We start from the raw sequence: 230,686 nt of genomic DNA on the forward strand, positions 1-230,686 counted from the left end.
ACTTAACAAACCACCTGCATGCGCTTTACGCCCAGTAATTCCGATTAACGCTCGCACCCTCCGTATTACCGCGGCTGCTGGCACGGAGTTAGCCGGTGCTTCTTCTGTCGCTAACGTCAAACAACGCCGCTATTAACGACGCCGCCTTCCTCACGACTGAAAGTACTTTACAACCCGAAGGCCTTCTTCATACACGCGGCATGGCTGCATCAGGCTTGCGCCCATTGTGCAATATTCCCCACTGCTGCCTCCCGTAGGAGTCTGGACCGTGTCTCAGTTCCAGTGTGGCTGATCATCCTCTCAGACCAGCTAGGGATCGTCGCCTTGGTGAGCCCTTACCTCACCAACTAGCTAATCCCACCTAGGCATATCCTGACGCGAGAGGCCCGAAGGTCCCCCTCTTTGGCCCGTAGGCATCATGCGGTATTAGCCATCGTTTCCAATGGTTATCCCCCACATCAGGGCAATTTCCTAGGCATTACTCACCCGTCCGCCGCTCGACGCCGTTATCGTTCCCCGAAGGTTCAGATAACTCGTTTCCGCTCGACTTGCATGTGTTAGGCCTGCCGCCAGCGTTCAATCTGAGCCATGATCAAACTCTTCAATTTAAGATTTTGTTCGGCTCAATGAATACTGAACATTACATAAAGTAATGTTTGAATTGACTGTGCTGAATCCGAAGATTCAATGGTCACTTCGTTTCATTGAAACCTAATTTGAAACCGAAGTTTCTAATTGGATTATCATCAACGAGTGCCCACACAGATTGATAGGTCTATATTTTTAAAGAGCACACTTTGAACTTCTCTTCAAAGTGGACGGCCATTTTAGCTAGATAACTTATCGTGTCAAACACTTTTTTAAGTTATTTATCTGCGAGTTAATTCTTAACTCACTGACCTTGTTGTCTAGGCTTCGCTTAACTTGCTTTCCCTTGACAACGGAGGCGCATTATAGGGCGTTCATTAAGGAACACAAGTGCATTTTTAAAAAAAACTCACCTTTTTAGTTCATTCGTATAGAAAACAGGCAAAAGGTTCTAAAAAATTATAGAAAAGGGGCCAAATGGCCCCTTGAATGTGATTTTTATCTCATTTCTTATTGTATCTGTGCAATTACTGATGGGCACGAATTTGGTCATTAGTAACGATTAGCTGCACTTTCTTGTCTGGAACAATTTCACCAGAAAGAATCGATTTGGCTAATGGGTTCTCGACATTCTGTTGAATTGCTCGTTTTAAAGGACGCGCACCATATACAGGGTCGAAACCAACTTGAGCGATCAAATCGAGTGCTTTGTCAGAAACCTCTAGTTGATATCCTTTTTCTTCTAGTCGTTTCGCCAAACGTTCTAATTGAATAGAAGCGATGGACTTGATGTGTTCTTGACCAAGTGGATGGAACACCACTATTTCGTCAACACGGTTCAAGAACTCAGGACGGAAGTGTTTGCTAACCACATCCATTACTTCACTCTTGATACCTTGATAATCTAATGTTGCGAAATTCTCTTGGATACGAGATGAACCCAAGTTCGATGTCATGATCACAACCGTATTACGGAAGTCAACAGTACGACCTTGACCATCCGTTAAACGCCCGTCATCGAGAACTTGCAGCAGAATGTTAAATACATCCGGATGCGCTTTCTCTACTTCATCTAACAAAATTACCGAATACGGCTTGCGACGAACCGCTTCCGTTAAGTAACCCCCCTCTTCATATCCGACATAGCCTGGAGGCGCACCCACCAATCTTGCCACTGAGTGTTTCTCCATGAACTCAGACATGTCGATACGGACCATCGCATCTTCGCTGTCGAACATAAAGCTCGCAAGTGTCTTACAAAGCTCTGTTTTACCTACACCTGTTGGACCTAAGAATAAGAAGGAGCCAATTGGTCGGTTTGGATCAGAAAGCCCAGCTCGACTACGACGAATGGCATTCGATACAACAGAGACCGCTTCGCTTTGCCCTACCACACGATTATGCAGTACGTCTTCCATACGAAGTAGTTTCTCTTTTTCCGCTTCTAGCATCTTGGATACTGGGATGCCAGTTTGCTTAGAAAGTACTTCTGCAATCTCGTTGTCGGTTACTTTATTACGCAATAGTGTCATTTCCTGCATTTCCGCTTGGGTTGCAAGATCTAACTGCTTCTCAAGTTCAGGAATACGACCATATTGAAGTTCCGACATGCGGTTTAAATCACCAGCTCGGCGAGCAAACTCCATATCCATACGAGCTTGTTCAAGCTCAGACTTAATATGTTGAGTGCCAGAAAGTGCGGCTTTTTCTGTATTCCAAACCTCTTCTAGTTCAGCGTACTCACGTTCTTTTTCATTGAGTTCTTCATTAAGCGCTTTCAAACGCTTTTCACTCGCTTCGTCGTGCTCGTTACTAAGCGCCTGTTGCTCAATCTTAAGTTGGATGATTTTACGTTCAAGCTTATCTAATGACTCTGGCTTAGAGTCAATTTGTAAACGAATGCTTGAAGCCGCTTCGTCGATTAAGTCGATCGCTTTATCTGGCAGTTGACGGTCAGAAACATAACGATGTGACAAACTCGCCGCTGCAACAATCGCTGGGTCAGTAATTTCAACGTGATGATGAAGCTCATAACGCTCCTTCAAGCCACGTAAAATCGCCACGGTATCCTCAACGGTCGGCTCATCCACCAGCACTTTTTGGAAACGACGTTCTAACGCCGCATCTTTTTCGATGTACTGACGATATTCATCCAGTGTTGTTGCGCCAACACAGTGCAGTTCACCACGGGCTAATGCAGGTTTGAGCATGTTCCCCGCATCCATTGAGCCTTCACCTTTACCCGCACCAACCATAGTATGGAGCTCGTCGATAAACAGAATGACATTACCTTCTTCTTTAGCGAGTTCATTCAATACCGACTTCAAGCGCTCTTCAAATTCACCACGGTACTTAGCACCAGCAACCAGTGCGCCCATATCTAATGACAGCACACGGCGACCACGCAAACCTTCTGGCACTTCATTATTGACAATGCGCTGAGCTAAGCCTTCAACAATTGCGGTCTTACCTACGCCAGGTTCACCGATGATCACAGGGTTGTTTTTAGTACGGCGCTGCAATACTTGGATGGTACGGCGAATTTCATCATCACGGCCGATAACCGGATCCAGTTTGCCCTGTTCTGCTCGCTCGGTAAGGTCAATGGTGAACTTTTCCAATGCTTGGCGAAGCTCTTCTGCATTCGGATCATTAACCTTTTGACCACCCCTGATCTTTTCGATTGCTTGGCTAACTTTTTGCTCTGTTAAACCGATCTCTTTGAGTAATTGCCCCAATGGTCCGCGATCTTCTAAAGCAGCAAGCAGGAAGATTTCAGACGAGATATAGGAGTCTTGACGCTTTTGCGCCACTTTGTCACACAGGTTAAACAACGTGCCCATCGAACTAGAGAGCTGTACATCTCCACCGATGCCACTGACTTTTGGTAATCTATCTAGCATTTCACTCAATTTAGAGCGTAAATGCGTTACGTCCACATCCAGCATAGTAAGCAATGGACGAATTGGACTGCCATTTTGGTCAAGCAAAGCCACCATTAGGTGAACTGGCTCGATATATTGATGATCGCGCCCTAACGCTAGTGATTGAGCATCAGAGATAGCGATTTGAAACTTACTTGTGAATCGATCAAGACGCATATCTACCTTCCTAACCTCAACTAAAGGAAATTCTTTTGACAGTTAGAAAGATGGATACTCAGAGGAGGAATTTCAAGGGAGTGAATGAATAAAGATAGCTTTGCAAAAATAGCACTATGCATCTTGGCACTTTAGTGCTTATAACTAATCTTCAATCCAAATAAAGGTGGCTTGTCGACCAGTTTTACCATCACGGCGATACGAATAAAAAGAGGCTTTATCTTGGTAAGTACAAAGTCCAGAGTCAAACACTTGTGTCACTCCAGCTCGATTTAGACGTTGCGTTGCCAGCTTTGACATATCAGCCAACCATTTACCTTTAGCCTCTCGTGGCATAAAAGCTTGATGTGCCAGAGAGTCGACATCAACAAAAGCTTGCAGAACATCTTCACCCACTTCAAAGGCTTGAGATCCAATGGCAGGCCCAAGCCACGCTATCACTTCACCTGAAAACAACGCTAATGCATTTTCGACAATACCATTTGCTAAGCCGCGCCACCCTGCATGAACGGCAGCGACCTGCGTGCCTTGTGTATTAGTCAATAATACAGGTAGACAATCGGCGGTCATCGCTGAACAAACAACATGGCTTGAAGAAGTAAATACACCGTCCGCATCAAGCACTTGTGTTGTTGGTTCATTTGCTTGAGCCACAACGGTTGAATGCGTTTGGTTTAACCAGATTGGCGCATGGGGCATGTTCGCCTGCTGCGCCAACCAAGCTCGGTTCTTCTCTACTAAAGACAAATCATCCCCAACGTGAGTACCTAAATTTAGCCCTTGATAAGGGCCTGTCGAAAAACCGCCTATGCGTGTTGAGGCAAAAGCTTTGACATTTTTAGGCGCACGCCAATTCGGAATGATTGTCTTCATCTTAGAACTCTTCCGGTAAACCGTGCTCTTCCGTATCTTGACGAAGCGCTTCAGTCATCGCCACCATGTCATCAGGCACAGGGGCATGGAACTCAAGTACTTCTCCCGTAATTGGATGTTCAAAGCGTAGCATTACGGCGTGCAATGCTTGGCGATCGAAGCCACGGATCATTGCCGTTAGCTCTTCAGAAGCACCTGTCGGGATGCGAGCACGTCCACCATATGCAATATCACCGAGCAGCGGATGCTGAAGGTAAGACATGTGCACACGGATCTGGTGCGTACGACCCGTTTCAAGACGCAGACGGATACGTGTGTGTTCGCGGAAACGCTCAGCGACACGGTAGTGCGTTACCGCTGGTTTACCCATTGGTGCTACCGCCATAAGCGTGCGCTTGGTAGAATGACGACCAATAGGTTGGTCCACTTTACCACCCGCTGTCATACGACCAATAGCGATTGCTTCGTACTCACGAGTAATATTACGTTTTTGCAGTGCGCGAACCAGGCGAGTTTGTGCTGGTACAGTTTTCGCCACCACCATCAGCCCCGTTGTGTCTTTATCCAGACGGTGCACAATGCCCGCACGAGGCACTTCTGCGATATCAGGGTAATGATGCAACAACGCATTAAGCACTGTACCATCTGGCGTACCGGCACCTGGGTGAACCACAAAGTCACGAGGTTTGTTGATAACGATAATATCGTCATCTTCATAGACGATATCTAGCGGGATATCTTGCGCTTCCCAGCGTTCTTCATCTTCTAACTCGGCTTGCAATGTAATTTCCTCGCCACCCATTACTTTGGTGCGAGGTTTGGTGACAACTTCACCATTAACTTGAACTTTCCCATCAAGCAGCCACTCTTTCAGGCGCGAGCGAGAGAAGTCCGCGAATAATTCGGCGATAGCTTGGTCTAAACGTTGACCTAACTGGCTATCTTTTACGGTATTTGTTAATACAATCTGCTGAGCCATATCGAACTTTTTTAAAAACTGTGAGACTAATGCTCACGACTGTGAAAAAATAGACTATTACGTCATTGTATCTGTTACTGGAAAGAAAGTAACGGCAGCTTAAGAAATATTTAGATTCAAGGAACAGACTCCTGATATGAAACGTCAGACTTTAACAGGCCTTTTAGCGGTATCCCTTCTGTTTGGATGTGCAAGCAAAGAAGAAATCGTTCCTGATGTGCCGCCTTCGGAACTGTATGCAGACGCACAGATTTCTCTTCAAAGTGGTAATTGGCTTTCTGCAATTGAGAAACTGGAAGCATTAGACTCACGTTACCCATTCGGTGCCTACTCAGAACAGGTGCAGCTTGACCTAATCTATGCGTACTACAAAAACGACGACCTTGCTTTGGGCTTGGCAACCATTTCTCGCTTTATGCGTTTAAACCCAACCCATGAAAAAATGGACTGGGTACTGTACATGCGCGGTCTAAGCCATATGGCGCAAGATCGTAACTTTATGCATGATCTGTTCAGCGTAGATCGAAGTGATCGCGATCCTGAGCCAGTAAAAAAAGCGTTTGATGACTTCAAAAAACTGCTTCAACGCTACCCGAACAGTCCATACGCAGAAGATTCACAAAAACGCATGGTTGCGCTGAAAAACCGCCTAGCGAACTATGACTTAGCGACGGCTGACTTCTACCTCCGTCGTGAAGCCTGGGTAGCTGCAATTAATCGCACTCAAGAGCTACAAAAAGCATTCCCAGACACAGAAGCGGCACGTAAGTCACTGACTATCCAGCTAGAGGCCTACAAGCAACTCGGTTTGGAAGACGCCGTAGCAAGAACTGAAAAGCTTATCGAGCTCAACCCTGTGAAGTAACTGAGCCGCTTCAAACTAAACCGCCACCGTTTTTACCGTGGCGGTTTTTTTATTACCCGCAATAGCGTGCTCTGCCCTTGCTTGATGATCTACGGGGCTCTACATATGCTTAAAGTTCCCCTCCCCTTTATAAAAGGATGTGAACGTGACGATACCTAAGCTATGCGCAGTTATGCTGCTCTTATTGTCTGCTTCCGTTTGCGCACTGCAAATATCACCACTCAAGCAACCTCCTTACACTGGGGATCTCGATGTTATTAAAGAGAAGAATGTTTTACGTGTCCTCGTTTCTGCTGATCTAGGCTTCTATTACATTGAGGGCGGTACACCAAAAGGAATAGGTGCAGAACTCCTGGCGCATTTCGAAAAAGACCTTCGTAAGCTCAAACCGAAACTTAACGTACAAATTATTCCTCTAGCCCGTGACCAACTTCTGCCAGCCTTAGAAAATGGCTCCGGTGATCTAGTCGTCGCCAATCTGACCATTACCAACACACGTAAACAGAAAGTCGATTTTAGTTCACCCATTCTTACTGGTATTGACGAGTGGATAGTCACGAACAAAAGCACACCAGCCATGACTAACATTGAGCAACTGAGCGGCAAAGAGGTTTGGGTACGTGCCAGTTCTAGCTACTTTGAGAGTATTCAAGCACTAAATAAGAAGCTAAATAAAAAAGGCTTGCCACCCGTTGTCGTACATTTTATTGAAGAAACACTGCAAGACTACGAACTGGTTGGGATGCTCAATAACGGCTACGTCAAAGCCATTGTTCTCGATAGTCATAAAGCCAAACTTTGGCTGAAAGTGATGGATGATATTCGAGCTCACCCAGAAATCCCTATTCGTGAAAATGGTAAAATCGCTTGGGCAATGCGGGAAAACAGCCCAAGTTTGAAAGCCGTCGTGAACAAGTTTATTCAGAAATCTCGTTCTGGGACACTGCTCGGTAACGTCATTTACGGAAAATACATCGATAACACAGGTTGGCTAAACAAAGCCCTTAACCCCAACAAAATTGCTCAACTAGAAAAGCTTGCTACGTTGTTTTCACGCTATGGTGAGAAGTACGATATCGACTATCTACTGATCGCAGCCGTCGCTTATAAAGAGTCCGGCTTTAATAACGACCTCGTTGGAAGTCGAGGTGCAGTCGGCATAATGCAAGTTCTACCCAGCACGGCTCGAGACCCTAATATCAATATCAAAAACGTTCGGCAGCTAGAAAACAATATTCATGCTGGCGTGAAGTATTTAGCATTTTTGCGTAAACAGTACTTCAGTGATCCTGCTATTACGGCGGAAAATAAACTCTACTTTACCTTAGCGGCTTACAATGCTGGCCCCGGGAATGTAGAACGAATTCGTAAACGTGCAGCCCAGAAAGGCTACGATCCTAATGTTTGGTTCAATAACGTGGAAGTCGTTATGCGGAAAAGTTTAAGCTCAACGGTTGGATACGTTACCAGCATTAATCGCTATTACGTTATATACAAACAGCTAGAAAGTTTGGACCAAGTCAAAAGTCTAGAGCGGGTATCACTGGCTCCAAAGGATCCCTTCTTCATGATACCGCTACGAAAAGTCAGTCAAACGCCAGACACAAAAAAGCCGCTTGTACAATAAGCGGCTTTGTAAATAAATTCGTCTGAGAGACTCAGTGACTGTCATCACACTTTACGTATAGTTAAATTTTAACCACCTCTAATATTAGGCCGTAAAACTTCCCTAAAAACGAAGACGTTTTCAGCTGAGTACTCTATCCAATCTACGGATTTACTAACCGATAACAAGCAATTTCACGATAAATCTCAGCAGATCTTGAGTGAGATCACATTCATTTTTCATCATAAAAACCCCGAACAAAATAATGATCTGAATCACATTTTTTTATGCTTAAAGCGGTAATCTGAACTCAACCCATGAGGGATGCAACAGAGGAAAAACACTTATGACAATGAATATCACTGGCAAAAACATCGAAATCACCTCTGCAATCCGAGCTCATATTGAGAGCAAGTTTAAAAAACTGGAGAAATGGCAAGTAGACCTAATTGGTTGCCAAGCAACTTTCAGTGAGGAACCAAACAAACAGAAGAAATTCGAAGCGGTTATTAAAGTTCCTAAAGGCCAGCTCATTGCCTCAGCAACTCACGAAGATCTTTACGCAGCTATCAACGAAGTGGAGCAAAAACTAGAACGACAATTGAACAAGCTGACCCACAAACCTGAAGCTCGACGTGCAAATAAGCCTGAGCTAGTGGAAGAAGAAGAGTAAACTGACCAGATTGAGGAAATAGCGCCGAAAGGCGCTATTTTTTTGCTTGACGCTCTCCCCTGCCTTGCTTATTGTGTTTAAACACTCATAAATTAAGCACTATTTATGCATTTAACCTCACTGTTTATTTTTGACTTCTTTTTCCTCCCATAGTCGGAGGGGCGAACTCGTTTGTGAAAGAAAAGTCAAAAACAAACAGAAAGCCTCCCAAATCGGGAGGCTTTTTTATAAGGAAAGAATTGATGACTGACCAACCTATTTCCCTCGAAGAAATTCGTTTGCGCTTGAATGAGCTAGATGACCAACTTCTCAGCTTATTGTCTGAGCGCCGTAAACTCAGCATTGAAGTAGCCAAAAGCAAAGTACAAACCTCAAAACCCGTTCGTGATGCCGTTCGAGAACAACAACTATTAGTTAAGCTGATTTCTAATGGCCGAGATAAATACGAACTCGACGCGCAGTACATCACTAAACTTTTCCATACCATCATTGAAGACTCTGTGCTTCTTCAGCAAAGTTACCTGCAAAACCTCGTTAACCCGCAACAAAGTCGTAAGCCACTTGCTCGCGTCGCTTTCTTAGGAGCCAAAGGCTCTTACTCGCACTTGGCAAGCCGCGAATACTTCAGCCGTAAAAATACAGAACTTATCGAGCTCAACTGCGAACACTTCAAAGAAGTGACTCAAATAGTAGAATCGGGCCATGCTGATTATGGCGTTCTGCCAATCGAAAACACCAGTTCAGGCTCTATTAATGAAGTGTACGACCTACTACAACACACGACGCTTTACATCGTTGGAGAGCTAACTCAACCAATCGAGCACTGCTTGGTTGCGAAAAAAGACATTCGTCTGGAAAACATTAAAACGCTGTATTCACATCCTCAGCCACACCAACAGTGCAGTGAGTTTTTAAGCCGTATGAAAGGTGTAAAACTGGAGTCTTGCGCCAGCACGGCAGATGCAATGCAGAAAGTTCAAGAGATGGATCGTGATGATGTTGCTGCAATTGGTAATGCATCAAGCGGTAAGCTATACGGCTTGCAAGCAATTCAAGGCAACATTGCAAACCAAACTGAGAACCATACTCGTTTTATCGTGGTTGCTCGCAAACCAGTTGAGGTTTCAACTCAGATTCCAGCAAAAACTACCTTGATCATGTCGACCTCCCAAGAGGCTGGCTCATTGGTTGAAACACTATTAGTGCTGCAACGTTACGGCATCAATATGACCAAGCTAGAATCACGTCCAATTATGGGGAACCCATGGGAAGAGATGTTCTACGTAGACTTGGAATCTCATCTTGCTTCGACAGAAATGCAACAGGCACTAGAAGAGCTAACTAAAATCACTAAACACTTGAAAGTATTAGGGTGTTACCCTAGTGAGAACGTAAAGCCTACCCAAGTAAAATTGAGTTAATAGACACCAGTGAGTAAAAAGATCATGGCAACCCAAAAAGTCGTAATCGCATCGCTAAACCCAGCTAAAATTAATGCCGTTCAAAGTGCATTTAACAGTGCATTTCCGCACCAAGAGTTCAACTTCGTTGGCGTCAGTGTACCGAGTGAGGTCGCAGATCAACCTATGAATGATGAAGAAACTCATCGCGGTGCACTAAACCGCGTTAAAAACGCAAAAGTAGAGATGCCAAACGCGGATTACTATGTCGGACTTGAAGCGGGAATTGAAACAAACGTGACGTTTGCGTGGATGGTGATTGAGTCGAATACTCACCGTGGTGAATCTCGCTCTGCGAGCTTAATGCTGCCGCCTAAAGTATTGGAAAAACTCGAGCATGCGAATGAGCTGGGAGATGTCATGGATGAGGTGTTTGGTACCGAGAACATCAAACAGAAAGGTGGTGCCATCAGCCTGCTCACCCAAAACCAGCTGACTCGAAGTTCGGTTTACCATCAAGCCTTGATTCTGGCTCTGATTCCATTCATAAACCCTGAGCACTTCCCTTCAAATTTATAACGCTCACCCTATTTGCTAGGTACTAAAAAGGGCGGATATTTCCGCCCTTTTTAACACGTTATCTTAACCACTTGTGATACCAATACCTAAAGGCGAATTGGAATCACTGGCTACTTAGATACCGCAACTTGCTCTAACAAAACCTTGAGTTTGTCTTTCTCTTCATCAGATTTAGACTTTAACTCGTTAGAGCCACGAGTAATAGTGGCAATACCCACGCCAAGCATCTGGCTGATCTGACGTTGAGATAACTCGCCTTTAAGAAGCTCGTTAATAATATTAACGCGTGATATTAATGATTCTCTCTCATCACGTGACATCAGCATGGTTAACAGCATGTCATCTTGCTCACTGTCCATGCTAGTTCGAATTAGCTCAATAATCTGTTGCCAGTCTTTGTACTCGGGTTCGTGCGACATCAAGTTACCTCACTCAATACTTGGTATTGATCTCATGTTGATTCAAGAACGCGCCATCGATACCCAAAAGATCACGGTAATATGTTTCAAACATCAGGATGTTTTGTACATAACCGCGTGTCTCTCTAAATGGAATTGCCTCAATAAAGGCATAAGCATCCACTTTTCCTTGGGTACGCTCTCGCCACGTTTTTACTCTGTTAGGACCTGCATTATAAGCAGCAAGAGCAAAAATACGATTATTATCGTAATCCTCTAATAAACCTTGCAAATAATGGCTACCAATTTCGATATTTTTGCCCACATTGTAGAGATCCTGCGTACCTTGATAACTCAACTTATATTTACGTGCTGTATACTTTGCTGTAGCGGGCATGATCTGCATAAGACCACGAGCACCAACTGGAGAACGGGCTTCGACATCCAACGCACTTTCCTGTCGAGCTAGGGACATCATCGTCACGGGATCTATGTTGTGTTTTTTTGCATAAAAGTTAAACCACCAGCGATGCGCAATCGGGAACCTCAGTTCGATATTATCCCACATCTGCGCTTGAATACTCGCGGTCACCGTTAGGTTATGCCAACGCTTAGAAGACGCATAAGCCGCCAGCATCGCCTTTTCATCTTTCCCTACGCGGCGCAATAAATGTGCCCATTCACTTTTCGCTGCTGCAATTTTATCCGTCGCGATCAACTCTTCAATACGAACTAACGAGTCTTGATAGGGTTGAACCACTCGCTTATCAAACTTAACCGTATGCGTAGGGTATTTGATTGATTGTCCAATCGCATTGGCGGCTGCCACACTATAGAAGTTTCGCTGCCCGACCAAAGTCGCTAAACGCTGTTTCCCTGCGATGTCATCACCTAACGCAATTTCACTTCGTCCAAGCCAGTATTGCCAGCGAAGCGACGCTTGCTCTTCTTTATCGAGAACGGCAATCCACTCTTGTACGCCCTTCCAATCCGCGTTCTGAATCGCTAAGCGAATGCGAGTTTCAATGAGCGGTAAGTACTGGCTGGTTTTCGTTTTATCATCGCGCCACTTAGCTAGTGACTCAGACTCAGTACGGGTCAATCGAAATGCGATATAGTCAGCCAGGGCTTGCGCCTTTTCTGGAGAAAACTTCTGCCCTTTAATGACGGCATCATACGCACTCTGCGCTTGACTGGTATTCATGCGAGCTAGCTTTTCCAGCGCATATTCGCTTTGCGCTCGATTAAAATCATTAGCCGGTTTTTTCTTCGCGAACTCCGCAACGCTTGAAGGATTATCAAACAACGCCTTCATTTCTTTCGCTTGTTGCCTTGCCTGCGAGGATTTAGGCAGTTTAAGTAAGTAACTCATCAAACTGCCATTACGAGCATCAAACGCCAGTAGCATACGCTGGAGGATCAATTCATCAGTACGTTCACCTGCCTTGTCCCATGCTGCGAATAATGGATCGCACTCATCGGCAATATTTCTGCCACGCAACCACATATGCTCAGCCCCTTTAAACGCGGCGACTTTCTTACCTTGCTCTAACTGAGCCACGTAGAAAATACATTGGTAACGCTCGCCACTTGGAATGACTTTTTGAAATTCAGTAATGGTTTTCCAATCTTTTTGCTTATAAAGATGGTTGAGGTATGGAGCGCGAACACGACGAGAAAAAGGAAACGACTCGTACTCCGAAATAAATTCGTTCACCTGCTGTGGCGACTTTTCCGGTAACTGTCTAATAAATGTTCGGTAGTCCACATAAGGCGTCAGTGGATAGTCAGAAATTTTAGGACGGATCGAAAGGTATCCGTCGATGTCATTTTTATCTAATAAATCTTGAGCTTGCTCATAAACTTCACGCTGCTTTTCCAAGCTCAGCGCGGCATTAGCACTCAAACTCATCGCACACAGCGCGGCTGCGCAGCATACGTTTTTAGCCAATTCAGATACGTTGAATCTCATTTGTGTCATTTTCCCCAGACATATACTGCCCCAAAGCCTCGTTTTGTTAGCGTTCATGTGATGTTAAGGCAATTTTCACACATGCATCTATTTACACAGAATGCAGATGTCCATGTAAAGCAACTTAGTGTATTAAAAATTGTACTCGTGAAACTTTTAAGACGATGGAGACAAGGAGTTCCTAACTTGTGCAGAAAGCACTTCGTCATTTATAACGAATAACAAAAGTGTATACCCTAACCGTGTAAGTTTCCGGTCAGCTCAAAATAAGAAATCCATTCGAAAGGGAAATTCTTGCAATGCGGTAACAAAAACAAAGCACTTGGTATAAAATGATGGGTTTGAATGACAGTTAATTTAGGAACGATCGGCAATGGCTGAATACGTATATACCATGTCGCGGGTGAGCAAGATTGTGCCACCTAAGCGTCAAATTCTTAAAGACATCTCTCTGAGCTTCTTCCCTGGTGCGAAAATCGGTGTTTTAGGTCTGAACGGTGCAGGTAAATCCACACTGCTACGTATCATGGCAGGTATCGACACGGATATCGACGGTGAAGCGCGTCCACAACCTGGTCTAAACGTAGGCTACCTACCCCAGGAGCCAGTATTAGACGAATCAAAAACCGTTCGTGAAGTTGTTGAAGAAGCGGTTGCTGACGTTGCTGACGCATTGAAACGTTTGGATGCGGTCTATGCCGCTTACGCAGAACCAGATGCAGACTTCGACGCACTTGCAAAAGAGCAAGGCGAACTTGAAGCTCTGATCCAAGCGAAAGATGGTCACAACCTAGAAAACGCACTTGAGCGAGCTGCAAACGCACTTCGTTTACCTGAATGGGACCAAAAAATTGCGCACCTATCAGGTGGTGAACGCCGCCGTGTCGCTATTTGTCGCCTGCTACTTTCTAAGCCAGACATGCTGCTGCTTGATGAGCCTACCAACCACCTAGATGCAGAATCTGTCGCTTGGCTAGAGCGCTTCTTAGTGGATTACACAGGTACTGTAGTCGCTATCACCCACGACCGTTACTTCCTAGATAACGCCGCGGGTTGGATCTTAGAGCTTGACCGTGGTGAAGGTATCCCATGGGAAGGTAACTACACCTCATGGTTGGAGCAAAAAGACGCTCGTCTACAACAAGAAGCATCTCAAGAAAGTGCTCGTCAAAAAACCATCGAGAAAGAACTTGAATGGGTACGTAAAAACCCTAAAGGTCGTCAAGCGAAATCAAAAGCACGTATGGCACGCTTTGAAGAACTGCAAAGCTCTGATCACCAAAAACGTAACGAAACCAATGAACTGTTTATCCCGCCAGGTGAGCGCCTAGGTGATAAAGTTATTGAAGTGAAGAACCTAACGAAGTCATTTGACGGCCGTGTTCTCATTGATGACCTATCATTCAGCATCCCTAAAGGTGCGATTGTTGGTATCATCGGTGCGAACGGCGCAGGTAAATCGACCCTATTCAAGATGTTAAGTGGTACTGAACAACCAGATTCAGGCACAATTGAAATGGGTGATACAGTAAAACTAGCATCGGTCGATCAGTTCCGTGACAGCATGGACGATTCTAAAACCGTATTCCAAGAGATTTCTGAAGGCGCTGATATCATTAAGATCAACAACTTCGAAATCCCAGCTCGCGCATACTGTTCACGCTTTAACTTTAAAGGCAGCGACCAACAAAAAATCATTGGTGAGCTATCAGGTGGTGAGCGTAACCGTGTCCACCTTGCGAAACTGCTTAAAGCGGGCGGTAACGTGTTACTACTCGACGAACCGACCAACGACCTTGACGTAGAAACACTGCGTGCTCTAGAAGAAGCACTACTAGAGTTCCCTGGTTGTGCAATGGTTATCTCGCACGACCGTTGGTTCCTTGACCGTATCGCGACCCACATCATTGACTACCGTGACGAAGGCCAAGTTAACTTCTACGAAGGTAACTACACCGAGTACATGGACTGGTTGAAGAAAACGTTGGGCCCTGAAGCCGCAGAACCACACCGCATCAAATACAAGCGTATTGCGAAGTAATCGCAACCCGCAAAGTTTGATTGTAATTTGTACAAAGGCCGCTATCATAGCGGCCTTTGTTTTCTTTGTTATAAAAAAGAGCTCATTAGCCCGTCTCGTTCGTTAAGAACATGACATTGCACTTACGTCACTCTGTAGCGACCTCGACACTTTTCAAACAGCAATCGAACATTTTTTGTTCGCATTGATATACTATTCAATTCTGTTTGAAGACATGACGAGAAAATGCACATGGCAGAGAGACGACGCTTTTCACGCATTCTCCATCAAGCGCCAGCGAAGGTAGAACAACGTGACTTGGCAATTGAAGCTAGGATTCAAGATCTTTCCTTACATGGTTTACTCATGAAAGTGGAAGAGACTGAGGCTTTGGATCCAGCCCTTCCAACCCATGTTACTTTTTCATTTGATCAATCCGAACAAGTGATTACGTTAAAAGCGCAAATTGTGGATGTTTCTAAGTGTGAGATTAGGTTAAAGATCATCAAGATAGACATCGAGAGCATTAGCCAACTAAAACGATTTATAGAATTGAATGTAGGCAATAACGACCTTCTGAACCGAGAGTTAGAACATCTCTCTGATTTAGGAGAAAAATAAATGAACGCCTATTTAAGTAACAATAACTATGTCTAAAAAAATCATCATGCAGATCCCGACGAAAGACGGCGATCAGCAGCTCTATTTGGGCCGCAGTTCGGTCCTAGCAGTATTTGCTTCGGTATTGGCATTACCCGCCGTCGTTGGTGGCGCGTGGTATCTCAATCAACAGCAGATACACAATAAAGACGAACTAACACAAACCATCGCCAAACTAGAAAGTGAAAAGGCCGAAATCACCGCGCTTTATGAAGAGCAGCTTGATACCAACCACTCGCTTTCTCAGTCATTGACCGATAAGAACAATCAAATTCAGCTATTAGGAAAACGGGTATTCGACGTCGAATCGGTTCTAGGTCTCGCTGACGAAGAGCTGATGATCGATGAAAACAACATGGCGTTAGAAGAGCGAATTGATGCAGCAGCTATCGATTCCGCAGTTCGAGCAACCATGTTTCGTTTGATTCCAAATGATAGCCCAGTGACATACCAACGTATTTCTTCTTCCTACGGCAGTCGCATTAATCCTATTTCAGGTAAACGACACGTTCATACTGGTATCGATCTTACCTGTAAACGAGGAGAAGAAATCCTCGCACCTGCAGACGGAGTGGTGGAAACCGTTCGCCCGAGTAATCGTGGCTATGGCAACTATGTCACTATTCGTCACTCATTTGGCTTTATGAGCTCCTTTGCTCACTTACAACGCTTTAAAGTGAAAAGCGGCCAATTTGTCAGTAAAGGCGATGTGATTGCTCAATGTGGTAGTTCAGGTAATTCCACTGGCCCGCACCTGCATTACGAGGTGCGCTTTCTCGGGCGAGCACTCAACCCTCAATACTTGATGGAGTGGACACCTGAAAACTTCAATTATGTATTTGAAAAAGAGAAAAAAGTGAAATGGGGCCCTTTAGTTCAATTGATTGATAATGTCGTGCGTCTGCAAGTCAATTTAACCAACTCCCCCTATCGCGACACCAGTATCAATACAGTATCAAGTGAAGATACCAGCAATACCGCGACTAACTGATTTATCTCTCGACACAAAAAAGAGCAGCGTAAGCTGCTCTTTTCGTTTCGGGCTCCACACGGATAGATAACCCGCGATTAACCGCGATGAATATTATCATTCGCCTGTTTGAGTAAGTTTTGGCTCTCATTCATAAATTGTTGTGAATAATCACCAAACCACTCACTCACCTGCTCAAAGCTTTCGACAAATTTGGCTTTATCTTTGCTATCCAAAATCGCAAGTGCTTCGCCGAAGCGTTGGTGGAATCGCTTAATCATGTCGATGTTTTCTTGCGATGAGAGAATAATGTCACCGTAGAGGTTTGGATCCTGACCAAACAGACGCCCTACCATCGCCAACTCCAAGCGGTAGATTGGTGAGCTCAACTTTAACAGTTGCTCAATGTTCGGGTTCTCTTTGCTTAGATGCATGCCGTAAGCAAATGAGGTGAAGTGACGCAGCGCTTGGATTAACGTCATGCCATGATCGTGCTCTTGCGCATCAATCTGACACAAGCTCGCGCCCCAAATACCAAACTGTTGCAGCAACCATTGGTATTGATCATTTCCACGCCCATCACAGTACACAATCACCTGCTTGGCAAGGCTCGGCACATCTGGACCAAACATTGGGTGTAAACCAACTACCGGTCCTTGGTGCACATTCAACATTGCTTGCAGTGGCTTAGATTTGATAGAAGTCAGGTCACACAGAATGCAGTCTTGTGGCAGATTACCTAGCTTTTCAATCACACCTTCTGTTAGGTGAATTGGCACAGTAACCACCACCAGGCCCGCATCTTTTAGGATGTCATCCGCACGATCCCAGTCTTTGCTACCAAGCACTTTGACTTGATAACCAGATAGCTTGAACATACGTCCAAACAGGCCGCCTAACTGGCCATTACCACCAATAATGACCACTGAGCGTAATTCAGGGTTCAAACACTTAAAACCGGAGTCTTTTTCACTGGCATAAGACTCACGCATGGTACGACGCAGAATATCTTCAATAAGCTGTGGAGGAATTCCCATTTTCTCAGCTTCTGCTCGGCGAGAAGCCAGCATCGCCGCTTCACGATCAGGGGCATAAATAGGCAAACCATGTTCGCTTTTTACTTCCCCAACTTTCTCTACGAGCGCTAAACGCTGAGCCAATAGCTCCAACATTTGCTTGTCGACTGCATCAATCTGATCGCGTAATGCGTTAAGTTCAACTGCCATTGATGTTCCTTAAATCCTGTATTAATTAGCCTTTAGACGATTTTCTAAGAAAGGCACGAGCTCTTCATGTGCATGACGTAATAGTGCCTCAGTTGAATCCCAATTGATACATGCGTCAGTGATAGATACACCGTATTTCATCTCTTCAAGAGCTAAGTCAGAAGATTGATTTCCTTCATTGATATGGCTTTCAATCATAAGACCGATAATAGATTTATTGCCTTCACGGATTTGATGAATCACATCCTCCGCGACTAATGGCTGGCGACGGTAATCTTTACGTGAGTTGGCGTGACTGCAATCCACCATTAGTGATGCATCAAGACCAGACTTAGCCATTTCTTGCTCACACTCAGTAACTGATACTGAGTCGTAGTTAGTTTGCTTGCCACCACGTAAGATCACATGCCCATTAGCATTACCCTGAGTGGTCAATAGCGCTACTTGTCCCTCACGGTTGATCCCCATAAAACGGTGGCTAGAAGACGCAGCTTGCATCGCATTGATTGCAGTTGCCAAACTACCATCCGTGCCATTTTTAAAACCGATTGGCATAGACAGGCCACTTGCCATTTCACGGTGAGTTTGTGACTCCGTAGTACGTGCGCCGATCGCAGCCCAACTAAAAGTATCCGCCAAGTATTGTGGGCTAATTGGGTCCAGAGCTTCAGTCGCGAGCGGGATTTCCATCTCTGCCAATTCCACTAGCAGTTCGCGTCCAACATGCAGACCATGTTCAATATCGAAGCTGCCATCGAGGTGCGGATCGTTAATCAGCCCTTTCCAGCCGACCGTGGTGCGTGGTTTTTCAAAGTAAACACGCATAACAATATACAGTTGGTCACTTAGTTGTTCAGAGAGCGCTTTAAGACGTTTTGCGTAATCCTTCGCCGCTTCCACGTCGTGGATAGAACATGGACCACATACAACCAGCAGGCGATGATCCTTTTTATGAATAATATTAGCGATAGTTTGGCGAGACTCTTGAATAAAGCGGCGCGCTTTTTCACTCAAAGGAAGCTTGGTTTTTAGCTCCTCTGGGGTAATAAGAACCTGCTCTTCGCTAATATTAATATTGCTCAACTCACTTTTCTGCATAACTCTAACCTGTATATTTATTTTTACACCCAACCAAATCCTTGGTGAGACAACTAAGCTTTAACGACAAGATAACAGGCTAAAAAAGAAAAACAAGCGTACACAATAAAAAACATTTGGTGTAAATTATTATTTACAGGCAAATAAAAAGCCAAAGTATAATTAACTTTGGCTTATAATCGGTGTTTTGAATCGTTTACAAGAGGTTTAGCTGGTCAAGCGTTTCATCGCTTCACTCGCCGCTTTCCACTCTTGAGATAACTTGAGATCGCTTAGAGAAAACGACTGTTTTTTCAGTAACGCATCCGCCAGTGGCACAGTTGATACTGGCAAGTTATCCAACACCTCAATATGTGCTTCGCGCTTATTACACATCAATAGCATATCGCAACCGGCTTTCAAGGCTTGAACCCCACGCTCGGCAGGGCTACCCATGATTGCAGCGCCTTCCATCGTCAGATCATCGGAGAAAACCAAGCCTTTAAAACCGAGTTGCTGTCGCAAAACTTGTTTCAACCAGTATTCTGAACCACTCGCAGGCTGAGAGTCGTAGTTCGGAAAAATCACGTGAGCAGGCATCATGGCATCTAAAATACCGGCATCAATTTGCGCTTTAAAGATAGCCATGTCTTGTTCAAAAATGTCGCTGCGCTCGTCGTATGGCGTTTCTAAGTGTGAGTCAGCAATCACACCACCATGACCCGGGAAGTGTTTGCCTGTTGTTGCCATTCCTACGCTCTTCATACCCTGCATGTAAGCGGTGCTAAAGCGAAGAATGGTATCGGCATCTTCGCCAAATGCTCGGTTACCGATCGCTTTACATTGATGACCTTTGTCGAGCACGGGTGCAAAGCTTAAATCGATGTCGTGTGCTATCAACTCCGTTGCCATTAGCCAACCGCCCATACGTGCTAGCTCTTCGCCATTTTGATGTTTGGCGTATTCTTCGGCTGCAGGGATCAACGAGAAACCTTCACGGAAGCGTTGTACTCGCCCCCCTTCTTGATCCACACCGATCAAAATCGGGCGCTTGGCAGCCTTGCGGATTGATTGAGTAAGTGCTTGAAGCTGTTCACTATCATGATAGTTGCGAGCAAATAGAATTAAGCCACCAACCGTAGGATGTTCCAGAATTTCTTTGTCTTCAGCGGTCAGTTCATAACCCGCGACGTCAACCCATAACGGTCCCATGTTTTCTCCTCAAAATCGGCTGAATATCTCGTATTCGATGAGGTTATTCGCTTCAGATTTGCTTTACAATAAGTGAATGAAGAATTGACGAGATCGGCTATGAAATTTAACGAACTGTACATTGGTGTGATGTCTGGAACGAGTATGGACGGCGTTGATACCGCTCTGGTTGAAATAAGTGATGAGCACGTTCGTCTGGTTGCGCACGACGATTACCCAATGCCCACAGCACTGAAAGAAATGCTGTTATCTGTTTGTACCGGTCAAGCCACAAATTTAAAAGCCATAGGTGAATTGGATCACCAACTTGGCCACCTATTCGCTGACGCCGTTTTACAACTGCTCAATAAGTCTGGCTACGTCGCGGAACAAATTCGTGCGATTGGTAATCACGGTCAAACGGTATTCCACCAACCTACTGGAGAGTTACCCTTTACCACTCAGTTGGGTGATGCCAACATCATCGCAGTGAAAACAGGGATTGATACGGTTGCAGATTTTCGACGTAAAGATATGGCGCTAGGTGGTCAAGGTGCCCCACTCGTCCCTGCTTTCCATAAAAGCATTTTTGCGATGCAGGACTCCACAACTGTGGTGCTTAACATTGGAGGCATTGCCAACATCTCTGTACTGCATCCCGAGCAACCAGTCATTGGCTATGACACTGGCCCGGGTAACATGTTGATGGACGCGTGGTGTGCGCTGCACACTGGGCAAAGCTTCGACAAAGATGCACAATTTGCACTGAAAGGAACGGTAAACGCTACTTTGTTGACTCAATTACTTAAAGAAGCTTACCTCGCCATGCCAGCACCTAAAAGTACCGGGCGAGAACTGTTCAATATTGACTGGCTGCATCAGCAACTGGCTCATTACAATTTACCAACCGAAGACGTACAGCGTACACTCTGCGAATATTCTGCGATTACCATTGCCAACGAAGTCGACAAGTTTTCTCATGGCAGCACGCCTCAACTATTGGTCTGTGGCGGTGGAGCAAGAAACCCACTTTTAATGCAGCGATTGACTAAGTTATTGCCACAATGGCACGTTGCGACAACGGCAGAAAAAGGCGTTGATGGTGACTACATGGAAGCCATGGCATTTGCTTGGCTTGCGCAGCGCTATATTCATAGCCTCCCTAGCAATTTACCGGAAGTCACAGGGGCAAGTCGTCTCGCTTCACTTGGCGTACTCTACTCAAAAAATTAATCACGAAGGCTTAAATTACTATGACAAATGACGCGCTTATTGCGGCTCTTTCTCACCTTGTCTCTGAAGGTCGAAATCCTGAAACAATGGATATCGATCTTCTTCCTTCATTCGATATTGTGCAGCGTTTAAACCAACAAGATAAACTCGTCCCAATTGCGGTCGAGAAAGTGCTACCAGAGATCGCTCAAGCCGTTGATAAGATCACGGAAGCATTTAAGGTCGGAGGTCGGTTGTTTTACATCGGTGCAGGCACCAGTGGTCGGCTCGGAGTCTTGGACGCTTCAGAATGCCCGCCGACTTTTGGCACGGATCCAGAGATGGTCGTTGGTATTATTGCGGGTGGAAAAGAGGCAATGTTCCGCGCGAAAGAAGGGGCAGAGGACGACCCTGAACTAGGCGAGCAAGATCTTAAAGAGAATGCGCTAACACAACGCGATGTCGTCGTTGGTATTGCGGCAAGTGGACGAACACCGTACGTGATTGGTGGCTTAGAGTATGCGAACGAACTTGGTGCCACCACTGTAGCACTATCTTGTAACCCTGACTCTCCGATTGCAGATATTGCCGATATTGCGATCAGCCCCGTTGTTGGACCTGAAGCGTTAACGGGATCCACTCGCTTAAAATCAGGGACGGCGCAAAAGCTCGTACTGAACATGCTCACTACCGCAAGCATGATCCGCCTAGGCAAAAGTTATCAGAACTTAATGGTAGATGTGAAAGCGACGAATGCAAAGCTAGTTGCAAGAGCGGCTCGTATTGTTATGCAAGCAACAGATTGTACTAACCAAGAGGCTAAAACTGCGCTCAAAGAAACGGACTACGACGCCAAGTTAGCGATTTTGATGATTTTAACCGGGCTGGATAAAGAAAGCGCGACTGAGCAATTGAAAGCCAAACAAGGATATTTAAGAAAAGTCGTGATCGATCAAGCGAATCAACCTTAATCAATAAAGCGCCTCACTTATTTAAAAGTCAGGCGCCTTTTATGGCTTAATTTAGTAGTTCAATCGTTCAATGTGAGTAATACCGACTTTACCTTCAAGGTCGCTGAACATATGAACCATTGCTGGGTATGGTTGTGCTCCAGGGTAGACAACTTCTGCATTACAGAAAAACGCATAGTTTTGTCCGGCTACGACTTGAGTAGCCACAACCAAAGGGGAGTATTTGACGCCGACAAACCCCTCGATACCTTTAGCAAATACTTCTTTATCCTCTGCTTTGAGTTCATTAAATGGACTCCAGCCACCAGCCATTTGCGTTGACATAATGTGATTCCTTTTTTCTGTGCTCACTATCAAGCAATATGAACATAGTTTAATAATGGTAATTTTGCCACAATTATGTTTTGCGGACGGTATCACAACGGCTTTATTGACTATTAATTTGAGTACTCATTCCAGCCACGCTGCCATTCCATACGGAATTTTTGTGCTTGCTCAGTACCCTCACAAACCCCTTCATAATACTGACCAGATAACCCCATTTGATACGCAAAAGCAGGGTTACAGTATTCACGTAGACCCTCTAAATAACCTTGGTCGTAGTCACTTTGCTTAACGCTACCCAACTCACGCAGCTCGCTCATCGTGCGTGATGTATGTCCGGCTACACCATCTTGATATCCGATCTGATGCCAATCTCCTGACTTGGCAAGATCTTCCGTCGTTGCAGCGCATCCTGTAAGTAAAGCCAGCGCCAAACCTAACGTTGCCTTTTTCATGGTTCTTCCTTAAGCAATTGTTTTCAAAAATAAGCTTACCACTAATTATTGGCGTTTGCCGCTTAGCTTGCAGATTAAACCACTGACGCCTCGAATCAGCCGCTCACTACTGCAATCAACCATTCGCCATTTTTAAAAACCGCTCAAGCAGTATATCGACCACTCAGTGCTCTATTCGACCACTCATCTACTAACCGAATGCATTTAACACAAGTGACGCATAACATGCATCCTGAGATTAAAAAATTACCCTACCCAACTAAGACCAAGGACAATTGCTATGATGTGGTTTCTAACCTGTGTCGCAGCCCTAATCGGCGGATACTTCATCTACGGCGCTTTCGTCGAGAAGATTTTCGGCATCAATGAAAAACGCCAAACGCCTGCTCACACCAAATCGGACGGTGTTGACTTCGTTCCAATGTCAACAAAAAAAGTTTATCTAGTTCAGCTACTTAACATCGCTGGTGTTGGTCCAATTTTCGGCCCAATCATGGGTGCACTATACGGTCCAGCGGCAATGCTTTGGATTGTTGTCGGTTGTATTTTTGCTGGCGCAGTACACGATTACTTCTCAGGCATGCTTTCAGTGCGTAACGGCGGCGCATCTGTACCTACTATCACAGGTCGCTACCTAGGTAATGGCGCAAAACACTTTATGAATATTTTTGCCATTGTCCTACTGCTTCTTGTTGGCGTAGTGTTCGTTTCTGCTCCTGCAGGCATGATTGCTAACCTCATCAATGATCAAACAAGCTTGAGCGTAAGCATGACTACTATGGTTATCGCTATCTTCGCTTACTACATCATTGCGACGATTGTTCCTGTCGATAAAATCATTGGTCGTTTCTACCCACTGTTTGGCGCCCTACTCATCTTTATGTCTGTTGGCCTAATGACAGCCGTTGCTTTCTCTAGCGAACACACAGTAATGGGTGACTTCCAAGTTTCGGACATGTTCTCTAACCTCAACCCAAATGACATGCCGTTATGGCCTGCATTGTTCATCACTATTGCATGTGGCGCTATCTCTGGCTTCCACGCTACTCAGTCTCCACTGATGGCGCGTTGTATGGAAAACGAGAAAAACGGTCGTTTCGTTTTCTACGGAGCAATGATTGGTGAAGGTGTTATCGCGCTAATCTGGTGTGCTATCGCTCTGTCTTTCTTCGGCTCTCTAGACGCACTATCAGAAGCTGTGAAAAACGGTGGTCCTGGTAACGTGGTATACAGCGCATCATTTGGTCTGCTTGGTGTGTTCGGTGGTATCCTTGCGTTCCTAGGTGTGGTTATCCTACCAATTACGTCTGGCGATACAGCATTCCGTTCAAGCCGTCTGATCCTTGCTGAATACTTCAACATGGAACAAAAGACGCTACGTAACCGCCTACTGATGGCACTTCCACTGTTCGTTATCGGCGGTATCTTAACTCAAGTAGACTTCGGCATTATCTGGCGCTACTTCGGTTTTGCTAACCAAACAACAGCAGTAATGATGCTTTGGACTGCGTCCGCTTACCTACTACGTCACAACAAGCTGCACTGGATTACCACTATCCCTGCTATCTTCATGACCACGGTATGTGTCACGTTCATCTTAAACAACAGCTCGCTAGGTTTTGGCCTGCCAATGCAACTATCAACTATCGTCGGTATTGTGTTTGCCTTAGCAGTGACTGGTTACGTTATCAAAACCTCTAAGGGTAAAGGTGAAACTGAACTGGCTGACGAAGAGAAACCACAAGCCGTATCAGAAACAGCGTAATACTCGTCACATCCGAGTGACTAAGATAAGAGCCTGCCAATTGCAGGCTCTTTTTGTTTTATACCCAAGTTACTTTAAGATTCAGAACTCGGAGCGCAGCGCCATGTATTTAGGTGTCTTTATTTATCTGAGCCAAGTATCTTGAGGTGACTTAGGTATACAATAACAACATTGATTCTAGGTTAGGTTCACTATGGAACTGGTCGTTTCCCTTTTACAACAGATGTGTGTGTACTTAGTTTTGGCTTACATGCTAAGTAAAACGCCAATCATCTTACCTTTGCTGAGTATTTCTTCGCGCTTAAGCCACCGCCTAATTTGTTACGTACTCTTCTCTGGCTTTTGTATTCTCGGCACCTATTTCGGTCTGCATATCAACGACGCTATTGCCAATACTCGCGCGATCGGCGCGGTCATGGGCGGGCTGTTTGGTGGCCCAGTGGTAGGTTTCGCCGTCGGATTTACTGGTGGCATCCATCGATACTCTCTTGGTGGCTTTACTGACCTCGCCTGCGCAATTTCAACCACCGCCGAGGGTGTAATTGGTGGCTTGCTCCACGTTTACCTTATCAAGCGAAATAAAGGCGCATTGCTGTTTAATCCAAGCGTCGTATTCAGCGTCACGTTTGTTGCTGAAGTGGTGCAAATGATTTTGCTGCTCGCCGTCGCTAAACCCTTTGCTCAAGCCTATGAGCTGGTGTCTGCCATTGCAGCACCGATGATCATCGCGAACTCATTTGGTGCGGCATTGTTCATGAGTATCCTGCAAGACAGAAAAGCGATCTTTGAAAAGTTTTCTGCGACGTTTTCGCGTCGAGCACTCACCATTGCTGATCGCTCAGTGGGAATTCTAAGCAACGGCTTCAACACCGAAAACGCTGAGAAAATCGCGCGTATTATTTATGAAGAAACCAAAGTGGGCGCTGTCGCGATTACCGACCAAGAAAAAATCTTAGCGTTTGTGGGCATTGGCGATGATCACCATAAACCGAACACGCCGATTTCATCGCAAAGCACATTGGATTCCATGGAGAAAAACGACATCATTTATCTTGATGGCGCAGAACGTCCATACCAATGTTCCATCGCAAAAGACTGCAAACTTGGCTCCGCGCTGATCATCCCACTACGTGCGGGAAAAGAGGTCATTGGTACCATAAAGCTGTATGAACCGAAGCGTAAATTGTTCTCCACGGCCAACATGTCAATGGCGGAAGGGATAGCCCAGCTTCTCTCTAGCCAAATCCTGTATGGCGATTACCAACAACAACAAGCCTTACTCGCTCAAGCAGAAATCAAACTGCTTCACGCTCAGGTGAATCCACACTTTTTGTTTAATGCACTCAATACTATTAGTGCGATTACTCGTCGTGATCCTGACAAAGCGCGCGAGCTAATCCAAAATTTATCGCACTTCTTCCGTAGCAATTTAAAGCAGAACATTAATACCGTGACGCTAAAAGAAGAGCTAGCACATGTGAACTCTTACTTGAGCATCGAGAAAGCCCGCTTTACGGACCGCTTAGAGGTTGAAATCGATATTCAGCCTGAATTGCTGGACATCAAATTGCCAAGCTTTACACTCCAGCCTTTGGTTGAGAATGCCATTAAGCACGGCATTTCAAACATGCTTGAAGGTGGTAAAGTTCATATATACAGCGAAGCACACCCACAAGGTCATTTGATTACTGTCGAAGACAATGCAGGCAGTTTTGAACCGCCAAAAGAAAACCACTCCGGGCTAGGTTTAGAAATTGTCGACAAACGTCTCACTAATCAATTTGGGCGTGATGCATCGCTAAAAATTACGTGCGAGCCACATCAATTTACTAAAATGAGCTTTATCATTCCCCCAAAATCATAAAAGCACGCTGAAGCAATAAAGGTAATGTTGGATGTTAACCGCACTCGTCATTGATGATGAACAGTTTGCTCGTGAAGAGCTGACAGAGTTATTGGATGAAACAGGCCAAGTTGAAGTGGTGGGCAATGCCTCAAACGCGATCCTTGGTCTAAAAAAAATCAATGAGCTCAAACCTGATGTGGTGTTTCTCGATATCCAAATGCCTCAAGTCACTGGGATTGAACTACTTGGAATGCTTGATCCAGAAACCATGCCTTATGTGGTTTTTGTCACTGCTTACGACCAGTATGCAATTCAAGCATTTGAAGACAACGCCTTTGATTACTTGCTCAAACCTGTCGACCCATGCCGTTTAACCAAAACGGTCAAACGGCTAAATAAAGTCATTAGTCAATCCGCCCTAACTCAACAGCTGTCTGCTATTACGCCCGATACTTTAGATCAGATTCCGTGCATCGGGCACAACCGTATCGTTATCATGGCCACCGACACGGTAGAATGTGCATACAGTGACATCAGTGGCGTGCATGTACGCTCCACCAGCCAAGCCGCGAGCACTCAACTAACATTAAAAACGCTAGAAGAGAAAACCCCACTGGTACGCTGTCATCGCCAATACTTAGTCAGTATTAAGGCCATCAGCGAAATCAAATTACTCGAAAACGGATTAGCAGAAATCATCACCAAAACTGGCTTTGAGATACCAGTAAGCCGCCGCTACCTTAAAGTGCTCAAAGAGATGCTGGGCATTAGCCACTAACACAAAAAGTTCACACATCACCGCTGAGTTTCCGCTAGCGTATAAATAAGACGCTCCGAAAAGACGAGGCGATGATGTATAAAGTTTTGTTCATATGTAAGCACAATGCTGGACGAAGTGTGCTCGCTGAGTCGATCGCAACCCATATCCTGCCAGCAGAGTTTAGTGTCGCCAGCGGTGGCTCTCATCCCACAGGCAAAGTTCACCCGGTGGTGCAAAAATATTTAGATGACCACCAACTTCCCATTCCACATATCCACACCCACTCATGGGAAGAGCGAACTCAGTTTCTTCCTGACATCGTGATTATTCTCTGTGACTCTTTACATCAAGAGGCAGCTCCTCAATGGCTTGCGGGGGGCGTTCGAGTAAACTGGCAAGTCGATGCCTTTCCGACTGAAGGTTCTGATGAAGAGGTGTACGCACATTGCGAAAGGGTTGCTCAGTCGCTTGAGCGAAGAATCACGAAGATGTCCGATATGATTATCGATGGTTTAGGAAAAGACCAAATTCGTGATTACCTAAATGAACTGAGAGAGATGTAAAAAAGGCGACCCACTGGTCGCCTTTTGAATATTCGATCAATGGAGATTAATCCACTTGCTTGATTTGCAGTTCTTTGGGTACTTCAAAGAACATATTCTCTTCACGGCCAAGTACTTCATCGACCGCTTCGGCACCGACGAGTTCTTTGATTCGCTCTAGAATCTGATTAACGAGCTCTTCCGGAGCAGATGCCCCCGCAGTCACGCCGACCTTTGTTTTGCCTTCGAACCATTCAGGTTTGATATCTTCCGGACAGTCGGTTAAGTAGCCTGGTGTCCCTAGCTTTTCAGCTAGCTCTTTAAGGCGTGTAGAGTTTGATGAGTTTTTAGAACCCACAACAACCATCACATCTACGTCACCCGCTAATTCACGTACGGCATCTTGGCGATTTTGTGTCGCGTAACAGATATCGTCTTTACGAGGTCCTTGGATATCTGGGAAGACGCGGCGTAGTTCTTCGATAACATCGGCAGTTTCATCTACAGAAAGTGTCGTTTGGCTTACGTAATGAAGATCAGATGGATCTTTCACGATCGACTTCAGTTTCTCAACGTCGGCCGGGGTTTCAACCAAGTACATACCACCGGTTTCACTCGCGTACTGCCCCATTGTGCCTTCGACTTCAGGGTGACCTGCGTGACCAATCAGAACCACTTCCATATTGCGGCGGCTTGCTCGCGCTACTTCCATATGCACTTTGGTTACCAACGGGCAAGTCGCGTCAAATACCGTCAAATCTCGCTGCTTGGCTTCCTGACGAACCGCCTGCGATACACCATGAGCAGAAAAAATCACAATGTTGTTGTCTGGCACTTCATGCAGCTCTTCAACGAAGACAGCGCCACGTTGTTTTAGCCCTTCAACCACAAAACGGTTATGCACCACCTCATGACGAACATAAATCGGTGGCTGATACATCTCTAGCGCACGCTCTACGATGCTAATCGCACGGTCTACACCAGCACAAAAGCCGCGTGGGTTAGCTAATAGGATTTTCATTTCATTGCTCATGGAAATTATCTTTATTGGGTTCGCTATTCTACTGACAAAATTTCAACTTCGAAAGTCACGTCTTGTCCCGCTAGAGGATGGTTGAAGTCCACAGTGACTGAATCGCCAGCAATCTCTGTAATAATGCCCGGGATTTCCATGCCATCAGGACCACTGAACGCCATGATTGTACCCACTTCTACTTCTGCATCACCTACAAACTTAGTGCGATCCATATGGTGTACATGGTCTGGGTTTGGCATGCCAAACGCGTCTTCTGCTTTTAGCTCAATCGCTTTTTGTGCGCCTGTTTCGAGGCCTATCAAGCACTGCTCAAAGTTTTCACTCAAGCTGCCATCACCCATAACAAATTTCGCTGGTTTACCCATGTTATGAGTACTATCCGCAACCGATCCGTCTTTCATTTTAATCGTAAAGTGAAGGGTTACTACAGATTCATTGGTTATTGTTGTCACGTTACTGCTTCCTTGTTCTTGGGTTATTACGCTGTCAGCTTGGTCTTTTTATACATTGATATGCTGATTGGCGCTCCAACATAATAAAAAGCGTCGCTCGAATCAACGGGCGACGCTTAGGGTTATTCAACTTTTCGCAATATACACTGCCACTACTTAGGCTTTCGCCTCGTCTTTCTTTCGAAAGCCGTCAAGAATAATCATCGCGGCACCAATACAGATCGCCATGTCTGCAAGGTTGAACGCTGGCCAGTGATAATTACCCCAGAAAAAGTCCAAATAATCCACGACAAACCCATGTATTACTCGGTCGAATACGTTGCCTACTGCGCCACCAATAATCATGGCATAAGCAATATTATTCCATTTCTCTTTCGCTGGTAGTTTGCTCATCCAGTAAGTCAAAAGACCTGTAACGATAAAAGCAATACCTGTAAATAACCAACGTTGCCAGCCCGCTTGATCACTCAAAAAGCTAAAAGCAGCGCCATAGTTATGCACGTACAAAAGATTAAAGAATGGCAAAATTTCTATGCGGTTTGCCCAGCCATATCCCATGTTGTTCATTACAACATACTTAATGCCAATATCAGCTAAAAAGATAACCACCGCTAACCATAACCAGCGAATACCAGATTGCTTTAAAGACAGTGCTTTTTCACTCATTACTTTACCTACAAACAGCCCCAGTAAATACTGGGGCTGTTAATTTTAAAAAAAGTTCAGTCGTTCTAGGCAATTACGCGAATTTACGTACTTCACCTTCGCCTTCTACGTTAGACACACAACGACCACAGATTTTCTCGTGACCTTCAATTGTGCCTACGTCTGGCGTGTGGTGCCAACAACGATCACACTTCTCGCCTTCAGCTGCTGCTACTTCAACAAACAAGCCTTCGATATCCGTGGCTTGTGCTGCATCAGTCTTCTCACCTAGAGGCTTAACTTTCGCCGCAGAGGTTAGTAGAACAAAGCGCAGTTCATCTTCAAGTTTGTTGATCTTCGCCGCTAAAGCGTCATCAGCAAATAGAGTCACTTCAGCTTGTAGTGCACCACCGATGGTTTTCTCTTTACGCGCATCTTCTAGAAGTTTGTTTACTGCACCACGAACCGCTTGGATCTCAGCCCAGAATTCATTGTTCAGCTCTTCACCTTCAGCAAGGCCGAATAGACCGTCGAACCACTCACCAGTGAATACGAACTTGTCGCGCTCGCCTGGCATTTCGTTCCAGATTTCATCTGCAGTAAACGACATGATTGGCGCCATCCAACGAACTAGCGCTTCTACGATGTAGTAAAGTGCAGTCTGACAGCTACGTTGAGCGTTGCCGCCACGTTTTGCTGTGTACTGACGGTCTTTAATTACGTCTAGGTAGAAAGAGCCCATTTCGATCGAACAGAATTGCATTAGACGCTGAGTCACACCATGTGTGTTGTACTCTTCGTATGCTTTAACAATCTCTTCTTGTGCTGCTAGCGCACGACCAACTGCCCAGCGATCTAGCGCAACCATCTCTTCAACAGGAACGATGTCTGTTTCAGGGTTGAAGCCGCTTAGGTTGGCAAGGAAGAAACGCGCTGTGTTACGGATACGACGGTAAGCATCTGCGCTACGTTTTAGGATTTCATCAGAAACCGCAACTTCACCAGTGTAGTCTGTTGAAGCAACCCATAGACGAAGAATGTCAGCACCTAGCTTGTTAGTTACGTCTTTTGGCGCAACCACGTTACCGATAGATTTAGACATCTTACGACCCTGACCATCAACCACGAAACCGTGTGTCAGTACTTGTTTGTAAGGCGCCTCGTCTTTCATCGCGATAGATGAAATTAGAGAAGACTGGAACCAACCACGGTGTTGGTCAGAACCTTCTAGGTATAGGTCTGCACTGTTGCCGTTGTACTCTTCACGAGCATCAACAACGGAGAAGTGAGTGACACCTGAATCGAACCATACGTCTAGCGTATCGAGTACTTTTTCGTATTGGTCAGCGTCAGCACCGAGTAGTTCAGCGGCATCGACATCCCACCATGCTTGGATGCCTTTCTCTTCAACCAGCTTAGCGACTTTCTCGATCAGCTCTAGCGTGTTTGGATGAAGTTCTGCTGTTTCTTTATGAACAAACAGAGCAATTGGCACACCCCAAGTACGTTGACGAGAGATACACCACTCAGGGCGACCTTCGATCATACCTTCGATGCGGCTTTGACCCCACTCAGGCATCCACTCTACGTTCTTGATTGACTCTAATGCTTTAGCACGTAGGCCAGCTTGGTCCATAGAAACGAACCATTGAGGTGTAGCACGGAAGATGATTGGAGTCTTATGACGCCAACAGTGTGGGTAGCTGTGCTCGTAAGCGTGGTGGTGTAGTAGTGCACCTTTTTCTTTCAGTACTTCTACTACTGCATCGTTCGCTTTAAATACGTGCTGACCAGCAAATAGCTCTGTATCTGGTAGGTAAACACCGTTTGAACCAACTGGGTTTGCTACTTCTAGGTTGTACTTGTTACCAACCGCGAAGTCTTCTTGACCGTGACCAGGTGCAGTGTGAACAACACCAGTACCTGAATCAGTCGTAACGTGATCACCTAGGATCGCCGGTACAGTGAAATCGTAGAATGGGTGTTGGAATTGAGAAAGCTCTAGATCCGCACCTTTAGCAAAGCCAAGATTGTGGAAGTGCTCGATACCCGCACGGTCCATTACGTCTTTCGCTAACTCAGCAGCAACGATGATACGTTCAGGTTGCTCACCTTCAACTTGGATAAGTACATACTCAAGGTCATCACGTAGACACACAGCACGGTTCGCAGGAAGCGTCCAAGGTGTTGTCGTCCAGATGACAATAGAGATATCGCCTTTACCTTCATGGCCTTCAGTCAGCTCAAACTTAGACAACAGTGCCGCTTCGTCAGCCGCTTTAAAACGAACGTCGATAGATGGCGATACTTTATCTTTGTATTCTACTTCCGCTTCAGCAAGAGCAGAACCACAGTCTGTACACCAGTGAACAGGTTTGAAACCTTTTAGCAGGTGACCATTGCTTGCGATCTTACCAAGAGCACGAATAATGTTCGCTTCAGTTGCGAAATCCATAGTGCGGTATGGCTTGTCCCACTCACCCATGATACCAAGGCGTTTGAAGCTCTCTTTCTGACCTTCAACCTGACCTGCTGCGTATTCACGACATTTCTCGCGGAATTCTGCTGCCGTCACTTTTTGGCCTGGCTTGCCTACTTTTTTCTCTACCATTAATTCAATAGGTAGACCGTGGCAGTCCCAGCCAGGAATGTAAGGTGCGTCAAAACCTGAAAGTGTTTTGGATTTAATAATAATGTCTTTAAGAATCTTGTTTAGTGCGTGACCAATATGAATGTCACCATTTGCGTAAGGAGGGCCATCGTGCAATACGAATGACTTTTTGCCTTTCTTAGCTTTACGGATTTCACCGTAAAGATCTTCTTTGTACCAACGCTTAAGCATTTCTGGCTCACGATTGGCCAGATTGCCGCGCATTGGAAACCCTGTTTCAGGTAAGTTCAGGGTATCTTTATACTCACTCATCGATTCTTAATTCCGTTATATTGGGCGAAAATTAGACATTATGTTGAACGGTGGAATAAACCGCTCAACGCTTAAGCTGACGCAGCCACACCCTTGCTGCTTCAGCATCCAATTCGATTTGTTGTTTAAGTGCTTCAAACGACTCAAACTTTTGCTCATCTCGAAGTTTATGCAAAAGTTCCACTTCTAGTTGCTTGCCATATAAATTGGCATGAAAGTCGAATAAGTGTACTTCTAACTGCTGGCGAACGCCATTGACAGTCGGTCTTTGACCAATATTAGCGACACCGCCAATTGGCTTATTTCCTAAGCCAAGCGCTTGAACAACATAGACTCCGGAAACCGGAGAAACACAGCGTTTCAAAGGAATATTCGCAGTAGGAAAACCTATCGTTCTTCCCAGCTTTCTTCCGTGAGAAACACGACCGCTGATGCTGTAGTTTCTTCCCAGCATCTGTTGCGCGGAATGCAAATCGTCACGCGCCAGCGCTTGACGGATAGCCGTACTGCTGACACGTAATTGTTGTAAACAAAAGCTCTGGGTACTCACGACATCAAAACCGTACTTTTCCCCCGCTTCCTGCAGCATTGCAAAGTTACCTGTACGGCCTTTGCCAAAGCAGAAATCATCACCAACGACAAGAAACTTAACACCCAAACGCTCGACCAACAAGTCACGGATAAATTCTTCCGCGGTTAAACTTGCAAAATGACGATTGAAATTGACGCAGAGCAAGCGATCAATATCGAGCTTACTCAATTGCACGAACTTATCGCGTAATCGCGTCAACCGTGCAGGTGCCTTATCTTTGGCAAACAGCTCCATCGGCTGAGGTTCAAAGGTCATCACAACAGAAGGCAATGATAGCCTGTCCGCTTGCTCAGACACTTGCTGCAATACTTGTTGATGGCCTTTATGGACACCATCGAAATTGCCAATAGTCAGCACGCAACCATGATGTCGCGGGGTGATATTGTGAATGCCTCTAATCAGTTCCATTGGATACTGCTTTCTGCCTCTGTTTTTACTTTACACTGTGTGAAACTGACGGATTATATACTAATCACCCTTAGTCTGTCCCAGCTTTTAGGTCTTTTAAGCGTGCACCAGTTAAAAATAGAACCACTAGGTAAACCACAGCTCCTAGACCGATCAACATTCCTAGTACACCGCTGCGGTGAGCAAAGCTCCAACCTAGCCACACTGACATGTCTTCCAATTGCCATAAGATCGCAGCCACCATCGCCGCACCTGCAATAACCAAACGTATAATAAAGAAGACGGTTCGTTTGGTGATTTGGTATACCCCTGCGATATGTAGACCACGATACAGCAATGCCATATTCACAAACGCCGAAAGTGCCGTCGCGATAGCCAAACCAACGTAACCATAAAAGTACGCAAAAATTGCGTTAAATACCATGTTGGTCACCATCGCAATGATGCCGTACTTTACTGGCGTTTTAGTATCTTGACGCGAGTAATAACCTGGCGCGAGCACCTTAATCAGCATGAAGTTCAACAAACCTGAAGCGTAGGCAAAAAGCGACAATGATGCTTGATGTACGTCTTGAGGAGAAAATTCACCTCGCATAAACAGAACCATCAGCATAGGTTTTGCCAGTACCATCAGACCAAGCATTGCAGGAAGGCCAAGCAAGATCACCATGCGCACCCCCCAATCCATGGTTTGCGCGAAGCCTTCACTTTGTGCGTCAACGTGTTTACGTGAAAGCGCGGGTAAAATCACAGTCGCAATCGCAATACCAAACAGACCTAAAGGAAATTCCAATAAGCGGTCTGAGTAATATAGCCAGCTAATCGAACCGGTTTGCAAAAAACTGGCGATGAACGTATCAAACAACAGGTTAATCTGACTGACCGATACACCAAATAAAGCGGGGATCATCAAAGTGCGGATTTTCACTACACCCGGATCGCGCCAGCCCCATTTTGGCTTAACCATGACGCCTGCTTTAATAAGGAAGGGAATTTGGAATAAGAACTGGACCAAACCACCTAAGAAAACACCAATGGAAAGCCCTATTTCTGGCATTTCCATTTGCGGCGAGATAAACCACGCCGCCAAAATAATCATCACATTGAGGAAAACAGGGGTAAAGGAGGAGACAGCAAATTTACCTAATGTATTGAGGATAGCGCCCGATAGAGCGACAAAGGTAATGAACCATAAATAGGGAAAGGTGATTTTGAGCATCACGCTAGCAAGCTCAAACTTTGCTGCAGCCGGGCCACCATGCATCCAGTCAAGGAACCAACCAAAACCAAACACAGCAGTGACCACGCCGGAGCCTAGGACACCTAAAATGGTAACAATCGAGACTATCACCCCTAACGTACCCGCCGCGCGAGCAATGAGCTCCCGAGTTTTATCCATGTCGCCTTGAGCATGGCTTTCCGTTAAAACAGGTACAAACGCTTGGGAAAAAGCACCTTCAGCAAACAAACGTCGTAAAAAATTAGGAATTTTATTGGCGAAGAAAAAGACGTCTGCGCTTGCTCCTGCCCCCATTAAATTTGCCACTACAACATCACGAACTAGGCCAAGAACGCGGGAAATAAATGTCATAGCACTGACGATCATGCCAGACTTGAGTAGTCGTTTACTCACTGTAACCTCGGAATATCACCATAAGACAGCTAACCCTATACTGTTTCTCTGACAGGTGCTGTAAATAGACGTCAAAAATCTATCCGCGGGTTGTAAGGAATAAGTGTGCCTTTCGCGGATAATTATTAGCATTGGTATAAAAATGCTGTTAGAATCCCCGCCATCTTAACCGCGATAACCTCTCTTACCAAAATTTGTTTTGGCTTAGATCGGTTTTTGCACAAATCATTTGACATTTAAGCGCAAATGAGGGATATTCCTCGCCCTTAAATTGTCACAGAACTAAGTTTTTGGGAGTTAGACCCTTGGCAAATAGTAAATCTGCTAAGAAGCGCGCTATCCAAGCTGAGAAACGTCGTCAGCACAATGCTAGCCGTCGCTCAATGATGCGTACTTACATGAAGAAAACTGTTGCTGCTATCGAAGCAGGCGACAAAGAAGCTGCAACTGCTGCATTCGCTGTAGTTACACCTATCCTAGACCGCATGGCAACTAAAGGCCTTATTCACAAGAATAAAGCAGCTCGCCATAAGTCTCGTTTCGCTGCACAAATCAAAGCTCTTTAATAGAGTCCTGATTTTACAGTGAAGAAAAAACCGACCTTATGTCGGTTTTTTTATATCTACAAAATTTTCTTAATAAAAAAGCTGGCAATGCCAGCTTTTCTTTTTTCTGCACGCCTATTCAAAGGCATCAGCTTATTTACCTTATAAAGCTCAAACTGGAAAGCACCAATAAAACACTTGAGAACAAAGCAAATTGGTCGATGCGCAGCAACTCTACCATCAAAAGTTTAACGCCACTCTCAAATATTCCAACGAGTTAGACTCACAGCCTAAAATGAACGATATATTAGGTATATGTAATTAACGCTAAGCGCTTTCAGCACAATAAAGACTATGCAGTGTTTTTATTAACGCTTTCACTTCATCACTCTTTAATGTGTAGTACACGGTTTGTGCTTCTTTCCTTGTCGTGACTAGCTCATCACGGCGAAGCCAAGCAAGATGCTGAGATAATGCCGACTGGCTTAGCTCTAACTTTGCACACAGCTCTCCCACGGACAGCTCTTGGTTATGCAGCATACAAAGGATTTGTAGGCGTCTCTCGTTTGCCATCGCTTTGAGCAACACGACGGCTTTTGCGGAGTTCTGCTCCATTTCTTGTAGATTCATGTGTTGGACCTCTAGCTACAACTTACTTATTCCAACCCTGGCCAGCTTGTTGTGTTGCACTGATTTATATATCTAAGAAAATCAAGATACACTTCCAGAGTCTTCATTATTAGAACCTCTAATTTAGTTGTTAGTGATACACCAATATTATCCACCAAAGTGGAGAATTGATGCGCCATCAATAATTAATAGTTTTGCTCACTAAAACAAGTATCTTGAGTTACTTAGGTATTATTTAGAATTATATTTTTATTGATAGTAATCTATTTATTTGCGCAACGATACGGGTTTACTCAAACATTTGACTGAAATCAGCATCACAAACATTTTTTACCGCTGGGTGTTGGATCATTCGTTCCGCAAAAATCACGTAGTACTCTTCTTTTAACCCATCGACATGACCAATTAGCTGTAGATTTCGGTCGTCCTCAATCTCCGACATGTATACGGTCGGCGCTAAGAAAATCACATCATCGTGATACCGTGCGAAAGCCTTCATCAACGCGACATCATCAAACTCTCCCAACACATTAGGCTGAAGACCTTGACGATCAAACCACTGAATAACCTTACGCCCCATTGCTGTTCGGCTTGCAGGAATCAAAAGCTTTTTCTGTTCCAGAATCTCAGGGAAACGCACATTTTCAATTTCAGAAGAGGCGAAAAAGCTCATGCTGCTCTCACCTAGCTTTTTGCTATAAAGGCCAGGGCTTTGAGTTGAGTCAACGGGACAATCCGAGAGGATCATATCCAGCTTGTGCTGAGACAGTCGTTCAAGTAGCAATTCGTGGGTTGACTCATAACAGCGTAAATGAATACTGTTATCTTCCGGGACAGTCGTCATTAGTACTTTACTGACCAAGCGCTTAGATAACGCATCGGCTACGCCAACTTCAAACAGAATGTTCGAGTGCTGACTGTAATTGACGATATCTAACATCTCATAACTCAAACCAAACATTCGGTCGGCGTACTTAAAAACAAGTTGCCCTAACTCAGTTGGCTCAACTGTACGACCATTTCGTTTGGTTAACTTTCCTTTCATGCGTTCTTCAAGCGCTTTAATCTGCCCTGTCACTGTTTGCGGTGTCAGGAAAAGCGCATCGGCCGCTTTAGTTACAGAGCCCTGTTTGCACACCATCCAGAAATAATATAGATGGTTGTAGTTTAGATGTGACATGATCAAGTCCCGAAAAGAAAGTGATGCTTTTTATACCAAATGTGACAGAGACAAACAATAAACTCGACAAAACCATACAATACATTACAAAAACATAAGTTTTACCGAATATATAAAATTAACACTGTCATAAAATTTGAACTGAGGCGCATTTTCTTTCTAAAGAAAACGCAAAAACCACACAAAACAAAAGTCAAATTTATTTATTAAATTCAAAGAGTTAAAAACCATCAATTTTCCCTACTCACACCACTATCAAAAAGAACAATAAAAATTACTCACAGCAAGAAATCTGTAATATTACTGAAATATTTGTTCTCTAACATCGCCCGCAGTTTCAACTACAGACCGAAAAATGAACTGAAAGGTCAACGGAGAAAATTATGATGAACCAAGCTACTTCAACAGTGGCGCCAATTTCGAGCACTGCTCGTTGGTTACGCTGGGCTAACTTGGCATTCATGTTGTATCTGCTTCTTCTAGCAGTATCTATGGTTGGTAGTGGCTTCAAATGGGCAACTGGCGATCAAGCTAAGGTGCTATTTGAGTTTGCCGCTCACCCTGTTGCAGGTCTAATGATCGGCTTGGTGGCAACAGCCTTAATTCAGTCCTCAAGTACTGTAACGTCTATTATTGTAGGTTTAGTTGCAGGTGGCTTACCAGTAGAAACCGCGATTCCGATGGTGATGGGTGCCAATATTGGTACCACAGTGACTAATACGCTTGTTTCTCTTGGTCACGTACGTTGTAAAGAAGAGTTCAAACGTGCATTTGCAAGCGCAACTATTCACGACTTCTTCAACTTACTTGCTGTTGCTATTTTCCTTCCGTTGGAAATGATGTTCGGCATTTTAGAGAAAGTTTCTCATTGGCTTGTTTCTCCACTACTTGCTACTGGCGATATGAGCATTAAAGGCTTCAACTTCATTAAGCCAATAACAAAACCAGTTGTGGGTGCAATTAAAGAGCCACTTTCAACATTCGGTGATACTGTTGGTGGCATCATGCTTATCGTTTTGGGTATTGCGACAATCTTCGTTGCAATTACGGTAATGGGTAAGCTAATGAAGAGCTTAATGGTTGGCCGCGCACGTGAAATTTTGAAAAATGCGATTGGTCGTGGCCCTATTCACGGTATTGTATCGGGTTCAATCGTGACTGTGTTGGTACAATCTTCATCAACAACAACTAGCTTGATGGTTCCACTTGTGGGTACAGGCGTTCTTAAAGTTCGTGATATTTACCCATTCACGCTAGGTGCAAACATTGGTACTTGTATTACGGCGCTACTAGCAGCAACAGCCGTATCGGGTGAGTTTGCGGTATTCGCGCTTCAAATCGCTCTGGTACACCTAGTATTTAATATCATGGCAACGCTGTTTATCTTTGGTATTCCGTTCCTACGTGAAATTCCAGTGAAAGGCGCTGAGATGATTTCTGAAATGGCTATCAAGAACAAAGCTGTTGTCGGTGGCTACCTAATGTCTGTATTCGTTATTTTACCAGGCGCGATCTTAGCCCTAACGACATAACAATAACTTACATACCATCGCTTATTGTTTAGGCTCCACATTGTGGGGCCTTTTTTGCGTTAATGACGCTGTTCAAATTCGTTGTCTGGTGATAATTTGAGCCATACCAGCATACTTATGCTGGGCTACCTCATTTGGAGTCGACAACATGACGCAGCTTAATGGCACTATTTCTGATCAGCTACTCGCAATAGACGAAAACCTAACTCAACTGGTTGCTGATATTGATATCCTCAGTAGCGTGAATCCTCTCAATTATGCTCAGGAAAGAGAGCGCTTTATTAAGAACAAATACTCTCAAGAGCCTAACTTCCAATACTCAACTACCAATATAGATACTCACAGCGCAAAGCGACGTCTGTATGAACTGCCTTTAGAAAATATTCAAGACACCCAATTACAAAAGCTGTACGCGGATGTGATTCAGTCTTACGCAGATAAATTGGATCAAGTGAATACTATCGGTACACAAGAGTTTCTTTATAACTCCTTGCGCTATTACGGAGAGCCGAGCGCCAAAGATATTGCCAACGCCCATTTCATTTTACACCTTCCCACGGAAGAAGAGAGCAAACCTCAGCATGATAGCCGTGTGATAGCACACTTCATGCAAAACTTTGCTCAACGTAATGGATATGAATGTGAAATACAGGTGTTGGATGGGATGTTAGCAAACGCACTCGTTTCGGGGTCTCGAGTCAAAATTAACCACGCAGCATACATCACGACCGATGAGTTAGAGGCTCTCGCACATCATGAAATGGGTGTACACCTTCTTACTACGCTTAATGGTCGTCAACAACCGCTAAAGGTCCTGAGCTTAGGGTGCCCAGCCAATACCAACACCCAAGAAGGGCTGGCTATATTGTGTGAATATCTGTCAGGACATTTCAGTATCAAACGCCTAAGAACCTTAGCCTTACGAGTCCTGGCGGTAGAGTCGATGATCAAGGATCGCGATTTCCGCCATACGTTCATGCTATTAAAAGAACAGTATAAAACGTCTGACCTTCAAGCATTTACAACGACTGCTCGTGTGTATCGAGGAGGCGGTTTGACGAAGGATTACTTGTACCTCAGAGGGTTCCGAGAGGTGCTCAATGCCTACGATAAACTGGGCAATGACTTTTCATTGTTGCTATGTGGGAAAACAGAACTGAAGTATTTTGAGCTTATCCGCTCATTAGTGAGCAAACAAATATTCACCCAACCCAAGTTTATTAGCCCGGCACTGTCTGCACCGATGCAGACCAACCCTATTCACCGCTATATTGTCAGTGCACTCAAGTAATATCTTCAAAGTACGAAAAAGCAAAAAAGCTCCATTCGGAGCTTTTTTCATATCTTGAAGAACAATACTGGTTACACTGAGAATGGGTAACGAATAGGGTCGTGATGCTCGTATCCTTCAACCCAAAAATCATCCAGTGTGACCCATGTTTCCAGATCTTCTAGAGACTTAATCTCTGGATTGATGTGGAACGTCGGCGCTTTTAATGGTTCACGTTTCAACTGAACATCACGCATCAGTTCAAGCTGATCTTCATAAATGTGCGCATTCACAATCTTATGAAATGCCTGACCAGGTTTCTTGCCCGTGATTTGCGCCATGATCACCAAGAACACGTAAACTTGAACCATATTGAAGTTTAAGCCAAGCGGTACATCACACGAACGCTGAGTACTGTTCAGGTATAGCGTATCATCCAGCAATGAAAAATGGTGGCTATACATGCAAGGACGCAAGCACCCCATGTGGAATTCACCCGGGTTGTAGAAGTTCAAGATTTCACCGCGATCATCAACACCACGCGTTAAGTCATCCACTATCTTGCGTAATTGGTCAACATGCCCGCCATCAGGCTTCGCCCATGCGCGCCCTTGGACACCGTAGACACGGCCCATGTCGTCTTCACCTTTACGGTATGGATTATTTAACCAAGCATCATTTAGGTTGGCATTGGCATCCCAGGTTTTCGTGCCCAGCTTACGAAAATCTTCCGCATTATCGTAACCACGAATGTACCCTAGTAGCTCTGCAACGGCCGCTTTCCAAAAACTTTTACGTGTGGTTACCAACGGAAATTGATTGTTCGCAACATCGTAGGTTAAATCCGCGTTGATTACGGTCAGGCAGCGCTTGCCTGTACGCTCATTTTCAACCCAAACACCTTGGTCAACGATGCGTTGACACAAATCTAAATACTGTTTCACACCAATACCTTACTTCGTCTTTTGTGGTAACTCGTCTTTGTAATGACCACGTTTGTATGCCCAAACCATCATTAGGACACCGATAACCACCATTGGCAGGGATAAAATCTGTCCCATGGAAATAAAGCCACCGAATAACCCCAAATGAGCGTCTGGTTCGCGCACGTACTCAACTAGGAAGCGGAATGTACCATATCCAGCTAAAAATAGCCCTGAAACAGAACCTAAAGGACGAGGTTTCTTGATGAACCAATTCAAGATGAAGAAAAGTACGATACCTTCAAGCGCCATTTCATAAAGCTGCGATGGATGACGTGGCAGTGGACCGCCATTTGGGAAAACGATCGCCCAAGGTACATCTGTTACTCGGCCCCACAATTCGCTGTTCATGAAGTTACCTAAACGCCCCATACCCAAACCAAATGGCACAAGCGGCGCGATAAAGTCGGCAACACCGAAGAAAGTTCGCCCGTTTTTGTGTGCATACCAGAACATCGCGGTAATAACACCCAGTAAGCCCCCGTGGAAAGACATACCACCGGTCCACACTTTAAACAGATACAAAGGGTCAGCCAAGAAGAGCTCAAAATTGTAGAAAAGCACGTAGCCTACACGACCACCAATCACCACGCCAAGGAAGCCTGCGAACAACAAATCAGAAACCTGTTCTCGTGTCCAACCACTTCCCGGCTTATCCGCACGTCGGTTCGCCAACCATAGGGCGAACATAAAGCCCACAAGGTACATCAAACCGTACCAACGAACCGAAACAGGACCAATAGAGATTAAAACCGGATCAATATTGGGAAATTCAATATATCCCTGAGACATAAATCATTCTCTTCTTATCACAACAAAATAAATATACCCAAGTAACCTCTAGATGCTTGGTTCAGCGAGAATGACTTGGGTACAAACTTAGAGCAGCATGGTCGCTGCTACAAACATTAAGAACACCGCGAATATCTTTTTTAATACCGCAGTTGGAAGGTTAGTTGCCAGCTTTGCGCCCACTTTTGTTGTGAGCATCGAGGCCATGGCAATTGCTAATAAAGCGGGAAGATAAACATAGCCAATACTGTATGAAGGCAAGCCTTCTACTTTATAGCCATGTAAGATAAAACCGATCATACCAGAAATAGCAATCACGCAACCACAAACGGAAGATGAACCTACCGCTTTACGCATTTCTATCCCGTGTTTATTTAAAAATGGGACCGATAGTGAACCGCCACCAATACCAGCAAGGCTTGATACGACGCCAATCCCCGTGCCATACGCAACGGTCACCGGGCTGCTCGGCATAGGTTTACTGCTCGTAACTTTAATGGAACGGAACATCTGTACTGACAGGCAAAGAACAATGACACCAAATACTTTCGGCAAGTAGTGCGTAGGGATCCACTCAGCAATATTGGCACCGACAAAACCACCTATAACCACACCTGGCATCAACCATTTTACGACGAACATATCGACATTGCCGAGCTTAAGGTGATTCATCGCCGATGAGCCTGACGTGACAATAATACTCGCTAACGAAGTGGCTAGGGCCATGTGCATACTCATTTCTGGAGAGATTCCAGCAAGAGGAAGCAAATACAACAAGGCAGGAACAACAATCAAACCACCACCGATACCGAGTAACCCCGCCATCACACCCACAAAAGCGCCTAGCGCCAACAATAACAAAAATAAAGAGACGGTCACGATTTCCTACTTTTTACCTGCACGGATAAAGCCCGCAAAACCCTGTTGGATGAAGAAGTCATGCATCATTTGATGAATGTCCTCCCCGTAGGACTTTGTCATTGCTTGCTCCGCTAATTTTTCTAATTCTTCTTGTTGGCTATGACGAATCAAATATTTCACCTTAGCCACGTTGGAGGTGTTCATACTCAAACTGGTATACCCTAACCCAAGTAAGAGAAGAGCGCCAAATGGGTCGCCAGCTAACTCACCACAAATACACACTGGCACCTGATACTTATCGCACACCTCATGGATTTGCTTAAGCGCTAACAGTACCGCAGGATGCATAGATTCATAGACATCCGCGACGCGCGAATTGTTCCTATCAACTGCTAATAAATACTGGGTTAAATCGTTTGTCCCGACAGAAACAAAATCAACACGGTGAGCAATCGTTGGCAATAAATACACCATTGATGGCACTTCGATCATGACCCCAACTTGTGGGAACTGAATTCTATCATCAAGCAACACGGCTTCGCTGTGAGCTTGATTAATCAAGCTAATGGCATCGTCTAGCTCTTTTACCCCTGACACCATTGGCAATAAGATACTTAAGTTTCCGCTTTCTGCGCTCGCTCTTAACATTGCACGCAGCTGGATCAAGAAAATATCTGGGTGATCCAATGTAAAACGAATGCCACGCCAGCCTAGAAACGGATTATCTTCTTCGATGGGCAAATACGGCAAAGGTTTGTCACCACCAATATCCAAAGTGCGCATCACCACTCGTTGATTCGGATAACTGTTGAGTATCGCTTGGTATTGATGATACTGCTCATCTTCTGACGGAAAGTGATGCTGAAGTAAAAATGCAATCTCAGTTCGGTACAACCCAACTCCATCAACACCTGTATTGATGGCAATATTACTGTCTGCACTGAGCCCCGCATTGAGCATAATTTCGATGTGGTGATTGTCTTGCGTAACCGCTGGGAGTGCTAGGTCCTTGTTTACCATTGCAAACAATTCTGACTCTTCACTCACTAAGCTGCGATACTCTCGCAATAATTGACGGTTTGGCTCTAGGAAGATCTCGCCCGTATAACCATCCACTATCCCGAGTTTGCCATTGACCACATCCGGGTTAATGTTGGCGCCCATGACAGCGGGAACTCCAAGTGCGCGAGACAAAATAGCCGCATGAGAGTTCGCGCCACCTTCTAGTGACACGACGGCTAACAAAAACTCTTTAGGTACAGACGCGAGCAAGGTGGCTGTGAGTTCATTCGCCACCAAAATAATGGGACGATCAATTGCAGAATTTTCTTGCTCACTGTTATGTAGAAAATAGAGCAGCCTTTGCCCTAACTCTCGGATGTCTTGCGCTCTCTCGCGCATGTAGACATCCGACATTCTGGCAAATCGATTCGAGTATGATTCTACCACTTGGCGTAACGCCCAGTCTGCCCTATCTCCTTTTTCAATCTGCTTCTTCAAATCACCGCGAAGCATCGGGTCATTGAGTAAGTGCGTAAACAGATCGAAGATCGCCAGCGCATCTTTGTTGATTTCACCGTCCAGCTTTTTCCGCATACGGCGAAAATCATTTAACGCTCGCTCTATGGCCACCAGCAATGTCTCGTGCTCACGTTCCTTATCTAACGTGGACGATGGGAAAACATCCGATAAACTCGGTTGGGTATTGTCGAACCAAAACTCTCCAATCGCGACACCAGTAGATGCAGGCAAACCTTTTAATACCGTGGGTTTAGATGCCAACTGCCAATGCCCAAGATTCTGCGCATGCGCAATAAGCACTGCTAGCTGAGCGGACAACGTGACAAGAAACGACTCTTCCATTTCACTGAACAAGCGCGGTGTTTTTTGCTGGATCACCAACACACCTAAAACTTGTTTTCGATGAATGATTGGAGTGGCTAAAAAGGAGTGGTAAATCTGTTCGCCGAGTTGAGGGAAGAATTTAAACTCGGGATGTTTTGAGGCTTCGGCAAGGTTGAGTGGCTCTGCGCTTCGTTTAACCAACCCAACCAAGCCTTCATTGAAGTTGATATGAATACTATCACCTTCAAAAATAAGGCCTTGAGTTGCCATTAACTCAAGGCGCTGCATTTCTTCATTAGCAAGATAGATAGTACAGCACTCAGTGCGAAGGGCAGCACAAGTCTCTTTCACCAATATATCGAGTGCCAGATGCACATCATCGACCCTGGAGACTTTCTCAACTATTTCCCTTAGCTGACTGAGCATGATTATCCTCTACGTTGCTTTTTTCTTTTCCCTTTCGCTTTTCTCTCTCGAAAAGGCATGGCTAAGGATGCAAACTCTTTCATCGCTCGTCGATAAACATCTCGCTTGAAAGAAACAACTTGCCTAACTGGATACCAGTAACTCACCCAGCGCCAACCATCAAATTCAGGGGATTTTCCGCGTTGCATATTAATACGAGATTCATCGCATTCTAATCTCAGCAGAAACCATTTCTGTTTTTGGCCGATACAAACAGGCTTGGAGTCCCAACGCACCAATCGCTTTGGTAGCTTATATCTTAACCAATGACGACTTGTTGCAATGATCTTAACGTCTTTTTTCGTTAAACCGACTTCTTCGTATAACTCCCTGAACATGGCTTGTTCAGGGGTTTCACCTTCGTCAATCCCACCTTGTGGAAATTGCCATGAGTGTTGCCCGTATCGTTTAGCCCAGAAGACCTGACCATGGTTATTACATATCACAATACCAACATTAAGTCGGTAACCATCGCCATCTATCACTGGCTAACCTCTATGAATAAATTTTTTATTACCGTGATTTTTCCACATATCCCCATTACTAGCAAACTTACTGATGTGATATGAGCAAGATTTATTACCTTTTCACCATATTTGGATATCTTTTAATCAAATCATACCTTATCAACACAAGAGTGAGACATTGCCCACATTTATTCACCTTTTCTGTGAATAACTTTGTGAAGAATTCAATTCAAATGAGTAATTCTGTTAAACCCCATCACAAGCGAAACAAATAAAGAAACAGAAAATCAAACATAACACACTGATAAAAAAGTCTTTATTTTAAAAAATAGCGATAAATCGATCTTCAGTTTCTTGATGATCTTTTCACCAAACTCAGATCGGTCAAAGATCCACCAACCGGCTATTTATCCACACTTACCGGGTATTCGTTTAGAGTATTACGATAAAATCAACCCCAAAAATGCATTTTAACCCCTGTTTATTCATACAGACCCCGCAAAGATCTCGTCAACACCTTCCTCACCTGTGGATAAGTTATGAATTGATCGTTCTTACAACGCCTCGGTGAAATCTTAAACAGTAGATTTGGCCGGAGTTTGATAAACTATATTTTTTGTAATACCACCTTGTGACTATGAAACCAGAACCACAAACAGAAGCAGAGCTATTGGAACGCGCTCATGATATGGCAGGACTTAGCTTTGCAGAGCTGGCCGCCGAGGCGAATATGATTGTTCCTGAAAACTTAAAACGTGATAAAGGTTGGGTGGGTCAATTACTCGAATGGCATTTGGGCGCTCCGGCTGGCAGTAAACCTCAACAAGATTTCGCTAAGCTAGGGATCGAGCTGAAAAGTATTCCGATCAGTCACTCTGGCAAACCGTTGGAAACAACCTTTGTTTCTGTGGCCCCCCTCACTGGTGTTCATGGTCTTACATGGGAAACAAGTCATGTACGCAACAAGCTATCTCGTGTGCTTTGGGTACCAGTGGAAGGGGAACGAGAAATTCCACTTGCAGAAAGACGTGTTGGTAGCCCACTGATTTGGTCACCAGACGACGACGAAGAGCGTATTTTACGAAACGACTGGGAAGAGCTAATGGAGATGATCGTCTTGGGGAAGTTTGATCAAATTTCCGCCAGACACGGAGAAGCGCTGCATCTTCGCCCTAAAGCCGCGAATGCAAAAGCGCTCACCGAAGCATACAGCTCAAATGGCAAGCCGATAAAAACTCTGCCCCGAGGTTTTTACCTCAGAACGCAGTTTACTGAACAGATCTTACTCAAGCACTACATCAACACGCAATCTGAGTAATGTTGTTTCCGCCATTTAGTGCGTCACGAGCGATAACTCGATATCACAGTACGAGGCTGCCTCTTCAGTGCCACATTCGTCATACGCATTGTGCAGCCTTAAGTACGCTTTATCTACCCCTAACCTCAGCAGCTCTTCTTTCACCAAATCTAGCGAACCGAAATGTATCGGATCTTCACCGTCTTTAATTGGCTCAAGTTGATGCTTGTACTCCACTGCTAGCAAATAGTCAGAGACATCAGAACACCCAATCACAAATACTTTGGGAGTTTTATAAGTATCTTTATGGGGACCGTGTAACCACATGTCCAATTGATGCTTCTGCATAACGTACCTCCTTCACACGATCATTTAAGTGTAGTTAGGCTATGTATAGCTTTCGAGTTTGGTCTTCCTTTATACGTAAATCATTTGCGATAGCGGTTAAAAATCCCCTATATTGGAATCACTTATTTAGTCGGTAACTCTTCAAGGACGTGATATGCAATACACAAAACTACCGCACTCATCACTTGAGATCAGTAAAATCTGCCTCGGAACCATGACGTTTGGCGAGCAAAATACAGAAAAGGACGCCTTTGAACAGCTCGACTTTGCCCTTGATCATGGGGTGAATTTCATTGATACCGCAGAGATGTACCCTGTACCTCCCAAAGCGGAAACGCAAGGACTCACCGAGCAATACATCGGGAATTGGTTAGCAAAGAGCGGCAAACGTGAAAAAGTTGTGCTGGCAACAAAAGTGGCTGGCCCTCGCGGCGTCCCTCACATCCGAGACAACATGAGCCTTAATCGTCGCCACATCCATACAGCAATTGATGACAGCCTTAACCGCCTACAAACGGATTATGTCGATTTATACCAGTTACATTGGCCTCAACGTCAAACTAACTGCTTTGGTCAACTCAACTACCCATACCCTGACAAACAAGAAGAAGTCACGTTAATTGAAACGTTGGAAGCGCTTACAGAATTAGTGAATGCAGGTAAAGTGCGCTATATCGGCGTATCAAACGAGACGCCGTGGGGTGTGATGTCGCTACTGCGTTTGGCAGAGAAACACGATTTGCCAAGAATTGTCTCCATTCAAAACCCATATAACTTATTGAACCGCAGCTTTGAAGTGGGCTTGTCTGAAATCAGCCACTATGAAGGTGTCCAGCTACTGGCCTACTCTCCACTGGCATTTGGCTGCCTAAGCGGCAAATACTTGAATGGTGAGAGACCAGAGGGTGCTCGATGCACGAAGTGGGAGCGTTTTGCGCGCTACTTTACTCCTCAGGGGATAAAAGCGACCGAAGCTTACGTCAATTTAGCCCAAGAGCATGGTTTGGATCCTGCACAAATGGCACTCGCATTTGTCAATCAGCGCCCATTTGTAGCATCTAATATTATCGGCGCGACCAACCTCGACCAATTAAAAGCCAACATCGACAGTATCGATCTAAAACTAAGCGATGAGCTCCTTACTGAGATTCAAGCAATTGGTACAACCTACTCGAACCCTTGCCCTTAACAGTAAAGCTCCCCTCAAACGAAAACAGCTGACCTTCAAGGTCAGCTGTTTATCAAATGAAGTATGACTTCATATCGCACGTTAAGCGTGTTGAATGACTCGATAGCAACTCAGTCAGTCCAACACGCTAACGATTACGTCATTATTCGCGACGTTAAAACTCGACGAAGGTGACGAACTCGACGTTCAACTTTTACTGCATCCGGAACATTGGCGCGTGTGGAACGACCATCGCTATCTAAACCAATATCCCTCAATAGATGAACATTCGTCCATGGAACATCATGAGCAGTGCGGCGTATGGTTCGCTGCCATTGCTTTTCTTCGCGTTTAAGGTCTGCTTTCAATAGCAAAGTTGCCAGTTGTAAGTAAATAGAGTGACGCATAATATTTTCTCCGATTATCGATGTATTCGACTGGGAAAAATAGTGCGTAAAATGAACAGAGGTGTTCTGTTGATACTAAGCCGCTACTTTTCCGCAGCCTAGTAATAAATAAGATAGGTTACGGATTAATTTTTATCTTGTGAGCCAGTGGTATTGGTATCATCCGACTTAAGAGTCATCGGAGCGATAGGCATACGATCAGCGCAAGCAGTGGTGTTAACAACGTAATGTTTCATCTTGCGCCTCCTAGCTAAAAATTAATCCGTTTATGAAAGGTATAACTCATTGAGTTACGGTTAAATTGTAAGCTTTGATGAATATATATCAAACATTTTTTGTCTTTTTGATTAAAAACAAATCAATACACCGCAATTCAGTTTCATATACTTTTCTATATAACATATTCACCTAGGGAATATATGAAATTACGGATTTTATAAATCAAACTGAATACAAAACAAAAAGAGCGGCTTTGTAGCCGCTCCTTCACTGATATTCATTCACCAATTTAACTTCAGAAAGAACAAATTTACATGGCTTGATCAGAAATCAAATTATGTTTGTTCAGTAGTCGATACATCGTCGCGCGTGAAACACCAAGCTCCTTCGCCGCATTCGAAACTTGACCAGAATGAGATTCCAAAACAACCAGTAACGCGTCACGCTCACTCTTCTCACGAATCGATTTCAAACTACGCTTTGAGTCATTACGCTGAGGCAAATCTAGGTGATGCTCTTCAATCATTACGCTGTCAGACATCAGAACCGCTCGTTTCACTTGGTTCATCAACTCACGTACGTTACCTGGCCAGAAATAACGTGTCAGTGCCTTGAGTGCATCCTCAGAAAAGCTTTTTGCTTGCGAGTTATACTCTTTAGAAAACTCTTGTAAGTAGTAGCGCGCTAACAAAGAAATATCGCTCGCGCGCTCTTTTAAGCTCGGGACATTAATGCGTAATACGTTAATGTAGTGATAAAGCTCTTCATTAAAATCTCCGTCAATCAAGGCTTTTTCTACATCTGACGAGTTAGCCGCAAGGATGCGCACATTGACCGCTTTTACACCATCTTTGGTATCAATGCTGCCTTCTTGCAAGAATCTCAGCAGATTCATTTGCTGCTCTTTTGAGATAGTAAGAATGTCATTAAACAGCACCGTACCGCCATCCGCTTGTTCGAGCATACATGCTTCCATATCTTCATCGGCGTTAATGCCAAACACTTCCGCTTGGAAACGTTGCTCATTGAGTGCGCGACAGTTAATTGCCATAAACGGTTTATGAGAACGTGAAGAGACTTTGTGGATAGCGCGAGCAACCGCTTCTTTACCTGTACCACTTTCCCCAGAAATCAGAATACTGACGTCCGTCGGACCGATTCGCTTTACTTGATCGCGTAAACGCTTCATCGGGATAGATTCACCTATCAGCCCCATATCTAAGCTGCTACCAAAACTAGGCCAAACTTTTTTCTCCAACTTGAGCATACCAAGCTGGTGACCAATCGTGCTTAAAAGCTGGGCATCCGGGATTGGCGCAGTGAAAAAGTCGATACAAAAGTTAACAATGAACTGGCATATGGTGTCAGTGCCAAGCTGAGATTCACGAATAAACGCTAACCAACGCACGTGTTTGTGAGAACTGACTAAGTTCGCCAAACCGTTCAAGCTGAATTCGTCATGGCTGAGATCGACAATACCGATACATGGACCAATATCCTCTAACAACGTATTAGCTTTGCGTAAGTCACCCACTTGGTGACACTTCCAGCCCACTTGCTCAAGTACTGATAACCAAGGCTCATAAGTACCGCCAACTACCACAAGCGATCCCGGGATGGAATCCATCTTAAACTGCCCAGCCATTCTCTAACCCTTTTTCATTGTTAATAGAAATTTTGCGCCACAAACCTATCTTTGCGAGCGGGTAACATTATCGAGACTCCGAGCCCCCGCGTCTGTCTCAGTATTAAGACTATGCAATAGATTGAGATTTGGCGAATGTTTATTTGCATATCCTATTAAAAAGCAAATGCAACAACTTGAACTTATTTAACTAAAAGGCATAAAAAAACCACCCGAAGGTGGTTTTTTTGATCATCCTGCCAAATTACGCTTGTGGGCGCATTGCTGGGAATAGGATCACGTCACGGATAGTGTGCGTGTTAGTCAGTAGCATAACCAGACGGTCGATACCGATACCTTGGCCTGCCGTTGGTGGTAGGCCGTGCTCTAGTGCAGTGATGTAATCTGCATCGTAGAACATGGCTTCGTCGTCACCAGACTCTTTAGCTTCAACCTGTGCTTTAAAGCGCGCGTCTTGATCTTCTGCATCGTTAAGCTCTGAGAAGCCATTCGCTACTTCACGACCGCCGATGAAAAATTCAAAGCGGTCTGTAAAGAACGGGTTGTCATCGCTACGGCGAGCCAGTGGAGAGATGTCCGCTGGGTAGCCAGTGATGAACGTTGGCTGCATTAGCTTAGGTTCTGCTGTTTCACCGAAGATTTCTTCTAGAAGCTGACCACACGTCCAGAAGTCTTCTACTTCAACATGTACTGATTTCGCGATAGAAACCATCAGTTCACGGTTTTGTAGATCTTCTTCGGTTAGCGCTTGGATTTGCGCGTGATCTGGGTTGTACTGCTTGATTGCTTCAAACATGCTCATACGAGTGTAAGTGCCACCAAATTCAACCGTTTCATCACCGTAAGGCATTGATGTTGAACCTAGAACTTCTTGCGCTACCGAGCTTAGTAGTTCTTCAGTAAAGTCCATCAGATCTTTGTAATCCGCGTACGCCATGTAGAATTCCATCATAGTGAATTCAGGGTTATGACGTGGAGAAAGACCTTCGTTACGGAAGTTACGGTTAATTTCGAATACGCGATCGAAGCCACCAACCACTAGACGCTTCAGGTATAGCTCAGGTGCAATACGTAGGTACATTGGCATGTCTAGCGCGTTGTGATGCGTGATGAATGGGCGTGCACTTGCACCACCAGGGATCACGTGCATCATCGGCGTTTCTACTTCCATGAACTGTTTTGAGATCATGAAGTTACGAATTGCAGACATTACTTTAGAACGTACAATAAATGCTTTACGTGAATCTTCGTTCACAATCAGATCAACGTAACGCTGACGGTAACGCATTTCTTGGTCAGTAAGACCGTGGAACTTCTCAGGAAGTGGACGAAGTGCTTTAGTTAGCAACTCGTATTCTTCCATGTTCACGTATAGGTCACCCTTACCAGATTTGTGCAGCGCACCTTTAACACCGATGATGTCACCGATATCAAGACCTTGGTATTTCTCTTTTAGCTCTTTTTGTACGTCTTTAGCAGCGTAAGCTTGGATACGGCCAGATGTTTCTTGAATTACTAGGAATGGACCACGCTTAGCCATAATACGGCCAGCAATTGCAACCACGTGGTTAAGCTCTTCTAGCTCTTCCTTCGTCTTTTCACCGAACTCTTTTTGAAGGTCGCCCGCTAGTGCGTCACGACGGAAGTCGTTTGGGTGGCCGTTTGCTTTGCAGCTCTTTCGGATTTCATCCAGTTTAGCGCGGCGTTCAGCAATCAGCTTATTTTCTTCTAGTACAGTTTCGTTTTGAACAGCATCAGTCATTTTCGATGTATCCTGTTTTTGTCGGTGAAAAGCTTTATAGGCCTGATTTCAGGCTAGCTTCAATAAATTTGTCCAGATCGCCATCAAGAACCGCTTGAGTATTACGGTTTTCAATGCCCGTACGGAGGTCCTTAATACGTGAGTCATCCAATACGTAAGAACGGATCTGGCTACCCCAGCCAATGTCAGACTTAGCGTCTTCATTAGCTTGTTTTTCCGCGTTTTGCTTTTGCAATTCAAGCTCAAATAGCTTCGCTCGAAGCTGTTTCATTGCCTGATCTTTGTTCTTATGTTGAGAACGGTCATTCTGACACTGAACCACGGTGTTCGTTGGTACGTGCGTAATACGTACCGCAGATTCTGTGGTGTTGACGTGCTGACCACCTGCGCCTGACGCACGGTAAACGTCGATGCGTAGGTCAGAAGGATTAATGTCGATATCGATGTTTTCATCAATCTCTGGATAGATGAACGCAGACGCAAATGACGTATGGCGACGGCCGCCTGAATCGAACGGAGATTTACGAACAAGACGATGAACGCCCGTTTCAGTGCGCAACCAACCGTAGGCATACTCACCAGAGATGCGAACTGTTGCCGACTTAAGACCCGCGACTTCACCTTCAGAGACTTCAATCACTTCAGCTTTGAAGCCCTTCGCCTCTGCCCAGCGTAGGTACATACGCAGCAGCATGTTGGTCCAGTCTTGTGCTTCCGTACCACCAGAGCCAGCTTGCAAATCGATGTAGCAATCTGAACTATCATGGTCGCCCGAGAACATACGACGGAATTCAAGCTTTTCTAGCTTCTCTTCCAACTCAGCAAGTTCTGGTTCGATTTCGTCAAATGTTTCTTGATCTTCTTCTTCTACAGCCAACTCAAGAAGACCTTCTACGTCTTCTACACCTTGCTCTAGTTGATCAATAGTTTCAACAACCGCTTCTAGCGATGCACGCTCTTTACCCAGTGCTTGTGCACGTTCAGGTTCGTTCCATACATCAGGTTGTTCAAGCTCTGCGTTGACTTCTTCTAGACGCTCTTTCTTCGCGTCATAGTCAAAGATACCCCCTCAGGACATTTGTGCGCTGAGACACGTCCTGCAGACGGTTTTTAATTGGATTGATTTCAAACATGTTTACTCAACATTTTAGAATAGAATTTAACCGAGAAATTCTACTGAAAAATGTGACCGAGATACAGGAAAATTTCGGATGAGAAATCAGATTGCGGTTAGAGAGAGCACGGTCATAAAATTTTACACCCTCTTAGGGGCAACCGTACTCTATAAGAAAGGTTAATCTAAATATTACTTAGCTTCGATATGATCGATCATCAATTGCAGTGATTGATTACCACGAAATTCATTCACATCCAATTTGTAAGCTAAACGTACCGTTTTAACTGATGCATCCGGCCAGCGACGCAAATCGACATTAAATGCAATGCCGTCGATCATCACATTGGTAGGGTGACCTTTGTAAAGCGGTTCTAACATCAATTTAAGATGCTTCTCACCCACCAGCTTTTGATGCAACACTTTAAACTCACCATCAAAGATTGGTTCAGGGAAGGCTTGTCCAAAAGGGCCACCAGACCGCAGCTGTTCAGCGACATGCATAGAGAATTCTTCAGGCTTAAGTTCACCATCAGACATGATCACGCCTTTTAGCGCCGCTTCATCGAGTTCCTTTTTTACCACTTCATCAAATAAACGGCTGAAACGTTCGAAATCCTGCTCTTTAATTGTTAAGCCTGCCGCCATCGCGTGACCACCAAATTTGATGATCAAACCTGGGTTTTGCGTGTCGATGAAATCCAACGCATCACGCATGTGTAACCCCGGAATAGAACGACACGAGCCCTTAATTGTCCCTTCTCCGCCATCAGCAAATGCGATGACTGGACGGTGAAACTTCTCTTTGATGCGCGAGGCCAAAATACCAATCACACCTTGGTGCCAATCACGTTGGAACAAGGCTAATCCGTAAGGAAGCTCACTGCCTTCACCAAACTGAAGACGCTCGCAGAAAGCCATCGCTTCTTGCTTCATGCCTTCTTCAATCTCTTTACGAGTTTGGTTCAAACCATCCAGTTCACTTGCCATACGACGAGCGGCGTGAATGTTGTTACACATCAACAGTTCAACACCAAATGACATGTCATCAAGGCGACCAGCAGCATTGATACGAGGACCTAAAGCAAAACCAAAATCGGACGCCACCAAACGACGCGCATCACGCTTCGCGACCTCAATCAATGCTTGAATGCCAGGGCGCGCTTTGCCTGCACGAATACGTTGCAAGCCTTGGTGTACAAGAATGCGGTTGTTTTCATCCAATGGAACGACGTCGGCGACGGTACCCAGTGCAACAAGGTCAATCAGTTCCATCAACTTAGGCTCTTGCATGCCCTGCTCAGCAAACCAATTGTGTTTTCGCATATGAACGCATAGTGCCATCATGAGATAAAATGCGACCCCGACACCAGCGAGCGCTTTAGACGGAAAATGACAGCTCTCAAGGTTTGGGTTCACCATTGCATCCACATCAGGCAACACTTGTCCCGGTAAGTGGTGATCGGTAACGAGCACGGTAATGCCGTTTTCTTTTGCGTAACGCACGCCTTCGATTGATGACACACCGTTATCTACCGTCATGATCATCTCAGCGCCAAGCTCTAATGCCTGGTCAACGACTTCTGGGCTTAACCCATAACCGTCTTCAAAACGATTCGGTACTAGGTAGTCCACATTGTGACTACCAAGCATACGCAGCGCGAGCACCGACAATGCAGAGCTCGTCGCACCATCAGCGTCAAAATCACCGACAACGATGATGCGTTTTTGTTCTTTTATTGCCTGAAACAAAAGCTCGACAGCTTGCTCAATCCCCCCGAGTTTTTGGTAAGAATGCAAACCACGAGCTGACGTTTCTAGTTGCGCAGGATCCGTAATCCCACGGTTGATGTAGATACGTTTGAGAATCGGAGGAATGGAATCAGGAAGAAGGGAAAGATCAGGTTCAGGACGTCGTTGAATTTCTATCATGCTTGAAAAGAGCCGGCGACTTTGCCGGCTCTGCTCCTAAAGGATTATTGTTGCTTTAAACGTTTCAATAGCTCTGCAGGCGGTAGGTAACCGCCAACCATTTCGCCATTCGGTAAGAAGATCGCTGGCGTACCAGAAATTCCCAATTGGCGACCTAGATTGTAATGTGATTGGATGGTTTCTTTACACTGTTTTAAGTCTTTCGCAGGGTTATCAAACGTACGATTCACTTTCGCGTTGTGCATTGCCGACTTTGGATCTTCAGCACACCAAATCGTCGCCATTTGCTCTGCCACTGGGCCAGTAGCACCTTGGCGAGGGTAAGCCATGTAACGCACTGTAATGCCTAGATCGTTATAGCCTTGCATTTGGCTGTGCAGACGCACACAGTAACCACAAGTGATATCAGTAAATACCGTCACTGCATATTTTTCATCGTCGGCTTTGTATTCAATCATGCTATCGGAGAACTGCGCGATTTTCTCCGCATTAAGCGGCGCTTGGCGCTCTGCAATGACATCTTTGTAACTACCATCGTCATTGATGGCATAAAGCGTACCGGCGATAAAATGGCTACCATCATTTGAAGCAAACAAGATCCCGCCATTAGTTTGGATTTCCAATAAACCAGCAACTTCTGATGGCTGAATATCAACGATAGATAAACCAAGCTTTGAGAACTTAGTTTTTAATGCCGCTTCATCAAAACTGCTTTGCGCAGCTGGTGCCACTTGCTGTGCAGGAGTGTCCGTTTTAGCCTGACTTTCTTCTGCACCACACGCGGTAACAAAAAATGGTAAAGTCAGCAGAGTTAGTCGGCGTAATACGCTCATGAAATTCACCTTAATATAAAATCGTTTTTCCAAGAAGACATGGATGAATCTAACCATTGTTATGCTCTTGGGTGGTGTTGACTGTGGATCTGCTTCAATCGTTCAGTCGCCACGTGAGTATAAATTTGCGTGGTCGATAAGTCACTATGTCCTAATAGCATCTGTACGACCCTGAGATCTGCGCCATAGTTCAATAAATGCGTGGCAAATGCATGACGCAGTACGTGCGGCGACAACTGTTCAGTGTCAATCCCTGCTATCAAAGCATAGTACTTAATACGGTGCCAAAACGTCTGACGAGTCATTTGCCTTGCGCGTTTGCTAGGAAAAACAATATCAGATGATGTATCACCAAGTAACGCAGGACGCCCTTGTTGAATAAACGTCTCGATCCAATCTACCGCGTTCTCCCCCATTGGCACTAAGCGCTCTTTACCGCCTTTACCTGTGACACGCACAACACCTTGACGCAAACTAATGTTTTCCATAGTTAAACTGACCAATTCCGTCACACGCAAACCAGTCGCATACAGCAGTTCCAGCATCGCTTTATCCCGCAATTCCACAGGATCATTCGGGTCTGGCGCTTCGAGCAAGGCGTCCACTTGCTCTTCACTAATATCTTTGGGCAAGCGTTGTGGCAGTTTAGGACTGACCAAGAGCGCACTCGGATCATCAGCACGTACTTTCTCACGATGCAGATATTGGAATAAACGGCGAATTGCCGACAACATACGCGCACGGGACGTCTGTTTGTAATCCAAGTCTACAAGGTAGCTTTGGTATTCTTGCAAGCCAGACAAACTAATGAAATCAAGACGGTAGCGATGTTTCTCCATCCACGTGAGCAGCTTCATCAAATCATTTCGATAGGAGGCCAGCGTGTTCTCTGATAGCCCACGCTCCATCCACATCGCATCTAAGAATTGTTCAACAAGCGAAAAATCTTGTTGATTGACAGGCTGTTGTGCCGTCATGAACGCTTCCTTATCTGTTTATATTTACAGTATTTAGATTAAGGCACCTGCCGATCCAATACCATAAAAAAATCATCCCGCTTAGGATATTCGCTGCAATCTTCCTCAATTTATGGTTAGAATCTTCCACAACAGCAACACAAATAACGATGAATATAATGAAAATCGGACTCTTTTACGGCTCAACGACCTGCTACACCGAAATGGCAGCAGAGAAAATTCGTACCATTATTGGTGAAGACCTTGTCGACATTCACAATGTGAAAGAGACACCGTTATCACTAATGGCGGACTACGACTTATTACTCCTTGGCATCTCAACTTGGGACTTTGGTGAAATTCAAGAAGATTGGAACGCGATTTGGCAAGACATCGCAACAACACCATTAAAAGGTAAAGTTGTCGCGCTGTTTGGTCTGGGTGACCAAGAAGGCTACGGTGAGTGGTATTTGGACGCGATGGGCTTACTTCACGATGAATTACAAGCGACCGGCGCAACCTTTATCGGTTACTGGCCAAATGAAGGCTACGAATTTGAAGCATCGAAAGCACTGATTGAAGATGGCAGCAAGTTTGTTGGACTAGCGTTAGATGAAGACTCGCAGTACGAACTGAGTGATGAGCGCATCGAAAAATGGTGTGAACAAGTTCTTGTGGAGTTCCACGACACACTTTAATAGTGTGAACGCTTCAAAGATAAAAAATAAAAAGCCCGATGAAGTAATTCATCGGGCTTTTTAATATCTTGATAGTGCGAAGTTATTACGCTGTTTCTTGTGCTAGCTCTGGACGAGGTTTCGCGATGAAGAACATGCACACGATAGCCGCAAATGTTGGAAGCACCCAACCCATGCCCACTTCGAATAGTGGCAACATGTTAAACGCAGAAACATCAACACCCGATACTTTTGCCGCGTCAACCAACGCAAACAACAGAGATACAAGCAGTACCGCGCGGTAAGCAAAACGTGGATTTGGCAGTTTGCTGCGTACAAATGTTAGTGCAACCAACGCAATCGCCACTGGGTACAGCGCAAACAATACTGGCACTGACAGAGAAATCAGTTGTGCAAGGCCGACATTCGCAACCAACGCACAAACAGAACCGTTAATCAGTACCCATTGCTTGTATGACAGTGGCGTTTTCGAGCTGAAGAAGTCTGAACACGCAGAAATCAAGCCAATAGCCGTTGTCAAACACGCTAGTAATACAATGACAGACAGAACGATTTGACCGTATGGACCAAACAGCGCTTGAACGTATTGGCTAAGTACCAGACCACCGTTATCTGCACCAGCAGCAACAGTTGCACTCGTCGCGCCCAAGTAGAATAGTGAAATGTAAACAAACGCAAGACCGGCAGCGGCAATACAACCTGCATAGATCAGATACTTAGTCGTTGCAGAACGCTCAGTAATGCCTTTGCCGCGCAGTGCATCAACCATCAGCATGCCAAACATCAATGACGCGAACGTATCCATTGTGTTGTAGCCTTCTAGGAAGCCTTTGGTCAGTGGTTGCGTTAAGTACTCACCGTGCGCGCCCAGCATGTCACCTTGAGGATCAATAAATACCGCGACAGCAAGAATGATCAAACCCACGAACAATGCCGGCGTCAGTACTTTACCAATAAGATCAATCAAACGGCCTTGGAACCATGAGAACATCATCGCCGCAATAAAGAAGATCACTGAAAATGCTGTGAGATGCGTTTGTGACGCTTCAAGGAAGAAAGGTTTCACCGCCATCTCGTAAGCCACTAGGCCAGTACGAGGCGCTGCAAACGCAGGACCGATGATGATGAAGATCAACGCAGCCATAATAACCGCTGCTTTTTTCGGAAGGTCTTGCGTTAAGTGATCCCAAGAACCACCAGCAACAGCAATAGCAACGATAGTAATAAGAGGTAGACCTACCGCTGTTAGCAAGAAACCAAACATCGCTGGCATTAAGTTTTCACCGGCTAGCTGACCCGCTAGAGGTGGAAAGATGATATTGCCCGCACCTAAAAAGAACGCAAATAGCATAAAGCCTACTGCGATAATATCTGTTAGTTTTAACGTCTGCTTCACAGATAACCCTTGTCTTTTAATTAATGAATGTTGTGTATGCTTAGACCACTTTTTGTATACCTAAAGTCAATAAGTACACGTGGTTCAATCTATAAAATTTTCGCCGCATAATGACGAAAGACTCATCATTTGGCAACCTTTAAGAAAAAAACACCATATTAATTTAGTTTTCAAACTTAAAAGCAGTGGATATAACCAGATCTAAATAACAGACCAGTTCTTTATCTCGAACAATTAACAATACAATTTAATAACCAACAAAACAACAATCTATACAATTAAGAAACAATAGAGAAATTCACTTAATTATTGAGCAAACATAAAACAATCATGAAGAGCAAAAAACTGAAAACTAAAGGCTTCAATTTTAAGCAATTTTGTATTGAGGGCGGCGAGAGTGGTATGCCCGTCAGCACTGATGGGGTCATGCTTGGTGCTTGGATTCAAAGCCCGAACAACACTCAAATTCTCGATATTGGCACTGGCACCGGGTTGCTTGCCCTGATGTGTGCCCAACGCTTTACAGAAGCTCAAATAACCGCGGTCGATATTGAATTAACAGCTATTGAAGCTGCGCAAAAAAATGTAGTTCAGTCGCCTTGGTCAGATCGTGTGAGTGTGCATCATTCCGACATACTAGACTTTACGCCGACGCATCCATTCCAACGCATCATTTGTAATCCGCCCTACTTCAACAGCGGCGAGCAATCGAAACACAGTCAACGTGCAGCCGCGAGGCACACTGATACGCTACGCCACAACGCATTGCTACAACGTTGCTATCAGTTGCTTGATGAACAAGGGAAAGCTAATTTTGTGTTACCAATCACCGAAAGCGAACGGTTTATTGAACTAGCATTACACCAAGGTTGGCATCTATCGCGAGTCTGTCGTGTACAGCCATCAGAAAAGAAATCGGTACATCGACTGTTATTTGAACTGGCGAAGCAGCCTTGCGATACTCAAGAATCCCATTTAATAATTCATTCGCATGACGGTTACAGTGACGATTTCGTCCAATTAACCCGCGAGTTTTATCTTAAGATGTGAAATAACATGTGATCCTTATCACCAATCACTTTATAATGTGCGACCTTTTTGTATTCTATGCTGTTGTGGCGAACCATTAACCAAGCTTTGCTTGTGGAGAACTCATTGTGATCAGAACCTTTGCTGAACTTGATCTAGACCAAAACCTACTTGAAGCCATTGAAGAGATGGGTTATGAACGCCCAACAAAAATTCAGGCAGAAGCGATTCCACAAGCGTTGGATGGTCGTGACATTCTAGCGTCAGCGCCAACAGGTACTGGTAAAACGGCAGCCTTCGTTCTGCCAGCATTGCAATACTTGCAAGACTTCCCTCGTCGCAAGCCTGGACCTGCGCGTATTTTGATCCTAACGCCGACGCGCGAATTGGCGATGCAAATTGCCGATCAAGCACGAGCTTTGGCAAAAAACACTAAACTGAACATTTTCACCATCACAGGTGGTGTTCAATACCAAGAGCACGCCGATATCCTTGCGACAACACAAGACATTGTGGTTGCAACGCCTGGCCGTTTAAAAGAATACATTGATGCAGAGCGTTTTGATTGCCGTGCGATTGAATGGTTAATTCTGGATGAAGCAGACCGTATGCTAGACATGGGTTTTGCTCCTACTGTCGATCGTCTATCTAACGAGTGCCGCTGGCGTAAACAAACCCTTCTGTTCTCAGCAACTTTAGAGGGTAAAGGCGTAGAGGGCTTTACCGCTGATCTGTTGAATGACCCAGCAGAGATCGATGCAAAATCGCCACTGCGTGAGCGTAAGAAGATTGCTCAGTGGTACCACCGTGCTGATGATGCAGAACACAAGCTTGAATTACTAAAACACATTATTACTCAGCAAGCAGAACGCACCATTGTCTTCTTGAAGACACGTGAGCGTTTGGCAGAGCTACGAGCGCAGCTTGAGAGCGCACAGATTCCATGTTCTTGGATTCAAGGTGAAATGCCTCAAGATCGTCGTAACAATGCGATTTCTCGCTTCCGCGATGGTACTGTAAACGTGCTGCTCGCGACAGACGTAGCGGCGCGTGGTATCGACCTTCCGGATGTGTCACACGTTATTAACTACGACATGCCACGTACGGCTGATGTCTACCTTCACCGTATTGGCCGTACGGCTCGTGCGGGTAAGAAAGGTAATGCTATCTCAATCGTAGAAGCACACGACCAACCAATGATGGATCGCGTTGCACGTTACGTGAAAGAAGACATCAAAGAGCGTTTCGTGAAAGAGATGCGTCCGAAACACAAAAAACCTGTGTTTAAGAAGAAAAAGAAAAAAGAAGACAAGAAGAAACCAGCGAAAAAGAAAACCGCTAAGAAGAAATAATTTTGTTAGGGCGAAATAGCCCAAGCTAAAACATAACAAAGGGTTGGCACTGCCAACCCTTTTTCGTTTGTACTGATAGAGGTTAACGTAGACTAAGTCTCAATCAGTTTTAGTTTTGCTCTTCGCGTTTAAATACTAACTCTGTTGGTGTCGATTCATCTTCAACAAAGTAGTAACCCGCCGTATCAAACTTAGTCAGATCTGCCACGCTCTCAATACGGTTTTCGATGATGTAACGCGCCATCATGCCGCGCGCTTTCTTCGCGTAGAAGCTGATGACCTTGTATTGGCCATTCTTACAATCTTTGAATACTGGCGTGATCACTTGCGCATCTAAGTTCTTTGGCTTCACCGCTTTAAAGTATTCATTTGATGCAAGGTTGATAAGCACATTATCACCTTGAGCAGAAATCGCTTCGTTAAGCTTATCCGTAATCACATTGCCCCAAAACTGGTACAAGTTTGTGCCCTTGTCGTTTGCAAGCTTGGTACCCATTTCAAGACGGTATGGCTGCATCAAATCGAGTGGTTTTAGTAAACCATAGAGGCCAGACAACATGCGCAAATGATCTTGGGCATACTCGAAGTCCGCCTCAGATAAGGTTTCGGCGTCTAGTCCTGTGTAAACATCACCTTTAAACGCTAGGATCGCTTGTCGTGAGTTTTCCGTGGTAAACGCTTCACTCCACTCTTGAAATCGCCCGACATTCAAATCGGCAATCTTGTCGCTCACTTTCATTAAAGAGGCAACATCAGCAGGAGTCAGTTTGCGGCAAACATCGATAAGCTCTTTTGAGTATTCGACCAACTCAGGTTGAGTAAATTTTTCTGTCGCTAACGGAGACTCGTAATCAAGAGTCTTCGCTGGAGAAACTACGATAAGCATGACTTTCCCTTCTCTAATTTTGTTTTTTAATAGGGTACAAAAAAAGCCATGCATTGTCTGCATGGCTTTTTACATCGTACTAATAGCTTTCAACTATGAGTGATAGCTCACTTAGTCTTTTTTATCGTTGTACCAAATGCCTTCTTCAAGCTGAGATTTCAGCTCAGGGAAGTCATTCGCATCAAACGTTGGTACTTTACCTTCACCAAGTTGGCGGTTGTAATCTTTTGCTAGCTTAATCACGATGCCAGATAGCAAGATGATTGCCACCAAGTTGACTATCGCCATCAGCCCCATCGAAACATCAGCAAGTGACCATACGACTGGGAGCGAAGCAAGTGCACCAAACATCACCATACCAAGAACAACAACGCGGAAAATGCTTAGGCCCGCCTTATGGTTGTGCTCTAGGAAGATTAGGTTCGTTTCAGCGTACGAGTAGTTCGCGATGATTGATGTAAATGCAAAGAAGAAGATTGCCACGGCAACAAAGATGCCACCCCAATCACCGACTTGCGAGCTCAATGCACGCTGAGTTAGCTCGATACCCGTCACTTCTGTTGCTTGACCGACATACTCACCTGACATCAGGATGATAGCCACTGTCGCTGAACAGATAACGATCGTATCCATAAATACACCTAGCATCTGAACATAACCTTGAGATGCAGGGTGTGGTGGGTAAGGCGTTGCTGAAGCCGCCGCGTTTGGCGCAGAACCCATACCCGCTTCGTTCGAGAATAGACCGCGTTTAATACCGTTAATCATTGCCTGTGCAATCGCGTAGCCAAGACCACCAGCCGCCGCTTCTTGCAGACCAAATGCGCTCTTAAAGATAAGCATTAATACATCAGGTAGCTTCTCTAGATTAGAGAACATGATGAACAGTGCTAGAGCCAAGTAAAGCAGCGCCATGATCGGAACGATCATCTCTGCGACTTTTGCGATACGCTTGATACCACCGAAAATTACAATCGCAGACAGTACTACAACCGCGATACCAACGTACAGGTCACTCCAACCAAATGCGGTGCTCATTGCATTTGCAATTGAGTTAGCTTGTACGGCGTTGAATACCAAACCAAAAGCGATGATTAGGAAAACTGAGAACAATACGCCCATCCAACGCATGCCCAGGCCTTTTTCCATGTAGTAGGCAGGACCACCACGGTAGTTGCCATCATCATCTTTGGTTTTGTATAGCTGCGCCAGAGTACTCTCTGCAAACGACGTTGCCATACCAAGCATTGCGATCAGCCACATCCAGAAGATCGCGCCAGGACCACCTGCAGTCAATGCAACTGCAACGCCCGCCATGTTACCTGTACCAACACGTGCAGCAAGACTAGTACAAAGCGCTTGGAAAGAAGAAATACCAGCTTTGTCTGCTTTACGACTGTTCTTAAGAACAGAGAACATGTGGCCGAAATGGCGGAACTGAATGAACCCTAATCGAACGGTGAAGTAAATACCAACACCAACAAGAAGATAAACCAGAATCGAACCCCAAAGGAGATCGTTCATCAAATTGATTAAGTCTGTCATGTGTACCTCAAAGTGAGTTGCGCCGGTCTATGCGTCCAAGCCATCCACCAAATTGCCTGCTAAGTGTCAAAGTGTGCTTAGCTTTTTAAGTAATGTTTATGGGCAATCTAGAATCGTAAACGTCGCTTCATGCATCCATTTTACGTACCAGCGTATTTTTTGACGGGCGGATAATGCAACCTAGGAGCGCAAAAATCAATATGCAACTATGATAATAACATTGTTATTTTTCACTATAAAGTCACCAAAAAATAACATAAATGGAAGACTTAACACCCATAAGCCGCAACATTTCAATTACCAAACGCCAACATAAATAATTATCGCCCACCAAACAGAACGGAGACCCATATAATTAAGACCAAGCTAGTATTCACAAGGTGTTACATAAATTTGCTCTAGTGCCTTACCATCTAATTGAACACTATTTCATCAAACTGGTTTTATGCAACTTTGACCTTTGCACTGTCCCCCCACTCGCCAAATCGAATTAACATTGAAAATCTCTCTATTTAATCGTTTTCTTGAGATCGTTTGTGCATTTTTTAGCCATCACATTGCAATGAAAAGTGTGATTTTGAGAATATTTTTGCACGAAAATGTCATGCTACCGACACAAATGCGAAATATATCATGGTTATTCTCACGGCTATTGTGGTACTTAAAAAACTCCACAAGGACTGGTTACAACAGTTTAGCTTAAGAAAGGTAAAGGTGGCTTATGGAAGGCTTTCAACTAGATGACATTTTTAATCTGGATACTACCTCAACAACCAAATCTCGTGCCAAACCAGTAAAGCGAAAGTGGCGTGAAATAGAAGAGATGAACGACAGGCGCAATTTGCTTAAAGAGCTACGCGAACTTGATGCCTGTACCGACTACAACTTGGAAGACATTAAACTCTAATTCAAACAAAAGGCACCTTAAGGGTGCCTTTTGTTTTTGTTTACAGTAACCGTAAACGACTTGAGTTTAGGCGCCAGGATTTAAGTATGAGTACCGTTATTACTCAATAAGAATTTTCCTATCTTTTGGTCGAGAAGCGCAAACGATAAATTTACGTCCAATTCTCAATAAATAAGAAATGCAGCTAACAAACCCGAGTGATACTTTCGCTCGCTCAGGTTTTATCGCACACACTTAAACATACTCAGCATCACTTTGACGCACACGTTCAGCTAACTGTTTATAACGATCAGCGATGGTGTCACCAAAAACTGGGTCATCTTCACTGACGCTCCATAAGCTTTCAACATGCTGCCAATCTTCGGTAGTGAATAACTCCTCAATGAGAGGCAGGATTTTTCGCTCCTCTAACTCCAAGTGGCGTCTTTGTGATTCAATGAAGTCCTCTAGGTGGGCCATAAACATGTCTTGAGGCACAACAGCATCCTGCAGGATCATCTCTATCAAGGAAGCAAACTCTTTGGTTTTACTTGCTAGCTCTTGGTGTTCTTTCTCTAAGTTTTCCATGGTCTGTTGCTTACCATAGTGCTCAAGAAAGTGGTGATAGAGAATATCTTCTTTCGGATGGTGAACTTTTTCTGAATGATTAGAGAGGTAATCAACAATCTCGCTTACTAATGCGTAGTTGATCGCACGTTCTTCTTTTATCTCATTAAGTTTATGGCGCAGTATCGCCAACAGACGAACCATATAGCCGTGTTCACGTCGAATTCTTTCGATCATCATAGCGTCTCTCCTTAACACCTACTTTTAATAAGTGTACATGAGAAATTTGCCATCAGCCTCGAGCGTGCTCAAAAAAACAGCGATAATGGTAGCATTATCGCTGTCTCTTCTTTTATACAGTTAATGGCAAATGCCAGTTGATTGGTGCTTTTCCTTGCGAGGCAAGTAACTGGTTTGCTTGAGAGAAATGCTTACAACCAAAAAAACCTCGGTGTGCTGAGAGTGGTGATGGATGTGGTGCGGCTAACACATGATGTTTATTACGATCAATAAAGCGCCCTTTCTTCTGAGCGTGAGAGCCCCACAATAAAAACACCACGCCTTCCTGATGCTGGTTTATCGCTTCAATCACTCGGTCAGTGAACGTTTCCCACCCCGTTTTTGAATGTGAATGCGCTTTACCTTGCTCAACCGTCAATACTGTATTGAGCAACAATACACCTTGCTCTGCCCAGCTTTGTAAGAATCCATGCTGAGGGATCTGGAATCCTTCAATATCTTGAGCCAGCTCTTTATACATATTAACGAGTGACGGTGGCGTTTTGATTCCAGGAAGAACAGAAAAGCACAAACCATGCGCCTGATTTGGACCATGGTATGGGTCTTGTCCCAGAATCACTACTTTAACATCGTTAAACTCGGTAAAACGAAACGCATTAAAGACATCTTTCGCTGGCGGGAAAATCGCTTTGCCTGCAGCGCGTTCTGCTTCTACAAAATTCAAAGTGTCTACAAAGTAGCTCTGTTTTTTCTCTTCGCCGATCACATCGTGCCAAGTGGGTGACTGATTCATGGAAAGTTCCTGTCCTAAATTTTGCTTCTATTCTAACGAGCGAAACCCAAACAAACAAAAACTTACCACGAACTTGAGAATAGTAATAAAAGACTAATGCTTCTGTGGCGTTCGAAAATGCCCCTGTCCGGTAATGTGACGATTAGGCATCGGCAAACGAAGCACGCGGCGGCTATATGCGTAAGAAGCAAAAGAGAGTGGTCGAGACATAGTGGCATCCTTCTTTCTTAATTCCAATTGACTTAAGTGGCTAAGAAAGAAAGGTGCCAACTCTGCGATCACATCATTGGTTATCTATCGCCGCTAAATGGAATTGACGCAACGTGTTGATCTCTTGCTGCCAAATATCCGGATCAATTGTTTCTAAAATCAGAGGGATACTATCAAATCGAGGGTCTTTAGCGATGTACTCAAAACAATCCCACCCGATCTCTCCTTTGCCTAAAGAGTGGTGGCGATCCACTTTGCTGGCAAACTCAACTTTTGAATCATTTAGATGCATTGCTCTTAAATAGTGCATCCCAACAATACGGTCGAATTCCGCAAAGGTATGCTCACAATCCTCTTTAGTACGCAGATCGTAACCGGCAGTAAACGTGTGGCAAGTATCGAGACATACACCAACACGTTCTTTGTCTTCCACTTGATCGATGATTTCAGCAAGATGCTCAAACTTCCAACCTAGGTTTGTACCCTGACCAGCCGTATTCTCGATTACCGCGATCACATTCGGCACCGCTTTGTGCGCAAGATTGATCGACTCAGCGATCGTCGCTAAGCACTCCTGTTCAGAGACTTTCTTTAAGTGGCTCCCAGGGTGAAAGTTCAGCAACGTTAAACCCAATTGATTACAACGCTCCATCTCATCGATGAATGCAGCGCGTGACTTATCCAACTTATCCGCTTCTGGTGCACCTAAGTTAATTAGATAAGAGTCATGGGGAAGAATATGTTCTGCGCCGAAACCCAGCATTTTACAGTTCGCTTTAAACGCACTGATGGTTTTTGCTTCTAAAGGCTTCGCCACCCACTGGCGTTGGTTTTTTGTAAATAGTGCGAACGCATTCGCGCCAATTTCGCGAGCTCTCAACGGCGCTTGGTCGACCCCACCAGCAGCAGAGACATGTGCACCAATGAGTTTATTCCCAAGCTTGTTTTTCATGTTTGTCATTTAATCACTTTAGACTTTCAGTATTGCTACCTAAATACAGATAGTTGCGTTAATGAGTTTAAACTTTAAGCTCAATTTGTAGTAAATTTACAACAAAATGAGTTATTAAATATTTTTTATATTATCAAATAAATTGTAATTAGTTTGTTTTCAAAGGTTTTATTGATTTAACTCAACAAAATCACCTTAATAAAAATAATGTTTTTGGTTGTTTTTTGACTTAAATCAATATTAAAATAGTGGATATTAGCTATATAATACTCAGCTCAACGAAAATTCGAAAATTAACACCAATAATCACCACGTAAGTGGTCTAGGAGATAGTGATGATCCAAGGTATCCAAATTACAAAAGCGGCAAACGACGACCTACTAAACTCTATCTGGCTATTAGATAGCGAAAAAAATGAAGCTCGTTGTGTTGCTGCAACTGCTGGCTACGAAGCAGACCAAGTTATCGCAATCAGCGATCTAGGTGAATACGAAAGCCGTGAAGTAGCAATCGAAACAGCTCCTCGCATCGAAGGCGGTCAACACCTAAACGTGAACGTGCTTAAACGCGAAACACTAGAAGATGCAGTTGCACACCCAGAGAAATACCCACAGCTAACAATCCGTGTTTCTGGTTACGCAGTACGTTTCAACTCGCTAACTCCAGAGCAACAACGTGATGTCATCGCTCGTACTTTTACTGAGACGCTATAATCTCAATAAAATCGACTTACTCACATTTAAAAAGCTTGGTCTCAATGGCCAAGCTTTTTTTGTTTTTCCATGCATCTAACCGTTCTGTTCCTTTACGGAGCATTTCTCTGTGACGGATCCTTCTTAAACACTTCAGCCAGTGAGGTTGGGTCAAGCCTTTCTCTTTGTTGTGAAGCGCCTTCTGCCCACCAAATGAGTTGATGTATTGTGCGATTCATATAGCTGTCCCACTGCGTCTGCTGCAATTCATCCGCAACGACACCCTGTTCGTCAAACACTTCTTGCGCTTTCGGAATGTGAATCATCGCCGAGACAGGTAAACATCCAAGTTCAGATAAGAAGGTACGCATCGACACTTCAGCTCGAACACCACCCCATTGTCCAGCAGAATAGGTCACGATAGCACTTGGCTTATAAGAAAACAGCGAACTACCAAAATGGTTAAGCATATTAGCCAAGGCAGGACTCATCGAATGGTTATATTCCGGACTGACCATCACGTACCCATCGGCACTTTTAATTTTGTCTGCCAGTTCTCTCAAGTGGGCTGGCACTTTAGCTCGATGGTAAGCAAACTCAGGCTTAAACACGTCGTCAAAGTCGTAGTTCAATGGGTCAATGATTTCGACGGTATGTTGCGAATACTGATTCTTAAACAACGTTTCACAAGCTCTACTCACTCGCATGCCCAAGCGGGCTGGTCGTGGCGGTGTGCTGTCCCTTACTGAGCCTAGAAAAATCAAAAAATGCATGCTTCTATTTCCATCTTTAAGTTCATTTCTCAATCATAAAGAGAGTCGAGACTTACCGACAATAAAAAAGGCGAATGATTGCTCATTCACCTTTCGTCGTTCATCATTTTAATAATTACTGTACGCGGCGCAGTACTTGTTTCAATGCATCAAAGTCTGCGTCTAGCTCTTCCGATAGCAGTTCCATTGCCGCGTGCTTCGCTAGCGGTGCAGGAAGCTCGATGTCAGATTGCAAAATGTCATCCACCACTTCTTTGAACTTCGCTGGGTGCGCAGTACATAGGAACAGACCGGTTTCACCATCTTGCAGTTGCTCTTCAAGAACGCGGTAAGCAATCGCACCGTGCGGTTCACATAGGTAGCCCAATGAGTACAGGTCTTTCACAGATTGTGCGCTTTGCTCATCTGAAACCGCGCCTTTACCTAGTGTCTCTAGGCCCCACTCTTTCACTCGGCAAAGCTCTTCAATACGAGGCCAGTTGTTTGGTTGGCTCACGTCCATCGCGTTCGATGTCGTTGCAACCGTTGGTTTTGGCTCCCACTTACCTGTTTCTAGGTAGCGCGGAACCGTGTCATTAGCGTTAGTTGCAGCGATAAAACGTTTGATCGGCAGACCCAGCGCTTTTGCCAGTAGACCAGCAGTTAGGTTACCAAAGTTACCACTTGGTACAGACACGACTAGGTTTTCACGCTCTTGTTTGCTCATTTGCGCAGCTGCTTCAAAGTAGTAACATATTTGCGCCATCAAACGGCTGATGTTGATTGAGTTTGCAGAATTCAGACCGATCTCTTCACGCAGTGCGGAATCATCGAAAGCTTGCTTAACCAGAGCCTGGCACGAATCGAAGTCGCCATCGATCGCGACAGTGTGAATGTTCTTGCCTAGCGTACAGAATAGCTTCTCTTGCAGTGGGCTAATCTTGCCTTTCGGGTAAAGAATCACAACGTTGATGTCTTCCATACCATAGAAAGCGTGCGCAACGGCTGCGCCAGTATCGCCAGAAGTCGCAGTCAGAATGGTGATCTTGCCACCGTCCGATACCGCCGCAAGAGATTGCGCCATAAAGCGACCGCCAAAATCTTTAAATGCCAGCGTTGGACCATGGAAAAGCTCTAACGCGTAAACACCATCTTTGACTTGATTGATTGGCGCCGGGAATTGGAACGCTGCGTCCACAAGCGCGTTGACTTGCTCTTCCGCCAGCTCATCACCGATAAACGCTGATAAAATCTTAGTGCTACGAGAAACAAAGTCTTCTGCCAGTAGCGCATCAACGTTTTCAAACTTTGGTAATTCCGATGGGAAAAATAGACCTTGGTTACGGCCTAACCCTTGGCGAACGGCTTGGCCAAAGGAAACTTGTTCATCATTTTCTTTTATATTGTAAAGCTTCATAGCTCACTTCCTGTTACTTTCGAACCCTGCTTATCTAGACGACAAACGTGGACGAATCCTTCTTCGTTTTGTACGTAGTTCTGTTCTAACCAGCGAGCAACTCGCTCAGCGACATCTTTCTCTTTGCAAATACTGAACAGTGTTGGACCACTGCCAGAAATACCGGTTGCTAACGCACCTGCTGATGCAGCGTATTGACGTGCATTCGCAAAGCCCGGAAGCAGTTTCTCACGATACGGTTCTGCGATCACGTCTTTGATCATTTTTGCAGCTAGCTCTGGCTGACCAGAATGACACGCATGAATAAAGCCCGCAAGGTGACGACCATGAGCGATGATATCTTGTCGGCGGTATTGAGATGGTAGGATCTCACGCGCTTCTGCTGTTGATACTTTGATTCCCGGATACGCCATGACCCAGTACCAATCATCAAAACAAGGCACTTCTTGACTGATGATACCAAGCTCTTCAAGCATCAACTGAACACCACCAAGGTAACACGGCGCCACGTTATCATAGTGAATACCACCAGAGATCTTGCCTTCCATTTCCCCCATCAGTGCTAGCAGCTCAGTCTCATTCAGCGGTTGACCATGGAATCGGTTTAAGGCATCCAGCGCCGCCACGATAGAACATGCACTTGAGCCTAAACCTGAGCCTATTGGCATGTTCTTTTCTAGCGTCATTTCAAGTGGTTTTAGCTCAACACCTTTTTTATCTAGCTCGCGAGAAAACACCAGCCAACAATCGTAAACGATGTTTTCTTTTGGCTCTGTAGGCAACTTAGAGACAAAATTACCCGCAGTTTTCAGACTGAACGGCTCAGTCCCTGCCTTAACTTGCACTCTGTCACCTAGCAAGGTCCCATCAACTGGGGACACCGCCGCCCCCAATACATCAAAACCAACACTTACATTACCAATTGATGCTGGGGCATAAACCACTACATCCATATCACTTGAACTCATTCTTGTTATACCCCTAGTTTCCAACCTAAAGTACGCATCACGTCAGAGAATACACCCGCAGCCGTTACCTCAGTACCTGCGCCATAGCCACGCAACACAAGTGGGATTGGCTGGTAGTAACGGCTGTAAAATGCCAGTGCGTTTTCACCGTCTTTGATTTTATACATCGGATCGTTTTCATCCACCGCAGCGATGCTTACTGTGCACTTGCCCTCGTTAATTTCACCAACGTAACGCAGTACTTTGCCTTCTTCTGCTGCTTTAGCCGATAACTCTTTGAAGTAAGCGTCCGCTTCTGGGAGACGCGCCATAAACTCATCAACACTGCCTGAATCATCAAAGCCTGGCGGTAACGCTTGGTCAACAACAACGTCTTCAAGCTCTAGTGACATGCCCGCTTCACGAGCCAGGATCAACAGCTTACGCGCGACATCCATACCAGACAGGTCATCACGAGGATCTGGTTCAGTAAAGCCATTTTCTTTTGCGATATTCGTCGCTTCACTTAAGCTCATTCCTTCATCTAACTTACCGAAAATATAAGAAAGAGAACCCGAAAGAATACCGCTGAAGCGCTCCAGTTCATCGCCTGCAGAAATTAGGTTTTGCAAGTTTTCAATAACCGGTAGGCCTGCACCTACGGTTGTTTCATACATCAATTTACGACGGGAGCTACGAGCCACATCGCGAAGCTGATGGTAGTACGCCATGCTTGCTGTGTTTGCTTTTTTGTTTGGTGTTACAACATGAAAACCTGCCGCTAGAAAGTCGGCGTATTGTTTAGCAATGTCTTCACTGGACGTACAATCAACCAATACTGGGTTGATAATATGATTGCGTTGTACCAAAGAAATCAGACGCGCTAGGCTGAACTCTTCTGTGGCTGCTGACATACGATCACGCCAGTGCTCAAGCGGTAAGCCTTCGCTATCAAGCAAAAGACCTTTGCTGTTTGCTAAGCCACAAACTCGAATCACAATGCCTTTCTCAGCCAGTTTGACTTGTTGGCGCTCGATCTGATCCACAAGCTCGCCACCCACACCACCAACACCAACAACGAACACATCGAGGAAGTGTTTCGAGTTGAATAGGTTTTCGTGACACGCTTTGATCGCTTCAGAAATTTTGTCTTCTGGAATAACGGCAGAAATCGCACGTTCTGATGAGCCTTGTGCTATCGCCACGATATTCACGTTCACTTCAGCAAGAGAAGAGAAGAAGCGAGAAGCCACACCACGCGATGTGCGCATACCGTCACCAACAAGCGTAATGATTGAAACATTATCAATAAACTCGACCGGTTCTAGTAAGCCATCTTTCAGTTCTAGCTCGAACGCATCTGCCAGTACTTGCTGCGCTTTCGCTTTATCTTCAGCCTCAATACAGAAGCTGATGCTGTATTCAGAAGAAGACTGAGTGATCAGAACAATAGATACACCAGCAGACGACATCGCACCGAATACACGACTCGCCATGCCTACCATGCCTTTCATACCAGGGCCTGATACGTTAACCATGGTTAGGTCGTTAAGTGTTGTAATACCTTTGATCGCAAGATTATCTTCACCAGTATCTTGGCCGATAAGAGTACCTGCACCTTGAGGGTTAAAGCTATTTTTGATCAGACATGGAATGTGGAATTGAGCAATAGGGGCGATGGTTTTCGGGTGCAGAACGGAAGCACCAAAATAAGAAAGCTCCATCGCTTCTTGGTAGCTTAGTGATTTAAGTAGGCGAGCATCTTCGACTAAACGTGGGTCACAGTTGTATACACCATCAACGTCGGTCCAGATTTCACAACAGTCTGCACGTAAGCAAGCTGCAAGAACCGCTGCCGAGTAGTCAGAGCCATTACGACCAAGCGTGACAAGCTCTCCTTTTTCGTTGCCAGCTGTAAAGCCCGGCATAATGTTCACATGACCCTGAGGAAGGGGTTTTTGACGGAAGTTTTGCGTTGAAATATCCACATCAACCATAGCTTCAAGATGATCACCTTGGGCATACAGATACTCGACAGGATCGATCAAGCTCGCTTGTTGTCCCTTCGCCTCCAAGACAGCTTTCATCAACTGAATGGAAACACGCTCACCTTTACTGATAATGCGTGCATTTACGTTGTTTGGGCACATACCTAATAGATTGATGCCGTGAACAAATTGACGTAATTGAGATAGCGAGGTTTTCACTTGGTTATCGAAAGCTGAACCATCAATATTGGGTAGCACTGCTTGGATTTGAGTGAAGAGCGTTTTAAACGATTCATCCAACTCTTTGATTTGCAGCTCTGCTTCACCATTGCGCAACGCGCCTTCAATGACCGCAACCAATTTATTTGTTGTTTTACCTGGGGCTGAAAGAACAACCGCCACTTCTTCTTGTTGAGCGTTATTGGCAATGATGTCTGCCGCTCTTAAAAAGCGATCTGCATCAGCTAGTGATGAACCGCCAAACTTCAATACTCGCATCCCTTCCTCCGGTATATCTTCTCAAACTTGTCTAAATTCTGGATAAAAAAGCATAAAAAAAGGCCTGTATCTTGTTGGATACAGGCCTTTTTTGTGAATTTCTTTCGCTCAGCAGCCTGCCCCAACATGTGTCGTGTCGGTAATAATAATGGTCGTGGTCATTACTACTAGGCTGTTAGATGGCATAAATAAATATTCAACGTTAATTGTGTTTGCTTAACTCTACGTTTACCGAGTTTCCGATTCATAGTCAACAAAAAATTGTTTGTTTTTCAGCCTTACAGCGATTTCTGCTAAGCAATCTTATTGATATTTAAAGCTAATTGGATGTTATTGCTCGTTAGGAAATCTGTCGCTTATTTTTGTAGGGGCTCATCCCATCGTCATCAGTCTCACTTTTTACTCCATAACTAGTCTGATCTTCGTCATAAAGCGTAAGATCAAATTATGAAAGGGAGTTGTTGACACTTAACAACAACTTAACTGTGACCTATGTTCACAGGATCGAATTATTTAGAAAATAGGTGAGCTAGCTTTCATATTCTATGCTTTAATAGTGAGAAGCTTTGGGCACATACTAATAAAAAAGTTGACACAAGGAGTGGTGAGCATGAAAAGAGGGCTTTTTCTGTTGCTGTTTTTTGTGCCTGGCGTTTGTCTAGCAAACGAGCTTCCGCCTCTTCCAGGCAAAACATCCCCTTCTCCTCATAAACTATTTATTTCCAGCGACAGCTATCAATCTGACAGTTTCGATGTTTGGAATATCGACACGGGTTATGCGTACGAACTCTTTGACTCAGTAGACGTTTACGTCGGTGCACGAGTCAACAACTCTCCAACCCAAAACCAGAGCGGTTTTTTGAGTGGGATCAGCTATCACTTCAATGATCGTGTCACACTAAAAAGTACGGTTCGCTCTTACAAGAATGAGACTGCGGAAGGTGTTCGCCAAGAAGACAGCAGCCTCGCAGCTGAAGTTTCAAGTCGCGTAAAAATCACCGATAAACTAGATCTTCACGCGACTCTTGATTACCAAGATTGGCAACAAGGTATTGAGGTAGGTTTAGGCTTTCGTTTTTAGAAATCTAATTTTTGCTTTGAAATCAACACACCATTCCAATCAGCGTACACATAATGCTTCGGCTGCACGATTTGGTTTTGCATCGTTAAGGTCACATTGACCTCTCCCATACCTCGCTTCTCTGTCTTAAACGGATTGGTACCAAGTGCTTGCACGCCAATGTCCATCTGAGATATTTGTGCTACGTCGCGTATTGCACCATAGACAATAATGCCTTCCCACCCATTTTCTATTCCGAGTATTGCTAATTGATCGCCAAGCAATGCTTTCTGACACGAACCATGTCCGTCAACAATCAATACTTTCCCCGTTCCATCTTCGCCCAGTACTTCACGTACTTTTGAGTTGTCGTGATAGCAACGCACTGTGACAATTTCTCCGTAAAAAGCGGTGCGTTGACCAAAGTTCTGCAGTGGCAAAGTAAGCAGGGTAACTTGGTCTTCAAATTGGTCACAAATATCGGGTGTAATGTCTCTCATATTTCCTCCGTGAATTTTCTCACCCAAGCAGTGCTTCGGTGAGTAGTATCCTTTCCTATACGAGCCGAGGCTTAAGGGAGCCTAACTTATGCAACACTTTCGGCTGTGAGCACGCAATAAGGTAAAGTTGATCATCAATGACGTAGTAAATCGCGTTTTGTTGAAAGTCATTCGCCAATGCGACCGCCGCCTCTGGTGATAACTCGACGGCAAAGCTTTCCTCATACCATGTAAAAGAGCTGTCACCTACTGTGATAGGCGCGTAATTAACGTGCTGTAGCAGTGTTTCTAATGCTTGATTGCTTATGCAGTTCTCTTCTTTGGACCGCAAATTACTGTATGGGTTCCAAGCGGTTATCACAGCGTAGTTTGAAACGCACCACTCGGCCTCGAATCTGAAAAAAGATTCTGAATAAGCATTCCATAACGATGCGTCTATGTTCGTATTACTTTTTTCTATCATAAGTCTTAAACGATTAATAACAGTTACATTTCATCAATTGATATAAATCAACAAACTGAATGGAATTAACATTTGAGCATTGTTAGCATGCTGTTAACAATATAAAATCCGCTCCATATCTTAGGGTGTTTACGTTTCAGGCCCCACAGAAAGCAGGAAATGAAAGGTAAACAAGCCCTTTAGAATAAACGTCGCCATTGGATACTGGTGAGTTGGCAAAATTCCATGGAGGGCGGATAACTGAAAGAAGTGTTTTTTTGATCAACTTGATTTATTATCAAAATCACATTACCTGTATGTTATATTTTTGCCTAGAATTTATTCTATTAGCACAATTTTGTCACAAATTTAGGTACCGCCAATGCAAACCCCGCAGATTCTTATCGTTGAAGATGAGCAAGTAACTCGTAACACTCTTAAGAGTATTTTTGAAGCAGAGGGATACGCTGTTTTTGAAGCCAGTGACGGTGAAGAGATGCACCAAGTGTTGTCTGACAACTCAGTCAACTTGGTTATTATGGACATTAATCTTCCAGGCAAGAATGGCCTTCTGTTAGCGCGTGAACTACGCGAACAAGCGAACATTGCTTTAATGTTCCTGACAGGCCGTGACAATGAAGTGGACAAGATCCTAGGTCTTGAGATTGGTGCAGATGACTACATCACTAAACCATTCAACCCACGTGAACTGACTATTCGTGCTCGCAACCTACTTAGCCGCTCAATGAGCTCTAACGCGGTGCAAGAAGAGAAACGCTCAGTAGAAAAGTATGAATTCAATGGTTGGGTACTGGACATCAACAGCCGCTCTCTAGTAAGCCCTGCTGGTGATAGCTACAAGCTCCCTCGCTCTGAGTTCCGAGCTCTACTGCACTTCTGTGAGAACCCAGGTAAAATTCAAACTCGTGCCGATCTTCTTAAGAAGATGACTGGCCGTGAACTTAAGCCGCATGACCGTACTGTAGACGTAACGATTCGTCGTATTCGTAAACACTTTGAGTCTGTTTCAGGTACTCCTGAAATCATCGCGACTATCCACGGCGAAGGTTACCGCTTCTGTGGCGATCTAGAAGACTAATTGAATCGCTAATACGCAAAGGGCTTGCTCATTGAGCAAGCCCTTTTATTTTGGGTTTAGCAATTAGCGGACAATCACTGAATCTAATAAACCTTGTTAATCTTCACGTATTTTTCCACTAACCAGCGCTGTTTACCTGCGTCGTCTAAAAGTACCGCGACATCAACCGATTTTTCTGTGTCCGCGTCTACCTGAGACGTGAAGGCTACTTCCCATTGGCTCTCACTATGAGTTCGAGTTTCTAAAGAGTCTTCATCCACCCACCACTCTTTTTCCCCTTGCTTGATAATAAGCGCTTCGGCAGTCAGGTTGGCTGGGAGTAACTGGTCTCCTTCAAGGTAAAGTGATCCTTGAATGCTTTGCTCTTGCACTTCCCCAACGGTCGGCATCAGGTTCACCCATAAGTTACTTTTAAGCTCGACATTCACCTGGTTAATCGTAATCTGACTGTTTTGTTGCCAGTTCACACTTGGAACGGAACTGCAGCCAGCCATCAATGCTATAACCAACGCCAACGGTGCGATTTTTTTCATGTTATTTCCTTTGTTCCAACCAACTTTTGAGGACTTGAATATCGTTTTGGTATTCATTTTTGATCTCTTCAACCCAGTCTGAAATGTTTTCCCACCATGCTGGCATATCGGGAGATTGCGCTTTCTGCGCCACACTTTGGATACGTTTGAGGCCAATCGAACCTGCTGCACCTTTAATTTTATGCGCTTCAGAAACAATCCCATCTTGATCTTTTGCCGTCATGTTTGAGTCTAAGACATCAATATAGTCTGGCATCATGTCTTCAAACATTTTTATGCTGTCGTAGACCGGCTTGGCACCAACAATGTCGACGTAAGACTCTAACATATCCATATCGAGCAAGTGTGTCTCAATCACAGGAGAAGGAGTCGGCTCTTCCACTGTTTCTGGAACGCTCTCAGGTTGCTCTTGCTGCTCTACCTGATGCGCGAAGAATTTATCAATTACAGACTGAATGGCGTTCACAGCAAGCGGTTTACTGATGGCATCATCCATGCCGTTATCTAAGTATTCACGACGATCTTTCATCACATTAGCTGTTAGGGCGACCAATGGAGGCAGATTGTTATAATGCTCGCGATAATAATTTGCGACATCAAACCCCGTCATATCAGGCAGCTGAATATCCAACAACGCCAAGTCATATTTTTCTGGCACAAAGTTCACGAGCGCTTCTTGTCCCGTCATCGCCACGGTAACGGAGTGCCCTAAGCTCTCAAGCAACGATTTGGCAACAGTGACGTTAAGCTCAATGTCTTCGACCATAAAGATGTTGAGATGCATATTGTCGCGTTTTGCATCAATGACAGGTTCTTCGAGTTCCACAATAGGAACGTGAATCGATACGGTAAAAGTACTACCAAAACCCTCTTCACTAGCGACAGTAATGTCACCATCCATCATATTGATCAGCTGTTTTGACACCGCCAAGCCTATACCAGTCCCGACAGCATGTAGGTTGTCTTTACCTGATTTCACTTGGTAATACATGGCGAAGATTTTATCAAGCTCATCTTCCGGTATACCAATACCTGTGTCTTCCACTTCCATAATAATGGTGGCAAAATCGTCTTCGACATCCGCACTCACCGTCATCACAACGCCACCTTCTTTGGTAAACTTCATTGCGTTGCTGACCAAGTTCCAAATTACCTGACGTAAACGGGTCGCATCCACTTCAATTGCTTTTGGTAAATCACTCAAACGTTCTAAGTCAAAGCGCAGCCCTTTTTGCTCCGCCATCAAAGCTGAGATGCTTTCAATCTCGGCGACGAAGTCTTCGAAGTTAAGTGGCGCAGGTAATAGTTCTAGCTTGCGGCGATCAAACTTATCCATATCGATAATATCGTTGAAGATGTTACCTAGCGTAATCGCACTCACATTGATTGTCTGCATGTGTTTGCGCTGCTCTTCTGTCAACGGACTATCGAGAAGCATGCGACTTAAACCCACAATGCCATTTAGTGGCGTTCGCAGTTCATGACTGATGGTTGAGATGAAAGTAGTCTTATCACGGCTTGCTTTCTCTAACGACTCTTCATGACGTTTACGTTCAGTGATATCACGGCCAAAACCTACCAATCCAAGGTGACGACCATCTTTGCTGTAAAACGGCACTTTACGCAGTTCAAAGTAGTGCTTGCGTCCATCAGGATACTCTAGCCACTGCTCGTAAGTGATGGCTTGATTATCGGCGAAGACCTTTTGGTCAGTATCAACGATGTGCTCAGCGATTTCTTTGCTATACACATCCCAAGGGCTTAATCCGACTAACTGGTGCTCTTTCTTGCCTGTTAGCTCTTCCATTGCCCGGTTACAACCGGAGAACACACCATCGGCATTGCGGTAGTAAATTAAGTCTGGCGAGGCATCAATAAATGAACGCAGTAGTGCAGTGCGTTCCGCAAGCTCTAACTGAGTACGCTCTCGTTGGAACACCTCGTTTTCGAGATCTTGCATCGCCTCTTCACGAGCTTCTTCTGCTTTAATGCGCTCTTCAATTTCTTGGTTGAGCTTTTCGATGTTTTGTTGCAGTTGATAATTCAGTTCTTGGTCTCGCGAGCGCATGTCTTTCAGTTTGGACACCAACTTGGTTAAACGCTGACGAGACTCTTCTAGCTGATCAACAACAACAGAAAGAAAATAAACCGCCCAAGGTGTAATCAAGAGACCAAAAAACACCGAACGGACAATGTCGATATCGTCGACTCGCCCCTTGAGAGCTAAAGTAATCCCCACCTGCACCACAACGGCTAATGCCACCAGCGCAAGGGCCAGCAAAATCGAGAAACGAACAATCCCCAGTTTGACTAGCAAGTCGACATAATACTGGGCGAGATTTTTCATGGGTTTCATTAACTACTCCATGGTGCTGGCTAGATGTTGCCCTTCAATGATAAAAAACGAGCAGACATATTCGGCCTAACGCAATTTAGGTCTGTGTGATTAGTGAAAAATACGTAGTGCGAACTGCGCTTGCTAAACAGATAAAAAGATAAGTTAACCAACGAACGCACAGGCTTCGGTAAGTTTAACGTGTTTAATACGGCGATTTAAACAATCAGCTATCAACTTAGAGCAAGCGGTCACAAAGCGTTAGCAAGAACTTGGGTGAATACAGGTGCGATTACGTCCATCCGCTTTGGCTTGGTATAGCGCACTGTCAGCCATGGCAATACCCATTTCCGGTTCATCACCATGTTGAGGAATATAAGAGACAAGACCGATACTGACCGTGAGACGTTCCGATGCTTCTGAGCTGTCGTGCTCCATATCGAGTTGTCGAATTTGTTCATGAATACGCTGCGCTACATTGCTCGCGCCTTCCGTTGTGGTATTCGGCAGGATAAATCCAAACTCCTCACCACCATAACGCGCAACACAATCCGAGGAGCGATTGATGACTTTTGTGAATACGGTAGCAACACTGACCAATGCTTCATCACCTTGCTGATGGCCGTAACAGTCGTTGTAATCTTTGAAAAAGTCGATGTCACACAACATGATAGTGAGCGGCAGCTTTTCGCGGGCATGGTGGTACCATAGTACCTGCAGTTGTTCATCGAAGCGGCGTCGGTTCGATACCTGAGTTAAGCTATCCATAAAGCTCAACTTTTCTAACTCTAAATTGGCTCTCTCCAACTTTTGTTCGGCAAGGTAACGTTCAGAAATATCACGCGCCATGATCAGCACACCATTCGTTCCTGAAGCTTTATCTTTAAAGGGCGATTTCACCACATCAAACCACGTACTTTTTCCATCACTGCTAACGACTTTATCTATGTATCGGACAGGTTCTGACTGACGCAATGCATCTAAATCACTAGCAGCTAAGCGAGCGTACATCTCTTCAGGAATGACATCTTTAAGGCGCTTACCGATCAAATCAGACACGTCTGAAATACCTAATGCATTAACGAACGGTTTATTACACGCTTGATAGACCATATTCTCATTGAAGATACCGATAGAGTCAGGGCTAGCGTCAAGAATAGTTTGTAAGATAGTATCCCTTTGCGCCAACGCAACTTCTGTATCTTTACGCCGCTCCATTTCATCTCTCAGGTTTTGCTGCATTTTGTGCCACTCGGTCACATCATGACTAATGGATAATGTACCGATCAGCTCACCACTCGGTGACACAAGGGAGTTTTGATTCACTTCCAATAGGCAACTGCGACCTTGTGGATCCGTCGTCCACTTGCGCTCACTCTTTCTGGTAGCCTCACCCATGGAAGCCTTTGATGCGCAGGCTTCTTCCCTTCGCCCTTCCCAAAATTGCTCAAATGCTCGGTTCGTCGTTAATAAATTCCCTTGGCGATCTTGGGTACAGATTAACTCAGAGAGTGAGTCTAGTGCCGAACGGGCAATCGTTAATTGCGCAAGCTCTTGTTGCTGCTCTTGATGAGTGGATTGATATGGCTGCGCGTAGATGATCCAAACACGGTGATTGCGCAGCAAACTCTTTCTTCCTGACAACTCCACCTTGATAGATTCGCTTTCAGATAAGCGCCAATCAAATATCTGCTGGCTAAAATGACGACTAGAGACACTGTCGAGAAACGACTCAAGCTCACGAATATCGAATAAAGCGGGATACAAATATCCAGTGCCTAGAGAGCGAATACCTAATAACTGCATCGCAGCTTGGTTAGATAACAAGATCTGAGCATGGCCAGTATCCAGCACTATGACTGGATAGGGTGAATCCGTTACGAGTTGCTTAAGTGATGTTTGAAAGTGCAAATAGATCAGTGCTAACGCGCACACGCTAGCAATTAATAACAAGACGACATAGCCATAACCGCCTTGACCATCCCAAAGCCAATTGAGTAACTGATCCATCGTTTAAACCTTTAAAGAAAACTGGTTAAAATATATCAGTTATTTATTGAGCGATCTGCTATTAATTCCGGTTTAGTATAGATAAAAGCGTTTCCCGTTAGGCTTCCTTGAGCACCATGTTCACTGAGGGCTCGACCAATTTCAGTCATCGCCAGCCAGCGATTTTCACACCACAGTGGCGATAATAAGGTAGGTCTACGAGCTGCTGATGAAACGCGATGGTAAATCACGTCCGGTGGCGTCATACGAATCATCTCACTGGCAATTGCGACATATTCTTCTAGCTCTGGCGCCTCTAATCGTCCTGCACGCCACGCTTTCGCCATGGTGCTGCCTTCCACAATATGCAAGCCATGTAACTTAATGCCATCCGTGCCCACGGCTAACACTTTTTGCAGCGTCTCAATATTATCGTCGCGGCTTTCTTTCGGTAATCCAACAATTAAATGAGTACAGACTTTAATACCTAGCGCACGCGCACGCTTGGTGATCTCGGCATAACATTCGAAATCATGACCGCGATTGATGCGCTTAAGGGTGTCGTTATTAGCGGTTTGAAGCCCTAACTCTAGCCAAATTTCATAACCTTGCTGTACATAGTCAGACAGCAAATCTAATACGGCATCAGGCACGCAATCTGGACGAGTCCCGACACACAATCCCACAATATCAGCCGCTTTTAGTGCTTCTTCATACATATTTTTCAGCACTTGCACTTCCGCATAAGTACTGGTGTAAGCCTGAAAATAAGCGAGATACTTCTTCGCTCGATGAATTTCGCCCGCACGATCTTTCAACTGATCGTGAATACTCTTTATCTGTACTTCTTCATCCGCAAACGAAGCCACATTACAAAAAGTACATCCTCCCCGACCAATCGTGCCATCTCGGTTAGGGCAACTAAATCCACCGTGCAACGTTAGTTTATGGACTTTTTCACCGTATCGACGCTGAAGATCTTGGCCGATTGTATTGACCAACTCATGTAACTGCATAAATTCTCACCAACAATGAACCGTAATCAATCTCACTACGATCTGTGTAAATAAATTACATCCCTGCAAGAAAAAACACACAATACTAGTCAATTCAAACAAACATCATACGGCTCAAAATCAATAAACCTGCATAAATACAGATAAAAAACGTTCATGTTGCGTAAATGTTAAACTAAAAATGCATAATTAAACGAAAAAATTGGGTCACAACGTCGACTTTTTCATTGCATTCTGAAGTGACAAAATTGTAGGATACTTACACAACCCCGTTATTTTTGTGACTTTTATTACAAAGTACACTGCGGGATTTGTCGGTGTTATCCCACTCCTACCTATATAAATCACTAAATAGTGGCAATAAATAAAGGGATACCACCAAGGATTGTTTTTCTCGCAAAACTTTTCCTGCGAGATACGGAAAGGAATCAAGATCGGTCAACCTAGATCGGTGGCGATAATAAATATAAAGGACAAGACGTAATCAATGGTCTAGGTGGCATTTGCCTGCCTGGTGCTTTTGCGTCGACATTGAACTGGAAGGATGTATCTATGGTAGATAGAGAGCAAAATCCACAGGGTCTATATACTCCTGAATTGGAGCATGACGCGTGTGGTATCGGTTTTGTTGCTCACCTTAAAAACCGTAAATCTCATGAAGTAGTGACTCAAGCATTGGATATGCTAGCTCGCATGGAGCACCGTGGTGGTCAAGGTTGTGACCCATGCAGCGGTGATGGTGCGGGTATCTTGCTACAAAAACCTCATGAATTCCTATTAGAAGAGGCCGTTAAGCTCGGCATTAAACTGCCTTCATTTGAAAAGTATGGTGTGGGTGTCGTACTTTTCCCGAAAGACGAATACAAACGCGAGCAATGCCGTGACATTCTAGAACGCAATGCTCAGCGTCTAGACCTTGAAGTTATTGGCTACCGCGTTTTGCCAACCGATAACTCGATGATCGGTGCCGACCCGCTAAGCACAGAACCTCAGTTTGAGCATGTGTTTATCTCTGGTGGTCCAGGTATGACACCTGAAGAGCTAGAGCGCAAACTGTACGTACTTCGTAACTACACTGTACGTGTTTGCCTAGAAAGCGTTTCGAACATTGGTGATGACTTCTACATTAACTCAATGTCTTACAAGACATTGGTGTACAAAGGTCAGTTAACGACCGAGCAAGTCCCTCAGTACTTCCTTGATCTGCAAAACCCGACCATGGTGACTGCACTGGCACTGGTACACTCTCGCTTCTCTACCAACACCTTCCCGAAATGGCGTCTTGCACAACCTTTCCGTTACATTGCCCACAACGGTGAAATCAATACAGTTCGAGGTAACTTGAACTGGATGAAAGCCCGTGAGGCGATCATTGAATCCGATCTATTTACCCAAGCTGAAATCGACATGCTGCTTCCTATTTGCCAGGAAGGCAGTTCGGATTCATCTAACTTTGATATGGCACTTGAGCTCCTAGTTCTTTCTGGTCGTAGCCTGCCGCACGCATTGATGATGATGATCCCGGAAGCATGGCAAGAAAACAAAAACATGGATCCTAAGCGTCGCGCGTTCTATCAGTACCACGCGAACATCATGGAACCATGGGATGGTCCGGCTTCGGTATGTTTTACTGATGGTGTTCAAGTTGGTGCGACACTCGACCGCAACGGTCTGCGCCCTTCTCGCTACACAGTGACCAAAGATAACTTCCTAGTAATGGCATCAGAATCTGGTGTTGTGGATATTGAGCCAGAGAACGTTGAGTTCCGCGGTCGTCTACAACCGGGTCGCATCTTCGTTGCAGACCTAGAGCAAGGTCGCATCATCTCTGATGAAGAAGTGAAAGACACCATCGCAACAGCGCAGCCTTACGAAAAGTGGGTAGAAGAAAACCTACTGAGCTTGAAGAAGCTGCCAGATGCGAGCAACCAGTTCAGCCAACCTAAGCCAGAACATCTTCTACACCGCCAACAAGCGTTTGGCGTAAGTACTGAAGAAGTGAACGAAATCATCGTTCCAATGGCGAATGACGCAAAAGAACCATTGTCAGCAATGGGTGCCGACTGGCCTCTTGCAGTTCTATCTCATCAGTCTCAACATCTTTCAAACTACTTCAAGCAGCTGTTCGCACAGGTAACTAACCCACCGATTGACCCGATCCGTGAGCGTATGGTGATGTCGCTGAACACTTACTTGGGTAAAGACCAAAACCTTCTGACTGAAACACCACTTCACTGTCAGAAAGTCGAATTGGAATCGCCTGTTCTGGCGAACTCTGAGCTTGAGAAACTGCGTGCGATCGATAACGAGCATCTTCAGGCGAAAACGCTAGATATCGTATTCCAAGCCAGTGAAGACCAAGGCAAGCTTGAGCGCGCACTAAAACGTATCTGCCAATACGCAGAAGACGCGGTTATTGATGGTTACTCAATCATCCTGCTAACTGACCGCGCAGTGAACTCAAACCACGCCGCTATCCCAGCCATGCTGGCAGTTGGTGCAGTGCATCACCACTTGATCCGCAAAGGTCTACGTGCGAAGTGTGACATTGTGGTTGAAACCGGTGACGCGCGTGAAACGCACCACTTTGCAACGCTAATTGGTTACGGTGCCAACGCCGTTAACCCATACCTAGTGATTGAAACCATCATTGAGCTTCAGCGTACGAAGAAGCTGGACCCAGAAGCGAACCCTCGTGATCTGTTCAACAACTACCGTAAAGCGATCAATGGCGGTCTTCTGAAGATCTTCTCGAAGATGGGTATCTCAACCCTGCAGTCGTACCACGGTGCGCAAATCTTCGAAGCCTTAGGTATTCATAAGTCAGTGGTAGACAAGTACTTCACAGGTACAGTTTCTCGTATCCAAGGTCTCACCCTTGACGATATTGCTAAAGAAGTGCTCGTTCGTCACCGCATCGGTTACCCACAACGCGAAATCCCAATTCAAATGCTGGATGTGGGTGGTGTTTACCAATGGAAACAGCGTGGTGAGAAGCACCTATTCAACCCAGAAACCATCTCGCTACTGCAAGAGTCTACGCGCAACAAGAACTACGATCAGTTCAAGCAGTACGCGACAGCAGTCGATAAACAAGGTGACAACGCGGTAACGCTACGTAGCCAGCTAGAATTCATTAAGAACCCAGCTGGTTCTATCTCTATCGACGAAGTCGAGCCAATTGAAAGCATCGTGAAACGCTTCGCGACAGGTGCAATGTCATTTGGTTCTATTTCTTACGAAGCACACTCCACATTGGCTGTTGCGATGAACCGCCTTGGCGCAAAATCGAACTCTGGTGAAGGTGGTGAAGACCCAATGCGTTTCGAGCGCAAAGAGAACGGCGATTGGGAACGCTCTGCAATCAAGCAGGTAGCTTCGGGTCGTTTCGGCGTAACCTCTTACTACCTAACCAACGCTGATGAGCTACAAATCAAGATGGCTCAAGGTGCGAAACCAGGTGAAGGTGGTCAGCTACCAGGCGATAAAGTAGATGACTGGATCGGTGCTACACGTCACTCAACTCCGGGCGTCGGTCTTATCTCGCCACCACCACACCACGATATCTACTCAATCGAAGATTTGGCTCAGCTTATCTACGATTTGAAGAACGCGAACCGCGCGGGTCGTGTAAACGTGAAGCTGGTATCGGAAGCTGGCGTAGGTACGATCGCTTCCGGTGTAGCGAAAGCGAAAGCAGACGTTGTACTAATCGCAGGTTTCGACGGTGGTACTGGTGCATCCCCAATGTCTTCAATCCGTCATACTGGTCTTCCTTGGGAACTTGGTTTGGCAGAAACACACCAAACGCTACTAAAGAACGGTCTACGTAACCGTATCGTGGTTCAAGCGGATGGTCAGATGAAAACACCTCGCGACCTTGCAGTGGCAACACTACTTGGTGCAGAAGAATGGGGCGTGGCAACCGCAGCATTGGTGGTTGAAGGTTGTATCATGATGCGTAAGTGCCATAAGAACACCTGTCCTGTTGGTATCGCGACTCAGAACAAGACGCTTCGCGAGCGCTTTGATGGCCGCGTAGAAGACGTCGTAACCTTCTTCCAATACATGGCACAAGGTCTACGTGAAATCATGGCTGAACTTGGCTTCCGCACTATCGATGAGATGGTCGGCCAAGGTCAGAAGCTGAAGATTCGCCAAGACGTTTCTCACTGGAAATACAAGAACCTAGATCTGTCTCCTGTTCTACACGTTGAACAACCACGTGAGTCAGACGGTATCCATAACCAAACGCAACAGAACCACAATCTGGAATCGGTACTAGACCGTAAGCTGATTCAAGCGGCGATTCCTGCTCTCGAGAAAGGCGAGGCGGTGAATGCCGAATTCCCTATCGTCAACACTGACCGTTCTGCGGGCACCATGCTGTCGAACGAAATCTCGAAAGTGTACAAAGATGCCGGCCTACCTCGACCAATGAACGTGAAGTTCAAAGGTTCAGCGGGTCAGTCATTCGGCGCATTCCTAGCTAAGGGCGTGAAGTTCGAAGTAGAAGGCGACGCGAACGACTACTGGGGTAAAGGCTTATCTGGCGGTACGTTAGTACTTTACCCAGATGCGAAATCAAGCATTGTCGCAGAAGATAACATCGTGGTTGGTAACGTGTGTTTCTACGGTGCCACTTCGGGTGAGTCTTTCATTCGCGGTATGGCTGGCGAACGTTTCTGTGTTCGTAACTCAGGCGCGAAAGTAGTAGTAGAAGGCGTCGGTGACCACGGTTGTGAATACATGACGGGCGGTGCAGCAATTATCCTTGGTTCAACAGGTCGTAACTTTGCCGCAGGTATGAGTGGCGGCGTGGCTTACGTATGGGATAAATCAGGCGACTTTGAGTCGAAACTGAACCCAGAGTTAGTAGACCTAGATCCAATCGAGCAAGAAGACAGAGATCTATTACTCGACATGCTAACTAAGCATGTTCAATTCACAGGAAGTGAAGTCGCTCAGTCTTTCCTAGACAACTTTGAAGCAAGCCTAGCCTCTATGGTTAAGGTAATGCCGCGTGACTATAAAGCGGTGCTTCAAAAGCGTAAAGCTGAAGCACAGTCTCAAGGAAACGAAACTCAAGTGGAGGCCGTATAATGGGTAAGCCTACTGGATTTTTAGAGCATGGTCGTGAACTACCACAGAAGATCGACCCAGCTGAACGCATCAAGAACAACAAAGAGTTCGTTCTGAACGAGGAGTTTGGTGACAAGATCAATACTCAAGCGTCTCGTTGTATGGATTGTGGTGTGCCGTTTTGTCATAACGGCTGCCCTATCGGTAACATCATCCCAGAGTTTAACGATGCGGTTTATCGTGATAGCTGGGAAGAAGCATGGAACATTCTAAGCTCAACCAATAACTTCCCAGAGTTCACTGGTCGTGTTTGCCCTGCTCCATGTGAAAGTGCTTGTGTACTTGGCATCAACCAAGACCCAATCACTATCTGTAATATCGAGAAAACCATCGTAGAAACGGCGTATCGTGAAGGGTACGCCAAGCCAAAAACGCCACGTTCTCGCACTGGTAAAACGGTGGCGATCATTGGATCTGGACCTGCTGGTCTTGCGGCTGCTGAGCAGCTAAACAGCGCAGGCCATACCGTGACAGTATTCGAGCGAGACGAGAAGGTTGGTGGTCTGCTGCGTTTCGGTATTCCAGATTTTAAACTGAGCATGGAAGTCATTGATCGTAAGATCAATCTAATGGCAGAAGCTGGCGTTGAGTTTAAAGTAAACCAACACGTCGGTGTTGATGTAAATGCTCAGCAACTGCGTCAAGAGTTCGATGTGGTTCTACTGACGGGTGGCTCAACGGTTCCACGTGATTTGCCAGTTCCGGGTCGTGAGCTCAAAGGCGTTCACTTCGCAATGGAATTCCTAGGTCAAAACAACCGACGTGCAAATAACATGGACCTGAAAACAGAAGAAATTCACGCTGCGGGTAAACATGTTGTGGTTATCGGTGGTGGTGATACTGGTTCAGACTGTGTGGGAACATCAAACCGTCACGGTGCAGCAAGTGTAACTCAAGTGGAAATCATGCCGATTCCACCAGAAAAGCGTCCTGCTAATATGCCTTGGCCTCAATATCCAATGATCCTGCGTACTTCGACATCTCATGAAGAAGGCGTTGATCGTCACTGGAACATCCTAACCAAAGAGTTCATCGGTAACGACAAAGGTGAAGTGACTGGTCTTCGTTTGGCTGATATCGTTTGGGAAGAGGCGAAACCTGGCGAGCGTCCAGGCTTCAAAGAAGTAGAAGGCAGCGAGCGAGTGATCCCATGTGATATGGCGTTCCTAGCAATGGGCTTCTTACACCCAGAACCTACAGGCGTGCTTGCTCAACTGGATATCGCGCTAGATGATCGCGGTAACGTAGCAACTCAAGGTTTTGCTACTAACCAAGAAGGCGTATTTGCTGCTGGTGATATGCGAACAGGCCAATCTTTGGTGGTTCGTTGTATCAACGAGGGTCGCGAATGTGCTCGTGCTATCGATGACTACCTAATGGATGGCACAAACCTAGAAGCAAAAGCAGATTCACTGATGCTTTCTGCTTAACGGAAGTATTCACGCTTCCCTCTTTCAATGCCATAAATAGCCATCAGCGATATCGATGGCTATTAGCAAAGAAAGAAAACAATTCCTTCCAATCTTTCTATTTTGACCAGCATTTTATGCTGGTCTTTTTTATTTCCCACAGAATCAAATGTTACTTTTTTGTAACAATCAATTTTCTATCTATTTGAAATCATTAAACTATTTTAGCTTATTAAATGGTAAATCGCATATTCACGTGATTATCCACTAATAACTTGACCTTTTTTACAATAAGCTATAGCTTGTGAAGTTGATGAAAATAAAACACTCAAAAAATGTTAAATATTTCACAGCTTTTATTGAATAAATATACATAAAACCATAAAGATGACGCATATTCAGTCATCACTATCAACGTAAGCAGTGTTGATATATCTGTCGGGATGACGGATAAGCAAAGGGAGAATTGCAATGGCTCTTTATGATCCAAGTCTTGAGAAAGACAACTGTGGATTTGGCTTGATCGCGCATATGGAAGGCGAACAAAGCCACAAGCTGGTTCGTACAGCAATTTCTGCACTTGACCGAATGACCCACCGTGGTGGTATTGCCGCCGATGGTAAAACCGGTGATGGTTGTGGTCTTCTATTACAAAAGCCCGATTCCTATTTACGTCTTATTGCCGAAGAAAATGGTTTCAACCTTGGCAAGCAATACGCCGTAGGGATGATTTTCTTCAACCAAGATCCGGTCAAAGCTCAACTCGCTAAAGACATCGTCAACAGAGAACTTGCGCAAGAGACGCTAACGGTGGCCGGTTGGCGTGAAGTTCCAACCAATTCAGAAGTGCTCGGTCCAATTGCGGCTAACTCGCTTCCAAATATTCAGCAAGTCTTTATCTCTGCACCGGCTGGTTGGCGAGAGCGTGACATTGAACGTCGTCTCTACATCGCACGCCGTCGCATCGAGAAACAAATCACCGAAGATCCTGATTTCTACATCTGTAGCTTGTCGACTCAAGTTTTGGTGTACAAAGGCCTGTGCATGCCTGCGGATTTGCCTCGCTTCTACCTTGATCTTGCTGATCTACGCATGGAATCCGCTATCTGTCTGTTCCACCAGCGTTTTTCTACCAATACTCAACCGCGTTGGCCATTGGCTCAGCCGTTCCGCTATCTTGCTCATAACGGTGAGATCAATACCATTGAAGGTAATCGACAATGGGCACGAGCGCGTGCTTACAAGTTCTCGTCACCACTGCTGCCCGATCTTCAAACTGCAGCACCATTTGTGAACGAGACCGGTTCAGACTCCTCCAGCTTAGATAATATGCTGGATCTCTTCTTAGCTGGCGGCATGGATATCTTCCGTGCCATGCGTATGCTTGTGCCGCCTGCATGGCAAAACCACCCAGATATGGATCCGGATCTGCGGGCGTTTTACGATTTCAACTCCAAGCACATGGAACCATGGGATGGCCCAGCAGGTATCGTACTGTCCGATGGTCGTTATGCTGCTTGTAACCTAGACCGAAATGGTCTGCGTCCTGCACGTTATGTAATTACCAAAGACAAGTTGATCACTCTGGCATCTGAGGTAGGGATTTGGAATTACGCCCCAGATGAAGTTGCCGAAAAAGGGCGTGTAGGTCCGGGGGAATTGCTCGTCATCGACACTCGTAAAGGTAAGCTTTGGCAGTCTAGCGAGATCGATAATGATCTGAAATCTCGTCACCCTTATCGCGAATGGATGGAAAACAACGTTCGCAAACTCACACCATTTTCTCAGCTACCTGAGGATCAAGTAGGCGAGCGCAGCTTTGATGAAGACTTACTTAAGACTTATCAAAAGCAATTCGCGATGACGAACGAAGAAGTCGACCAAGTTCTGCGTGTACTCGGAGAAATGGGCCAAGAAGCCGTTGGTTCTATGGGTGACGATACTCCAATGGCAGTGCTCTCCTCAAAAGAGCGCTTGGTAACTGACTACTTCCGCCAGAAGTTCGCTCAGGTCACCAATCCACCGATCGATCCACTGCGTGAAAAACACGTGATGTCACTGGCGACCAGTATCGGTAAGGAAATGAATGTCTTCTGCGAAACCGATGGCCACGCGCATCGCGTAACATTTGATTCGCCTGTACTGCTTTATTCAGACATGCAGCAACTGCTCGAGCTTGGTGACGATCACTACCGTAATACCATTCTAGATATCAACTACGACCCACAAGAGAAAGATCTTAAACAAGCCATTAATGATCTCTGTGAGCAAGCAGAGCAAGTCGTACGTGAAGGCACGGTTTTAGTGGTACTTTCAGATCGCGCTTTGGTCAAAGGCAAGTTACCAATTCCAGCGGCAATGGCAGTCGGCGCCGTTCAAACTCGTTTGATTGATGCGAACTTACGTTGCGATGCCAACATTGTAGTCGAAACCGCAACTGCACGTGACCCACACCAATTTGCTGTCTTGCTTGGCTTTGGTGCGACTGCAGTTTACCCATACCTTGCTTATGAAGCGTTAGGTAAACTGATTGATGATAAGGCACTAGAGAAAGACTATCGCGATGTGATGCAGAACTACCAATACGGCATCAACAAGGGCCTGTATAAAATCATGTCAAAGATGGGGATCTCAACCATCGCCTCTTACCGCTGCTCACAACTGTTTGAAGCAGTTGGCTTGAACCAAGATGTGGTCGACCAGTGTTTTAAAGGCGTCACAACTCGTATTGAAGGCGCAAATTTTGACGACTTCCAGCAAGATCTTACAAACTTATCTCGCAAAGCATGGGCGAAACGTAAATCGATTGATCATGGCGGCTTGTTAAAGTATGTCCATGGAGGTGAGTATCATGCTTACAACCCGGATGTTGTCGGCACGCTGCAACAGGCCGTTAAATCTGGCGAAAGTAACGACTATCAGAGCTTTGCTAAGCAGGTAAACCAACGCCCTGTTGCCATGCTGCGTGACTTAATGTCGCTGAAAAAATCAGACTCACCGCTGCCACTAGAGCAAATAGAACCGAAAACCGAACTGTTCAAACGCTTCGACTCTGCGGCCATGTCCATTGGCGCACTTAGCCCTGAAGCGCATGAAGCCCTCGCGACTGCGATGAACCGTCTTGGTGGCTATTCAAACTCCGGTGAAGGCGGTGAAGATCCTCGCCGTTTCGGCACTGAACGTAACTCACGTATCAAACAAATTGCTTCAGGCCGATTTGGTGTAACGCCTCATTATCTTACTAATGCAGATGTACTACAAATCAAGGTAGCGCAAGGAGCTAAACCGGGTGAAGGTGGTCAGCTACCGGGACACAAAGTCACCGCAGAAATCGCAAAACTGCGTTATTCGGTACAAGGTGTGACTCTCATCTCCCCTCCTCCGCACCACGATATTTATTCAATTGAAGATTTGGCCCAGCTGATCTTCGACCTTAAACAAGTCAACCCGAATGCGCTGGTTTCGGTAAAACTCGTCTCCGAGCCAGGTGTCGGCACCATCGCAACGGGCGTAGCCAAGGCTTACGCTGATCTTATTACCATTTCGGGTTACGACGGTGGTACCGCAGCAAGCCCATTAACTTCGGTAAAATACGCTGGTAGCCCTTGGGAGTTGGGGTTGGCAGAGACACAACAAGCACTGGTTGCTAATGGTCTGCGTCATAAGATCCGCCTACAGGTAGACGGTGGTCTAAAGACTGGTTTAGACGTAGTTAAAGCCGCAATTTTAGGTGCAGAAAGCTTCGGTTTTGGTACAGCGCCAATGGTAGCTATGGGTTGTAAGTTCCTACGAATTTGTCACCTCAACAACTGTGCAACAGGGGTTGCGACTCAAGACGAAACGCTGCGTAAAGAGTACTTCAAAGGCTTACCTGAAATGGTGATGAACTACTTCACCGGACTGGCAGAAGAAGTGCGCGAGCTGCTTTCTGAGCTAGGCGTTGAAAAACTGACGGACTTGATTGGTCGTACCGATTTACTTGAAGCAGTAGAAGGGTTTACCGCGAAGCAAACCAAATTGGATCTATCCAACATTCTAGAAGCTCCCGTCTCGCCTGAAGGTCATCCGCTGTTTTGGACAGAGCCAAACAAACCGTTTGATAAAGCTGAGCTCAATCAAAAGATCATTGATGATGCTATGCATGCGGTAGAAAACAGCCAATCGGCAAGTTTCTTCTACAATGTCATCAACACTGATCGTTCTGTGGGTGCACGCTTATCTGGCGAAATAGCGAAGCGCTATGGCAACCAAGGTTTGGCTGCTTCCCCTATCAAAATCTATCTTGACGGCACTGCAGGTCAGTCGTTTGGTGTTTGGAACGCAGGTGGTGTAGAGCTGTACCTCACAGGTGATGCGAATGACTACGTAGGGAAAGGCATGGCAGGCGGCAAGCTCGCCATAAAACCTCACTTAGGTACAGCGTTCAAGTGTCATGAAGCCACCATTATTGGTAACACATGTTTGTACGGCGCAACGGGCGGTAAACTGTTCGCGGCAGGTAAAGCGGGTGAACGTTTTGGGGTACGTAACTCAGGTACGATTGCCGTCATTGAAGGTGCGGGAGATAACGCTTGTGAGTACATGACTGGCGGTATTGTTGCCATTCTAGGAGCAACAGGCGTGAACTTTGGTGCAGGTATGACCGGAGGCTTTGCCTATGTTCTGGATGAAAACCAGAGCTTTGAAGGTCGAGTTAATACTGAGTCTGTCGAAGCCATCTCATTGTCCGATCTATACATCCACCAAGAACATTTGCGTGGCCTAATTGCAGAACACCTTGAAGAAACAGGCTCGAGTCATGCAGAAAATATTTTGGCGAACTTTGATGAATGGATTCCAAAGTTCTATTTGGTGAAACCACAAGCGGCAGATCTTCGCACGCTACTTGGTCACCAGAGCCGCAGTGCTGCTGAGCTGCGCGTTCAAGCCCAGTAATCATGGAGGATGTTTGAATCATGAGCCAGAACGTTTATCAATTTATCGATGTGCAGCGTGTAGATCCTGCGAAAAAGCCTATCAAAGTTCGTAAGATCGAGTTCGTTGAAATCTATGAACCGTTTACTAAGCAGCAGGCAACTGCACAAGCGGATCGCTGCTTAGATTGTGGCAACCCATATTGTGAATGGAAATGCCCAGTCCACAACTACATCCCTCAATGGTTAAAACTTGCCAATGAAGGTCGTATTCTTGAAGCGGTTGAACTATCGCATCAAACCAATAGCCTACCGGAAGTATGTGGGCGCGTTTGTCCTCAAGACCGCCTATGTGAAGGTTCATGCACGCTTAATGATGACTTTGGTGCCGTCACCATCGGTAATATAGAAAAGTACATTACCGACAAAGCCTTTGAAATGGGCTGGAAGCCAGATATGTCCAAGGTGGAGTGGACCGATAAAAAGGTCGCAATCATTGGAGCTGGCCCAGCAGGCTTGGCAGCCGCTGATATCCTAGTGCGCAATGGCGTTAAGCCAGTCGTGTTTGACCGCTACCCAGAAATCGGCGGACTACTGACTTTCGGTATCCCTTCGTTCAAGCTTGAAAAAGGGGTAATGGAAAATCGTCGCCGTGTGTTCACTGAAATGGGCGTCGAGTTCCGCATGAACGTGGAAGTCGGTAAAGATGTACAAATGCAAGATCTAATCGATGAGTACGATGCCATTTTCTTAGGCGTTGGCACCTATAAATACATGCGTGCAGGACTAGAAAATGAGGATGCGCCGGGTGTATATGACGCGCTGCCATTTTTAGTTTCGAACACCTACAAAGTCATGGAACTTGAGAACAACCAACCTTTTATCGACATGGCAGGAAAGAAAGTGGTCGTGCTTGGTGGTGGCGATACCGCAATGGACTGTGTACGAACCTCTATTCGCCAAGGAGCCTCCAATGTGATTTGTGCTTATCGTCGTGACGAAGCCAACATGCCTGGCTCTCGTCGCGAGGTAAAAAACGCGAAGGAAGAAGGCGTGAAGTTCATGTTTAACCTGCAACCACTCGGTGTGGAGGTCGACGCCTCAGGTAACGTATCGGGCGTTAAAGTGGTAAAAACCGCTTTAGGTGAGCCCGATGATGCAGGTCGTCGCAGACCAGAACCAGTGGAAGGCAGTGAACATGTATTGCCTGCGGATGCCGTGATCATGGCATTTGGTTTCCAGCCACACAAAATGGACTGGTTGGAACCGTATGGTGTCGATTTAGACCAATGGGGACGTATCAAGGCACCTGTTGAGCAAGCGTTCATGTACCAAACCAGCAATGCGAAAATCTTCGCTGGCGGTGATGCGGTCCGTGGCTCAGACCTCGTCGTAACCGCCATTGATGAAGGGCGAAAAGCGGCAGAAGGCATTCTTGATTACCTAGAAGTCTAATCACAGCTAACATCACAAAAAGGATCCTATTATTGGATCCTTTTTCTTTTGTATCCATATAATTAGAAGCAAAATTATAAGAGTAAATACAATGAAAAAAGCCGCTCTCCTTTCCATCGCTTTACTCAGCCTTACAGCCTGCAGCCAAGGAGTCACCAGTATGCCAGATCGTTCTCAATCACCTTGTGGTGACAAACCAAATTGCGTTTCAACTCAGGACTCAAGAGACAAGTTTCAATTAGCACCTTTTTTGCTCACTGAGTCCGCAACGTTAGATGCCATTGAGCAAGCCGCGCTTCAACTTCCTGGCGCCAAAACCGCGGTAAAAGAGGGTGATTACCTTCGGATAGAATGCACATCTAAAATCATGCGCTTCGTGGATGACCTCGAATTAAAAGTAGCAGGAGACAAACTGATTGTTCGCTCAGAGTCACGTGTGGGCTATTCTGACTTTGGCGTAAACAGAAAGCGCGCCGAACAATTACGAGAAAAGCTCACTCAAGCTAAGCTCATCAAATAGAAAACTGCTCACGGGGAGTGCTATACTCTCGGCCAACTAAAATATTTACCGAAAGAGAGTGTTATGAAAGTTGGTATCATCGGTGCGATGGAACAAGAAGTGACCATCCTGAAAGAAGCAATCACAAACTGCAAAACCGTAAATAAAGCAGGTTGTACGTTTTTCTCTGGTCAAATTAATGATGTAGAAGTAGTCGTACTACAATCAGGTATCGGTAAAGTTGCAGCTGCAGTAGGCACTACCATTCTTCTTGATGAATACCAGCCAGATGTTGTGATTAACACAGGCTCTGCTGGTGGCTTCGATTCAAGCCTAAATCTAGGTGATGTTGTTATCTCAACAGAAGTTCGTCATCACGATGCAGATGTGACCGCTTTTGGTTATGAAATTGGCCAAATGGCTGGCCAGCCTGCTGCATTCAAAGCGGATGAAAAGCTAATGGATTTAGCAGAAAAGGCACTAGCGCAAATGGAAAACACTCATGCAGTTCGCGGCCTGATCTGTACTGGTGATGCATTTGTTTGCACCGCTGAACACCAAGAGTTTATTCGTAAGCACTTCCCATCCGTTATCGCGGTAGAAATGGAAGCATCTGCTATCGCTCAAACTTGTCACCAATTCAACACGCCGTTTGTTGTTGTGCGCGCAATCTCTGATGTCGCTGATAAAGAGTCACCAATGAGCTTTGATGAGTTCCTACCGCTAGCAGCAAAAAGCTCTTCTGAAATGGTATTCAAAATGCTGGAACTCATTAAGTAAACGACTCATTCATGGAAGAAGTTTTTCAGTCATTTTATGCCAACGGTGCGCTCCTTATTATGTGGGGCGCACTGCTCTTTCACCTTATTTTACCAATCCCCCGTTCATCGCATCCCATCACTTTATGGCGAAAGTTAGCTGAGAACCTCGCCAACAAAGTAAACAATAATCATAGTTACTCACAGAGCCTGACCTCCGGCAGTCTTGCATTGGGCTTGATGCTATTGCCTTGCTTGATCTTGCTGATTGCCGTGGAGCCATTCGTTTGGCAAGTGCCTTTATACGAACTAGTGCTATTGATCATTGCTTTGGACTGGCGCAACAGCGAAGCCTTAACGAAACAACTCGTCACAAGTATGTCGAGAGAAGACAAAGCTCAGTGCCGACAATTACTAAGACCATACCTTAATCGCGATACTGACAGCCTCTCGATCATCGGCATAGGTAAAGCAAGCTCAGAAGCTGTGATTATGGGATACAGCCGCAACGTAATCGGTGTGTTATTTTGGTACGCACTAGCAGGTGGTATTGGTGCGTTAATGTATCGACTAGCCACAGAGTTAGCTCGAGTTTGGTCCCCTAGCCGACGCCAATATTTGCCCTTTGGTAAACCTGCCGTTCAGCTGGTTGCCGCTCTGGATATTATTCCACTTCGTCTCTTTGCCATACTTTTAGCTGTAGGAAAGAACGTAAGCAATGTGCTTTCTGGTGTACAGCAACAAGCGAAGTCTTGGCCACTACCCGGGCCCGCCTGGGTGTTGTGTACCATCGGACACAAACTACAACTCTCTTTATGCGGCCCTGCTATCTATCAAGGTATACGTGCGGAACGCGCAAAAATCGGTGGACGAATCGCCCCATCGGCTATTCACCTTTCACAAATACATACGCTGCTCGTTTGGCGAGTCTTCGTTTGGATAGCTATCCAAAGTCTGCTTTTAGGAATGATTTATCAAGGATTATGATGAATAAACTATGCTTCGCATTAACGCTGTTTGTTTCGACAGCGACCTTCGCCCAAACACCAGCGCAACGCATTGTAAGTTTAGCTCCGCATGCCACTGAAATTGCCTTTGCGGCAGGGCTAGGAGACAAGCTTGTTGCTGTCAGCGAAATGAGTGATTATCCAGAGCAGGCAAAGCAGCTGGAAAGAGTCTCTAATTACCAAGGAATTAAATTAGAGCGCATTATTGCTCTTCAACCGGATTTAGTCATTGCTTGGCCGGCAGGAAACCCGGCAAAAGAGCTGGAGAAAATTAAACAGTTCGGCATTCCTATCTATTATTCCACTACAGGCTCACTGGAAGATATCTCCAATAATATCGAGCAGCTAAGCCAATACAGCGAAACCCCGCAAATAGGACAAAAGGCCGCTGAAGATTTTAGAACGCAACTGAATACACTAAAAGAGAAGTACAACACGCACGAGAAAGTTCGTTACTTTTATCAGTTGAGTGAAAAGCCTATCATCACTGTCGCCGGGAAGAACTGGCCAAGTGAAGTCTTTACTTTTTGCGGTGGTGAAAACATTTTCGCAGCATCCAGCGCGCCTTATCCTCAGGTCAGCATCGAGCAGGTCATCACTCGCCAACCAGAGGTTATTTTTACTTCTCGTCACGCAATGAGTAATGATGGTATGTGGGCAGAGTGGAGCAATGAGCTTCCCGCACTTAGAAATAAACACATCTGGTCTCTAAACTCAGATTGGATTAACCGCCCAACCCCACGCACACTAAATGCGATCACAGAAGTGTGTGAGCACTTTAAAAGCGTTCGTCAAAAACGCTAACGATTTCGTGGCAAATACCGTACAATTTCCGCCCATTTTTTCTCACACTATATAAAGGTACTAAGTAACATGGACTCCATGCTGCTTTATATGATCGATTTGTTCGGTACCGCTGTTTTCGCTATCTCTGGCGTGTTACTGGCGGGCCGTTTAAAAATGGATCCATTCGGCGTTATCGTTCTCGGCAGTGTGACTGCTATTGGTGGCGGAACAATCCGAGACATGGCGCTAGGTGCCACTCCTGTATTTTGGATAACAGATACTACGTACTTATGGGTGATATTTGTTACGTGTCTACTAACCATGCTTGTTATTCGAAGACCCAAGCGACTCTCATGGTGGGTATTACCCGTTTGTGATGCCATCGGTCTCGCTGTATTTGTGGGAATTGGAGTAGAGAAGGCACTCGCCTACAATGCATCTGGAATGGTCGCTGTGATAATGGGGGTTATTACTGGCTGTGGAGGTGGCATTATACGAGACGTGCTGGCTCGCGAAGTTCCTATGGTATTAAGAAGCGAAGTCTACGCTACGGCATGTATTATTGGCGGCATCTTCCATACGATGGCGGTAAACATGGGTTATGACCACTCAACGGCTTTACTCGCTGGTGTAATCTCAACGCTCATTATACGTCTCGGTGCTATTCGTTGGCATCTATCCCTGCCAACTTTCGCAATTAATCGTTAAACACAAATTACATGATTCGGTCATGGAGTCGACTGAGTGTCGGCTCCTCTCATTTATACTCATTTGATTCGCCAATTCTTGTACAATTCGCTAAATTATTTCAACCATTCCTAACTTTCATTAATTATTATGTTGCTTGAAGGTATTGAGACGTTACTTGTCCTCAGTAAAGAAAAAACCATGAGCCGTACGGGCAGCCAACTCTATATTAGTCAATCTGCGGTGAGTAAGCGCATTTCGAATCTAGAGAAGAAGTTAGGAAAAAAATTGATTGAGCCAAGTGGTCGGCACATAAAGCTGACCTCCGATGGCCTTGCGCTCATCAACACGATCGAGCCAACGTTCAATGAGTTAAGAGGTCAGATCTATGATCAGCAAGAAATAGAAGATACTTCTTTGATCAAGATAGACTGCTCTGAAACCTTAGTCGCTGGATACCTTAGTGTGATCATGGCAGAACGCTTTGCCCATGACCAATACATACGAATATCGACCAATCATACACCACGCATTATTGAGAACGTCAAATCAGGTAAAGCGACACTGGGATTCTGTGCTGGTTATTTACCGCCTCATCATGGATTAATGAGCCTTCACCTCGCTGATGAACCTTTTTCAATCGTCAGTAGATACCCACTTTCGCAACTACCCAAAGCCATTTTGACCAATGACTTAACCAATCCTGCCAACACTTACCAACAGGCTATTTTGTCAAAATACGGAATTGAGCCTTTGATGGAAATGGATTCATACACTGCGGCAGCACAACTGGCTTTGGGCGGAATGGCTCCTGCTTTAATTCCTAAATCTATCCTGAAGACACTTAATATCACACCCAAATTCTGCTATGACTTTGAAGAACTAGGACAGTTAATTCGACCAATACATATCTGCTTGCGCCACAGCACATATCGCAGCGAACGAGTTAAAGCACTGACAAAATCCATTGCTGATGTTGTTGCCAAAGAAGTTTCGTTGCCATAAGCATTGACATCACAACAACTAGACAATTGAAGTAGAGTATAATGTAAAAGTGTATTTCATAGTCATTTTACAAAAACATAGTACTCACTTAAAAACCATCGAGAACTAAGTTCCTCAGAATAATGGTATCCATGACTTTCAGCATAAGACAGCAGCCACTCATTAAATATATAAGAAAACAAAAAGCTAGAAACTAATAAAACAAAACATAATTTAAAAAGATTTTTAAGTTTTTCTTTATTTGGCTTTCTCTTAGTAGAAACAGTATAAATAGAAACATAAGAAAGCAAAGCAAATAAAAAACCGGATGAAAATAACTGAATATTCTGACCACCTAAAGATAAACTTTCTTGATCGGATGAAATTGATCCAAAAAAATCCAACAAATCAGATACCGGAAGATAAATCATAAAATATGTACATATAGGAAATAGAATTGAACCTATAATAAATGTTCTATAATCTATTTCTTCATTTTTCATAATGAAAAGCCACTATTTTTAAAGCTTTGCATCGCTCGGTATTGGTTTGTTTTATCTTTCATTTTTCCACCTCTTCTTTTTGAGACCAAAATAGCATAATTTCCTTTTGGAACCTCTTTGTAAGGTTAAATTCTTCATTTATTTTACTAGTTGTAAAGCTGGCAACAACACCGACAAAAACAACCACAAACAGAGCCTCTGAACCACCAGCAGCGACAAAACCTACAGAAACCATCGTTTTTAATGTTATACTAGCAACTAAAGCAGCCAAACCCACTTTAATAATGTCACTTGCTATAACTCCAAATAATTTAGCCAATACTCTTTTATTTGACTCTTTAAATAAATACTCAGCTATTATATAAGATGTGACAAAAATAACAGTAATAACTGCACCTTGCTTAACCGTCTGTAATACCTTTTCTTTTCCTATAACAAAACTTACGGCCATCGGTGGCGAAATCTTACCAGACAAAGCCATAACTTTTCTTTGTAAACTAGGTGTTCCTTTAATTACAATATGATTAAAACCACCATACTTCTCAACTGCAATAGGAGCTGCGCTACCTAACAAGGCTACAGCAACTCTACCTAAATACGCCAAATCATCTACAGTTGCATAGTAGTTTGCAATAAATTCTAACTTACCCTTTAAACTATTCCATCGAAGCTGTTCATGCTTAGGGATAAATTTAATAACATATTTATCAAATTCATTGATAGAAATGCATAGCATTCTAACTTTATTAAATGAAAATTGTTTATTACTTTTTCATTTTAAGTACGATATCACGCTATAATGAAATCATAGATATATCAGTATTTCTTTACATATGATTCATGAATAAGCGTAGTTGAACGTAGAGAACGAGTTATAACACTGACAAAATCCATTGCTGATGTTGTTGCCAAAGAAGTTTCGTTGCCATGAGCATCGACATCACTATAACTAGAGGACGAATCCATTTTTGCCCTTTACTTACCACGACCTTCGCCCCTAACTGAGCACCAAGAAAACCGCCAACAGCCATAATTAAGCCAAGCTTCCACACTGGCAACCCAGCTAAGATAAAAAAGAGTAGTGCCGCAATGTTTGATGTGAAATTGAGGATTTTGGTTCTAGCAGTGGCTTCGACCAAAGAAAAGTGACCCAGTGCAACAAAACAAACAGTAAAAATAGATCCAGTCCCAGGGCCAAAAAAGCCATCATAGAAACCGATCCCGCCACCAATGCATAGCGCAAACATCGCTTCAGATAACTTTGGTTCTCCATCGATTTTACGCGTACTTGGCGCGAGTAAAAAATAGAGGGAAATGGCTATCAAAAGAACAGGGATCAAACTGGTGAGTACGCTAGCATCAATAAACTGCACAGCCTCGGCACCGATTGCTGCGCCTATAAAAGTGCAGAGTATCGCGAAACGCATTTCCTTTAGGCTGACAATACCGTTACGCACGAAATACCAGCTAGCAGAGAAACTGCCAAACGAACTTTGTAACTTGTTGGTTGCTAGAGCTTGAGTCGGACTCAACCCCGCTGCCAAAAGCGCAGGGAGCGTAATGAGCCCTCCCCCACCAGCCATCGCATCAATAAAGCCTGCGGCAGTCGCAACAAAAAATAGAGCCAACAAAATCTCAACCGTGATTTCCACTACACATCCTTTTTATTTAAAGAGGCATCAAAGAGGAAAAACGGTAGCACTTATTCACAAAACCACCAATGGAAAGTCAAGACACCAATCTATTCCTAATTTTCATCATTTAATAAATCTAGAAAATGACACATTAACAACATCAATTACAACCAAATATAGAGCCTCACCTCAAGAGCCTCTTAATGTTTTGATAGAAAAGGAAAGTGCTGTCTTAATAGGGAACGTTTCATCTGATAAAAAACGAAAATAATGGATAGCTTACTGACTCGACCATCCAGAAAAACAACAATCACACTCAAAATAGAACAAATAGTGAACATTAATCAGCTATTCAACGTTATTGTCTCTAAACCCAAGACGAGCGGTTATTCGGGAGAGCTAAGAAATCTTGCAATTGGAATCTATGAGGAATTGAAAGTTGAATACTAAATCAATTAGCATAGCGAACATCTCAATAAGTGTATGTTTATACTTGGCATTGACTATTGGTCTGGCTATTAGCTTAAGCATTTGGAATGACTGGTTTTCTTTCACTCAACACATTGATCTAGATACGTACCTTCTTACATTGGGAGCTATTACGGTTGTTGTTGTATGCATTCCAAACATCCTGACAATAAGCAAAGGATTAAGTATTGCTGCAAAAATAAACTTAATCACTATCTCTTTTATCATTCTTACCTGCAGTATCAACTTTGTTGTAGCAAGTGGTAGTACTATTTCTTCATCTTTGGGTACATTGCTTGCCATCATTAGCTTGATGATCTTCAAAAGCGAAGCATACCAATCGTTCCTAGCACATTTTAATACTGTTCATTTTAGAAAAACCTCAATATAAAAAAGCCCGCTCAAATGAGCGGGCAATGAGGTTGTCATGTAAGCCCTGATTAACGAGCTTACTGATTTTTATCTGTTACGCGTCTAGACTCGCTTTCACTTTAGCGTGTAACTCTTGAACCGAAGTTACTGACGCTTTTGCGTCTGCAGTGTGAGACATACATGTAGCGAACGCTGCGTTCAGTGTCGTTGTGTAGTTCACTTTTTCTGCCAGTGCACCGCGGCGTAGAACTTTCGAATCTTCAATCGCTTGACGACCAGCTGCCGTGTTTACGATGTAGGTGTATTCGTTGTTCTTGATGCGGTCAAGAATGTGTGGACGACCTTCGTGTACTTTGTTTACCAAGCGTGGGTTGATACCCGCTTCGCCCAGAATCACAGCAGTACCGTGTGTCGCATCCAACTGGTAACCCAGTTTCACTAGCTTAGAAGCTAGGTCAACAACACGCTCTTTATCGCCTTCACGTACAGACAGTAGCGCACGACCACCTTCAGGGTAAACTGCACCACAACCTAGCTCTGCTTTCGCGTAAGCTTCTGCGAACGTTGCACCAACACCCATTACTTCACCTGTTGAGCGCATTTCTGGGCCCAATAGAGGGTCAACACCAGGGAATTTGTTGAACGGCAGAACCACTTCTTTCACTGAGTAGTAAGGAGGGATAATCTCTTTAGTAAAGCCTTGTGACTCTAGAGATTGACCCGCCATTACACGTGCAGCAATTTTCGCTAGAGGAGCGCCTGTCGCTTTCGATACGAATGGTACCGTACGAGCAGCACGAGGGTTCACTTCGATTAGGTAAACGTCGTTGTCTTTCACAGCAAACTGCGTGTTCATCAAACCGCGTACACCGAGTTCGAACGCCAGCTTCTCAACTTGCTCACGCATCTTGTCTTGAATTTCCTGACTTAGCGTGTATGCAGGCAGTGAACATGCAGAGTCACCAGAGTGAACACCGGCTTGTTCGATGTGTTCCATGATACCGCCGATAACGACGCGTTCACCGTCACAGATAGCATCAATATCAACTTCGGTTGCATCATCCAAGAAACGGTCTAGTAGAACTGGAGACTCGTTCGATACGCTTACTGCTTCGTTGAAGTAGCGACGCAGGTCTTGCTCATCGTAAACAATTTCCATCGCACGACCACCGAGTACATAAGACGGGCGAACAACTAATGGGAAGCCAATTTCTTTCGATTTTTCAACCGCCTGTTCCATCGTTGTTACTGTCGCGTTTTCTGGCTGAAGTAGACCTAGACGGTCAACAGCTGCCTGGAAGCGTTCACGGTCTTCCGCACGGTCGATAGCATCTGGGCTAGTACCAATGATTGGAACACCAGCCGCTTCTAGAGCACGAGCCAGTTTAAGTGGCGTTTGACCACCGTACTGAACAATCACACCTTTTGGTTTTTCAACGCGAGCGATAGACAGTACATCTTCCAGAGTTACTGGTTCGAAGTACAGGCGATCAGACGTATCGTAGTCAGTAGATACCGTTTCTGGGTTACAGTTAACCATAATGGTTTCGTAACCGTCTTCACGCAGCGCAAGTGATGCGTGTACACAACAGTAATCGAATTCAATACCTTGGCCGATACGGTTTGGACCGCCACCAAGAACCATGATCTTGTCTTTGTCTGTTGGGTTTGCTTCACACTCTTCATCGTAAGATGAGTACATGTAAGCCGTGTCAGAAGAAAACTCAGCGGCACACGTATCTACACGTTTGTAAACCGGGTGAATATCAAACTGCTCACGAGCACGGCGAATTTCACTTTCAGCGACACCTAGCAGTTTAGACAAGCGCGCATCAGAGAAGCCTTTACGTTTCATCTGGCGAAGCACTTCTTTGGTCAAACCTGCGTAGCCGCCCGCCTTGACTTGCTCTTCGAGTTTTACGATTTCTTCGATTTGAACCAGGAACCAACGGTCGATTTGAGTCAAGTTGAACACGCCGTCAACTGACATGCCAGCTCGGAATGCATCGGCGATGTACCAGATACGCTCAGCGCCTGCTTCTTTAAGTTCGTGACGAATCTTAGTCAGTGCATCTGGTGCTTCTAAATCGACCATCTCGTCAAAACCAGTTGCGCCAACTTCTAGGCCACGCAGTGCTTTGTGAAGAGATTCTTGTTGGTTACGACCAATTGCCATTACCTCACCAACCGATTTCATCTGAGTCGTCAGACGGTCGTTTGCGCCAGCAAATTTCTCGAAGTTAAAGCGAGGAATCTTAGTTACGACGTAGTCGATAGTTGGTTCGAATGATGCTGGTGTTGCACCGCCCGTGATGTCGTTTTGTAATTCGTCCAGAGTAAAGCCAACTGCCAGCTTCGCGGCAATTTTCGCGATTGGGAAGCCTGTTGCTTTTGATGCTAGCGCAGAAGAGCGAGATACACGCGGGTTCATCTCGATGATGACCATACGGCCATCTTTCGGGTTGATACCAAACTGTACGTTTGAACCACCTGTTTCAACACCAATTTCACGTAGAACGGCTAGCGAAGCATTACGCATTAGCTGGTATTCTTTGTCTGTAAGTGTTTGCGCTGGTGCAACCGTGATTGAGTCACCCGTATGGATGCCCATTGGGTCAAAGTTCTCGATTGAACATACGATGATACAGTTGTCCGCTTTGTCACGAACGACTTCCATTTCGTACTCTTTCCAACCGATTAGTGACTCATCGATAAGAAGTTCGTTGGTCGGAGATAAGTCCAGACCGCGACGACAGATTTCTTCGAACTCTTCTTTGTTGTACGCGATACCACCACCAGTGCCACCCATGGTGAACGATGGACGGATGATACAAGGGAAGCCAACCATATCTAAAACTTTGTAAGCTTCTTCCATGCTCTTCGCTGTATCTGCGCGAGGACACTCAAGGCCGATAGACTTCATCGCTTTATCAAAACGAGAACGATCTTCCGCTTTGTCGATTGCATCTGCAGTTGCACCAATCATCTCTACGCCAAACTCTGCGAGAACGCCGTGTTTCTCTAAGTCTAACGCACAGTTAAGTGCAGTCTGGCCACCCATGGTTGGCAAAACTGCATCTGGACGCTCTTTTTCAATGATCTTGCGTACCACTTCCCATTGGATTGGCTCGATGTAAGTCGCATCAGCCATCTCTGGGTCAGTCATGATCGTTGCTGGGTTCGAGTTAACCAGAATAACTCGGTAGCCTTCTTCACGAAGTGCTTTACAGGCTTGTGCGCCAGAGTAGTCAAATTCACATGCCTGACCGATAACAATCGGACCAGCACCAAGAATTAGAATACTTTGAATGTCAGTACGTTTTGGCATTATCTACTACTCCGAATTAAGCGCTGTGTTTTTTGATTAGTTCGATAAAGTGGTCAAATAGCGGTGCCGCGTCATGTGGACCTGGGCTCGCTTCTGGGTGACCTTGGAAGCTAAATGCTGGCTTGTCTGTGCGGTGAATACCTTGCAAAGAGCCATCAAATAACGATACGTGAGTAGCACGTAAGTTTTCCGGTAACGTTGCTTCATCTGCCGCAAAGCCGTGGTTTTGCGAAGTGATCATAACAACGTTACGCTCTAAATCTTTTACTGGGTGGTTTGCACCATGGTGACCAAACTTCATTTTCACGGTTTGCGCACCTGACGCTAACGCAAGGATTTGGTGACCTAAACAAATACCGAAGATAGGTAAGCCTTTTTCTAGGAACACTTTTGTCGCTTCAATCGCGTAAGTACATGGTTCTGGATCACCAGGGCCATTTGATAGGAAAACACCGTCCGGGTTCATCGCAAGCACTTCTTCCGCTGACGTTTCAGCAGGAACAACCGTTAAGCGGCAACCGCGGTCAACCAACATTCGCAGGATGTTGCGTTTTGCGCCGAAGTCGTAAGCAACGACGTGGTATGGCAGCTCGCTGTCATCTTTCGCCTCTGGAAGTCCACCTTCAAGCGTCCACGAACCTTGTTTCCATTGATACGCTTCTTTCGTTGTAACTTCTTTCGCAAGGTCCATTCCTTTTAAGCCTGGGAATTCTTTTGCTTTCGCTAGAGCCAAAGCTTCATCTAGGTTATTACCCGCAACAATACAACCGTTTTGAGCACCTTTTTCACGCAAGATACGAGTGAGCTTTCGCGTATCAATATCAGCGATGCCAACGATATTTTGAGACTTAAGGTAATCAGAGAGGGATTGTTCATTACGGAAGTTAGAAGCGATAAGAGGAAGATCGCGAATCACAAGGCCTTGTGCATGAATGGAAGAGGATTCTTCATCTTCGGAAGTGGTTCCGGTATTGCCAATGTGAGGATAAGTAAGGGTGACGATTTGCTGAGAATAGGAAGGATCAGTGAGGATTTCTTGATACCCCGTCATCGAGGTATTAAAAACGACTTCACCAACGGAAATACCATCTGCCCCTATGGACACTCCGTGGAACACTGTCCCATCTTCTAGGACTAACAGTGCTAATTTACCCAAGACAACCTCCAGAATAAAAATGCAAAAAAAATAAATCAAACTGCAAACATGCCTTCCTTTACCTATAAAATCTACATAAATAGGTATTTCAGACAAATTGGCGGTATTCTAAAGTTGGACTGGAAACCTGTCAACCTACAATCAAAAATAAATTATCAATTTCTAGCGAGTAAGGTCATTTCGAATCAGTAAGGCTCAAAAAGACAACTTTTGAATGCTATTACATAGGGAGGGATAGAGGTTTAATGAATTTTACAAATTTGAACTTTTTAGGGATCACAAAAAATTATGAGTTTTTAACGCAAACGTTCACCAAGACAAAAACAGGAACACTTTTAACGGTTACACCCAAAAACAAAGCCAAAACAGACAAAAACATAACAAAAGTAAGTGCTAAAATCTTCTCTATCAGAATCATTTTATTTACAAATAATTCTATAGATATAAAAAAGCCGGCTAGCGCCGGCGAATAATTATGTATTTAGAGTTCATTCAATCCCAAAACATCTGTCATGGTATAAAAGCCCGCAGGTTTAGCACTCAACCAAACGGCAGCCTTTACGGCCCCATTAGCAAACGTCATGCGATCAGTCGCTTTGTGCGTTATTTCCACTCGTTCCCCGATATCAGCAAACATAGCTGTATGCTCACCGACGATATCGCCAGCGCGAATCGTAGCAAAGCCGATCTCATCTTTTGTTCGTTCACCAGTAATGCCTTCTCGGGCATAGACAGCTACATCATTCAGCTTATTACCCATCGCACCAGCAATAGCTTCTCCCATTCCGATAGCGGTACCAGAGGGGGCATCAACTTTATGGCGATGGTGTGCTTCAACAATCTCGATATCACAGTAATCCCCCATAACTTTGGCCGCTTTCTCAAGAAGCTTAAAGACAAGGTTTACGCCTACAGAATAATTTGGCGCCATCACAACAGGCACTTGCTTGGCTGCTTCATCGATAAGATCACGCTCTGCATCGCTGAAGCCAGTCGTCCCAATCACAATGCTCTTACCGTATTTCTTACACAACTCGAGATTCGCTAATGTGCTTACTGGAGCGGTGAAATCTATGATTACATCAAAATTATCGACGTCTTTAGCAAGATCATCCGTTAAGAGCACATCGAATTTACCTTCACCACAAAGTTCACCGATATCGACACCGACAAGTGAAGACTCAGGTCGTTCTGATCCCGCGCTCACTGTCGCTTCAGGATTAAGGTGTGAAGCTTTAACCAAATTACGGCCCATTCGGCCAGCTGCTCCTGCGATTGCAATACGAACCATTGCGCTTTCTCTCCTTCTCTAGATAACGAGGTTTGCTCTCGTTCTCTCGTTTCGCTTAATCTGTTTAAACTAACAACATACCGTGGTTACCACAAGCAAGTTCATCGAGCTTAAGCAAACTCTTTTACAACACGCTCCAAGATAGGTACGTTCGCTTCAGGAAAGGTGTAGTCGCCCAATTCGCTGATCTCAACCCAGCATCCTTCTTGACCTTCTCGACCGTAAGGCTCATTACTGAATTGAGATACTGTAATAAAATCAAACTTGAGTGATTTGTCTGGATAGTCGTATTCCAAGTGTTCAAAAGGGGCTTGCTCAATAACTTCAATTCCCACTTCTTCTTCGAGTTCTCTTGTAATAGCAAGCTCAATACTTTCTCCCGGCTCGACTTTGCCACCCGGAAACTCCCAAAACCCGCCTTTGTGCTTATCATCAGGACGCTTTGTAATAAAGATCTTTGATTTGTCTTGGTTAAAAATAATTGCCGCGACTATGTGAATTCTTTTCATGGGGATTCCTAACTCTCAAGACCGTTGTACTTTACTATTGTGACAACGAGCTTCTACATCTCAAAAACTTTCTGACCTATCAAACTTATGGAATTTGATAGCCAAAGAATTTATTTAAAAAAAGAGTCGCCTAAGCGACTCTTTGAAAAATAATCCGACTAACAGATTAGTCGATTTTGCCGTGGCACTGTTTGTACTTCTTGCCACTGCCACAAGGGCAAGGTTCATTGCGACCGACTTTACGTTCATCACGTACCATTGGTTGATTTGAACCTTCTTCAGATTCTTCGCCTTCAGAAAGCGGATTTTGTGCTGCAGCGTGTTGCGCTTGTGCACGACGAGCGGCTTCTTCAGCTTGCGCACGACGCTGCTCTTCCATACGTTCAACTTCTTCTTGTTGCTGAACGCGAACACGAGATAGAACAGTAATAACGTCTGTTTTCAGCGCTTCTAGTAGACCCTCAAACAGTTCAAACGACTCACGTTTGTATTCTTGTTTTGGGTTCTTCTGTGCGTAACCGCGTAAATGGATACCTTGACGCAAGTGATCCATCGCAGCCAAATGCTCTTTCCAAAGCGTATCCAGAGTCTGAAGCATGACCGATTTTTCGAAGTTGCGAAGCACTTGTGCACCCACCACTTCCTCTTTCTCTTTGTACACTTCAACGGCTAGGTTGATGATCTTTTCACGTAATGCTTCTTCGTAAAGCTTGTCGTCTTCTTCAAGCCATTGTTTCACTGGCGCATCAAGATCGAAGTCCGCTTTCAAGCGCTCTTGTAGACCTTCAACATCCCACATATCTTCTAGTGACTGTGGTGGAATGTACTCATCAATAACCGCTGTTAGCACATCTTCACGGTTTTGCTCGATCATGCCGCTGATGTCTTCAACGTTCATTAACTCGTCACGCAGTTCGTAGACAACCTTACGTTGATCGTTCGCTACATCATCGTATTCAAGCAGCTGCTTACGGATATCAAAGTTACGACCTTCCACTTTGCGCTGTGCTTTTTCAATTGAGCGAGAAAGCATTTTCGATTCAATAGCTTCACCTTCTTCCATACCACTTTGAATAAGGCTCGCCATACGATCAGAAGTGAAAATACGTAGCAAAGAGTCTTCCATAGATAGGTAGAAGCGCGATGAACCCGCATCACCTTGACGACCAGAACGACCACGTAGCTGGTTATCAATACGGCGAGATTCGTGTCGCTCAGTACCAATGATATGTAGACCACCAGCTTCTAGCACTTGGTCATGCACCACTTTCCACTCTGCTTTAATCGCATCGATTTGCTCTTGAGTTGGGTTCTCTAAAGCTTCAACTTTTGATTGCCAGCTACCGCCAAGCACAATGTCCGTACCACGACCGGCCATGTTGGTCGCGATAGTTACCGCACCAGGCATACCCGCTTCAGCAACAATTTCCGCTTCTTTCTCATGGAATTTCGCGTTCAATACGTTGTGTTTGATCTTAGCCTTCTTCAATGCGTTAGAAAGAAGTTCTGACTTTTCAATCGACACAGTACCAACAAGCGTTGGCTGCCCTTTGGCAACACGCTCTTTAATATCTTCAATGATTGCCGCAAACTTCTCTGCTTCAGTACGGTAAACCACATCTGGCATATCGTTACGAATCATCGGCTTGTTGGTTGGGATAACCACCGTTTCCAAACCATAGATAGACTGGAATTCGAACGCTTCAGTATCCGCTGTACCTGTCATACCTGACAGTTTTTCGTATAAACGGAAGTAGTTCTGGAAGGTAATAGAAGCCAAAGTTTGGTTTTCGTTTTGGATCTTAACGCCTTCTTTCGCTTCTACTGCTTGGTGAAGACCTTCAGACCAACGACGACCTGGCATTGTACGACCAGTGTGTTCATCAACGATGACCACTTCGCCTTCATCAGTAACGATGTAATCAACGTTACGCTCGAATAACACATGAGCACGCAAAGCAGCATTCACGTGATGCAACATGCTGATGTTAGCCGGAGAGTAAAGTGTATCCCCTTCCTCCATCAGACCGTTTTTCACCAACAGTTCTTCAACGTATTCTTGACCTGTTTCTGTTAGGTATACTTGCTTTGATTTTTCATCAACAGTGTAGTGACCATCACCACGGTATTCTTCAGAGTCTTCTTTATCTTGCTTTTTCAGATGCGGGATCAAAAGGTTGATTCGAGTGTATAGCTCAGAGCTATCTTCAGCAGGACCAGAAATGATCAAAGGAGTACGAGCTTCATCAATTAGGATTGAGTCCACCTCATCGACAACAGCAAAGAAGCGATCACGCTGTACACGGTCTTCGCTACGGAAAGCCATATTGTCACGAAGGTAGTCAAAACCAAATTCATTGTTGGTTCCGTATAGAATGTCAGCTTGGTACGCTTCTTTTTTCTCTTGAGGAGGCATGTTTGGCACGTTTACGCCAACGGTCATACCTAAAAATTCAAATAGAGGGCGGTTCGTCTCAGCATCACGTTTAGCTAGATAATCGTTCACTGTTACGATGTGAACGCCTTTACCAGCAAGAGCATTTAAGTAAGCTGGAAGCGTTGCAGTCAGTGTTTTACCTTCACCTGTACGCATCTCCGCAATTTGACCCGCATTTAGAACCATACCACCGATAAGCTGAACGTCGAAGTGACGCATGCCGTAGACACGCTTAGATGCCTCACGAACCGTAGCAAAAGCTTCAGGAAGTAGTTTATCAAGAGTTTCACCTTTCTCTAGGCGCTCACGGAACTCAACCGTCTTTGCTTTTAACTCTTCATCACTTAGAGCTTCGAATGTTGGCTCGTAGTTATTAATTTCTTTTACAATTTTTCTAAGGCGGCGCAGTGTTCGGTCGTTGCGACTGCCAATCACTTTTGTCAGTAGCTTAGTTATCATTTTTCGTGAATCTCTCTTTAATCAGACCGTTCCCGATCTACTCATAATGCCTTCAGTCTCTGCCAGTTTGGAACTAAGAATACTGAGATAAATCATTTATCAAAGATATTGAGTTCAAACATCCATATTTCAAGGCTAAGTTTCGAAACAATGTGGCTTAGTGTAAGGATTTTTCATCGATACAACCATAAATAGACGTATTTGTTTGAAGCACTCTGAAGTTTTTACTTAAAGTGGTGACTGATTAGACGATATTGCATACCACAATATGTGTAATCTATTCAGAGCAGACTTTGCTTTTTACCTTGCTACATTGTAAAACTGAAGCGAAAGACGTTAATGTAAACTATACCTTGATAGAAAGCTGCTCTAGAATAGCTGATATCTCAACAAAATTAGATTTTACCTATGCGTGATCACCGTCCAACCTCGACTGAAGATGTTATTGCTGAATCACAGTTCAAGCAGATTCAAGAACATGCTGGAGAAATCTTACAGCTTAACCAAGCTTTGCAAGAGATCTTACCCACAGGGACAGCCGATCATTGCCGGGTGGCGAATGTTCGTAACGGCCACCTATTGATCGATGTTTCTAGTGCCGCGATCAAAATGAAGATCGATTACGATCGCCTCATGATCCTAAATAAACTTCGTACTCAAGGCTTTGCCAAACTGATGAGCGTTGAAGTGAGGATCAATCCATCATTATACCGAAATCGTTTCGAACAAGACGACAGACCTAAACGTCCACCATTAACAGAATCTGCAGCAAAGTCATTGATGACGATTGCCGACATGGCACCGCCTAAAATTCAAGAGCGTTTAAAGCGATTGGCCGATATGGCAGAAAAGAAAGACCGTAAGTAACCGTTATTTCAATATGCTGAAAAGCTCGAATGCTATTAATAAGCCCAAGATTAAAGCCAAATAGCAAAAAACCAGGCATAAGCCTGGTTTTTTATTAATTTTAATGCCGAGTATTTACGCAAGCACCATATTTGGTTCAGCGAATGCTACTGGTGAGCCGACTTCTTCTTCGAATGTAGTCCACTCCCAGGCTTCTTGATCAGCAAGAACAGCTCGCAGAAGTTGGTTGTTCAAACCGTGCCCTGATTTAAAGGCGCGAAATTCACCGATGATTGGGTGACCACACATGTAAAGGTCACCAATCGCATCCAACACTTTGTGAGTCACAAACTCATTTTCAAAGCGTAGACCTTCTTCGTTAAGAATACGGTAATCATCCAATACGATAGCATTGTCGAAACTACCACCCAAAACTAGGTTTTGAGATTGTAGATATTCGATATCACGCATAAAGCCAAACGTACGTGCACGAGAAATTTCACGAACGAAGCCTTTTGAAGAGAAATCAAACAGCAAGCGCTGTTCGTCTGACTCAATAGCAGGGTGATTAAATTCAATTTCGAAGTCCATGCGGAAGCCGTTAAATGGTACAAACTCTGCCCATTTATCGCCATCTTCAAAACGAACTGGCTTTTTAATACGGATGAAACGTTTTGGCGCATTTTGCGTTTCTATACCTGCTTGTTGTAGCAAGTATACAAATGGGCTAGCACTACCATCCATAATTGGAATTTCAGGTGCGTCTACTTCGACAACAATGTTGTCGATGCCCATACCAGCAAGTGCCGCATTCAAGTGCTCTACAGTTGAAATACGCACACCTTCGTCGTTTACCAAAGCAGTACATAGCATGGTGTCACGAACAGAAGCTGGATCAGCTGGAAAATCTACAGGTGGGTTTACATCTGTACGACGGTAAATGATACCTGTATTTGCAGCAGCCGGGCGCAGAGTAAGCGTGACTTTACGACCAGAGTGGAGGCCCACACCAGTTGTTTTCACTATTTCTTTCAGAGTACGTTGTCTGATCATCTGCTTGCCTCTCAAAAATTTGCTACAAAACACGGCCGTCTGTAACGTCGACCGTGAATGCTACCATAATTTTGAGCCATGTCAAATTTATGGATTAAAGATTAATCAGCCTGACGACGCAAAAATGCCGGGATATCTAAATAACCACTTTCCTTCTCTTGCTTCGGAGCCGCAGAGCTTTGGCTCGACGATGCTGGAGAAGAAGAAACTGTATTTGTCGGCTGAGGAGTTACCTGTGGCTTCTCTTGCACTTGATTATTTTGCAAGGTTTGTGCCGGTTTCTCTTCAGCTTGCGTTGCCGCCGCTTGCTGTTGTGGTTGAGCCTGCGGCGTCGGAGCCACTTTCGCTTTACCACCCGCAACTAGCGTGATATCTGGTTTTTTCTCATTGCCAATACCTGTCGCTACAACTGTTACGCGGATTTCATCAGTCATATCTGGGTCTAGAGAAGTACCGATAACAACAGTTGCATTGTCAGAAGCAAATGCTTTCACTGTATTACCAACCGTCTCAAACTCGTCAAGACGCATATCCAGACCTGCAGTAATATTGACAAGAACACCACGAGCGCCCGCTAGATCGATGTCTTCCAGAAGTGGGCTAGAAATTGCCATTTCAGCCGCTTCTTCAGCACGGTCTTCGCCTTTAGCAATACCGCTGCCCATCATCGCGTGACCCATTTCAGACATTACTGTTCTTACGTCCGCAAAGTCGACGTTGATCATGCCAGGGCGAGTAATTAGCTCAGCAATGCCTTGAACTGCGTTCTTAAGAACGTCGTTCGCACTTGCAAAAGCTTCTAGTAGCGTGACACCACGGCCAAGTACTTTAAGCAGCTTTTCGTTTGGAATCGTAATCAAAGAGTCAACGTGCTTAGACAGCTCATCGATACCTTGCTCAGCGAACGCCAAACGCTTTTTGCCTTCAAAGCTGAACGGTTTTGTCACTACCGCGACAGTTAGAATGCCAAGCTCTTTAGCTACTTCAGCAATAACAGGTGCTGCACCAGTACCTGTACCGCCACCCATACCAGCTGCGATAAACACCATATCGGCGCCAGTTAGGGAATCTTTAATTCTATCTCTGTCTTCGAGAGCTGCGTCACGGCCAACCTGTGGATTAGCACCTGCACCCAGACCTTTGGTGATATCGCCACCGATCTGAATAACATTGCCAACGCTTGTCTTACGAAGTGCTTGCGCATCAGTGTTGACGCTGATGAATTCCACACCTTCGATGGATTCACGCACCATGTGTTCAACGGCGTTACCACCGCCGCCACCAACCCCAACGACCTTGATTACTGCATCGTCAGACATTTCCATCATCGGTTCAAACATGTGTTGTCTCCGTTTATCCTGCAACTCAGGTTAAAACTCTTTTTGTATCCAGTTACGCAATTTATCGAAAAAGCCAGTAACAGATGAGCGTTTAGGTTCATTATAATCGCTATCGTCGCTAGACTGCATGTCTCTTGCGTAATGAAGTAATCCAACTGCCGTAGAATGGTACGGCTCTTTTACATAGTCAGTTAATCCGCTGACTTCGAGCGGTTTGCCGACCCTTACTTGATTGCGGAATACGCGTTCCGCACATTCTATCACTCCGTCCATTTGCGCAGCACCGCCGGTGAGTACAACTCCCGCAGCTAGATGGTGCTTTATACCCTCTTCGCGCAATTTCGCTTGTACAGAGTCAATAGTTTGGTTAACCAGTCCCATAAGCTCAGAGTAGCGTGGCTCAATCACTTCTGACAACGTTTGACGTTGCAGACTACGTGATGGTCGCCCACCTACGCTTGGTACATTAACCGTGTCATCCTTACTGACCAGTTCACTCAAAGCACAGCCATATTTGACTTTTATTTCTTCAGCATCGCTCACTGGCGTACCAAAAGCAAAAGCAATATCGCTGGTTACAGCATTTCCTGCGTACGAAAATACTTCTGTGTGACGTAACGCACCGCCAGTCCAGATGGCCACATCCATCGTGCCGGCGCCAATATCCACCACACAAACTCCAAGCTCTCTTTCATCCTCGGTGATTACTGCATTACTTGCAGCAAGCCCAGAAAATACGAGTTGCTCTACTTTAAGGCCGCATCGTTCTACCGCCTTAATAATATTGCGTGCCATGTCATTATGGCATGAGATAAGGTGGACACTTACTTCCATTCTTACCCCAGATAAACCAAGCGGATTTTTGATTCCCTCTTGGTAATCAATGGTGAACTCTTGCGGAATCACATGAAGGATTCGCTGTTCATCACCGATTTTAATCGATTTTGCGGTATGGATAGCGCGATCCATGTCTTCTTGAGACACTTCTTCATCTGAAATCGTGCCCATACCTTTTTCAATTCGGCTTGCGATATGCTTACCAGACAACGAAATGAAGACTCGGCTGATCTGGCACTCGGCCATCAATTCAGCTTGATCAATTGCACGTTGTACTGATTTTACAACCGACTCCAAGTCATTCACGCCACCTTTATCCATGCCACGTGAAGGGCTACTACCTGCGCCAATAATATTAATTTGACCGTCTGGTAGAACCTCACCCACTAGAGCCGATACGGTTGCAGTGCCTATATCAAGACCAACAATAATGTTGTCATCAGCGGCCTTAGTCATCTGTACTCTCTTCTAACTCTTGTTCAGGAAACCAACCAACTGCGGCTCCTGTATCGTACCTAAGATCGATATAACTGATTCTTTGCGTGTCACTGCCAAGCTTGTTATAGAGCTTAAAAAATCGCTCTATACGCTCAAGAAGAGACTCTTTACCGAGCTCTAATCGAATACCGTTATCAAGGATGATTTGCCAAGCTCGTCGCTCGTTTAATACCAGAGACGATATCGCTAAACCCAATTGCTGAAACTTAGGACTCAAATCACGGTAAGTCTGTAAGACTTCTGGTCCGCTGTCTTTGGGTCCGTACAGTTTCACTTTTTCTTCTTGTAACAGAGCCACATCGCCATCAAAAACAAACCCGTTTTTATCTAACAGTTCGTTGCCATTCCAAATGGCTTCAGGTTGATGCTCTGTCAAAAAAACTTTTACTGTATCCGGCCACTGCTTTCGGATTGCGGCATGCGCCACCCACGGCAGAGCTTCGACACTTTGCTGTAATACATCAATATCCTGAGACATAAATGTACCGATGTGATCTATTCGACTAAATGCAGCCTGCACATCGTCAGCTTGGACATACTCCAGTTTTCCCTGAAGTACTATTTTGGAGAGAGGTAACCTTTGGTCATCCCACATCCAACTGATCGCCGAGTACAAAACAGAACTAATTAAGGTCACAACCACAACGAAAAATAACGCACCCAAGATTTTCTCTTGGCGACCACGGTTATTATCCGTGTTTGGTCGCTCGTCATTCAGTGCAATATTCAACAACGTCTTCGTTTCCTGACTTTTGTCGTGTACTTTTTACCCACATAATTACGCAGAGGTAAAAGTCTTGACTTTAACCTTGGGATTATACTGAGCTCTTGTAAACTATCAAACACTGATAGCAATAAATCACAATGATATTGACGCAAAATCGAGATCTGAGTCTTTATCTGTCCTTCGCGCCAACAATCTGTGTTAACCAAGCATCTTGTTTATATTTAATTCAAGCCCTGCCAGTTGTTTCGCCACTTTACCAACATCACCCGCACCTTGCGTTAAGATTAGGTCGCCGTCTTGTATAACGTTAGCTAAAACTGAAGGTAATTGCTCGATTTCTGGAACAAAAATCGGATCTACCTTACCTCGGCTGCGAATTGTGCGACACAATGAACGTCCATCAGCTCCTGCAATTGGCTTTTCACCTGCGGCATAAACATCCAACATGATTAATACATCAACTTGCTCTAGCACATTCGCAAAGTCATCGTACAGATCACGAGTACGGCTATAACGGTGTGGTTGGAAAATCATAACGAGACGTTTATCTTGCCAACCGCTTCTCGCAGCATTAATGGTCACATCAACTTCTGTTGGGTGGTGTCCGTAATCATCCACTAACATGGCATGACCATTACCGGTATCAAACTCGCCAAGGTGATCAAAACGTCGTCCCGTGCCTTGCGTACCGGCCATTGCTTTTAGAATTGCATCGTCTTCAATGTCATCTTCGGTAGCCACTGCAATCGCAGCCGACGCATTAAGTGCATTGTGACGACCTGGAATGTTCAGAGTGATATCTAGGTTGGCACGCCCTTTACGTACTACCGTAAATTTGCCTTGCTGACCTTCTTGACGATAGTTTTCAATGCGTACGTCAGCATCTGCGGAGAAACCGTAAGTAATCACTTGACGACTAATACGTGGGATTAACTCTCGAACCACAGGATCATCAATACAAACAATAGCTTGGCCGTAGAACGGTAGATTGTGTAGAAAATCAATGAAGGTTTGCTTTAACGTTTCAAAGTCACCACCATAAGTATCCATATGATCGGCTTCGATATTGGTGACAATACTTACCATTGGTTGCAGGTGCAGGAATGACGCGTCGCTCTCATCCGCCTCAGCAATTAGAATACGACTCGAGCCTAAACGAGCATTTGTACCAGCGCTTTTCACCAAGCCGCCGTTTACAAACGTTGGATCAAGGCCTGCTTCAGAATAGATTTGTGTCACGAGTGCCGTCGTCGTCGTTTTACCGTGCGTGCCCGCAACGGCAATACCATGACGGAAGCGCATCAACTCAGCGAGCATCTCAGCACGACGTACAATAGGGATACGTAACTCACGTGCCGCCATCACTTCTGGGTTTTCTTCGTTGATAGCGGTTGAAACCACAACCACACTGGCTTTTTCAACATTGCTAGCTTGGTGCCCGATAAATACCGTCGCACCTTTTGATACTAAACGCTCTGTCACAGGGTTTTCTGATAAGTCAGAACCCGTGATTTGATAGCCTTCATTCAACAGCACTTCTGCAATGCCGTTCATGCCCGCACCACCAATACCGATGAAGTGGATGGATTTCACGCGGCGCATCTCTGGCACCATGGCGCGAATCTGAGCTAAGTCTTGTGTATGTTGGATTGTCATCAATTCTATTCTCAATAATTCGTTAACGCTTTTCGGTCAAAGCGACAATGGCTTGTGCGACAACTCGGTCGGCATTCAATTTAGCAGCGCCACGCGCTTGCTCAGCCATCGTAAGTAAAGCTTGGCGATCCAATTGTTGGATCTGCTGAGTCAAAGACTCAACGGTTAAATCTGGTTGTTCAATCATTTTCGCTGCGCCGCATTCTACTAGATGATCGGCATTCAGTGCTTGTTGGCGATCTTTATGCATAAAAGGAATAAAGATCGCACCAACGCCAGCAGCAGAAACTTCAGAAACGGTTAACGCCCCTGAACGACAAACTAAAAGGTCAGCCCATGCATAAGCCTCTGCTACGTCGTCAATGAACTCTGTGACTTCTGCATTTACCACACCATTAGCTTGGTATGCTGCGTTCACTTCTTCGGCGGAACCTTTGCCCGCTTGATGACGAATACAGTAATCACCGACCAACTTTGCCATCACTTCTGGCAGAGTTTGGTTAAGAATGCGTGCACCTTGGCTACCGCCCATCACCAGAATACGAATTGGGCCTTGGCGATCTTGCATTCGCTCTGCAGGCGCTTCTAATCTTGTTAGGTCTTCACGAACTGGGTTACCGACTACCTCAGCATTAGGGAACGCGCCAGGAAAGGCCTGAAAGACTTTCTTAGCAATTTTTGATAGCCATTGGTTTGTCAAACCCGCGACCGCGTTTTGTTCGTGCAGAACAACAGGAATACCGCTCAACCAAGCCGCAATACCACCGGGACCACTCACATAACCGCCCATACCTAACACGGCATCGGGCTTCCAATGCTTCATGTGCGCGCGAGCTTGCATGATGGCATTAATAATTTGAAATGGAGCTGCAAGCAGACGCTTTACACCTTGACCTCGTAACCCTTTCACTTTAATAAAATCGATTTCAATGCCATGTTTTGGCACCAAATCCGCTTCCATTCGATCCGCAGTGCCTAACCAACGGATCTCCCAGCCTTGCTCTTGCAGCTGTTTTGCTACAGCTAACCCTGGGAACACGTGACCGCCAGTACCACCAGCCATCACCATCAAACGTTTATTTTGTTTCATTAGTTTGTTGTTCTGATTGTTGTTGCTCGCGTTTCAAGCGGCATTCGTAATCGATACGCAGCAATATGGACACTGCGACGGACATAATAATCAGACTGGAACCACCATAACTGATTAGCGGAAGTGTTAAACCTTTGGTTGGTACGATACCAGCTGCAGCACCAACGTTCACCAAGGTCTGGAACGCAAACCAAATACCGATACCGAAAGCCAGATAACCGCCGAACATTTCGCCTTCTTCAAACGCACGCTTGCCTATGTAAACCGCTTTTAGCACTAAGCTAAAAATCAACATTAAGACCAACACAACGCCAACAAAACCGAGCTCTTCAGCAAGTACGGCAAACACAAAGTCGGTATGCGCTTCCGGTAGATATTCCAGTTTTTGAATTGAATTACCGAGACCTTGACCGAACCATTCACCACGACCAAACGCCATCAAAGACTGAGTCAACTGATAGCCACTGCCAAATGGGTCTTCCCACGGGTCAAGGAAGGAGGTTACTCGTCGCATACGGTATGGTTCGACTAAAATCAAACCTACCACAGCGCCGATACCTGCCACCATCAACGCGAGAAACTGAGTCAGTTTTGCGCCTGCGATAAACAGCATGCCAAACAGTGTTACTAGCATCACGACGACCGTACCCAAGTCTGGCTGACCAAGCAGTAATACTGCGAAGAAAGCAAACACCATGATTGGCTTCATAAAGCCACCAAAGAAGGTTTGTCGTACTTCGTCTTGCTTTCGAACTAAGTAACCAGACATGAAGATAAACAGCGATAGCTTCGCGACTTCCGCTGGCTGAAGGTTAAACAGCCCAAGGGGAATCCAACGAGACGCACCATTAACCGACTTACCTGCCAAGAGCACGATGATCAACAGTGCGAAAGAAGCCCAAAGTAAGTAATGGCTCTTCTTAAACCACTCTTGCAAAGGTACTTGCAAAATAACAGCGGAGGTCCCTAACGCCAGCACGAGAAACGTCGCATGACGAAACATAAAGTGAAACGGCTGTTCGGTTAATCGTGAGCTGATTGGAAATGATGCAGAGGTTACCATCACCAACCCCGTCAACATCAAACCCAGTGCAATCCACACTAGCTGACGATCAAACATCGCCTCTGGGGCTGGATGCTTGAGCCAATTGCCAATACTGCGTTTAACGTTACCTAAACCCACGAAGTGTGTAACCTTTAATTATGCATATTTCTGAGCAAAAGCAGCGAAGGCATCGCCTCTTGCCATAAAGTTGTCGAATTGATCAAAGCTAGCACATGCTGGAGACAGCATCACCATATCGCCTGGTTTTAACTGCGAAGATACTTGTTGAATCACATCTTCCATGGTGTCGAAACGTATTGCAGATTCATGCAGTGGCATAAAGTCATCGCCATCAGCGCCAAAGCAGCACAGTTGCAAGTTAAGCGTCGCGAAGATCGGTTTTAATGGCGAGAAGTCAGCACCCTTGCCAACACCACCAACGAGCAAGTAGAGCTTACCTGTCGACTCCAAACCAGATAGCGCAGCCATAGTGCTCGCAATATTAGTTGCTTTAGAGTCATTCACCCATTTTACGCCTTGATTATCCGCAACCACCTGGCATCGGTGTGTCAGTCCCGTGTAATTTTTAAGTGCATTCAATGCGTTGTGATAGTTTACGTCCGCAGCTTTTAATAGCGCTAAAGCAACCAGAGCATTAGATAAGTTGTGCTTACCAACCAACTTAAGCTCATCACTTGCGACGACTCGTTGACCGTGATCGAGCAGCCAAGTACGGTTGCCATCCACCTCGAGACCAAAGTCCTGATTGTCGCTGCCAAATGTCACCAATGGCATCTCTGCATCTGGGAAGGTTTCTTGATCATCACGGTTCACTACCGCAAGAGCAGCGTGGTCAAAAATACGCAACTTAGCTTGTCGATAGTCAGACATGCCTTGATAACGGTCCATATGATCTTCAGAAAGATTCAGAAACGCAGCGGCTTTGAGCTTTAAGCTTGACGTCGTTTCCAACTGGAAGCTTGACAGTTCAAGCACATACATGTCTGCGTCTTGTTCTAACAAATCCAGTGCAGGAACACCGATATTACCACCAACGCCCACATCCAAACCTGCAGCCTTAACCATCACACCTGTGAGGTCGGTGACTGTGCTCTTACCGTTTGAGCCCGTAATCGCAATCACAGGCTTCTGCACCGCCCAGGCGAATAACTCAATATCACCAACTACTGTCGCGCCTTTTTCCAATACGGCTTGGATCTCTGGTGTCGCTAGCGCAATACCAGGGTTGGTCACGATAAGATCAGCATCAGAAAGCCAGTCTGTATTCCAACCACCACTATGCAGTTGAACATCTTCCGGCAAGCGCTCTGCACCCGGAGGGTTTACGCGAGTATCAATGACTTTGACCACAAGCTGTGGCTGATTTTTTCTTAGGTGTTTAACGACAGAGAGCCCGGTAATACCGAGCCCTACGACGACAACACTATGTATGTTTTGCCAACGTTCCATATTTGATCACACTGTAAATCTTGTTCTTGGAAAGTGCGATTAACGCACTTTCAATGTCGCAAGACCAATCAGAACAAGAACCATAGAAATAATCCAGAAACGCACGATTACGCGCGGTTCTGGCCAACCTTTCAATTCGTAGTGGTGGTGAATCGGTGCCATACGGAAGATCCGCTGACCACGCAGTTTGTATGAACCCACCTGTAGAATTACCGACAGCGTTTCCATCACAAACACACCGCCCATGATCACCAACACCAACTCTTGACGAACGAGAACCGCAATGGTGCCTAATGCGCCGCCAAGCGCTAGTGAGCCGACATCACCCATGAACACTTGTGCTGGATACGTGTTAAACCACAAGAAACCAAGGCCTGCACCGACGATTGCTGTACATACGACAACCAACTCAGAAGCATGTGGTAGGTATGGAATATGAAGGTATTCAGAGAAGTTAACGTTACCCGTCGCCCATGCAATAACCGCGAAGCCTGCAGCAACAAGAACCGTTGGCATGATTGCCAAACCGTCTAGACCATCGGTCAGGTTAACCGCGTTACTCGTACCGACAATCACAAAGTAAGTCAGGATAATGTACATCAAACCAAGTTGCGGCATGATGTCTTTAAAGAATGGCACCACGAGCTGAGTGGCTGCAGTGTCTTTACCGTAAGCGTACAATGCAAAAGCCACGACAAACGCGATCAATGATTGCCAGAAGTACTTCCAACGCGCGATCAAACCATCGGTATTTTTGCGCACCACTTTACGATAATCATCAACAAATCCGACTGCACCGTAGCCAAGCAAGACCGTCAATACTGCCCATACATATGGGTTGGATAAGTCAGTCCAAAGCAAGATTGTGATTGAGATGGCCGCTAAGATCATGATACCGCCCATCGTTGGAGTACCACGCTTACTAAAGTGAGATTCAGGACCTTCGTTACGTACTACCTGACCAATTTGCAGCATTTGCAAACGCTTGATCATGATTGGTCCCATCCATAATGACAGACCCAGAGCGGTTAATACGCTTAGAATTGCTCGAAAAGACAAGTATTCAAACAATCGGAAAAAAGACAGGTATGGCTGTAGCAGCTCGGCAAGCCAAATAATCATTAATAATACTCCTTCAAAGCAGCAGCGACTTCAAACATACGTGCACCGTTCGCTCCTTTCACCAAAATCGTATGGTTTTCAGGAACGGCTTGGTCTAGATGCTGCTTGATGTATTCAATCATCTCTTGGTGCGTCTCAAAATGAATGCCTTGGCAAAGCTCACTGATCACCTTAGCGTCTGCACCATATGTGAGAACATGTTCAAATTTTTGTGGGGCAGCATGTTCCCCGACTTGACGATGAAGTGCAAGACTTTCCTCGCCCAATTCCGCCATATTACCTAAAATCAGCCAGCGCTGACCTGGGAAAGCAGCCAATAAGTCAACCGCCGCTTTCATGGCTGGCACGCTTGCGTTGTAGCTGTCATCAATCAATTTGATTTTTTCGCTCAGCGCTTCAACCTCGACGCGACCTTTCACTTTGTTTAAATGTTTAAGGCCAGCGCGAACCTCTTCTAATGTGGCGCCCATTTGTAACGCAATAATAGAAGCTGCGATTGCATTCGCCACGTTGTGTTGACCTATAATACCCAGAGACAGTTCAATTTCTTGTGAGCTTGCTGCGATATGTAGGTTAAAGCTGGCCTCTCCCGCGGCATTCATCACGATATTTGATGCATAGTAATCAGCCGCAGAATTACTTTGTGAGAAGGTGATAACTTCCTTATCCGCCAGCACGCTTTCCCACTTTGTTTCGCCATTGCTGTCTAAATTGACAATCGCAATACTACCTGCAGCAAGACCTTGGTAAATTTCACCTTTGGCTTGTTTCACGCCATCAATAGAACCAAAGCCTTCAAGGTGCGCAGCGGCTACATTATTCACTAACGCGATATCTGGTTTTACTAACTGCGTTGTGTAAGCAATTTCACCGATATGATTAGCACCAAGCTCAATCACGGCATAGTCGTCATCCTGCTGTGAGCGCAATAACGTCAACGGAACACCAATATCATTATTGAAGTTACCTGCAGTAAACAGCACTTTGCCTTTCAATTGCAGAATGCTCGCGAGCATTTCTTTGACGGTCGTTTTACCACAACTGCCTGTGATGGCAACGGTAGGTGTTTGGCAAGTTTGATGCACCCAAGAGGCTAACTCACCCAGTGCCATTTTGGTGTCCGACACCACGACTTGTGGCACATTCACATCTAGATGTTTTTGTACGAGTAAAGCACCTGCGCCTGCATCCACCGCTTGTTGGCAAAAGTTATGCGCATCAAAGCGCTCACCCACCAGCGCAACAAATAAAGCACCGTTGTCAATCGCTCGTGTATCAGTAGAAACCGCGTCGATAAGTAGATCATCGCCGAATAGCTCACCGCGAGTGAAGTTGGCAATTTGAGATAACGTTACTTTGATCATAAGGACAATCCTAAAAGCTGCATAGCAGACTCACGGTCGGAGTAATGAATCGTTTCGCAATTCCGAATTTGATAATCTTCGTGGCCCTTACCCGCTAACAAGATGATGTCTTTTGGCGAAGCATTCTCAACCGCATAAGACAGTGCTTTGAAGCGGTCATGCTGCACAATCGCTTCGGCAGGTTTTGACAGCCCAGCTAACATGTCTTTTACAATCTGAACCGGATCTTCACTGCGTGGGTTATCGTCAGTCAACACCACTCTGTCGCCTAGACGCTCTGCAATTTCCGCCATCATTGGGCGCTTACCTGCATCGCGATCGCCTCCGCAACCAAAAATAGCCCACAGCTGCCCCTCACAGTGAACTCGTAAAGCTTGCAGTGCTTTTTCTAGTGCATCAGGAGTATGGGCATAATCGACCACGACTTTGGCATGGTCCTCTGTTTGGAATAACTCCATTCGGCCGAGTACAGGTTGTAACTGACCTGCGGTTTCGAGTAACGCTTGTTTATCCTTACCCAAGCTTAATAAGGTCGCAAAAGCGAGCATTATGTTGGTTGCGTTAAACTCACCAATCAGTGGCGCGTGCAATTGACCTGAGCCAAATTTACCATCAAATTGGATAGTAATCCCCGACTCCGCGTAACGGACATCTGTCGCCCAAATTGCGCTTTCAAATTCAGTGTTTGGTTTGAGTGACACCGCAATCGCATTGCTTAACTGCGACGCCCATGCATGACCGACTTCATCATCGACATTGATAATGGCACGTTCACATTGATGTTGTGTAAACAACCCCAGCTTTGCATTGGCGTACTCTTCCATCGTGCCATGGTAATCTAGGTGATCACGACTTAGATTAGTAAACACACCCGCCGCAAACGACAACGCCTTGACACGGCCTTGCGTTAAGCCATGAGAAGAGACTTCTAGCGCGGTGTATGTGGCTTGTTGATTTGCGAGAGAAGAGAGCGTTTTCTGAATTTCTACAGCATTCCCTGTTGTATTCGCGGCTTGCTGTAAATTGTCGAGAAAACCATTTCCTGTCGTGCCCATCACTGCCGCTTTGTGGCCAAGTAGGTCTAGCCATTGTGCAATTAGCTGAGTAATGGTGGTTTTGCCGTTGGTGCCGGTGACACCAATCAAATCCATATCTGGGTAAGCATAGAGCTTTCCAGCGATTGCAGATAAACGTTGATCCAACGTATCGAGGTAAATAACGGGAACGTCATCGATGATTTCCACCGTGCCGTGTGTTTTTAGATCACAGGCTTGCGCTAGAACCGCATTGGCGCCTTGCTCAATGGCAGAAGCAATGAAGTTACGCCCATCCACAACATGGCCAATCACCGCGACAAACGTGGTTCCAGGTTGAACTCTTCGGCTGTCGAGCTCAAATTCAGAAACAAGAACGGACGATAAACTTGGGCAATCCACCCAAGGGGAAAGCAGCACGTCCATACTGATGGCTTTAGTCATATTTGTTCTCCGAGCTTTGGCTCAGGTTTTCTTAATTTTGTTTGCTCAGTAAGCCACTCGGCTTACTGCTGAAATTTGTTTTCGTCTGGTGCAACATTGAGTATTTGTAGCGCGCCTTTCATGATTTCAGAGAAGACAGGAGACGCTACCGAACCACCATAGTAATCATCACCTTGAGGCTCGTTTACGATCACAACCAATGCAATTCGCGGATCGCTAACCGGAGCAAGCCCTGCCGTATAAGTGATGTACTCATCGCTGTATCCACCTGCAGACGCTTTACGTGAGGTACCTGTTTTGGCTCCCACTCGATAACCAGGAACTGCCGCTCGACGAGCCGAGCCTCCTTTTTGGGTTACGGTTTCCAGCATGTCCAAGACCTGGCGTGCGTACTTTGCACTCACTACTTGGCGCGACATGTCATGATCATTGCTTTCGATAATATGGATTGGCTCGTATTTGCCGAGATTTCCAAGCGTCGCATAGGCATGCGCTAACTGGATTGGCGTTATCGATAGACCATAACCAAACGCAATCGTGGCACGTTCAATAGGAGACCATCGTGTTCGTGTCGGGAAGATACCAGTCACTTCCCCAACGAGGTTCAGACCAGAAAGCTCACCAAAGCCCACAGAGCTGTACAGACCGAGCAGCGCCTCTACTGGCATTTGCATTGCCAGCTTCGTCACACCGATGTTACTCGATTTTTTGAGGATCGTGGTCAAGCTCGCTTTACCCACGCGGGATACATCTCTTACTCGGCTACCACCTAAACGAAGTACACCATTACCGGTATCTACGATGGTATCTTTATCGGCTACCCCATTTTCTAAGGCGGCTAAAATAACGAAAGGCTTAATGGTGGAGCCTGGCTCCATCGAGTCCGTGATCACTCGGTTACGCATTTTATAGCTTTGCCAGTCGCTACGATTGTTAGGGTTGTAGGAAGGCGCATTCACCATGGCCAATACGGCGCCGGTTTTCACGTCCAACATAACAACGGAGCCTGACGTGGCGCGATGGTCCGCAACGGCTTGTTTAATCGCACGATAAGCAATCGCCTGTAGGCGCTGGTCGATTGTCAACTGGAGTGACTTACCTTCTTGCTTGTCTTGCCACGCAATGTTTTCTACGACGCGACCATAACGGTCTTTACGAATGGTTTTCTTACCTGCGGCGCCAGTAAGCCACTCATCGTAGCTACGCTCAACACCCTCTAGACCATGCCCATCAATCCCCGTCACCCCAACTAAGTGAGCACTAACCTCACCGGCAGGATAGTAACGACGAGATTCTGACTTAAGACCCACACCAGGCAGCTTTAGCTCACGAATATAGTTCGCCATGGCTGGACTCACTTGGCGCTGCAAGTAAATAAAGCGGCGCTTTTCATTGTGCTTGATCTTGTCTATCAACCCTTGTCGGTCAACACCAAGAACATCCGCTAATGCATACCAACTCTTGGTCTGGCTTAAGGCATTTTCTTTAAATATCGTCGCGGGATCCGCCCAAACGGCCTCAACAGGCACACTGACAGCGAGCGGCTCACCATTTCGGTCCGAAATAATACCGCGTGCAGAAGGAATGGATTTCACACGAACCGAGCGCAGGTCACCTTGTTTAATCAGGTTATCCGGTTCAATGATTTGAATATAGGCTACGCGCGCCACCAAAAGTGCAAATGCACAAAAGACAAAAAACAGTAATAGATGGAAGCGCCAACGAATCAGAAAGGATTCTTCAACCGCCACTTTCACTGCTTTTTTCTCGGTTTTCGTATCCCCCGAAGCGTTTTTTTCTTTCGCGACAGGTTTACGCTTGTTGCTTGGTTTCGTGTTGGTTTTCTTTCTAATCATTTGAGCGTGACAACCACTTCTTTATCGCCATCAGGTCGTTTCATTTCAAGTTCTTTTTTGGCAAGGTCTTGAACACGACTGTGTTCCGCGAGGGCCGTTTCTTCCAACATCAGGTTGCGCCATTCGCTATCTAAACGCTCTCGTTCAACCAAAGTGTGATCTTTTTCGGTGATCGCTTGACGCGCATGGTGGGTAGCAAATACCACTCCCATTGCCGATGCCACGATCAATAGCAACAACAGTAATGGCCAGCGACCAACGGTGATAAGATCCGTTGCAATCAACTTAGCAAGGTTAGGAGTGGGTTTCGTCATAATAATTAAAGCTTTTCTGCAATTCTTAGCACAGAGCTGCGCGAACGAGGGTTCATTTCAATTTCTTGTTTGCTTGGCTTAATCGCTTTGCTCACCGCTTTCATATTCGCACTACCAAGAGCACGAATTTGCTCTTCAGTCATTGGAATGCCATGTGGCACTTCAGGTCCTTTGCTCTCTTTACGGATAAAACGTTTGACCATACGGTCTTCCAGAGAGTGGAAACTGATGACAGATAAACGACCTTCAGGAGCCAGAATGCTTGCCGCACCTTTTAGTGCCGTATCAATTTCTTCTAACTCACTGTTGATGTAAATACGAAATGCCTGGAACGCACGAGTCGCAGGGTGTTTTTTCTCTTTAAAGCTTTTGGGTGCAGCATCTGAGATCAGCTTCGCGAGCTGGCCAGTACGTACCAGTGGTTCATTTTCTTCGTCTTCACGGTAGGCAACAATCGCTTTGGCAATGCGGCGCGCGTGTTTGTCTTCACCAAACTCACGAATCACCCAAGTAATATCATCTAAGTCAGCTTCCATTAGCCATTGAGATACGGGAATACCTGATGTTGGGTCCATACGCATATCTAGCGGGCCGTCTTTCATAAAGCTAAAGCCACGCTCTGCGTCGTCTAACTGCGGAGAAGAAACACCTAAATCCAGTAGAACGCCATCAACTTTGCCAACCAAGTCATACTCTTTAGCATACTCAGCAATACCAGAAAATGGACCATGAATGATGGTGAAGCGAGGATCATTGATTTTGCCTGCTTCAGCTATCGCTTGAGGGTCACGATCGATACTGTACAGTCGGCCGTTTTCGCCGAGTTTAGATAGAATAGTCCGGCTGTGACCGCCACGGCCAAATGTTCCATCGATATAGATACCGTCTGGTTTGATAGCTAAGCCATCAATGGATTCATTTAATAACACGGAAATATGTTGGAAGGTTTCGGTCATAGCTTTCTCGTTGAATGATCTTGAAGCGATTTTAAGATATGTTGCTCTCTCATGCTGAATATTTATAGCAAAAGATCAACCTACCATAGTGTACTGATTTCCCACATCATCGCCACCTCAAGTCTAAAGTCAGACGTGATTTAACGCCAAGTTTATTGGTAATGACAGGGTTTGCGTCAATAAAATGCAAAAAACCCATCACTACAAAAAGTAGTGATGGGTCTCGAATAGTTGGAGTCGACACATAAGCCGGGTTCTGTTCCGCTTGCGCGGCGGTAGCCATTCGTCTAGGCCAGCAATCGCTCACTGGCTCAAGCAACCTACCCGCCTCCTTACGCGAGCAACGCAATGTGGAGGCCTATTTGGTCTTGCTCCGGGTGGAGTTTACCCTGCAACGAACTATTGCTAGTCGTCCGGTGCGCTCTTACCGCACCCTTTCACCCTTACCTGTGCCCTAGGGCCATCGGCGGTCTTCTCTCTGCTGCACTTGTCGTAGGCTTGCGCCTCCCAGGCGTTACCTGGCACCCTGCTCTATGGAGCCCGGACTTTCCTCCCCTTTACCAGTCTCCCGAAGGACGTCAACGTCAGTCTCCCAAAGGACTTCAACGTCAGTCTCCCGAAGGACATCAGTAAAGCAGCGACTACCCAGTCAACTCCGAGGGCGGATTGTATAGAGTTATCTACTCAGAGTCTAGTGAGATCACAGATATGATGAAATGAATGCATTGAGTGATGTTTTTTTAACCTAACCATCAAACATTGAGCCTAAAAAAGGCCGATATTTTCACATCGACCCGCTTTACCATGTGTCTCGTTAGCAGTGCTTAGTCTAAGTTTTCTAAGCCCCACTTATACAACGCATTCTTCTTCAAGTTATGAATTTCTGCCACCAAAGCCGCTGCTTTTTTCAAAGGCAGCTCTTTGGTTAAAATCCCTAATGTACGCAAGGCATCATCTGGCAATGAATCGTCCGCGGTTTCGCGGTGACCATGTACCAATAATACCATTTCGCCACGCTGTTGGTTATCGTCACTTTTCACCCACTCAATTAACTCACCTAATGGCATACCTTGAATGGTTTCAAAGGTTTTCGTTAGTTCTCTCGCCAACACGACTTCTCTATCTGGGCCAAGAACGTCTAACATGTCTTGTAGAGAGTCCAAAATACGGTGCGGTGACTCGTAAAAAATACACGTACGCTCTACCGAAGCAATCTCTAGGAATTTATCCTTACGGCCTTTGCTTTTCGGTGGTAAAAAGCCTTCGAAGCTAAAGCGATCGGATGGCAAGCCTGATGCACTTAACGCCGTAATGACCGCGCAAGCACCAGGAAGCGGCACAACTCTAACGCCCGCTTGACGACATTTTGTCACCAAATGGTATCCTGGGTCGCTGATAAGTGGCGTACCAGCGTCAGAAACTAACGCGATAGACTGACCGGAAAGCAGCTTTTCTACCAAAACCTGTGCTTTTTGCTGTTCATTGTGATCATGCAGAGCAAAAGTTTTGGTTTGAATATTGAAGTGAGACAGTAATTTACCCGTATGTCGAGTATCCTCAGCAGCAATGATGTCCACCGTCGACAGAATTTCGATAGCACGTTGGGTGATATCCGCTAAATTTCCGATTGGAGTCGGTACGATATAGAGAGTTGGCCCCTCATTCGGCAACTTATTTTTATCTGTCATTTGTTTACCATCACTTCAACGATTAATATAGAGACAATTTTGTACAAAATTATAGAGAACTCACGGCAATGATTAACCATAAGAGACTCAGTGTACCACGCATACTTACTCCTGTTGCACTAGCAATTACGCTCGCCGCCTGTTCTTCAGGTCCAAGACAGCCTGATGGCGTTGATGTAACACTTGAGCCTACTCAGTCTGTTCAGAACTATATGATCCAAGCTGATAGCACGGAAGGCAGTTTACAAAATGACTGGTTGATCATGGCAACCAAAGCCGCTATTCAAGCGAACCAGTTTGATCAAGCAGAACTGTTGATCAAACGTCTGGCTCGACAACAGTTGACCGAAGTTCAGCAAGCGGAGTGGCAACTGGCGCGTGCGACCATACAGCAAAAGCAAGGTAATTACTCGCAGTTGCTACAATTGTTAAACTTTAAACCTTGGTGGAAATTGCCAAACGAGCAATGGAAAGACTATTACTTGATGCGTGCCGACGCTTATCAAGGCCTTAACCAAGCGTTTGAAGCAAACCGCCAGCTGGTTGCATTTGGTCAATACGCCTCGTCAGCAGAGCAGAGGGAAATCTCTAGCCGTATTTGGATGAACTTTGGCAGCTACTCAGAATATGAACTCACCTCATTAGAAACAGAGCCGAATGAGGATGTTCTAGACGGCTGGCTTCAGCTGGCTGTTTATGCAAAAACGCTATCGGGCAACCTGTCCCAACTTAAAAATACGCTAGAGCGCTGGTTAAGCGAAAACCCTTCGCACCCTGCTGCTATCTATACACCAGAAGAGATTCAAAACATTCTCTCTCTTGATATCGTGAAGCCAAACAATACTGCTTTATTGCTGCCGCTGACGGGTAAGTTCTCGCCACAAGCGCAATTAATTCGTGATGGTTTTGTGTTTGCGATGATGAATGATCGTAATCGAGATCCTAGTGCAACACTTACGGTGATTGACACCAATGCGTATAACGCTGACCAAATTAAACAACGCTTGATCAATGAAAACATCGATTTTGTTGTTGGCCCTCTAGAAAAAGAGAACGTGGAGTTGTTGCACACAACCATGGATGGCTCAGCAAATGGCCCTACCATTCCAGCCCTTGCGCTAAATATCCCCGAGGATGTGCAACCAGATAGCAATATTTGCTACTTGGCATTATCACCGGAACAAGAAGCCGCACAAGCTGCAAAACACTTGTTCAGCGAAGGCTACAACTTCCCTCTTATTCTTGCACCAAAAGGCAGCTTTGGAGAGCGTGTAACTGAGGCTTTCAACAAAGAATGGCGAAAGTACAGCTCTAACAAAGTCGCAGCAAGTTACTTTGGTGACAAGCGCCAACTTCAAAAAGACATCAATGAAGTATTTGGCCTGCAAGAGAGCAAGCAGCGTATCGCCCAGATGCAATCATTAATGCGAATTAAGCTTGAAACACAGCCACGTAGCCGTCGTGATGTTGATGCGGTTTATATCGTAGCTAGAAGCACTGAGCTAACTTTGATCAAGCCGTTTATCGAAGTAGCGATTAACCCTGATGCGAAAGCACCACAAATCTTCTCTAGTTCGCGTAGCAACAGTGGCGGCGCGACATACGAAGATCTAACAGGCATCATCTACAGCGACATTCCATTGCTGATTGACCCAGATCCTAGCGTGACCGCTGAAATGAACGAGCTTTGGTCAGAGCAATCTAACATGGAAAAACGTTTGAAAGCACTCGGTATGGATGCATATAAATTGATCGGTGAACTTCCACAAATGAAGGTCGTTCCTGGTTACTCAGTCGGTGGCCAAACCGGTATTTTAAGTATCGACAACAACTGTGTTGTACAGCGTGAATTGAGCTGGGCTGAGCGTGGGGCTCTTTAGTAAGCGCCAAATCGGAAATCAATATGAAGCTCTGGCGAAGCACTATTTGCAACGCCAGGGCTTGCGCTTTATTGAACAAAATTTCCTGACCAAGGTCGGTGAGATTGATTTAATCTTCCAACAAGGTGAAACTATCGTGTTTGTTGAAGTCAAATATCGTAAGAACGATCACTTTGGCTCAGCAGCAGAAATGGTAACGCACGCAAAAATGCGCAAGCTAATCAAAACTGCACAAGTTTGGCTTAGCCAACAAAAGCGCTTAAAACACAATATCGATTATCGGTTTGATGTCATCGCTATTCATGACAATGGGCGAGATATCAACTGGATAGAAAACGCAATCTCTGAAGGATAAGCGATGCTAGACAGCATTAAAGACAGCTTTACAGAAAGTATTCAAATTCAAATCGCAGCAGCAGAGGCGCTGCCCGATGCCATTACTCACGCGGCCCAAGCGATGGTCTCAAGCTTGCTCAATGGCAACAAAATTTTATGTTGTGGTAATGGCGGCAGTGCTTCAAACGCTCAACAATTTGTTTCTTGTCTTTTAAACCGTTTTGAAACTGAGCGCCCTAGCCTACCTGCAATGGCCTTAACAGCCGATAATACAACCCTGACCGCTGTTGCAAACGACTACCACTACCAGGAAATTTTCTCAAAACAGGTGCGAGCGTTTGGCCAGCCAGGCGACATTCTGCTTGCCATGTCGACTAGCGGTAACAGCAAAAATATTATCAAAGCGATGGAAGCGGCCGTAACTCGAGACATGACGATTATCGCGCTAACAGGAAAAGATGGCGGTGAGATGGCAGGACTGCTTGGTGAGAACGACGTCGAAATTCGCATTCCATCACACCGCACTGCACGTATTCACGAAGTACATATGGTGACACTCCATTGTCTTTGTGATCTTATTGACCAGGTGCTTTTCCCTGCTCATGAAGAGTAACCAAGACTGAGGGTCAGAATTATGATACGTAGCTTTGTTATCTTATTAACAGCATTGAGTTTAAGTGGTTGTGCTGGCTTGTTTATCGCTGGCGCTGCAACCACAGCAAATATTGTCACGGACACACGCAGTACAAAACAAATTTGGCAGGACAACAACATCGAATTCGAAGTTGCAGCGATCGGTAATAAGGCGCCGTTTAAAGGTGAAGTTCGTGTGGTTGCCAGCTCTTATAACGGTACGGTTGTTCTTATGGGTCAGGCTCCAACGCAAGACCTTATCCATGCTTTAGAGCGAAGAGCTCGAGAAGTTAGTGGTGTGAAAGTCATACACAATCAAATCAAACAAAAAGAGCCACTCACTGTCACTCAAATTAGCAACGACAGTTGGATCACAACCAAAGTAAAATCAGCCTTGCTGACCGACTCTGAACTCAATGGCGTTAAGGTTAAAGTGATCACCGAAGACGGCGACGTTTTTCTGTTTGGTTATGTCACACCAGAGCAAGGCGAGCGAGCGACAGAAATCGCGCGTAATATCTCTGGCGTAAAACAAGTCATTAAAGGGTTCCAATATGGCGAAATGGAACCTGTTGAAGTGGACTTACCGAGTGACGGTGTACAAACAATAGAAAGTGAGACAAACGCGGAAAATGAAGCCAACGTCGAAGCATTTACGATTGAGTAATTGCGAAATATCACTTGAAAACACGTCAAGACACTAAATAATAAAAAAGCAGCGTTACGCTGCTTTTTTATTATTTAATCACTCTTAAGCTTGGTTTGCCTTTTGGTCGAGGAGCATCATCCTCTTCGGCATCCGAATCAGAGGCTAACTCAGAAGGCTCATCGCTAACCTTTGTAAACGATGGGGATGATTCTTCCTCGGTCATCGCTTCTTCTTCGATGTGAGTGTACGCTTCTTCTGGTTCAAACATAGTACCAGCACCATTCTCACGCGCATAAATAGCTTGGACAGCATACAGAGGCACAATTACTGAGTGTGGACGACCGCTAAAGCGAGCATGGAAGGTAATCGCATCATTACCTAACTCAAGATTACCCACCGCACGTGGTGCAATATTCAAAATAATTTGACCATCTTGAATAAACTCAAGCGGTACACGTACGCCCGGCATCGTTGCATCCACAACCAAGTGAGGAGTCAAGTCATTGTCTACTAACCAATCGTAAAATGCGCGAAGCATATACGGGCGGCGAGCAGTCATTTTTGCAATATCCATAACGTGTTTAAAATCGCTTAGCGAACTAGGCGCATTTCACGTTCAGCTTCAGTTAAAGAAGCAAGGAACGAATCACGTTCAAATACGCGGTTCATGTACACCTTGATTTCTTTTGAACCAGGGCCAACCAGATCGATACCAAGTTGAGGCAGACGCCACAATAATGGAGCTAGGTAACAGTCGATCAAGCTGAATTCTTCGCTCATGAAGTACTCATATTCAGCAAAAATTGGCGCTAATGTTAGAAGATCATTACGCAGCTTTGTGCGTGCTTTTTCTGATTCTTCCGCATTACCTTTCATCACTTTTTCAGCGAGTGAGTACCAGTTGCGTTCGATACGGTACATCATCAAGCGGCTGTTGCCACGAGCAACAGGGTAAACCGGCATTAGAGGTGGATGAGGGAAACGCTCGTCCAAGTACTCCATGATGATTTTTGAATCGTAAAGAGCTAGCTCACGGTCAACAAGAGTTGGCACTGATTTATATGGGTTTAGCTCAACAAGCTCAGCAGGAAGGTTTGCTTCGTCAACAAGCTCAACTTCAACACTTACGCCTTTTTCAGCTAGTACAATGCGAACCTGATGGCTATACAAATCTGATGCACTTGAGAAAAGAGTCATCACAGAACGTTTATTGGCAGCTACAGCCATGGAGCCCTCCAGTACACTTACAAATAAAAACAATGGAGGCTAAGCCTCCATTGTACATCAATTAAAATTGGGAATTAGCACGGTATTTTAGCACAATTAATGCACATCGCGCCAATACTCTTTCTTGAGCATCACGACAACGATGGTTAGAAGCACTAAGAAGCCCATTACCCACCAACCTAAAGCATGACGCTCAAGCTGCACTGGGTCACCTGAATAAACCAAGAAGTTCACTAGGTCGCCAACCGCTTTGTCATATTCGCCTTCGCTCAGCTCACCCGTACCATCTGTTTCAGTACCAACAACAACTTGTACTTCTTCGCCATCTACGATTTTCGTATCGTAAATCGGCGTCGGGATACCCTGTAGCTCTTCGAGCACATGTGGCATACCAACACTCGGGAAGACAATGTTGTTCACGCCGAATGGACGAGATGGATCAACATAGAAAGAGCGTAAGTAAGTGTATAACCAATCAGCACCACGAACTCGTGCAACCAACGTAAGATCTGGTGGTGGAGCACCAAACCAGTTTGCCGCTTGCTTCGGTGGCATTGCGTTGACCATTAGATCACCGATTTTCGCTTCAGGATTGAAAATCAGGTTTTCTTTCATTAAGTCTGTTGGAATTTCCAAGTCTGTTGCTACACGCTCATAACGCTGATACTGCGTTGAGTGACAAGCAAAACAGTAGTTCATGAACAACTTCGCACCGTTTTGTAGCGAAGCTTTATCCGTTAGGTCAACATTCGCTTTATCAAGCGGAACGTTAGCCCCCGCTGCCATCGCTAGTGATGGCAACATAGCAAATAGAATTACAATCCACTTCTTCATTTGAATGTCACCCTCTCTGGTAATGGTTTGGTTGCTTCATTTTTGCTGTAGAAGAACAACAACACAAAGAACATGAAGTAACACAAGCTAAAGATCTGAGATAGTAGTGTGTACGTTGGTGTTGCAGGTAACGCACCTAAAATACCCAGAGCGATAAAGGCGATAGTGAACTGTACAATATTCAACAGATGAAGTTTGCTACGGTAACGGTATGAACGAACTTTACAACGATCCAACCAAGGTAGAACAAACAGCACTGCAATTGACGCACCCATTAGGATAACACCTAATAGTTTGTCTGGAACCGCACGTAAGATTGCGTAAAACGGCGTGAAGTACCATACCGGAGCAATGTGCTCTGGTGTCTTCAGTGGGTTTGCAGCTTCAAAGTTAGGCGGTTCAAGGAAGTATCCTCCCATTTCTGGGTTAAAGAACAGCACATAACAGAAGAAGAACAAGAAACCAGCCACACCAACTAAGTCCTTAACCGTACCGTATGGGTGGAAAGGAATAGAGTCGATAATGTCGTATTTCTTCGTGTAGTAATCGTGGAACTTGAACTGTGTCTTGTAATCATCGCCCATTGAACCTTTTGGTAGCTTAGTTTCGATACCATCAGGGTTGTTTGAGCCGACTTCGTGCAGCGCCAATACGTGCAGAACCACAAGAAGAAGCAGAACGATAGGCAGTGCAATAACGTGTAGTGCGAAGAAACGGTTTAACGTTGCACCAGAGATGATGTAGTCACCACGGATCCAAAGCGTTAGGTCATCACCGATAACAGGAATCGCACCAAACAAAGAAATGATTACCTGCGCACCCCAGTATGACATCTGACCCCATGGCAGTAGGTAACCCATGAATGCTTCAGCCATTAGAACGAGGAAGATCAACATACCGAAGATCCACAGTAGTTCACGAGGTTTTTGGTATGAGCCGTAGATCAGGCCACGGAACATGTGCAAGTACACAACAACGAAAAACGCAGATGCGCCAGTTGAGTGCATGTAACGTAAAAGCCAACCGTACTCTACATCACGCATGATGTACTCGATAGAAGCAAACGCACCGTCACCAGAAGGAACGTAGTTCATCGTTAGCCAAATACCCGTTAGGATTTGGTTAACCAGAACCAGCATCGCCAGAGAACCGAAAAGGTACCAAAAGTTGAAGTTCTTAGGCATTGGGTATTCAGACAAATGCTTTTTATAAGCATTCATTGCAGGAATACGCTTTTCAACCCAGTCTAACATTGCTTGCATTATGCATCCCCCTCATCAACACCCACAATGAGCTTGGTGTCGCTCAAATACATGTGCTTAGGAACGACAAGGTTCAATGGAGCAGGTACCCCTTGGAACACTCGACCAGCCATATCGAACTTAGAACCATGACAAGGACAGAAGAAGCCAGATCTTACGCCCTGGACCTGCTCTGAGAAAGAGTCTGGTAGATAGGTTGGTGAACAACCTAGGTGAGTACAGAAACCAACAGCGACAAAAAACTCTTCCTTAATCGAACGAAACTCATTCTGAGCGTACTCAGGCTGCTGTTCCATTTCAGATTGCGGATCACGAAGCTTATCGCCGATCGTTTTTAAGTTATCTAGAACGCTTTGAGTGCGGCGAACAATCCATACAGGTTTCCCCTGCCACTCGACACGAACCAGCTGACCTGGTTCAATTTTACTTATATCCACTTCCACCGGTGCACCTGCCGCTTTGGCTTTGGCACTCGGATTCCATGATTTGATAAAAGGCACGGCGACGGCGACTGCCCCTAACCCACCAACAACTGCCGTTGTAGCGGTTAGAAAACGCCTGCGACCGTTATTTAAAGGCGCGTTGCTCATCCAAACATTCTCCCATTTGCTCCCTTTGGATCGTTATTATTCCGCTTATAAGAGCATGGCTAACAAATAATGAATTTAGTTCTATTTATTGGAGGGAAATGATAAAGAAAACCCTACTTTTTGACAAGATAAAGCTACCTTTTTGTAACATTTGTGAGGCAAATCGCTCGCGTCGTCACAAAAGCGGCAGAATTATAAAAAATTGATGTGATTTGTAACAAGAAAGCACAACATGGAAGTTCTGCTGAAAGCTATTCAAACCTTTTATCTTGGTAGTTTTCAGTTAATTACACAGCAAAATATTTCTTAGTGCGCATTCAACTTACGTTGTTTGTATTTTCACTTTTGTAGCACGCCGCATACGCAAAAAAGACGAGTAGGCATTTTAAAACATGTTGCAGGGATATTAAGACGTAAAGGCACCCACAGCAGATAAATAAGCTTATAACGTATGGTAAGGAAGAAGCCTTACTCTGAACCTAGTTATAAGTGAATACAAATGGATATTGATAGGCTGGTATAAAAACAAAAAAGCCCGGCATAGAGCCGAGCTTTTGGTACACAGTTTCCAGAGTAACTCTGAAAAGCAGAATTTCCAATAAGAGGAAATTAACGCTTAGAGAACTGTGGACGACGACGTGCTTTACGTAGACCAACTTTCTTACGTTCAACGCAACGAGCGTCACGAGTAACGTAGCCAGCTGCGCGTAGAGCAGGACGTAGAGACTCATCGTATTCCATAAGCGCGCGAGTGATACCGTGACGGATAGCACCAGCTTGACCAGAAATACCGCCGCCTTTAACTGTTACGTAAAGGTCTAGCTTTTCAGTTAGTTCAACAAGTTCTAGAGGTTGTTGTACAACCATGCGAGCTGTTGGACGACCGAAGTATTCGTCAAGGTTACGCTTGTTTACTACAATGTTGCCGCTGCCTGGTTTAATAAAAACACGTGCAGCTGAGCTTTTGCGACGGCCAGTGCCGTAGTATTGATTCTCTGCCATTTTCGAAATCCCCAATTAGATGTCTAGTACTTGTGGTTGTTGAGCAACATGGTTGTGCTCAGCGCCTGCGTAAACTTTAAGCTTACGGTACATAGCACGGCCTAGAGGACCACGTGGAAGCATGCCTTTAACTGCAAGCTCAAGAACCATCTCAGGTTTACGATCGATCAACTTTTCAAAAGTGATAGATTTTAGACCACCTGGGAACTCAGAGTGACGGTAGTACACTTTGTTCTTAGCTTTGTTACCAGTTACAGCAACTTTCTCAGCGTTGATAACGATGATGTAGTCACCAGCGTCAACGTGAGGAGTGTATTCAGCTTTATGTTTGCCACGTAGGCGAGATGCAATTTCACTTGCTAGACGACCAAGAGTTTTACCTTCAGCGTCTACAACGTACCAGTCGCGTTTTACAGTTTCTGGTTTAGCAACGAAAGTTTTCATGCTAATAATAACCCGTTAATTAAAATTTAAACTTTAAGGAACACCGTTCTGGTGCTCCCACACTGTCTAAGAGCCCAGTCATCACCCCTTCGAGTCGTTGGTACTCTCGACCTTCAATTTCGAAATAACTTCGATAATCCGGTCTGCAGTAACGGTGGGTCGCAGGATTATAGAGAAGAGCGAAGAAAAAATCACCTTTTTTTGCGCCAAATCACTAATTTTTTCTTCACTTTTTAAGAACACACTAGATTTAGGCCAAATGCTCACGCGCGAGGTACTCATGACTTTGCATCTCAGTGAGCCGAGACAAACAGCGCTTAAATTCAAACTCGAGCTGCCCCTCAGTATATAAGTCTTCCATTGGCACTTCAGCAGAAATAATCAACTTCACATTGCGCTCGTAAAACTCATCGACCAGTGCGATAAAACGCCTCGCAGCGTCATCTATTTTTCGGTTCATCTGTTGAACGTCCGCCAATAATACCGTGTGATAAATTCGGGACAGCTCAATGTAGTCATTTTGACTGCGAGCGGTTTGGCATAACTGAGCAAACGACGCATGCAGAACCCCATCACTCGCTTCAATTACCTCAAGCTGACGGTGATTAACTTCGATTTGATGAGCGACGATCTGACGTTCGCCCGTCAGCTGCTGATAATACTTGTTGAGATTAATGTTGGCCTGTTCATCAAGTGGATAATGGTATATTTCGGCCTGTTCAAGCGTTCTTAAGCGATAATCAACGCCACTATCAACATTCAACACGTCACAGCGTGCCAAAATCATATCAATTGCAGGCAAAAAGCGCGCTCTTTGTAAGCCATTACGATATAAGTTCTGTGGCTCGATGTTTGAAGTCGCGACTAGGATCATCTGCCGCTTGAACATCTCTTGGAGTAACGTTGCAAGGATCATCGCATCCGTAATGTCAGAGACAAAAAATTCATCAAAGCAAACCACATCCGCTTCTTCTTTGAATTTATCCGCTACTTTTGCTAGCGGATTTTCGACATCACCTAACAGCTTCAACTCATCATGTACTCGATACATGAAGCGGTGAAAGTGTACGCGCATTTTTCTTTGGGTTGGTAAAGCATCAAAAAACGCATCCATGAGGTACGTTTTACCGCGTCCGACTCCTCCCCAAAAGTAAAGACCTTTTGGGGGCTCAGGCATGTCGATTTTTTTCCCCATGAGCTTTTGCCATTTGGAAAGCTGGGGCACAGGAGCTGACTGAAATTCAACGATAGCATGGTAAAGCTTATCTAATGCAACGACCGCTTGATACTGAGCTTCATCACGCTGAAACCCGTGTTCTGCTATGTCTTTTTGATATTGTTGTAGTGGTGTCATCGTATTAAGTCGTATAGAGGTACTGGGAAAAGGGTTACCTCGGGGTCAACTTTGAGAATAGAGAGAAGTAGTTATCAGTCCCCGAAGACATACTGCTATTTTTCTTTATCGGCTGTTCAAGCCATAGTAACATGGACTAGCACCGCGTGTAACTAAGTAGTAAAAGACTTGTTAAAACAACTATAAGGAGCAGTTATGCCTTGGATTTATGCCATTGTGGGTTTGCTGGTCGGTACAATCGTAGGCGTAGTCATTAGTAGACTAACCACCCCTGAATACAAGAAACAAAAGTCTGTGCAGAAAGAACTTGAAGCGGCCAAGTTTGAACTAGAGCAACAACGTCAAGAGCTCGTCGATCATTTTGCACAAACCGCAGAAATGTTGGATACACTAGGTAAAGATTACACCAAGCTGTACCAACATATGGCTAAGACCTCCTCTGAGCTTTTGCCAAACTTGCCAGAGCAAGACAACCCGTTTGATAAGAAAACGGCAATGTCTTCTGAAGCTATTGCAGAAGATCAACCAGAGTTTAACGAACAGCCAAAAGACTATGCCAATGGCGCAACGGGTCTTTTAAAGGATCAAGAGAAAGAAATCATTAATGCTCCCGAAGCGGTAACCGCAAAAGCATCATAATCTTCTCTTACCTCTACCTACTAGGGCCGATACATTTGTATCGGCCCTTTTTTGAACTTTTTCTCCTTACCTTTGCTCTAACTTGGATGTGAACTGCCTCCCCCTTTGATTATCCGAACTAGGCCCTATATTAGTTATTAACAAAGTGAACTAACCGTTCGGATATTTCTTTTTGGCAGACATGTTTCAAGAGGAGTTATTGGATGAAAAAACCACTGCTTGCGCTCACCGTTCTATCTCTGAGTTTGGGCTCTATTATTGCGCCAGTTCAAGCCACCGCCGCATTACCTTTAAATGTGGATGGCCAACAGTTACCTAGCTTGGCGCCCATGCTTGAGAAAGTAACCCCTGCTGTTGTGAGTATTGCTGTAGAAGGCAAACAAGTACAAACCAGCCGTATTCCCGAACAATTTCAATTCTTCTTTGGACCGGACTTTCCGATGGAGCAAAGGCGCGAGCGCCCGTTCAGAGGTTTAGGTTCTGGTGTCATTATTGATGCGAAAAAAGGGCATATCGTCACTAACTACCACGTAATCAAGGGCGCGGATGAGATTCGAGTTCGCCTCTATGATGGTCGCGAGTATGACGCTACGCTCGTTGGCGGCGATGAGATGGCCGATGTTGCGTTGCTTAAATTAGAAAAAGCGAAAAACTTAACGCAAATTAAAGTCGCAGATTCCGACAAACTTCGCGTAGGTGACTTTACGGTTGCGATTGGTAACCCATTCGGACTCGGTCAAACCGTGACGTCGGGCATCGTCTCAGCGTTAGGCCGTAGTGGCTTAAACGTTGAAAACTTCGAAAACTTCATCCAAACCGATGCCGCAATTAACAGCGGTAACTCTGGTGGTGCATTGGTCAACCTTAATGGTGAGCTGATCGGTATTAATACTGCGATTTTAGGCCCTAACGGCGGTAACGTGGGGATTGGCTTTGCGATTCCGTCCAACATGATGAAAAACCTCACCGAGCAAATTCTAGAGTTTGGTGAAGTCAAACGCGGCATGTTGGGTGTACAGGGCGGTGAAGTAACCTCTGAGCTGGCTGATGCATTGGGTTACGAGTCAAGTAAAGGGGCCTTTATTGGCCAAGTCGTACCAGACAGCGCAGCCGATAAAGCTGGATTGAAAGCCGGTGATGTAATTGTATCGGTAAACGGTAAAGCGATTAATACTTTCTCAGAGCTCCGCGCAAAAGTGGCAACGCTGGGCGCAGGTAAAGAAATCACATTAGGTGTGGTTCGAGATGGTAAGAATAAAACCTTTGATGTAACGCTTGGCGAATCTACAAATATGAAAGCCAAAGCCGAAACATTACACGAAGGGCTCAAGGGTGCGGAATTAAGCAATACGACACCAAGTGATGCAATTCAAGGCGTTAAAGTATCGAGCGTTGCAGATAACTCTCCGGCCGCTCAATATCAATTACAACAAGGTGACATCATTATCGGTGTGAACCGCCAGCGCGTGAAAAACCTTGCTGAGCTTCGTGCAATCGTGGATAAACACAAAGGCGTATTGGCTCTGAATATTCAGCGTGGCGAACGTACTATTTATCTTGTTATTCGTTAGTCACTTTCAAAGTGATAGGAAATAAGGTTTTCGATGCATAGCACCGAGTAATAAGCCTCGAATACTTTTCCTTATCGCTCAATAGCTAATGAAAAGGGCAGCACGATTCCGTGCTGCCCTTTTGTTATTTTTCAATGTAATGCTATTCTTCATCTTCTATGCCATTTTGGCGCTCATGCATGGAGAGGATATGCTCAGCTTTTTATTACGTTCTGTCTTTTTAGGCTTGGCTACTGCCGCAGTGGTATTACTGGCGGTGCCATCTTTGCGCCACAACGTAATTCCTGCCCCGCTAGATCCGCAACCTGTTAATATCGCGTCCGTTGAGTTGACATTTAATCAGGCGGTGCGAAGAGCAGCACCTGCCGTAGTAAACATCTACAGCCGTAAATATGTTGAAAATGATCGCAGTAAACTCTCGACTCAAGGTCTGGGTTCAGGTGTTATTGTCAGTGAGAAAGGCTACATCATTACCAACTACCATGTGGTTGCTCAAGCAGACCAAATTGTTGTCGCATTACAAGACGGTAGAGCCGCGGCAGCTCAGCTAGTTGGCACGGATAAACGCACAGACATTGCCGTACTTCGTGTCGAAGGTTCGAATTTACCTGTTATTCCTCTTAACTCTAATTACAAACCACAAGTTGGTGATGTGGTCCTAGCCATCGGTAACCCATACAACCTTGGGCAAACCACAACGTTCGGTATTATTTCAGCAACAGGACGCTCATCTATTAGCGACGGTCGCCAAGCATTTATTCAAACCGATGCCGCCATCAATGAGGGGAACTCTGGTGGCGCCCTAGTGAATACTCAAGGTGAGCTCGTCGGCATCAATACCGCCTCTTTCCAGCAAGCGACCGATTTAGAAACTTACGGTATTTCCTTTGCGATCCCTGCGCCACTAGCCAGCAAGATCATGCAGAAAATCATCGCTGATGGTCGCGTGATTCGTGGCTATATTGGTATCGACGGCCAAGACATTAATGCGGTCACTGCTCGCCTACTTGGAAATGAACACATAGGTGGTATTGTCGTGCTTGGTATTGATCCAAATGGTCCAGCCAATGCAGCAGGCTTCCAAAAGCAGGACATCATTATCAGTATTGATGGCAATAAAGTGCAAGGGCGTCAGAGCGTTATGGATATCGTCACCGATTTACGTCCTGGCACCACCGTGGACGTCGGCATCATTCGCAAAGGAAAAGAGATGAGCTTGAAAGTCACGATTGCTGAAGACAAGCAAGAAGCATAAAAAATCCCAGCCATTGGCTGGGATTTTTATTTGTGCGTTACTCGCTATCGCTCGGTGCTTCCGTCGTATCGGAATCATCCAGCTCAACTTCTATACGAGTAACTCGCTGCAAACCTCTTGGTAGTAACCCGCCTCGGCGACCACGTTCGCCACGGAAGTTATCAAGGTCAGACGGTTTAAGACCCAACTTTCGCTTACCCGCGTACAGCGTTAACGATGCACCTTTTGGTAAAGACATTAAGTGAGATAGTACTTCTTCTCGCTCTTTTGCTTTAGCAGCAGGAATGTTGATGATCTTATTCCCTTTACCTTTCGCCAGTTGTGGCAGGTCTTTGATTGGGAACAGCAGCATGCGACCTTGGTTAGTGATTGCTAAGATTTCATCAGAATCTAAATCTTCAATCGCTTTTGGCGTCATGACCTCAGAGTTAGCCGGTAAAGTGACCAGCGCTTTACCACTGCGGTTTTTAGACAGCAAGTCAGCGCCTTTACATACAAAGCCGTAACCTGCATCAGAGCCCACCAGCCACAGCTGATCTTCTTCACTCATGATCACTTGGCGAATACTGCTACCAGCCGTAATATTCAAACGACCGGTAATCGGCTCACCTTGACTACGAGCAGAAGGCAGCGAGTGCGATTCCAGAGAGTAACTTCGACCGTCACTACCTAGGAATACCGCAGGCTGATTACTCTTACCTCGAGCGTGCGCTAAGTATTTATCACCCGACTTATAGTTCAGGCCTTCTGCATCTACGTCATGGCCTTTCGCGTGACGAATCCAACCTTTCTCAGAAAGCACAACCGTGATTGGTTCACTTGGAACAAGATCACGTTCAGTGAGCGCTTTTGCCTCTGCACGCTCAACCAATGGAGATCGACGGTCATCACCGTATTTCTCAGCATCCGCTTTGATTTCTTTTTTCAGTAGTGTGTTTAGACGGCGCTCAGAACCGAGCAGCTGTTCTAGCTTCTCACGCTCTTTCTCTAGCTCGTCTTGCTCACCACGAATCTTCATCTCTTCTAGTTTGGCTAAGTGACGAAGTTTGGTGTCTAGAATCGCATCCGCTTGGATATCGGTAATACCAAAACGTGCCATCAATACCGCTTTAGGATCATCTTCAGTACGGATGATCTCAATCACTTCATCTAGGTTTAGGTAAGCAACCAGCAAACCTTCCAAAATGTGTAAGCGAGCCATGACTTTGTCTAAGCGGTGTTGTAGACGACGACGTACGGTCGTGCGACGGAACTCAATCCACTCTGACAGAATTTGCACCAGACCTTTAACTTGAGGACGATTATCCAAACCAATCATGTTCAAGTTAACGCGGTAGCTGCGCTCAAGATCCGTTGATGCGAACAAGTGGTTCATCAACAAATCACAATCGACGCGGTTTGACTTAGGAACCACAACGATACGCGTTGGGTTCTCGTGATCCGACTCGTCACGAAGATCGTCAACCATTGGCAGCTTCTTCGCTCGCATCTGGTTGGCGATTTGCTCAAGCAGTTTTGCACCCGATACTTGGTGTGGCAGAGAGGTGATAACGATATCAGAACCTTCTTTGTGCCATACCGCGCGCATCTTGATGCTACCGCGACCATTGCGGTAAATCTTCTCAATATCCGCTTGCGGCGAGATGATTTCTGCTTCTGTTGGGTAATCCGGACCTTTAACATATTGCATCACGTCCGGCAGTTCTGCTTTCGGGTTGTCGATCAAATGAATAGTCGCATCTGCGATTTCACGAACGTTGTGCGGTGGGATGTCTGTTGCCATACCAACCGCAATACCGGTTACACCGTTAAGCAAGATATGAGGCAGACGTGCTGGCAACATTTGTGGCTCTTTCATTGTGCCATCAAAGTTAGGTTGCCATTCAACCGTACCCTGGCCCAGTTCGCCTAGCAATACTTCAGCAAACTTAGACAGTTTTGCTTCGGTATAACGCATTGCCGCAAATGATTTCGGATCATCTGGCGCACCCCAGTTACCTTGACCATCCACTAATGGATAGCGGTAAGAGAATGGCTGAGCCATCAATACCATCGCTTCGTAACAAGCTGAATCACCGTGCGGATGGTATTTACCTAGCACGTCACCAACGGTACGTGCAGATTTTTTGTATTTTGCTGATGCAGAGAGACCAAGCTCTGACATCGCATAAATGATGCGTCGTTGAACCGGCTTTAAGCCATCACCAATGTATGGCAAGGCGCGGTCCATGATTACGTACATCGAGTAGTTCAGATAAGCGTCTTCAGTGAACTTGCGCATTGGCAACTGTTCGACGCCATCGTAGGTAATTTCTGTAGACATCCGTTACACCTCTGCCAAGTCGCCGTTGTTTTGTAGCCAAGAACGACGGTCATCTGCACGCTTTTTGCCTAGCAGCATGTCCATCATTTCCATGGTCGCCGTAGAGTCGTCAATGGTTAGCTGCACTAAGCGACGCGTGTTCGGATCCATGGTGGTTTCACGCAACTGAAGTGGGTTCATCTCACCCAGACCTTTGAATCGTTGCACGTTGATTTTGGCTTTCTTCTTCGACAAGCGCTCTAAAATGCCATCTTTTTCATCGTCATCGAGGGCGTAGAACACTTCTTTCCCGCAATCGATTCGATACAGAGGCGGCATCGCCACATAGATATGGCCCGCTTCAACCAGCGCGCGGAAGTGACGAGTAAATAGAGCACAAAGCAGCGTTGCGATGTGAAGACCATCCGAGTCCGCATCGGCAAGGATACAGATCTTACCGTAACGCAACCCCTCAAGGTTATCGCTGTCAGGATCAATCCCCAAGGCCACTGAAATATCGTGTACTTCTTGAGATGCTAATACTTGGTCAGCAGAGACTTCCCACGTGTTCAAGATCTTACCACGCAGTGGCATCACGGCTTGGAATTCACGGTCACGTGCCTGTTTTGCCGAGCCACCCGCAGAGTCACCCTCCACAAAGAAGATTTCAGTGCGACTTAAGTCCTGTGCTGAACAGTCGGTCAACTTGCCTGGCAGTGCCGGGCCGGACGCCACTTTCTTACGTACGACTTTTTTCGCTGCACGCATACGACGGTGCGCGTTAGCGATACAGACTTCTGCCAATTGCTCTGCTAGCTGAGGCTTTTCGTTCAACCAAAGACTGAACGCATCTTTGACTACGCCAGAGACAAATGCCGCGGTTTGACGAGAGGACAGACGTTCTTTGGTCTGGCCTGCAAATTGCGGATCTTGAATTTTAACCGACAACACGTAAGAACAGCGGTCGAAAACGTCATCACCCGTTAGCTTCACGCCACGAGGTAATAGATTACGGAACTCACAGAATTCGCGCATCGCTTCTAACAAGCCTTGGCGTAGACCATTAACGTGCGTACCACCTTGAGCGGTTGGGATCAGGTTAACGTAGCTTTCGGTGATCATCTCACCACCTTCTGGCTGCCAAATTACCGCCCAGTTTGCCGCTTCGGTATCCGCCAAGAACTCACCAGTAAATGGTTCTTCAGGAATAACTGGGTAGCCTTTTACGCCTTCCGCAAGATAGTCTTTAAGACCGTCTTCGTAGTACCACTTATAGTCTTTACCATTAACTTTGTCGGTTAATGTAATTTCTAAACCCGGACACAAAACCGCTTTTGCGCGCAGATTATTGACTAGGCGCGTAACAGAGAAGTTAGCCGAATCGAAGTACTTCGCATCAGGCCAGAAATGCACGCTGGTACCGCGATTGCGACGACCACATGTGCCGGTTACGGTCAGGTCAGAGACTTTATCACCGTGCTCAAATGCAATTTCATACACTTGGCCATCACGACGAACGGTTACTTCAACGCGTTTTGACAACGCGTTTACTACCGAAATACCTACCCCGTGCAAACCACCAGAGAATTGGTAGTTTTTGTTAGAGAACTTACCACCTGCGTGCAGCTTGCATAGGATTAACTCTACGCCTGACACTTTCTCTTCTGGGTGGATATCAACAGGCATGCCTCGACCATCATCGATCACTTCTAGTGATTGGTCGGCATGTAGGATGACTTGTACTTTTGAGGCATGTCCGGCTAGCGCTTCATCGACACTGTTGTCGATAACTTCTTGGCCCAAATGGTTTGGGCGCGCTGTATCCGTATACATCCCTGGTCGGCGACGTACTGGCTCTAAGCCATTCAGTACTTCAATGGCACCAGCATTATATTGTTCAGTCATAATACGGAATTATTCTCAAAGTTTACTTGTTGCCTGAATATCACCAATGGGTGAACCCATACTCAGGAAACGAAAAAGCCACCCTGTTCACATCACTAAGTGCTTGTAAACATGATGCATAACAAAGTAGCCAGGGTCCTCGACCCTTAAGATCTTTTGGCAAAACATAGTCGGAAAGCATACCGCCTATGTCAAGAAACGGTTGGATATATCAATAAAAACTATGAGCCTTTTCCAATCGCTTTCGAATTACAGTTCTAGAAATTCGATAATCTGTGCAGGATAACGCTCAAAGCCTACAAAACTGTGATCACCGCCTTGTTCTACTGTTTGCTTAGCGTCTGCAAACTTATCTACCGCTTGTCGATAGTCTAAAACCTCATCTTCTGTTTGCTGCAACAACCAGAAAGAATGTGGCGACGCGATGCTTTGTACATCAAGAGCTTTTAACTCGTCAATATGACAAGCTTCAAGTGTATAGGTTTCGTGCGTATAAGGGTTAGTTTGCTCACCCAAATAATCTACTAACAACTCATAGGGCTTAACCGCGGGGTTGACCACAACCGCTTTAAATCCAAACTTGTCATTTAGCCACGTTGACATAAAGCCGCCTAATGAGCTGCCCACCAGACCAATGTTATAATCGTCTTTATATTGTTCGATGATATCCAACAACATTTTCGCCGCTTGTTGAGGATAACAAGGTAACTGGGGAACAATCACTTTGATATCAGGACGATGCTGCTCGCAGTATGCTCTCATCACATTGGCTTTCATTGAAAGTGGAGAACTGTTAAAACCATGGATATACAGAAGAAGTGAAGGTTTACTCATAGATATCTCGCACAAAAAAGCGAGCCCGAACATAGAGCTCGGGCGCGTTAGTATCCGTTAGAAGAGAAGTCTGGTTGGAACTGGCCGTCAGGAAGTCGGCCCACTTGGGTCGTAATATCACCACAAGCGTACAACTGCAGTTCACGCCAACCAGGCGAAGTCGTATCGAGGGCAAAATCATCCGAGTTAGGCTTAAACTGAACACACGTCGAGGGTGTTGCCATCACTCGAATACCATTATGAAGCACATTCATATCTTGATGAACATGTCCACAGAGAATGCCTTTCACGTTATCAAAACGATCGACAACGTGCCAGAACGCTTCGGCATCTTTTAAGGTATGCTGATCAAGCCACGCGCTTCCCACTAATAATGGATGGTGATGCAGCAACACAAGTGTGTGCCTTTCTGGGTGTTCTGCTAACTTTTCTTCGAGTAACGCTAACTGCTGATCACTCAAGCGTCCGTGGGGAACGCCAACAACTTGCGAGTCTAAAAGAACCAACTGCCAATGCGCGCCAAGCAATACATGCTCTGCCGCTTTGATTTGTTGCGAAGGTAATACACTGCCCATATTGGGCTTGTAGTCATGATTACCAGGCAGCCAAAAGCAGTCTTTCTCTAGCGGTTCAATGCCTTCGGCAAAGCGCTGGTAAGATTCTGCACTATGGTCTTGGGAAATATCCCCTGTCGCCAAGATGTAATCAAACGTCACGTTGCGGCGTAAAACATCAGCAACAACAGCGTTAAAGCTATCGGCCGTTTTTACGCTCAGCAAACTTCCCTCATCGGCAGCAAACAGATGAGTATCCGTAATTTGTAAAAGTTTGATGCTGTCACTAGATGATTGCAAAATGAAAACCTGATTCGTCCACTATATCGTTATTTGTTATTTTCCTTTAGTGACGTGACGATCAATTGAAGGCAAGTGGTGTTCTACTGATACCACTTCGTAAACAAAACGTCAGCCATTCACCGAGGAATGTGTTTAGTTGATGCTTTTCATCTTTCTGCATCAGTTGGTCGTTGGGATAATCATACTTAGCTTTTATGCGAGAGAACTCTCCGCTTGAGCATACTTCGGCTACTCTCGCATCGTGATAAAGCCTGACAGACATCGTCGGTAAAGGAAACACTGGCGTTTCATCACTCTGACATATCTCAACAACTGTGGTGTATTTTGTGATTTCATTCACGGTCAATTGGTAAACCATGTTCGACGCTTGGTAGCAACGTACATCCCCAACTTCGGCAGAAGCAGGCAATAAGGCGTTCAATTTAGCGTAGTTGGTCTCATAGGTTCTCATTAGACCCGCTAAATCAACATGATACCTCTGTTTTTCAGCCACTTGTGCCATTACTTACTCTCCACCATTTGGGGTTGCCCCCACTGTGACTTCAACTCTTGATGGTTTAATTGCAACCATTGCAACGCAATAATCGACGCACCATTTTCAAATTTTCCGTCTTTCACCCATTGATATGCTTGCTCACGACTCAAAACATGTACGCGAATATCTTCATTCTCATAGTCTAAACCATGAATGCCGTGCGCTTTAGATGCGTCCACTTCACCAACAAATACGTCCAACTTTTCCGAGCAACCGCCAGCAGAAGGATAATAAGAAGTGACTGGCGCAACACGCCCCACTTGTATCCCCGCCTCTTCGACAGCTTCTCGGCGAATGACGGCTTCAGCTGATTCATCACGGTCAATCATACCCGCGACAATCTCTAGCTGCCATGGGTGTTGATGCTCTAAGGCTCCTACTCGAATCTGTTCAATGATAACCACTTGATCCGTATTTGGATCATAAGGAAGCATCGCTGCAGCATGACCACGCTCGAACATTTCTCGTTCGACAACCTCGCTCCAACCTCCAGCAAATAGCTTATGCTGAAAGCGATATTTCACCATTTTGAAAAAGCCTTCAAATAAGGTTTCTTTCGAGATGACTTTTACATCTTGCGAAGTAAAATCCTTTTGTTGTTTGTCACACTGTTGCATTCGACACCTCTCTGAGTGAATCTTGTAGTTTACTCATTGTTATTCGCTTGCTCAAAGGACTTGGCTCAACTTTTTGTACAATAGTTACAAATTAATTTAAGTCTTTGGTGAAAATTTATTGCACAACTGGATAATTACATGTAAAAAAGTGCAAACTTTAGAGTAAATATCGTGCAAATTGAGTTAAACTACTGGGAATTAACCAATCTATTGACCGCGGGAATAGAAAATGAAAAAATTGCTTCCACTATTTATCAGTGCAGCGCTAGGTAGCATGAGTACGTCTGCGTTCGCAGACTCTTTGGCTGAAATCTACGACTTAGCAAAACAAAATGATCCACAATTGCTCAGTGTAGCAGCACAACGTGACCAAGCTTTCGAAGCAATCACCTCAAGCCGTAGTGCTCTATTACCACAAATTAACCTAACAGCAGGTTACAACTTAACTCGTGGCGATACTGAATACGACTCAAATCTAGTCAATGACGTATCAAACGATGCCAACGCTCTAACCGCTGGTGTTAGCTTTTCACAAGCACTTTACAACCGCGCATCTTGGATCTCGCTAGATACCGCTGAGAAAAGTGCTCGCCAAGCAGACGCAACTTACGCTGCGACTCAACAAGCACTAATTCTTCGTGTTTCACAAGCGTATTTTGAAGTTCTACGCGCACAAGACAACCTTGTTTTCGTACGTGCAGAAAAAGCCGCAGTGGGTCGTCAACTAGAGCAAACAAAACAGCGTTTTGAAGTAGGTTTATCTGCGATCACTGACGTACACGACGCGCAAGCTCAGTACGACCAAGTACTGGCGGATGAAGTGTTAGCAGAAAACGCACTGACTAACAGCTACGAGTCATTACGTGAAATCACTGGTCAAGAGCACAAAGATCTCAACATCTTGGACACTCGCCGCTTCACTGCTAGCCCATCGACCGTGCCTGCTGAATCACTAATTGACGAAGCAAAAACCAAAAACCTGACCTTGCTATCTTCACGTATTCTTCAAGATATCGCACGTGACAATATTTCACTAGCAAGTTCTGGTCATCTACCAACGCTGTCTCTAGACGGTGGTTACAACTACGGTGATACGTCTCATAGCTCTCGTGACAACACCACAGACAACTTCAATATCGGTGTGAACCTTGCGGTGCCGCTATACACGGGTGGTAACGTCACCTCTCAAACCAAACAGGCTGAATACGCGTACGTGGCTGCAAGTGAAGATCTTGAAGCACAATACCGTAGCGTAGTAAAAGATGTTCGCGCACAAAACAACAACATTAACGCCTCTATCGGCGCACTACGTGCTTATGAGCAAGCCGTTATTTCTGCGCGCTCTGCACTAGAAGCAACAGAAGCAGGTTTTGATGTGGGTACTCGTACTATCGTTGACGTGCTAGACGCAACTCGTCGTCTATACGATGCGAATAAAAACCTATCGAACGCTCGTTACGACTACATCTTAAGTGTTCTTCAGCTACGCCAAGCCGTTGGTACGCTAAGCGAACAAGACATCTTAGACGTTGATGCAGGTTTGAAAGCAGCAAAATAACTGCTGACTGAATACTTCAGTTCTCAATAAATAAAAACGCCAGTTGATTTATCAGCTGGCGTTTTTTATTGCTTGCCGTTAAGAGACGAAAAGTGTCTCAGAACATCAAGTATCAAAAAGGCCGCACTTGGCGACCTTTTACAAACAAATAGCGTTTCAATGCCAACAAATCGTAGGCTTAGCCCTTACCGCCTTTGATTGCATTGATGATTTCACTGGTTGAGCAACCATCCTCAAAGTTCAATACACGAACTTCGCCACCTGCAGCGATGACTTCTTTACCACCAGCAATCTCTTCTGGTTTGTAGTCACCACCTTTTACTAGCAAGCTTGGCAGAACTTCCGAGATCAAACGTTGCGGCGTATCTTCACTAAATGGTACTACCCAATCCACAGCGCCCAAACCTGCCAATACCGCCATGCGGCGATCGGTTGGATTCACAGGACGACCAGGCCCTTTAAGACGCTTCACTGATTCATCGGTATTCACCGCAACAATCAGGCGATCACCAAGTTCAGCAGCATGGTTTAAGTAAGACACATGCCCAGCGTGAAGAATATCAAAGCAGCCGTTTGTCATAACGACTTTCTCGCCACGTGCACGTGCTTTTTTCACTGCTTCAATCAGCGCTTTTTCTGAAATCACACCGTAATCCGTGTCTTGGCTGCCATGTACCGCTTCTGCTAGTTCAATTTCAGACAAGGTCGAGGTACCAAGCTTACCAACAACAACGCCTGCCGCAGCATTCGCTAGTGCACACGCTTCTTCGAAGGATTTGCCTGCGGCAACAGACGCTGCCAATACAGAGATCACCGTGTCGCCCGCACCTGTCACGTCGTAAACTTCTTTCGCTTGAGTCGGAAGGTGGAATGGCTCTTGACCACGGCGGATCAACGTCATGCCGTTTTCACTACGCGTAACCAGTAGCGCTTCAAAATCAAACTCTTCAACAAGCTGAAGTGCTTTTTCAACCAGCTCTTGGTCTGATTTTACTTTGCCAACGACATCTTCAAACTCTTTCATGTTTGGTGTTAAGAGTGTCGCGCCGCGGTAGCGTTCAAAATCCGCACCTTTAGGGTCAATGAAAACTGGAATGTGTGCTGCGCGCGCTTTTTGGATGTATGCCTGAACATGCTCTAACGAGCCTTTTGCGTAGTCAGACATAATCACGGCTTTAACGTTTGGCAGTGCGGCATCCATACGCGATAGCACAGGTGCAGAATCTGTGTTTTCAAACTTATCTTCGAAGTCGAGACGAATAAGCTGTTGTCCACGGCTCATTACGCGAAGCTTCGTAATCGTTGGGTAATCCGGCAGTGCAACGAAATCGCATTTCACATTGAGTGAGCTCAGCGTCTCCGTCAGCACTTTTGCAGGCTCATCTTCCCCTGTTAGACCAACAATGTGAGCATGGCCACCTAGTGATGCGATGTTCATCGCAACGTTCGCAGCACCACCAGGACGCTCTTCATTGTTTTCTACTTTTACAACAGGAACCGGCGCTTCAGGAGAAATGCGTCCGGTTGGGCCATACCAGTAACGATCTAGCATGACATCACCGATGATGAGCACACCAGCGCTGTTGTAATCAGGTAGAATTGGTTTCATTATTGGTCTCCAAAAATTAAATCGAAGTGAGTTTATCACAGCCCTTATCGAGGCTAAATATATGGTCTTAACTGAACCACTGATTCCAAGCCTGTTTTACCCACTCCCTTTCGGCAACAAACTTATCTTCCACCACATCAGCATCTAAATTGAGTAGATTTCTTCGGTGTATTTCGTTTCGCATTGTCGTGTAGGCACGTATCAACTGCATTGCCTGGTCTTCGTCCATGACATTTTGTGCAATGAGCGTTTCAAAGATACGCACATTATCACACCAACGCGTTAATTTCGGCTTATCGTGACTATAGTTGAGCACTAAGTACTGAGCGAGAAATTCGATATCGGTAATCCCTCCCACATCTTGCTTGAGCATAAAACGGCCGGGCTTTTTCCCCCCAAGATGACCGCGCATTTTCTCTCTCATTTCGACAACGGCTTTTTTCAGTTCCGCCCGATCGCGCGCTTTGCACAACACATCATGTCGCGTATTGTGAAATGCAATAGCAAGGGGTTCATCGCCGTAAATCAAGCGCGCGCGCACAAGTGCTTGATGCTCCCATGTCCAGGCTTCTTGATGCTGATAATCGTCAAACGCATCGGTTGGGCTAACCAACAAACCTGACGCGCCAGATGGGCGCAAGCGGGTATCGACTTCGTACAAAATGCCGGAAGCGGTGCGAGTCGAGAAAATATGAATGATGCGCTGCGCTAGGCGAAGGTAGAACTGACGACCGTCGATTTCCTTTTTGCCATCTGTATAGACATTGACTGGGCAGTCATGCATAAAGACGATATCCAAGTCGGAGTTATAGCCGAGTTCCCAACCACCGACTTTGCCATAGCCAATGACGGCAAAACCCTTGCCTTCACGATCTTTTACATGCGTTGGCTCGCCGTATTTTTCGGACACTTGCAACCAAGCCTGACTGACCACAGCATCAACGATAGCTTCCGCCAAATAGGTTAAGTGATCACTCACTTTCATCACCGGCAATGCACCAGCAATATCCGCCGCCGCAATACGTAAAATGCAGATTTGCTTAAACTGGCGCAACGCTTCCATTTGCTGCTCCATATCATCTTCTGGAATACGGGCCAGATAATCACGCAGCTCTGTACGGTAACTGTCTAATGGGATTGGATTGTACAACTGTGCAGGGTCGATCAACTCATCGAGTAAGATCGGATACCGAGATAGCTGCTCTGAAATCATTGGGCTTGCGGTACACAAACGCACGAGCTGTACTAGAGCCGCTGGGTGCTCATCCAATAACTCCAGATAAGTCGTACGAGTGCAGATATTGTGCAGTAAATGCAGCACTCGCGGTAAACCAAACTGTGCATCAGGGTGGGCAAACACCGCATCAAACACCTTCGGCATTAAACGGTTTAACACTTCGCGTCCACGCGGTCCTAACGTTTTTTTAGCCAGATCAGTTTTAAAGTTGATGATGGTTTTCGCGCATGAAGCAAAGTCTTCAACCTGAATATCCTGCTGCAAGATATGTTCAAGCACATCTTGTTTGTTCGCCATATCCCATAACTCATGAAAATGACGAGCAACCGTAGTGCCCTCGTCTTCTTCATCATCACCAATTAACGACTCAAATACTTGATGAACATTCGCCATGTGCTGCTGAGTTTGCTCAATCAGTTGGTCCCAAGAGGTCATTTGCATCGCGGTAGCGAGCTTTAAGCGTTCGATTTCGCAATCAGGCAGCGTCTGGGTTTGCCTGTCCGCCATCGCTTGCAACAAGTTTTCTAATTGACGCAAGTACTTGTATGCGGCTTCTAGACTGCTGACTTCTTGCGAAGTGAGTAACGCCAGCTCTTCAATGCCTTGCAGCGTTTCCAACAACCCTCGATTACGAAGAGAAGGCTCGCGACCACCTCGAATTAATTGAAAAACTTGGGCGATAAATTCAATTTCTCGGATACCACCTGCGCCTAACTTGATGTTGTTGTTCAAACCTCGGCGGCGAACCTCACTACTGATCATCGATTTCATCCGACGCAAAGACTGAATCGCACTGAAATCAATATAGCGACGAAAAACAAAAGGACGCAGCATTTGGCGTAGCTCTTGGTATTGCGGGTACATTTCGCACCCCATCACTCGAGCTTTGATCATCGCGTAACGCTCCCAGTCACGTCCCTGTTCTTGATAGTAATCCTCTAGTGCCGCATAGCTCATGACTAATGGGCCACTCTCACCAAACGGACGCAAACGCATATCGACACGGTAACAGAAGCCATCGAAGGTTTGTTGGTCGAGCGCTTTGATGATGCGTTGACCAAGGCGAGTAAAGAACTGGGCATTGGCAATGCTGCGGCGAGCGCCTTGGGTTTCGCCATTCTCTGGATATGTGAAAATTAGATCAATATCGGATGAAAAGTTTAGCTCGCCGCCACCTAGTTTCCCCATGCCGATAATCAACATCGGCTGTACTTCACCTTCCTCACTCGTCGGCGTTCCCCACTCCTGACAACACGCTTGATATTGCCATTGATAGGTTTCAAAAATCATCGCTTCAGCCAACTCGGATAAGTGGCTTAAAGAAGCTTCTAGCGACCATGTATGCGTGAAATCCTTCCACGCAATGTACACCATTTCTCGGTTGCGAAACTGACGCAATACTCGATGACCAGACATCTCATCCGGGCATTGTCCCAGCAGTGCCGCAAGACGTGAACGGTAAGATTCTTGACGACTTGGTTGCGCTAACATGTTTGGCAACTCACGCGCTAGGACTTCATCGCGATGAATGGCTTCGGTAATAAACTGGCTTAAGCCCGCCACATAGCGAAATTGCTGCGCAATCTCATCTGGCCAAAGGGGAAAATAACCTGCCTCTTGAGCATTTTGTACGGCAGATTCAGCGATAGAAATCAGTGGCGAAGGCAGCTGCATTTTTCTTCCTTGTTTGAAAAGCACGGTAACTCATTCTTTATACCAGACTTAAAGCAAATAAAAACGCCCACAAAAGGTTTGTGGGCGTTTTATCAAAAGTTCTGGATGGAATATTAAACTTGGAAAGATTTGATCTTCTTATCTAACTCGCCAGCATTATTTTGCATCATTTCAGAAGTTTCTAGCAGCTCTGTCACAACCACAACCGAGGCTTCCACCAGCTCACGTACATTGGTGAGGTTTTGACTCATCTCTTCTGCAACACTGCTTTGCTGACCAGACGCCGTCGCGATTTGGAAGTTCATGTCATTGATTTGCGTCACTTGCCCAACAATACCATCGAGCTCAGATCCAGCATTAGAAACCAGCTCGTTTCCGTCGGCCGCTTCCACTACGCTTTTCTCCATGAGTTCTACAGCAGATTCTGCACTGGTTTGCAGCTGAGCAATCATCTCTTGAATTTCTACCGTCGCTTGTTGTGTACGCTGAGCAAGGTTACGGACTTCATCTGCAACCACCGCAAAACCACGACCCGCCTCGCCAGCTCGCGCCGCTTCAATCGCCGCATTCAGTGCAAGCAGGTTAGTTTGTTCAGAGATACCTTGAATCGTACCCACAACACTACCAATGGATTCAACACGTTCTTCGACCTGGTTAACCGCCTGCGCCGATGAAGCGATGTCCGACGAGAGTTCACTCATTTTCGCCATCGTACTTTGCAAGAACTGTTGACCAGAAATCGCTTGTGCGGAAGCTTGCTCTGTAAGAGAAGACGCCGTCTGGGCATGTTCTGCGACGGTTTGCACCGTCGACGACATTTCACTCATCGCCGTCGCAAGTTGATCAATTTCGTTAAACTCTTCTTGCGCCGACTCTTTCGTTTCCGACATGCTCAGCGTCATCACTTCCGTGAGTGTGGATAACTCATCAGAAGCGTTGATTTGCATTTGAATCACATCGTGCAATTGGCGACGTGTCTTTTCTAATTCACGTGCCACGTCTCCGTATTCATCTTTACAATCCATACCAAATGGCACGGAGAGGTTCTTGCTCGCCATCAGTTTGATCGCGTCGCTCAGATACTGTGTTTGATGCAGCATCACTCTAGCCGCCGCTAATAAGAGTACGACAAAAACCACAATCAATAAGGCGGTTTGCCAAGCAACTTGCGTTAAGTATGCTTCGTAATGCTGTTGGGCAACTTGCGCGTTTTGTGTCGCCGCTAAAAGTGAATCGTAAAAGGTGTTCGCGTCCCACAGTTGTTTTGCCACTATCAGGACAGTACTGAAGACCATCAACATGACCATTTTAGGAACCAGTCGAATGTCGGATATGACCCTTTCCCATGGCTTAAATGCCAGCTTTTCCATTGTCAGTTCTCCACCGAGTCTTATATAGTCTTTATCTATAATCTTTATATTACTTATAGTTATGTTCGCGTTTAGCGTGGTTACGCGATTTATTTCGAGCTTCGTATGAAAAACAATGATATCAAAGACAGCACACGACCGATGGGCCTGTTGTCACTAATATTGTCTTTTATGGCACTATTTGTGATCTCTGGCTTGTTGTTTTTCCCGATCGATCACGAAACCCGTCAAGTTCTTATCGGTCTGGATTTCATAATCTGTAGTATTTTTCTATTACAGCTCACCATTGATTTGATCCGGTCCACAGATCGGTGGCTATTTCTTAAACGTCATTGGATAGATTTCGTGGCGAGCATCCCATTAATAGAGCCACTGCGCTTTGCTCGTATCTTTCATATTCTTCGAGTGGTATTAGTACTGCGCTCGTCGAAGTTCATTTTGCATCAGCTCAAAGAAAACCGCCGCGAAACCACGGTCGCCTCAATATTACTGTTGATGGTGATCCTCATTACGCTCGGTTCTAGTGCAATGCTGTTTATCGAAGCGAAAAACCCAGAAGCGAATATTCGCACTGGCGCCGATGCTTTGTGGTGGGTGTTCGTAACGATCTCAACCGTTGGTTACGGCGATCATTATCCGGTGACATCAATAGGAAAGTTTTTAGCCGTCATCATCATTGTTTGTGGCGTGGGGATCTTTGGTATGATTTCGGGTCTTATCACCTCTATCCTTACTGCCCCGACAAAACAACAGACGCACAGCTCAATCAATAAAGAACGTATGCTCGAGCAGCTCCTAAGCCAACAAGCGCAAATACTAGAACGACTCGATTTCATGGAAAAAGAGCTACAACAACGTAAAACAGAGACAAAAAAATAGGACCATGCGGTCCTATTTTTTGTCCTTATCACCAGAACGATCATTCACGCCAATAAGGCTGCACTTCTACACTGATCGCTCGGGTTTGATCCATTGCATGCAAAATTGAACGCTCTTGACGGTGCAACCAGCGTTCTAACTGTTCTTTTTCTGCGTCTTCCAGCATATCAACCAACGGGAGCAAGTGGTTCAGCATTAGCAGATCATCGATACCATGCACCAGATCCGCCCATGGCAAACGGAAGCTATTACGCTCATCCGAGTTATACAAACTCGCGAAACCAATGCCAGTATAGAGGTTACGCAGTAAGCGATAGCGCTGATCAACGTACTCTTGCGCCGTCAGATCGCGCTCTGCTGGGAAAGCTTCCATTAGTTCTGCCCAAGTGCGATCGAGCTGAGTGACTGAAAACGGCATGATATTACTTGCCATTTTTTCGCGCGCTTTTTCATCAAGAAACGGCTGCCAGCCACGCGCTAAGATCCAGCGACTAAGATCCAGCAATAACCCGGTGTAACGCGCGGAATTGAGCAGCCCTAGCACTTCTTCACGGCTTGGCAGCTCTTGTAGCTGCTGAGTCAACTCAGATACTAAGAACTTACGCGCATCCAACTTACGCAGCACGTTGCCTTTGTCATCCAAAAGTTCTTCAAGATGCGCGTGCTCATCCAACCAACTCAGCTCTTCTTCCAACCATTTGAGCTCTTGGCGCAGGATAGCGCTAGCACGACGAGGAACAACACCACCAAAAATGGTCAATGTTTGACGAATAAAACGAATGGCATTGCTGATTTCACGTAGCGCTTCCACATTGTCACGCTCAGCATAAATTTGCTCGTGATAATGCCAGTGAGATAGGGCGTGTTCTAAAGAGTTGATCAAGCAGTATTCAACGGTATCCGTCGGGCTACTGTCCACAAGCGCCAACGATTTTACTTCATCACCTGCATAGCCACTTGCAAGTCGATAGCCTTTCGCCGCTTTACTCAAGTTACCCAAACGCATGCCACCTTGCTCACAAAAGCTACGTGCTAGTGTAAATAGGGCATCGGTTTGGCCCGATTTAAGTTCCAGTTCAACTTCGCAAATCGGTTCTTGTTTCTCTTCCCCATCTTCACCTTTGGCGACGACCATACCTTGGTCAAACGCCACTTCTATTTGGCTACCGTCTGGCATGCCAATCAGCCACTGTTCACGTGTGAAGTTGGTCGAGAATAACGGCATAAGCTCAGATTGCAGCGTTGCTGCGTCTTTACCTGGCGGCCAAATGTCTACAGGATGAAGCGACAGGTTAGGCTCGTCGCTAGTGTGCTCAGCATTGTATTCTGGTCTTTGATGTAAGCCTGCGACGACGCGTCCTGCTGTCTTTACGGTTTGGACGAATACATCATCAAAACGGCGAATTCTTAAACCAATGTCGTGCTTTCTCAGCCATTTATCGGCGGTATCAAAGTAGGTGTTACCCAAGTCACGACAACTATGCTGAAGTACTTTTGTCTCAGAAATTTTTTCTTTTAAAGTTTCTGAAAATTCAGGAGAAACAAAAAACTTCAGTTCTATTTCGGTTTCCATAGCTATACCTTTCAAAGCAGATAGAAACAGGATATTGCGTAATTTCTCGCACGGCAAGAGAGAAATATCGCCGGAATGATGATCTAAAACAGTTTTAATGAGCGATTTAATGCGTTACCATGCGCGCCTTTATAGCCATCGTTCAACATTTCGCCAAGCACTCAGAAATGGTGTATGTTTTTTTAAGGTTATAGTTATTAGGTTGAATGACCATGCCAGTAAATACAATTATGGGGTTATTTGCAAAGTCCCCAATTAAGCCTTTGCAACGCCACGTTGTGTGTGTCAACGAATGTTGTTCACACTTGGTGAAATTCTTTGAAGTATCTTCAAAGGGTGACTGGGAAAAAGCATCTGAAATCCGTGCACAAATTTCTCACCTAGAGAAAGAAGCGGACGTGCTGAAACGTGAAATCCGTCTAAAACTGCCTCGCGGTTTGTTCATGCCAGTAGACCGTACTGACATGCTTGAGCTTCTGACTCAGCAGGACAAACTTGCAAACCTGGCAAAAGACATTGCTGGCCGTGTATATGGTCGTCAACTTGTCATTCCTGAGGCTCTCCAACCAAACTTCCTCGCTTACGTTCAACGTTGTCTTGATGCGGCCGATCAGGCGCAAAAGGTAATCAATGAACTTGATGAATTGCTAGAAACCGGCTTCAAAGGTCGTGAAGTGACGCTCGTCGCTGAAATGATTCATCAATTAGATGTCATCGAAGATGATACCGATGCTATGCAGATTGAACTTCGTCAACAGTTGATGGCGATTGAGTCTGACATGAACCCTATCGATGTCATGTTCTTGTACAAGATTCTTGAATGGGTAGGTGGTATTGCCGACCAAGCGCAGCGCGTAGGTGCTCGTTTGGAAGTCATGCTATCTCGATCTTAAAACATAAAGTTAACGACATAACGAAGAGCATAATGAACACGTGTCATAGGGACGATGACTATTTTCATCGTCTTATGGTTTGGCGCGCGTAAAATTTTGTTCCGCTTGTTATAAAACAACTAGGTATTACGATGGATATCCTTGCGAACTACGGCACTGTCCTGATTATTGTTGCAGCGATTTTTGGTTTCATGATGGCGATTGGTATTGGCGCGAACGACGTTGCTAATGCGATGGGTACATCAGTAGGTTCAAAAGCGCTAACCGTAAAACAAGCTATCATCATTGCGATGATCTTCGAATTTGCAGGTGCTTACCTTGCAGGCGGTGAAGTAACCGACACTATCCGTAAAGGTGTAATCGAAACTTCTTTATTTGCTAGTCAACCTGACGTTCTTGTCTACGGTATGATGTCTGCTCTTTTGGCTGCGGGTACATGGTTACTTCTTGCCTCTTACATGGGCTGGCCAGTATCTACGACTCACTCAATCATCGGTGCAATCATTGGTTTTGCATGCGTATCAGTAGGTACTGAAGCGGTTGACTGGGGCAGCGTTCAAGGCATTGTTGGTAGCTGGATTATTACACCAGTGATTTCAGGTTTCTTTGCTTACGTTATCTTTGTCAGCGCACAACGTCTGATTTTTGATACTGAGAACCCGTTATTCAACGCCAAACGTTTTGTTCCTGTTTACATGTTCATCACAACAATGGTGATTGCACTTGTAACTATCAAAAAAGGTCTAAAACACGTTGGTCTTCACCTAACCAATGGCGAAGCTTGGATGTGGGCAGCAGCAGTTTCAGCACTCGTGATGGTTGGCGGCTACGTATACATCCAGAAAAAATTCGCTAATCGCGAAGAAGACCGCAGCTTTTCTGGCGTGGAAGGTATCTTCAGCGTTCTGATGGTTATCACCGCTTGTGCAATGGCATTTGCACACGGTTCAAACGACGTTGCAAACGCCATTGGTCCACTGTCTGCTGTAGTATCGACTGTTGAACACATGGGCGAAATCAGCACGAAAAGCACCATCGCTTGGTGGATTCTACCTCTTGGTGGTATTGGTATCGTGGTCGGTCTTGCTACACTGGGTCACAAAGTAATGGCAACCGTTGGTACAGGTATCACTGAGCTAACTCCTAGCCGTGGTTTTGCAGCTCAGCTAGCAACCGCTTGTACTGTTGTTCTAGCTTCTGGTACTGGTCTGCCTATCTCAACCACTCAAACATTGGTTGGTGCGGTTCTCGGTGTTGGCTTTGCTCGTGGTATCGCGGCACTAAACCTGGGCGTGGTTCGTAACATCGTGGCATCATGGATCGTTACACTACCAGCAGGTGCACTATTGGCCGTTGTATTCTTCTACGGACTTCAAGCAATGTTCGCTTAAGACACTCGTCAATAGAATGTAAGCGCTTTGTCATTATTGACTCAAACGCACAGAAAGGGAGGCTTTGCCTCCCTTCTTTGTTGCACCGAAGTTTGAAACTGCATACTATTCGTCTATTTCCGGCTCCAATCATTCGGTGCCAACGCTGTCTCCAAGAAAAATCGTTAAGGGATTTACTGTGAAAAAACTAATCATCACGGTTTTGTTTACTTTGCTAGCAGCGCCAGCGGCCCTAGCAGCAGACCGTTATATTTCTGATGACCTCTTCACTTTTATGCACTCAGGTCCAAATAACACCTACCGTATTATTGGTAGTGTTAATGCCGGTTCTAAAGTACAACTGATTAAAACCAACCGAGATACTGGCTATACGCAAGTTCGTGATGACCGCGGTCGTACTGGTTGGGTACAAAGCAAGTTTGTGACAAACCAAGAAAGCATGGCGATTCGCCTTCCTCGCATTGAGAAAGAGCTAGCAGAAGTGAAAGAGCAGCTTGCTAACGCTCGTAAAACTTCTGATGCAGAGAAAGCCGGCCTTGTTACCTCTCTAGAAACGCGTAACCAACAAATTTCCGATCTTGAGAATAAATACTCTGAGATCAGCGACCAGCTTACTTCTGTTGAAACAGAAAACCGCGAGCTGCGCGCTAAACTGGATACACAAAAAGACGACATGCTGCTTAAGTACTTCACTTATGGCGGCGGTGTTGCAGGTTTAGGTTTGCTATTTGGTTTGATTCTTCCGCATGTCATGCCTCGTAGAAAACGTTCACCTGCGGGTTGGGCATAAATCCTTCGCCCTTTTATCTATAAAAAAGAATGCAAAAGCCAGTCGATATTCGACTGGCTTTTTTGTTTGCTTAGTTTTACGGAAATCTGCACTACTCACCCATTGAACTAGACGCTCGACGACGATCCGTTGCGCCATAAAGCTTGCCATCTTTTAGCTCAATTGCATTCAAACCACTTACCACTGGAATAACGTGTACTGGGTAGCCAAGCTCCATAAACTCCGGCACCAACATTTCTGCGAAGGTTTTCTTCTCCACTAGCAAGCCTGTTGGGTCATACGGCTTAGTGCGGTCTATCTTGGTGCCGTACTGGATATTTGGTAGGTCAATGGCGTCTTGCGCTGATAACTTCCAATCCAGTACCCCAACCACGGTTTTGAGTACATACCCCGGAATTTGCGAACTGCCCGGCGAGCCGACCACTAAGCGCAGATTGCCATCGCCGTCCATCACCATTAATGGCGTAATGGCTGAGCGTGGACGCTTACCCGCTTCAATCGAGTTTTGAGTAGGCTTACCGTTAAGCGTTGGTTGAGGTGAAAAGTTTGCCATTTGTGCATTCAAGATAACGCCATCAACCATGACACCAGCTCCCATTCCCGTGCCAACGGTACTGGTCATAGCAATCGCATTACCTTCCCTATCAACGATAGAAATGTGCCCTGTATCTTTGCTCTCGAAGCCTTGATATTGCGCATACTGAGTTTGCGTTATCTGTCCGGCTTTTGGATTCTCTTTCGAGGTGCCATTCTCAGGGATTAAATCACGTCTCTGGTCCAAATAGGTTTTAGATAACAATTGTTCAACTGGTGCTTCCACATAATCCGGATCTCCGGCATACGCAATACGATCAGCTTTTGCTAAGCGCATCGCCTCAGTCATTAAACGCCAAGGCTCTACATCAGTTAATGCCATCTGAGATATATCGTACGGCTCCAGCAATTTCAGACTTTGAGCAACCATCACACCGCCAGAGGCCGGGTAACCAAACGAAACTATTTTGTTGCCTCGATAATCGCTTTCAATAATATCGCGAGATTTAACCTGATAGTTTTTAAAGTCCTCTAACGACAATTTCTCATGTTGATCGTTAATACGACGATTCACCGTATCAACAATATGTTGACCAAGTGCACCACCATACAAATAGCGTTCGCCTTGCTGAGCTATTTTCTCTAGCGTCTCAGCCATTTTAGGGTTCTTCATTAACGTCCCTGTTGGCTTCACTTCATCATCTTGCCAATACAAGGCTTTAATTTCTGGGTCGCGAGCCAAACGTGATTGCTCTCGCACGACGATATCATAGGTATAGCTGTTCATCGCGTATCCATCACGCGCGAGCTTAATCGCAGGTTGAACCAACTCAGACCATGGTAATTTGCCGTATTGCTCATGAGTGGAATAAAGTAGACGCAAGGTGCCCGGCACTGCAACGGAGCGAGGCCCCAAAATTTCATCGCGGCTGAGTGCTTTCCCATTTTCAATAAACATCTCAGGGTGAGCGCTAGACGGCGCTTCATCTCGCCCATCAAGGGCTAAAAACTTCTGCTTGTCATGTTGATAAAACAGCGCGAAAGTACCGCCGCCAATTCCCGTCATATCCGGTTCAACCACAGACATCACCATCTGCATCGCGACCATAGCATCAACGGCGTTCCCGCCATCTTTCAATACTGAATAACCAGTGCTGCTCACGTAAGGGTTGGTCGCGCTGACCATAAAATCTTGTCCGTTATTATCTGGTGTTATAGGGAAAGGGGTCGGCTTTGCTGCGTAACTTAACGACGCAACAACACTTAAAGAAAAAATCAGAATACGCATGTGTCTCTGTGTAGACTCCTGTTATTTCATGGGGTCTAACGTGGACCAGGTCGTGATGACGAAGTTCGTCAATATGGCGTTTTTTTACACAACGCTGACTGGAGTTATTCTACTAATACATGACTGATATTGATGTAATTTAAACGACTGAGAAAAGCTATATTTAGCTTGTGTGAGTCCCTAAAAATCATCACTCAAATAGATAAAAAAGACCTTATGAGAAACAAAAAAGCCAGCGACATAACCTCGCTGGCTTGATGATTTACTATAAAAAACGGCTACCCTTTCCACTCATACAACGCTGGGATACGAATTTGCTCACCTTGGAACTCGACAATCACCGCTTGCGGTTGTATTTCTCTTAATGTGACCTGCCCATCAACAACGTCTCCTTGATGATATTCAACATTGTTAATTTTCACCCAACGGCGATTTTCATCACTGGCGTACATGTGAGTTTGCAAATTGAGCGCAGGTAAACGCCCTTGCCATTGGTGAGCGTTGCGCTCTAAATCGTTCACGCGCACCGTTTGTGGTGAAGGCGCATCATCTCGGGATAACGCATTTTCGACCTTTCGCGCCAAATCAGGAGATAATGAGGACAAGTCAAGATCATCCAGAGACAAACCTAGGTCCTCTTCAACTACTGAAGTGCCTTGAGTTGATACAGATGTTTCTATCTCGTCTTTGTTTGCTGTATTACTCACGTATTCATCAGATGTTGCAAACGTACCAAAATCACGAGACAGCTCTGCACTTGGCCACTCTCTCGGCAATTGCGCCAACTGAGTAGTTTCAGGATAGTCCAATGCTTTGAACGGTTGTTCCGCTTCCATCTTAGCCTTAGGGGCGGAAGTACTAGCTTCAGCATGAGGCGTAAGGAGATCTAAATACCAAGCAACTCCGATTGCAGCAACGGTGATCGGCAACAAGAACAAACCAATATGTTTCATGGCTGACATTATGCGTCCTCCTTCTCGATTAGTGCCAGTTGAGGCGCATCTGGCTGCACGTTTTGTTGAAGACGATCTAGCGTTCGCTTACCTGCAATGCCGTCGACCCCGATACCTTGCCAACGTTGGAATAACTCAACGCGCTCTTTCATCGCACCATCAAAAATAGACGTTTCAAGCAGTGGCTCACTTACCGCTTCTGCTAATAATCGGTCTAATACTTCGATCGCAGGACCTTCCATGTCTAAACGTAATGTCTCTTTCAACGGTGCTTGCCACAGTTCAATGATATTGCCTTGCCACATCGGCTTTAGCCACGAAATAGGCAGACGCAGACGCTGCTTACCATTGAGCACTTCGACTTTGTCATTGCCGACGGCGTACAAAATGACATACCCAACATCACCTTGATAATTCAACTCCAAAATTACAGGACGATTTTGTTGCATCAGCAGCGGCCAGGTCGCCATTTTACGCTCACAACGCATGGTCGATTGGGGCTCTGATAAACAAAGATTGTCGCGAACCGATGCTTGATAACCCCACAAACGATACAAATCATTCACAGCGAGATTCGACTGTTTTTGTGCTAACAATAAGTCACGCTGATCATCTGTCAATTGTTGGTTGACGACTATTGGCGTTGGCTCCTCTCTTGGTGCGGTCACTTGCGCCAACACTGACGTTGCTTGAGCTGGCATATAATTCACGACCGCCCACCCCGTACCTAATGCCGCAATAAGACCCACCGTGACTGAGCCCCAAGCAGGCCAACGGAAAGTACGGCGCTCTTTTTTATCTTGCTGATAAATATCTGCCTGAAACTGCATCACCTCTTCACAAGCCTGCTGAACGGTTTGCTTATCCACAACCACATTACCTTGGTGATAACTGATGTTGAGAGATTTATCACAGATAAGATTAATCAAGCGCGGGATGCCGTGACTGTATTTGGCAATGAGTTTACAAGAAGCACGATTAAACAGTTGCTGGTCACCACCTGCCGTATGTAATCGAAACGCGATGTAATCTTCTGTCTCTTTTTCATCCAACGGCAACAAGTGATAACGCCCAGTAATGCGCTGAGCGAGCTGGCGTAGTTGCGTCGTTTGTAATAACCGCTGTAATTCAGGCTGTCCGACCAACAACACTTTGAGCAGTTTTCTGGTATCGGTTTCCAAATTGGTCAACAAACGTAACTGCTCTAAAACGTCGGCAGCAAGGTGTTGAGCCTCATCAATGACCAGCAATGTCTGCCAGCCTGAACGATAATTACGCAGCAAGTATTTGTGAATCACTTGGTTTAGCTGTTTGAGGTTTGCATCTGGCGGGTAAGTAATTTTGAATTCATCGCAAATAGCTTCGAGCAAGTCTCGACTCGAAAACGTGGGATTTAGGATCAGACCCGCTTTGGTGTTATCACCTAAATTCGCCAGCATCGCTTTTGCGACGGTCGTTTTGCCTGTACCCACTTCGCCAGTAAGCATAGCAAAACCACCGCCATCGCCTAGCCCGGCTTGGAGATGTGTGATTGCCTCTTTGTGACGTTGGCTTAAATACAAATAACGCGAGTTTGGAACAATCGAAAATGGTTGTTCTACAAACCCAAAAAAGTCCTTATACATTAGGCTCTCCAGCTAAAAAACCACCAGGGAATAGTCAGATATAATATAAACATAGCTGCATCTACTCTCGGGAGTAAAGAAAAGTACCATTGCTTGCTACAATGTCCAACGGCATATCAATAAATTAAGAGGTAATTCGTGCAAGTTTATTTAGTAGGTGGCGCAGTTCGAGATAAATTGCTCGGAATTGATAGTTATGACAACGACTGGGTGGTCGTAGGTGCGACTCCCGAGACGATGCTGTCCCAAGGGTACACCGCCGTTGGTAAAGACTTTCCTGTATTTTTGCACCCAAAAAGCAAAGAAGAACATGCACTTGCGCGAACAGAAAGAAAATCAGGCTCTGGTTACACTGGCTTTGAGTGTTTCTTTGATCAAAGTGTCACCTTAGAAGAAGATTTAATTCGTCGTGATTTAACCATTAATGCAATGGCAATGGATGATGCAGGTAAGCTCCATGATCCTTACGGCGGCCAGAAAGATCTCAACGATAAACTGCTACGCCATGTCTCAGACGCCTTTATCGAAGATCCTCTACGCGTTTTACGTGTCGCTCGCTTTGCTGCCAAGCTGGCTGATCTAGACTTTACGGTTGCCGACGAAACCATGCAGTTAATGCGCCACATGGCAGAATCTGGAGAGCTGAGCACACTGACTCCCGAGCGTGTTTGGCAAGAATGGCATAAATCCCTTTCCACTCCTCGCCCTGATATTTTCTTATCGGTTCTAAGAGATTGTGGTGCATTGGCCGTTGTTTTACCTGAAATTGATGCACTATTTGGCGTACCTCAACCAGAAAAATGGCATCCAGAAATCGATACGGGCATCCATACTTTGATGGTGGCAGAGCAAGCTGCAAGACTGAGTGACTCACTCCCCGTCAGATTTGCCGCTCAAGTGCATGACTTAGGCAAAGGGGTAACACCAGAGAGCGAATGGCCAAGCCACAAAATGCATTGTCATACAGGATTAAAACTGATCAAAAAGCTGTGCGAACGTGTCCGGGTACCGAATGAGTTTCGTGATTTAGCCTTGATGGTGTGCGAACAGCACTCCAATGTCCATCGCGCGGCCGAGTTAAAGCCGCAAACCATCATAAAAATACTCAACAAATTCGATGTGTGGCGCAAAGCTGAGCGCTTAGAAGATATTTTAATATGTTGTCAGGCTGACCATGCAGGTCGAAAAGGGTTGGAAGAGAAGCCTTATCCTCAAGCTGAGATTTTTACCCACGCTTATCAAGCCGCAGCCGCCGTAGATGTTCAGAGCATCATTAAGGATGGATTTAAAGGCCCGGCAATACGTGATGAACAAGAAAAGAGACGGATTGAAGCGGTAAGAGTCGCTTTGAATAAGTGATCTGAGCTCAGATTAATTAACCGAATTGTATTCATGCCAGGTCATTCCAGCGAGCCTTAGCGAGACTAGGAATCTAATATCAGCACGCAGGGAAGTTTTAGAAATGGCCAACGCCACAAGAAACTCGGAGAGAAGATTCTGAATCTCGCTCCTTCGTCGCTGTTCAGAATGACGTTGTGGTTTAGGTATGCAGCTTGCGGTTAAGCAAGCTGCCAATCCGTCGCGTTATCAGGCGCTAAGCAAGAACGCAAACAAGCCGAAACCTAGAATCAGACGGTAAATCACAAACGGTGTCATGCCCATACGTGAAATCATCTTTAAGAAGAAGTGGATACAGATGTACGCACTGATAAACGATGTGATGATACCAGTCAGCAAGAAACCAATATGGACAGGTTCACCACTGGTCACTAGCTTCATGCCTAAGTAGCTACCTGCTAATGTAATGATCGGGATCGACATTAAAAATGAAAAGCGCGCAGCCGCTTCTCGAGTAAAACCAAGGTAAAGTGCAGCCGTAATGGTCGCCCCTGAACGCGACGTTCCAGGAATCATCGCTAAGGCTTGGGCAATACCGATAAACACGGCTTTCTTCCAACCCGTTTGGTATTCATCCGCAACCAACTTAGCGTTTTTGTCTACCCACCAAAGCAACAAACCAAATACGATCGTTGTGGTCGCGATGACATAAGCGCTACGTAGATACACTTCAATGATGTCTTTCATCAACAAGCCAAACACACAAGCTGGAATCGTGGCGATCACGATCATCCAAGCAAGTTTTGCTTCTTTACTCCGATCTCCTTTAAAGATCGAAGCAAATAATGCCTGGAACAGAGTGATCACTTCATGGCGAAAATAGATCACTACCGCCATTAATGTACCGACGTGAACAGCAACATCAAAAGCTAGACCTTGGTCTTCCCATCCCAAAATGGCGGAGGGCAGGATCAAATGGGCAGAGCTCGAAATAGGCAAAAACTCTGTCAGACCCTGAATCAGAGCCAGAATAAAGGCTTCAAAATAACTCATGTAAACAACTCAAATTAAAAATGAAAAGAAACAGGTTTGAGTGAATCGACTGGCTGCATTGCATGCCAAATATCTGCGACTGTGCGTCCATCGCCTGGGATCACTAATTGAGGTTCGAGATCATACAGAGGCTTTGTGACAAAAGGATATTTGTAGATATCACTGCGAGGTAGCTCAGGTTTTTTCTTGGAGACGCATTCACCGAACAACACTATATCGAGATCCAGTGTTCGATCCTGATACTTTTGCGCATTTTCTTCGCGTCCCCACTTAAATTCAATCTCACGTAGCTGATGACTCAACTCTTCTAATGACAACTCGGTACGCATTGCAACGACAAAGTTGTAGAAGTTCTGGCTGCTAAAGCCAATAGGTTCACATTCATATACCGGCGATACGAGGAGACTTTCTCCAAGCTGTAGCAGCTCCTGATACGCAGCGAGCGCATGTTGCTCTCTTTCTACATTCGTACCAACACCGATATAGGTGGTGATCATGCTTGACCTCGCTCAATCACGACACCAACAGCGCGAGCTTGTGGCACGGCACCAGGTTTTGCTAAACGGATTTTCACCCAAGGCACAGAGAAACGCTGCATGATAAGCTCTGCCACTTCTTCGGCTACACGTTCAACCAACAGAAAACGACCATTTTCAATATGGCTCAGTACCGCCTCACTCACTTGTGAATAATCCAACGCATCTTGCACATCATCGCTTTTACCCGCAGGCTTGTTGTCGTGCGCCATTTCGATATCCAGAACCAACTTTTGTTTAATTTGTTGTTCCCAGTCGTACACGCCAATCGTGGTGATTACTTCTAATTGTTCAATAAAAACTTTATCCAGAGCCATCTTATGTCCTTCTATTACAGAGGTCGGATACCCGTGAGGGGTAATTTGATCGTAGTATTCTATACCTAAGTAACATTTACTTGGGTCATCACAATGTTACTTAGGTATAAACTGCGAAAGCATCTTTATATACAAGAAATCACATAATGCAAGCTCTATCACAGTGAGGATTTCTGCATTATGTGAATTCGAGGTATGATAGCAACTACGCGGGAACCGAGCATTAAATTCCAATCCATCAAGGACTTCTATGGACGCACTGGCACTGATAATGACAATGGCCGCCTATTTACTGGGTTCGGTTTCCAGTGCGGTTTTGATCTGTCGACTCTTAAAACTGCCAGATCCACGCAGTGTAGGCTCCAACAACCCTGGAGCAACGAACGTATTGCGTATTGGCGGACGAGGAGCCGCTGTTTCAGTCTTGTTGTGCGATATGCTCAAAGGCACCATCCCCGTGTGGGGCGGATACTTTCTTGGTATCGACCCTATCATTCTTGGCGTCATCGCCATTGCTGCCTGTCTTGGCCACATGTACCCTATCTTTTTCCACTTTAAAGGCGGAAAAGGTGTCGCAACCGCGCTTGGCGCTATCGCTCCAATTGGTTTGGACTTAACAGGATTAGTGATGTTAACTTGGCTGTCAGTAGCCGCGCTATTCCGCTATTCATCCTTAGCGGCTCTCGTCACGGTTTTGGTCACTCCGTTTTATACTTGGATGTTTAAACCGCAATACACGTTACCTGTTGCTATGCTGTGTTGCTTAATCGTATTTAAGCATCATCAAAATATTCGTCGGCTTTTGTCTGGCGACGAGCCAAAAATCGGCGAGAAGAAACTGACACAAAAAAACTCGGCTTAATGCCGAGTTTTTCGTTTAAAGAGGGATGCATTGGTTATGCATGAACTCGATTCAGGAAGTTCAACAACATTTGGTTGACGAACTCCGGCTGTTCTAAACAACTGATGTGTCCCGCTTGCGGAATTTCTACCAACTCACTGCCCGTGATACAGTCTTTCATTAAATACGATTCGAAAACCGGGCGAGGCTTATCTTCACAGCCCACCGCAATTAACGTCGGCAGAGCGAATTTTTCCGAATCTTCAATCACATCACGGCGACCAAACACCATGCGACCAATGCGAGCCACTTCAACCGCACGCTCACCACTCAGGCTTTCTAAACTGCGTTTGAATGCAGCGACCAACTCAGGATTCACCTGCTCAGCGTTATTAGCAAAAAACAATGGCACGACAGCTTCAATAATTGGCGCAGGCACCGCTTGGACTTGGCTGATGGTATCAAGCATTGCAAAGTACTTTTTATACGTAACTTCTGGCTCCCAACCAATGAAGGTATCCATCAATACCAGTGATTTCACACGTTGCGGTGCTTGAGCCGTCAGTTCCGCTCCCCACATGCCGCCAACAGATAAGCCCACCACCGAAAACTCTTCAATGTCCAAATGATCCATCAACGCCAACATATGTTGTGCATAATCAACCAATGACTGTGTCGATGCAGGGGCCGCTTCTGACTCACCATGTGCCCACAAATCTGGCACAATACAACGATATGACTGGCTTAAAGCTTCAATTTGTGGCGCCCACATTTGGCTATCCCACAAATAACTGTGACCAAACAGTAATACTGGACCATCACCTTTATCAAGGTAAGCAAGTTGCTGACCTTCAATTTCAAACTTGTTCATTGTTATATCCATTTCTTATTCTTCCGCATCATCCTATCACTGAAACGATACCGAACTGCTCGCATCAGTCAGAATGTAAACGAAGCTTTTCATTGAATAGCTAAAAATAAAGGCCTCTGATGAGCAGAGACCTTTATCGTAGTGAATCTATTTCAAACCTACCGCATAAGTTTGATTAAGCGACTGGCGTCAGTTGGTCAATCGGCCAACGTGGGCGAGCCTCTACCGACATATCGGCCACTTCACCATTCTTCAAACGCTGCATACCAGCGTAAGCGATCATCGCACCATTATCCGTACAGAACTCAGTTCGTGGGTAGTAAACCTCGCCGCCAACTTTCTTCGCTAGCTTCTCTAACTCTGCACGTAAACGACGGTTAGCACTCACACCACCAGCAATAACAATACGCTTCATACCTGTTTGCTCAAGCGCGCGTTTACATTTAATCGCCAATGTTGCACACACGGCTTCTTCAAATGCCAGAGCGATGTCTGCGCGAGTTTGCTCGTCATCGCCATTCGCAGCAATCGTATTTGCTGTAAAGGTTTTCAGGCCAGAGAAACTCATATCCAAGCCAGGGCGATCAGTCATTGGGCGCGGGAACTTAAAGCGACCCGGCGTGCCTTTTTCTGCCAGTTTAGACAACAGCGGGCCGCCTGGGTAATCCAACCCCATTAGCTTCGCTGTTTTATCAAACGCTTCGCCCGCCGCATCATCAATCGACTCACCCAAAATTTTGTACTCACCGATGCCTCTCACTTCAACCATCATCGAGTGACCACCCGACACCAACACTGCCACAAACGGGAATGGCGGTGGGTTATCTTCCAGCATTGGAGCCAACAGGTGACCTTCCATATGATGAACAGGTACCGCTGGCACTCCCCAAGCATAAGCAATACTGCGACCAATAGTAGCGCCCACTAATAGTGCACCAACGAGACCCGGCCCCGCGGTGTACGCGACACCATCAATGTCTTTCGAAGTTAAGTTCGCTTCTTTTAGTGCCTCTTTAATAAGAGGAATGGTTTTCTTTACATGGTCACGTGAAGCCAACTCAGGCACCACACCACCGTAATCTGCGTGCAGTTTTACTTGGCTGTAAAGCTTGTGTGACAGCAGACCTTTTTCATCATCATAAATCGCGATGCCAGTCTCGTCACAAGAGGTTTCAATACCGATAATGCGCATGGTTTTCTCAGTATGCTTTCTGTATAGAGGAAATTTGGGCGTCATATTACCTCGCCTTGGTGCTGCAAACAAATTTTGTACAGACAATAATCGACAAAAGGCTTTACAAAGTAGTTGTGATCGGATTAAAATTCCGCACCATTTTTGATCAAGCTGGTAAGAGACCAAACAATTGTGATTTGGTCTGTTGAATGCCAGCGTTAACGAATAACCCCTGAGGTGAAAGGCATATGCCAGTAGTTAAAGTACGTGAAAACGAACCGTTCGACGTTGCTCTACGTCGTTTCAAGCGCTCTTGCGAAAAAGCAGGTATCCTTTCTGAAGTGCGTCGTCGTGAGCACTACGAAAAACCAACTACAGTTCGCAAACGCGCTAAAGCAGCAGCTCAAAAGCGTCACGCTAAGAAGCTAGCTCGCGAAAACGCTCGTCGCGTTCGCCTGTACTAATAACTGAGCTCCAAAAGGAATTTAGTTATGGCTCTGATTGATCAACTCAAAGAAGAGCAAAAATTAGCGATGAAAGCCAAGGACAAATTGCGCCTTGGTACTATTCGTTTAGCCCTATCAGCAATCAAGCAACGTGAAGTTGACGAGCAGATCACTCTGAACGATGACGACATTCTTGCGGTATTGACCAAAATGGTTAAACAACGTCGCGACTCTGTAGCGCAGTATGAAGCAGCGGGTCGTCAAGATCTTGCTGATGCGGAACAAGCAGAAATTACCGTTCTTGAGGACTTTATGCCTCAACCACTGACAGACGAAGAAGTAGCGGCTCTTATCGAGAACGCGATTGCTGAATCTGGCGCAGCTGGCATGCAAGACATGGGCAAAGTAATGGGCGTTCTGAAACCGCAAATTCAAGGGCGCGCAGATATGGGTAAAGTAAGCGGTTTAGTTCGCGCTAAACTGGCTTAAGATACCCCACCCAATTGCAGCAAGCCGTGCTATCCTTTGGAACGCACGGCTTGTTTGTATCTGGATGAATGGAATGAAATAAGTGAGCAACACGCTTATTCTTTTAAAGCATTCACTCCACTCATCATCTTCTTTTTTTGTTAGGTTTTATGGCTGGACACATCCCTCGCAGTTTTATCGATGACCTTCTAGCTCGACTTGATATTGTCGATATCATCGACGCACGTGTGAAACTTAAGAAAAAAGGCAAAAACTACGGCGCATGCTGCCCGTTCCACAACGAAAAGACGCCGTCATTCAGCGTCAGTCAAGAAAAACAGTTCTACCATTGTTTTGGTTGTGGTGCGCACGGAAATGCCATCGACTTTTTGATGGAATTCGACCGGCTAGAATTCGTCGAAGCCATTGAAGAACTCGCTTCATACTTGGGCTTAGATGTTCCTCGCGAACAACGTAGCGGCGGTAATGGTTCGTTCCAGTCAGGCCCACAAGCAAGCAGCAGTGAAAAACGTAATCTATACGACTTAATGGGCAGCATTGCTCAATTTTATCGTAACCAACTCAAGCAGCCAGCAAGTAAAGTGGCGATTGAGTATCTAAAAGATCGCGGCCTGTCTGGTGAAATCGTCCAGAAGTTTGGCATCGGCTATGTGGCTGATGAATGGGATTTAGTTCGTAAGAACTTTGGCCAGAATAAAGAAAACCAAGACATGCTCGTCACAGGCGGCATGTTGATTGAAAACGATAAAGGCAACCGCTACGACCGATTCCGTGGTCGAGTGATGTTTCCTATTCGAGACAGACGCGGCCGAGTAATAGGCTTTGGTGGTCGAGTATTAGGTGATGGGACACCGAAATATCTCAACTCACCCGAAACCCCGATATTTCATAAAGGTAAAGAATTGTATGGCCTTTATGAAGTACTACAAGCGTACCGTGAGCCACCACAAATTTTAGTGGTTGAAGGCTATATGGATGTTGTCGCGCTTGCTCAATATGGCGTAGATTATTCCGTTGCCTCATTGGGTACCTCTACAACGGGCGATCACTTGCAAGTATTATTCAGGCAAACAAGCACTGTCGTATGTTGTTACGACGGTGACCGCGCAGGTCGTGAAGCCGCGTGGCGTGCCATGGAAAATGCATTGCCTTACCTAACTGATGGTCGCCAGTTAAAATTCATGTTTTTGCCGGATGGAGAAGATCCCGACTCTTATATCCGACAAAACGGAAAACAAGCATTTGAACAACAAGTGTCTAATGCGATGCCCTTGTCTGAATTCATGTTCAGCTCATTGACTCAGCAAGTCGATATGAGCACGAAAGAAGGCATGGCAAAACTGAGTACCCTTGCTGTTCCTCTCATCGACAAAGTCCCTGGCGGCACTTTAAGACTATACTTGAGAGAACTGCTTGGCCGCCGTTTGGGTTTGGTTGATGAACGCCAACTACAGCAGCTAATTTCAAAACAAGGTAAAGAGGATAAAAGGCCTCAACCTCATAAAGAAATCAAGCGAACGCCGATGCGAGAAGTGATCGCGTTACTGATTCAAAACCCACAATACGTAAGTATGGTGCCAGATCTAACTAGCGTTAGAGATTTACCCATTCCTGGTCTAAGTTTATTTGTTGATGTACTTGATAAATGCCAAGCGCATCCCCATATCAACACAGGCCAATTATTAGAGCATTGGCGAAACAGCCAAAATGAGACCCTTCTGTCTCGTCTCGCGAGTTGGGACATTCCACTCGATGAGGACAACCAAGAAGAAATATTTTTAGACTCACTGGATAAAATTATTGCCCAGTGCGTAGAAAAACAAATTGAAAACCTGCAGGCCAAAGCAAGAAGTGTCGGTTTATCAGCCGAAGAGAAAAGGGAGCTGCTAGCACTTATGCTAGATTTAAAAGCGTAACCCTGTTTAATTAGTCAGCAACGATTTAATTTGTTATAGTAAGTGGTTTGCATTTCGCATACTGATTCCTTCACCAGATTACGAAGTTGGATACCGTCTATGGATCACAATCCGCAGTCACAGCTAAAGTCACTTGTTATTAAAGGCAAGGAACAAGGCTATCTGACCTACGCCGAAGTAAATGACCACCTACCTGCTGAAATCGTAGATTCAGAACAGGTAGAAGACATCATTCAGATGATCAACGACATGGGCATTAAGGTAGTAGAAACTGCTCCTGATGCTGATGATTTAGCACTGAACGATGACACAAATATTACCGATGAAGATGCAGCCGAAGCTGCAGCCGCTGCACTGTCTAGCGTAGAGAGTGAGATTGGTCGTACAACAGACCCAGTACGTATGTACATGCGTGAGATGGGTACTGTCGAACTTCTAACTCGCGAAGGCGAAATCGACATCGCAAAACGTATTGAAGAAGGTATTAACCAAGTTCAATCGTCTGTTGCTGAATACCCAGGTACGATTCCGTACATTCTTGAGCAATTTGACAAAGTTCAAGCTGAAGAACTGCGTCTTACTGACCTTATTTCAGGTTTTGTAGACCCAGATGCTGACGACACCGCTGCCCCAACAGCAACACACATCGGTTCTGAACTGACTGAATCTCAGTTAGAAGAAGAAGAAGACGATGAAGACGTTGATGACGACGAAGATAGCGATGACGATTCAGATGATTCTGAAGAAGATGTAGGTATCGATCCAGAATTAGCGCTAGAGAAATTCAACCAACTACGCAGCACCTATCAAAATCTTCAATTAGCAATCAACGAGTACGGCTATAACAGCCCGAAAGCAACCGTTGCTAATGAAATGATGCTAGACGTATTCCGCGAGTTTCGTCTAACGCCTAAACAGTTTGATCACCTAGTGAATGAACTGCGTACTGCTATGGATCGCGTTCGTACTCAAGAACGCCTGATCATGAAGTCTGTGGTTGAATACGGCAAAATGCCGAAGAAATCATTCATCGCGCTGTTCACTGGTAATGAATCAAGTGAAGCTTGGTTGGATGAAGTTCTTGCTTCAGACAAGCCATACGCTGAAAAGATCAAACGTAACGAAGAAGAAATCCGTCGTTCAATCGCTAAGCTAAAAATGATTGAAGAAGAGACTTCTCTAAACGTACAGAACATTAAAGACATCAGCCGTCGTATGTCTATCGGTGAAGCAAAAGCTCGCCGTGCGAAGAAAGAGATGGTTGAAGCGAACTTGCGTCTTGTAATTTCTATCGCGAAGAAATACACCAACCGTGGCCTACAGTTCTTGGATCTTATCCAGGAAGGTAACATCGGTCTGATGAAAGCGGTAGATAAGTTCGAATACCGTCGTGGTTACAAGTTCTCGACTTACGCAACCTGGTGGATCCGTCAGGCAATCACTCGTTCAATCGCGGACCAAGCACGTACGATTCGTATCCCGGTACACATGATCGAAACGATCAACAAGCTAAACCGTATCTCTCGTCAAATGCTGCAAGAGATGGGTCGTGAGCCACTACCGGAAGAACTGGCTGAGCGCATGCAGATGCCAGAAGACAAGATTCGCAAAGTTCTGAAAATCGCTAAAGAGCCTATCTCAATGGAGACACCAATCGGTGACGACGAAGATTCGCATCTAGGTGATTTTATCGAAGATACAACGCTAGAACTGCCGCTAGATTCTGCAACTGCAACTAGTCTTAAAGTGGCAACAAAAGACGTGCTTGCAGGTCTAACACCACGTGAAGCGAAAGTACTTCGTATGCGCTTTGGTATCGACATGAACACTGACCATACTCTAGAAGAAGTTGGTAAGCAGTTCGACGTTACTCGTGAGCGTATCCGTCAGATCGAAGCAAAAGCACTACGTAAACTTCGTCACCCAAGCCGCTCAGAGACTCTGCGCAGCTTCCTAGACGAATAAACGCAGCGCATATAAGCTTTAGAAATCAAAAAAAGGTGACTTTAGGTCACCTTTTTTATTATCTACTGTGCTAAGTGGATAAAAACTAAGCGCAATTGCCCCAGTTGGTATCTAGACACCTTGCAACGCTTCCCCTATAATCGTTGTCCTATTAAGGCCCCTTAGCTCAGTGGTTAGAGCAGTCGACTCATAATCGATTGGTCCCCAGTTCAAGTCTGGGAGGGGCCACCAAATTTCGAAAGGCGTAGCAGGTTAGTACCTACTACGCCTTTTTTGTGTCTGCTGACTTTGGGTACAGTTGTGGGTGTAGTAATTCGTTGCTCATCTCATCAACAACTTCAAACTTATTACCTTCCTCGGTTCTACCCCCTCTTTCTTTTCGCTTATTACCAAGCTTTCTATATAGTCGTAGAAACAAAATGTCTGCTCGCTATTTAAACCATTGACCCTTTTTCGACTTCTGATAGGATGGACATGTAAACGTATGGACGTCTAAAACAAAAATGGAGTTACAATGAAAAGTATTCGTCACCTAAAGAAACTAGCTTTGGTTCTCACGGCAGTAGTTGGCTTAAGTGCTTGTGGAGAAAAAGATGGCTCTATCATAAAAGTGGGAGCAACCGTAGGGCCTCATGCTCAAGTAGTTGAAGCAGTAGCGAAGGAAGCAGCGAAGCAAGGCTTGAATGTAGAAGTCATCGAGTTTTCTGATTACGTGACACCCAATGCCGCGCTTAGTGATGGTAGCATCGACATTAACAGCTATCAGCACCAACCATTTTTAGACAACTTCAACAATAGTCATGACGCCCAATTAGTGTCGATTGGTCAATCCATTCTGATGCGCATGGGGCTTTATTCTAACAAGTATCGCTCATTACAAGAGCTTCCAAACAATGCACGCATAGCAATTCCAAACGATCCAACTAATGGTGGTCGTGGTCTATTGCTACTCGCCGATGCAGGTTTAATTGAGCTTAAACAAGGTGTTGGCCACAAATCCGCCCTAACTGATATTACAAAAAACGCAAAGTCGTTTGAATTTGTCGAGGTAGATGCCGCCCAGTTACCACGAACATTGGATGATGTAGACGCGGCTGCGATCACAATGAACTACGTAATGTCTTCTGGTTTAGACCCGAAGAAACAAAGTATCTATCTTGAAGCAAAAGACGCACCGCTGGCCGTCATGGTCATCGCTACTCGTGACGCAGACAAAAATAATGAAGCGTATAAAAAATTCGTTTCTATTTACCAATCTCAAGCAATTCGTGATTATCTCGATCGTACGTTCAAAGGCACAATAGAAGCAGCTTTTTAATCAATAAAGCAACGAATACTTTGCCCACGAATCAGATAGAAAAGAGGCTAATGTTTTCTCATAGCCTCTTCTTTTCATTACTCACTAAATCGACTCATTGTCGACTTTCAGCCTCTAACTTCATTGCCAAATAAGCTTGGTCAGCAGAAACCAATTCAGGACGGTTAATCAACTTCCAGAGGAAATATGGTGGAATTAAAAATACGATGAAGTAGAGAGATTCATGGAAGAAAACATCGGCTATCGTTTGCTGATGCTCCCAAAGTGCCGTCAGTGCAAAGAGCTCTAACATCACGCCTAATACGCCAAAGACGACAGAGACAACAATCGCTAAACCCAGTAGTTCTCTAATAAAGTGCTTGTATGCCATGATACTAATTCCTTCTAGCAATAAGTCATACTAACTTACGCTCATAAGAACGAAGCCAGCTTGACTATCATCAAACTCCCCTCATCACAGTTAAGAACTTAGTTTTATAAAAAAGGACTTGTATATAGCGCCATTGAAGATTGACCTCTCTATCACAATACAATGACATCATTTCTCGACTTTGAGACTAGCCTTTTACATTTATCAGCAGTGTAAACAAGAGGTCATAATGAAAAAATATACCTACCCTTTACTTGCCATCTCAGGCGGTCTTTTATTGACGGGCTGTGGTAGCGACGACTCTTCATCCGATACAGAAGCAGCCACTTTTTCTCTCAGCGTTTCCGATGCGCCTGTCGACGATGCCAACAAAGTCGTCTTAGCGTTTAAAGATGTTGTCCTTGTACCATTTGCCCCAGAAACTGGCGAACAAACTGGAGAACATATTCTGTTAGATGTTAGTGACAATGGAGCACTACACCAAGTTGATCTAATGGAATATCAGGGAAGTAACGCTAAAACGATCATTAGCGAGCAAGACATCGCTCCTGGTGATTATGCTATGTGTGTGTACGCTAAAGACGGCAAACAATTAAACGATACAACGCTGTCATACGTAGAGAAGACAGACGGCAACATCAAAGGCTTAGTTGTGCCTAGCCGAGGCAGCTGTTTTGGTTTTAAACCAGATACGAGCGATCAAGGTCGCTTGAAGTTTTCGCAAAAAGGTCAGTATGTAAAAGTTCATACTGGTCATAATAGCTATGTTGTCGAGTTTGATTTGCGTAAAGGCCTGGCAGATCCAACAGGCAAAGATTACATGAACATGAACTCTAATGCGGTAAGCTTAGTAAACGCATCAGAATCAGGTCATATCGGTGGTGAAGTCAGCGAAATTCAGTATCAAGCGTGTGAAGCAGACAGTGCAGCATCAAATGCAATAAATGACGTTCCTGCCGTTCACTCAGTCTATCTTTACGCAGGTTCGATGGATCGCTCAACCATGGGCGATATGGGCGCGATGGAGCCACTCCAAGCGCCAGTTGCAGTAGCTAACGTGAATGAATCGCAAGACGAAGAAGGTAATACAACCTACAGCTACGAGTTTGGTTACATTGGCCCAGGCACCTACAGTATTGGGTACACCTGTAGCGCGTATGTTGATACACCAGATAACCATGAAACATCAGAAGATGGCTTCCTGATTTATCAACATTACACACCTGTTGATGTGGTCGAAGGTGAGCATACAGAGCAAGATATTAATCCTATCCTATAGCTCTCGTCTTATCGAAAGCCGCTCATCGTGTGAGCGGCTTTTTGACTATTATTTTAATCCGATAAGTAATACTGAACGGTTGAGACCACTCGTACTTTCTTAATGTAAGGCGTGTTGCTATCTCGGTCATAAATCGAGAACTGCCCTTGCGTGGCACGTTTGATCTTACCCAGTGAACTCTGTGAGTCTTTCGCAAACTTTTGCGCCACTTCGCGGGCGTTTTTGGTCGCCTCTTCGATCATGTCTGGCTTTACATCATTTAGCTTAGTAAAGCTGTACTCAATGCGGTTCGCGTACGGGTCCTGATTCAGCAGTACGCCTTGTTTTCCTAGCTCACCAATCTCATTAATTGCCGCTCGAACCACATCGACACTTTGACTATAAACCGTAACGGTCCGCGAGGCTAAATAACGAAACTCGATATCTTGCTCACTCCCGTATTGCTGTGCTTTTCGGTCAATGACAGCAGGAGAAGAAAGGGAAACGCTCGTTTCAGGGAGCCCTTTGGCACTTAAGAAATCCAGAATCAAACGCGTTTGCTGATCGATGTCATCAAACATAGCCCCCATATCATTACTCGCTAAGGTGAACTGAATTGGCCAGATCACTGTATCGGCAGAGTACTCTCGTTCAGACAATCCCTTCACCGTTACCACTCGTTCATAGGCTTTGTATTTGACTGCCGTTTGCTGAATAAAAAAGCCCAATACTCCTAAACCAATTATCAGACACAGCCCGAGCCATATTGACGCTTTATTGGAAATCTTCTCCATTCATCCTCCTAATTTCGCCAAAAGTAACAATTCGTCGTATCGATAACATAGCTCAACTATGGCCAGAAAATGGCGACCTAAAGCCAAGTTTTTGTCATGTCGTTCGAAATGGTGAATAGAATAAATTACAATTGAACAGTGTTTCATTATGGTTTTTAAGATTATGTTGAAAATAAAATGGCTGGTAGTTCTGAGCGGATTATTTGTCTCAACGGCTTGTTTGAGTACTGACGACTTAGTAATGGATGACAACTCAACACAAGCCCCCCAAGCGGGTATGTGCGATGAAGATCAATGCGAAGGGAAACGCTTTGATGGTCGCATTCTGCTAGATAATGAGCCGACCAAACAGGTCTTGAGCTCACTAGAAAGTCTCGGTGAAACGCTCAACTCTCTGAGTATCCTGATGTTTGCTGGCGACAAAACGTAACGCTAATACGTCCCTATCCCCTCGCCTTTGGTCAACAAAGCTTCACCAGTTTGTCACCAAAGGCTCATGGATTTGCCTCTGAACTGTCATCTGTAATTTCTACTATCCGATCAGCCACTTGTATGCTGAGGTAAATATGGATAGTTCAACCCCTTTTCGTCTCCCTCGTAAAACGCCGTTCGGTATTGGTGAAAACGTTGCAGAATGGGCAACGGGTTTAAGTCAGCTCGATAAATTCTACGCCCAACGCCCCGTGAATGCGGATACCAAAACTTTCTTGCGATTTACGCTGGATATTTTGGGGATCGACTATCGCATTGCCCATGGTTCGCTCGACGCAGTGCCAAAGCAAGGCGCAACCGTCATTGTGGCGAATCACCCTCTCGGTTGTGTTGAAGGCGTGATTCTCGCCGAGCTACTATTGATGATACGAGACGATATCCAAATTTTAGCGAATCAGTACCTAAAAACCGTACCAGAGCTCGACCAACTTTTTATTGGTGTCGACGTATTCGAAGGCAAAGACGCCGTCAAATCGAATATGAAGGCCCTCAGAGCAGCCAACAAACACCTTGCGAATGGCGGCTTGTTATTGGTTTTCCCTGCGGGTGAAGTGTCGCAGTTAGTGGATGCCAAACAACAGCGTTTAGAAGACAAAGAATGGAGCCGCAGTGTCAGTGCGTTAATTCGTAAGAACAAAGCCGCCACTGTTCCCGTCTTCATTCGTGGGCAGAACTCAAAACGCTTCTACATGGCAGGTAAAATCCACCCTCTTTTACGCACCTTGATGTTAGGAAGAGAGCTGCTCAACAAGAGCGCAAAAACCATTGAGTTGTCCTTTGGGCAAGCAATCAAGTTTAAAGAACTCAATAACCTCAATGATGATCAGATCGTCAATTATCTGAGGCTTAACACCTACCTGCTTAACCGCGATGTAAGTGCCACTCAGCAAACGGTCTCAGACAATGCTCTCTTACCTATTGCGGCAGGGTTACCCATAGGCCAATTGCTTGAAGAGCTGCACAGCTTACCGTCAGAAACCCAATTGCTTCAAAGTGGCGAGTTCGACGTATATTGCGCCAGCGCGCAGCAGATCCCATCTCTCCTGCATGAAATTGGCCGCTTGCGAGAACATAATTTCCGTCAAGTTGGCGAAGGGACCGGGCAAGCGATAGACATCGATCATTTCGATCATGATTACCTGCACCTATTTGTGTGGGATCGTGAGAACCAATGTATGGTAGGTGCTTACCGTCTTGGATTAGTTGATCAATTATTGGCGAAATATGGCGTAGAAGGATTGTATTCGCGCACATTGTTCAACTATGACCAACGCTTTCTCGATCAAATGGGTAAGTCGATTGAAATGGGTCGTTCTGTGATTGCCGAGCAATATCAAAAAAGCATGAGTGCCCTACTCTTACTCTGGAAAGGCATAGCGACTTTTGTCCATCAACATCCCGAATACACGCACTTGTTTGGCCCAGTGAGCATCAGCAACGATTACAGCCATACCGCGCGTCAGTTGCTGGCACAATCGATGACCCTACATCACTGCGACAACGACTGCGCCGAATACGTCACTCCGTCAAACCCACTGCCAGAAACCAACTTAAACTGGAATACCAGCATGCTAACCGCATTGGGAGATTTACAGTTGCTATCTCGCGTGATCGCTCGAATTGACGAAGGCAAAGGCGTTCCGGTATTACTGCGCCAATATTTGAGTTTGAATGGTAAGTTGGTGTGTTTTAACGTCGATCCGGCGTTTAACAACGCACTGGATGGATTGATTATGGTGGATTTACGCGATGTGCCTGAGAAAACGCTTGCACGTTACATGGGCAGTGGAAACGCGCGCGAGTATTTAGCTCTGAACCATTAACCGTCGTCGGAGGTATCGCGCTGCTCAAAATCGCTCTAAACAACACAACGCGAGCAGCGTGATGCGTTATTTACCCATAAGACATTAAAAACAAAGTGTTTAGTTAAACTCATCGCAAAAAGGCCAGTCATCTCAAGCTTTAATCCACAAAACGCCAACATCGCACAAACGTTCACGTTATAAACTTTCACAAAACCTCAAAATGGTCATAGATCACATTTTCAATCAAACCTAACGTCAAACAAAATGTGACATTGAACATTTCGAGTATTTAATTTGAGTTGAAAAAGAAATTAAAGGTGATCTTAATCACAATGAATTTTAATTTTATATTTGTCAGAAGATCGAATTGATCACTAATATTTTTATTGACAGATTTGAAAGTCATTTTCTGTTATTAAGTTACATATCAATTAATTGATCATCATCACTTAAAAAATGCTTTTCATCCGAAGAAATGCGGGGGTTGATCACGAAAAACCCGTCGTCAGTTCCCATTGGAAAATGTGTGGTAAATTGATTGGGTACTAAGCAATCAAACAAGCGGTTTTGGCGAACCGTTTACGACAACATATTCATCAGAACATCGAACGGGGAATTGTTATGATATCACCAGATGCCAAGATCAAGATACAAAATTTTGGTCGTTTTCTGTCAAACATGGTAATGCCTAACATCGGCGCGTTTATCGCGTGGGGCTTTATCACTGCTCTATTTATCCCAACCGGATGGCTACCAAATGAGACGTTAGCTTCCATGGTTGGTCCTATGATCACTTACTTGCTGCCACTACTGATCGGTTACACCGGTGGTAAATTAGTGGGCGGCGATCGCGGCGCGGTCGTTGGTGCAATCACTACCATGGGTGTGATTGTCGGTACCGACATCCCAATGTTTATGGGCGCGATGATGGTTGGCCCAATGGGTGGCTGGGCAATCAAAAAATTCGATAACTACATCGACGGTAAAGTAAAAAGCGGCTTCGAGATGTTGGTCAACAACTTCTCTGCGGGCATCATCGGTATGCTGTGCGCCATTCTGGCTTTCTTCCTTATCGGCCCATTTGTCAAAGTGCTTTCAGGCGCATTGGCAGCTGGCGTAAACTTCCTTGTTTCAGCGCACCTTCTGCCACTGACTTCTATTTTTGTTGAGCCAGCGAAGATCCTGTTCCTAAATAACGCGATCAACCACGGCATCTTCTCTCCACTGGGTATTCAGCAAGCGTCAGAGACTGGTCAATCGATCTTCTTCTTGATCGAAGCGAACCCTGGTCCGGGCTTGGGTATCCTGCTGGCTTACATGGTGTTTGGCAAAGGTACGGCTCGCCAAACGGCTGGCGGTGCATCCATCATCCATTTCTTCGGTGGCATTCACGAGATTTACTTCCCGTATATTCTAATGAACCCACGTCTGATCCTTGCGGCTATTGCAGGTGGTATGACTGGCGTGTTCGTTCTAACCATGTTTAACGCGGGCATCGTTTCTCCAGCATCACCAGGTTCAATCTTTGCAATCTTGTTGATGACTCAGAAAGGCTCAATTGTTGGCGTTCTTGCCTCTATCGCAGCAGCAACAGGTGTGTCATTCGCCGTAGCAGCACTACTAATGAAGACACAAACGTCAACAGAGGAAGACGGTGATGAAGCAGCACTAGAAAAAGCAACATCACAAATGAAAGACATGAAATCTGCATCTAAAAACGATGCGGTGGTAAATAGCCAAAGCAAAGGTGACGTAGACCTAGCGACAGTACAAAGCATCATTGTCGCTTGTGATGCGGGCATGGGCTCGAGTGCAATGGGCGCGAGCATGCTACGTAAAAAGGTTCAAGACGCAGGTCTGAACATCCACGTAACCAACCTTGCCATTAACAGCTTACCAGAGAGTGCAGATATCGTGATTACTCATAAAGACTTAACAGATCGTGCACGTAAGCATGCTCCAAATGCACACCACATTTCATTGACTAACTTCCTAGACAGCGAAATGTACAACCAGCTAGTCACCAAACTACTAGCAGCACAAAACCAATCCGCAGCCAATGACGACCAAATGGTAAAAGTGTCGCTCGTGGCAGCAAACGACGACAACTTCGAGCCACAGCAAACGTCGGTGTTCCAAATCCAGCGTGAAAACATTCACCTAGGTTTGAAAGCAGCCAACAAAGAAGAAGCCATTCGCTTTGCAGGCAACAAATTGGTTGAACTTGGCTACGCAGAACCAGAATACGTAGACGCGATGTTTGAGCGTGAAGCGTTGGTTCCAACTTACCTTGGCGAGTCTATCGCGGTTCCTCATGGCACCGTAGAAGCGAAAGACCGCGTGAAGAAAACAGGCATTGTAATCTGCCAATACCCATCGGGTATCCAATTTACTGAAGATGACGACGATGTCGCGAAACTGGTTATCGGCATTGCCGCTAAGAACGATGAGCACATCCAGGTGATCACCACCATTACGAACGCGCTCGATGAGCCGGAAGCAATTGAGAAGCTAACCAGCACCAACGATGTGGAAGAGATTCTGAACATCCTTGGCGGTCAACAAGCGGCTTAATTACTCCTTTAATTTGCTCCTGAGGCAAATGAGGTCAGCTGTCACCCCCTATGCGGTTGGCCTCACCCTAGTTTCGTAAGTCAACATTTTCAGATATTGGTAGGTAAGAATTATGAAAAACGCAGTTCATTTTGGTGCAGGTAACATCGGTCGTGGTTTCATCGGTAAACTCTTAGCAGACGCAGAAGTCGAGGTCACTTTCGCTGACGTTGATGCGCCGTTGGTAGACCAGCTCAGCCACAAACAAGAATACAAAGTGAAAGTCGTGGGCACCGAGTGCCAAATCGACACTGTTACCCACGTCACAGCGGTAAACTCAGCCAGTGATGACGTGATTGATCGCATCGTCAAAACCGATTTAGTTACCACTGCGGTCGGTCCAAACGTATTAGATATCATCGCGAAAACCATCGCGAAAGGCATCGCCAAACGTTTTGAAGCTGGCAATGACGCTCCACTTAACATCATCGCCTGTGAAAATATGGTGCGTGGTACCACACACCTAAAAGGTGAGGTGTACAAACACTTGGATGAATCACTGCACACAAAGGCAGACGAGTTGGTTGGCTTTGTTGATTCAGCGGTAGACCGCATCGTGCCACCAGCAGAAGCCGCCAACGATGATCCACTAGAAGTCACGGTAGAAAGCTTTAGTGAATGGATTGTGGATGAGCAACAGTTTAAGGGCGATATCCCTGACATAGCTGGCATGGAAAGAACCAACAACCTAATGGCCTTTGTCGAACGTAAGCTGTTCACCCTAAACACAGGTCACTGCATTACCGCTTATTTAGGTTGTTTGAAAGGGCACCGTACCATTCGTGAAGCAATTGAAGACCCAAGCATTCATGCCGAAGTAAAACAAGCAATGCACGAAAGTGGCGAAGTGTTGATTCGTCGTTACGGCTTCGACCGTGATATGCACAACGCTTACATCGAAAAGATTCTAGGTCGCTTCGCCAACCCATATTTAGTGGATGAAGTGGATCGCGTTGGACGACAACCAATTCGTAAATTGGGTGCAAATGATAGATTAGTGAAGCCATTACTCGGTACAATCGAGTATAGCACTGAAAATAAAACACTTTTGAAAGGCATTGCCGCTGCCTTGAAGTACACTAACGACACCGACCCACAAGCGGTGGAATTACAAACCTCATTAAAAGCCGTGGGCGTAAAGAAAACGCTAGCAACGTACACTGGCCTGGCTGAAGACAGTGTTGAAGTGGCTCAAATCGAAGTGATTTACCACCAGCTTTAATCGAATCAAGGGGAGCTCTGCTCCCCATAAATATAATTTTAAACAGTTACTCAGTATATGGCAGATAACATCAACGAAACCGAGATCATTGAACGATTAAACAGCGCGCCATCGGTACGAGGCTTTTTTATTGCAGCAGTCGATGTGTTCAACGATTCCATCGACGGGCTAATACAAAGGATCTTTCGTAAAGATAACTTCGCCGTGCAATCGGTTGTTGGTCCCCTACTGCAAGACTCCGGACCGCTGGGCGATCTCTCCGTTCGTTTGAAACTCCTATTTGGCTTAGGCGTACTCCCAGACGATATTTATCATGATATTGAAGACATCATTAAGCTTAAAAACCGACTCAATAGCGATGCATCCGACTACGAGTTCACTGATCCAAATATTCTAGAGCCAATCAAAAAGCTGCACCTGGTAAAGAAAATGGGCATGGTGCAATTAGAAGTCAACGAACCTGATGACGACATCGACCTTGAGTTTTATCAACTCCAACTTCAACGCCAGCAACAAATAATAAAATCAGGTCTCTCGCTCGCCATTGTCGAGATCTGTAACGAACTGGGCAAAGACAGCCCTTTTTAACCCAACCTCCGGCAAGGAACGCCTTCTCTACTAGCCTCTTTTCTTTGCGTATCCTTTCTGTATGACGTGCGTGAAAGCCATCACAGTCCATATTCGTATGTCTCTGTAATATCAGACCAATCTATCGCTGGTATTGAAACGGTATGGCATGCTTTCAATCGAAGACACTAAAACCAAATGGGAGTTTTTCCAGAAACACCATTGGGTATCTCCAGAATTTTCCCGCACTCCCGTACTTGAGTCGTGGGAGCGTTGCATAAAGCAATGCAGTCCTTACACCTGGTCAAAGCCACACATTGCCTCTGGATTTACCTTCTCATCTCTGATGAAACGCAACGAGCACCTCATCGAATGCGCCACGACCGTACTTGAAGACACTTACGACATGCTAGGGGACGAAGACCTGCTATTGATGGTGACTGACGGCAACGGCTGCGTTCTATCTGTTGTGGGACATGACTCTATGCAGCAAGAGATGCAGGCGCTCGGCATTAAACAAGGCTGTTTTCTATCTGAAGGAAAAATTGGCACAAATGCGGTCAATCTCTGTATTAGTACTCATATCCCGAGTGAAGTTTTCGCAGCAGAACATTTCAATCGCCACTTACATTCTTATGCCTCTGTAGCAGCGCCTGTTTTCGACCAGTTTGGCAAGTTACGCGGCACAACATGCCTTTTCAAAAAAGCAGAAACCTATAAGAAAGAAAACTTAGTCATCATCGCGTCGAGCGCGAAAGAAGTCAGTTTGCAAATCCATATTCAGTCGGAACAAGAAAACATTAACCGCCTCACTTGTGCTCACAACGCAACACTAGAATGCATGGATGACGGCCTTCTGGCCTGGGATGAAGAAAGCCGTATCACCATGGTAAATCATCAATCAGAGCGTTTGTTAAACATTGAAGCCAGTCAGGTTTTGGATAAAGAAGTCTTTTCTGTTTTACGTTTCCCGCCAAATGTCCTCAATAGTATTGAGTCGGGTGCAAGCATCAACCGCAAACTCACAACGGTAGAGGTTCGTGGCGAGTTTGTTGAAGCGATAATTACCTTGCGTCCACTCAACGACGGCACACACTTATTGTTCTTGCACCCTATCGATAAAATTCGCGAACTTGCTCAACAACAAATAGGTGGCAGTGCGCGCTATACATTCAGCACTTTGCCTGTCATTTCACGAAAAATGAAGCACGTCATTACCGTGGCAAAGCGGGCCATAAAGTCCAAATCACCGATTCTAATTACGGGTGAAGAAGGCGTAGGAAAAGCTACTCTCGCCATGGCGATTCATAACGAAAGCACCTACAAAGAAGGGCCGTTCATTACGCTCAACTGCCGCTCCATCAATACAGAGCAACTGGTCAAAGAAACCCTGGGATACGACGAGGGACAAGGCATGCCCTCTAAGTTTGAACTCGCCCATGGCGGTACGCTCTTTTTGGAAAAGGTGGAATATCTGTCGCCCGATTTACAAGCCGTGCTACTTAAGTTGTTAAAAACTGGGCTCGTCAGCCGCAGCGACAGTTTGCGATTAATCCCCGTAGACTTTCAACTTATTACGAGCACCGCTTCAGAGATCAGCGAGTATGTCACTCAGCGCTCATTTGGTCGGCAACTTTATTATGAAATCTCCTCGAACGAGCTGCATATTCCACCACTACGAAAGCGTAAAGAAGACATTGAATTTCTCGTCCAGCAGCTTATCAGCCATTATGAACGCCGACACAATGTCACAATCTCGATAGAGCCAGTCGCACTGGAAGCGTTGATGAATTTTCGTTGGTCAGGCAACAACTCTGAACTAAGAAACCGAACTGAGCGAATTTTGCTGAACCGCAGTTCCAACTTAATCAAGCTGAACGATATTCCTGAAGACATTAAACTGAATTCTCGCCATACCGCAGAAAATACGCCAGTAATCACGTTAGAAGAAGCCGAGAGAAGAGCGATTGTTCAGGCTTGGAATCAGTGTGATGGCAAAATGCATGATATGGCGAAAGCATTGCAAATTGGCCGCACGACCTTATGGAGAAAAATTAATAAGTTTGGGCTGCAGGAGCAAATGAAGCTGTATTAAGCCAAGAAGTGGCGTTCCTACAAAAGTAAAACCGGCGTAAGCACGCCGGTATACGTGTACTAACGATAAAGGTATCGATTAAACATCGACAGACAACTGACGAATCTGCGCTTTTAGTCCCGGCAACAAACTCGCACTGGCGCTGAATTTTCGTAACCCCACGCGAAGCAATGTTTCTGTGGCATTTGGATCGCCTGCCATCTCGCCACACATACTGACCGGTATGCCCGCGCGATCGCCTGCTGCACAAGTGAGTTCAATGGCTTTTAGTACCGATGGTTCAAAGTAGTTCACCAATTCGGCAACGGCGGCGTTGCCTCGATCGGCAGCCATAACATATTGAGTCAAATCATTGGTGCCGATAGAGAAAAAGTCGACTTCTTGGGCTAACGCATCAGCATTCAACACCGCGGCGGGTACTTCAATCATAATACCGACAGGCAAATGAGTCGCATCCAAGCCGAGTTGGTTTGCTTTATGCGCCAACAGCGCTTTTACTTTTCTCACTTCTTCAACCTGAGCCACCATCGGTATCATCAATTGAATATTCGGTTGCTCGTGAAAGGCTCTCAGAATGGCTCGAAGTTGGGCGGTAAACAATGACTCATGTTGAAGGCACAACCGCACCCCTCTCAAACCTAAAAATGGATTATCTTCCGATGGCATAGGGTAAGCGGCTAAAGGCTTGTCACCGCCAACATCTAAACTACGAATCGTAAGTGGCTTATCACCAAGTGCGGCGGCAATATCACGATACACTTGATATTGCGCTTCCTCAGTTGGCAATTCATCACTGTTTTGAAATAGAAACTCAGTCCGAAATAGACCAACGCCCTCAGCCCCCGATGTTAGCGCATCATCAATATCCTTTGGTCCGCCAATATTGGCGAATACTGGAATATGGACGCCATCACAGGTGACTGCGGCTTGCTGAGCACTCGCTAGCGAACTTTGTCGGGAGTTTTGCCACTCAATTTGCTGAGCTTCTAATTCCTGCTGTACGACATCTGAAGGAGAGAACCATAAATGCCCTCGGAAGCCATCAATAGTCACCACCTGACCAGCACGCACAGCATCAAGACAGCCCTGAGCTTTAACGATGGCAGGAATCCCCATCGCACGAGCAAGAATCGCACTGTGAGAGGTTTTCCCTCCTTCACTCAAACAGATACCAAGCACTTTAGATTTATTAAGCCCGGCCACATCAGAAGGCATCAGGTCACGGGCCAACACAATACTCGGTTCCTGAATGTCGATGGCATTAGGCGTTACGCCTGTCATTTCGACCATAACTTGGCGTGCGATATCATGCACATCTGCTTCGCGCTCCCGCATGTACTGACTTTCTGCCTGGCGAAACTCTTCGGCCAACGTTTGCAGTGATTCTACCCAAGCTTGCTCGGCTATCATGCCCGTTTGAATTCGCGACTCGACCGATGCCCATAATTCTGGGTCACTGAGCATCATGCTATGAGCGGAAAATATTTCCCCTTTCGGCTGCTTCGCTTGCTCCTGCAAATGTTGAACAACCACGCCTATCGCACGCTTAACCCGTTCAATTTCATCTTGTTCACTTTGGAAATCACGTTCAGGCACAGCTGGCATTTCATGAGTAAAAAGGACAGCAGGAGCAGTAGCGATACCGTCATTGACTCGAATACCAACAACAGCACCTTCAATCTGACTTGGGGCCATGTCATCGAGCAAAGTATCCGAGCTTTCTTCAGGTTCGACAATGCCTTGCTCAACCGCCTCTTTTTCTCCGAAGTGCTCATGAGCTAAGGCTTCAAATGCCTGAATTGCTTCACTAGATTGAGGTCCGTGTGCGCATAAGGTGATCGTCTCTTGACTACGAACGCCAAGTTTCGCAATGCTGTTTAAGCTTTTTGCGTTCACACGGCGCTCGCCTTTTTTCAACCATAATTGGCAGTCAAAAGGCGCGAGTGCACCAACAATGGCCGCTGCGGGACGAGCATGTAATCCATGCGGATTTTGCACTACCCAATCAAATGTCCGCTCGTGTTCAAAGTTCTCTAATACTGGCGCTATCTCAGCGGATGTTAGTGGCTGATCGCCAAGGTGCTCTCGTTTTACGCTTAACGCATTCTGTGCCTCTTCGACTACCGTCGATAAAGGTAGTCCGGCGGCAGCAGCCACCGACGCCGCCATGGTCCCTTCAACAATGGGGGCCGAGATAAGGGTGACATTTTCCCTCACATGATCATCAATCAGATCCAGAGCCATTTCCGTGCTAAGCAACGCGCTGCCAAGATCCATCAACACAACAACCCCTTGTTGATCATGTACCTGCTCAATCGCTTCCATCACGGCAATGGCATCGGTTCCGATCGGGTTCTCTGGGTCATCAATCCCCGCAGCAATCGCAAGCTTGGCTTTGCCTTGCGTCATTTGGGTGGCAAGTTCGGCCACCCCTTCAGCAAGGCGACGACTATGAGATACAACAACAATTCCCACCATCTTAATTACCTGCTATTGCCTGCTGTAGTGCTTTAATCATTAACAAAGAAGAGGTTGCACCGGGATCTTGGTGGCCAATACTACGTTCCCCCAGATAGCTTGCTCGCCCTTTTTTCGCCAACATTTCAATCGTGGCAACCGCGTTCGTTTCTGCTAGCTCAACCATTTCATTCAATAAATGGTCAGCGCTCATGCCATTTTCTAACGACGCCTTCACGCTAACTAAAACGGGTAACCAAACATCACACATGGTTTTATCACCCAGTTCCGCTTTACCACGAGACACCACGCCATCCACACCGCTTTTTAGTGCATCAACCAACTCTTCAAACGTTAGTTGCTCTCGAGTTCCGACAGCGGCAGCCGTGCGAATAAACAGCGTGCCATACAGCGGGCCACTTGCCCCACCGACACTAGAAAGCAAGGTCATGCCCGTATTCTTGAGAATGCTGCCGATATTTTGGTCCGCAAATTGCGGCAGTTTTTCAGCAACTTTTTTAAAGCCTCGGTTCATATTGAGACCGTGGTCGGCGTCACCAATATCACGATCAAGGTCGGTCAGAAAATCTTGATTCTCTTGATACGTTTTTGCACATAGCTCTAACCAGTGAACGATATGTTGTTTTTCAATTTGCATGTTTACTCTCCCCTGTTACCACTTGATCGCGGCCGTATCGACAGGAGCATCAAACAGCTCCAACATCTCTTTATCTGCTTTCAGCAACGTAATTGAAACGCCTTCCATATCGAGTGACGTACAGAAGTTACCAACCATATTACGCACGATACGGAACCCCGCTTGCTCGCAGTTATGAGCAAGACGGCGGTACACTCCGTAAAGCTCTGAAGTTGGCGTACCGCCCATACCATTCACCATCACAATGTAGTCGTGTTCAGCGGCGAAAGGCTCAATGCTGGACTCCACTTCATCCCATTCACCTTCGTCACGATTCCAAATACGCAAAGTGCGCTGATAAGGTGTGTTTTCAGCAACTTCAGCAAACATCTCATCCACTAACGTATCTACATCGGTGTATTTCACTCGCTTGATACCTGGTTCACCATGGATACCAACACCAAACTCCACTTCATCATCTTCCAGAACAAAAGATGGTTTACCCGCCGCTGGCACAACACAAGCATTAAGCGCCACGCCAAATGAACGACAGTGATTATTAACGCGACGAGCCAGAGCTTCACATTGCTCCAACGAATAACCTTTGTTCGCGGCAGCCCCAACTAACTTCTCAACCAATACCGTTCCAGCGACGCCACGGCGACCAGCGGTATACAGGCTGTCTTTGACTGCAACATCGTCATCCACCAACACCGACCCAACTTTGATGCCATCGGTATGAAGCAACTCCACGGCCGTTTCAAAGTTCAACACGTCGCCGGTGTAGTTTTTAATGATAAACAGCACGCCCTCACCAGTATTCACTTGGTTGCCACATTCGTACATTTGATCAGGCGTAGGTGAAGTAAATACCTCACCAGGGCAGGCGCCTGTCAGCATGCCTTTACCAATAAAACCTGCGTGCAAAGGTTCATGACCACAGCCACCACCAGAAACCAGTGCCACTTGCCCCGGCGTTTCCTCATGCCACATGTAACGAGGTTCGTAGTTAGCTTTTAGCTCAGGGCGGGACAATGCCAGGCCCTCCATTTGCTGCAATACAACATCATCGACTTGGTTAATTAACTTTTTCATCGTTCTATCTCATTCCATTTATATTTTTATGTAGGGTATGAATTCATCTTAAACAGAGAAAAAACGTGCTCAACAAAAATCAATCCGTTTCATATTGAAACAACAACTTCGGTATTTTTGTTTCAATATGAAACGAAAAACGACGAATTCGCTTGAATAGTGATCGGCGCCATAAAGCATACTAATGCTTATTACTTCTGACAGTCGGTTTGACACCGAGGTCATAAAAGCATGGAACAAAACCAGAGATATCCTTCACCACTTACCTCACCAAACCTAATATAAACCTTATCGCTACAATGGATTTTCATTGCAGTCCAAAACACACATAAAAAAGGTTAAAGGTTTGAATTATGGACAAAATTATTATCAGCCCAAGCAAATACGTCCAAGGTGAACAAGTACTTACATCTATCGCTCACTATGTGAAAACATTGGGTGAACGTCCGTTAGTCATTGCCGATGAGTTCGTGACTAACCTGGTTGGTGATGACGTCAAACAAAGCTTTGCTGACGAAAAGCTTCCACTCACTATGAACATTTTTGGTGGCGAATGTTCGCGCGTTGAGATTGAACGCATCACGGACATTTGTGCCACTCAAAAACATGATGTCATTGTCGGTATTGGTGGTGGTAAAACCTTAGATACAGCTAAGGCCGTTGCGTTTTACACCAAAATTCCTGTCGTGGTGGTTCCTACGATTGCCTCGACTGATGCGCCGACATCAGCTCTTGCGGTGATATACACACCTGAAGGTGAATTTGCAGAATATTTGATGATCCCTAAAAACCCAGACATGGTCATCATGGATACATCAGTCATCGCCAAAGCCCCTGTTCGCCTACTGGTATCGGGGATGGGCGATGCGCTTTCCACCTACTTTGAAGCTCGTGCCAACATGACTTCTGGTAAGGCAACAATGGCTGGTGGGTTAGCGACGCGTTCAGCACAAGCGCTTGCGAAACTTTGCTATGAAACCTTGCTTGAAGATGGTGTAAAAGCAAAAGCTGCGGTAGAAAATGGTGTGAGCACCAAAGCGGTAGAAAATATTATTGAAGCCAATACATACCTAAGCGGTATCGGTTTTGAAAGCAGTGGTCTAGCGGGTGCTCACGCTATTCATAACGGCCTAACTAAGCTTGAAGAGTGTCATCATCTCTATCATGGTGAGAAAGTCGCGTTCGGCACACTTGTTCAATTGGTGCTAGAAAACGCAGCGATGGAAGAGATTAATACGGTTCTCGCCTTCTGCCGATCGGTAGGTCTACCAACCAACTTATTTGATATGGGTGTTAAAGAGCTTAATCACGATAAGTTGCGCGAGGTCGCCGAAGCTTCAACGGCCGAGGGAGAAACAATCCACAATATGCCATTCCCAGTGACGGCAGAAAATGTCTACTCTGCAATTCTAACCGCTCATCAACTGGGTCAATAACCCAAATAACTTCAAACAAGTTTGAGTCCCAAAGGCAAGCCAAGGCTTGCCTTTTATGCTTCAACTGACTTATCACTTCCATTGACACTTGACGATGGCAACATCATGACAAACTGCGTCTTTTCGTTATCTGATGTTACTTTTATCTGTCCTTCATACGCTTGCACGATAGATTGGGTAATCGACAAACCTAGCCCTGCACCGACGCTGCCGACATGTTGGCGAGACTTATCTGCGCGGTAAAACCGGTCGAAAAGGTACGGTAAGTTTTGCTCGGCAATGGTGTCACCTTGGTTGCTGACCGATATCGTCACCCATTCATCAACCACTTGAACGTCAATCACAATGGTTGAATCAGCATACGCATGACGAATCGCGTTGGAGAGCAAATTGCCCACTGCACGCTCAAACATGTTTTTGTCCATATAGAGCTGACCGTCGCCTGAGCTCACGATTTGCACATCGGCATCTTCGGCCAATATTTCAAAATACGCGACCAAACGGTCGATTTCCTCCTGCACCGCAAACACTTCGTCATGGCGATGAATGAGCTTGTTTTCGGCCTTGGCAATGTAGAGCAAATCGTTGATGGTTTTCGTGATGCGGTTGAGTTCTTCCAACGTTGAGGCAATCGCATCCTGATACTCTTCAGGCGTTCGACACGCACCTAAAATGACCTGATTTTGCGTGGTAATGTTGGTGAGTGGCGTTTTTAACTCATGTGCTATATCAGAAGAAAACTCGCTCAAGCGGCGAAAACCAGTTTGCAACCTATCGAGCATCGCGTTGTGTTTGTTGGCTAACTCGCGCAGTTCTATTGGCAACGAATCGGGGTCGAGACGAATGCCCATTTGCTCTGGTGATATCTGTTGAATGTGCTGATTCAATCCCACAATCGGCTTCAACCCACGTTTTACCATCCAACCGCTCAACGCGGAAGAAATCACAAACGCCAAACCGAGCGCCCAAAACAAAATCCAGTCGAGCTTATCCAAAAACAAAATATGGTGATTGATACTCATGCCGAGCACCACCTGATACTCCCCAGCTTGAAACGCAAACGCGCGAATATTCAGCGAGTCCTCACTCCATTCGATGGCGCGCTCGTGATTTAAGACCTGAGGTGAGCTAATGCTGTAGGCTCGGTTCTGAGGAATCGTCAGGCTCGAATTCTGATACACGTTCTGCTTGCCTTCAAACACCCACATATAGAGCGTACTGTTATTCGCTTGCTTGAACACATCCTCTGGCGAGCGTTTTAACTCGTTCTCAATGGCATTGAACTTACTGGAAATATAGCTGAAATCTTGCGAATAAAAGTGGCGCTCAATGGCGTACTGTAGGATGAAAGCCAAAGAAAAATAGGTAACAAACGTCATGCTAACAAACATCAGCACGAGCTTGTTTTTCATGGAAAAAGGCAGCGAAAACTTAGGCATCACGACTCTCTTCGAGTTTGTAGCCCATCCCTCTGACAGTGTGAATCAGTGGTTTATCGAACGGTTTGTCCACTTTGCTACGCAGACGTTTGACCGCCACATCAATCACATTGGTATCGCTGTCAAAATTCATATCCCACACTAACGACGCAATGGTGGTACGTGAAAGCACTTGGCCAGTTTTGCGCATCAACAACTCAAGCAGGGCATATTCTTTGGCGGTAAGCGACATCGACTGCCCCGCGCGCGTGGCAACGCGTTTGATCATATCAAGTTCTAAATCTGCCACACGTAATGTTTGCGGCGATGCGACCACTTGCGCGGTAATATGATGACGAAATACGTTTTGAACACGCGCCAGTAGCTCCGCAAACGCGTAAGGTTTTACCACATAGTCATTGGCACCCAGCTCAAAACCGCGCACGCGATCTTCCACTTGCTCCTTCGCTGTCAGCATGATCACTGGGGTGTGAATCCCACTACTGCGCAATGTATTAAGCACCTGCCAACCATCGAGTTTAGGCAACATAATGTCGAGGAGGATTAAGTCATATTCTTCACTGGTAGCGTGATACAGCCCATCGACCCCATCATGCACTAAATCCACCACATACCCAGATTCAATCAAACCTTTTTGCAGATATTCTCCGGCTTTGTGCTCATCTTCGACGATCAATATTTTCAACTTTACTTACCTAGTGTGTTAGCGGGAGGGTGAGAACCTAGTATAAAGATCGAAAAAGAGCATGATGTGAACCACACCATACTCTTCCCCATTGGCAAACCATTATCGATTGTTATCGCGTTCGGCATAATGCACTTTGACATTCACTTTGCCCAAATATTCCAACTGACCATCTTCATTCATGCGTTCTTGCACGGTCACGAAGCCACCATCTTTTAAATGCGTACTGCGAGACTTCACATTAAACGTCAGGATATTGAGCTCTTTATTCAGTTCACGAGCCGTCATGGTTTTAAGTGAATTGAGTTCAGACAGTGCCTGTTGATAAGCCTCATCTGACGTTGCTGTCGGCGTAACTGAGATGGTTTTCATCTCTTCGCGGCTCACGTAGTTACCACCAGTGAAAAGTGGTTGAGCGAATGCAGATGCGCTAGTGATTGCCATTACCGTTACAAAAAGAGCAGTTTTGATTGCGTTCATGTTGTTAACCTTTGAGTGCTTGTTTTCAATGAGGTCATTATTGAACACCGCCTCTGACACCATCCTTTCAACAAAATGACATTTTTGTCATGAAAGCAACCTACTGGCGAAGGCTCTTGAGCGTTCCATTACGCTTAGAATAAGACAAAAAAAGCGGCACATACTCTCGCATGTGCCGCTTGGGATTTTTGCTGTTAAGCGTAATTACTCAACCGTTACCGCTTTCGCTAGGTTACGTGGTTGGTCTACATCCGTACCTTTGATCAGCGCTACGTAGTATGACAGCAACTGCATTGGGATGGTGTAGTAGATCGCCGCCGTGATTTCACTAACGTGAGGCATCGTGATGATCTTCATTGTTTCATCGCCTTCGAAGCCTGCGTCTGCATCTGCGAATACGTATAGAAGGCCGCCACGTGCACGTACTTCTTCAACGTTTGATTTTAGCTTTTCAAGTAGGTCGTTACTTGGTGCAACCACAACAACAGGCATGTCAGCATCAATCAGCGCTAGAGGACCATGTTTCAGTTCACCCGCCGCGTAAGCTTCTGCGTGGATGTAAGAGATCTCTTTCAATTTTAGAGACGCTTCCATCGCGATTGGATAGAATTCACCACGACCTAGGAACAGTGTGTGGTGCTTGTCTGCGAAATCCGTCGCTAGTGCTTCAATGTCTTTCTCGAAAGAAAGTGCCGCGTTGATTTGCTTAGGAAGTGCGTGTAGCGCTTCAACAATCTCTTTTTCTTTCTCTTTGCTAACGCGACCTTGCTCTTTACCTAACGCCGTAACCAGCATCAATAGTGCAGAAAGCTGAGTCGTGAACGCTTTGGTTGAAGCGACACCGATTTCAACACCAGCGCGAGTCATGAACGCAAAATCTGATTCACGAACCAAAGAAGAACCTGCTACGTTACAAATGGTCATCGCCGCCATGTAACCTTTTTCTTTCGCAAGACGAAGTGCTGCTAGCGTATCGGCGGTTTCACCAGACTGAGACAACGTGATCAATAGGCTGTTTGGACGAGTCACAAACTTGCGGTAACGGAATTCAGACGCAATTTCTACATCACAGCTCACGCCAGCAATGTCTTCAAACCAGTAACGCGCTGTCATACCTGCGTTGTAAGACGTACCACACGCAACGATTTGTACGTGCTCTACTTTACTTAGAATGTCTGCCGCATGCACACCGATCGCATTAGTTACAACGGAGTCTGCCGTGATACGGCCTTCCATTGTGTTGATCAACGCTTTAGGTTGCTCATAGATTTCTTTTTGCATGAAGTGGCGGTATTGGCCTTTATCGCCAGCATCATGTTCTGCGTTAGATTCTACGATTTCACGCTCAACCAGCTCGCCCGTTGCGTCAAAGACAGTAACTTCACGGCGAGTGATTTCTGCCACATCACCTTCTTCTAGGTACATGAAACGGCGCGTTACATTCAGTAGCGCAAGTTGGTCAGAAGCCAGGAAGTTTTCACCCACACCAAAACCAATTACGATCGGGCTGCCTGAACGTGCAACTACGATGCGTGAAGGATCTTTGCGATCCAACGCTACCGTGCCGTAGGCGCCTTCAAGTTGTTTCGCTGTTTTTTGTACTGCTTCTAGTAGCGTTTCTGAAGTGCGAAGTTCCCACTCAACCATGTGTGCGATAACTTCTGTATCCGTTTGAGATTCAAACACGTAACCACGAGATTGAAGCAATTCACGAAGCTCTTCGTGGTTTTCGATAATACCGTTATGTACAACAGCAATATCGCCAGACATATGTGGGTGTGCATTAACTTCAGATGGTTCACCGTGCGTCGCCCAACGAGTGTGCGCAATACCCGTTCCGCCGATCACTTTTGCTTCTTCTACTGCATCAGCCAGTTCTTGCACTTTACCCAAGCGACGAACGCGCGTTAGGTTTGACTCGCCATCAACAACAGCAACGCCAGCTGAGTCGTAACCGCGATACTCTAAGCGGCGTAGACCTTCAACCAAAATTTCTGCAACATCTCGTTGTGCTACTGCACCTACGATTCCACACATGTGTTTATCTCCGTTTGTAGTTTTGTTCTTCCCTAGCCATGTTTCAGATAGAGGCAGCAAGCAAAGGCCTGTATTCAGAGGGAAGTGAAATATGAAACTGGTTACATTATTAGATTAGGCGCAAATGACTTTCACGCCATGTTGTTCAATCTGTATTTTGTGTTCTTGCTGAATATCAGCATCCGTCACTAGCACATCAATTTGATGCCAAGCGAGCTCTAAATTCGGGATCTTACGACCGATTTTTTCCGATTCGATCATGACGATCACTTCGCGCGACACTTCCGCCATTACCTTACTCAAACCAACCAATTCATTAAATGTTGTGGTGCCGCGTTCGAGATCGATGCCATCCGCACCGATAAATAGCTGGTCAAAGTCGTAAGCTCGTAACACAGATTCGGCTACTTTGCCTTGAAAAGATTCTGAGTGCGTATCCCAAGTCCCGCCAGTCATCAGCAGTGTTGGTTCGCTCTCTAATTCATTAAGGGCGTTAGCAACATGCAACGAGTTGGTCATGACAACTAAGCCACGCTTGTCATTCAACTGTTGAATCAACGCAGCCGTCGTACTGCCACTGTCGATCACGATGCGATTATGGTCTCGAATCAGTGATGCCGCTGCTTTTGCCAAGTTTAGCTTTCGAGTCGAAACATTAGCGCTCAATTCTTCGTGAATGACTTCTGTTGGGATAGCAATCGCACCGCCGTAGCGGCGTAGAAGTTGGCCATTTTTCTCTAAAGAAGCTAAATCCTTTCTAATCGTGACCTCTGAGGTTTCGAATTTCTGAGCGAGTTCGTCAACGCTGACTTCTCCTAGCTCAGAAACCAAGTTAGAAATGGCGTGTCTTCTTAGTTGAGTGTTTCGTTTCGACATTTACGTTTTGAACTTAAGTTTCGATGTGAAACTTATTATAGTCAAACCGAAACTTTTAAGTCCATTTATTTCGATCCAAAAAATTAATATTTCTCGATAAAACCTTGTCCTAAGACAATTCTTAAACAGTGATATTGGATTCATTCAGTGGTAGAATTCGCCACCGAAAAGAAAAAAAATTACAGAATTGAAGGCTATTTTTTTGCAACTTTCTGCATATAAAGTGGGATTAGTCACAAAAAGGTAACCAAAATCGCCGATCTTTTAGTCATAAAATGACTAAACTTGGTGAAAGACTTTCAGAATCTGAAGTACTGATAATGAGGCGAAAAATCGGTGGGTGACAGGCACTAAATGTCATCAATAACGCCCTAACTTCAGAGTAAACAACCGACTTTCAAATTGTAACTATACTTACCGGAGAGTATCTTCCATGAAAAAGACCAAAATCGTATGTACGATTGGCCCTAAAACTGAATCTGTAGAGAAGCTAACTGAGCTAGTGAACGCAGGCATGAACGTAATGCGTCTTAACTTCTCTCACGGTGACTACGAAGAACACGGCACTCGTATCGCGAACTTCCGTAAAGTAATGGAAGCTACTGGCAAACCACTAGCAATTCTTCTAGATACTAAAGGTCCAGAAATTCGCACTATTAAGCTAGAAGGCGGTAACGACGTTGATCTAGTAGCTGGTCAAGAATTCACTTTCACAACTGACACTTCAGTTGTAGGTAACAAAGATAAAGTTGCAGTAACTTACGCAGGTTTCGCAGCAGACCTAAACGTAGGTAACACTATCCTAGTCGACGACGGTCTAATCGAGATGGAAGTTATCTCTAAGACTGAAACAGAAGTTAAATGTAAAGTACTTAACAACGGTGCACTAGGCGAGAACAAAGGTGTGAACCTTCCTGGCGTTTCTGTAAACCTACCTGCTCTATCTGAAAAAGATAAGAACGACCTTAAATTCGGTTGTGAGCAAGGCGTTGACTTCGTAGCTGCTTCTTTCATCCGTAAAGCTTCTGACGTTCAAGAAATCCGTGAAGTTCTAGCGGCAAACGGCGGCGAGAACATCCACATCATCTCTAAGATCGAAAACCAAGAAGGTGTTGATAACTTCGACGAGATCCTAGAGCTTTCTGACGGCATCATGGTTGCTCGTGGTGACCTAGGTGTTGAAATCCCAGCTGAAGAAGTAATCTTCGCTCAGAAAATGATGATCGAGAAGTGTAACCGTGCACGTAAGATGGTTATCACTGCAACTCAAATGCTTGATTCTATGATCAACAACCCACGTCCTACTCGTGCGGAAGCAGGCGACGTTGCTAACGCGGTAATGGACGGTACTGACGCAGTAATGCTTTCTGGTGAAACTGCTAAAGGTAAGTACCCAGTTGAAGCGGTAACTATCATGGCTCAAATCGCGAACCGTACTGATTCAGCGCTAAAAGCTGAGCTAGGTTCTCGTCTAGACAGCCCACGTCTACGCATCACTGAAGCTGTATGTAAAGGCGCAGTAGACACAGCTGAGAAACTGGCTGCTCCACTTATCGTTGTTGCAACTGAAGGTGGTAAATCTGCACGTTCAGTACGTAAATACTTCCCAACTGCAAACATCCTAGCACTAACAACGAACAAGAAAACAGCAGCACAACTTGTTCTAACTAAAGGTGTGACGCCAGTTGTTGTTGATTCTATCGAAAGCACTGACGCATTCTACGTAGCAGGTAAAGAGCTTGCTCTAGAATCTGGTCTAGGTAACAAAGGCGACATCGTAGTGATGGTTTCTGGTGCTCTAGTCGCTTCAGGTACTACGAACACAGCTTCTGTACACGTACTATAAGACTGAACTTTTCATACTTCAGTTGATTGATAAAGAGGGCTTATGCCCTCTTTTTTTATATGGCTTTCTTGCTCTAATAATAGCCTAACTGTATCATTCACCATGCGCAGAATTGCGTACTGTTTAATTTTGTCGTCACGATTAAAATTTCTATGAGGTGTATGTGTCCAGTCCCACTCTTACCGACAAAGTATCAAAAATGATCCGTCAGGATATTCTCGATGGCGTGCTTAAACCGGGTCAAAAACTCGTGGTTGCGGAACTCAAAGAGAAGTACAACGTAGGAGCGTCACCCATTCGCGAAGCTTTGGTGCAGTTATCGTGGAGCAAATACGTCAAACTCGAGCCGCAAAAAGGCTGCTGGGTTGCACCTGTATGTAAAGATGAGTTGAATGACTTGTACGAGAGCCTACAAATGGTCTCTGCATGCCTACTAAATAAAGCAATTGTGAGTGGCGATGAAAATTGGGAACTGGACGTCCTAACCGCTTATCACAAGTTATCCCGCTCTAAATCTGGCGAAAGCTTTTGCTGGAAGGAATGGGAAGAACGCCATAATCAGTTTCTTACTGCGCTGTTTGAAGGCGCTGGCTCTGCCAATATGTTTGGTTTTTTCCGCGATCTACTCACGCAAATTAAGCGTTACCAATATTTTGCTATGCAAATGTTAGGTACTGGAAACCCAGGGCACTGTAATATCGATGAACAAGAAATGCTGATGAAGACGTCGTTAGATAAAAAGAGCCAGGATGCTTTAGGTTATCTAGAGCGTTATTTGAGACAGTCAATGCAGTGTATCGAAGCGGCCATCGACAACCAATATCGCATACTGGCTAGCGAATAACGCTGAGGCTAAAATAAGCATAAAAATCGGGGTCTATCCCCGATTTTTTGTTTTTGAAAAAGAGCTAAGCAATATCATCGAAACTATGGCATAGCGATACGCAGTTACGCCCTGCACTTTTGGATTCATACAAGGCAATATCAGCACATTTATAAGTACGCGTGCGATCAGAAGTTAAATCACTATACCCGGCGCTAACGGTAATCGCTCTATCACTGCGCAGTTGAACCGCCACACGTAACCGGTTCAATACAACTTCTGCTTCTTCGAGTGTGGTATGCGGCATGATCACCGCAAATTCCTCACCACCGACACGAGACACAAAGTCAGTACTGCGCACCTCTTTAAGAAGAGTCTCAGCGACACTGCAAATCACTTTGTCCCCTTCATCGTGCCCAAGTTCATCGTTAATGCGCTTAAAGTGGTCAATATCAAACAACGCCAAACACGCTGGGGGACTGTCAGGATAACGCTCAATAATCCCGGCATATTGCGCTAATTGCTCTTCAAATTTTCGGCGGTTCCACAAGCCCGTCAAACCATCTTTTTCACTGAGGTTGCGTAGCTTTTCTTCCAGCTCTTTTTGCTCGGATATATCCACCAGCGACGTGATGTAATAGCTTACTTTACCTGACTTGGTTAAGTTTGCCTGAATGCGCATAATGGCGGTAAATACGTGATTAAACTTGGTTCGACAACGAACCTCACCTTCCCAAACGTGCTCGTTCGCAAGCTTATTCCAAATATTGAGGGTCGACTCGAGATCTTCCGGTAAGAAAATTAGATTATGCGCATTCCAGCCTTGAGTATGCTTGGTGGAATAGCCCATCATGTTTTCAAATTCTTGGTTCACCATAATGATTCGGTGCGACGCATCTGAGATCATCACCGCAGTCATGCCATCAAGTGCAGCCCGAGCTAACTTCGATTCCATACTATGACGTCGATAGTGCAGGGCTAGCGCGGTCGTTGGTAAAGTAAAACCAAACACCAAACTTAATACAAAAAACGCTTCTTGGATTAAGTCATCAATATCTCGCTGAGATCGAGATAGTAATTGCTCATTGGTAAGATCAATAACCAGATGAAGTGGTTCACTAGAAACAAATTGGATCGTGCTATACGCAATCAAATTCGAGCCGTTGTACTCATAGCCCGAAACTTCTGAGATCATCGTGCGCCAAATGTTGGGGTACATCCGGCCAAAATTAAATTGAGAACGAGCTGGGATAATATTGCCGTACAAGCGTGATGACTTAGGACTAGCGATATAAAAGCCATCACTTTTAATTAACTCAATATGAAAATCCCGCACCGGTGAGTAGTTGAGTCGAGAAGATAAATACTCAATATCAACATTAAGAACAAGATACCCTTCGCGTTTCCCATTGAGAGAAATCGGCATCAGAATACGCAATGAAGGGCTATAAGGGTAAACAAGCTCACCATTTTCCCGCTCCAGTTCAATCCCCCACGACGCAATTTCATCATTACCTAAACCTTGCGCGTAATGAAAATAATCCCGCTCTGACTTGTCATGTAATTTGAGGGCGGGTGCAGCGATACCCGTTTTGAAATCGTAATTAATCCGTGCTTTTTCCTGACCGGTAATATCAAGAAAACGAATTTGTTTATATAGCTTTTGGTTGATCGCAACCGAGATCAACATATCTTCTAAGATAGAAAGGTTGACCCGGTTCGGCTGACGCAGATAGTCGTAAAGACTTTGGCTGTGACCGAGAAGATCGCTGATCGTCTCAATTTGATCCTGAATATTGTTGTATTCGCGACCAGTATAAGCCAGTTGGTGTAATGCTTCTTGAGCGGTATTCTCAACGTTACTCTCTAATAACGTCAGATATTTCTGATAATAGTAAACTGCAGTGAGCGCACTAAAAAATAGTGCTGTCGCCAACAATGTGCCGACTCGCTTAGGTATTTTCACGCGTCTACTGCCTATAATGCTTACTAAAACGACAATTATATCATTAATTGTTATTTTCTAAACAAAAAGCCACTTAGATTAAGTGGCTTTTCTATATGCAATTAGACAATTACGGTTTGAATGCGCGCTCACCTCGGGCAATGCCCACTACCCCACTACGAGCAACTTCGACAACTTCAGTTACTTCAGATATCGCTTGAATGAAGGCATCCAACTTTTCACTCGTGCCCGCAAGTTGTACCGTGTATTGAGCAGCAGTGACATCCACGATCTGGCCACGGAAGATGTCCGCTGTCCGTTTCACTTCTGCTCGCGCAAAACCGCTGGCTTTCACTTTCACCATCATCAATTCACGTTCGATGTGCTCGTACTCGGTGACTTCTTGTACTTTCAGCACATCGATCAATTTGTGTAACTGCTTCTGAATTTGCTCCAACTGCATCTCATCAGACGTCGTGGTAATGTTCATTCGCGACAGCGTTTCATCATCTGTCGGTGATACCGTCAAAGATTCAATGTTGTAACCACGTTGAGAGAACAAACCAACAACACGAGACAACGCACCCGGTTGGTTTTCCAATAGCAGTGAAATAATGTGTCTCATATTAAGTTCTCTCCGTTTTGCTTAGCCACATTTTATCCATACCCTCACCTTTGATTTGCATCGGGTATACGTGTTCGGTTTCGTCTACGTTGATGTCCACAAACACCAGACGATCTTTCATATCCAACGCTTTTTGTAGCCCTTCTTCGAGCTGATCAGGCGTTTCGATACGAATACCGACGTGACCATAAGCTTCTGCAATCGCTGCAAAATCAGGAACAGAACTCATGTAAGAATTAGAGTGACGACCTTGATAAATAATGTCTTGCCATTGTTTTACCATGCCTAGGAATCGGTTGTTCAGGTTGATGATCTTCACTGGAATATCGTATTGCATGGCTGTCGAAAGCTCTTGGATATTCATTTGAATACTGCCATCGCCCGTAACAACCACGACTTCTTCTTGTGGCATGGCAAACTTAACACCCATACCAGCCGGAAGGCCAAATCCCATAGTGCCCAATCCACCCGAGTTGATCCAACGGCGTGGTTTGTTAAATGGGTAGTAAAGTGCTGCAAACATCTGGTGCTGACCCACATCAGAAGCAACATACGCATCACCATTGGTCAGCTTGTGCAAGGTTTCAATCACTTGCTGTGGCTTAATTCGCTCTGGTGACTTCTCATAAGCCAAACAATTTCGGTCACGCCACACCTGAATGTCATCCCACCATGCGGTGATGGCATCTTGATCATTCCCACCTTCTTGCTCTGCCAGCAGGCCAAGCATGGTTGTAAGCACTTTTTCCGCAGAGCCTACGATAGGTAAATCCACCTTCACGTTTTTCGAGATCGATGATGGATCGATATCAATATGCATGACTTTTGCGTTTGGGCAGTATTTTTCAAGGTTGTTCGTCGTGCGATCATCAAAACGCACACCGATACCAAAAATGAGATCCGCTTCATGCATCGCCATATTGGCTTCGTAAGTACCGTGCATACCCAGCATGCCCAGTGAGTTTTTGTGCGTCCCAGGGAATGCGCCTAGTCCCATCAACGTACTGACTACTGGAAGGTTCAGCTTGTCGGAGAGCTCTAAAATATGTTCATGAGCGCCAGAAATCACAGCACCACCACCGATATAAAGCACTGGTTTTTTCGCTTCTAACAGAGATTTAAGCGCTTTTTTAATCTGGCCTTTATGGCCCGACGTCGTCGGCTTGTAAGAACGCATTGAAAGCGTTTCTGGGTATTGGTAAGGCAGTTTGATTTGCGGATTCATTACATCTTTCGGCAAGTCAATCACTACTGGACCAGGTCGACCTGTGGTCGCGATATAAAACGCTTTCTTGATCGTTTCAGGAATATCTTCCGCTTTTTTCACTAAAAAGCTGTGTTTGACCACTGGGCGAGAGACACCAACGATGTCACATTCTTGGAAAGCATCATTACCAATTAGGCTATTAGGTACGTTACCCGAGATAACGATCATTGGGATGGAGTCCATATAAGCCGTGGCAATACCAGTAATGGTATTGGTCGCGCCCGGACCTGAACATACCAGTACGACACCCGGTTTACCGGTAGCGCGAGCGTAACCATCTGCCATATGAGTGGCGGCTTGCTCATGCCTTACAAGTACGTGTTTGATTTGATCGGTTTTGGCATGCAGTGCATCGTAGATATCCAAAACAGAGCCACCTGGGTAGCCAAAGATCTGCTCTACGTGCTCTTCTATCAGAGATTGAACCACCATCTCTGCGCCTGACAACATTGCTGTCATAATTGCTCTCCTTAGCCAGTTTCCTCACCGTAAGGTCAACGGATTGGTCTGGTTTTACATAGTCTAGGTCTTATTCGTAGCCTAATCGAAATACTTCCACGTTTTCGGCTATGTCTTGCGTTCGTCATAACATCCCGCAAGGTTACCCAACAAATGTAACGTTTTATTATCAACGGGTCTAATGAGAGGTTGGTCTACTTTTTAAACAAGATGCTAGTAATTAGAATGTTAGTAGGAATAGCAGCCACACATACCTTATTTCACAGTACAACCTAAAAATTTAACGTTCAAAAAAAGAACATTATTTCAGAACCTTTTAAGTATCGGGTGCTAAATAGCTGTATTTGGTGAGCAAAATAGAAAGAATCAACACAAACAAAAATCCCCAGTAATGCGCAATCACATCACTGGGGATTTTTTCATCAATATAAAATCTAAGTCAGCTTAAGTTACTTTTTCTCTGACTTTTCCTTATACATTTCTTCAATTTCATCTTGGTATTTGTCATTGATGACTTTACGACGCAGTTTTTGAGTTGGCGTTAACTCACCATCATCCATAGAGAAAGCTCTTGGTAACAGTTTAAACTTCTTCACCTGTTCAAACTTTGCCAACTCTTTTTGGAGATCGTTAACACGCTTTTCAAGCATTTCGACCACTTGGTGATGCTTAATCAATTCAACGCGATCGTGATACTTGATATTCAGCTCTTTCGCATACTCTTCAAGAGAATCAAAACACGGCACAATCAGCGCCGAGACAAACTTACGCGTGTCCGCGATAACCGCGATTTGCTCGATGAAGTGGTCTTTACCAATCGCACCTTCAATCATTTGTGGAGCGATGTATTTACCACCTGAAGTTTTCATCAACTCTTTGATACGATCAGTGATGAACAGGTTGCCATTTTCATCAATGTAACCCGCATCGCCAGTTTTTAGGAAACCGTGCTCGTCAAAGGTCTTTTCGGTCTCTTCTGGCATTTTGTAATAGCCACGCATCACCATTGGACCACGCACGAGAATCTCGTTGTTCTCACCGATCTTCACTTGCGCGCCAGGCATCGACATACCAATAGAGTCTGGATTAAAGCACTTATCATCCCAACACGATACTGTCGCCGTGGTTTCAGTCATGCCGTAACCTAACTTCACATTGATACCAATCGCGTGGAAGAATCGACCTATGGTTTCATCTAACTTTGCACCGCCACACGGCATAAAGTTGATTTGTCCACCAAGTAACGCACGCAGCTTGCTCAAAACCAATTTATCCGCCAGGGCATATGACTTGCGCAGCATGAGCGATGGCTGACGTTTTTCTTGATGACAAGCGGCCATTTTTGCGCCCATGTTCACGGCCCAAGTAAACATGATCTTGCGATGAATTGGCGCGCGAGACACTTTCTCGTGAATCGCAGAGAAGATCTTCTCATAGAAACGCGGCACGGCACACATCACGGTAGGTTGCACTTGGCTCAGTGCATCACGTACCTGCATGGTGTCTTGCAAATAGCAGTTGGTCGCCCCTTTGTACAACACATAAAAGGTCCAAGCGCGTTCAAATACGTGTGACAGCGGAAGGAAACACAATGACACATCACTTTGAGAAAGGCTCAAACGTTGATCGTGCCCTTCCAATTGCGCCGCAATGTTTGCGTAGTCCAACATGACACCCTTTGGTTGGCCTGTTGTGCCCGAGGTGTAGATCAGCGTAAGTAGATCATCTTCCTTTGCTTGCTCTAAACGTGCGTCTAATTCAACTTGGTATGTGGTATCGCCTTTGGCGACAAATGCTTGCCAAGAGATAACGAAATCATGCTCGCCAAGTTCGATATCATCAGACATGGCAACAATGAGCTCTAACTGCTCGCACTGGTCGAAAATGCTCACTGCTGCGTCAAATTGTGGCTGCTCACCAACAAACAGCACTTTGACGTCTGCGTTGTCAATGATGTACGCCGACTGAGCGGCGGTATTGGTTGGGTAAATAGGTACTGTTACGCCGCGTAGTTGTAGCGCTGCAATATCAGCAATCGTCCATTGCGGCATGTTGTTCGAGAAAATGCCGATTTTATCTTGGACTCCTAATCCCTGAGCCAAAAGTGCAAGTGATAAAGCATCAACTTGCTGACCAAATTGCGTCCACGTAATACCTTGCCATTCCTCACCCACTTTATGCTTGAGTGCAACGCGTGTACCACCGTTCGCAATTTGTTCACGAATACGTTTAACGATATGAAAATCTAACTTGGCCATTCTTTTACTTACCTTTTGGCTTACAGGCGTAAGCTAATTGAGCGAACAAGTGTACTCACGGCTTGCTAAAACGCAACTGACCAGTATCAAACTTATCACTAATAAGAGACAACTATCACTTATACGTCGCGAACATACCCAAAACTGCTGAATGATTACTCTATTTAACTTACTGTTTCGATTGTTGATTGCTAAAACAAAAAGCCCCGAGAGACAAAAATCTCTCGGGGACCAATGAATTGTAAAAATTGATGATTACCAATATGGTCTTAACCTATAAGACCAAACGTCATCTTATTTTGCGGCAACCACTTCACCACAAGTGATCATCAGTTGATCGCGCAGCCAAATGTGGCCTTTATCTTTTTCACTTGATTCATGCCAGCTTAAGAAGCCGCTGATTTCCTTGTTTGCAAATGGGAAGTCTAGAATTTGCAGCTGATCGCTGTTTACCGCATTTTCTGCCATCCAACGTGGCGCGATAGTCACAAGTTCAGATTGACCCACCACATATAGTAGGTTGCTTAGACTAGAGCCTTCGTACGCGGCTTGGCAATCCAGTTCACGATATGCTTGTTCTGAGAAGCTGCGTTGACCGTGCACTTTCGATAACTTCGCATGTTTTTCGTTAAGCAGTTGCTCGGCCGTTACACCACCTTGAATGCGTGGGTGTGTTTTTGACGCGATAACCACTAATTCATCTTTGAAGATTTCAGTACTTGAGAAACCTTGCTCATCAAAGCGAGCATAATCGATCACGAAATCAATTTCTTGATAGCGCATACGCTCAGACAACAGACGGTCAAATTCTGCATCTAGGTGAAGCTGAACATTTGGTGCTTGTTGATTCACTTTTGCCATGATCTTCGGAGCAAAACGCATGTCACAAGGGCTGCAAATCGCCAGCTTAAATAAGCGAGTCGAAGATTCTGGTTGGAATACGGAGCTAGGAAGTTCATTACGAATCAGCTGTAATGCTTGGCGAATTGGGCCAAACAACTGACGAGCGCGTTGCGTTGGCTGAATACCACGGCCTTGGCGCATAAACAGCTCGTCGTTAAACATCACTTTTAGGCGTGCCACGGCATTACTTACTGCCGGCTGAGACATGCCTAAGTTATGTGCTGCACGAGTAATATTTTGCTCTTGCATCACAGCATCAAATACAGTCAGTAGGTTTAAATCTACACCACGCAAAGTGCTTTCCATACGGTAGCTAGCAATTGCGCTCATCGCATCTTTCTTCTCTAACATTGAGTGCGCCTCTTTTGTAATCGTCAACTTTGTTCATTAAATTCATAACGAATAGAATCCCATCTCGCACAAAAGACGGCGGCTGGATTCGAATCATTTTACGAATAGATAACCTAACTTTTTATTATATTTGCTGTCCGGATACTTCCGGCTCGAACTGTACTATCAACTAATCGATTGCGGTTTCGCAACTAGATTGATATTTAATCAGTAAATTTTAGCCGATTAGGTATTTACCCTTTAAATAACAATAAGTTGATAAAAACATAAAAAACTATAAAACACGTAAAAGCGCATTCTTTGAGGAAGTATTTAGCAAATTGATGAGACGGATGGTCACCACACGCATGCATTTATCTCAGTTATTAGTCGAGGGCAAACCAACAGATGACGACTATATCTCTGAGTGAAACTTGCACTTATCAGTCAAATTATCAGCAAATACACATTGAATAGAAATGAAAGAGAAAGAATAAAAATGCAGCCTTCTAGATTGAAAGGCTGCAACAAAATCGTGTCAAAAATAGGAAGGAACAATGTACTTAGAACAACGTACTTAAATGTTCGACACGTAACTTGGGAAATCAACTTGCTCCCACAACTGTTTGGATAACTCCGCTTGTGAATCCCACGCGCCTTGCAATACCCAATGGACAATGGCCTGAGCAACATCTGGGTATTTCACACTTTCGGCTTGTTGCTCCTTTAGCCACTGGCGTACTGCGGAAATGTCTAAGTTCTCCATCGACATCGCAAGTCCTAAGTCTTCTAAGGTCGCGACATTGCTTTGTTGCTCAAACTGACCTGCGAGTGGCTTAAGCAATAATTTTTTCCCTAGAGACAGAGCTTCCGAAGGGAGCTCAAATCCACCATTGGCAATGACACCACTACATCGATGCAAATGATGCTGAAAGTTGCTGTGGCATAAAGGGCGTAATTCTATGTTTTCCACCTGCTCACATTCGATCACATCGGGGTGATAACAGATGAACGCTTGCTGGTTAAAATGGAACAGTAAATCCGAGATGTCTTCAATGGATTCGAACGGTAGGTAAACCAAAACAAAATCGTCATTTTCTGCTTGGCTATCGACGGTATGTACAATTGGCGGCAACAAAGGCTGGTCAAAATGATGCCAATGCAAACCAAGGTGGTGTTGAGAAGGCGCAAAGTATTCAATGACGGATTTGTCTAACCAACTCGCTCCCTTTAACGGCACTGGATAACGGAAAGCATTTTGATGACTGATACCAATCGACGGCTTATTTTGTTGTTTTGCCGCCCATGCCGTAACAGGCTCGAAATCATTGAGCACGAGATCATAGGACGACAAATCAAGCTGTTTAACTTCTTTGCAAAATTGCACTAAATTGTTACTCAATGCTGTTTTCGCATAGTTCACTGAACCTTTTTCAGTGATAAAGGTGAAGCCTCGGCGAGTCTGATAATCGCCAAACGCTTCCATTGAAAAGTACTTTTCAGGCGCTCGTCCAGAAAACAAAAAATCGACCTCAACATCGTGCTCTTTAAACGCATGACTCATCGCCCTCGCACGCGCAATATGTCCGTTTCCTGTCCCTTGAACACCGTATAAGATTTTCATCAATTAGCCTCCCAGCATCGCAATCGCTAACCCACCACAAAGGCTACCTAGCAGTGCACCAATGATGACATCGGTAAAAAAGTGCACCCCCAATAAGATTCGCGCGGTTCCGATTAAACTTGCCCAAAAGAATGCAGCAACGCCTAGGCTCGGATAGAAATGATCAATCAGCGTCGCCATGACAAACGCAGCGGCAGTGTGTCCTGAAGGCAGGCTATAGCGATCAGAGGGGGTAATAAAAGCAGGAAGGAGTGCACTGAGTTCTTCAGGGCGACGACGCTTAAAACTGTTTTTCAGCGCCCAATAAATTGGCAACTCGATAGCAAAAGCAAGTAAACCCGCCAGTAAAAACCAGACTCCCTGCTCTTTATCTAAATACCAAGCTAATAAACCTAGCACCAAGTACAGATGTCCGTCACCACTGTGGGAGACTCCTTTACTGATGTTGGCAACTTGCTGATTAAAACGGTGCTTAAGACAAACACTAGAGAGCGCTAAATCAAACTTAGCAATGATTGCAATTGGCTGTGTAACTGTCTCTATGGTTCGCATGTGACCTTTCCTTACTTTGACAACGCCGTTGTGTGAAAAGTAGGAGGTTTAGGTGACAACTGCATGACGGGAGTTTGGACAATTAATGACAAATGCCAAATTAGAGTGTGCCCAATGATCTATCTATTGAGCACAATCTTAGGAGAGAACGATTAAGAAGGGTTTGCTTGCTGCGGTTGGGGCGTATCGATGTACCAGACTTTTCTCTTCTTACGGCAGGCGCGCAAAGAGCCCATCGTCATGTCGCCATCTTTTGTCAGCTCGTAGCTAAGGGAGCGGCAAGTGTAATTTCCTGACAGTTCATGCTCTATGCCCGTTTGCTCAGTTGTGCTCGAAGCAGACTCTAAAAGAGGATTAGGCTGTGTCGATAGAATGTCACGATTTACCACATTGCTGCGCGCGTAATCCTTATGGACGTAACCTTTTATCACGCCTTTCTGTTCAACGAGAAACCAAGGTTGGTCCACCACTTTTGCCAACACATTAAAAACTTCCCCTTTCGATAACACGCCAAGCTTTTCTCCTTCTAGGCTCGGCTTGGATCGCAGGTTTAATGTGGTCTTAGAGCGATAGGAGACATCCATAAACTCAACTGGGTTTGAGGTATCCACACCGTCAGCTGTTGGTCGGAAGACTTCCGCTTGTTGTTTCTCACTAGGTTGCACTCGGATCTTCCACCACGAATAGGTTTCCGGATCTTTGCCTTTAAATTTATCTCGACTGTTCGACTCAAGAGCAACGAGCATTTGATTCAAAAACGATTCACGTCCCTCGTAGCTCAAGAATCGATCCATTTGATCATTAATCACCATGACACTCTGAGAGTGATCATTAATAGCAACAGGGGAAATCTCTGCCATATAGGTTTGAGATTGAAACAGCTGACAACCCGATAAGCTGACCAGAGTAAATACTGCGGCTGAACGTCCAAATTGTTTTGCTAACCTCATTATTCCTTAACCCTTCTTTTTACCTAGTGCAACTGCACTACTATAAATGGTCATTCAAAACTTTTGCCAAACAATTCGGGCCTTTGTGTGACAAGTCGCAATCCCAATGTTTGTTTTGGTAATGAAACGTCGCAAACTTGATGAGAACTTGCCTCTTCTAGCACGTTTCTATCGCACCATGCAGTTTCACTTAGCGCATCATTTTTCTCGAGTAAATGAAAAGACTCATCCGATATGAATAAAAAATCGACTTTAGGGTTGACGCGCTCCATGGAGTGCGGTACTAATTTGTTAACTTAATTATGTGGAAAGCTTAACAACTATGTCAGCTCATTTTTCTATTCTGCTTAGCCTCCTCCTGATCGTGACCAGTTCGCGCGGGTAGGCTGTGGAAGAAAAATAACCACACCAATTTCTAAGAACCCGCATGAGAATGCGGGTTTTTTTATATCTAAATACTGGAAGTAAACGATTAACTTGCACGTAAAGTGCAGAAATCAGGAAGGAAGCAAACATGAACGATCAGGTCATTATATTCGACACCACATTGCGTGATGGCGAGCAAGCGTTGTCAGCAAGCTTGACGGTTAAAGAAAAACTGCAAATTGCCTATGCGCTGGAAAGACTCGGCGTTGATGTTATCGAAGCTGGCTTCCCAATCTCTTCACCTGGTGATTTCGAGTCGGTACAAACCATTGCAAAAAACATCAAAAACAGTCGAGTTTGTGCCCTTTCGCGTGCCGTTGCGAAAGATATTGATGCCGCCGCTGAAGCATTAAAAGTGGCCGACCAATTCCGTATTCACACGTTTTTAGCCACTTCCACCATTCACGTAGAAGACAAACTACGCCGCAGCTACGACGATGTACTAGAAATGGCAGTCAACGCCGTTAAACATGCGCGTAACTACACCGATGATGTCGAGTTTTCTTGTGAAGATGCAGGTCGTACTCCTATCGACAACCTATGTCGCATGGTAGAAGCTGCCATCAATGCAGGTGCGAGCACAATCAACATTCCAGATACCGTTGGCTACACAGTACCAAGCGAGTTTGGTGGCATTATTCAAACCCTTTTCAACCGCGTTCCAAACATTGATAAAGCGATCATCTCCGTTCACTGTCACGACGACTTGGGGATGTCAGTTGCCAACTCTATTGCCGCCGTTCAAGCCGGCGCACGTCAGATAGAAGGCACCATCAATGGCATTGGTGAGCGAGCGGGAAACTGTTCACTTGAAGAGATCGCAATGATCATCAAGACGCGTCAAGAGTTCTTGGGCGTTCACACTGGCATTAAACATGATGAAATTCACCGCACCAGTAAATTGGTGAGCCAACTATGCAACATGCCAATTCAGAGCAACAAAGCGATTGTGGGCGCCAATGCCTTTAGCCACTCTTCAGGTATCCATCAGGATGGTATGTTAAAGAATAAGAATACCTACGAAATCATGACCCCTGAGTCGATTGGCCTTAAAAACCAAGCACTAAACCTAACCAGCCGTAGTGGTCGCGCAGCCGTGAAGAGCCACATGGACACCATGGGATACAACGAGGACGAGTACAACCTAGACGCTCTATACGCGGACTTCTTGAAACTTGCCGACCGCAAAGGCCAAGTGTTCGATTACGATCTAGAGGCCCTAATGCACTTCTCGAACCTGCGTGAAGAAGATGACTTCTACAAACTGAACTACCTAAGCGTGCAATCGGGCAGCGTAATGGCCACCACCAGCATCAAAATGCAATGTGGCGATGAAGAAATGTGTGAAGCGGCAGTCGGTAATGGCCCAGTTGATGCGCTATACCAATGTATCTACCGCGTGACAGGCTACGACATCGTACTGGATAAATTCGACCTAACCGCGAAAGGCGAAGGTGAAGATGGTTTGGGTCAAGCAGACATCATTGCCAACTACAAAGGTCGTAAATACCACGGTACGGGCGTTTCCACCGATATCGTTGAAGCTTCCGGCCAAGCACTATTGCACGTTATTAATAGCATCCACCGTGCAGACAAAATCGAAGAAATGAAGCAGAAAAAGATTGCGACTGTGTAATAACAACCGAGCTACATGGCTCAGGAAAGAACACGCTCGTTGAAATAATTAAGCTCAAAATTAGAAAACTTAAAGGATTAACATGACAGACAAATCATACAAAATTGCCGTCCTACCCGGTGACGGCATCGGCCCGGAAGTAATGGCGCAAGCACACAAGGTATTGGATGCTATCGAAAAGAAGCATGGTATTGCGTTTGAGCGTGACGAGCATGATGTAGGCGGCATCGCGATCGATAATCACGGCTCTCCACTTCCAGAAAGCACAGTAAAAGCGTGTGAAGAGTCTGATGCAGTCCTATTCGGTTCAGTTGGCGGTCCGAAGTGGGAACACTTGCCACCAAATGACCAACCTGAACGCGGTGCCCTACTACCACTACGCAAACACTTCCAACTGTTTTGTAACCTACGCCCAGCGCAAATCCACTCAGGTCTTGAAGCTTTCTCACCACTTCGTGCTGACATCTCAGGCCGTGGTTTTGACATCGTTGTGGTCCGTGAACTGACGGGTGGTATCTATTTCGGTCAACCAAAAGGCCGTGAAGGCGAAGGCGCGACAGAAAAAGCGTTTGATACTGAGGTGTACCACCGCTTTGAGATCGAACGTATTGCAAAAATCGCTTTTGAGTCTGCTCGCTTGCGTCGCAAGAAAGTTTGCTCTATCGATAAAGCGAACGTTCTACAAAGTTCAATCTTATGGCGTGAAGTGGTCGAAGAAATAGCGAGAGACTACCCAGATGTCGAGCTATCACACATGTACATCGACAACGCAACCATGCAGCTTATCAAAGACCCAGCACAGTTCGACGTCATGCTATGTTCAAACATCTTCGGCGACATCATTTCTGATGAGTGCGCAATGATCACTGGCTCTATGGGTATGCTGCCTTCAGCGAGCCTAAACGAAAGCAAATTCGGTCTGTACGAGCCAGCAGGCGGCAGTGCACCCGATATCGCAGGTAAGAACATCGCTAACCCAGTGGCGCAAATCCTATCTTCGGCACTGATGTTACGTTATAGCCTTGGCGAAGAAGCCGCAGCACAAGACATCGAAGCAGCGGTGTCGAAAGCACTTTCAGCTGGCGAGCTAACAGGCGACCTTGCAGGCAACAACCCGGCACTTACAACATCAGAGATGGGCGATAAGATCGCTGAGTACATCTTAAACTCGTAATACAGAACAGATTCATAATAAATACTAAATCCTCTATCCACCAATGACTTACCTCTAAGTCATTGGTGCTAAAACAAAGCAACAAGGATAACGAGGAAAGGAAGCAAACAATGGGCAAAACACTATACGAAAAAGTCTACGACGCACACGTTGCCGTCGCAGCAGAAGGGGAAAACCCTATCTTGTACATCGACCGTCACTTGGTACATGAAGTGACCTCTCCACAAGCATTTGACGGCTTGCGTGAAAAAGGTCGTAAAGTGCGTCAGGTCAGCAAAACTTTTGCCACTATGGACCACAACGTTTCGACCACCACCAAAGACATCAACGCATCCGGTGAGATGGCTCGTATTCAGATGGAAACGCTATCGAAAAACTGTGAAGAGTTTGGTGTAACGCTTTACGACATTAACCACAAATACCAAGGTATTGTGCACGTTATGGGTCCAGAACTTGGTATTACCCTACCGGGCATGACCATTGTTTGTGGTGACTCGCACACAGCTACACACGGTGCATTCGGCTCTCTAGCTTTTGGTATTGGTACATCAGAAGTTGAGCACGTATTAGCAACTCAAACGCTAAAACAAGCGCGCGCTAAAACGATGAAGATCGAAGTGAAAGGCAAAGTAGCTCCGGGCATTACTGCGAAAGACATTGTGCTAGCAATCATCGGTGAAACGACAGCAGCAGGCGGTACCGGTTACGTAGTCGAATTCTGTGGTGAAGCGATCACTGACCTTTCAATGGAAGGTCGTATGACCGTATGTAATATGGCGATTGAGTTAGGTGCAAAAGCCGGTTTGATTGCGCCAGATGAAACTACATTCGAATACATCAAAGGCCGTAAGTTCTCACCTCAAGGTGCGGATTTTGATGCCGCTGTAGAATATTGGAAGACATTAAAAACTGACGATGATGCCCAGTTTGATGCGGTCGTAACCCTGAACGCAGCGGATATCAAACCACAAGTCACTTGGGGTACTAACCCAGGCCAAGTTATCGCGGTAGACCAACCAATCCCAGCACCAGAAAGTTTTGCCGACCCAGTAGAAAAAGCATCGGCAGAAAAAGCACTGGCTTACATGGGTCTGGAAGCGGGCAAGTCATTGTCGGATTACAACGTCGATAAAGTCTTCGTTGGTTCTTGTACTAACTCACGTATCGAAGACATGCGCGCCGCGGCGGAAGTGGCGAAAGGTCGCAAAGTCGCGTCTCACGTTCAAGCGCTAATCGTTCCTGGCTCTGAGCAAGTAAAGGCGCAGGCGGAAGCAGAAGGCCTAGATGTCATCTTTAAAGAGGCGGGCTTTGAGTGGCGCCTACCAGGTTGCTCGATGTGTCTAGCAATGAACAACGACCGTTTGGGTCCACATGAACGTTGTGCGTCTACTTCAAACCGTAACTTTGAAGGCCGCCAAGGTCGTGATGGCCGTACACACCTAGTGAGCCCTGCGATGGCAGCGGCAGCAGCAATTGCTGGTCACTTTGTAGATATTCGTGAACTAGACTAAGGAGCAAACAAATGTCAGGCTTTAAACAACACACAGGCTTAGTTGTTCCTCTAGATGCGGCGAACGTTGATACTGATGCCATCATTCCAAAGCAGTTCCTACAAAAGGTCTCCCGCCTAGGCTTTGGTAAACACTTGTTCCATGACTGGCGCTTCCTAGACGATGCTGGCGAACAACCAAATCCAGAGTTCGTGATGAACGCACCTCGCTACCAAGGCGCGTCTATCTTGCTGGCTCGTGAAAACTTCGGCTGTGGCTCATCTCGCGAGCACGCACCGTGGGCACTGGCGGATTACGGCATAAAAGCGATGATCGCACCAAGCTTTGCCGATATCTTTTACGGCAACTCGATCAACAACCAAATGGTGCCAGTTCGTTTGACTGAACAAGAAGTGGATGAAATCTTCCAGTTTGTTGAGGCAAATGAAGGCGCAGAAGTCGAGGTCGATTTAGAAGCGAATGTGGTTCGTGCCAACGGCAAAGAATATGGTTTTGAAATTGATGAGTTCCGTCGTCACTGTTTGTTGAATGGTTTAGACAATATTGGCCTAACGCTTCAACACGAGGACAAAATTGCGGAATACGAAGCGAATATCCCAAGCTTCTTAAGCTAATTAAAATCGCAATTTAAACAAACAAAAGGTTGGCTTATGTCAGCCTTTTTTCTTTTATTTTCATTGCCTCAAGAAAGAAAACAAGCACTAAACAGGTCTACACTATCAACAATATCTCATTCAAAGGTATCTCTATGAAGCGTCTGTTATTGCTATTGTGTGCTCTAGTTTCTTTCTCGGCGTTCGCTGCTCCTAAATCTGATTTATGGCCGTATTGGCAACAATCGAATCAGGCCAACCAAACACACATTTCCCACCAGGAATGGCAACAACTGTTAGACAATTACTTGGTTGAACAAGGTGAGAATACTTTGTTCCGCTATAGCACAGTCACAACTTCAGACAAAACCAAGTTAAAGCAGTACATCCAACGACTGGTAAAACTCGACCCTCTACAATACAACCAAGCAGAGCAATATGCCTATTGGGTAAACCTTTACAACGCCATCACGGTAGATCTTATTTTGGATAACTATCCAGTCGAATCAATCACCAAGCTAGGTGGTTTATTTAGCTTTGGTCCTTGGGGAGACGATGTGGTTGTGGTCAACGGGAAGGATCTAACTTTAAACGATATTGAACATCGAATTTTGCGTCCAATTTGGAATGATCCAAGAACGCACTACGCCGTAAATTGTGCAAGTTTGGGATGCCCTAACCTACAAGCTCAAGCATTCACTGCCGAAAACACTGAAGCCTTACTTGAAAGTGCTGCCAGAACGTTTATTAACAGCAACAAAGGCGTATCCATTCAAGGAAACACGGCACAGCTGTCTTCCATTTATGATTGGTTTGCAGCGGACTTTGGTGGAGAAAAACAAGTCTTCAGCCACATCGCGAAGTACGCGCCACAGTACAAAGACTTCTCTGGAACAGTGAAGTACGAATACGATTGGAGTTTGAATCAAGCTGACTAATTTATCGCCACCGTTCAGCTTGCAACGCTTTTGGTCACCCGTAACCCAAAAGCTAACAAGGGCACCAAGTGCCCTTTTTACTTTCTAGATTTTGACAAAATCACTTAAAGCCTTTGACCTTTTTAATCAGATCGTAAGCGTTTTGAATCTCTTGAGATTTTTCTTTCGCTACGTTCATCATCTCTGGAGGTAGACCTTTAGCCATCAATTTGTCTGGGTGATGCTCGTTCATCAGTTTACGATAAGCACGCTTGACGGTTTTACTGTCGGCACCTGAAGACACATCCAGAATTTTGTACGCGTCAGCCAGTTGATCCGCTTGTGAAGCTTGTTGCCAGCTACCACCAGAAGATTGGCCTTGATGCTGACCATGAAAACCACCCTGGCTTTGGAAACGGAATGCGGCTTCTTGCATTTGCAAGCGACGCTCTAGCTGCTCAGAAGAGAAACCCAAACCACGTGCTATTTTGTGTAACACATTTCGTTCACTAGGATGAATCGAGCCGTCAGCAAAGGCCGCCGAGATTTGTAGTTCAAGGAAAAATTGCAACAAGTCAAAACGGCCTGCTGTCGAAATTTTCACACGAACAAGAACGTCTTCTAACGGAAAGTCACTGTCTTTACCTTCACGAAACGCATCTTGCGCAGCGCGGCGCTGTTCGCCATGCAAATTCATGCGATCCATCATGGCAGAAGCCAGTTGGATTTCCTCTTTGGTGACTTGGCCTTTCGCTTTTGCCACATGTCCCATTACCGCAAACGCCGCTTTAAAAAATTCTTCTTGGCGCTGAGCTTGGCTCGGCCCTTTTCCAAAGCCGCCAGTAGAGAACCCGGCTTGACTCAAGCGACGTGCTTTATCGAATTGATGGCCAATAAATAAGCCAAAGAGTAAACCTAGCGGCCCGCCAAGTAACAAGCCAAAAAAGGCACCCAGAATTTTGCCAAAAATATGCATTATGTGTTCTCTATCAATGAATTTTTATCGACGACGGCGGTCTTATAGTGCCGGATGCAACGATTTCCTTTATGATAATGGAATTAGTTTTATTTCGGCTAGGCCATTTCGCCTGCTTATCTTTGCAGCTATTTTGTCGTCATTATGCCACAGTGAATCAATACGCTGGGATAAATGCGACTATAGTTGATTCATTTGGCTATTACGCTAGGGTACAACAAGCCCTATAGCCATCGAGTAGTAGTGACACAGGAAAGTTCAATTCAATGCAACATTTCTCCCGCACATGTTTAGCGGCCTCTATCAGCACCGCCTTGTTTGTACCCACCACTCAAGCTGAAGCGAATATCCATGATAGTGTGCAGGAAATGCCCGCCACAGATCAATGTTTGGTCGATACCAGTGGCGAGGAGGACGCTCTTAATACCCCAGTAGTGGTAGAAGCTGACACCCTGCAAGCCATCAATGGTGACAAAGCTCAGTACTCAGGTAATGTACAAGTCACCCAAGGCCAGAAGAAAATCACCGCAGATAGCGTAACGCTGCACCAACAAGACAACGTCGTGGTTGCCGAAGGCAACGTGACTTTCAATGACGGCCAAGTCAAAGCTCGATCTGATCGTGTTACTAATGACATCAACCAAGACACGTTTTCACTGGAGAACACCGATTATCAGTTCCTTTGCCAACAAGGTCGAGGCACAGCAGCATACATCGCGCGTACAGGTCAGTCGGTTTATGAACTCGAAGATGGTTCAATTACATCATGTCCTCAAGGCGACAATTCATGGCGTTTAGTGGCATCAGGTATTGACGTTGACCAAGATGAAGAGACGGCGACTCTGCACCATCCTCGATTTGAAGTGTTAGACGTTCCTGTTTTCTATGTGCCGTATCTAACCATGCCAATTGGAGATACGCGTAAAACGGGTTTCCTCTTCCCTTCTTTATCGTATGGTTCTAGCGATGGTATGGAAGTCGAGGTGCCATTCTATTGGAACATCGCACCTCAATATGACATGACGCTCACCACGCTCTATATGCAGCAGCGCGGAACAAAACTCGATACTGATTTCCGCTACCTAACGGATGGTTGGGGGAATGGTGAAATCAAAGGCGAATACCTCAATAGCGATCGCAAATATCAAGACGAGTCTCGTTGGGGCTACCAAGTTAAACACGACGGTATTATCAATAAACAGTGGATAGTCAAAGTCGATTACTCAAAAGTGAGTGATATTGATTACTTCCTCGATCTCGACTCCGATATTGGTAACCGTGAAGATGGTCAACTGGTTCAAGAAGGACAAGTACAATATCGTTCTGACTTCTGGGATACCTCGTTAACCGTTCGTGACTTCCAAATCTTATTGAAAGAAGAGAACCGCCCTTATCGCCTGCTTCCTCAGTTAGACTTGAACTACTACACGCCATTGTGGGGAGATTACCTCAACTTTGACGTGAAGAGCCAAGTCAGCCGCTTCGATACGAGCGATGCTGCGCGACCAAATGCGACCCGTGTTCATATTGAACCAGGGCTTACATTGCCGCTTTCAAATTCATGGGCAACGTGGACAACGGAAGCTCGCGTGCTTTCCACGTACTACTCTCAAGACTTAACGGGTCTGACAGATGTAAATTTGCAAAACCAGTTAGATGACGAAGTTTCTCGTGTTATCCCCGAGTTCCGTACGCATGCGCAACTTTACTTAGAGCGAGACACGAGTTGGATCAAGGGCTACACACAAACACTGGAGCCTCAGCTGCAGTACTTGTACGTACCTGAAGAAGATCAAACCAATATCTACAACTACGATACCACCTTGCTACAAACCGACTACTACGGGCTATTCCGCAGTCGTAAGTACAGTGGCATTGATAAAATCGCCTCTGCGAACCAGTTAAGCTACGGCGCCAGTACGCGCTTCTTTGATGATGACTATAAAGAGCGTCTTAACGTTTCATTTGGTCAGATTTACTACTTCGATAAAAAGACCAAACTGAGCAACAGCCCAAATCTTCCGGATGAGACCACCAACTACTCATCATGGGCGATTGAAGCTGATTTCAACTACAACGATTACTTGTTCTATCACGGTGGGATTCAATACGATATCGATTTGAGCTCCATGCAGTTGGCGAACAGTACCTTAGAGTACCAATTTAACGGTGGCTTTATTCAGGGTAACTATCGTTACGTCACGCGTGAATACATCGAAGATACGATCATTCTCGAAAACCTAGACACAATTACTCGTAAAGGCATTTCACAAGCAGGTATTGTTGCGGCCTACGAGTTCAACCCGAACTGGTCTGCAAGTGGTCAATACTACTACGACCTAAATGAAAATGCGGACCTAGAATGGCTAGCGAGCCTGCGTTACCAGTCTGACTGTTGGTACATTGGTGTGACTTACGCCAACCAATTGCTTGGTTGGGAAAACCAAACTATCGGCAGCACTGGCGCATCACCTGAATACGAAAATAACTTTAGCGTTAACTTCGGTATTCAAGGCTTTGCGACCAATCAGCGTGAAGACACTGCAGTCAAAGAACTGGACGGTTCTGACAACGCGATTAAGTACGGCCGCCCATTCTATCTGAACAATTAATCGAAATAGGCGTCTTAAATGAATAAGACGCCTATTCAAAAAATACTGACGGAATTTTAAATGAAAATTTGGAAATCAATCTTATTCACGACCCTACTCTCTTGCGGAGCGGTTGCAGCACCAGTAGAGATCGATAAGGTTGCGGTCATCGTGAACGACGGTGTAATTCTACAAAGCGACATCGAAACAGCGATGAAAACGCTGCAAGCCAACGCACGTCAAAGCGGAAAGAGCTTACCTTCTGCTAGCGTGTTAAAAGAACAAGTTGTTGAAAAGCTGATTATTGACACGTTGCAAGGCCAAGAAGCAGACCGTATCGGTGTGCGTATTGACGATAACCGCTTAAACCAAGCGATTGCGGAGATCGCACGTAATAATGAACAATCTGTAGAACAACTCGCCGCTTCTGTAGAAAGTGAAGGCTTGAGTTACCCAGAATTCCGCGAACAAATCCGTAAGGAAATCGCCGCTTCAGAAGCCCGTAATGCACTGGTTCGTCGCCGTATTAATATCCTTCCAGCAGAAGTCGACAGCCTTGCTGAGCAACTATCACAAGAAACCAATGCGACCGTTCAATACAAAATTGGACACATTCAACTACGCTTCTCTGACGGCAAAGAAAAATCTGCTGTAGAAGCAGAAGCAAAAGCGCTGGCGAAAAAGCTGAACGAAGGTGCAGACTTTACGGAGATGGCCTACGCCTACTCAAAAGGTCCTAAAGCTTTACAAGGTGGCGACTGGGGTTGGATGCGTAAAGAAGAGATGCCAACCATCTTTGCCGATCAGATCAAAATGCAAAACAAAGGCAGCATCATTGGTCCATTTCGCAGTGGCGTCGGTTTCCACATCCTAAAAATTGAGGATGTAAAAGGCTTAGAAACGGTTGCAGTAACGGAAGTAAATGCGCGTCATATCCTGATCAAACCAACCGTGATTCTGAGTGACGAAGGGGCGAAGAAGCAACTGAATGAATTTGTACGCCGCATCAAAGCTGGCGAAGCCACTTTCGCTCAACTGGCAACACAATACAGTCAAGATCCAGGCTCGGCAGCGCAAGACGGTGAGCTAGGTTATCAAACGCCAGATCTTTACGTGCCTGAATTTAAACACCAAGTAGAAACTCTGCCTGTTGGCTCAATCAGCGAACCGTTCAAAACCGTTCACGGCTGGCATATCGTTGAAGTGTTGGATCGTCGCCAAGTTGACCGCACAGACTCAGCGATGAAGAATAAGGCTTACCGTATTCTATTTAACCGTAAATTTAATGAAGAAGCGGGCGCATGGATGCAAGAACTACGCGCAAGTGCGTTTGTTGAAATCGTGGATGACAACAATGACAACTAATACAATTCGTAGAATTGTCGTAACCGCAGGGGAACCTGCGGGTATCGGCCCAGACTTAGTGCTTGCCTTATCGAAGGAAGATTGGGCGCACCAAATTGTCGTCTGCGCCGATAAAAATATGCTGATGGACAGAGCCAAGCAGCTTGGCATTGAAGTCCAACTGTCTGATTACAATCCAGAAGAAGCGCCTAAAGCACAAAAAGCAGGCACGCTTATCGTTGATCATATCCAAATATCGGAA

At 45.4% G+C, this 230,686-nt stretch carries 191 protein-coding genes, 1 tRNA gene, 1 rRNA gene, 1 other RNA gene and 2 other annotated features (1 of these 196 cut by a window edge); of the genes, 76 read left to right on the forward strand and 118 right to left on the reverse strand.

All coding sequences use genetic code 11. The features are described 5' to 3' along the window. The 4 genes from NL643_RS05310 to rluD all read right to left on the reverse strand — a co-directional run. A 16S ribosomal RNA gene (locus NL643_RS05310) occupies positions 1-608 on the reverse strand; the annotation flags it as partial. A gap of 507 nt (positions 609-1,115) precedes the next feature. After that, positions 1,116-3,689 carry an ATP-dependent chaperone ClpB gene (clpB, locus tag NL643_RS05315; RefSeq protein WP_005397478.1) on the reverse strand — a complete coding sequence of 858 codons (2,574 nt, stop codon included), beginning with the start codon at positions 3,687-3,689 and terminating at the stop codon, positions 1,116-1,118. A 144-nt stretch (positions 3,690-3,833) separates the two neighbouring features. After that, a complete protein-coding gene (gene pgeF / locus NL643_RS05320) occupies positions 3,834-4,562 on the reverse strand; it encodes a peptidoglycan editing factor PgeF (protein ID WP_253644052.1) in 729 nt (242 codons plus the stop codon). A 1-nt stretch (position 4,563) separates the two neighbouring features. Then, complete coding sequence (gene rluD, locus NL643_RS05325) at positions 4,564-5,541, reverse strand: 23S rRNA pseudouridine(1911/1915/1917) synthase RluD (protein ID WP_065645207.1); 978 nt, start codon at positions 5,539-5,541, stop codon at positions 4,564-4,566. A 136-nt stretch (positions 5,542-5,677) separates the two neighbouring features. On the opposite strand from rluD, the gene bamD reads away from it, so the two are divergent. The 5 genes from bamD (at position 5,678) to yjjX (ending at position 10,664) form a co-directional block, all read left to right on the forward strand. Beyond that, complete coding sequence (gene bamD, locus NL643_RS05330; protein ID WP_005397482.1) at positions 5,678-6,406, forward strand: outer membrane protein assembly factor BamD; 729 nt, start codon at positions 5,678-5,680, stop codon at positions 6,404-6,406. A 145-nt stretch (positions 6,407-6,551) separates the two neighbouring features. After that, positions 6,552-8,033, forward strand: coding sequence for a transporter substrate-binding domain-containing protein (locus tag NL643_RS05335; protein ID WP_367651905.1), 1,482 nt, complete (start codon positions 6,552-6,554; stop codon positions 8,031-8,033). Between the two features lie 325 nt (positions 8,034-8,358). Beyond that, a complete protein-coding gene (gene raiA / locus NL643_RS05340) occupies positions 8,359-8,685 on the forward strand; it encodes a ribosome-associated translation inhibitor RaiA (RefSeq protein WP_005397484.1) in 327 nt (108 codons plus the stop codon). A 108-nt stretch (positions 8,686-8,793) separates the two neighbouring features. Then, positions 8,794-8,915, forward strand: a sequence feature (Phe leader region). Between the two features lie 12 nt (positions 8,916-8,927). Next, the gene (gene pheA / locus NL643_RS05345) at positions 8,928-10,106 is read left to right on the forward strand and encodes a prephenate dehydratase (RefSeq protein WP_104974466.1); all 1,179 of its coding nucleotides are present in this window, start codon (positions 8,928-8,930) and stop codon (positions 10,104-10,106) included. A gap of 24 nt (positions 10,107-10,130) precedes the next feature. Continuing rightward, positions 10,131-10,664, forward strand: coding sequence for an inosine/xanthosine triphosphatase (gene yjjX, locus NL643_RS05350; RefSeq protein ID WP_065645181.1), 534 nt, complete (start codon positions 10,131-10,133; stop codon positions 10,662-10,664). A 110-nt stretch (positions 10,665-10,774) separates the two neighbouring features. On the opposite strand, the gene trpR is transcribed toward yjjX, so the two are convergent. After that, complete coding sequence (gene trpR, locus NL643_RS05355) at positions 10,775-11,083, reverse strand: trp operon repressor (RefSeq protein WP_012842123.1); 309 nt, start codon at positions 11,081-11,083, stop codon at positions 10,775-10,777. Positions 11,084-11,096: 13 nt separating this feature from the next. Beyond that, positions 11,097-13,034: a murein transglycosylase gene (sltY, locus tag NL643_RS05360; RefSeq protein WP_253644053.1), complete on the reverse strand. Its 1,938-nt coding sequence runs from the start codon at positions 13,032-13,034 to the stop codon at positions 11,097-11,099. 373 nt (positions 13,035-13,407) lie between these two features. On the opposite strand from sltY, the gene ettA reads away from it, so the two are divergent. The 3 genes from ettA to NL643_RS05375 all read left to right on the forward strand — a co-directional run bounded on the left by ettA (position 13,408) and on the right by NL643_RS05375 (position 16,705). Continuing rightward, a complete protein-coding gene (ettA, locus tag NL643_RS05365) occupies positions 13,408-15,075 on the forward strand; it encodes an energy-dependent translational throttle protein EttA (RefSeq protein ID WP_005381894.1) in 1,668 nt (555 codons plus the stop codon). Positions 15,076-15,306: 231 nt separating this feature from the next. Then, the gene (locus NL643_RS05370; protein ID WP_053808612.1) at positions 15,307-15,675 is read left to right on the forward strand and encodes a PilZ domain-containing protein; all 369 of its coding nucleotides are present in this window, start codon (positions 15,307-15,309) and stop codon (positions 15,673-15,675) included. Between the two features lie 28 nt (positions 15,676-15,703). Beyond that, complete coding sequence (locus NL643_RS05375; RefSeq protein ID WP_253644054.1) at positions 15,704-16,705, forward strand: peptidoglycan DD-metalloendopeptidase family protein; 1,002 nt, start codon at positions 15,704-15,706, stop codon at positions 16,703-16,705. A gap of 77 nt (positions 16,706-16,782) precedes the next feature. On the opposite strand, the gene tyrA is transcribed toward NL643_RS05375, so the two are convergent. From tyrA to nagZ, 3 genes are all read right to left on the reverse strand, one after another. After that, positions 16,783-17,910, reverse strand: a complete 1,128-nt coding sequence (gene tyrA, locus NL643_RS05380; RefSeq protein WP_006743113.1) for a bifunctional chorismate mutase/prephenate dehydrogenase — start codon at positions 17,908-17,910, stop codon at positions 16,783-16,785. 21 nt (positions 17,911-17,931) lie between these two features. After that, positions 17,932-19,008, reverse strand: a complete 1,077-nt coding sequence (locus NL643_RS05385) for a 3-deoxy-7-phosphoheptulonate synthase (RefSeq protein WP_005397501.1) — start codon at positions 19,006-19,008, stop codon at positions 17,932-17,934. Between the two features lie 207 nt (positions 19,009-19,215). Continuing rightward, a complete protein-coding gene (gene nagZ, locus NL643_RS05390; protein WP_253644055.1) occupies positions 19,216-20,199 on the reverse strand; it encodes a beta-N-acetylhexosaminidase in 984 nt (327 codons plus the stop codon). Positions 20,200-20,298: 99 nt separating this feature from the next. On the opposite strand from nagZ, the gene NL643_RS05395 reads away from it, so the two are divergent. Beyond that, positions 20,299-21,411, forward strand: coding sequence for an anhydro-N-acetylmuramic acid kinase (locus tag NL643_RS05395; RefSeq protein ID WP_114323174.1), 1,113 nt, complete (start codon positions 20,299-20,301; stop codon positions 21,409-21,411). 20 nt (positions 21,412-21,431) lie between these two features. Beyond that, a complete protein-coding gene (gene murQ / locus NL643_RS05400; RefSeq protein WP_253644056.1) occupies positions 21,432-22,361 on the forward strand; it encodes an N-acetylmuramic acid 6-phosphate etherase in 930 nt (309 codons plus the stop codon). Positions 22,362-22,412: 51 nt separating this feature from the next. On the opposite strand, the gene NL643_RS05405 is transcribed toward murQ, so the two are convergent. Both NL643_RS05405 and NL643_RS05410 read right to left on the reverse strand, forming a co-directional pair. After that, a complete protein-coding gene (locus tag NL643_RS05405; RefSeq protein WP_012842127.1) occupies positions 22,413-22,685 on the reverse strand; it encodes a hypothetical protein in 273 nt (90 codons plus the stop codon). 113 nt (positions 22,686-22,798) lie between these two features. Next, positions 22,799-23,140: a DUF2799 domain-containing protein gene (locus NL643_RS05410; protein ID WP_139060881.1), complete on the reverse strand. Its 342-nt coding sequence runs from the start codon at positions 23,138-23,140 to the stop codon at positions 22,799-22,801. A 280-nt stretch (positions 23,141-23,420) separates the two neighbouring features. On the opposite strand from NL643_RS05410, the gene NL643_RS05415 reads away from it, so the two are divergent. From NL643_RS05415 to NL643_RS05430, 4 genes are all read left to right on the forward strand, one after another. Beyond that, positions 23,421-24,905, forward strand: coding sequence for a carbon starvation protein A (locus NL643_RS05415; protein WP_253644057.1), 1,485 nt, complete (start codon positions 23,421-23,423; stop codon positions 24,903-24,905). A 193-nt stretch (positions 24,906-25,098) separates the two neighbouring features. After that, positions 25,099-26,769: a sensor histidine kinase gene (locus tag NL643_RS05420; RefSeq protein ID WP_253644058.1), complete on the forward strand. Its 1,671-nt coding sequence runs from the start codon at positions 25,099-25,101 to the stop codon at positions 26,767-26,769. Positions 26,770-26,800: 31 nt separating this feature from the next. Then, a complete protein-coding gene (btsR, locus tag NL643_RS05425) occupies positions 26,801-27,529 on the forward strand; it encodes a two-component system response regulator BtsR (protein WP_006743107.1) in 729 nt (242 codons plus the stop codon). Between the two features lie 71 nt (positions 27,530-27,600). Then, entirely contained in the window at positions 27,601-28,074 is a 474-nt protein-coding gene (locus tag NL643_RS05430; protein ID WP_054867285.1) for a low molecular weight phosphatase family protein, read from the forward strand. A gap of 46 nt (positions 28,075-28,120) precedes the next feature. Here the strand turns inward: NL643_RS05430 and ispH are convergent, their stop codons facing one another. From ispH to murJ, 6 genes are all read right to left on the reverse strand, one after another. Then, positions 28,121-29,086: a 4-hydroxy-3-methylbut-2-enyl diphosphate reductase gene (gene ispH / locus NL643_RS05435; RefSeq protein ID WP_047009110.1), complete on the reverse strand. Its 966-nt coding sequence runs from the start codon at positions 29,084-29,086 to the stop codon at positions 28,121-28,123. Positions 29,087-29,109: 23 nt separating this feature from the next. Continuing rightward, positions 29,110-29,541 (reverse strand): FKBP-type peptidyl-prolyl cis-trans isomerase, encoded by a 432-nt coding sequence (gene fkpB, locus NL643_RS05440; protein WP_012842130.1) that lies wholly within the window; start codon positions 29,539-29,541, stop codon positions 29,110-29,112. Positions 29,542-29,697: 156 nt separating this feature from the next. Continuing rightward, positions 29,698-30,207, reverse strand: a complete 510-nt coding sequence (gene lspA, locus NL643_RS05445) for a signal peptidase II (RefSeq protein WP_005397302.1) — start codon at positions 30,205-30,207, stop codon at positions 29,698-29,700. A 73-nt stretch (positions 30,208-30,280) separates the two neighbouring features. Further along, complete coding sequence (gene ileS / locus NL643_RS05450; protein ID WP_167426875.1) at positions 30,281-33,109, reverse strand: isoleucine--tRNA ligase; 2,829 nt, start codon at positions 33,107-33,109, stop codon at positions 30,281-30,283. 64 nt (positions 33,110-33,173) lie between these two features. Next, the gene (ribF, locus tag NL643_RS05455; RefSeq protein WP_046873948.1) at positions 33,174-34,109 is read right to left on the reverse strand and encodes a bifunctional riboflavin kinase/FAD synthetase; all 936 of its coding nucleotides are present in this window, start codon (positions 34,107-34,109) and stop codon (positions 33,174-33,176) included. A 70-nt stretch (positions 34,110-34,179) separates the two neighbouring features. Then, the gene (murJ, locus tag NL643_RS05460; protein ID WP_253644059.1) at positions 34,180-35,742 is read right to left on the reverse strand and encodes a murein biosynthesis integral membrane protein MurJ; all 1,563 of its coding nucleotides are present in this window, start codon (positions 35,740-35,742) and stop codon (positions 34,180-34,182) included. Between the two features lie 305 nt (positions 35,743-36,047). On the opposite strand from murJ, the gene rpsT reads away from it, so the two are divergent. Continuing rightward, positions 36,048-36,308 carry a 30S ribosomal protein S20 gene (gene rpsT, locus NL643_RS05465; protein WP_005381938.1) on the forward strand — a complete coding sequence of 87 codons (261 nt, stop codon included), beginning with the start codon at positions 36,048-36,050 and terminating at the stop codon, positions 36,306-36,308. Positions 36,309-36,614: 306 nt separating this feature from the next. Here the strand turns inward: rpsT and NL643_RS05470 are convergent, their stop codons facing one another. Both NL643_RS05470 and nhaR read right to left on the reverse strand, forming a co-directional pair. Further along, the gene (locus NL643_RS05470; RefSeq protein WP_005397309.1) at positions 36,615-36,917 is read right to left on the reverse strand and encodes a metalloregulator ArsR/SmtB family transcription factor; all 303 of its coding nucleotides are present in this window, start codon (positions 36,915-36,917) and stop codon (positions 36,615-36,617) included. A 289-nt stretch (positions 36,918-37,206) separates the two neighbouring features. Next, a complete protein-coding gene (gene nhaR / locus NL643_RS05475; RefSeq protein WP_005381942.1) occupies positions 37,207-38,097 on the reverse strand; it encodes a transcriptional activator NhaR in 891 nt (296 codons plus the stop codon). Positions 38,098-38,483: 386 nt separating this feature from the next. Between nhaR and NL643_RS05480 the strand changes: the two genes are divergently transcribed. Together NL643_RS05480 and NL643_RS05485 are read left to right on the forward strand one after the other, a co-directional pair. Next, complete coding sequence (locus NL643_RS05480) at positions 38,484-39,629, forward strand: Na/Pi symporter (RefSeq protein WP_031780616.1); 1,146 nt, start codon at positions 38,484-38,486, stop codon at positions 39,627-39,629. 148 nt (positions 39,630-39,777) lie between these two features. After that, positions 39,778-40,920, forward strand: coding sequence for a flavohemoglobin expression-modulating QEGLA motif protein (locus NL643_RS05485; protein ID WP_253644060.1), 1,143 nt, complete (start codon positions 39,778-39,780; stop codon positions 40,918-40,920). A gap of 71 nt (positions 40,921-40,991) precedes the next feature. Here NL643_RS05485 and NL643_RS05490 read toward each other — a convergent pair whose 3' ends face one another. From NL643_RS05490 to rppH, 5 genes are all read right to left on the reverse strand, one after another. Further along, the gene (locus NL643_RS05490; protein WP_025768429.1) at positions 40,992-41,843 is read right to left on the reverse strand and encodes a thymidylate synthase; all 852 of its coding nucleotides are present in this window, start codon (positions 41,841-41,843) and stop codon (positions 40,992-40,994) included. Between the two features lie 9 nt (positions 41,844-41,852). Further along, positions 41,853-42,674 carry a prolipoprotein diacylglyceryl transferase gene (lgt, locus tag NL643_RS05495; protein WP_005381948.1) on the reverse strand — a complete coding sequence of 274 codons (822 nt, stop codon included), beginning with the start codon at positions 42,672-42,674 and terminating at the stop codon, positions 41,853-41,855. Positions 42,675-42,761: 87 nt separating this feature from the next. Beyond that, positions 42,762-43,553: a sulfite exporter TauE/SafE family protein gene (locus tag NL643_RS05500; protein ID WP_006743341.1), complete on the reverse strand. Its 792-nt coding sequence runs from the start codon at positions 43,551-43,553 to the stop codon at positions 42,762-42,764. Between the two features lie 6 nt (positions 43,554-43,559). Next, positions 43,560-45,806: a phosphoenolpyruvate--protein phosphotransferase gene (gene ptsP, locus NL643_RS05505; RefSeq protein WP_253644061.1), complete on the reverse strand. Its 2,247-nt coding sequence runs from the start codon at positions 45,804-45,806 to the stop codon at positions 43,560-43,562. A gap of 2 nt (positions 45,807-45,808) precedes the next feature. Then, a complete protein-coding gene (gene rppH, locus NL643_RS05510) occupies positions 45,809-46,330 on the reverse strand; it encodes an RNA pyrophosphohydrolase (RefSeq protein WP_005381953.1) in 522 nt (173 codons plus the stop codon). 619 nt (positions 46,331-46,949) lie between these two features. Between rppH and mutH the strand changes: the two genes are divergently transcribed. Beyond that, positions 46,950-47,630: a DNA mismatch repair endonuclease MutH gene (mutH, locus tag NL643_RS05515; RefSeq protein WP_006742669.1), complete on the forward strand. Its 681-nt coding sequence runs from the start codon at positions 46,950-46,952 to the stop codon at positions 47,628-47,630. A 15-nt stretch (positions 47,631-47,645) separates the two neighbouring features. Here mutH and NL643_RS05520 read toward each other — a convergent pair whose 3' ends face one another. After that, positions 47,646-47,957 (reverse strand): DUF6482 family protein, encoded by a 312-nt coding sequence (locus tag NL643_RS05520; RefSeq protein WP_005397320.1) that lies wholly within the window; start codon positions 47,955-47,957, stop codon positions 47,646-47,648. A gap of 154 nt (positions 47,958-48,111) precedes the next feature. Between NL643_RS05520 and NL643_RS05525 the strand changes: the two genes are divergently transcribed. Beyond that, entirely contained in the window at positions 48,112-49,146 is a 1,035-nt protein-coding gene (locus NL643_RS05525) for an NADP(H)-dependent aldo-keto reductase (RefSeq protein WP_047009105.1), read from the forward strand. Between the two features lie 134 nt (positions 49,147-49,280). Here the strand turns inward: NL643_RS05525 and NL643_RS05530 are convergent, their stop codons facing one another. The 7 genes from NL643_RS05530 to xerD all read right to left on the reverse strand — a co-directional run bounded on the left by NL643_RS05530 (position 49,281) and on the right by xerD (position 58,014). Next, on the reverse strand, positions 49,281-49,532 hold the full coding sequence (locus NL643_RS05530; protein WP_005397324.1) for a hypothetical protein: 252 nt from the start codon (positions 49,530-49,532) through the stop codon (positions 49,281-49,283). Positions 49,533-50,061: 529 nt separating this feature from the next. Beyond that, entirely contained in the window at positions 50,062-51,396 is a 1,335-nt protein-coding gene (vpsR, locus tag NL643_RS05535; RefSeq protein ID WP_253644062.1) for a cyclic-di-GMP-binding transcriptional regulator VpsR, read from the reverse strand. A gap of 244 nt (positions 51,397-51,640) precedes the next feature. After that, positions 51,641-53,158, reverse strand: coding sequence for a lysine--tRNA ligase (gene lysS / locus NL643_RS05540; protein WP_005397328.1), 1,518 nt, complete (start codon positions 53,156-53,158; stop codon positions 51,641-51,643). Positions 53,159-53,192: 34 nt separating this feature from the next. Continuing rightward, a protein-coding gene (gene prfB, locus NL643_RS05545) for a peptide chain release factor 2 (protein WP_100068604.1) occupies positions 53,193-54,291 on the reverse strand; the annotation gives its coding sequence in 2 pieces (ribosomal slippage) (positions 53,193-54,215 and positions 54,217-54,291; 1,098 coding nt in all). A gap of 173 nt (positions 54,292-54,464) precedes the next feature. Then, a complete protein-coding gene (gene recJ, locus NL643_RS05550) occupies positions 54,465-56,204 on the reverse strand; it encodes a single-stranded-DNA-specific exonuclease RecJ (protein WP_006742673.1) in 1,740 nt (579 codons plus the stop codon). Positions 56,205-56,248: 44 nt separating this feature from the next. Further along, entirely contained in the window at positions 56,249-57,037 is a 789-nt protein-coding gene (gene dsbC, locus NL643_RS05555) for a bifunctional protein-disulfide isomerase/oxidoreductase DsbC (RefSeq protein WP_012842135.1), read from the reverse strand. A gap of 59 nt (positions 57,038-57,096) precedes the next feature. After that, positions 57,097-58,014, reverse strand: coding sequence for a site-specific tyrosine recombinase XerD (xerD, locus tag NL643_RS05560; RefSeq protein WP_005397336.1), 918 nt, complete (start codon positions 58,012-58,014; stop codon positions 57,097-57,099). Positions 58,015-58,172: 158 nt separating this feature from the next. Here xerD and fldB point away from each other — a divergent pair, with 158 nt between their 5' ends. Continuing rightward, positions 58,173-58,691, forward strand: a complete 519-nt coding sequence (gene fldB, locus NL643_RS05565) for a flavodoxin FldB (RefSeq protein WP_005397338.1) — start codon at positions 58,173-58,175, stop codon at positions 58,689-58,691. Between the two features lie 85 nt (positions 58,692-58,776). On the opposite strand, the gene brnQ is transcribed toward fldB, so the two are convergent. Next, positions 58,777-60,087, reverse strand: a complete 1,311-nt coding sequence (gene brnQ / locus NL643_RS05570) for a branched-chain amino acid transport system II carrier protein (RefSeq protein WP_006742676.1) — start codon at positions 60,085-60,087, stop codon at positions 58,777-58,779. A gap of 330 nt (positions 60,088-60,417) precedes the next feature. On the opposite strand from brnQ, the gene NL643_RS05575 reads away from it, so the two are divergent. Then, entirely contained in the window at positions 60,418-61,137 is a 720-nt protein-coding gene (locus NL643_RS05575) for a tRNA1(Val) (adenine(37)-N6)-methyltransferase (RefSeq protein WP_005396289.1), read from the forward strand. A 107-nt stretch (positions 61,138-61,244) separates the two neighbouring features. Then, entirely contained in the window at positions 61,245-62,468 is a 1,224-nt protein-coding gene (srmB, locus tag NL643_RS05580; protein ID WP_005396291.1) for an ATP-dependent RNA helicase SrmB, read from the forward strand. 109 nt (positions 62,469-62,577) lie between these two features. Here the strand turns inward: srmB and yaaA are convergent, their stop codons facing one another. Then, positions 62,578-63,354, reverse strand: coding sequence for a peroxide stress protein YaaA (yaaA, locus tag NL643_RS05585; RefSeq protein WP_054867275.1), 777 nt, complete (start codon positions 63,352-63,354; stop codon positions 62,578-62,580). 111 nt (positions 63,355-63,465) lie between these two features. Further along, entirely contained in the window at positions 63,466-64,899 is a 1,434-nt protein-coding gene (locus tag NL643_RS05590; protein WP_005396293.1) for a sodium:alanine symporter family protein, read from the reverse strand. Between the two features lie 721 nt (positions 64,900-65,620). Between NL643_RS05590 and NL643_RS05595 the strand changes: the two genes are divergently transcribed. Further along, positions 65,621-65,806, forward strand: a complete 186-nt coding sequence (locus NL643_RS05595) for a DUF3545 family protein (protein ID WP_005396294.1) — start codon at positions 65,621-65,623, stop codon at positions 65,804-65,806. A 234-nt stretch (positions 65,807-66,040) separates the two neighbouring features. Here the strand turns inward: NL643_RS05595 and NL643_RS05600 are convergent, their stop codons facing one another. The 3 genes from NL643_RS05600 to nfo all read right to left on the reverse strand — a co-directional run bounded on the left by NL643_RS05600 (position 66,041) and on the right by nfo (position 68,556). Then, the gene (locus NL643_RS05600) at positions 66,041-66,592 is read right to left on the reverse strand and encodes a hemerythrin domain-containing protein (RefSeq protein WP_253644063.1); all 552 of its coding nucleotides are present in this window, start codon (positions 66,590-66,592) and stop codon (positions 66,041-66,043) included. Between the two features lie 112 nt (positions 66,593-66,704). Beyond that, entirely contained in the window at positions 66,705-67,385 is a 681-nt protein-coding gene (ung, locus tag NL643_RS05605) for a uracil-DNA glycosylase (RefSeq protein WP_005396298.1), read from the reverse strand. Between the two features lie 283 nt (positions 67,386-67,668). Continuing rightward, a complete protein-coding gene (nfo, locus tag NL643_RS05610) occupies positions 67,669-68,556 on the reverse strand; it encodes a deoxyribonuclease IV (protein WP_074192052.1) in 888 nt (295 codons plus the stop codon). A 326-nt stretch (positions 68,557-68,882) separates the two neighbouring features. On the opposite strand from nfo, the gene grcA reads away from it, so the two are divergent. Next, entirely contained in the window at positions 68,883-69,260 is a 378-nt protein-coding gene (grcA, locus tag NL643_RS05615) for an autonomous glycyl radical cofactor GrcA (RefSeq protein ID WP_005381814.1), read from the forward strand. A gap of 92 nt (positions 69,261-69,352) precedes the next feature. Here grcA and NL643_RS05620 read toward each other — a convergent pair whose 3' ends face one another. The 5 genes from NL643_RS05620 to thrL all read right to left on the reverse strand — a co-directional run bounded on the left by NL643_RS05620 (position 69,353) and on the right by thrL (position 75,027). Then, entirely contained in the window at positions 69,353-70,012 is a 660-nt protein-coding gene (locus tag NL643_RS05620; protein ID WP_253644064.1) for an NADPH-dependent FMN reductase, read from the reverse strand. Between the two features lie 115 nt (positions 70,013-70,127). Continuing rightward, a complete protein-coding gene (gene thrC, locus NL643_RS05625) occupies positions 70,128-71,408 on the reverse strand; it encodes a threonine synthase (protein WP_253644065.1) in 1,281 nt (426 codons plus the stop codon). Next, positions 71,405-72,361, reverse strand: a complete 957-nt coding sequence (gene thrB / locus NL643_RS05630) for a homoserine kinase (RefSeq protein WP_041852994.1) — start codon at positions 72,359-72,361, stop codon at positions 71,405-71,407. Before thrB ends, thrC begins: the two co-directional genes overlap by 4 nt. Positions 72,362-72,381: 20 nt before the next feature. Next, positions 72,382-74,841 (reverse strand): bifunctional aspartate kinase/homoserine dehydrogenase I, encoded by a 2,460-nt coding sequence (gene thrA, locus NL643_RS05635; RefSeq protein WP_006742684.1) that lies wholly within the window; start codon positions 74,839-74,841, stop codon positions 72,382-72,384. Positions 74,842-74,894: 53 nt separating this feature from the next. Continuing rightward, positions 74,895-75,014: a sequence feature (Thr leader region), on the reverse strand. Next, positions 74,950-75,027, reverse strand: a complete 78-nt coding sequence (thrL, locus tag NL643_RS05640) for a thr operon leader peptide (protein WP_074192076.1) — start codon at positions 75,025-75,027, stop codon at positions 74,950-74,952. It overlaps the preceding feature by 65 nt. 424 nt (positions 75,028-75,451) lie before the next feature. Here thrL and NL643_RS05645 point away from each other — a divergent pair, with 424 nt between their 5' ends. Further along, positions 75,452-75,922 carry a ribonuclease regulator gene (locus NL643_RS05645; RefSeq protein ID WP_168187826.1) on the forward strand — a complete coding sequence of 157 codons (471 nt, stop codon included), beginning with the start codon at positions 75,452-75,454 and terminating at the stop codon, positions 75,920-75,922. Here the strand turns inward: NL643_RS05645 and NL643_RS05650 are convergent. Both NL643_RS05650 and NL643_RS05655 read right to left on the reverse strand, forming a co-directional pair. Beyond that, a complete protein-coding gene (locus tag NL643_RS05650; protein ID WP_005396309.1) occupies positions 75,919-76,401 on the reverse strand; it encodes a putative 4-hydroxy-4-methyl-2-oxoglutarate aldolase in 483 nt (160 codons plus the stop codon). The genes NL643_RS05645 and NL643_RS05650 overlap by 4 nt on opposite strands. A gap of 55 nt (positions 76,402-76,456) precedes the next feature. After that, entirely contained in the window at positions 76,457-76,864 is a 408-nt protein-coding gene (locus NL643_RS05655) for a DUF3293 domain-containing protein (protein WP_031780532.1), read from the reverse strand. A gap of 361 nt (positions 76,865-77,225) precedes the next feature. Between NL643_RS05655 and arcA the strand changes: the two genes are divergently transcribed. Next, positions 77,226-77,942 carry a two-component system response regulator ArcA gene (arcA, locus tag NL643_RS05660; protein WP_005381824.1) on the forward strand — a complete coding sequence of 239 codons (717 nt, stop codon included), beginning with the start codon at positions 77,226-77,228 and terminating at the stop codon, positions 77,940-77,942. A gap of 83 nt (positions 77,943-78,025) precedes the next feature. Here arcA and NL643_RS05665 read toward each other — a convergent pair whose 3' ends face one another. From NL643_RS05665 to NL643_RS05680, 4 genes are all read right to left on the reverse strand, one after another. Next, positions 78,026-78,475 (reverse strand): hypothetical protein, encoded by a 450-nt coding sequence (locus NL643_RS05665; protein WP_253644066.1) that lies wholly within the window; start codon positions 78,473-78,475, stop codon positions 78,026-78,028. A 1-nt stretch (position 78,476) separates the two neighbouring features. Continuing rightward, entirely contained in the window at positions 78,477-80,831 is a 2,355-nt protein-coding gene (gene arcB / locus NL643_RS05670) for an aerobic respiration two-component sensor histidine kinase ArcB (RefSeq protein ID WP_047009095.1), read from the reverse strand. Between the two features lie 240 nt (positions 80,832-81,071). After that, positions 81,072-82,820 carry a diguanylate cyclase gene (locus NL643_RS05675; protein ID WP_253644067.1) on the reverse strand — a complete coding sequence of 583 codons (1,749 nt, stop codon included), beginning with the start codon at positions 82,818-82,820 and terminating at the stop codon, positions 81,072-81,074. A gap of 35 nt (positions 82,821-82,855) precedes the next feature. After that, positions 82,856-83,815, reverse strand: a complete 960-nt coding sequence (locus NL643_RS05680) for a TIGR01212 family radical SAM protein (RefSeq protein WP_047009093.1) — start codon at positions 83,813-83,815, stop codon at positions 82,856-82,858. Positions 83,816-84,367: 552 nt separating this feature from the next. Between NL643_RS05680 and gltB (NL643_RS05685) the strand changes: the two genes are divergently transcribed. From gltB (NL643_RS05685) to NL643_RS05730, 10 genes are all read left to right on the forward strand, one after another. Then, entirely contained in the window at positions 84,368-88,918 is a 4,551-nt protein-coding gene (gene gltB / locus NL643_RS05685) for a glutamate synthase large subunit (protein ID WP_253644068.1), read from the forward strand. Next, positions 88,918-90,387 (forward strand): glutamate synthase subunit beta, encoded by a 1,470-nt coding sequence (locus NL643_RS05690; protein ID WP_253644069.1) that lies wholly within the window; start codon positions 88,918-88,920, stop codon positions 90,385-90,387. The genes gltB (NL643_RS05685) and NL643_RS05690 overlap by 1 nt, the downstream gene beginning before the upstream one ends. 450 nt (positions 90,388-90,837) lie before the next feature. Next, positions 90,838-95,301: a glutamate synthase large subunit gene (gene gltB / locus NL643_RS05695; RefSeq protein WP_253644070.1), complete on the forward strand. Its 4,464-nt coding sequence runs from the start codon at positions 90,838-90,840 to the stop codon at positions 95,299-95,301. Positions 95,302-95,321: 20 nt separating this feature from the next. Continuing rightward, positions 95,322-96,734, forward strand: a complete 1,413-nt coding sequence (locus tag NL643_RS05700) for an FAD-dependent oxidoreductase (RefSeq protein WP_253644071.1) — start codon at positions 95,322-95,324, stop codon at positions 96,732-96,734. A 91-nt stretch (positions 96,735-96,825) separates the two neighbouring features. Next, positions 96,826-97,254, forward strand: a complete 429-nt coding sequence (locus NL643_RS05705) for a DUF1499 domain-containing protein (protein ID WP_031780533.1) — start codon at positions 96,826-96,828, stop codon at positions 97,252-97,254. Between the two features lie 63 nt (positions 97,255-97,317). Continuing rightward, positions 97,318-98,013 carry a 5'-methylthioadenosine/S-adenosylhomocysteine nucleosidase gene (gene mtnN / locus NL643_RS05710; protein ID WP_253644072.1) on the forward strand — a complete coding sequence of 232 codons (696 nt, stop codon included), beginning with the start codon at positions 97,318-97,320 and terminating at the stop codon, positions 98,011-98,013. Between the two features lie 11 nt (positions 98,014-98,024). After that, positions 98,025-98,978, forward strand: coding sequence for a cobalamin biosynthesis family protein (locus NL643_RS05715; RefSeq protein ID WP_193447648.1), 954 nt, complete (start codon positions 98,025-98,027; stop codon positions 98,976-98,978). Next, complete coding sequence (btuF, locus tag NL643_RS05720; RefSeq protein ID WP_253644073.1) at positions 98,978-99,802, forward strand: vitamin B12 ABC transporter substrate-binding protein BtuF; 825 nt, start codon at positions 98,978-98,980, stop codon at positions 99,800-99,802. Before NL643_RS05715 ends, btuF begins: the two co-directional genes overlap by 1 nt. A 69-nt stretch (positions 99,803-99,871) precedes the next feature. After that, complete coding sequence (locus tag NL643_RS05725) at positions 99,872-100,492, forward strand: TRIC cation channel family protein (protein WP_005387377.1); 621 nt, start codon at positions 99,872-99,874, stop codon at positions 100,490-100,492. A 129-nt stretch (positions 100,493-100,621) separates the two neighbouring features. Then, a complete protein-coding gene (locus NL643_RS05730; protein WP_104971268.1) occupies positions 100,622-101,476 on the forward strand; it encodes a LysR family transcriptional regulator in 855 nt (284 codons plus the stop codon). A 62-nt stretch (positions 101,477-101,538) separates the two neighbouring features. Here NL643_RS05730 and NL643_RS05735 read toward each other — a convergent pair whose 3' ends face one another. From NL643_RS05735 to carA, 5 genes are all read right to left on the reverse strand, one after another. Then, positions 101,539-101,958, reverse strand: a complete 420-nt coding sequence (locus NL643_RS05735) for a hypothetical protein (protein WP_131815256.1) — start codon at positions 101,956-101,958, stop codon at positions 101,539-101,541. 58 nt (positions 101,959-102,016) lie between these two features. After that, on the reverse strand, positions 102,017-102,694 hold the full coding sequence (locus NL643_RS05740; protein ID WP_253644074.1) for a hypothetical protein: 678 nt from the start codon (positions 102,692-102,694) through the stop codon (positions 102,017-102,019). 136 nt (positions 102,695-102,830) lie between these two features. Continuing rightward, positions 102,831-103,610 (reverse strand): TSUP family transporter, encoded by a 780-nt coding sequence (locus NL643_RS05745; protein ID WP_253644075.1) that lies wholly within the window; start codon positions 103,608-103,610, stop codon positions 102,831-102,833. Positions 103,611-104,526: 916 nt separating this feature from the next. Then, positions 104,527-107,760 carry a carbamoyl-phosphate synthase large subunit gene (gene carB, locus NL643_RS05750; protein WP_005381854.1) on the reverse strand — a complete coding sequence of 1,078 codons (3,234 nt, stop codon included), beginning with the start codon at positions 107,758-107,760 and terminating at the stop codon, positions 104,527-104,529. 16 nt (positions 107,761-107,776) lie between these two features. After that, entirely contained in the window at positions 107,777-108,916 is a 1,140-nt protein-coding gene (gene carA, locus NL643_RS05755) for a glutamine-hydrolyzing carbamoyl-phosphate synthase small subunit (protein ID WP_046873990.1), read from the reverse strand. A gap of 245 nt (positions 108,917-109,161) precedes the next feature. Between carA and NL643_RS05760 the strand changes: the two genes are divergently transcribed. Further along, the gene (locus tag NL643_RS05760; RefSeq protein WP_170892359.1) at positions 109,162-109,389 is read left to right on the forward strand and encodes a hypothetical protein; all 228 of its coding nucleotides are present in this window, start codon (positions 109,162-109,164) and stop codon (positions 109,387-109,389) included. 8 nt (positions 109,390-109,397) lie between these two features. Here the strand turns inward: NL643_RS05760 and dapB are convergent, their stop codons facing one another. From dapB to secA, 3 genes are all read right to left on the reverse strand, one after another. Then, positions 109,398-110,207, reverse strand: coding sequence for a 4-hydroxy-tetrahydrodipicolinate reductase (gene dapB / locus NL643_RS05765; RefSeq protein ID WP_006742699.1), 810 nt, complete (start codon positions 110,205-110,207; stop codon positions 109,398-109,400). Positions 110,208-110,317: 110 nt separating this feature from the next. Continuing rightward, positions 110,318-110,716, reverse strand: coding sequence for an 8-oxo-dGTP diphosphatase MutT (mutT, locus tag NL643_RS05770; RefSeq protein ID WP_005396433.1), 399 nt, complete (start codon positions 110,714-110,716; stop codon positions 110,318-110,320). A 166-nt stretch (positions 110,717-110,882) separates the two neighbouring features. Continuing rightward, the gene (gene secA / locus NL643_RS05775; protein WP_005396435.1) at positions 110,883-113,612 is read right to left on the reverse strand and encodes a preprotein translocase subunit SecA; all 2,730 of its coding nucleotides are present in this window, start codon (positions 113,610-113,612) and stop codon (positions 110,883-110,885) included. Between the two features lie 408 nt (positions 113,613-114,020). Here secA and NL643_RS05780 point away from each other — a divergent pair, with 408 nt between their 5' ends. After that, a complete protein-coding gene (locus NL643_RS05780) occupies positions 114,021-114,479 on the forward strand; it encodes a DUF721 domain-containing protein (protein WP_012842148.1) in 459 nt (152 codons plus the stop codon). A 114-nt stretch (positions 114,480-114,593) separates the two neighbouring features. Here the strand turns inward: NL643_RS05780 and lpxC are convergent, their stop codons facing one another. The 16 genes from lpxC to rsmI form a co-directional block, all read right to left on the reverse strand. After that, a complete protein-coding gene (lpxC, locus tag NL643_RS05785; protein ID WP_005381871.1) occupies positions 114,594-115,511 on the reverse strand; it encodes a UDP-3-O-acyl-N-acetylglucosamine deacetylase in 918 nt (305 codons plus the stop codon). A 101-nt stretch (positions 115,512-115,612) separates the two neighbouring features. Continuing rightward, entirely contained in the window at positions 115,613-116,851 is a 1,239-nt protein-coding gene (gene ftsZ / locus NL643_RS05790) for a cell division protein FtsZ (RefSeq protein ID WP_012842149.1), read from the reverse strand. A gap of 30 nt (positions 116,852-116,881) precedes the next feature. Continuing rightward, positions 116,882-118,144, reverse strand: a complete 1,263-nt coding sequence (gene ftsA, locus NL643_RS05795) for a cell division protein FtsA (protein WP_012842150.1) — start codon at positions 118,142-118,144, stop codon at positions 116,882-116,884. Further along, positions 118,137-118,919 carry a cell division protein FtsQ/DivIB gene (locus NL643_RS05800; protein WP_012842151.1) on the reverse strand — a complete coding sequence of 261 codons (783 nt, stop codon included), beginning with the start codon at positions 118,917-118,919 and terminating at the stop codon, positions 118,137-118,139. Before NL643_RS05800 ends, ftsA begins: the two co-directional genes overlap by 8 nt. A 192-nt stretch (positions 118,920-119,111) precedes the next feature. Beyond that, a complete protein-coding gene (murC, locus tag NL643_RS05805) occupies positions 119,112-120,569 on the reverse strand; it encodes a UDP-N-acetylmuramate--L-alanine ligase (protein WP_253644076.1) in 1,458 nt (485 codons plus the stop codon). 22 nt (positions 120,570-120,591) lie between these two features. After that, complete coding sequence (gene murG, locus NL643_RS05810) at positions 120,592-121,659, reverse strand: undecaprenyldiphospho-muramoylpentapeptide beta-N-acetylglucosaminyltransferase (protein WP_253644077.1); 1,068 nt, start codon at positions 121,657-121,659, stop codon at positions 120,592-120,594. Further along, positions 121,646-122,842: a cell division protein FtsW gene (ftsW, locus tag NL643_RS05815; RefSeq protein WP_005396444.1), complete on the reverse strand. Its 1,197-nt coding sequence runs from the start codon at positions 122,840-122,842 to the stop codon at positions 121,646-121,648. The genes murG and ftsW overlap by 14 nt, the downstream gene beginning before the upstream one ends. An 18-nt stretch (positions 122,843-122,860) precedes the next feature. After that, positions 122,861-124,174: a UDP-N-acetylmuramoyl-L-alanine--D-glutamate ligase gene (gene murD / locus NL643_RS05820; RefSeq protein WP_253644078.1), complete on the reverse strand. Its 1,314-nt coding sequence runs from the start codon at positions 124,172-124,174 to the stop codon at positions 122,861-122,863. Between the two features lie 39 nt (positions 124,175-124,213). Then, complete coding sequence (gene mraY / locus NL643_RS05825; protein WP_005372931.1) at positions 124,214-125,296, reverse strand: phospho-N-acetylmuramoyl-pentapeptide-transferase; 1,083 nt, start codon at positions 125,294-125,296, stop codon at positions 124,214-124,216. Then, on the reverse strand, positions 125,296-126,660 hold the full coding sequence (murF, locus tag NL643_RS05830; RefSeq protein WP_253644079.1) for a UDP-N-acetylmuramoyl-tripeptide--D-alanyl-D-alanine ligase: 1,365 nt from the start codon (positions 126,658-126,660) through the stop codon (positions 125,296-125,298). The genes mraY and murF overlap by 1 nt, the downstream gene beginning before the upstream one ends. Beyond that, positions 126,657-128,138 carry a UDP-N-acetylmuramoyl-L-alanyl-D-glutamate--2,6-diaminopimelate ligase gene (murE, locus tag NL643_RS05835; protein WP_253644080.1) on the reverse strand — a complete coding sequence of 494 codons (1,482 nt, stop codon included), beginning with the start codon at positions 128,136-128,138 and terminating at the stop codon, positions 126,657-126,659. Before murE ends, murF begins: the two co-directional genes overlap by 4 nt. A gap of 62 nt (positions 128,139-128,200) precedes the next feature. After that, the gene (locus NL643_RS05840; RefSeq protein WP_006743237.1) at positions 128,201-129,994 is read right to left on the reverse strand and encodes a penicillin-binding transpeptidase domain-containing protein; all 1,794 of its coding nucleotides are present in this window, start codon (positions 129,992-129,994) and stop codon (positions 128,201-128,203) included. Further along, positions 129,991-130,308: a cell division protein FtsL gene (gene ftsL / locus NL643_RS05845; RefSeq protein WP_012842154.1), complete on the reverse strand. Its 318-nt coding sequence runs from the start codon at positions 130,306-130,308 to the stop codon at positions 129,991-129,993. The genes NL643_RS05840 and ftsL overlap by 4 nt, the downstream gene beginning before the upstream one ends. 5 nt (positions 130,309-130,313) lie before the next feature. Beyond that, positions 130,314-131,264, reverse strand: coding sequence for a 16S rRNA (cytosine(1402)-N(4))-methyltransferase RsmH (rsmH, locus tag NL643_RS05850; RefSeq protein WP_005396452.1), 951 nt, complete (start codon positions 131,262-131,264; stop codon positions 130,314-130,316). A gap of 229 nt (positions 131,265-131,493) precedes the next feature. Continuing rightward, positions 131,494-131,921, reverse strand: an RNA gene (gene rnpB, locus NL643_RS05855) — RNase P RNA component class A. Positions 131,922-132,088: 167 nt separating this feature from the next. After that, positions 132,089-132,952, reverse strand: coding sequence for a 16S rRNA (cytidine(1402)-2'-O)-methyltransferase (gene rsmI / locus NL643_RS05860; protein ID WP_005396454.1), 864 nt, complete (start codon positions 132,950-132,952; stop codon positions 132,089-132,091). Positions 132,953-133,020: 68 nt separating this feature from the next. On the opposite strand from rsmI, the gene NL643_RS05865 reads away from it, so the two are divergent. Genes NL643_RS05865 through NL643_RS05880 form a run of 4 tightly spaced genes read left to right on the forward strand, consistent with a single transcriptional unit; the run spans position 133,021 to position 136,468 of the window. After that, the gene (locus NL643_RS05865; RefSeq protein WP_048626628.1) at positions 133,021-134,832 is read left to right on the forward strand and encodes a penicillin-binding protein activator; all 1,812 of its coding nucleotides are present in this window, start codon (positions 133,021-133,023) and stop codon (positions 134,830-134,832) included. Beyond that, positions 134,819-135,187: a YraN family protein gene (locus NL643_RS05870; protein ID WP_012842156.1), complete on the forward strand. Its 369-nt coding sequence runs from the start codon at positions 134,819-134,821 to the stop codon at positions 135,185-135,187. The genes NL643_RS05865 and NL643_RS05870 overlap by 14 nt, the downstream gene beginning before the upstream one ends. 3 nt (positions 135,188-135,190) lie before the next feature. After that, entirely contained in the window at positions 135,191-135,781 is a 591-nt protein-coding gene (locus NL643_RS05875) for a phosphoheptose isomerase (RefSeq protein WP_005372901.1), read from the forward strand. Between the two features lie 21 nt (positions 135,782-135,802). Next, positions 135,803-136,468, forward strand: coding sequence for a BON domain-containing protein (locus NL643_RS05880; protein ID WP_012842157.1), 666 nt, complete (start codon positions 135,803-135,805; stop codon positions 136,466-136,468). 70 nt (positions 136,469-136,538) lie between these two features. Here the strand turns inward: NL643_RS05880 and sspB are convergent, their stop codons facing one another. The 8 genes from sspB to zapE all read right to left on the reverse strand — a co-directional run bounded on the left by sspB (position 136,539) and on the right by zapE (position 143,163). Continuing rightward, positions 136,539-137,024 (reverse strand): ClpXP protease specificity-enhancing factor, encoded by a 486-nt coding sequence (sspB, locus tag NL643_RS05885; RefSeq protein WP_253644081.1) that lies wholly within the window; start codon positions 137,022-137,024, stop codon positions 136,539-136,541. Positions 137,025-137,041: 17 nt separating this feature from the next. Continuing rightward, the gene (gene sspA, locus NL643_RS05890; protein ID WP_005372897.1) at positions 137,042-137,677 is read right to left on the reverse strand and encodes a stringent starvation protein SspA; all 636 of its coding nucleotides are present in this window, start codon (positions 137,675-137,677) and stop codon (positions 137,042-137,044) included. Between the two features lie 96 nt (positions 137,678-137,773). Beyond that, entirely contained in the window at positions 137,774-138,511 is a 738-nt protein-coding gene (locus NL643_RS05895; protein WP_005372881.1) for a cytochrome c1, read from the reverse strand. After that, on the reverse strand, positions 138,508-139,773 hold the full coding sequence (locus NL643_RS05900; RefSeq protein ID WP_005372880.1) for a cytochrome bc complex cytochrome b subunit: 1,266 nt from the start codon (positions 139,771-139,773) through the stop codon (positions 138,508-138,510). Before NL643_RS05900 ends, NL643_RS05895 begins: the two co-directional genes overlap by 4 nt. Beyond that, on the reverse strand, positions 139,773-140,363 hold the full coding sequence (petA, locus tag NL643_RS05905; protein ID WP_005396462.1) for a ubiquinol-cytochrome c reductase iron-sulfur subunit: 591 nt from the start codon (positions 140,361-140,363) through the stop codon (positions 139,773-139,775). The genes NL643_RS05900 and petA overlap by 1 nt, the downstream gene beginning before the upstream one ends. 609 nt (positions 140,364-140,972) lie before the next feature. Continuing rightward, on the reverse strand, positions 140,973-141,365 hold the full coding sequence (gene rpsI, locus NL643_RS05910) for a 30S ribosomal protein S9 (protein ID WP_005372876.1): 393 nt from the start codon (positions 141,363-141,365) through the stop codon (positions 140,973-140,975). Between the two features lie 15 nt (positions 141,366-141,380). Next, positions 141,381-141,809 carry a 50S ribosomal protein L13 gene (gene rplM, locus NL643_RS05915; protein WP_012842158.1) on the reverse strand — a complete coding sequence of 143 codons (429 nt, stop codon included), beginning with the start codon at positions 141,807-141,809 and terminating at the stop codon, positions 141,381-141,383. A gap of 250 nt (positions 141,810-142,059) precedes the next feature. Beyond that, positions 142,060-143,163: a cell division protein ZapE gene (gene zapE / locus NL643_RS05920; RefSeq protein WP_005395918.1), complete on the reverse strand. Its 1,104-nt coding sequence runs from the start codon at positions 143,161-143,163 to the stop codon at positions 142,060-142,062. A 195-nt stretch (positions 143,164-143,358) separates the two neighbouring features. Between zapE and zapG the strand changes: the two genes are divergently transcribed. From zapG to degS, 3 genes are all read left to right on the forward strand, one after another. Further along, positions 143,359-143,802 (forward strand): Z-ring associated protein ZapG, encoded by a 444-nt coding sequence (gene zapG / locus NL643_RS05925; RefSeq protein WP_005395919.1) that lies wholly within the window; start codon positions 143,359-143,361, stop codon positions 143,800-143,802. 203 nt (positions 143,803-144,005) lie between these two features. Further along, the gene (locus NL643_RS05930) at positions 144,006-145,373 is read left to right on the forward strand and encodes a Do family serine endopeptidase (RefSeq protein ID WP_005395920.1); all 1,368 of its coding nucleotides are present in this window, start codon (positions 144,006-144,008) and stop codon (positions 145,371-145,373) included. Positions 145,374-145,563: 190 nt separating this feature from the next. Beyond that, entirely contained in the window at positions 145,564-146,628 is a 1,065-nt protein-coding gene (gene degS / locus NL643_RS05935) for an outer membrane-stress sensor serine endopeptidase DegS (RefSeq protein ID WP_253644082.1), read from the forward strand. A gap of 37 nt (positions 146,629-146,665) precedes the next feature. Here the strand turns inward: degS and parC are convergent, their stop codons facing one another. The 6 genes from parC to nudF form a co-directional block, all read right to left on the reverse strand. Continuing rightward, positions 146,666-148,951 carry a DNA topoisomerase IV subunit A gene (parC, locus tag NL643_RS05940; RefSeq protein WP_006743360.1) on the reverse strand — a complete coding sequence of 762 codons (2,286 nt, stop codon included), beginning with the start codon at positions 148,949-148,951 and terminating at the stop codon, positions 146,666-146,668. A gap of 3 nt (positions 148,952-148,954) precedes the next feature. Next, positions 148,955-150,835 (reverse strand): DNA topoisomerase IV subunit B, encoded by a 1,881-nt coding sequence (gene parE / locus NL643_RS05945; protein ID WP_006743361.1) that lies wholly within the window; start codon positions 150,833-150,835, stop codon positions 148,955-148,957. Between the two features lie 249 nt (positions 150,836-151,084). After that, a complete protein-coding gene (gene yqiA / locus NL643_RS05950) occupies positions 151,085-151,669 on the reverse strand; it encodes an esterase YqiA (RefSeq protein ID WP_053808564.1) in 585 nt (194 codons plus the stop codon). Between the two features lie 47 nt (positions 151,670-151,716). Then, positions 151,717-152,523 (reverse strand): 3',5'-cyclic-AMP phosphodiesterase, encoded by an 807-nt coding sequence (gene cpdA / locus NL643_RS05955; protein ID WP_253644083.1) that lies wholly within the window; start codon positions 152,521-152,523, stop codon positions 151,717-151,719. A 61-nt stretch (positions 152,524-152,584) separates the two neighbouring features. Next, entirely contained in the window at positions 152,585-153,028 is a 444-nt protein-coding gene (locus NL643_RS05960; RefSeq protein ID WP_253644084.1) for a DUF1249 family protein, read from the reverse strand. Next, positions 153,028-153,678, reverse strand: coding sequence for an ADP-ribose diphosphatase (gene nudF / locus NL643_RS05965; RefSeq protein ID WP_012842164.1), 651 nt, complete (start codon positions 153,676-153,678; stop codon positions 153,028-153,030). The genes NL643_RS05960 and nudF overlap by 1 nt, the downstream gene beginning before the upstream one ends. Before the next feature lie 229 nt (positions 153,679-153,907). On the opposite strand from nudF, the gene tolC reads away from it, so the two are divergent. Then, positions 153,908-155,236: an outer membrane channel protein TolC gene (gene tolC / locus NL643_RS05970; protein ID WP_012842165.1), complete on the forward strand. Its 1,329-nt coding sequence runs from the start codon at positions 153,908-153,910 to the stop codon at positions 155,234-155,236. 178 nt (positions 155,237-155,414) lie between these two features. On the opposite strand, the gene hldE is transcribed toward tolC, so the two are convergent. From hldE to NL643_RS05985, 3 genes are all read right to left on the reverse strand, one after another. After that, positions 155,415-156,845 carry a bifunctional D-glycero-beta-D-manno-heptose-7-phosphate kinase/D-glycero-beta-D-manno-heptose 1-phosphate adenylyltransferase HldE gene (hldE, locus tag NL643_RS05975; RefSeq protein WP_114323136.1) on the reverse strand — a complete coding sequence of 477 codons (1,431 nt, stop codon included), beginning with the start codon at positions 156,843-156,845 and terminating at the stop codon, positions 155,415-155,417. A 67-nt stretch (positions 156,846-156,912) separates the two neighbouring features. Continuing rightward, on the reverse strand, positions 156,913-159,756 hold the full coding sequence (glnE, locus tag NL643_RS05980; protein WP_253644085.1) for a bifunctional [glutamate--ammonia ligase]-adenylyl-L-tyrosine phosphorylase/[glutamate--ammonia-ligase] adenylyltransferase: 2,844 nt from the start codon (positions 159,754-159,756) through the stop codon (positions 156,913-156,915). Positions 159,757-159,869: 113 nt separating this feature from the next. Next, positions 159,870-161,126: a methyl-accepting chemotaxis protein gene (locus tag NL643_RS05985; protein WP_253644086.1), complete on the reverse strand. Its 1,257-nt coding sequence runs from the start codon at positions 161,124-161,126 to the stop codon at positions 159,870-159,872. Between the two features lie 105 nt (positions 161,127-161,231). Here NL643_RS05985 and NL643_RS05990 point away from each other — a divergent pair, with 105 nt between their 5' ends. Further along, positions 161,232-162,005: a potassium channel family protein gene (locus tag NL643_RS05990; RefSeq protein WP_145533419.1), complete on the forward strand. Its 774-nt coding sequence runs from the start codon at positions 161,232-161,234 to the stop codon at positions 162,003-162,005. Positions 162,006-162,045: 40 nt separating this feature from the next. Here NL643_RS05990 and NL643_RS05995 read toward each other — a convergent pair whose 3' ends face one another. Continuing rightward, positions 162,046-163,578, reverse strand: coding sequence for an inorganic triphosphatase (locus NL643_RS05995; RefSeq protein ID WP_005395946.1), 1,533 nt, complete (start codon positions 163,576-163,578; stop codon positions 162,046-162,048). A gap of 212 nt (positions 163,579-163,790) precedes the next feature. On the opposite strand from NL643_RS05995, the gene NL643_RS06000 reads away from it, so the two are divergent. The 3 genes from NL643_RS06000 (at position 163,791) to NL643_RS06010 (ending at position 166,652) form a co-directional block, all read left to right on the forward strand. After that, complete coding sequence (locus NL643_RS06000; RefSeq protein ID WP_031780508.1) at positions 163,791-164,471, forward strand: TIGR00153 family protein; 681 nt, start codon at positions 163,791-163,793, stop codon at positions 164,469-164,471. Positions 164,472-164,602: 131 nt separating this feature from the next. Then, complete coding sequence (locus NL643_RS06005; RefSeq protein ID WP_005395948.1) at positions 164,603-165,862, forward strand: inorganic phosphate transporter; 1,260 nt, start codon at positions 164,603-164,605, stop codon at positions 165,860-165,862. A gap of 178 nt (positions 165,863-166,040) precedes the next feature. Beyond that, positions 166,041-166,652, forward strand: a complete 612-nt coding sequence (locus tag NL643_RS06010; RefSeq protein WP_031780509.1) for a TIGR04211 family SH3 domain-containing protein — start codon at positions 166,041-166,043, stop codon at positions 166,650-166,652. A 91-nt stretch (positions 166,653-166,743) separates the two neighbouring features. On the opposite strand, the gene ggt is transcribed toward NL643_RS06010, so the two are convergent. The 3 genes from ggt to NL643_RS06025 form a co-directional block, all read right to left on the reverse strand. After that, positions 166,744-168,474 carry a gamma-glutamyltransferase gene (ggt, locus tag NL643_RS06015; RefSeq protein WP_253644087.1) on the reverse strand — a complete coding sequence of 577 codons (1,731 nt, stop codon included), beginning with the start codon at positions 168,472-168,474 and terminating at the stop codon, positions 166,744-166,746. Between the two features lie 278 nt (positions 168,475-168,752). After that, positions 168,753-169,436 carry a general secretion pathway protein GspB gene (locus NL643_RS06020; protein WP_005395951.1) on the reverse strand — a complete coding sequence of 228 codons (684 nt, stop codon included), beginning with the start codon at positions 169,434-169,436 and terminating at the stop codon, positions 168,753-168,755. Next, positions 169,436-171,052, reverse strand: coding sequence for an ExeA family protein (locus tag NL643_RS06025; protein WP_253644088.1), 1,617 nt, complete (start codon positions 171,050-171,052; stop codon positions 169,436-169,438). Before NL643_RS06025 ends, NL643_RS06020 begins: the two co-directional genes overlap by 1 nt. A 138-nt stretch (positions 171,053-171,190) precedes the next feature. Here NL643_RS06025 and NL643_RS06030 point away from each other — a divergent pair, with 138 nt between their 5' ends. Further along, on the forward strand, positions 171,191-172,411 hold the full coding sequence (locus NL643_RS06030) for a multifunctional CCA addition/repair protein (RefSeq protein WP_253644089.1): 1,221 nt from the start codon (positions 171,191-171,193) through the stop codon (positions 172,409-172,411). A gap of 228 nt (positions 172,412-172,639) precedes the next feature. On the opposite strand, the gene NL643_RS06035 is transcribed toward NL643_RS06030, so the two are convergent. Genes NL643_RS06035 through folB form a run of 3 tightly spaced genes read right to left on the reverse strand, consistent with a single transcriptional unit; the run spans position 172,640 to position 174,296 of the window. Continuing rightward, a complete protein-coding gene (locus NL643_RS06035; protein ID WP_006743204.1) occupies positions 172,640-173,443 on the reverse strand; it encodes an undecaprenyl-diphosphate phosphatase in 804 nt (267 codons plus the stop codon). A gap of 14 nt (positions 173,444-173,457) precedes the next feature. Further along, a complete protein-coding gene (gene folK, locus NL643_RS06040) occupies positions 173,458-173,940 on the reverse strand; it encodes a 2-amino-4-hydroxy-6-hydroxymethyldihydropteridine diphosphokinase (protein ID WP_253644090.1) in 483 nt (160 codons plus the stop codon). After that, positions 173,937-174,296: a bifunctional dihydroneopterin aldolase/7,8-dihydroneopterin epimerase gene (gene folB / locus NL643_RS06045; RefSeq protein ID WP_005395977.1), complete on the reverse strand. Its 360-nt coding sequence runs from the start codon at positions 174,294-174,296 to the stop codon at positions 173,937-173,939. The genes folK and folB overlap by 4 nt, the downstream gene beginning before the upstream one ends. Positions 174,297-174,546: 250 nt before the next feature. Here folB and plsY point away from each other — a divergent pair, with 250 nt between their 5' ends. Continuing rightward, positions 174,547-175,158 (forward strand): glycerol-3-phosphate 1-O-acyltransferase PlsY, encoded by a 612-nt coding sequence (plsY, locus tag NL643_RS06050; RefSeq protein WP_005379857.1) that lies wholly within the window; start codon positions 174,547-174,549, stop codon positions 175,156-175,158. Between the two features lie 34 nt (positions 175,159-175,192). Here plsY and NL643_RS06055 read toward each other — a convergent pair whose 3' ends face one another. Both NL643_RS06055 and tsaD read right to left on the reverse strand, forming a co-directional pair. Then, a complete protein-coding gene (locus NL643_RS06055; protein WP_253644091.1) occupies positions 175,193-176,008 on the reverse strand; it encodes an alpha/beta fold hydrolase in 816 nt (271 codons plus the stop codon). 175 nt (positions 176,009-176,183) lie between these two features. Then, positions 176,184-177,200: a tRNA (adenosine(37)-N6)-threonylcarbamoyltransferase complex transferase subunit TsaD gene (gene tsaD, locus NL643_RS06060; protein ID WP_046874179.1), complete on the reverse strand. Its 1,017-nt coding sequence runs from the start codon at positions 177,198-177,200 to the stop codon at positions 176,184-176,186. Positions 177,201-177,430: 230 nt separating this feature from the next. On the opposite strand from tsaD, the gene rpsU reads away from it, so the two are divergent. The 6 genes from rpsU to NL643_RS06090 all read left to right on the forward strand — a co-directional run bounded on the left by rpsU (position 177,431) and on the right by NL643_RS06090 (position 183,316). Further along, the gene (gene rpsU / locus NL643_RS06065) at positions 177,431-177,646 is read left to right on the forward strand and encodes a 30S ribosomal protein S21 (protein ID WP_001145625.1); all 216 of its coding nucleotides are present in this window, start codon (positions 177,431-177,433) and stop codon (positions 177,644-177,646) included. Between the two features lie 27 nt (positions 177,647-177,673). Further along, complete coding sequence (locus NL643_RS06070; RefSeq protein WP_005395984.1) at positions 177,674-178,117, forward strand: GatB/YqeY domain-containing protein; 444 nt, start codon at positions 177,674-177,676, stop codon at positions 178,115-178,117. 149 nt (positions 178,118-178,266) lie between these two features. Further along, entirely contained in the window at positions 178,267-180,033 is a 1,767-nt protein-coding gene (dnaG, locus tag NL643_RS06075; protein WP_005379719.1) for a DNA primase, read from the forward strand. 99 nt (positions 180,034-180,132) lie between these two features. After that, entirely contained in the window at positions 180,133-181,998 is a 1,866-nt protein-coding gene (gene rpoD, locus NL643_RS06080; RefSeq protein WP_253644092.1) for an RNA polymerase sigma factor RpoD, read from the forward strand. 155 nt (positions 181,999-182,153) lie between these two features. Further along, a tRNA-Ile gene (locus NL643_RS06085) sits at positions 182,154-182,229 on the forward strand. Positions 182,230-182,512: 283 nt separating this feature from the next. Continuing rightward, on the forward strand, positions 182,513-183,316 hold the full coding sequence (locus NL643_RS06090; protein WP_253644093.1) for a MetQ/NlpA family ABC transporter substrate-binding protein: 804 nt from the start codon (positions 182,513-182,515) through the stop codon (positions 183,314-183,316). Positions 183,317-183,410: 94 nt separating this feature from the next. On the opposite strand, the gene NL643_RS06095 is transcribed toward NL643_RS06090, so the two are convergent. Further along, the gene (locus NL643_RS06095) at positions 183,411-183,686 is read right to left on the reverse strand and encodes a hypothetical protein (RefSeq protein ID WP_005383040.1); all 276 of its coding nucleotides are present in this window, start codon (positions 183,684-183,686) and stop codon (positions 183,411-183,413) included. Between the two features lie 229 nt (positions 183,687-183,915). Between NL643_RS06095 and NL643_RS06100 the strand changes: the two genes are divergently transcribed. Then, entirely contained in the window at positions 183,916-184,965 is a 1,050-nt protein-coding gene (locus tag NL643_RS06100; RefSeq protein ID WP_253644094.1) for a DUF4382 domain-containing protein, read from the forward strand. 53 nt (positions 184,966-185,018) lie between these two features. On the opposite strand, the gene NL643_RS06105 is transcribed toward NL643_RS06100, so the two are convergent. Beyond that, on the reverse strand, positions 185,019-185,738 hold the full coding sequence (locus tag NL643_RS06105; RefSeq protein WP_005392213.1) for an SIMPL domain-containing protein: 720 nt from the start codon (positions 185,736-185,738) through the stop codon (positions 185,019-185,021). 163 nt (positions 185,739-185,901) lie between these two features. On the opposite strand from NL643_RS06105, the gene NL643_RS06110 reads away from it, so the two are divergent. From NL643_RS06110 to dhaR, 6 genes are all read left to right on the forward strand, one after another. Beyond that, positions 185,902-186,168, forward strand: coding sequence for a hypothetical protein (locus NL643_RS06110; RefSeq protein ID WP_191907354.1), 267 nt, complete (start codon positions 185,902-185,904; stop codon positions 186,166-186,168). A 136-nt stretch (positions 186,169-186,304) separates the two neighbouring features. Further along, positions 186,305-188,053, forward strand: coding sequence for a lysophospholipid acyltransferase family protein (locus NL643_RS06115; protein ID WP_104971242.1), 1,749 nt, complete (start codon positions 186,305-186,307; stop codon positions 188,051-188,053). A 603-nt stretch (positions 188,054-188,656) separates the two neighbouring features. Further along, complete coding sequence (locus tag NL643_RS06120; protein ID WP_199803709.1) at positions 188,657-190,609, forward strand: PTS mannitol transporter subunit IICBA; 1,953 nt, start codon at positions 188,657-188,659, stop codon at positions 190,607-190,609. Between the two features lie 112 nt (positions 190,610-190,721). Further along, positions 190,722-191,870 (forward strand): mannitol-1-phosphate 5-dehydrogenase, encoded by a 1,149-nt coding sequence (locus NL643_RS06125; protein WP_253644095.1) that lies wholly within the window; start codon positions 190,722-190,724, stop codon positions 191,868-191,870. Positions 191,871-191,927: 57 nt separating this feature from the next. Beyond that, a complete protein-coding gene (locus NL643_RS06130) occupies positions 191,928-192,458 on the forward strand; it encodes an MltR family transcriptional regulator (RefSeq protein ID WP_012841150.1) in 531 nt (176 codons plus the stop codon). A 148-nt stretch (positions 192,459-192,606) separates the two neighbouring features. Beyond that, positions 192,607-194,532 carry a dihydroxyacetone kinase operon transcriptional regulator DhaR gene (dhaR, locus tag NL643_RS06135; protein WP_253644096.1) on the forward strand — a complete coding sequence of 642 codons (1,926 nt, stop codon included), beginning with the start codon at positions 192,607-192,609 and terminating at the stop codon, positions 194,530-194,532. Between the two features lie 78 nt (positions 194,533-194,610). Here the strand turns inward: dhaR and ptsP (NL643_RS06140) are convergent, their stop codons facing one another. The 3 genes from ptsP (NL643_RS06140) to dhaK are packed head-to-tail and all read right to left on the reverse strand — an operon-like array spanning position 194,611 to position 198,721. Beyond that, on the reverse strand, positions 194,611-197,010 hold the full coding sequence (ptsP, locus tag NL643_RS06140; protein WP_253644097.1) for a phosphoenolpyruvate--protein phosphotransferase: 2,400 nt from the start codon (positions 197,008-197,010) through the stop codon (positions 194,611-194,613). Between the two features lies 1 nt (position 197,011). After that, positions 197,012-197,647 carry a dihydroxyacetone kinase subunit DhaL gene (gene dhaL, locus NL643_RS06145; protein WP_005379705.1) on the reverse strand — a complete coding sequence of 212 codons (636 nt, stop codon included), beginning with the start codon at positions 197,645-197,647 and terminating at the stop codon, positions 197,012-197,014. 15 nt (positions 197,648-197,662) lie between these two features. Beyond that, positions 197,663-198,721, reverse strand: a complete 1,059-nt coding sequence (gene dhaK, locus NL643_RS06150) for a dihydroxyacetone kinase subunit DhaK (protein ID WP_005383055.1) — start codon at positions 198,719-198,721, stop codon at positions 197,663-197,665. A 353-nt stretch (positions 198,722-199,074) separates the two neighbouring features. On the opposite strand from dhaK, the gene NL643_RS06155 reads away from it, so the two are divergent. After that, positions 199,075-200,157 carry a glycerol dehydrogenase gene (locus NL643_RS06155; protein WP_006742744.1) on the forward strand — a complete coding sequence of 361 codons (1,083 nt, stop codon included), beginning with the start codon at positions 199,075-199,077 and terminating at the stop codon, positions 200,155-200,157. Between the two features lie 53 nt (positions 200,158-200,210). Here NL643_RS06155 and NL643_RS06160 read toward each other — a convergent pair whose 3' ends face one another. The 5 genes from NL643_RS06160 to NL643_RS06180 all read right to left on the reverse strand — a co-directional run bounded on the left by NL643_RS06160 (position 200,211) and on the right by NL643_RS06180 (position 205,674). Further along, the gene (locus NL643_RS06160; RefSeq protein WP_253644098.1) at positions 200,211-201,596 is read right to left on the reverse strand and encodes a heavy metal sensor histidine kinase; all 1,386 of its coding nucleotides are present in this window, start codon (positions 201,594-201,596) and stop codon (positions 200,211-200,213) included. Then, positions 201,589-202,281 (reverse strand): heavy metal response regulator transcription factor, encoded by a 693-nt coding sequence (locus NL643_RS06165; protein WP_029805540.1) that lies wholly within the window; start codon positions 202,279-202,281, stop codon positions 201,589-201,591. Before NL643_RS06165 ends, NL643_RS06160 begins: the two co-directional genes overlap by 8 nt. A gap of 102 nt (positions 202,282-202,383) precedes the next feature. Beyond that, positions 202,384-202,761, reverse strand: coding sequence for a DUF3316 domain-containing protein (locus NL643_RS06170; RefSeq protein ID WP_031815906.1), 378 nt, complete (start codon positions 202,759-202,761; stop codon positions 202,384-202,386). A 204-nt stretch (positions 202,762-202,965) separates the two neighbouring features. Continuing rightward, a complete protein-coding gene (gene glmS / locus NL643_RS06175; protein ID WP_253644099.1) occupies positions 202,966-204,798 on the reverse strand; it encodes a glutamine--fructose-6-phosphate transaminase (isomerizing) in 1,833 nt (610 codons plus the stop codon). A 114-nt stretch (positions 204,799-204,912) separates the two neighbouring features. Then, positions 204,913-205,674 (reverse strand): DeoR/GlpR family DNA-binding transcription regulator, encoded by a 762-nt coding sequence (locus NL643_RS06180; RefSeq protein ID WP_005392240.1) that lies wholly within the window; start codon positions 205,672-205,674, stop codon positions 204,913-204,915. A gap of 433 nt (positions 205,675-206,107) precedes the next feature. Between NL643_RS06180 and pykF the strand changes: the two genes are divergently transcribed. Both pykF and NL643_RS06190 read left to right on the forward strand, forming a co-directional pair. Beyond that, positions 206,108-207,520: a pyruvate kinase PykF gene (gene pykF, locus NL643_RS06185; protein ID WP_005392243.1), complete on the forward strand. Its 1,413-nt coding sequence runs from the start codon at positions 206,108-206,110 to the stop codon at positions 207,518-207,520. Positions 207,521-207,677: 157 nt separating this feature from the next. Further along, a complete protein-coding gene (locus NL643_RS06190; protein ID WP_258586607.1) occupies positions 207,678-208,364 on the forward strand; it encodes a GntR family transcriptional regulator in 687 nt (228 codons plus the stop codon). 64 nt (positions 208,365-208,428) lie between these two features. Here NL643_RS06190 and NL643_RS06195 read toward each other — a convergent pair whose 3' ends face one another. The 8 genes from NL643_RS06195 to NL643_RS06230 form a co-directional block, all read right to left on the reverse strand. Continuing rightward, complete coding sequence (locus NL643_RS06195) at positions 208,429-210,309, reverse strand: diguanylate cyclase (RefSeq protein WP_253644100.1); 1,881 nt, start codon at positions 210,307-210,309, stop codon at positions 208,429-208,431. Positions 210,310-210,418: 109 nt separating this feature from the next. Next, positions 210,419-210,913 carry an acetolactate synthase small subunit gene (gene ilvN / locus NL643_RS06200; protein WP_253644101.1) on the reverse strand — a complete coding sequence of 165 codons (495 nt, stop codon included), beginning with the start codon at positions 210,911-210,913 and terminating at the stop codon, positions 210,419-210,421. 1 nt (position 210,914) lies between these two features. After that, positions 210,915-212,639 (reverse strand): acetolactate synthase 3 large subunit, encoded by a 1,725-nt coding sequence (locus NL643_RS06205; RefSeq protein WP_053809447.1) that lies wholly within the window; start codon positions 212,637-212,639, stop codon positions 210,915-210,917. 449 nt (positions 212,640-213,088) lie between these two features. Continuing rightward, on the reverse strand, positions 213,089-214,897 hold the full coding sequence (locus NL643_RS06210; RefSeq protein WP_046874025.1) for a long-chain fatty acid--CoA ligase: 1,809 nt from the start codon (positions 214,895-214,897) through the stop codon (positions 213,089-213,091). 294 nt (positions 214,898-215,191) lie between these two features. After that, a complete protein-coding gene (calR, locus tag NL643_RS06215; RefSeq protein ID WP_005379693.1) occupies positions 215,192-216,151 on the reverse strand; it encodes a LysR family transcriptional regulator CalR in 960 nt (319 codons plus the stop codon). A gap of 556 nt (positions 216,152-216,707) precedes the next feature. Then, positions 216,708-217,754, reverse strand: coding sequence for an MJ1255/VC2487 family glycosyltransferase (locus NL643_RS06220; protein WP_104971230.1), 1,047 nt, complete (start codon positions 217,752-217,754; stop codon positions 216,708-216,710). Positions 217,755-217,757: 3 nt separating this feature from the next. Continuing rightward, the gene (locus NL643_RS06225) at positions 217,758-218,306 is read right to left on the reverse strand and encodes a phosphatase PAP2 family protein (RefSeq protein WP_253644102.1); all 549 of its coding nucleotides are present in this window, start codon (positions 218,304-218,306) and stop codon (positions 217,758-217,760) included. 152 nt (positions 218,307-218,458) lie between these two features. Further along, complete coding sequence (locus tag NL643_RS06230; RefSeq protein ID WP_006742734.1) at positions 218,459-219,256, reverse strand: SH3 domain-containing protein; 798 nt, start codon at positions 219,254-219,256, stop codon at positions 218,459-218,461. 514 nt (positions 219,257-219,770) lie between these two features. Between NL643_RS06230 and leuA the strand changes: the two genes are divergently transcribed. The 5 genes from leuA (at position 219,771) to NL643_RS06255 (ending at position 225,534) form a co-directional block, all read left to right on the forward strand. Next, positions 219,771-221,318: a 2-isopropylmalate synthase gene (gene leuA / locus NL643_RS06235; protein WP_006742733.1), complete on the forward strand. Its 1,548-nt coding sequence runs from the start codon at positions 219,771-219,773 to the stop codon at positions 221,316-221,318. Positions 221,319-221,400: 82 nt separating this feature from the next. Then, positions 221,401-222,492 carry a 3-isopropylmalate dehydrogenase gene (gene leuB / locus NL643_RS06240; protein ID WP_253644103.1) on the forward strand — a complete coding sequence of 364 codons (1,092 nt, stop codon included), beginning with the start codon at positions 221,401-221,403 and terminating at the stop codon, positions 222,490-222,492. A gap of 110 nt (positions 222,493-222,602) precedes the next feature. Further along, on the forward strand, positions 222,603-224,003 hold the full coding sequence (gene leuC / locus NL643_RS06245) for a 3-isopropylmalate dehydratase large subunit (RefSeq protein ID WP_039841408.1): 1,401 nt from the start codon (positions 222,603-222,605) through the stop codon (positions 224,001-224,003). An 11-nt stretch (positions 224,004-224,014) separates the two neighbouring features. Continuing rightward, a complete protein-coding gene (gene leuD, locus NL643_RS06250) occupies positions 224,015-224,617 on the forward strand; it encodes a 3-isopropylmalate dehydratase small subunit (RefSeq protein ID WP_203342957.1) in 603 nt (200 codons plus the stop codon). 134 nt (positions 224,618-224,751) lie between these two features. Further along, positions 224,752-225,534: a DUF547 domain-containing protein gene (locus tag NL643_RS06255; RefSeq protein WP_253644104.1), complete on the forward strand. Its 783-nt coding sequence runs from the start codon at positions 224,752-224,754 to the stop codon at positions 225,532-225,534. A 100-nt stretch (positions 225,535-225,634) separates the two neighbouring features. On the opposite strand, the gene djlA is transcribed toward NL643_RS06255, so the two are convergent. Then, positions 225,635-226,489 carry a co-chaperone DjlA gene (gene djlA, locus NL643_RS06260; RefSeq protein ID WP_085342744.1) on the reverse strand — a complete coding sequence of 285 codons (855 nt, stop codon included), beginning with the start codon at positions 226,487-226,489 and terminating at the stop codon, positions 225,635-225,637. Between the two features lie 266 nt (positions 226,490-226,755). Here djlA and lptD point away from each other — a divergent pair, with 266 nt between their 5' ends. The 3 genes in view from lptD to pdxA are tightly spaced (at most 60 nt apart) and all read left to right on the forward strand, a layout consistent with a single transcriptional unit that may run on beyond the window. Continuing rightward, entirely contained in the window at positions 226,756-229,101 is a 2,346-nt protein-coding gene (lptD, locus tag NL643_RS06265) for an LPS assembly protein LptD (protein WP_253644105.1), read from the forward strand. Between the two features lie 60 nt (positions 229,102-229,161). Then, positions 229,162-230,445 carry a peptidylprolyl isomerase SurA gene (gene surA / locus NL643_RS06270; RefSeq protein WP_226421524.1) on the forward strand — a complete coding sequence of 428 codons (1,284 nt, stop codon included), beginning with the start codon at positions 229,162-229,164 and terminating at the stop codon, positions 230,443-230,445. Further along, positions 230,435-230,686: the 5' end (the start) of a 4-hydroxythreonine-4-phosphate dehydrogenase PdxA gene (pdxA, locus tag NL643_RS06275; RefSeq protein WP_182036206.1), read on the forward strand. 747 nt of this gene lie beyond the right edge of the window; 252 of the gene's 999 nt are visible here — the first part of the coding sequence; the start codon lies at positions 230,435-230,437; the stop codon falls past the right edge of the window. Before surA ends, pdxA begins: the two co-directional genes overlap by 11 nt.

The sequence above is a fragment of the Vibrio sp. Y42_MX_L11 genome (assembly GCF_024181785.1).
In the GTDB taxonomy this organism is placed as follows: domain Bacteria; phylum Pseudomonadota; class Gammaproteobacteria; order Enterobacterales; family Vibrionaceae; genus Vibrio; species Vibrio diabolicus.

Excerpts from the sequence above, each read along its gene's own strand:
- clpB (WP_005397478.1), bottom strand. The coding sequence starts at position 3,689 with ATGCGTCTTGATCGATTCACAAGTAAGTTTCAAATCGCTATCTCTGAT.
- pgeF (WP_253644052.1), bottom strand. The coding sequence starts at position 4,562 with ATGAAGACAATCATTCCGAATTGGCGTGCGCCTAAAAATGTCAAAGCT.
- rluD (WP_065645207.1), bottom strand. The coding sequence starts at position 5,541 with ATGGCTCAGCAGATTGTATTAACAAATACCGTAAAAGATAGCCAGTTA.
- bamD (WP_005397482.1), top strand. The coding sequence starts at position 5,678 with ATGAAACGTCAGACTTTAACAGGCCTTTTAGCGGTATCCCTTCTGTTT.
- raiA (WP_005397484.1), top strand. The coding sequence starts at position 8,359 with ATGACAATGAATATCACTGGCAAAAACATCGAAATCACCTCTGCAATC.
- pheA (WP_104974466.1), top strand. The coding sequence starts at position 8,928 with ATGACTGACCAACCTATTTCCCTCGAAGAAATTCGTTTGCGCTTGAAT.
- yjjX (WP_065645181.1), top strand. The coding sequence starts at position 10,131 with ATGGCAACCCAAAAAGTCGTAATCGCATCGCTAAACCCAGCTAAAATT.
- trpR (WP_012842123.1), bottom strand. The coding sequence starts at position 11,083 with ATGTCGCACGAACCCGAGTACAAAGACTGGCAACAGATTATTGAGCTA.
- sltY (WP_253644053.1), bottom strand. The coding sequence starts at position 13,034 with ATGAGATTCAACGTATCTGAATTGGCTAAAAACGTATGCTGCGCAGCC.
- ettA (WP_005381894.1), top strand. The coding sequence starts at position 13,408 with ATGGCTGAATACGTATATACCATGTCGCGGGTGAGCAAGATTGTGCCA.
- NL643_RS05370 (WP_053808612.1), top strand. The coding sequence starts at position 15,307 with ATGGCAGAGAGACGACGCTTTTCACGCATTCTCCATCAAGCGCCAGCG.
- NL643_RS05375 (WP_253644054.1), top strand. The coding sequence starts at position 15,704 with ATGTCTAAAAAAATCATCATGCAGATCCCGACGAAAGACGGCGATCAG.
- tyrA (WP_006743113.1), bottom strand. The coding sequence starts at position 17,910 with ATGGCAGTTGAACTTAACGCATTACGCGATCAGATTGATGCAGTCGAC.
- NL643_RS05385 (WP_005397501.1), bottom strand. The coding sequence starts at position 19,008 with ATGCAGAAAAGTGAGTTGAGCAATATTAATATTAGCGAAGAGCAGGTT.
- nagZ (WP_253644055.1), bottom strand. The coding sequence starts at position 20,199 with ATGGGACCGTTATGGGTTGACGTCGCGGGTTATGAACTGACCGCTGAA.
- NL643_RS05395 (WP_114323174.1), top strand. The coding sequence starts at position 20,299 with ATGAAATTTAACGAACTGTACATTGGTGTGATGTCTGGAACGAGTATG.
- murQ (WP_253644056.1), top strand. The coding sequence starts at position 21,432 with ATGACAAATGACGCGCTTATTGCGGCTCTTTCTCACCTTGTCTCTGAA.
- NL643_RS05405 (WP_012842127.1), bottom strand. The coding sequence starts at position 22,685 with ATGTCAACGCAAATGGCTGGTGGCTGGAGTCCATTTAATGAACTCAAA.
- NL643_RS05410 (WP_139060881.1), bottom strand. The coding sequence starts at position 23,140 with ATGAAAAAGGCAACGTTAGGTTTGGCGCTGGCTTTACTTACAGGATGC.
- NL643_RS05415 (WP_253644057.1), top strand. The coding sequence starts at position 23,421 with ATGATGTGGTTTCTAACCTGTGTCGCAGCCCTAATCGGCGGATACTTC.
- NL643_RS05420 (WP_253644058.1), top strand. The coding sequence starts at position 25,099 with ATGGAACTGGTCGTTTCCCTTTTACAACAGATGTGTGTGTACTTAGTT.
- btsR (WP_006743107.1), top strand. The coding sequence starts at position 26,801 with ATGTTAACCGCACTCGTCATTGATGATGAACAGTTTGCTCGTGAAGAG.
- NL643_RS05430 (WP_054867285.1), top strand. The coding sequence starts at position 27,601 with ATGATGTATAAAGTTTTGTTCATATGTAAGCACAATGCTGGACGAAGT.
- ispH (WP_047009110.1), bottom strand. The coding sequence starts at position 29,086 with ATGAGCAATGAAATGAAAATCCTATTAGCTAACCCACGCGGCTTTTGT.
- lspA (WP_005397302.1), bottom strand. The coding sequence starts at position 30,207 with ATGAGTGAAAAAGCACTGTCTTTAAAGCAATCTGGTATTCGCTGGTTA.
- ileS (WP_167426875.1), bottom strand. The coding sequence starts at position 33,109 with ATGAGTGAGTATAAAGATACCCTGAACTTACCTGAAACAGGGTTTCCA.
- ribF (WP_046873948.1), bottom strand. The coding sequence starts at position 34,109 with ATGGAACTGATTAGAGGCATTCACAATATCACCCCGCGACATCATGGT.
- NL643_RS05470 (WP_005397309.1), bottom strand. The coding sequence starts at position 36,917 with ATGAATCTACAAGAAATGGAGCAGAACTCCGCAAAAGCCGTCGTGTTG.
- nhaR (WP_005381942.1), bottom strand. The coding sequence starts at position 38,097 with ATGTCACATCTAAACTACAACCATCTATATTATTTCTGGATGGTGTGC.
- NL643_RS05480 (WP_031780616.1), top strand. The coding sequence starts at position 38,484 with ATGAACCAAGCTACTTCAACAGTGGCGCCAATTTCGAGCACTGCTCGT.
- NL643_RS05485 (WP_253644060.1), top strand. The coding sequence starts at position 39,778 with ATGACGCAGCTTAATGGCACTATTTCTGATCAGCTACTCGCAATAGAC.
- lgt (WP_005381948.1), bottom strand. The coding sequence starts at position 42,674 with ATGTCTCAGGGATATATTGAATTTCCCAATATTGATCCGGTTTTAATC.
- ptsP (WP_253644061.1), bottom strand. The coding sequence starts at position 45,806 with ATGCTCAGTCAGCTAAGGGAAATAGTTGAGAAAGTCTCCAGGGTCGAT.
- mutH (WP_006742669.1), top strand. The coding sequence starts at position 46,950 with ATGAAACCAGAACCACAAACAGAAGCAGAGCTATTGGAACGCGCTCAT.
- NL643_RS05520 (WP_005397320.1), bottom strand. The coding sequence starts at position 47,957 with ATGCAGAAGCATCAATTGGACATGTGGTTACACGGTCCCCATAAAGAT.
- NL643_RS05525 (WP_047009105.1), top strand. The coding sequence starts at position 48,112 with ATGCAATACACAAAACTACCGCACTCATCACTTGAGATCAGTAAAATC.
- NL643_RS05530 (WP_005397324.1), bottom strand. The coding sequence starts at position 49,532 with ATGCGTCACTCTATTTACTTACAACTGGCAACTTTGCTATTGAAAGCA.
- vpsR (WP_253644062.1), bottom strand. The coding sequence starts at position 51,396 with ATGGCTGGGCAGTTTAAGATGGATTCCATCCCGGGATCGCTTGTGGTA.
- lysS (WP_005397328.1), bottom strand. The coding sequence starts at position 53,158 with ATGACTGATGCTGTTCAAAACGAAACTGTACTAGAAGAAAATAAGCTG.
- recJ (WP_006742673.1), bottom strand. The coding sequence starts at position 56,204 with ATGATAGAAATTCAACGACGTCCTGAACCTGATCTTTCCCTTCTTCCT.
- dsbC (WP_012842135.1), bottom strand. The coding sequence starts at position 57,037 with ATGAGCGTATTACGCCGACTAACTCTGCTGACTTTACCATTTTTTGTT.
- xerD (WP_005397336.1), bottom strand. The coding sequence starts at position 58,014 with ATGACGGCACAACAGCCTGTCAATCAACAAGATTTTTCGCTTGTTGAA.
- fldB (WP_005397338.1), top strand. The coding sequence starts at position 58,173 with ATGAAAATCGGACTCTTTTACGGCTCAACGACCTGCTACACCGAAATG.
- NL643_RS05575 (WP_005396289.1), top strand. The coding sequence starts at position 60,418 with ATGAAGAGCAAAAAACTGAAAACTAAAGGCTTCAATTTTAAGCAATTT.
- yaaA (WP_054867275.1), bottom strand. The coding sequence starts at position 63,354 with ATGCTTATCGTAGTTTCTCCAGCGAAGACTCTTGATTACGAGTCTCCG.
- NL643_RS05590 (WP_005396293.1), bottom strand. The coding sequence starts at position 64,899 with ATGACAGACTTAATCAATTTGATGAACGATCTCCTTTGGGGTTCGATT.
- NL643_RS05595 (WP_005396294.1), top strand. The coding sequence starts at position 65,621 with ATGGAAGGCTTTCAACTAGATGACATTTTTAATCTGGATACTACCTCA.
- NL643_RS05600 (WP_253644063.1), bottom strand. The coding sequence starts at position 66,592 with ATGATGATCGAAAGAATTCGACGTGAACACGGCTATATGGTTCGTCTG.
- ung (WP_005396298.1), bottom strand. The coding sequence starts at position 67,385 with ATGAATCAGTCACCCACTTGGCACGATGTGATCGGCGAAGAGAAAAAA.
- nfo (WP_074192052.1), bottom strand. The coding sequence starts at position 68,556 with ATGACAAACATGAAAAACAAGCTTGGGAATAAACTCATTGGTGCACAT.
- grcA (WP_005381814.1), top strand. The coding sequence starts at position 68,883 with ATGATCCAAGGTATCCAAATTACAAAAGCGGCAAACGACGACCTACTA.
- NL643_RS05620 (WP_253644064.1), bottom strand. The coding sequence starts at position 70,012 with ATGCATTTTTTGATTTTTCTAGGCTCAGTAAGGGACAGCACACCGCCA.
- thrC (WP_253644065.1), bottom strand. The coding sequence starts at position 71,408 with ATGAAGCTTTACAATATAAAAGAAAATGATGAACAAGTTTCCTTTGGC.
- thrB (WP_041852994.1), bottom strand. The coding sequence starts at position 72,361 with ATGGATGTAGTGGTTTATGCCCCAGCATCAATTGGTAATGTAAGTGTT.
- thrA (WP_006742684.1), bottom strand. The coding sequence starts at position 74,841 with ATGCGAGTATTGAAGTTTGGCGGTTCATCACTAGCTGATGCAGATCGC.
- thrL (WP_074192076.1), bottom strand. The coding sequence starts at position 75,027 with ATGCCATCTAACAGCCTAGTAGTAATGACCACGACCATTATTATTACC.
- NL643_RS05645 (WP_168187826.1), top strand. The coding sequence starts at position 75,452 with ATGAAAAGAGGGCTTTTTCTGTTGCTGTTTTTTGTGCCTGGCGTTTGT.
- NL643_RS05650 (WP_005396309.1), bottom strand. The coding sequence starts at position 76,401 with ATGAGAGACATTACACCCGATATTTGTGACCAATTTGAAGACCAAGTT.
- NL643_RS05655 (WP_031780532.1), bottom strand. The coding sequence starts at position 76,864 with ATGATAGAAAAAAGTAATACGAACATAGACGCATCGTTATGGAATGCT.
- arcA (WP_005381824.1), top strand. The coding sequence starts at position 77,226 with ATGCAAACCCCGCAGATTCTTATCGTTGAAGATGAGCAAGTAACTCGT.
- NL643_RS05665 (WP_253644066.1), bottom strand. The coding sequence starts at position 78,475 with ATGAAAAAAATCGCACCGTTGGCGTTGGTTATAGCATTGATGGCTGGC.
- arcB (WP_047009095.1), bottom strand. The coding sequence starts at position 80,831 with ATGAAACCCATGAAAAATCTCGCCCAGTATTATGTCGACTTGCTAGTC.
- NL643_RS05675 (WP_253644067.1), bottom strand. The coding sequence starts at position 82,820 with ATGGATCAGTTACTCAATTGGCTTTGGGATGGTCAAGGCGGTTATGGC.
- NL643_RS05680 (WP_047009093.1), bottom strand. The coding sequence starts at position 83,815 with ATGCAGTTACATGAGTTGGTCAATACAATCGGCCAAGATCTTCAGCGT.
- gltB (WP_253644068.1), top strand. The coding sequence starts at position 84,368 with ATGGTAGATAGAGAGCAAAATCCACAGGGTCTATATACTCCTGAATTG.
- NL643_RS05690 (WP_253644069.1), top strand. The coding sequence starts at position 88,918 with ATGGGTAAGCCTACTGGATTTTTAGAGCATGGTCGTGAACTACCACAG.
- gltB (WP_253644070.1), top strand. The coding sequence starts at position 90,838 with ATGGCTCTTTATGATCCAAGTCTTGAGAAAGACAACTGTGGATTTGGC.
- NL643_RS05700 (WP_253644071.1), top strand. The coding sequence starts at position 95,322 with ATGAGCCAGAACGTTTATCAATTTATCGATGTGCAGCGTGTAGATCCT.
- NL643_RS05705 (WP_031780533.1), top strand. The coding sequence starts at position 96,826 with ATGAAAAAAGCCGCTCTCCTTTCCATCGCTTTACTCAGCCTTACAGCC.
- mtnN (WP_253644072.1), top strand. The coding sequence starts at position 97,318 with ATGAAAGTTGGTATCATCGGTGCGATGGAACAAGAAGTGACCATCCTG.
- NL643_RS05715 (WP_193447648.1), top strand. The coding sequence starts at position 98,025 with ATGGAAGAAGTTTTTCAGTCATTTTATGCCAACGGTGCGCTCCTTATT.
- btuF (WP_253644073.1), top strand. The coding sequence starts at position 98,978 with ATGAATAAACTATGCTTCGCATTAACGCTGTTTGTTTCGACAGCGACC.
- NL643_RS05725 (WP_005387377.1), top strand. The coding sequence starts at position 99,872 with ATGGACTCCATGCTGCTTTATATGATCGATTTGTTCGGTACCGCTGTT.
- NL643_RS05730 (WP_104971268.1), top strand. The coding sequence starts at position 100,622 with ATGTTGCTTGAAGGTATTGAGACGTTACTTGTCCTCAGTAAAGAAAAA.
- NL643_RS05735 (WP_131815256.1), bottom strand. The coding sequence starts at position 101,958 with ATGAAAAATGAAGAAATAGATTATAGAACATTTATTATAGGTTCAATT.
- NL643_RS05740 (WP_253644074.1), bottom strand. The coding sequence starts at position 102,694 with ATGCTATGCATTTCTATCAATGAATTTGATAAATATGTTATTAAATTT.
- carB (WP_005381854.1), bottom strand. The coding sequence starts at position 107,760 with ATGCCAAAACGTACTGACATTCAAAGTATTCTAATTCTTGGTGCTGGT.
- NL643_RS05760 (WP_170892359.1), top strand. The coding sequence starts at position 109,162 with ATGAATTTTACAAATTTGAACTTTTTAGGGATCACAAAAAATTATGAG.
- dapB (WP_006742699.1), bottom strand. The coding sequence starts at position 110,207 with ATGGTTCGTATTGCAATCGCAGGAGCAGCTGGCCGAATGGGCCGTAAT.
- mutT (WP_005396433.1), bottom strand. The coding sequence starts at position 110,716 with ATGAAAAGAATTCACATAGTCGCGGCAATTATTTTTAACCAAGACAAA.
- secA (WP_005396435.1), bottom strand. The coding sequence starts at position 113,612 with ATGATAACTAAGCTACTGACAAAAGTGATTGGCAGTCGCAACGACCGA.
- NL643_RS05780 (WP_012842148.1), top strand. The coding sequence starts at position 114,021 with ATGCGTGATCACCGTCCAACCTCGACTGAAGATGTTATTGCTGAATCA.
- lpxC (WP_005381871.1), bottom strand. The coding sequence starts at position 115,511 with ATGATCAGACAACGTACTCTGAAAGAAATAGTGAAAACAACTGGTGTG.
- ftsZ (WP_012842149.1), bottom strand. The coding sequence starts at position 116,851 with ATGTTTGAACCGATGATGGAAATGTCTGACGATGCAGTAATCAAGGTC.
- ftsA (WP_012842150.1), bottom strand. The coding sequence starts at position 118,144 with ATGACTAAGGCCGCTGATGACAACATTATTGTTGGTCTTGATATAGGC.
- murC (WP_253644076.1), bottom strand. The coding sequence starts at position 120,569 with ATGACAATCCAACATACACAAGACTTAGCTCAGATTCGCGCCATGGTG.
- murG (WP_253644077.1), bottom strand. The coding sequence starts at position 121,659 with ATGAAACAAAATAAACGTTTGATGGTGATGGCTGGTGGTACTGGCGGT.
- murD (WP_253644078.1), bottom strand. The coding sequence starts at position 124,174 with ATGGAACGTTGGCAAAACATACATAGTGTTGTCGTCGTAGGGCTCGGT.
- mraY (WP_005372931.1), bottom strand. The coding sequence starts at position 125,296 with ATGATTATTTGGCTTGCCGAGCTGCTACAGCCATACCTGTCTTTTTTC.
- murF (WP_253644079.1), bottom strand. The coding sequence starts at position 126,660 with ATGATCAAAGTAACGTTATCTCAAATTGCCAACTTCACTCGCGGTGAG.
- murE (WP_253644080.1), bottom strand. The coding sequence starts at position 128,138 with ATGACTAAAGCCATCAGTATGGACGTGCTGCTTTCCCCTTGGGTGGAT.
- NL643_RS05840 (WP_006743237.1), bottom strand. The coding sequence starts at position 129,994 with ATGATTAGAAAGAAAACCAACACGAAACCAAGCAACAAGCGTAAACCT.
- ftsL (WP_012842154.1), bottom strand. The coding sequence starts at position 130,308 with ATGACGAAACCCACTCCTAACCTTGCTAAGTTGATTGCAACGGATCTT.
- rsmH (WP_005396452.1), bottom strand. The coding sequence starts at position 131,264 with ATGACCGAAACCTTCCAACATATTTCCGTGTTATTAAATGAATCCATT.
- rsmI (WP_005396454.1), bottom strand. The coding sequence starts at position 132,952 with ATGACAGATAAAAATAAGTTGCCGAATGAGGGGCCAACTCTCTATATC.
- NL643_RS05865 (WP_048626628.1), top strand. The coding sequence starts at position 133,021 with ATGATTAACCATAAGAGACTCAGTGTACCACGCATACTTACTCCTGTT.
- NL643_RS05875 (WP_005372901.1), top strand. The coding sequence starts at position 135,191 with ATGCTAGACAGCATTAAAGACAGCTTTACAGAAAGTATTCAAATTCAA.
- NL643_RS05880 (WP_012842157.1), top strand. The coding sequence starts at position 135,803 with ATGATACGTAGCTTTGTTATCTTATTAACAGCATTGAGTTTAAGTGGT.
- sspB (WP_253644081.1), bottom strand. The coding sequence starts at position 137,024 with ATGGATATTGCAAAAATGACTGCTCGCCGCCCGTATATGCTTCGCGCA.
- sspA (WP_005372897.1), bottom strand. The coding sequence starts at position 137,677 with ATGGCTGTAGCTGCCAATAAACGTTCTGTGATGACTCTTTTCTCAAGT.
- NL643_RS05895 (WP_005372881.1), bottom strand. The coding sequence starts at position 138,511 with ATGAAGAAGTGGATTGTAATTCTATTTGCTATGTTGCCATCACTAGCG.
- NL643_RS05900 (WP_005372880.1), bottom strand. The coding sequence starts at position 139,773 with ATGCAAGCAATGTTAGACTGGGTTGAAAAGCGTATTCCTGCAATGAAT.
- petA (WP_005396462.1), bottom strand. The coding sequence starts at position 140,363 with ATGAGCAACGCGCCTTTAAATAACGGTCGCAGGCGTTTTCTAACCGCT.
- rpsI (WP_005372876.1), bottom strand. The coding sequence starts at position 141,365 with ATGGCAGAGAATCAATACTACGGCACTGGCCGTCGCAAAAGCTCAGCT.
- rplM (WP_012842158.1), bottom strand. The coding sequence starts at position 141,809 with ATGAAAACTTTCGTTGCTAAACCAGAAACTGTAAAACGCGACTGGTAC.
- zapE (WP_005395918.1), bottom strand. The coding sequence starts at position 143,163 with ATGACACCACTACAACAATATCAAAAAGACATAGCAGAACACGGGTTT.
- zapG (WP_005395919.1), top strand. The coding sequence starts at position 143,359 with ATGCCTTGGATTTATGCCATTGTGGGTTTGCTGGTCGGTACAATCGTA.
- NL643_RS05930 (WP_005395920.1), top strand. The coding sequence starts at position 144,006 with ATGAAAAAACCACTGCTTGCGCTCACCGTTCTATCTCTGAGTTTGGGC.
- degS (WP_253644082.1), top strand. The coding sequence starts at position 145,564 with ATGCTCAGCTTTTTATTACGTTCTGTCTTTTTAGGCTTGGCTACTGCC.
- parC (WP_006743360.1), bottom strand. The coding sequence starts at position 148,951 with ATGTCTACAGAAATTACCTACGATGGCGTCGAACAGTTGCCAATGCGC.
- parE (WP_006743361.1), bottom strand. The coding sequence starts at position 150,835 with ATGACTGAACAATATAATGCTGGTGCCATTGAAGTACTGAATGGCTTA.
- yqiA (WP_053808564.1), bottom strand. The coding sequence starts at position 151,669 with ATGAGTAAACCTTCACTTCTTCTGTATATCCATGGTTTTAACAGTTCT.
- NL643_RS05960 (WP_253644084.1), bottom strand. The coding sequence starts at position 153,028 with ATGGCACAAGTGGCTGAAAAACAGAGGTATCATGTTGATTTAGCGGGT.
- nudF (WP_012842164.1), bottom strand. The coding sequence starts at position 153,678 with ATGCAACAGTGTGACAAACAACAAAAGGATTTTACTTCGCAAGATGTA.
- tolC (WP_012842165.1), top strand. The coding sequence starts at position 153,908 with ATGAAAAAATTGCTTCCACTATTTATCAGTGCAGCGCTAGGTAGCATG.
- hldE (WP_114323136.1), bottom strand. The coding sequence starts at position 156,845 with ATGAAACCAATTCTACCTGATTACAACAGCGCTGGTGTGCTCATCATC.
- glnE (WP_253644085.1), bottom strand. The coding sequence starts at position 159,756 with ATGCAGCTGCCTTCGCCACTGATTTCTATCGCTGAATCTGCCGTACAA.
- NL643_RS05985 (WP_253644086.1), bottom strand. The coding sequence starts at position 161,126 with ATGGAAAAGCTGGCATTTAAGCCATGGGAAAGGGTCATATCCGACATT.
- NL643_RS05990 (WP_145533419.1), top strand. The coding sequence starts at position 161,232 with ATGAAAAACAATGATATCAAAGACAGCACACGACCGATGGGCCTGTTG.
- NL643_RS05995 (WP_005395946.1), bottom strand. The coding sequence starts at position 163,578 with ATGGAAACCGAAATAGAACTGAAGTTTTTTGTTTCTCCTGAATTTTCA.
- NL643_RS06000 (WP_031780508.1), top strand. The coding sequence starts at position 163,791 with ATGCCAGTAAATACAATTATGGGGTTATTTGCAAAGTCCCCAATTAAG.
- NL643_RS06005 (WP_005395948.1), top strand. The coding sequence starts at position 164,603 with ATGGATATCCTTGCGAACTACGGCACTGTCCTGATTATTGTTGCAGCG.
- ggt (WP_253644087.1), bottom strand. The coding sequence starts at position 168,474 with ATGCGTATTCTGATTTTTTCTTTAAGTGTTGTTGCGTCGTTAAGTTAC.
- NL643_RS06020 (WP_005395951.1), bottom strand. The coding sequence starts at position 169,436 with ATGTCAGCCATGAAACATATTGGTTTGTTCTTGTTGCCGATCACCGTT.
- NL643_RS06025 (WP_253644088.1), bottom strand. The coding sequence starts at position 171,052 with ATGTATAAGGACTTTTTTGGGTTTGTAGAACAACCATTTTCGATTGTT.
- NL643_RS06035 (WP_006743204.1), bottom strand. The coding sequence starts at position 173,443 with ATGAGTTATTTTGAAGCCTTTATTCTGGCTCTGATTCAGGGTCTGACA.
- folK (WP_253644090.1), bottom strand. The coding sequence starts at position 173,940 with ATGATCACCACCTATATCGGTGTTGGTACGAATGTAGAAAGAGAGCAA.
- folB (WP_005395977.1), bottom strand. The coding sequence starts at position 174,296 with ATGGCTCTGGATAAAGTTTTTATTGAACAATTAGAAGTAATCACCACG.
- plsY (WP_005379857.1), top strand. The coding sequence starts at position 174,547 with ATGGACGCACTGGCACTGATAATGACAATGGCCGCCTATTTACTGGGT.
- NL643_RS06055 (WP_253644091.1), bottom strand. The coding sequence starts at position 176,008 with ATGAACAAGTTTGAAATTGAAGGTCAGCAACTTGCTTACCTTGATAAA.
- tsaD (WP_046874179.1), bottom strand. The coding sequence starts at position 177,200 with ATGCGCATTATCGGTATTGAAACCTCTTGTGACGAGACTGGCATCGCG.
- rpsU (WP_001145625.1), top strand. The coding sequence starts at position 177,431 with ATGCCAGTAGTTAAAGTACGTGAAAACGAACCGTTCGACGTTGCTCTA.
- NL643_RS06070 (WP_005395984.1), top strand. The coding sequence starts at position 177,674 with ATGGCTCTGATTGATCAACTCAAAGAAGAGCAAAAATTAGCGATGAAA.
- dnaG (WP_005379719.1), top strand. The coding sequence starts at position 178,267 with ATGGCTGGACACATCCCTCGCAGTTTTATCGATGACCTTCTAGCTCGA.
- rpoD (WP_253644092.1), top strand. The coding sequence starts at position 180,133 with ATGGATCACAATCCGCAGTCACAGCTAAAGTCACTTGTTATTAAAGGC.
- NL643_RS06090 (WP_253644093.1), top strand. The coding sequence starts at position 182,513 with ATGAAAAGTATTCGTCACCTAAAGAAACTAGCTTTGGTTCTCACGGCA.
- NL643_RS06095 (WP_005383040.1), bottom strand. The coding sequence starts at position 183,686 with ATGGCATACAAGCACTTTATTAGAGAACTACTGGGTTTAGCGATTGTT.
- NL643_RS06100 (WP_253644094.1), top strand. The coding sequence starts at position 183,916 with ATGAAAAAATATACCTACCCTTTACTTGCCATCTCAGGCGGTCTTTTA.
- NL643_RS06105 (WP_005392213.1), bottom strand. The coding sequence starts at position 185,738 with ATGGAGAAGATTTCCAATAAAGCGTCAATATGGCTCGGGCTGTGTCTG.
- NL643_RS06110 (WP_191907354.1), top strand. The coding sequence starts at position 185,902 with ATGTTGAAAATAAAATGGCTGGTAGTTCTGAGCGGATTATTTGTCTCA.
- NL643_RS06115 (WP_104971242.1), top strand. The coding sequence starts at position 186,305 with ATGGATAGTTCAACCCCTTTTCGTCTCCCTCGTAAAACGCCGTTCGGT.
- NL643_RS06120 (WP_199803709.1), top strand. The coding sequence starts at position 188,657 with ATGATATCACCAGATGCCAAGATCAAGATACAAAATTTTGGTCGTTTT.
- NL643_RS06125 (WP_253644095.1), top strand. The coding sequence starts at position 190,722 with ATGAAAAACGCAGTTCATTTTGGTGCAGGTAACATCGGTCGTGGTTTC.
- NL643_RS06130 (WP_012841150.1), top strand. The coding sequence starts at position 191,928 with ATGGCAGATAACATCAACGAAACCGAGATCATTGAACGATTAAACAGC.
- dhaR (WP_253644096.1), top strand. The coding sequence starts at position 192,607 with ATGCTTTCAATCGAAGACACTAAAACCAAATGGGAGTTTTTCCAGAAA.
- ptsP (WP_253644097.1), bottom strand. The coding sequence starts at position 197,010 with ATGGTGGGAATTGTTGTTGTATCTCATAGTCGTCGCCTTGCTGAAGGG.
- dhaL (WP_005379705.1), bottom strand. The coding sequence starts at position 197,647 with ATGCAAATTGAAAAACAACATATCGTTCACTGGTTAGAGCTATGTGCA.
- dhaK (WP_005383055.1), bottom strand. The coding sequence starts at position 198,721 with ATGAAAAAGTTAATTAACCAAGTCGATGATGTTGTATTGCAGCAAATG.
- NL643_RS06155 (WP_006742744.1), top strand. The coding sequence starts at position 199,075 with ATGGACAAAATTATTATCAGCCCAAGCAAATACGTCCAAGGTGAACAA.
- NL643_RS06160 (WP_253644098.1), bottom strand. The coding sequence starts at position 201,596 with ATGCCTAAGTTTTCGCTGCCTTTTTCCATGAAAAACAAGCTCGTGCTG.
- NL643_RS06170 (WP_031815906.1), bottom strand. The coding sequence starts at position 202,761 with ATGAACGCAATCAAAACTGCTCTTTTTGTAACGGTAATGGCAATCACT.
- glmS (WP_253644099.1), bottom strand. The coding sequence starts at position 204,798 with ATGTGTGGAATCGTAGGTGCAGTAGCACAACGAGATGTTGCAGAAATT.
- NL643_RS06180 (WP_005392240.1), bottom strand. The coding sequence starts at position 205,674 with ATGTCGAAACGAAACACTCAACTAAGAAGACACGCCATTTCTAACTTG.
- pykF (WP_005392243.1), top strand. The coding sequence starts at position 206,108 with ATGAAAAAGACCAAAATCGTATGTACGATTGGCCCTAAAACTGAATCT.
- ilvN (WP_253644101.1), bottom strand. The coding sequence starts at position 210,913 with ATGAGACACATTATTTCACTGCTATTGGAAAACCAACCGGGTGCGTTG.
- NL643_RS06205 (WP_053809447.1), bottom strand. The coding sequence starts at position 212,639 with ATGACAGCAATGTTGTCAGGCGCAGAGATGGTGGTTCAATCTCTGATA.
- NL643_RS06210 (WP_046874025.1), bottom strand. The coding sequence starts at position 214,897 with ATGGCCAAGTTAGATTTTCATATCGTTAAACGTATTCGTGAACAAATT.
- calR (WP_005379693.1), bottom strand. The coding sequence starts at position 216,151 with ATGTTAGAGAAGAAAGATGCGATGAGCGCAATTGCTAGCTACCGTATG.
- NL643_RS06220 (WP_104971230.1), bottom strand. The coding sequence starts at position 217,754 with ATGAAAATCTTATACGGTGTTCAAGGGACAGGAAACGGACATATTGCG.
- NL643_RS06225 (WP_253644102.1), bottom strand. The coding sequence starts at position 218,306 with ATGCGAACCATAGAGACAGTTACACAGCCAATTGCAATCATTGCTAAG.
- NL643_RS06230 (WP_006742734.1), bottom strand. The coding sequence starts at position 219,256 with ATGAGGTTAGCAAAACAATTTGGACGTTCAGCCGCAGTATTTACTCTG.
- leuA (WP_006742733.1), top strand. The coding sequence starts at position 219,771 with ATGAACGATCAGGTCATTATATTCGACACCACATTGCGTGATGGCGAG.
- leuB (WP_253644103.1), top strand. The coding sequence starts at position 221,401 with ATGACAGACAAATCATACAAAATTGCCGTCCTACCCGGTGACGGCATC.
- leuC (WP_039841408.1), top strand. The coding sequence starts at position 222,603 with ATGGGCAAAACACTATACGAAAAAGTCTACGACGCACACGTTGCCGTC.
- leuD (WP_203342957.1), top strand. The coding sequence starts at position 224,015 with ATGTCAGGCTTTAAACAACACACAGGCTTAGTTGTTCCTCTAGATGCG.
- NL643_RS06255 (WP_253644104.1), top strand. The coding sequence starts at position 224,752 with ATGAAGCGTCTGTTATTGCTATTGTGTGCTCTAGTTTCTTTCTCGGCG.
- djlA (WP_085342744.1), bottom strand. The coding sequence starts at position 226,489 with ATGCATATTTTTGGCAAAATTCTGGGTGCCTTTTTTGGCTTGTTACTT.
- lptD (WP_253644105.1), top strand. The coding sequence starts at position 226,756 with ATGCAACATTTCTCCCGCACATGTTTAGCGGCCTCTATCAGCACCGCC.
- surA (WP_226421524.1), top strand. The coding sequence starts at position 229,162 with ATGAAAATTTGGAAATCAATCTTATTCACGACCCTACTCTCTTGCGGA.